This window comes from Pseudoramibacter faecis, from assembly GCF_036289405.1.
In the GTDB taxonomy this organism is placed as follows: Bacteria; Bacillota; Clostridia; order Eubacteriales; family Eubacteriaceae; genus Pseudoramibacter; species Pseudoramibacter faecis.
On record NZ_JAYFFI010000002.1, the window covers coordinates 1 to 210,917 of the forward strand.

A 210,917-nucleotide genomic window follows, 5' to 3' on the forward strand; every position below is an offset into this window, starting at 1 on the left:
ATTTATCCACAGTTCTCTCTGTGTTTGTCCGAATGTTTATCTCATTCTTCGGAATCTTTAGGTTCAGTCTTTCGACTGCTTTTCCAGGTTTTATGGTACTATTCTCTTTTCTATGACCTCGCCGCCTGAAGCGACAGCTTCTACATCTTACCAGGACGTAATGATTCTGTCAAGCTTTTTTTAAAGTTTTTTCAGTTCATCGCCCGGCCGCCGCCCGAAGCGGCAACGACAGCTATTATACGCCCTTTCCTTCATCCCTGTCAATCCCTTTCCTTTATCTTTTTCGATCTTTTTCGCGGCGCAGGGTTTTCCTGCTGTTCGCTCCGGGTGCGTGGTGTTTCCCGGCGGATAAAATGCCGCAGGATATTCGTTTTTCATATTAAAGTTTTCCAGCACACCCCGAATGGGCCTCGGCGCCGCGGCCTGAATTCCGTTGCCGACAACGACCGGTCCCATGGCCATCCGATGCCCTTGCGAAATCATCGACCGATGTGGCAGCTTCGCGGCCTTGCCGCCGATCGTGTCGATGCGCGCCATTAAAAAAGATCCCCGTCACCTGTTTCCAGGGACGGGGATCTCGTCCGGCAGAGACTGCCACTACTTTTATAGGCTATTCAAATAGTCGTTAATGGCCGCGGCGGCATCTTTACCGGCACCCATGGCCAAAATAACGGTCGCCGCGCCGGAAACCGCATCTCCCCCGGCAAAGATGCCCTTGCGGGAGGTCTGGCCGTTTTCATCCGCAACAATGCACTGCCATCGGTTAGTATCGAGTCCCTCCGTCGTCGAGGAAATCAGCGGGTTCGGAGAGGTCCCCAGCGCCATGATGACGGTGTCGACTTCCAGATCGTATTCGCTGCCGGGGATTTCGATCGGGCGGCGCCGGCCGGATTCATCCGGTTCGCCCAGTTCCATTTTAATCACGCGCAGCCCCTTCACCCAGCCGTCGTCATTCACGAGGATTTCTTTCGGATTGGTCAATAGGTGAAACTGAATGCCCTCTTCCTTGGCGTGGTGCACTTCTTCGGCACGGGCCGGCAGCTCCGCTTCACTTCGCCGATAAACGATATAGGTATCCGCGCCCAGGCGCAGGGCCGAACGCGCGGCGTCCATGGCCACGTTGCCGCCGCCGATAACCGCCACTTTCTTCCCACGGTGAATCGGCGTATCATAACCCTTGAAAGCCTTCATCAGGTTATTGCGGGTCAGGTATTCATTCGCCGAGAAAACGCCGTTGGCCGTTTCTCCCGGGATGCCCATGAAGCGCGGCAGACCGGCACCGGATCCGATAAAGACGGCGTCGAATCCTTCTTCATCCATCAATTCATCGATGGTCGTTGCCTTCCCGATCACCACATCGGTTTCGATCTTCACGCCGAGGCGTTTCACATTTTCGACTTCCGCCGCGACTACCGCTTCCTTTGGCAGACGGAATTCCGGAATCCCGTACACCAGCACGCCGCCGGCTTCGTGAAGCGCTTCAAAAATCGTGACGTCGTGCCCCTTCTTGGCCAGTTCGGCAGCGCAGGTCAGGCCGGCCGGACCGGAACCGATAATCGCCACTTTCCTGCCGGAGGCAAATCCCGGTTTTTCGGGTACGATATTGTTTTCGCGCGCCCAGTCGGCCACGAAGCGTTCCAGCTTGCCAATCGCCACGGCATCGCCTTTAATCCCCATCACGCAGGGGCCTTCGCACTGGGATTCCTGCGGGCAGACGCGCCCGCAGACAGCCGGCAGCAGCGAGGATTCCTGAATGATTTCGAAAGCCTTCTGATAATTCTTTTCCGTCACCTCATGAATAAAGCCGGGAATATCGATGGAGACTGGACAGCCCGCCACACAGCGCGGCTTTTTGCAGTTCAGGCAGCGATTGGCTTCTTCCACCGCTTCTGCTTCGTTGTAGCCATAGCACACTTCTTCAAAATTGGTCGCCCGGACTTTCGGATCCTGTTCACGTACCGGGACTCTGTCCATTCGCTTTTTTGCCATTACGCTTCACCTCCGCAAACGCCGCACCCGCCGTGATGGGTATCGCCTTCTGCTGTTGCCAGCATGGCGCGCCCCTCTTCGCTCTTGTATTGGGTTTGGCGCTTCATCGCCAGATCAAAATCAACCTTATGACCGTCGAACTCCGGCCCGTCGACACAGGCGAATTTCACTTCGTCGCCGACGATAAGACGGCAGGCGCCGCACATACCGGTGCCGTCCACCATGATCGGATTCATCGAGACGATGGTCGGCAGGCCCAGCTTTTCAGTCGTCAGGCAGCAAAACTTCATCATGATCATCGGACCGATGGCCACACACACATCCCAGGTTTTGCCTTCGGCCGCGAGATCCTCGATTACTTTGGTCACCATCCCGCTGCGGCCGTAGCTGCCATCGTCCGTAGTGACATAAAGGTTGCCGGCAACCGCGCGCATTTCATCTTCTAAAATCACCAGGTCTTTAGTTTTCGCCCCGATGATGACGTCCACATCGATGCCGTGCTCGTGCATCCACTTCACCTGCGGATAAACCGGTGCCGTTCCCAGACCGCCCCCCACGAAGAGCAGCTTCATCTGTTTGAGTTCATCCAGATCCTTTTCAACCAATTCCGAGGGCTTGCCCAGCGGCCCGACGACATCCTGGAAGGCGTCGCCGGTCTTTAATACCCCCATGGCTTTGGTCCCGTGCCCCACTTCCTGTGTGACGAGGGTCACGGTCCCCGCTTCGCGATCGTAATCGCAAATCGTCATCGGCAGGCGTTCCCCCTTTTCGTCGACGCGAACGATCAAAAACTGCCCTGGCAGACAGTGCTTGGCCACGCGGGGCGCTTCGACGTCCATGCGAAAAATGTTCGCGGCAAGGCGTTTCGCCTCCACAATCTTGTACATACTTCCTCCTCCTTGTGATGCGTTTTCGAACTCACTTCGAATGCTTTATATTAATGACTTGTTTGCCGCGCTGCAAGCCTGTGGCACCGCTGCGCACAAATTCAATAATACCGTAGGGTTCCACCATACCGATAAAGGCCGCCACCTTGCTCGGTACACCGACAATTTGCAAAATCAAGCTGTCTTTGGCCACATCCACCACCTGGGCGCGAAAGAGATTCGAGATGCCCACAATGGTCGAGCGCGTCTGATCGTTGGCTTTAACTTTGATAAAAACCAGCTCCCGCGTGATCGCAGCGCCTTCTTTCAGCTCGATGACCTTGATGACGTTGATGAGTTTGTTAAGCTGCTTTTTGATTTGTTCCAGCGTCTGTTCATCGGCAGTCACCGTCATCGTGATCCGGGAGAGCTGTTCGTCCTCGGTAATGCCGACGGTCAGGCTGTCGATATTGTAGCCGCGGCGGGCAAACAGCCCGGAGATGCGTGCCAATACCCCAAACTTGTTCTCAACCAGTAATGATAAGCAATGTTTTTGTTCCATCATCTTGCGCCACCTTAAAACTTCAAGTAGTCTTCGCTGACCACACATTCCACCAAGGCCGGCCCCGGCTGTTTGAGTGCATCCAAAATGGCCGCTTCCGCTTCTTCCTGAGTCTCGGCGTGATAAGCCGGGATGTCGTAGGCTTGTGCCAACTGCATAAAATTGACATTAAAATCGATGTCGGTTCCCGAATAATGATTTTTGCCGTAATTATCGTGTTGCTGCTGGCGCACCATGCCCAATTTGTGATTGTTGAGCAGAATCAGTTTGACCGGCAGGTGATGCTCCGCAATCACGCCGAGCTCTCCCACCGCCATCTGGAAACTGCCGTCACCACAGACACCGATCACTGTTTTGGGCGCCTTTCGCGTGGCAAAGGCCACCCCCGACGCCGCGGGAATGGCATACCCCATCGTGCCCAGACCGCCGGACGTCATGTAGCATCGATCGTCTCTCACCTGAAAATGCAACGCCGCCCAAACCTGATTGAGCCCGACGTCCGCCACCAGGGTCGTATCCTCCGGCACCTGTTCGGAAAGCCAAGCAAAAAATTTTTTTGGGTTGACGCCGGCCATGCCCGGATAATCGTCGAGGCACACCGGATTGTCCGCTTTGATCCGCCGCACCTTCTCGAGCCATTTCCGGGTGTCCGTTTCAATCCCCTTCTCCAGCAATTCGGCGACGACAGTCTTCGCATCGCCGACGACGGGAATGTTGGTGTCGTTGACGTTCTTCCCAATTTCCGCCGGGTCGATATCGATGTGGATCATTTCTTTTTCGTCAAGCACTGCCGTGGATGTCCCACGGTTGCTCATGCGCGCGCCAATACAAAGTGCGAGATCCGCCGCTTCCACAATCCGGTTGGTGTACGCATAGCCATGGCTGCCCCAGATGCCCGCATAAAGCGCGTGATTCTGCGGAAAGGCGCCGATCCCCATGAAACTCGTGACCACCGGCGCCCCAATGGCTTCCGCCAGTTTTAGCAGCGCCGCTTCTCCATGGCTCGACACCACGCCGCCCCCGGCATAAATCAGCGGGCGATCGCTGGCTTTGATCTTGCGAATCGCGCGGCGAATCTGCCCGGTGTGACCTTCATAGGTCGGCTTGTATCCGCGGATTGCCACCTCATCGCTGTATTTCGGGCGCTTCACGATTTCAAGTTGCACGTCTCTGGGGATATCGATGAGCACTGGCCCCGGCCGGCCGGTCGATGCGATAAAAAAGGCTTCTTTGACAATTTTCGGCAGCGATTCGGGATCCTTGACCAAATAGGAATGTTTGACAAAGGGCAGCGTCGCACCAAAAATATCTGCTTCCTGAAAAGCGTCCGTCCCGATGAGCTCCCGATTAACCTGGCCGGTGATGGCCACAACGGGAATCGAATCCAAATACGCCGAGGCGATTCCGGTAATCAGGTTCGTCGCTCCGGGACCGGATGTCGCCAGGCACACCCCCACCTTACCGGTTTCTCTGGCGTAGCCGCTGGCATAATGGGGGGCCGATTGTTCGTTCCGAACCAAAATGTGTTCGATGCTCGAATCGCGGAGCGCGTCGTAAATCGGCAGCAGTGCCCCGCCGGGATACCCGAAGATGATCTCTACGCCCTCTCTTTCCAAGCATTTAAATAGTAGTTTTGCGGTTAACACACTGTCCTCCTCCTTGTTATCGGCTATCGCAGGCGTCGCCTGCCCCCGGCTGCCTTTCGCGGCGCGGCCGTTTTGCACAGAGCAATGCCCGGCTGACCGATTTTAATTTTACCCCGCTTTTGCAAATGACCGATGGCCCGTTTGAACGCCGCCTTGCTGATGCCGAAATGCTGCTTGATAACCGCCGGCGGTGTCTTGTCGTGATAGGGCAGAAAGCCGTCGGCTTCTTTCAGCCGCCGCAGAATCAGGGCACCGTCAGGGTTGATTTCTTTATAGCTTTTTTTGTTGGGGCTGAGCACCAGGCGATTGTCCCGCTTGCGCACCTCGCTGACCCGGGCCTTCACAATCCGGCCGTTTTTAACATCGGGTGTGAGTTCCTTTCGCGGGATCATACCGTGATAGCGGTAATCCACCGCCAGAAAAGCGCCGATGCCCGGGTTGATCTGATACACATAGCCCCGAACCCAGTCCCCCTCGCGATAGGGCGATTTGGTTTCAAGACGGTTATAGACCTTCATCGTCGCACAAAAGCGTTCGCTTTTATCCAGGTACAAGGCCACCAGATATTCCCGGCCGATCTGCAACTTTGCGGTCTGCTCGTGGTAGGGCAGCAACAGATCCTTCTCCAGCCCCCAGTCGAGGAAGGCACCGATTTTGGTCAGTGCCGCCACCTTGAGCGGGCGCATCTCGCCGAGCAGAATCTTTGGCGTGCGAAGGGTGGCAATGGGCCTGTCGTCCGAATCTTTATAGATAAAAACGTCCAGGGCATCGCCCTTTTGAAGGCCCCGGGGCATTTCCTTCTTCGGCAGCAGGACGATCGGCCGCTTATCCGAGGGATCCTGAGGATCGGCCAGGAAAAGACCGATCTTTGACAGGTGATCCACCTCCAATGTCTGAATGGTTCCAAGCTTGAACATGCTGCCTCCCGTTCTTAAACAAAAACCGCTGCCCGCGGCTTTGCCGTTATTTTAATTCCTTAATTTCCCTGCGGTTGTCTTCAATTTGGTCATTGAGCGCCTTGAGCTGGATCTGCAGCTCGTGAAGGATCTTATCCGCGTAACGCTGCGTGCCCACGCGGATTTCCTTCGCCTGGGTCTGGGCGTTTTCCACGATGATTTCGGCCTGGGTTTGGGCGGCTTTAGTCACCTCGTCGGTATCGACCATTTCTTTCATCTGTTTTTCTGCGCTGTTTTTGATCCGGTCGGCGCTGGCCTGAGCCTCAAAAAGAATTTGCTTCTTTTCCGCCACAATTTTACGCGACTCCGACAATTCCCGGGGCAGTTCTTCTTTGATTTCTCCGATGATTTCCAGCGCTTCGTCCGGGCTGATCATCGCCTTGGACGAAAATGGAACCGCGTTCCCCCGTTCTATCAATTCCTCCAGTTCTTTTAAAAGATCTGTGATTTTCATTTTGTGTTGCCTCCCTGTCTGTCTTTGACGGCGCGAATCACCGGATCCGGCACCAAGCCGGTCAGATCACCGCCGAAGGCCATCAGCTCCCGAATCGCCGTCGAGCTGAGCACGCTGTAACGCGTATCCGCCACCAGATAAAAGGTCTCGATTTCCGGCGCCAGGCGCTTGTTGAAATAATCCATCTGCATTTCGTATTCGAAATCGACGATGGTCCGCAGCCCCTTAACCACCACATCGGCCTCCACCGAACGGGCATAATCTGTCAAAAGGCCCTCGTAATGGTCGACGGTTACATTGGTCAGCGCCTGAGTGCTTTCGGCCAGAAGGACGAGCCGTTCCGATTCGTCAAAGCAATAGTGCTTGCTCACGTTTTTCATCACGCAGACCCGCACTTCATCAAAGATACGAGCTGCTCGGGCGATCACATCCAGATGGCCCAATGTCACCGGATCAAAGCTCCCGGGATAAACCGCGATTGTCATCCGACGCCTCCCATCTGTAATAGTCCACCATGGTGATGCCGTAGCTTTTCTGCTTGCAGTGTTTTAAAGCGCTACAAACTATTGGCATTATAACAGATTTTTCATGTTCTATCATTATAATTCCCGTGGATTTGAGGATTTTTTTGGCGACAATCTGCTCGCATAAACGCGCGGAGACGGCGGCCATCGCGTAGGGCGGATCCATAAAAATCAGATCGGCTGCGACCCCTTTTGCCGCCAGGATATCGATGCCCGACTGGGCGTCTGTCTTCAAACAGTGCGCCCGATTTTCATAACGCGCCTTGCGCAGATTGCTGTGAATCAGGTCGATGCTCGCCGGCGCCGTGTCGAAAATCCAGACCGTTTGCACCCCGCGGCTGAGCGCTTCGATGGCCATGGCCCCGCTGCCGCCAAAGCAGTCGACAAAAACCTCAGCTGCTGCCAGTTCCCATTGAATCGTGTTGAAAATCGCCCCTTTGACCTTGTCCGCCGTCGGACGCACCGTTTTATCCCTCGGCGCGTTTAACTTCAGGCCGCGCCGCTCGCCGCCAATCACCCGCATGATCGTCCTCCATCCTTGCTTGTTCTCTTTATCAATTCATCGATATCTGTTCGATGCCGCGGTCGAAGGCGCGGGTCAGCGCGTCGCAGCATCCCATGTCTTCCGCCTTGGGTGAGGCCAGAAGCCCCTCGGCGATCGCCCTGGTTTCGGCCAAAAGCGCCGCGTCCGCCGCCGGATCCAGCGCCGAAAGCGCCGGCAGACCGTGCTGCCTTGTGCCGAAGGCATCCCCCGGCCCCCGCAGCTTAAAATCAGCCTCGGCAATTTCCTGCCCGTTGTGATGATTCACGATCACCTTCATGCGCGCAATGGTCTTCTCGTTCACCGCGTTGGACACGAGAAAACAATAGGCCTGGGCGCCGCCCCGGCCGACGCGCCCCCGCAGCTGATGCAGTTGGGACAGGCCGAAGCGGTCGGCGCTCATCACCACCATCATCGTGACATTGGGCACGTCAATACCCACCTCGATGATGCTCGTCGCCACCAAACAATCAATTTTACCGGCAGAAAAATCGGCGATTACCGCCGCTTTTTCTGCCGGCTTCATTTTGCCGTGCAGGCAGGCCACCCGATAAAGCCCCTTATAATAGCGGTCCACCTCCCGGCAGACCGTCTGAGTGTCGCGCACCTCGGCCATCTCCTCGGCGTTTTCCACAAAGGGACAAACGATAAATCCCTGATGCCCGGCGGCCATCTCCACCGCCATCATCCCCAGAATTTTGCGCAGGGCTTTCTCGGTATAAAAATAGGTTTTAACCTTCTTGCGCCCCGCCGGCATGGTATCGATCACCGAAATATCGAGATCACCGTAAAGCACCAGCGCCAATGTCCGCGGGATGGGCGTCGCGCTCATCACCAGGGTATGAGGGCGCTCGCCCTTGAGCGCAAGCAGTCCCCGCTGCCGCACGCCGAAACGATGCTGCTCGTCGGTGACGACCATGCCCAGATTGTAATAAACCATATCTTTTTGAAAGAGCGCGTGGGTGCCGATAATCACTTGAGCGTCTCCGTTCGCAATGTGGGTCATGGCGTTTTCCCGCTCCGATGCCTTCATACTCCCGGTAATCAGGGTCACGCTGACGCCATAAGGTGCCAGATACGCTTCGAAATTACGGGCATGCTGCGCCGCGAGGATCTCCGTCGGCGCCATATAGGCGCATTGATAGCCGCCCAGCGCTATCAAATAGGCGCAGGCCACGGCGACAACGGTTTTGCCACTGCCCACATCCCCCTGCACCAGCCGGTTCATGATCCGCCCGCTCTGAAGATCGGCGGCAATCTCCGCAAGCACCCGATGCTGCCCTTCGGTCAGCGCGAAGGGCAGTCCCCGCTCGAAGCGCGACAGGCTCGCGGGATGGGCCAGCACCACCGAGGACCGCCGCGTCTCGCCGCGGCTTCGCAGCAGCCCGAGGTTAAGCTTGAGTGCTTCTTCAAATTTTAACCGCGTCCGGCCCGCCGCAACCTCGGCCATCGTCTGCGGGCGGTGCAGCAGCTTAAAGCATGCTGCGCTGTCCGGCAAATGCCGCTCTTTCCGCAGGGTTTCCGGCAGCGGATCCGCCACGACGAGGTCTTCTGCGAGCACTTTAGCGATCAGCTTGCGGAGGGTCTCCCCGGAAACGCCGCCCGCCGGCGCATAAACCGGCGTCAGCTCAAAAAAAGCCCCCGGCTTGTCCACCGGGGCAAACTGGGGATTGGCCATCCCGCACCTGCCCTTCTTCTCGGTGATGCGCCCGAAAAAATAATAGCGCGCCTCCTCGTGGAAATGCTCCGCGAGCCAGGGTTGATTAAAAAAGGTGATCTGTCCCGTCGCGCCGTCGTCCGTCGTCACCGACAAAGCAAAAAGGGACAGATTCCTGCGAATTCGCCGGACTGTCCCTTTGCGGCTGACGCACGCCTCGATCGTCACCGCCGTTTCCGATGGCGCGGTGAGCATCCCCCGCCGCGACCGATCGACATATTGCTTCGGGAAATGGGCCAGCAGATCTTCAACCGTGAAGATCCCGCCGTCGTTCAGCGCGCGCTCCCGCTTGGGGCCCACGCCGGCCACGTCCCGAATCCTGTCGTCAAGTTTCATTTACTTTCAAATCCTTTGCGCCCCGGGGCATTGGCTTTTTCAAATTTTATTCGACCGAAACGATGTAATAATAGAGCGGCTGCGCCCCTTCGGACACCTCGATGTCGCAGTCCGGATAGGCTTCCTCCAACTGCGCCACCAAGGCTTCTGCCGCCGATTCCGGTTGATCTGCCCCGTAATAAATGGAGATGAGCTCGCTGTCGGGCTCGATCATCTCTGCGAGCAACTCCGCGGTCACCGCGTTCACATCCCGGCCGGTGGTCTGAATGTCGCCGTCGCTGATCCCCATGATATCGCCTTTGGCAATGGTCATCCCGCCGATGCTGGTATCGCGCACCGCGTAAGTCACTTCGCCGGTCTTCACTCCGTCGAGCACGGCCGTCATCGATTCAACATTGGCTTCCCAGTCACCGTCCGGATCGAAATTGAGCATCGCCGTGACGCACTGAGGAATGGTCTTAGTCGGAATCACGTGCACCGCCTTGTCCGAAATGGCCTCAGCCTGATTGGCCGCCATGATGATATTGCCATTGTTCGGAAACAAAAAGATATGGTCCGCGTCAATCCGATTGATCTCCGACATGAAATCCTCGGTGCTGGGGTTCATGGTCTGCCCCCCCGCAATCACCCGGGTCACGCCCAAATCTTTAAAAATGCGAGTCAAGCCCTCGCCGGGAGAAACCGCCACGAAGCCATAGGGCAGGTGTTCGGCCGGCGGATCCGCTTCCGCTTCTTCTTCGTCAGGCACGCCGAGCATTTCGCGCATGTTATCCACCTTCATCCGGGTGAGACTCCCCAGCGACAGCCCCTTTTCAAAGGCCTTGCCCGGATGGTCGGTGTGCACGTGGACTTTGATGACATCCTCATCCTGAATGACGAGCACACAGTCTCCAATGGTTGACAAATAGTCGCGCAAATCGTCCGCATCCGCATCATGGGCGTGCTTGACAATAAACTCGGTGCAGTAGCCGAAGGTCAAATCCTCCGGCTTCATATTGGAATCGTCCACAAAGCGTTCTCGGTCCGCCAGGGTGAGCTTGACTTCCCGGCCGAGATCTTCGCCGGCAAGCCCCTTCACCGCCCCTTCGCAGATGAAAATGAGGCCCTGGCCGCCGGAGTCCACCACGCCGGCTTCCTTGAGCACCGGCAGCATGTCCGGCGTGCGCAGCAAGGTGTCCTTGCCCTGCTCGAGCACATCGGAAAGGAAGGCCAGCACATCTTCATATTCGCTCCGATGAGCTTCGGCAAATTCGCCCATTTCGCGAATCACCGTTAAGATAGTGCCCTCCGTCGGTTTCATCACCGCTTTATAGGCCGTGTCCCGGGCTGCGCAGACCGCCGCCGCCGCCCCGGCCACGTCGAGGACCTGCTTGCCCTTGGTCGCCGCCGCGACCCCGCGCAGAATCTGAGACAAAATCACGCCGGAATTGCCCCGGGCACCGATGAGCGCCCCGCTGGAAACGGTCTTCGCCACCGCGTGCAAATCATTTTTTTCCAGCTTGTCGAGCTCCCAGATGGCGTTAGAAAACGTCATGGCCATATTGGTCCCCGTATCGCCGTCCGGCACCGGGAAGACATTCAATTCATCGACTGCTTCTTTATTGAGTTCAAGATTCTTAGCGCCGGTCTCAAACATGCTGCGTAGCATGGCGCCGTCAATCTGCTTGATTTCCATTCATTCCTCCACATTATGCCCGGACACTGACCACGTTGACGGTGACCCGTTTGACGGTAAGCCCCGTCTGGCGTTCGACGTTGTATTTGACGGCTGAAATAATATTGTCGGCAACCACCGATATCTTGATGGTCTGTTCGACGATCACGTAAAGATCAATCAGCAGTTTACCGTCGCCGTCAAAGCTCACGCCGACGCCCTTGCTCAGGCGTTCCCGCGTCAGAATTTCAATCAGACCGTCCCGGCCGCGCTGATGCGCCATCCCCACCAGGCCGTAGCACTGCATGGCGGTATCGGCCGCAATATCGGCAATCGCTTTTCGGGATAATTCGATATAGCCCAGATCATTTTCTATTCTCATTATCGACTCCTTGTTGCATGCAAACGCGCAGCCGGTGCCATGGGTCTTCCCGCAGCGCGTGATCTTGCGATTTCTGCGGCGTCCGTCGGCTTTTAGCGCGCATTTCTTCTCCTCTCATACTGATTTGTGACAAGTCCCTCAATATGAACGTATTATATGAGCCATTTTACCGCTTATCCCTCCCAAAGTCAAAATAAAGTCAAAAAACTTATTGCATACTTTCAAAGCACTGTGTTATAATGGCTCCTGTTGACACAGACGATTCGAAAACAAGGGAGGTTTAGAGCATGGCTAAAGAATGCTTTGTGTGCAAGAAGAGCGTTGTCTCCGGCAATACTGTCTCGCACTCAAACAAACATAATAAAAGAATGTGGAAGCCCAACCTGCAGAAAATTAAAATCTTGGTCGATGGCACACCGAGACGCGAATATGTCTGCACCCGATGCCTGCGTTCCGGTAAAATCGAACGCGCATAAGGCGCCGCAGCCGTATTACACAAAAAAAGCACGCGAACGCGTGCTTTTTTATTTTTTGTTTTGATGGTTTCTGTGCCGTCACTCGCTCACAATGTCGAGGAGCGCCCGGCCTTTCCCGATAGTAATGCACTGCTCCCGTTCGGCCGCCACATTGCTGAGCGTGCGGCCGGCCGTCTCCGGCGTGAGCATCGCTTCCTTCAGCGGATAATCAAAGCCAGCAAGGCTCACCGGCCCTGCCGAACCGCACCAGGGGATCAGACTCATCGTGGTGCCCGGCGCCAGCGCGAGCGGCCATCGCCCCGGTCCGGTCAGCAAGCGCAGCCGGTTATGGGGATCCACCAGCCAGCCGACAGCCCCCGCCGCTTCGATGCTGATGAGGGTATCAATAGAGCCGATCACATGGTCGAGACGGCTGCCCATCGCCCCAAAAAGAATCACCGACGCCGCACCTCCCGAAAGCGCCACCGATACCGCAAGCTCCGTGTCCGTCTGATTTTTGCGCACCGGGTGGCACTCCACCGGCACACCCTGATCCACAAAGGTTTGGATCACCGCCGGATCCGCCGAATCAAAATCCCCGACGAGCACATCCGGCATAAGCCCCAGCCGGTGCGCCATCTCCGCGCCTTTGTCCGCCGCTATGATTTGATCAGCCGGCTGTGCTTTTAACACCGCGCGATAAAAATCCGGCGCGCCATAGCTGCCGCCGGTAAAAATGACCGTGTTTTTTTCCGCTTTCAATAGCGGTTCCTCCCTTTCAATTCCTCGAGGAGCATCACGTAATGTTCGTAGCGGGACGGGGCGATCTCGCCGGCCGTCAGTTGCGCTCTCACCGCACAGCCCGGCTCCTTCAGATGCAGACAATCGTTAAACTTGCAGATTCCTCGGGCGAATTCCGGGAAATAATCCCGCAGCGTCTCGGGCGCGGCCGCCTCGGCCAGCGAAAGCGAGGAGAACCCGGGCGTATCGAGAATCCATCCGCCGTCCGGCAGTGGCAGCAGCGCCACATGACGGGTGGTGTGTTTGCCGCGGCCCAACTTTGCGCTCAGCCCGCCGGTGGCCATTACTGCACCGCCGCACAGCCGATTGGTCAGTGTCGATTTGCCCACCCCGGAAGGGCCTGCCAGAAAAACGGTCTTTCCCGCCGTGTGTCGGACCAGTTGCGTATCAGCCGGCGCCTCCGGCGAATGGACCACCACGGGATAGGGCGTTTTGTGATAGGTCTCTACGACGGTCCGGTCCGTTTCTTTGGCCAGATCCTCCTTGGTAAAACAGATGATCGGGGCAACGCTCCGCGCTTCACAGGCGATGAGCAGCTTATCCAGAAGCAGGGTGTTGGGGCGGGGATTGCTGAGTGCAAAGACGATCACCGCCAAATCCACATTGGCCACCGGTGGACGCACAAAAGCGTTTTTGCGCTCGGCAATGGCGGTCAGCGCGTATTCGCCATCCTGGGCACCGTCCTTTTCGACGGTGACCCAATCGCCGACCATCGGCGTCTGCCGATTGTGGCGCAAGATGCCCGCCGGCTTCGCGGTGATCTGGCTGCCGTCCGATTTTTCAATGGTATAGAAACCGCCGATCCCCTGGACAATGCGTCCGGAGATCGGCGTTTTTCTTCGTGTTGCATTCATATTCAACTTTAAGGATCAGTCGTCTGCTTCGTCCGAATCGTCTTTCTTTGAAGAGCCTTTGGCCGCGCTGCTGTTGGGATCGACTCCCTTGCTGACCACAAAGTTAATGGTCGTTCCCTTTTCGATCTGGGTGCCTTCGCTGGGTGACTGGCTCATCACCACGCCGGATGCATAGGAATCCGAGTATTGCTGAGTTACCGTCCCAACGGTAAAGCCGTTGGCTTTGATCCGGCTTTCAGCATCATTTTGGGTCAGGCCCACAAGCCCCGGCACCGAAACCGTTTCCTTTCCCTTGGAAACATAGAGCGTGACCTTGCTGTTTTTATCCACCGCAGAGCCGGCCGAAGGCGAGGCGTTGTAAACCACGCCGCTGGAATAGCTGTCGTTGTATTCCCGCTTGATTTCCACCACCTGGAGTTTGGCCTTTTCCAGCGCGGAAACCGCTTCGTTTTCGCTCATCCCGACGACATTGGGCACCTGCACGCTTTCACTTCCCTTACTGATGACCACTTTAACCGTGCGGCCTTCTCTGGACATGGCGTTGGCCTTCGGCGACTGGGAAATAATTTTGCCTCTGTCCACCGTGTCGCTGTATTCGGTGCTTTCCACTTCAAGGGTCAGACCGGCGGCTTCCACGGCCGTTTTCGCCTGACTCTTGGTCATCCCGGACACATCCGGCACCGTCACTTTCTTGCTCGCCGAAAACGCGCGGTAACCCGCCACAATACCGGCAATGGCCAAAGCGGCAACCAACAGTCCGATCAGCATGCGCTTGCGCTTTTTCTTTTTACGCAGATGATCAATACCTGTTTTGTCTGCAGCCTCATCGCCGGCCGTATCCTCCGGTTCAACCTGAAAGAGGCTGTCATCGCTAATCAGGCCGCCGTTATTCGCTCTGCCATTCAGGTCGACCGAGGCATTCAGCATGATTTGATCGAGATCCGCGATAAGCTCTTCACAATCCTGATAGCGATCGTCCGGTCTTTTCTGACAAAGCCGCACCACCACATCGCTGACGCTCTGGGGGATTTCCGGCAAAATGGTTTTTGGCGGGGTGATGTCCTCCTGAATATGCTTAATCGCAATGGAGACGGTATTTTCTTCATCAAAGGGGAGTTCCCCGGTGAGCAGTTCATAATACATAATGCCCAGGGAATACAAATCGGAGCGTTCGTCCACAAAGCCGCCCCGGGCCTGTTCCGGCGAAATGTAGTGCACCGAGCCCATGGTCTGATTCGTCATGGTGATGGTGGAGCTGGTGATGGCCCGCGCAATGCCGAAATCGGTGACCTTCGGCGTCATATCGGCGGTGAGCATGATGTTCTGCGGCTTGATATCCCGGTGAATGATGCCGTGTTCGTGAGCGCATTGCAGAGCTTCCGCCACATCGATGATGAAATTGGTCGCTTCTTCATAATCGAGGCGGCCTTTTTTGATCAGATATTGCTTGAGGGTGATGCCGTCCACGTATTCCATCACGATAAAATACACATCGCCATCCACCCCGACGTCGTATACCGAAACGATATTCGGATCGGAAAGGCCTGCCGCCGATTGAGATTCACGATCGAATTTCTTAATGAATTGCTCGTTTTCCGTGTATTCTTCCCGCAGGATTTTAACAGCTACAAACCGGTTTAATTTTAAATCCCGCGCTTTATAAACGTAGGCCATGCCGCCGCGGCCAATCAACTCAATGATTTCGTAACGGCCATTCAGAATTTTTCCGATCACTTCACTTCCTCCTTCAACGCTGCAGCCGGCTCCATTTCCGGTCTGAAGATAATCACGGTAATATTGTCGTCACCGCCGTTATAATTGGCGAGATTCACCAGCTTGCGCGTCGCTTCTTCCATACCATTCTCCATGACAATTCGCTGAATCTCTTCGTTGGGCACCATGTTGTACAGTCCATCGGAACACAGCAAAATGGCATCGCCGGGATAGAGCCTATATTCGAACAAATCGGTTCGGATGATTTCGTCCGTGCCCAAAGCCCGGGTAATGATGTTTTTCTGGGGATGCTCTTTGGCTTCCTTCGTGGTCAAGCGGCCGCGGTCGATCAATGCCTGCACCAAAGAGTGATCCTTGGTCAACTGTTCGATTTCCGTTGCGTTAATGCGGTAAGCCCGACTATCCCCAATATGGTAAAGGTACATATCGAGTCCTCTGACCACCGCCATGGTCAGAGTTGTGGCCATGCCCAATTGTTCCGGATCCACCACGCCTTCCCGGATAATTTCCTGATTGATGGCGTTCACAAAGTGATTGACCTGTTCGTAATCGCTGTAATCTTCGATTTCCGCAATGCGCTCCTTGATGCGGTCGATGGCCAGCTGGCTGGCAATTTCCCCGGAGCGGTGCCCGCCCAGGCCGTCCGCCACTGCAAAAATATAGTAGGTCTGGCCGTCTTTTTCGATATTGGCCGCCAGATAGGAGTCTTGGTTAATTTTTCGTTTCGCACCTATATTTGTGGAGTACGCACACTTCATCTTTCACCTCTAGGTTTTGTCACCATCGGGACCGCCTGTGCCTGCCGATGGCGCAGCTGGCCGCAGGCCGCATCAATATTCTTCCCAATTCTTCTCCTTATTGTACAGTTAATGCCGCCTGTTTTCAACTTCTTCGCGAAGACCGTTACATTTTGACTGCCGGCAAACGGGCCGTCTGTAATGGGATTGAGACGAATCAGGTTGAGGTGCACATTCTCGCCGGAGAACAGCCTGATCAAAGCTTTGGCATCCTCGTCCCGATCGTTGACACCGGCCATCAGCGCATACTCAAACGTGACCCGCCGGCCGGTTTTGTTAAAATAATTTTTACAAGTCTTAAGTAATTGATCCAGCGGATAGTGCCGGGCCACTGGCATGATTTGCTCGCGGACCGCCTGATCCGGCGAATGCAGTGAAATCGCCAGATTAATTTCAAGCGCTTCATCCGCCAAGCGCTCAATCATCGGCACGATCCCGCAGGTCGAAACGGTGATGCGGCGCATCCCGATGCTGAAGCCCTGGCTTAAGATCTGAATAAAGCGCAACAAATTATCGTAATTGGCCAGAGGTTCGCCGATCCCCATCACCACCACCCGGCTGATGCGGATGCCTTCGGCGGCTTCGACCAGGGCGATTTGGGCCGCCATTTCCCCCGCGGTGAGGTCCCGCACCACGCCGCCTCTGGTCGAGGCGCAGAAGGCACAGCCCATGGCGCATCCCACCTGGCTCGACACACACAAAGAATAGCCGTAGTCATAGGCCATGAGCACCGTCTCCACGCACTCGCCGTCCGCCAGACGGATCAGCATTTTCTTCGTGCCGTCCTCCGGGTCGGCCTGCACCTCAAGCACCTCGCCCCAGTCGATGATCCAGCGGGCTTTTAACGTCTCCCGCAGCTTTTTCGGCAGATTGGTGCACGCGTCAACCGCCATCGCCCGCTTCACATAAAGCCATTCAAAAAGCTGCCTGCTGCGAAACTTAGGCTCACCGAGATCCCGCATCAGCGCCGAGCAGCCGGTCAGCGTGAGCCCGAAGAGATTTGAAGGAGCGTCTCCTTTTTTCTCGTCGGCCAAGGGCAACGCAGGTGCTTCGCCATCCCGCGCCGCCGTATCCGGTGTGCGATTCTGAATTTTCGCTTGCATTTTTTTCATATCGCCCCTATTATATCAGAAAAAAAAACGCGGTCAAACAAAGGGGCTTGTCCCGACCGCAGCCCTTTTGATACAATGGTTTCACCAAGGGGGATATTAACATGTCACAACCGATTCAAACCGCCAAAACCTACGTCTTCGGCCATCAAAAACCGGACACGGATTCGATCTGTGCCTCGTTGGCCTACACCGCCTATAAAAAAGCGGTCGGCGACGAAAACATCGTCGCCTGCCGTCTCGGCCCTGTCAACAAAGAAACCCAGTTTGTCCTCGACACCTTTGACGTCGAGGCGCCGCAACTCATCCAAAGCGTCAAGCCCCAGGTTTCGGACATCAACTTCAACAACAGCGCCATGGTCACCGAAAACGCCTCGGTCTATAAAACCATGGCTTTAATCGTCGACAATCCCGGCCGTTCGCTGCCCGTGGTCGATGCCGATCAAAAACTCATCGGCATCGTCTCGCTGCCCGACATCATGCATGCCTACACCGATTCTTTCACCGAGGATTTTCTCAAACGCGCCGAAACACCCTACCAGAACATCATCGACCTGCTGGAAGCCCGGGTGGTCGGCGATAACGGCGCCACCGTCATCACCGGCGATCTTTATGACAATTCCCAGCTCGCCAAGGATGCCATGCTGCGCCCGGAGGACGTCATCCTGACCACCGCCAACGACGGCGCCCTGCGCCAGGCCTTTACCTTCGGCAGCCGCACCATCATCGTCTCGGACACGCCCGCCGGCACCACCCCGCCGATCCCGCGCAACTATGACGGGCTTGTCATCCTCACCCATAAGCGCCCCTTTCAGGTGATTCGCCTCTTGTCCCAAGGGATTCCCATCAAACGCTACATCAACCGGGATGCGGTCGAGTTCTTCATGCTGTCCGAAACCCTGGAAGATGTTAAAAGCAACATGGTCTCTTCGTCCCACAGCCGCTTTCCCGTCGTGGATGAAAACGGGCGCGTTATCGCCACCATCACCAAAAGTTCGCTGATCGATTTCGGCCGCAAAAGGGTGATCCTCGTCGATCATAACGAACGCACCCAGTCCATCGCCGGCCTTGACGATGCCGAAATCGCCGAGGTCATCGACCACCACCGCATCGCCGAAATCGCTACGGCCGCCCCCCTTTATATGCGCGTTGAGCCGGTGGGCTGTACCTGCACCATCATCACCAAAATGTTCAACGAAAAAGAGCTTGCCATCCCGAAGGCCATCGCCGGGCTATTGCTGTCGGCCATCATCTCCGACACCCTGCTCTTCAACTCGCCGACCTGCACCGATCAGGATCGTGCCGCGGCACAGCAGCTCGGAGCCATCGCCGGCGTCAACGTGAAGGAATACGGCCGCAAAATGCTGATCGCCGGTTCCAACCTCAGCGATATGAGCGTCCAGCAGATCATCGGCGCCGACCGCAAAATCTTCACCATGGGGAACTACAAAGTCGCCGTTTCCCAGATCAACACCGGCGACTACAAGGCCCTGTTTGAACATTTGCAAGCGCTGCTCGATCAGATGCGGGCCAACTGTGAGGCGGAGGGCACAGATCTCGCCATTTTGATGGTCACCGATATTGTGCTCGGCGGCTCGGAGCTGCTGGTAGCCGGCAAGCACCGAGAGCTGGTCCGCCAGGCCTTCGGCATCGAAGACGAGGACATCAGCCAGTTTTTCCCGGGAATGTTCTCCCGCAAAAAACAGGTGGTGCCGCCGCTGATGAACGCCGCGGCCCTTTTGTAATGCGCCATGCCCACTGTGCGCGCCGATGGTGCGCCGCCATCGCGGCTATCGCGCTTTGCCTCGCAACCTCCGGCTGCAGCGCGATCCATCTGGGCAGCCGCCCCATCAACCGCGAGGCCGGCGTGATCTCCCCGGGAAAACGATCTGACTATCGCGACGGCCGTTACACGGCCGCCACCGACACCACTGACACCTATGGCTTCGGCCAGCAGCTCATCCTCACCGTCCGCGACGGCATCATCACCCGGGCAGTCTTTGCCGAACGCAGGCCCGACGGCACTGCCAAGGCCGAATCCGCTCTGCCCTGGCTCAAAAACAAAACCATCCAGAGCACCGCAGCCCTGCGCCAGCAACTGGTCCGCGATCTGATCGCGCATCAGAATCCCCAGGTTGACACCGTGACCGGCGCGACGGAGACCAGCAGCACCTTTCGCCGTCTCGCCCGGGCTGCCCTTCGCAAAAGCTCCGACGCCGACTCTTCGCCGGCCGTCGTTTCGCCCGCCCGCACCTACGCAGCGACGCTTTCTTCGCCAAATGCCGCCGGCATTACCTGCGAACTTCGCATCCGCTACCGGCACGGCCGCATTTCCCGGATACACTTCCAGGAACACATGGACGGCAGGCCCCGCCGTTTCAGCAAGGCGCAAACCAAACAGCTCGACGGCTGGATGCAGTCGACCAAAGCCGGCAATACGCTGAGTCCCGTGGGCGACAGCGCCGCCGACCGCGACCTGCTCGCGGATTACAACACCGCACTGGCCGCCATTCGCCAGCAACGGCGGAACTTTTCCATGTAGCCAAAAGGCCCCCTTTCGAGATGAAAGGGGGCCTTTTGGCTGTCGACAAAGCCCGAAGTCCATTGATATGCACTTCCTTTTACTGGTTTTGCTCAGTAAAGGGTGACCCATATCATTTTGTGGGCAATGCGTTTTTTACGGAGATTATTAGGAATGTAAGGCGCTTCTTGTTTATGTGTCTTTTCTTTTTTGCTCGAACAGATTTCGCATATCTTTAATGCTGTTAACAAATCGCCACGTGTTGACAAATACACGGTACGGGTCCCTGGTGTGATCTTCGTAGCAGACGAAATCCGCCACGACTTTCATGGCGCCGATGATGCACATCGTTGGCAAAAAGTCGCGTTCTTCATCCGTTAATGGCCCAAGCGGACATTTGCGTTCGATCATCACATTATCGTAAATATTGACGAAACGCTGCATCTTTTCAAGCGGCACTGCTCCCCAGGTATCCGTGTTCCAGGATGCGATCGTTTGATAACCCATCCAGGCGATATCATAAATTCGGTAGTCGTAATTACACCAGTCCATGTCAAAGATGGCGCAGACGTTATCTTCGTCATCAAACATCAGGTTGCCTGGATTTAAATCCTTATGGTTGATGCATTTTTTAAACTTTTCGAATGCTTTTTTAGTTCCTTTGAGCAGAAAATCGTCGTTTCGATCAGATAAGGCATTTCCCTTTCAAGATATTCTGTAAAACGACGGAAAATAGGCATCTGCTTTTTTTCCTTGAGCGCTTTCGGAAAATCGACGCGCCAGCGGTCAAACTGATCCTCCAAAGACGGCTCGTGACGGCCGCTTTCGACCGGCGGTTTAAAGCCATATCCCCAAGCGTGAAATTTCGCAGTAATCTCCGCGCAGCCGTTAAATGCGTTTTTGCTGAGATTGTTGAATTCCCAGGAGTAGGGTTCATTGCCCTTAATGACATTGAAGACGGCGTAGTAATGGGTCTGCCCTTCAAACGTTTCGTGCAGCCAAGTGGTTCCGTACTTGGTTTTGATGGGCAGAATGGTTTGAACCTCACCACAGACTTTTTCGGCTAAATAAGATTCAAATGCGTGCTCATACAGAATATCCTGCTTTTCTTCTGACAGGTTGTACTGACGGACGTACCAGTTGGTTAGCACGTCATCCTTGTTGGCCAGGGCGATAAAACTTTTATTGGTGTCGCCCATTTTTACTTTTGAGAGTGTCACGATCGTGCCGATATCGTATTTCGTTTCCAAGAGAATCTTGACGAAGGATTCTAAATCAGTCATAAATTTCACCTTTCTCTCCTTATGACGTTTCATTCTCAACAGAGACCGTGTGATGCTCCCCCACATCAACGGTCTCTTGTTTGATCATTTATTGATTTTTTAAATCTTCTTGTAGGATTTCTATTATCGGTACGAACGTTCCAAAATGCCTTGAATATCCGCCACGGTTAACGGATCCGAATAACGGTCCATGTCCGCGATACCGGTATTATTGACGGTCATATCGGCTATTTTTGCGCAGTCTTCCTTTTGGATGCCGAAATTACTCATGGCAAGATGACGCATACCCGTGACATCAAGCAGGTGAATGAGACCATCGACAAAGCTTCTGCCCGATTTGGCAAAATCGCCGCCCATAAAGCCGCCCATTTCGTCAAAGAGATCGGGGAAATAACCGTAAACGCGCTTATAATATTCTTCAGCCATCATGATTAAACTGGCGCCATGGGCGACGTTCGGGAACAAACCGCCTAAGGTTTGCGCCGTGATATGGTGTGAGGTGCAGTTGATGAGCGATTGGGTGTACCCGGCCAAAATATTTGCCGCGTAAGACATATTGACGCGCGCCTCCAAGTGATTGCCGTCTTCCGACACGACGGGCAGCCATTTCGCCACGGTGCGAATGCCGTCTTCGGAATAAATATCGACCAGGCGGTTTTCATGGTTGTTGGTGATATAGCATTCGCTCAGGTGAAAGAGGGCGTCAAATCCCTGATACAGCGTCAGCGCGTGCGGCAGTGAAAGCATCAGCTCCGGATCGATGAGCGAAATGGCCGGGAAAGCCGCTTCAACCGTGAAGTCGAGCTTTTCATTCGTTTTTTCGTTGGTGATGACAAAATACGGGTCCGTTTCCGTTCCAGTCCCACAAGTCGTCGTAATGGTCATGACCGGCGCTGCTTTTGTAATTTCTTTTCTGCCGCCGCTACCGGAATAGGCATAATCCCAAAGATCGCCGCCGTTTACGAGCATGGCAGCCGCCGCCTTTGCCGTGTCGATACTGGAGCCGCCGCCAAGGCCGATGAAGAAGTCACAGCCTTCTTGCTGGGCAATGGTTTTAGCTTCCATGACGTATTTGCGCATCGGATTAGGCGTGATTTTATCGTAGACGACACTGTCCACGCCGTTTTCCTTTAGCAGCTTAACAACTTTCTGCTGGATGCCGAGCTGCGACATTAAGCCGTCAGCCGTGACAAAAATCATGGCCTTCTTGCCAGGCAGTTTCATATCCGCAAGTTCTTTCAAACGGCCCGCTCCGAATACGACGCGGGTGGGCGTGTAATGATCAACTTTAAACATGATGGTTATCCTTTATCAGGCTTAATCCAAGCTCAGCAACATCTGGACTTCTTCTTCGGGCAGGTCCGCGTAATGACCGCCGTCCACAAATTTTGCAATGGTCAAAATCTTCGCTGCGTTTTCGACGGATTCAAGTTTGTTGCAGGCGGCGAAAACATCTTCGCCGACGGAAAGCACGCCGTGGTTTGACAACAGCATGATGTCGCGGCCTTTGTTCAAAATCGGCTTAACACCCTTGTAAATATCGTCGGACCCCGGACGGCCGTACGGCACGACTTCGACGACCTTGTGATCCCAGATCATTTCTGCATGGCATTTGGATTCAATCGGCTTGCCGCACATGGCATAAGCCGTCATCCATGCCGGATGCGCGTGGACGACGCCGTTAATATTATCGCGCATCTTATAAACGGCCGCGTGCATTTTCAGTTCGGAAGAGGGGGCGAAAATGCCGGAAATCTGATTGCCGTCTTCATCAATGACACAGATTTTCTCCGGCGTGAGCGTCACCTTGCTCTTGCCCGAAGGCGTGATGTAAAGTAGGCCGTCTCTTTTAATGGAAACATTGCCTTCAAAAGCGTTGGCTAATCCCTTGTCGTCCAGCCTTTTTGCAACGGTAATAACGTCGCGAATTGCTTCAAAATCGATACCCATGGTTTCTCCTTTTCCTTTTTCGTTATGCAATGAAATAATTGAATTTTTAGCAGTTTGACAATACAATATTGACGCCCGTGTCCAAGATATTTTCAATGATCACCTTGCCCACATAGTACGGCGGCGTCGCCTGAGCCTTTTGAATGAGTGCCATCGCGTCAAAAACTTTGTTCTTTGGCATCGGCTTGTCAGAGCGCACCGGAATAATCGGGCGGCTGTAGTCTTTCGCCTTGACCGTGCTGGTTAAGGTTCGAACTGGGGAAATGTATTCACTGCGCGCATACGCTTCACCTCGTTTGCAGGAAAAGCCCGTCATTTCGCTGATCTGCTTGCCATCGCCCTTGACCGTAATACGGCAGCTGGAAGGACAGACGACACAAATGATTTCTTTTTCGTTCATGTTTTCGCTCATCTTTATGCCTCCGCGTTTCTCGTGACATTGACGACAATTTCACCGTCTGTTAATGCGTTGAGTTTGTTCGGCGCCACTTGAATGCGTTCGATTTCACCGGGGTTAACGTACTTCTTTTTAGCTTTGTACAGAACCATATCGCCGCAGGTCGCCTGAATGGTGACGTCCTGTGTCGGCGCAAGTACGCGGAAATACATCTTGACCGGCACTTCCACAGAACCCACCTCGATAGACTGCGGCACCATGTAACGAACTAGATTGCCGGGCTTTACGGGAATATATTTGATTTCTTCCGAATGTTTATTCATAGCGTACTTCGCGGCATATTTACCGGCGATTTCACTTTCTGTCGAAACACTATCGACCAAATCGTTGACGTGAACGACGTTACCGCAAGCAAAGATGCCGTCAACCTTTGTCATCATCGTGTTGTCGACAATCGGCCCTTTTGTGACGGAATCAAGTTTAACACCGGCTGATTTGGATACTTCGTTTTCTGGGATCAATCCAACGGAAAGCAATATGGTGTCGCAATCAATATCGAATTCCGTCCCCGGAATCGGCTTTCGGTGTTCGTCGACTTCGGCCACGGTCACCTGTTTAACGCGCTTTTTCCCTTTGATGTCGACGATCGTGTGACTTAAATAAAGCGGAATGTCAAAGTCGTCCAGACATTGCACTCGGTTTCGAGTCAACCCGGCCAGATACGGCATCACTTCCACCACGGCTTTAACTTTTGCGCCTTCAAGCGTCATGCGACGCGCCATGATCATCCCGATATCGCCGGAGCCGACAATAACGATTTCGTTGCCGACAATGTGGTTTTGCACGTTGCAAAACCGCTGCGCTGTGCCGGCGGTGTAAATTCCCGCGGGTCTGCTTCCCGGGATGACAATCTGTGCTCTTGTGCGTTCGCGACATCCCATCGCTAAGACGATGGCACCGGCTTTAATTCGAATGGCTCCGGTTTTATTCGCCGCGTGAATCCGATGTTCCTTGCCGTCGATGCTTAAGACCATGGTGTTCATCATCATCTCCACACCAAGTTCTTCATTCTTTTCGATGAAGCGGTGCGCGTATTCCGGACCGGCCAGTTCTTCTTTGAAATACTTCAGGCCGAACCCCGGATGAATACACTGTTCCAAAATGCCGCCGGGCCGAAAATCGCGTTCGATGATGACAACTTTTTCGGTTCCTTCATTTTTAGCCGCGGCCGCAGCCGCCAGACCCGCAGGACCGGCGCCGATGATCGCCACATCATAATATAATTCGCTCATTTTATGTCTCCTCACGCTTTGTTTACTCTGGCCAGCATTTCGGATCCTGGCTCGTTCTTGCAGATCTCTTCTTCTATGACGCCAAGTTCTCTAGCGAGGATTTCCACAACCCTGGGTCCGCAAAAACCGCCTTGGCAGCGGCCCATACCAGCCCGCAAGCGTCTTTTGATCGCATCGACCGACCGCGCACCGGGTCCTTTGTGGATGGCCTGAATGATTTCCGCTTCGGTCACGGTTTCACAACGACAGATGACATTCCCATAGCGCGGATCTTCCTTAATGGCTGCGTCTCTTCCGGCTTCCGTCATTTCAGCAAACCGCTTGATGGCGGTGCGTTTGGCGTTCCAGCTTTCCTTTTCGACCATTTCAAGGCCTTCGTCGTCCAGAATTTCGGCCACGTATTTTGCGACGCCCGGTGCGGCGCTGACACCCTGATTGATGCCGACGGCTTCAATATAGCCTTTGCATCCGTCGACGGCCCGAATACGCCAATCCGTCTTCGGATAAATCGCCGGGCGCACGCCGCAGAACTGTGTGACAGAATCCATCGGATTGACGGCCGGAATCATCTTTCGGCAGTCGTCAATGATGCTGTCAAGCGTCGCCGCGTCGGTGCTGGTATCTTCCCGATCGTACATGTTCTCGGCGGATGGACCGACTAAGAGGTTGCCGTGCATCGTCGGTGTTAAAAGACGACCGCGACTGACCGGTGTCGGCAGCGGAACGATGATGTGCTCCGGCGTGTAAGGCAGGTTTTTATCCAACACGAAAAACTGTCCGGTTCTCGGGTAATTGTAATAATCACAAAATCCGACGGTATGTGCTAACTTGTCTGCGTAAATGGCGGCCGCGTTAATCGCAAAATGGCAGGCGATCTCGCCTTTGTCGGTCGTAACGGAAACCACCTGATGAGTGTGGTCGTCCGCATTGATCTTGGTCACGGTCGTGCCGAGCATCAGGTGAACGCCATTGTCCATTGCGTTTTCCACGAAGGCGAGCATCAATTCCATCACATCGACGATGGCTTCATTTGGAACGAGAAGCCCCCCGACGATATCCGAATTGATAGATGGTTCCATTTCGTGAACGCGCTTTTTAGAAAGCATCTGCACGTTGTATTCGCCGTTTAAAATGGCTCTTTTCTTGATCTGATGCAGACGCGTCATTTCATCTTCATTATGTGCGACGTAGATCATCCCAATGCGCTTCATTTCCACATCGAGATCTCTACAAATTTGATCGTAGGCTTTGTTGGATGCCGAAGTCAGCCTTGACTCCAGAGACCCCGGTGTGGCATCATGCCCGCTGCAAAGTGTCGCGCTGTTACACTTTGATGCATAACCGCCGACATCTTCATTGCGATCAATGAGGGTCACATCCAACTGATAACGGGAAAGCTCTCGTGCAATAGCCGACCCCGTCGCCCCGGCGCCAATGATTACAACATCTGTTTGTTTCATTCTGCTTATCTCCTGACTACATATTTTGTCACGTGCACCGCGCCTCCGTCGTGCCGCAAATGACAACTTGACCAAAAGAATGTTGCATACCACAGTTGATATATGTGGATTTCTTTGACGATGCTACTTTAGCACGAAAAAAATCCCTTGTCAAGACGTTTACACGCCTCGCAAGGGAGATGATTTCAAAAATCAATCCAAATATTATCAGCTTATTTTTGAAATACAACACAATCCAACATTATGTGTCACTTACGCTTTTGAAGCTCGGATGATGTCGATGCCCAGATCTGTGATGTCCGTATGATCGCCCGCGCTGACGTTCCAATCTGTGATAATCGTATCAACAGCGCCGATATCCGCGATTTTACGAAAAGCAACGGTGCCGAATTTCGTAAAATCATTGAGCATGATAATTTTTCGGCCAGTCTTTAAAACCGTTTTGGTTAGTTCCACTTCAGTCTCGTTGTAATCCGTGATGCCCTGCTTGACCGTGATGCCGGCGGCGCTGAACAAGACAACGTCGACGTTGAACTGGCTGAATGTGTCTTCGGTTGCGGAGCCCATTAACTTCTGGTCTTCCTGCCAGAGCACGCCGCCCACTAAAATGACGCGGTTTTCCTTGTTTTTAGCGATCTGTTGGGCCAGCATGATGGAATTGGTCACAACCGTCAGACGGTTTTTTAATGTTAAAAACTTCCCCATGGGCCAAGTCGTCGTTGAGGAAACAATGGCGACGGACATCCCATCGTCGATATATTTTGCCGCTTCTGAGCAGATAGCTTCTTTCTCCTGGCGATTCTTTTTAATCCGCAAATCGATTTGATATTCATTGGTGGTCGGCGAGTCGTAAACGGCGCCGCCGTGAACAACTCTGAGCAGTCCTTTCTTTTCCATTTCCGAAAAATCCCTGCGGATGGTTTCGTCCGATACTTCGAATAAGGTCTTAAGCTCGCTGACCCGGACATTGTTCTGCTGGCAGATGAGGTCCAGGATGATGTTCTGTCGTTCGCTTTTTAACATATCTTCCCCTTTTTTGTGCACCTTTCATGTGTTAAATGTCCGGAAAGTCCACAAGAGTACCCACCCGGATTTTAGAGAAAAAAATATTTTTTTGTTTAAGGATTCTTTATAAACGTCCATCCCCATTCATATTACTTGAAAGCGCTGCACAGTGTCAAGCTGCCTTTTGCGGCGATTTTGTGCAGCCTAAACCCGCTTTGTGAAAGATTTTTAAAAAGAAAAAGGCAGCCGCAGCTGCCCCAGTAATGATGATGTTAAAAAACTTTGTTTCCGTGACCGGGAATATAGACGAGTTTCTTTTTTCCCGACGCGGTAACCTGATACGTTAATATTTCTTCGTGATTTTCTTCCACAAGGCCGACAGATTTTATCATACCGACGCGGCAGTAGCAGAGAATCATCTTTTCCAAATAGTCTGGATCGGTTAGTTTTGACTTGCCATATTCCTTTGTTAAGACGTCTGACAGTTCATTTGAGCTGATGGGGCGGTCGTTGAGGGCGAAATATTCTAAGACCCTCGCCTTGACGGGTAATTTTGCTGTCATGTTGATTCCCTCCGTTAATCTTCTTCCGTACTTCTAAGAGAGAATAGTTCTGAAGGCTTCGCGACGACCATCACAATCCCGACGACGACCACAATCGCGCCGATGATGCCGGCGATATTGACGTGATATGGCAAGATGCCGGCAGCCTGCATCGCAAAACCGACGGGGATACTCCAAAACGTACTGGTGAACAAAATGGCTTCCGCTTTGGCAGCCCCGCAGTAGTTATACGAACAGTAAGCCATATTATATTGGAGAAACATGGCAATTGCCGTGCAGAGCATGAAGAGCATGCAACGGTTGTTCGACGTGATGAGCGTGACTAATTGCCCAATCCACGCGTCGTGTCCCGTTACAGCGGAAAGGAAGATCGCAATGACCACCTGGAAAATGCCGCTGGCGACCATGCGATACATGGGGCAGGAAAACATAGGGTCTGTAACGTCGACCGCGTGTGTGCCGATAATGCCTTCCAAGGCGAAAGCGATCGGGCAGACGCAGGCAATGGCGATGCCGACCGCGAATTGCGACGAGCCGGACGGGGCACCGATCAAACAGGCGATTAACGCACCGACAATGGAAATAACAATGCCGGTCCATGCACGTCCGCTGATTTTTTCTTTGAGGAAAATGCGACTTAAAAAGCAGGTAATGATCGGCGCCATGGCCACAATACAGGCCGCGTAAGTTGTCCCGCACAGCGAATAAGCCACCACGGTGCATCCAGTTCCGATCGGTCCCGCGATAAGAGCAGACAGCATAATCATCCTGCCGGATTTTACACGCCAGTTCCGACCGATTTCAGCGGCCGGAATGCCGCGAACGATGTTCCAAATCAAACAAAAAACCCCACCGGAAAATTCACAAATGCCGAGTGTGAAAATACTCATGATATAACTCGCGAGCAATGTACTGTGAAACTGGCCGTTAATTTGGTTCGTCGTCGCCACGTTGAAATTTGGAAAAACGATGTTGAGCACCGCGCTGATGAATGCGATGGTTAATCCGAACGCGATCATCCTCATCTGTTTTTTCTGATACAGCGCTTCAACCCGCTCCTTGACAAACATGACTTGCCCCTGTGCGCCATTTCCCGTCGCGGGGGAAGCCATTTTTGTAACTTTGTCCATAAAAATACCCTCCTTCTTGTTGAAAACAACAGAAAATTAATTTGAATTATGTTGAATCAATAAAAATCTCCCCCTTACATTACGATGGCAACCTCCTTGAAACACAAGATATCACAATTTTGAATCCGTGTAAAACGGCTAAAAACCGGTATTTTTAAAGAAAAATTTTTGCGATCTGCATTTTTTGCGCACCCTTTTCAAAATCCAACATAAATCAACAGTTATGTTTTCGGTGACTTATCTGAATAGTCGGTCTATATGCATATTCCAATGCCGATACCATTGTTGTTTAAGCGCACCGATGCAACAAAAAACCGATTAAAGCCTCCTGCAATTTTTTATCCATGAATGAAAACAATATTTATTAAATGTTTTAAAAGTTTGTGGTGAATCTTGAATTTCGCAGCTCTGAAGAACCCATGCAGCCCATCGAAGTTTATACAGATTGTGATCACCACGTATTCAGGGCAAACCAAAAAGACCTGACCTCTTGCGAAACAAGAAATCAGGCCTTAGCAGCTCATTTATTATTTTATCTGATTTTTTGGCCACTCCCAGATGGCCCTTTGGTTTTTACAAAATCGCTTCGGCGATGATCTGATCGATCCGGCGCACATCGGCGCCGCGCTTCAGGCTGATTTTAAAATTACCGAGCTTAGTCCACAGTTCCACTTCCGCCGTGAGGTCAAGGTGACCGGCGTTTTCCGTGGAATACATCTCGATGGCGCGGTAGGGCAGCGAAAAAATTTCCTTTTTCTTGCCGGTGAGGCCCTGCACATTGCGCACGATCAGACGCCGATCGGTAAAAATAGCCGCATCCCGAAGCGTTTTAAACGCGCAGACGGGCTTTTCCCCGGCGATGAGCAGATCATAAACGTCCGACGGCAGATCAATCTCCCGAATGAAGACCCATTCCATGACCATTTCAATCTCCTGTCCCATGATGCTTCTCCTGTTCTTCTCTTTCACGCACCAGCTCAATAGCCTCTTTCCCGCTGAGGTGATCGATAGTGATCACGATGATTTTAGTCGCCGCCAATTCCCGATTGATTTCCGCCGTCCGGCCCGCGTCGTCGCCGGGGTTGTATTTTTTGCCCAGGGCGTGAAGCATGGCTCGCATCGTGTCCGGGTCTTCTTCAACCGCGGCGCGCCCGAAGGCGATCGCCGAGCGAAAATAGGTGGTGTATGCCGCCGGGACCACGGTGTCGTCGTCGATCACGCAAAACGAAACCTTGAGTTCCCGGGCGATGGCGTCGATCTTGTGACCGGTCTTCGCCCCGTGAATCACAATTTTCCCATCGACCATCACATAGTTCACCGGCACGCCGTAGGGATAGCCGTCGTCGCCGGCCACCGAAAGCACCCCCGTCTGGCCGCGCTCCAAAATGGCCCGGCTTTCCGCCTCGGAAAGGGCCTGCCGAATTCTTCGCATGGGTCTGAACATCGCACTGCCTCCTTTTAAAAAATGCGCCGGCCGCCATCGATAACCGATGACGGCCGGCGCTTCCGTTTGGATTGATTTTTTTATTTTAGCACAGGATGGCCGCCCTGTGAATCCCGAATTAATCGCTGATATCAAAATCCCGGGTAAACTGCACCGCGTAATCCGGATAAACCGCTTCGATTCGGCTGCGGATATCGTTCAGAATCGCTTCGGCATCCGGCGCAGCAAAGTCGATCACCACGTCCAAAGACATGCGCTTGGACGCCTCATCCACATAAAAGCCGTGGGTCTGAAGAATATGATCGTGGTCCTCCACGATGGCCATGACGGCATCGCGCATGGCCACCACTTTCGGATTCCGGGTATTCGCCGAGTAAATGCCCACTCCCTCGAGCATCACGCCGTTTTCCGCGTGCACCTTGTGCATGATGCGCCGGGTCGGCTCGTCGATATCGCCGGCCGTCATCGTGTCGGCCGCGTGCACCGAGCCGATGAGAAAATCCGGGCCATAGTTGTGAAGAATCAAATCGTAGGCGCCTTCCACCTCCGGAAAGCTTGTGATCGCAGCCTTAAGCTCTCGGTCCTTTTCCCGCTGTACCCGCTCGCCAAAGATCTCCGACAGGGTTTCCCGCGGCATGTCGACGCCGGACTTGATGATGACAATCGCAACGATCGCCCCGAGCCAAGCCTCCAGTGAGATCCTAAAAATCAAATAAATGCCCGCCGCCGCCAAGGTTGACGCCGAAATCACGGCATCCATCGCCGCGTCGTGCCCGAGGCGATCAGCGAATCTGAACGCACGCGTTTCCCCCGTAGCCTTCACAAAGCGGCCTGGCACCACCTTGACCAGCACGCCGGCGGCGACGATCCCCAGCGCCACGGCGGTATAATCCGGTTTCGCCGGACGGATAATCGCCGCGACGGATTCTTTGAACGCGGTCACCCCAGCGTACGGCACGATAAAAGCGATGATGGTCGCCGTGAGATATTCGATGCGGCCGCAGCCCATCGGATGTCTTTTGTCCGGCTGTTTGCCGGCAAGCTTTGTGCCCACAATGGTGATGGTCGGCGACAGCGCGTCGCTGAGATTGTTCACCGCGTCAAGGGTAATGGCAATGGAGCGGGACAGCATCCCCACCGCCGCCTCGAAACCGGCCAACAGCACGTTGGCCAAAATGCCGATGACGCTGGTGCGCACGATTACCTGGTGGCGGTTGTTTTCGTCTTTGGTATTTTTGCGTGTTTCTTTAGACATCCTGTTGCCTCTTTTAACTATATTGATTTTACGCAATTTAATAATCCGCGCGTTCTTTGATTTTGTCAAATTTCTTTTTGCACTGGTCGCCCGTTTTTGTCTTTTCGGATTTTTCCGGGCATCAAAAAACGGATCCGCAGGGATCCGTTTTTCATATCAAAGTCTTTTGTTTTGGGTTCAGGCTTCCGCATCGTCCGAAACTGCCGGCGCATCATCCGTCAGATCGGCCGGTTTCTCCGCCAAAACCGCCATGAATTCTTCGCCGGTAATGGTTTCTTTTTCGTATAGATGCATCGCCAGGCGATCCAAAATATCGCGGTGATCCGTCAGCAATTGTCTGGCCTTGTCGTGCTGCTCCCGCACCAAGGCGACTACTTTTTCGTCGATGCGCTTTTGGGTATCCGGCGCGCACGCCAGCGAGGTGTCCCCGCCCAGATAGGCGTTTTCCACCGTTTCCAGCGCCACCATGTCGAAGTCGTCGCTCATGCCGTAGCGGGTGACCATGGCGCGGGCCAGACGGGTCGCCTGCTCAATATCGTTGGAGGCGCCGGTGGAAACCGAACCGATGGCCACTTCCTCTGCCGCGCGACCAGCCGTCAGCGTCGCGATTTTGTTGGCCAGTTCCTCCCGGGACATCAGGTATTTATCGTTCTCTTCCACCTGCATGGTATAGCCCAGCGCGCCGGATGTCCGGGGGATGATGGTGATCTTCTGCACCGGGGCCGAATGGCTTTGCAGCGCCGCCACCAGCGCGTGTCCCGTTTCGTGATAGGCCACGATCTTCTTTTCTTCCTCGGAGAGAATGGCGTTCTTCTTTTGATAGCCGGCGATAACGACCTCCACGCTCTCCTCCAGGTCTTCCTGGGTCACAAACTGCCGCTTGTCCCGCACGGCGCGCAGCGCCGCCTCGTTGACGATATTGGCCAGCTCCGCCCCGGAGGCCCCGGCGGCCATCCGGGCGATGGCGTTAAAGTCGATGCCGCCCGCCTTTTTAACCTTGCGGGCATGCACCGCCAAAATGGCCTCCCGTCCCTTGAGGTCCGGCAGATCCACCGGCACCCGCCGGTCGAAACGGCCCGGCCGGGTCAGCGCCGGATCGAGGGATTCCGGCCGATTGGTTGCCGCCAGAACCACCACGCCGTTGTTTTCGTCAAAGCCGTCCATCTCGGTGAGCAACTGATTCAGCGTCTGCTCTCGTTCGTCGTTGCTGGAAAACTTGCCGCCGGCGCGCTTTTGTCCAATGGCGTCAATTTCATCCACAAAGACGATGCAGGGGGCCTTTTCCTTCGCCTGCTTAAAGAGATCGCGCACCTTCGACGCGCCCATCCCCACAAACATCTCCACAAATTCCGAGCCGGAGATCGAGAAGAACGGCACGTTAGCTTCGTCGGCCACCGCTTTGGCCAGCATGGTTTTGCCGGTGCCCGGAGGTCCCACCAAAAGCACGCCCTTGGGCATCGTCGCGCCGATATTGGCGTATTGTTTCGGGTCGTCCAGATAGCTGACGATCTCCGACAGATTTTCCTTGGCCTCTTCTTCGCCGGCCACATCGCTGAAATGGATGCTGTCCGCCGAAGGTTCGTACACCCGGGCGTTGCTCTTGCCCAGATTGAAGGGCATGCTGCCGCCGCCGATACCGCCCATCTGGCTGCTCATGCGCCGGCTGACCCAGCGCCCCAGCAGAATAAAGATGAGAATGGGCAGCACCCAGCCGATGAGGAAGGACACAATAGGATTATTGGTCTGATCCACGTTGCGCTTAAAGCTCGCCCCGGAGTTGTAAAGCCGCTCTGTTAAATTGGGATCGTCCATCCGGGCCGTCTTGTAATATTGGCTCTTCGCCTTGTTGCTGAACACAATGGTGCTGTCCTTCACCTCGACGTCGCCGATTTTTTTATTTTTCGTCATCGTGATAAAGGTATTGTAATTCACTGTCTTGGTCTGCCGCTGATTCAACATCGGTGCCACCAGGGCGTTAAAAACGATAATGAGCACTGCCACGAGCACATAATAAAAAATCATGGGTCGCTTGGGTGTTTCTACTTTTTTCATAATGATTCCCTCTCCGATCAAGTTTAAATAACTCGGCTGCCGACCGCCGCTGAAAAAAATTGCGTTTGATTTTCTTTTGTTTCACTTGACGATGGGGTATTGTAACAATCTTTGTCTTAAAAAAGCTTAAGCCCGTTTTTCTTGCGCCGCCTTTTGAATTGGGCTACAATGATTTTACTGAGCGCTGGCGGATAGTGCGCCGACGGCGGGGCGGCCGCGCGCCCATCGTCCCATAATTTTTACAATAAGGCTGGTGATTCCATGCATATCCACGACATATTAGAGCAGGTTCGCGCCGGCGCCATGAGCGTCGACGCGGCGGAACAATTTTTGCGGCGCGAGCCCTTCGAGGAGATGGACTACGCAAAGATCGACACCCATCGCGAGCTGCGCTCCGGCTTTTCCGAGGTGATCTTCTGCGCGGGCAAGGCCGACGCCCACCTGCGGCAAATTTTCGGCCGGCTTTATGCCGAGAGCGGTCAAGTTTTCGGCACCCGCTGCTCCGAATCCCAGGCGGTCATGCTTCAGGAGGATTTTCCCCAGGCCGCCTACGATCCCCTCTCCCGCATCATTAAAATCGAAGATGCCGGCAAGGCGCCCGGCATCGGCGAGATCGCCGTGTGCACCGCCGGCACCTCCGACATCCCCGCGGCCGAAGAGGCCGCCCAGACCGCCGAATACTTCGGCACCAAGGTCACCCGCATCTTTGATGTCGGGGTCAGCGGCCTGCATCGCCTGCTCGCCCGCCTCGACGTGATTCAGCAGGTGAACTGCATTGTCGCGGTGGCCGGCATGGAAGGAGCCCTCGGTTCGGTGCTCGGCGGCCTGGTGGAAGTGCCGGTGATCGCCGTGCCGACCTCCGTGGGCTACGGCGCCAACTTCGGCGGCCTCTCCGCGCTTTTGACCATGATCAACTCCTGTGCCAACGGCATCGCTGTCGTCAATATCGACAATGGCTACGGTGCCGGTTATCTGGCGACTCAAATTAATCGATTGGCGGTGAAACAACCATGAAACCTCAAAATAAGCAGCTTTATCTCGAATGTTATGCCGGTATCAGCGGCGATATGACCGTCGCGGCCCTGCTCGATCTCGGCGCCGATCAGCAGGTGCTCGAGGCGGCGCTGGCCAGTCTTCCCCTGGAAGGCTACCGCATCGCCGTCAGCCGGGTGAACAAAGGCGGCCTCGACGCCTGTGACTTCGGCGTGATCCTCGATCACGATAACCACGACCACGACACGGCTTATCTTTACGGCGATGCCCACGGCCACGCCGGCCACCATCATCATGCCGGCCATCACCACGAAGATGCACATCACGATCCCGGCCACGCCCGCCATCACCATGCGCACGATGCCCACAGCCATCATGGCCACGGCCATCACGAACACCGCAGCCTGCCGGAAATCACCCGCATCATCCAGGCCGGCGCGCTGACACCCGGCGCCCGCGCGCTGGCCCTGCGCATTTTCGACATCCTCGCCGAGGCGGAGGCCAAAGCCCACAACAAGCCCAAAGACCAGGTGCACTTCCACGAAGTCGGCGCGGTGGATGCCATGGTCGACATCGTGGCGGCGGCGGTCTGCCTGGATAACCTCGGCATCCGGGATGTGATTGTTTCTCCGCTTTTCGAAGGCCGGGGCTCGGTGCGCTGCGCCCACGGCATTTTGCCGGTGCCCGTGCCCGCGGTGATCAATATCGCCGCGGCCCACGGGCTGCCTCTCCACCAAACCGACCGCTTCGGCGAGTGGGTCACCCCCACCGGCGCGGCCATCGCCGTCGCAGCCCGGACCCGGAAGGCGCTGCCGGCGTGTTACACCGTCGTGAAAACCGGCATTGGTGCCGGCAAACGCGACACCGGCGACATCGCCAACGTGCTGCGCGCCATGATCATCCAAAACGAAACGCCGGCCGCCGAAGAAGACACCATTCTCAAGCTCGAGACCAATATCGACGACGCCACCGGCGAATGCCTGGGCCGCGTCCTCGACCTGCTGATGGCGGCCGGCGCCCGGGACGTGCATTATCTCCCCGTTTATATGAAGAAAAACCGCCCAAGCTGCGAAATTGTCGTCATCACGGACGCCGCTCATCGCGAGGCGATAGAACGCATCATTTTCGAGGAAACCACCAGCATCGGGATCCGGCGCTGCGAGATGGCGCGTTCGGTCCTTCCCCGGGAAAACGGGACGGTCGACACGCCCCTGGGCCCGGTTCGCGTCAAGCGCTGCCGCATCGGCGAGCGCCTGCGGGTTTATCCGGAATACGCGGATATCGCGGCGATCTGCGCCGAAAAACAGCTGCCCTTTCCCGACGTTTATGCGCAGATTCTCGCCGCCTGCCAAGACCGCAGCTGATCACCGCGCACAAAAAAATCCGGAGCCGAGCTCCGGATTTTTTATGCTTTGGCGTTTTCCGCTTCTTTTTTCTCCTTCAATCGGTGAACAATGTGCTGCAGCGCCTCCTGGAAAACATCCACCACGTGTTTGTCATCCAGGGAATAAAAAACGTTGCGCCCTTCCTTTCGGAACTTCACCTGACCGTGGGCGCGCAGGATCTGCAGCTGATGCGACACCGAGGATTGACTCATCCCCAGCAGTGTCACCAAATCGTTGACACACATTTCCCGAATCGACAGCGCATAGAGAATCCGGGTGCGGTTCTCCTCTCCGAAGACTTTAAAGAAAGCCGATAACTCCTGGATATACTCATCGGGAATCATTCTATTTTTCACTTCTTCCACAGCGGACATATCGTACTCATTAACCATGCGTTAACCTCATCTTTCCCGGGCTCCGCGCTCCCCGCTGCACATTGACCCGACACCTTTCTCGTTTTCGTTAAAATTTAATTTAAAGCTTAAATGCTTAAGCTAATCTGAATTTTTTCATGTTTTTTTGCTTCATCCATGTTAAAATAAACAAGCAGATGAAGGATCACAAAGGGAGGTTATTCAGATGAAACTCAAAATAACCGTCATCATCATCGCCATTGTCATGGTGATTTCCGGGATTCTTTTGGGCTGGTCTGTCGGCATCAAGGGGCCCGTCGTCCAATCTCCCGACAGCCGGGAACACAGCTTTGAGAATTTAACGGAAAATATCATCAGCCCGCTGGTTACCGACACGCGGAAACCAAGGTCACCGGCTCGTCCATAAAGCCACGCGCGCTCGAGGTGGCTTTATTTTTTTGCCTTTACGGCAATGGCAGCGCCCGCACGGCCATTGCCGGGACCGCTCCCCGCACGCAAACCCAAGCCTCAAACCCCGGGAAACCCGGCACCGGCGCCAACGTCCAGCCCGAAAGCCCGGCGCCGACCACCTGTGCGCCTTCGCCTGTCTGGCGCACTTCAAAACGGTTCATCGGCAAGGCAAAGCCATCGCCCGTCGCCTTCATCACCGCTTCCTTCTGAGCCCAAAGCCGGAAAAAAAGCCGCTCCGCATCCGCCGATGCCGCAAGCCGCATCCCCTCGTTGGGGTGCATCAAACGCCGGGCGATAGCCTGTGCCCGCGGCCTGGCGCTGACCTTCTGCAAATCGATGCCCAGGGGACGCTCCCAAAACGCGCAGACGGCAATCCCCCCCGAATGGGACCCATTAAAATGTCGCCGCGGATCATCCGGCAAAAAAGGCTTGCCGTGTGCCGCCCGGCCAAAACGCACCGGCGAAACCACGTCCTGGTCCCGCAAAACGCGCGCTGCCAGCTCCTCAATCACCGAATGGGCCGTTCCTTTCAGCGAAACTGCCGGCGCCCAATAAATCATCAGCTTATCCATGGCTGTTCTCCCGCTGCACCTTGGCCTTAAACTGCCAGCCGCCCTGAAAATAACGAATCATGTTGACGATGATACACAGGCTCCAGCCGATGGGAATGGACCAGGCGATAGCCTGAAACCCCGCGGCCGGCGCGAGAGCGTAGGCCATCGCGATGCGAAAGACAAAATTGACCACAGTGCCCAGGAGATAAATCCCCATATCCCCGGCGCCGCGCAGCACCCCGGAGGACGCGAACATCCAGGCGAAAAGCCAATACGCCAGCGACACGATGCGGATGTAGCGCATGCCGGCCGCCACCACCCCGGCAGACTCGCGCCCCTGCACGAAAAGGCCGACCAGCGCTTCCCCCCCGATAAAAATCAGTAGGGACAGCACCACGGCGATGCCCAGCGACAACGCCATCGTCACCCGAAAGCCGGCACGTACCCGATCGACGCGGCCGGCACCGATATTCTGCGCCGTAAAAGAAGTAACAGCCATGTTCAGCGAAAGCAGCGGCTGGGTCGCAAACTGATCGATTTTATTGGCCGCCGTGTAGCCGGCGATGGTCACCGTGCCAAAGGTATTGACAAGCCCTTGCACGGCCACCGCCGACAGCGCGACGATGGTGTTCTGAACCGTCGACGGCAGGGCATAGCCAATGAGATCGGCAAGCATCTCCCGGTCGAAGACACAATCCGCCCGGCCAAGCCGCAGCACCGGCACATGCCGACGCATATAAAGGCCGCAGGTGACGGCCGAAACCCCTTGGGAGAGGGTCGTCGCGATAGCAACCCCGGCCACACCCCAATGGAAGCCGAGCACAAAAACCAGATCGCAGGTAATGTTGAGCAGCAACGTGAACACGAGAAAATACACCGGGGTTTTGGCGTCGCCGATGGCCCGGCACATGCTGGCAAACACGTTGTAGGCAAAGAGAAAAACTCCGCCCACACAATAAATCACCAGATACGTCGCCGCGTCGGCGCGAATGCCGGCCGGCACCCGGGTGAGCGCCAAAAGCCAGGGCGCCCCGATGATCCCGAAGAGCGACAGCGCAAGGCCCACCGCCCCGTTAAACACCAGACTGATATACACCGCCTGACGCATGTGCACCGGATCCGCCGCGCCGTAATATTGGGAAACCAGCACCGAACACCCCACCGAAAGCCCGGTGGCCAGACACACCAACAGCATCACGATGGTGGATGACGCCCCGACGGCGGCCAGCGCCCCCGCACCGACGAATTGCCCGACGACGATGGTGTCCACAATATTATAAAATTGCTGAAACAAATTGCCGATGAGCATCGGCAGAGAAAAAGCGAGCAAGATCCGCGTCGGATTGCCCGTCGTCATGTCCTGGGCCATCGCATCCCCCTTCTGCTGTTCGCTATTCCTGCCGGATCGGGCCGCTTCCCGCCGACGCGCAGTCGACGCATCCCCCACACCCGCTGCATCCGCCGCACCCACCGCAACCGCGGGGCAACGCGTCGTAATCAATCCATTCGGCCAGCTCCGCATTGCTCGGATATCGGCCGGCCCCCATCAGCCGGTCGTTCACGAAGAAGGCCGGCAGTGCTGTTTCGCCCAGCTTTGCCACCCGTTCCGGCGCCGAAAACGCGTCGATCCGCTCCACCGCGATACCGGCCACCGACAGCCGCGCGAGGAGCAGATCCATGCGCATATCCTCCGCACCGACCGCTGTCGCCGGCGCTTCCACCACCGTCAGCTTCATCGCGCGTCGTCCGGCCGGTGGTAGACCTGAATGCCGTCAAGCCCCCAGACCTTGTCCGAAAAGCCGCCGGCCTTGGTCTCGCTCTGAATGCGCTGCATGGTGTTCATCCGCGCATCAATCACATCGATGTGATGGAGCAACTCCGCCTCGGCAAACATCGGCCGCACCGGCGAGCCGTATTCCGGCTCATAATGATGCGCGAGCACCATGTGCTTGAGCTGCAGCACAATCTCCGGATCGATCGCGAGCTTTTTCCCATATTCGTCGATGGCCACCACCTCGGTGATGATGTGCCCGAGGAGCTTGCCCTCCGCCGAATAGTCCGACACCGATCCGTTGGCGTCCGAAAGCATCTCAACCGATTTGCCCAGATCGTGCAGCATGATCCCGGCATAAAGCAGTTCCGCGTCGATAAAGGGATACAGCGGGGTAATAGCCTTGCCCAGCCGCAACATCGACCAGGTGTGAAAAAGCAGCCCGCCCTTCAGTGCGTGGTGCATGCGCTTGGCCGCAGGAAAATACATAAGTTCCGGTTTTTTGTCGCGCACCATGGCGCCGACCAGTTTTTTCAGATCGGCATTGCCAAACGCGTCGATCGTCGCGAGCAAGTCTGCATACATCTGCTCGACATCCACCGGGGTCGTTTCCACAAAATCGTTGATGTCCACCGGGTCCCCTTCGTTGGTCAGGCGCATCCGGTTCACGATGATCTGCAGATTGCCATTGTATTCCTGAACCTTGGCTTTCACTTTGACCAATTGCCCCTCGGTGAACTCATCCTCGTCCACCGGCTTCACATCCCACATTTTGGCATTCATCCCGGTGAATTGGCTGTCGCTTAACGTCATGTTAAAATAGCGGCTGCCGTTGGTCGAGGTTTTAACCGTCTGAGATTTAATAAAGAGATAACCGAGCAGATTATCCCCTTTTTTCACTTGATTAAGCTGAATGGCTTGCATGAATTATTGTGTTCCTCCTGATGCTTCATCTGAATCTGCCTGAATTTTAATACAAAACTGCCGCTGTCTCGGCCCGTCAAACTCGGCAAAGTAAATGCCCTGCCAGGTGCCCAGCACCAGCCGGCCGTTTTCAATAATAAGCTGCTCGCTCGCGCCGAAAAGCGACGCCTTTAAATGGGCGGCAGAGTTGCCCTCTGCGTGATGGTAACCGTCTTCCCAGGGCACAATCTTGCCGATTTCCCGGGTCATATCCCGTACGACGTCCGGGTCGGTGTTTTCGTTGAAAGTCACCGCCGCCGTGGTGTGGGCCACAAAAACCGTCGCGATGCCGTTCGTCACGCCGCTTTCGCGGACGGCCTCCGCCACGGCCTCGGTAATGTCGAGCATCTGGGTATGGGCTGTCGTCCGCAGTTGTCTGCGCATGATTGGATGGGTTGTCATCGTTTGTCCCTCCTCAAATTCTTCAATGGCTTCGGTTATTTCAGCAGCGCCCGGCTGACGCTCTCGCCAAATTCGCAGATGCGAATGCCCGCGATATGCTGCACGTATTTGGAAAACTTCGCGTAGCCCTCGTCCTTCCAGCGAAATCTCGGGAAAGCCGCATGCACCAGATTGCCCAGATAGCCCAGCTCGATGCCATTCTTCCCGGCTTCTCGCACCTTGCGGACGATGAACTGTTCGATCTCGCTGCCGGAGCCGTCCGCCGAGGCCAGCCGCACCGTCTGCATCCGGCCCTGATGCCCCACCGTAAAGCGGGAGGATTCCTCCAGAAATTTCGAGAGCAGGCTGTAGCCGTAATTGCGCACGTCAAAATCCGGGTATTTGTTGTTCAGGCGGCTGCCGACCTCGCCGAGACCAGTGGCCTTGCCATTATTCTCGTTCTCGGTGATGATGCCGGCCACGGTGTTCTCGATGGTCTTGCGGGAGGTGCGGGCCGTCTTTTTCTGTTTGTGCCGCGGCGTCTCCGCCTCGCCGTCGCTGTCCTGATCAATATCCTGTTCGTAGGAATCGAGGATATTTTCCAGGCTAATGAATTTCGTGCAGGCGTTGCGGAAGGAATCCGGGGTTTTATCCTCGCCCATGCCGATCACCATCATCCCCGACTCCCGCAGGCGGCTGGCCAGGCGGGTGAAATCCGAATCGCTGGAAACGATGCAAAAGCCGTCCACCATCCCGCCGTAAAGAATATCCATCGCGTCGATGATCAGCGCCGAGTCGGTGGCGTTCTTCCCGCTGACGTTAGCAAATTGCTGAATCGGCGTGATGGATTTGGAGAGCAGCTGCTCCTTCCACTTGCTCGCGCCTGTGCTGGTCCAATCGCCATAAATCCGTTTATAGGTTGCCACGCCGTAACTGGTCATCTCATCCAAAATGCCGTCGATGTAGCGCGCCGAGATATTGTCGCCGTCGATGAGAATCGCAAAGCGTAAATCTTCCATCCTGATGCTCCTTTCTGAGCTTTATGTTTGGTCGAATCGATCGGTTCTCAATGCGCCGGCCCGTCTGCTTCCGGCAGGCGCTCCGGGCATTATGCCGGTCAATTTTTTTCTATTTTATCACAAGGCCCCGGGAAATCCCAACCTTTTGTCTGACCGTTTCCGCCCTCAATGCACCGATTCTTTATTTTTCGCCAATCTTTTTTAAATGATTTTAATTTAGATGCATTTGGCGTATAATAAAAAATAATCAATTTTATATTTGGTATCCATGCATTCAAAATAAGGAGAGAATCATGCAACTTTACGAAACAACCGTTACCAAAATCGTTCGGGAAACCAGCGATTCATACAGCTTTTTCACGCGCATCCCCGAAGACTACACCTGGCAGGCCGGCCAACACGCTCTCTGGAAACTTTCGGGTTATGACGTTGCGGAAGACGACCGGCCTTCCCGCATCTTCACCATCGCTTCGGCGCCGGAAGACGGCTTCTTGATGTTCACCACGCGCATCGCCGATCCCCATTCCAGCTTCAAAGACGTCCTGCTTCACCAGCTGAAGGTGGGCGATCCCATGCTCGTCGCCAACCCCAAGGGCGATTTCACTTTCCACCGCGATCATCCGCAGTCTCTGGTCATCGCCGGAGGCATCGGCATCACGCCGATCCGCTCCCTGCTTGCCCACGCCGCCGTCCAGAACGCCGATCCGGGTCACAAAATCACCGTGTTCTATTCCGACGACCGCGGCGAATTCTGCTACGGCGATTTCTGGAAGAAGACCGAGGCCGCCATGCCCAACCTCGAGCTGCATCTGATTTCCGATCGCGACGAATTCACCGAACGGGTCAATACCTTCGCCAAAACCGTCGGCAACGACGCCGAATACCTCATTGCCGGCTCCCCGGGGATGAACAAGGCGTTCACCGCCACCCTGACGGGTCTCGGCGTCGCCGAAGACCAAATCGTCGTCGACAACTTCATGGGCTATTAAACCCGAACATCTGAACAGAGGCCCGGCCTCTGTTTTTTGATGTGTTTATGATTTTACTTTCGTTTTGCCTTTCACTTGATCTTTCGTGTTACAATAGCCCATAAAATAATTCAAAGGAGATCCTTATGAGTCAACCCAAAAAAATAACCGGCGGGCTTGCCCTGGCCGCCGGCACCGCCATCGGTGCGGGCTACGGCATTGCCAAGGGCGTTCACAAGGCGGTCCGCCAGACCCACGCGCGACCCGTCTTCGGGCTGATCTGCCCCATGGAGGAAGAAACCGCGCCTTTCCGCGAGTCCATGGACATCGCGAAAACCACCCGCTTTTCCGGACTGGTTTTTTATGAAGGCATGCTCTGGGGGCAGCGCGCCGTGCTGGTGCAGTGCGGCGTCGGCAAGGTCAACGCGGCCGTCTGCGCCCAGGCACTGTGCTCTCATTTCCCCATTACCTATCTGATTAACATCGGCGTCGCCGGCACCACCCGCCCCGGGGTGCGTCAGGGGGATCTCGTGCTCTCCACCGACGCCATTCAGCACGACGTGGACGTTACCGTGCGCGGCTTTGCCCCTGGAGAAATCCCGGACATGGCCGATTCCGATTTTCAGGCGGATGCGATGCTCATCGATCTGGCCACCCGGGCTTTTGATCTCGAATCCGAAGCGATGGACGGCGCCAATCTATTCACCGGACGGATTGTCTCCGGCGATCAATTCATCGCCGGCGGAGCGCGCGCCGATACGATTCAGGCGACCTTCGATCCCTGCGCGGTCGAGATGGAAGGCGCCGCCGTGGCCCACGCGGCCACCCTCAACAATGTACCCTTCCTGATCGTCCGCGCCATCTCAGACAATGCCGACGAGGACGCGCCCAGCGTTTCCTATCCGGAATTTCTGCCCTTGGCCATTGTTCACACCGCAACCCTGGTTCGCCGGATGCTCGCCCTTGCCGGGGACGCAGCCGATGCCTGATCCCTTCCGTTAAAAAACGCCGCTCAGCGATAGGCACATCGCTGAACGGCGTTTTTCGTTTGGATTTAAAGCTCGCTTTGATACTCAGCTTTTAATTTTTCGAAGGTTTCCTCGCTGATCACATGCTCCATCTCGCAGGCGTCGTGTTCGGCCTGCTCCGGCGCCACACCGAGCGAGACCAGATGTTTGGTTAAAAAACGATGCCGCTCATACACATTCTGGGCGATGGTCATGCCCGTTTCCGTCAGATGCAGGGAGCCGTCGTCGTCCATCAGCAAAAACCCCTGCTCCCGCAGCGTCTTCACCGCGTGGCTGACCGACGCCTTGGAAAAATGCAGCTGCCGGGCAATATCGATGGAATGCACCGCCTGACCCGGCCCCTTCTTTTCGGCAATCATCAAAACCGCCTCGAGATAATCCTCTTTTGATTTGCCCAACGTCATGCTTTCGCTTCTCCCTTCGTGATTTTGCACCGCGCGATGGCCGATCGTCGTTAACTCTAACTAACACCATTTTACGGGATCCCGCCCCATAAGTCAACCCAATCTAACCATTTATTTTCACCGATGCGCACGCAAAAAAGAAAATGCCCGCAGGCATCTTCTTAGATGATTGGGATCACATGGATTCCGGCGCGTCGACGCCCAGAATCCCCAGCACGTTTTCGAGCACCTGCCGGCAGGCCAAAATGAGCTTGATGCGGGCGCGCATCAGCTCCGCGTCGTCCACCCGCACCCGGCATTCGTTATAGAAGGTGTGAAAGGCCGAGGCAAGCCGCTGGGCGTAGTGCACCATGCGGCTCGGATCCATTTTATGCTCCGCCGCCACGATGGTTTCCGGGAAATCGGAGAGCACCGAAAGGAGCTCCAGCTCCTTGGGGTTGGTCAGCAGCCTCAGTTTGGCCGGCGCCGCCAGATCCGCCTCGCTGCCCAGCTGGCGCAGAATGCTTGCGATCCGCGCGTGGGCGTACTGCACATAAAACACCGGATTGTCGTTGGACTGTTCGACGGCCAGGTCCAGATCGAAATCGAAGTGGCTGTCCGGCGAGCGCAGGTTGAAAAACACTCGCGCCGCATCGATGCCCACCATGTCGAGCAGCTCCGTGAGGCCGATGGCCTTGCCCTGCCGCTTGGACATGCGCACCGGTTCGCCGTCGCGGATCAGGCGCACCAGCTGCATCGTCACGATGTCCAGCCGGCTCGCGTCCACCCCCGCCGCAGCGATCGCCGCCTTGAGCCTTGCGATGTGCCCGTGATGATCCGCCCCCCAAACGTTGACCGCCCGATCGAAGCCCCGGGTCAAAAGTTTGTTCAGATGATAGGCGATGTCCCCCATGAAATAGGTGGGCAGGCCGTTCTGCCGGATGAGCACGTCGTCCTTCTCGCAGCCGTAATCCGTGGTTTTAAACCAGGTGGCGCCTTCTTTTTCATAAGTCGCGCCCTTGTCCTTGAGGAGATTGAGCGCCCGCTCGATTTCCCCGTCGTCGTACATGCTCTGCTCGGAAAACCACACGTCGTAATGCACGCCGTAGCTTTCCATGTCCCTGTGCATCTGCCGGAGATTCTTCTTTAAGGCGTAATCCACAAAAATGGCCTTGCGCGCCTCCGACGTCTGATCGAGCATCGGGCGCACCGCAGCCTCTCCGCCGTTTTCTGCGATGTATTCTTCCATGTGGACGCGGATATCCGCCCCCTGATAGCCGTCTTCCGGAAAGGGAATGTCTTCTCCGAGGAGCTGGCGGAAGCGCGCGTCCAGCGAGTCGCCGAATTTCGCGATCTGATTGCCCGCGTCGTTCACATAAAATTCCCGGGTCACGTCGTAGCCCGTCCAGGCCGCGACCTCGGCCAGCACGTCGCCGATGGCCCCGCCCCGGGCGTTGCCCATATGCATCGGCCCCGTCGGATTGGCCGAGACGAATTCGAGGTTGTAGGTCTTGCCGGCGTTGCCCGTCGTGCGGCCGTAATCCGCGCCCTTCGCTTCAATTTCGCCGATGACTTTGTAGTGCCAGGCCGGATCCAGGGTGAAATTGATGAAGCCCGATCCCGCGACCGAGACCGCCTTCACATAGGTATCCGTCTTGTCAAAATGGGCAACGATGGCCTCGGCAATCGCCCGGGGCGCCATATGGGCCTGGCCCGGCAGCTGCATCGCCACGTTGGTCGAGTAATCGCCGAACTGCGCCTCCCGGGGCACCTCCAGCTGGATTGCCGGCAGATGTGCGATCGAAAAGGCGCCGCTCGTCACCGCGGCGTTTACCGCTTCTTCGACGGCGGCCTTCAAATCGTTTTCCAGTTGCTCTCTGATATACATGTTCTCCTCCGCTTCCGCAAAAAGTCCGGGTTACTTTCTGTCCCGGACTTCAATCGTCATGGTATTGACGCTATTCGTTTTGCCTTCCACGCCGATGACATAATCCAAATGGATCTGCACCGGCTCGTTCGCTTCGTTTCGGTCGACGATGATCGCCCGGGTCTGAATCGACAGCGGCACATCGCCGAAGGGCGTGGTGTACATCGCGACACAGCGCCTGCCCTTTTCAAACTCCATTAGCGCGTTGACGGTGCCCAGGCGAATCACCGAAACCTTATCCGATTCGAGGCGGACCGTCGTCGTGGTGCCCGACATTCCGGAAACCTCCGTCTCTCGGTAGCTCAGGCATTCGGCGTCGCTCTCGCGGTAAAAGGCACCCTCGGTCACAAATTCGGTGCGGTCGGTATCGCCCTGAGCCGTCACCTCGCTGACGATCGACAGCCAGACGCGTTTCCCGCCCGGATGATTTTCCATTGTTTCTGTCATGGCTTTTCCTTTCCGCGAGCTACGCCCGGGTGTAATCGGTCACCCGTTTGCGCGCGGCCGTCGCGATGATCCGCTCGACCAGCTCGGCATAGCTCACGCCCATATGCTGCCACATCATCGGGTACATGCTGATGTCCGTAAAGCCCGGGAGGGTGTTCACTTCATTAATATAAAGAGCCCCACCGCGCCGGTCGACAAAAAAGTCGACCCGGGACAGACCGGAGCCGTCGATCGCCGCAAAGGCCTTCGCCGCAAAGCCGCGGATCTGAGCCGTGGTCGCGTCATCGATCGGCGCCGGAATCACGATCTGCGAATCCTGATCGTCGGCGTATTTCGCTTCGTAGTCGTAGAATTCCTTGCTGGCCACCACTTCCCCAGGCAGCGTCGTCTGGATCGTCCCCTGCTCTTCGAGCACCGCGCATTCGATTTCCCGGGCGTCGACGAAGGTTTCGACCAGAATTTTGCTGTCGTAGATCAAGGCCTTTTTAACCCCGGCGATAAGCTCTGCCCGGTCGTGGGCCTTGGTGATCCCCACCGACGAGCCCATGTTCACCGGCTTGATGAACAGCGGATAGCCCAATTCCTCCGCCGAGGCGATCTGTGCCGCCGGATCCCGCTGCCAGTCCGCGGCGTGAAACGCGCGGTAGGGCACCACGGGAATGCCGGCCTTCTCGAACAAAATTTTCGAGACGACCTTGTCCATCCCCACCGCCGAGGCCAAAACGCCGCAGCCCACATAGGGCTTGCCCATCATCTCGAAGACGCCCTGAATGGTGCCGTCCTCGCCCATAGGGCCGTGCATGATCGGAAAGAACACGTCGATGGCGCGCATCGCCGGATCGGTCAGCAGGGAAAAATCCTCCCGCAGATGCCCGGCATCGGCCTCCCAGGAGCCGTCGGGCAGCTTGGCCCAGTCCCCGGTATAAATCAGCCAGCGGCCGTCCTTGGTGATGCCGATGGTGGTGATGTCGTATTTTTCCCGGTCGATCACCTGCAAAACATTGTACGCCGAGACCCGGGCCACTTCGTGCTCGCCGGACTGTCCGCCGAAAACGACCCCGAGTTTGATTTTATCTGCCATATTGCCTCCTGATCCCCGCTTCCTTTAAAGGCGATCCGCCCGAAGGGTTTCTTCTGTGATGACGATCACCCCGGCGTCCATCAACGCCTGCGCCGCGATGCCGTTTCCCGCCGTCAGGCGGTGGGCAAAGCTGCCGTCGTAAATTTCGCCGCAGCCGCAGGCCGGGCTGCGCGCTTTGAAAATCGCCAGCCGACAGCCGTGAGCCTTGGCCCGGGCCACCGCCCGGGCCGCGCCGCGTTCGTAGGCCGCGGTGACGTCACAATTTTGTTTATTATACACTTTCCGTTTGGCCCCCGCCACCCTTATTTCCGCCGGAACGCGCGGAATCTTAAGCCCGCCGGCCACCTCCGGGCAGACGATCACCGCCCGGCCGGCTGCCATCAGCGCCTGCACCCGCGCATCGGCGTTGCTCCTGCCGTCGTAGCGGCAGGCCGTCCCCGCCAGACACGCGGAAACGAGCACCTGCTCCGCCGGGTCCGCAAGCAGGGCCCGCCAGGATTTAAGATCTTGCCCTTTCATCGGCCGCCTCCTCGTTCGGTTTGCGTTTTGCCTTTTGCTTTTGATGATTCCTATCTTAACCGAAACCCCGCCTGGCGGCAAAATTTTTTTCGCCGCTCGCCCATTAACGATTGCATCGCTGCTCCCGGATGTTTAAACTGACGTTATCACAAACACCGAGGAGGTTTCGCCATGACTTTTTCCGAACAGGTTTATGCCCTGGTTGCCCGCATTCCCGCAGGCCGCGTCGCCACCTACGGCCAGCTTGCCGCGATGCTCGGCCGGCCCCGCGGCGCGCGCACGGTGGGTTTTGCCATGCGCCATTGCCCGGAGGCGCTGCCCTGGCAGCGGGTGGTGCACGCCGACGGCCGGATTGCCGGCGGCCAGGCGGATCTGCGCCGGGCGGTGCTCGCCCGGGAGGACGTGCCCTTTCTGCCCGACGGCCGGGTGGATGTGACCGCCTGCCGCTGGGAGGGATGAGCCGCGGCCCGCAGGGATATCATCCTGCTTTTTTCGCAAAATTTTACCCCCTTTTAGCTTATTTTTACTTTTTTCTTGTCTTCTTCCCCGGAAACTCTTAAAATAATCTTATTCATTATTGAAATCAACCAAAACGAGGGAGGATTAAGAAAATGCACGATTGGCGACGAATGATGCTGGGTTTGGGCATGCTGGTGGTGGCTTTTGGGCTTTTCGCGCTGCCCGTGACCGCCGCCGCCCCGCAGATAACGGCCGTCACGATCTCCGGCACCCCCAACACCCAAGCCCATGGCGCCGCCGTTTTCGACCCGGTGCAGGTCCGGATCACCGCCGACCACTTCACCGACGACAACCTGCTGACTCCGGCCGGCCTCGGCTGGAACCGCGACAGCCGGGTGGTGCCGCTTTCGGGGCGGCAGTCGGCCGCATCAACAGCGAAAGCTTCTGGACGCGCAATAATCCGCAGCAGCCAGTCACGGCTTATGCGCTGACCGCCGGCACCGCCGGGCGCATCACCCATGTGGGCGACACCCGCGCCGGCACCCGGCTCGATTTGCTCTATATCGTCACCGAGACGGACGCGGCCTGGTGGCAGGCACACAGCGATTACGCCGGAGCGTTTCGCGTGCACGGCATCGCCTTCACCGGCGAGCCGTATCTGAAAAACACGACAAACAACGCCATCGTCGTGCTTTATAACGGGGCAAACCGGGTGAGCATTCATTACCGGATCGTCCGGGAGGGCACCAATACAGAAGTCCCGGTGCTGGTTTCGTTTATCGCCACCGATATCGACGTCTCCCAGGGGGTTAAGACCAATCTGCACAACCTGGCCCACCTGATCCCAAAGGGAACCCACCTTCGGGAGGCCGGCGGGGTGATTTACGACCAAAGCAGCGACGCCCAAAATCCCTATGGCAAAGATTTAAACGGGGCGGCCGACCTGCCCGCCGGCGGCTATCTGGGCGTGTGCTTTAACAGCCATTTTGATTACACCTTTTATGCGCCGGCGCCGGCCAATGCCGGCGTTTACCGGACGGCCTCCGGAGTGCGCTACGATCTTTTCGGCTCGGCCCTGCAGGCGAAGGTCGCCGTGGACCGCCAAACCCATCTGACGGTCCGTTCCCAGGACGACAGCGGAAAGGCTTTAAAACCCGAGCAGGAGCTTAAAAGCCTGAACACCTTTGCCGCATCTCCCGCCGCGCCCAAAATCCCAAAATTTCGTTTGACGAAAACGCAAACCCAAACCCCCGCCCCGGACGAAAAACGCCTCACCTATACCTATACGCCGGAAACCACCCTCACTATCCGCGCGGTGGATCAGGCAAGCGGCAAGCTCCTGGCCCCGGCGCGGACCCTCACTTTGCTCAAGGGGCAGCGCTACCGCATTGCCCCGCCGGCCATCCGGGGCTACCGGCCGCCAAAGGGGCAGACGGTGATTGCCGCGGCGGACCAGACCGTCACCTTGGGCTACCGGAAGATAACCCCTTCAAAGCAAACAAACCGACCCCAAACGCGCCGGGCGGCGTCAACAAAGCGATCTGCTCCCAAAAGAACGGCTGCGGCCTCACGGCCCCAGGCGAAGCCGGCGGGGCCCGCCGCGCCAAAGCCGAAGAAGGGCAAAGCCAAGAAAAAGATTGATTGGTTTGAGAAGAATACGGGGATTAAAAAAGACGGCAAGGATCAAAGGGGCAAAAAAATCAACGAGCAAAAGGTTTTCTTTGATGTGCTTAAAGCCATTGAACAGGATGGTAAAAAACATCACAAAAGCGCGGCCGAGATCAAACGAGATCAATTTTATTTTATGGGCGCTGTCAACTATGGCGGCGGCAATTTACCAAGCATTCCCCAGATAATAACCTCAAGGGTAGGCAGTAAAAATTATTCTCGTGCCTCTTTGGCAAATATTGCGGGGAAAAAGAACTCGAAAGATTTTTATAAATTATTACGTAATTCACATAAGATTGACTTTTCACATATGGGGATCGCTGCCGCAGGGGCATTAGACCGCAGTAATCGGGCAAAGTTTCCGCAAAGTTTTATGACCGCACCGTTATCGCCGCTTAGATTTATGAACTTCCCCGGAATAATAATTAATGAAACAGTTTCCCACGGTCTTGTTAACTTTTTCTATCATAAAGTAGGAAATAAACTGATGCCAAAACGAACCTTTCAATACGAGATAAATCATTGGGTGGTTTTAAATGGTTATTATGGCGATTGGGTCACAGAACATGGCCATATTAATAAAGCGGACCTGAACACAGATCTTGATCTTTACAACATTATCCATTCAAAAAAGCCGCTGCGAACCACATTGAAAAAGTATTACAATCGCCCTAACACAAAACAGAAGCCGTTGCTAAAAAAATCGCGAAGCAAAGCCAAAAGAAATCTATCCGAAACGCATAAAGCTATCCGATTGACCACATCACTGGCCATGCTTGCCTTGGCCGGGTGGGGCATTATCCGTTCGGTAAAAAAGAAACTTTCTAACGGAAAGAAAACAATCGGCAAGCTTTTTCATCGCCTTTTCAAAAGAAAAAAATCTAAAAAATCCAAAAGGAAACGTCGCTCCTCAAAACCCAGATTAAAAAAATCAAAGCATTATAAAAAACGGAAATTTAAAAAAGCCCGTATAAAATCCAAGACACACCACAAAACCAACCATCGTTTAAAGAGAGGAAACCACCATGCAAAGAAACAAAAAGCGAAAAAGAAGCCTCGGTAGGATACTGCTCACCGTTTATGTGGTTGTCGCGGCGACAATCTTCTTCTGCGGCTACAACCTCTATCATTATGCTTTTTATTACGCCACCCATATGCCTCACGCCAAGAACGAATACCCTGTGGTTCGGGAAATCTCGCACCTGCTGCCGAGCACGGTCAATCAAAAATATCACAGCAGCATTAACGCGAATGAAGGTACCCGGGATGAATTTGCAGCAGGCTATATACGCGCTTATAATGTTTTTCAAAAGGGAGATTTATGGACCATGGATGTTTCTGGTGCAGAATATTATCCTTTCGCCGATGGCGAAGATTTTGTTGGCATTGACTTCGATAAAAATTACAAGGCCGGAAAAATATACTCCTATTTGGAAACAAGAAATTCAAAATCTGAACACAAATGGCTTTACACCCCTTTAAAAGATTTTTCGCAGCGCCTGAAAAACGAATCCCCCAAGCCCATCATCAATCTGCAGTGGCTTTATAATCTCAGTGTGAAGTTTCGGCCGAATACAGAAACGTACTAGTAATATTGATGTCAAAATGTGTGAATGAAACCAAAAAAATGTAAACCCCTTTTGATCGCCGCAGGCATCGCGCTGCTTGGCCTGCTGTTGGTAAAGGGCCTTATCGCCTGGAACCTGAGTGAATACGCTTATTACTACGCCACCCGCATGCCCCACGCCAAGAACGAATATCCCATTGTCCGGGAATTAGAGTATTGCCCTCTGCCAGACGACATTAACCGGGAATTTCCCAATGCGCACAACCAACATACCCGAAGCAACTTTGGCAGCATTGATGCCAAAAATGTTTTACAAAAGGGGGATCGCCTAGAAATAAGCGGCATGGGCCTCTTTTATTATCCTGTCGAGGCATATGACGCACAATATATCGCTTTCTATTTTAATAAAAATTATAAAATTATTAGATGTGATATTTATGACCTAATATTCTCAAAATCCGATCGTGCCCGCATCCTTCACGTTCTGGATCGGCTGACCCTGCGGCTGAAAAGGGAATCCCCCGAACCGCTCATTAACCTTCAAAAGATCTACAACGAGCGCGTTAAAAATCGGCCGAACCCGGAGGCCTACGTTAGCGTTTAAATAGCGAGTGCTAAACCACAAATGAGATTTTATCAAGATAAAAAAGTGCATCTTTGGATCACCATCATCCTCACTGCTGCGATTTTCATGGCCATTCATATCAACTTTCGCCATTATGGATTCTATTACGCCACCCACATGCCCCACGCCAAAGATGAATATCCCGTGGTGCGAGAAATTGACCGATTGATGCTTCCCGCAAAGATTAACGCCGTCTATCCAAGTTCCGTAAACATTGATAAACCCGACTTCAATTTTAATCCCGGTACAATTTTTGTTGATCATATGTATCAAAAGGGTGATCTGTGGTATCTCACGAAAACGGATGTAAACTATTGTCCGAATGGGGATATTGTTGGGCCGTGCATGGCCTACACGTTCAGTTCCTTCCGGTATCGAATTTCTAAAATTCATTACGAACATTTGTCCCCGCACCGGGGAGATCGGGAAAAATTATTAGCGCCACTCGAGGATTTAACGACTCGCCTGAAGCGCGAATCCCCGCGGCCCAAAATCAACCTGCAATGGCTGTATAATCTTAGTGTGAAATTTCGGCCCAACCCGAAAGCGGACTGACAATCAAAAAACCGGACGGCGATGCCGTCCGGTTTTTTGCTTTATTAAAGGGCTTCTTTGCCGGGCCGCCTATAGTAGTCCTTTTTTCTTCAGGAAGTCAATTGCCACATCATCCACCGTCCGGCCCTTGACATCCACCTGATACGTCATCTCGGACATTTCCTCCGTGGAGATCTTGCCGTCCAACGACGACAACACCTTCTTTAAATTGGGCGCCGTCTTGGCAAATTTCGTCAAGGTATCCTCTCTTATGAGGAAGGCGCCGTTGTATTCCGGGAAGAAGTGCTTGTCGTCTTTTAATATAACCAGCTTCGCCTTTTTGTTCAGACCGTCTGTCGCAAACACCTCTGTCACATCAAACTCTCCTTTTTCGATCGCCGAGTATTTCAGGCTGACATCCACCGATTTTTGATTCTTGAATTTCAGATTGTAGAACTTCACGAAAGGATTGTACTTCATACTGCCCTCTTCCGTGAAAAATTCATGCTCTGCGCCAAAGGTCAACTCGGGAGCCACCTTTTCCAAATCCGAAACCTTTTTCAAGTTGTACTTATCCGCCAACTTGCGCGGCACTGCGATAGCATAGGTGTTGTTAAATCCCAATTTACCCAGCATGGTCAGACCTTCTCTTTTCTTTCCCAATTGATTGGTGTATTGGTATAAGCTTTTCCCTTTAGGGACGTCCGTCGGATCCTTATGCAGGAATGTCGTGAGCAATGTTCCGTCATAGCTGATCATCATATCGCAGCTATGTTTCTTGCCGATCAGTGCCTTGTAGTTGTTAACCTGGGACATCTGATCCTGAATGGTCACATTCAAATCCGTCTTTCCCTCCACAAGATGCTTGATCATGTGATGCATAATCTGAGTCTCGGTGTAATCACCGTCATAAAGCATCAGGTTCCCCGCCGAATTGGAACCGGCCACCTGAAAAGGAACCGTGACCATAAAGGCGACGAAGACGATGAGTATCGATGAAATGACCCGCTTCATGCTGCTGTGGGATTTTCTTATCTGCGCTTCGCTGACACCCATCAGAAGATCCAATACAACCGCAATCAACATCAGTGCCCCGGTAGCGGTCAGGATCATCTTCATATCCTGTATTCGGATGGCTTTATTCATGACGCCGCCGATACCGCCGCCGCCGACAAAGGCTGCAAATACCGCGATGCCGATGGCGTTGACCAAGGCAATCCTTATTCCTGTAAATACCGTGGGAAAGGCGATCGGAAATTCCACCTGCGTCAGCCGCTCCATCGAAGTCATCCCGACACCCTTGGCGGCTTCCTCGACACCCGGGTCTATTCCCGAAAGGCCGAGGCAGGTATTTTGAACGATTGGAAGCAGCGAATAGAGGGTGATCCCAATGACGACCGTCAGTTTTCCGGGACCTGCCAGAATCATGATTAAGCCAAGGAGGGCCAAGGCCGGTATCGTCTGAAGGATATCCACCGCCTTCAGGATAAGCCCTCTGCTCTTTGGCATCATATAGGCGCATACGCCCAAAGGGATGCCGATTAAAATCGATAGGGTGATGGCCGCCAGCACCAAAAACATGTGCTCCATTATCAAGCTGAAAGTCATTTATCTTCTCACCTCCCGAATGCCTCTCGGAGTAAGTTTTTTCTGCAAAACGTCGATGATAAGCCCTAAAACGATAGCGATGACGGCCGCCGGGATGGCACCCAACAGAATCAAGGTATTGTTGTTGGAGGTGGTACCCTGATAAATAAAGTCTCCCAGACCGCCCAAACCAATCATCGCTGCCAAAACCGCCCAACTGACGGTATAGATCACCGCCATTCTGAGTCCTGCAATGATGATCGGCGAAGCCAGCGGCAATTCCACCCGCATCAACGTTTGAAAAGAAGTCATACCACAACCCCTCGCCGCTTCTACGTATTTATCTTCCACGCTGAGAATGCCGGCATACGTGTTTTTCAAAACCGGGAATATGACGTACACCGATAACGCGATGATAACCGTCATGGGCTTCATGCCGGTAATTAAAAACAATATTCCAATAAACGCAAGCCCCGGTATTGTCTGAAATACCGATAAGATCGGCAGGATGACGACAGACCATTTGGGAACTCTTGAAAGCGCGATTCCCAGTATCATGCCGGCCGCGGCGCCTAAGGCAACCGAAACCATCACATACAACATATGCGTCCCGATGGCGCTCAGCAGCATAGAGCCATACGTATCCATCAATGCTTTCATGATTCTTCACCTCCCCATAAATTCTCGACTACCGAGGTGGCCACGCTGGTCTTGGTGATGATGCCGGCGATGCTTCTGTCCGCATTTAACACCACCACATAATTGGCATTTGTCTCTAACAGATATTCAAAGCTTTCTCTGGCATCGCTGCCGATGAGCACCGTTCTTGCCGTCTGCCTGATAAGCGGCTCGATGCTGCTTAATTCCTTGCCCCAGTGCATAATATCCCTGATGCTCACGGTTCCCGCAAATCGATTTTGATCATCCACCACGAGGACCGAATCCACGCTGTTTCTCGCCATCATCTCCGCACAGGCCTTAACCTGATCGTCCTTGTGGGCAAATGCAAGATTGGTGCGCATATAATCCTCTACCTTTGTCGGCGCGATATAGTCATCTGCATGGTCACCCATGAATTCTCTCACCAGATCGTTGGCCGGATGCGCCAGGAATTCGGCAGGACTTGCCATCTGCACGATTTTCCCACGATCCATAAAGATAATGACGTCCGCCAGCTTCAGAGCCTCATTCATGTCGTGCGTGACGAAAATGATCGTCTTATTTAGCTTTTGCTGGAGGTCCTTGACTTCATTTTGGAGACTTTCTCTGGTCATCGGATCCAGTGCGCCGAACGGTTCGTCCATCAATACGATCGGCGGACTTGCCGCCAACGCTCTCAGCACCCCAATTCTCTGCTGCTGGCCGCCCGAAAGCTCCGACGGATATTTATCCGCATACTCATGCATCTTCACCAAATCAAGCATTTCATTGACAATGCGGTCACATTCTGCTTTGCCGTATTTGAGCAGCTTGGGCACAACCGCAATGTTTTGTGCAACCGTCATGTTCGGAAAAAGACCGATTTCCTGAATCACATATCCGATATGTCTTCTCAGCTCCGCCTTATTCTTCGTTGAAATATCTTCGCCATCAATCAAAATCTTGCCGGAATCCGGCTTAATCAATCGATTGATGGTCTTTAGTGTTGTGGTCTTGCCGCAGCCCGACTTGCCGATCAGACAAACAAACTGTTTGTCTTCTATATCAAATGTCAAATCATTTAATATAGTGGTCTTTCCGTACGTCTTCCTCACCTTTTCAAATCGAATCATCAATGACACCTCCTAATGTAAATATGTATCAACACGCGTGTTTATTATGCCCATTATCGTCGGTTTTCGATTTAAATCAAAGCTGCCTGATCAGCTTTACAGAATCTTCCACGGCTTCTGCAGTTCCGATCACCACGATAATGTCTCCTTTTTCGAAAGAAAGATATGGGCCGGGAGAAATGATGGTTTCATCCTTTCTCTTGATGCCTACGATCGTGCATTTGGTATTGCTCCAAAATTTCAACTCACCGATGGTTTTTCCGATTAAATTGGAATCGTCCGGGATCGGGATTTCGTAATTCGGAAAGGGAGATTCGACCGGTGAGAGACTGATTTTTCTTTCTACAAAGTAATCCAGGGTATCCAAAAGTCTGGAATTTAATGCTTTATATTGCCTGGCTATCTCTCTGATGCTGTGATAGGCATTTCGAAGCTCGTTATCTTTCTCAATGTAACTGATGTATTTTAACGCGTTTTCCACAGATTTAACTCTTGTTCTGCTCTGAGGTTTCACCTCAACGACGTCCTTGTCCGCCAGGATGGATACCGCTCTCCTGATAGTTTCCGGAGAAACGCCATATTTTGATGCCATTATCGACATCCCGGGAATGGCTTCTCCTTCCTGTCTCTCCCCCTTGGCTATCTCTCCCGCAATATCCCGAGCGACCCATAAGCATTTTGATTGAGATTGACCTTGCTTCATTTCCTTTATGCCTCCCATTCCTAACGATAAAGACCAATATTATTTTAACACAGCCAACTTATATAAGTCAAACAATGTGGCAGTTGACAGCTTTTGTGGAGACAGCCCCGCAAAATGATCGCTTGGCTTTTTAACCGCAACCCGGTCGAAAACATTTCCTATCGCGATTTATGCACCCTGATGCGGACCCTGTCCGTCTTATGCCAACGCCACGGGCACGTCGTTTCTCGATCATACCATCATCCGCCTTTCCCCGATGAATGATTAAAGCCACCCGAGGATTTGACAGCCCGTCTTGGGCGCGCATCTCCGCGTCCCAAACGCAATAGCCGCGGCCGTTGTACAAGCTTCGATAGGGTTCGCCTCGATATAGTGCATAAAAAAACCCGCCTGCGATCATTAGATCGCAGGCGGGTTTTGATGAACGGACCGCTTAAAGCTTCGGCAGTCTTTCGTTGACCGCAGCCTTCAGTTCTTCAAGCTTGGCATGCGCATCGGCCGCGCTCTGACCTTTCACCGAATAATACACCTTGATTTTCGGCTCGGTGCCGGAGGGACGGATCGCATACCAGGAGTCTTCGTCAAAAACGAATTTCAGCACGTTGGACACCGGCAGATCGATGGCTGTCGTCTGCCCGGTGGCTAAATCTTTGCTGAGCTGACTCTGGTAATCGTTGAATGCCGCCAGTTTCGCATCGGCAAAGGCGTCAAAATAATCGCCGCGGAAAGCATCCATGATCTTCGCGATCTGAGCCTTGCCCGCGATGCCGTCGAGCTCGATGGACTGCACGTATTCTTCAAAATAGCCGTATTTTTCATACAAGGCCTGAAGCGCTTCGTAAAGGGTCATACCCTTATCCTTGTAATATTGAGCCATTTCGATGACCAAGGCGCTGGCCACCACGGCGTCCTTGTCTCTTGCGTAATCGCCGGCCAGATAGCCGTAGCTTTCTTCGTAGCCCATCACGAAAGTGTGCTCGCCAGTGGCCTGCCACTGCGTCATCTTTTCGCCGATGTATTTAAAGCCGGTGAGCACGTTATAAACCGCGGCGCCGTGAGCCCGGGCGATCACCCCGCCCATTTCGCTGGTCACGATGGTTTTCACGATGGCTTTGTTGTCCGGCCAGTCGCGGCTTTCGAGCATATAATCCACCAGAAGCGCACCGGTCTGATTCCCGGTGAACACGGCGTAGTCGCCGTCGGGCTTGCGGCAGCACACGCCCAGACGGTCACTGTCCGGGTCGGTGCCGAAGATGATGTCGGCGCCTTCTTTTTCCGCCATGCCGATGGCGATGTTAAACACGGCCTTTTCTTCCGGATTGGGCTTGGCCACCGTCGGGAAATCGCCGTCGGGCAGTTCCTGCTCTTTGACCACGGACACGTGTTCATAACCCAGATCCGCAAGCACCCGGCGCACCGGAATGTTGCCGGAGCCGTGCAGCGGCGTGTAGATGATTTTTAAATCGCTGCCGGGATTGGCCCGGGCCACCGATTCCACCGCGGCGGCATAAGCATCGTCCACTGCAGACGGCACGGTCACGATGTGGGCGTCGTCGTCCGCCGCGAGCTTTACGCCAAAATAATCGGTGATGGTTTGGATCTGCTGCACCACGGCGGCCGCCGCTTCTTCGGTGATCTGGCCGCCGTCCGGCCCGTAAACCTTGTAGCCGTTATAAATCTTCGTATTGTGCGACGCGGTGATCACGATCCCCGCCGCCGCGCCGAGATGGCGCACGGTGAACGAGAGCACCGGCACCGGGCGCAAATCATCAAAAAGATACGCCTTGATGCCGTTGGCCGCCAGCACCTGCGCCGACACCTGGGCAAACTCCTGGGAGAAATGTCGCGAGTCGTAGGCAATCGCCACGCCCTTGTCCGCATTGGCCGGATCCGCCGCGAGCAGATATTGGGCCAGCCCCTGGGTCGCCCGCGCCACCACGTACACGTTGATGCGGTTGGTCCCCATGCCGATCTTGCCGCGCATCCCCGCGGTGCCGAAAGCCAGCTCGGTGTAAAACCGATCTTCCAGTTCCTTTTCGTCGGTGATGTCCTCCAGTTCTTTGAGCATCCCGTAATCGTATTGGCCGAAGTCGAGCCACTTTTGCAAATTGTCGCGATAATCCATTTTATCCTCCTAATTCGTTTTCCCTTTATGCCAAGCGCCGCCAATCGCGCGGCCACGAATAACCGATTACACTCATTATACCCCAAGCGCCGCCGATGCACAACGCCGCGGGCCATTCAAAAAATTTTCAATGCACTTTTTTCATGCGTTTTCAAAAAATCTGCCGCGCACTCAGGCGACGACCGCCCGATAAAGTCGCGCCACCGCCTCGGCCATGCGCCCGTCGGGAATCGACGAATAATTGATAACAAAGGTGTGGGCGCCGGCTCCGCCGTAGTCCGAGAGCGCCGACAAGCGAATCCCCTCCCGGGCCGCATCAGCGATGAGCGCGCGGTCCGACTTCTCGGTGTCGATGGTCATCAGAAAGTGCAGCCCCGCGTTTTCCTCGGCGATCCGGGCCCGCGCCGCCAGAGGACTTGCGGCAATCACCGCGAGCAGCGTGTCCCGCCGCCGCTTATAGGCCAGGCGCGTGCGGTTAATGTGCTTTTCGTAATACCCCTCGGCGATGAAACGCGCCAGCGTGAATTGCTCAAAGGTCGACACCGTACAGGCATAAAAGCGCAGCTCTTGATAAAACCGCGCCGCCAGCGGAAATGGGAGCACCATATAGGACACGCGGACGGTGGAGGCCAGACTCTTGGTGAAGGTGTTGATATAGATCACCCGCCGGCTTTCGTCGATGGTGTAAAGCGGCGGAATGGGACGCCCGTTCATCCTAAATTCACTGTCGTAATCGTCCTCAATGATGAAGCGATCAGGCGCCTGGGACGCCCAGCCCAGCAGCTCGCAGCGCCGGCTGACGGGCATGGTCCGCCCGGTGGGAAAATGGTGGCTCGGCGTGAGGTGCACCACCGACGCCCCGCTGACCGCAAGCCGATCCGGCATCAATCCCGCATGATCCAGCGGGATCTCGGCCACCGCCAGGCCGTGGGCCCGATAAATCTGGGCCACCTTGCGGTAGCCCGGCGTCTCCACGGCATAAATTTTGTCAAAGCCCAAAAGCTGAATCAGCAGGCCATAAAGATATTCCGTCCCGGCGCCGACGACGATCTGCTCCGGCGAGACGGCCATCCCCCGGAAATCCCGCAGATGATTCGCGATGGCCCGGCGCAGCTGGGCCATGCCGCCCGCCGGCGGGTTTTCCATCAGCGCCGGCTGCTCCCGGCTGAGCACTCTCCGGCTGATCTTTGCCCAAATTGAAAAGGGGAACCGTTCGGGGTCCGTCTGGTTGCTGGCGAAGTCGGCAAACCACTGCGGTCCCGCCAGCGTTTGCGTCAGCGCGGCCCGGACCCGGTCGGTTTCCGGTTCGGGCGACAAAACGGCTGCCGCCTGCCGATTCCGAAACGGCAGCTCCGAAAGCGCCGCCACATAAAAGCCCCGCCGCGGCCGGGAGACGATATAGCCCTCGGAGGCGAGCTGGCCGTAGGCATTTTCCACGGTGATGGTGCTCACGCCCAGATGTTTGGCAAAGGCCCGCTTGCTGGGCAGCGCCTCCCGGGGGGCCAGCCGCCCGCCGACAATATCCTCACGGATGCATTTGTAAAGAAAAACGTAAAGGGGATCGCTCCCCGCGGCGTCTAAATCGTAGGTCAACATCGGTTTCCTTCCAAACTGACCATCATAAATTATTTTAAATTGGCTCTTTGAAGATGGTCAAATCCCATTATAATATAAAAGGCCCGTCAAATACAAACCGAGCATCGACGGACCAGAGACTTTAAAAAATTCAGAAGAGGTACCATTTTGAAACGCGTTTTAACCATCCAAGACATCTCCTGCTTCGGCAAGTGCTCGCTGACCGTCGCCCTGCCGGTGATCTCCGTCATGGGCGTCGAGACGGCCGTCATCCCGACGGCGGTGCTCTCCACCCACACGATGTTCAAAAATTTCACCGTCAAGGATCTGACCGATCAAATCGTGCCCATCACCGAGCATTGGCGCGCCGAGGGCATCGGCTTCGACGCAATCTATACCGGCTATCTGGGCTCCTTCGAGCAAATCGAAATCGTCGAGAAGCTCTTCGACGACTTTGCAGGCGGCGACACCTTGCGCTTCATCGATCCGGTGATGGCCGACAACGGCAAACTCTACCCAGCCTTCGACGAGGCTTATGCCGCTCGCAATGCCGAGCTCTGCCGCCATGCCGACTTCATCGTGCCCAACATCACCGAGGCCTGCTTCATGACGGGCACCGACTACCACGAAACCACCGACGAGGCTTACATCAAAAATCTGCTCGAAAAGCTGGGCTCCCTCGGCCCGAAGACCGCCGTGCTCACCGGCGTCTCCCTTGCACCGGGCAAAACCGGCGTCATGGGACTTGATACCGTCACCGGCACCTTCTATACCTACCAGAACGACAGAATCGACGCGGCCTATCACGGCACCGGCGATCTCTTCTCCAGCACCTGCGTCGGCGCGATGATGAACGGCATCGACTGGCAAACCTCCATGCAAATCGCCGCGGACTACACGGCCAAAACCATTGCCGTGACCGTCGCCAATCCGGCCAACCCGTGGTACGGCGTCGATTTCGAGACCACGATCCCCGAGCTCATCCGGATGCTCGATGCCCGCCGCTAATCGGCCGGCGCATCGCCGCTGCGCTTTGCGTTCAAAAATTTTACGTTTAAAAATAACGAAAAACCGCTTGCCTTAAACAAGCGGTTTTTGATTGCCTGCAATTAGTTTTTCGATTATAATGCTGATATCGACTTCGAAATTTTAAAAGGAGGGTGCCATGCGGTCACAAATGCGAACAGAAGAAAGAAGCAATGTCAAAAATCGCATCGGCTGGTTTCTGATGGTCGTCCTGCTGACCTCAATCCAGATCGGCTGGCTGGTCTATCTTTTCAGCAACCTCACCGCTTATTCGACGCGCATTTCCCTAATCACCCGCATCGTCGCCATGGTGGTCTGCCTGTGCATTTTTGGGGAGCATCGCAACGCTGCCATCAAAATGCCTTGGATCATGCTGATTCTCGTGTTGCCGGTGTTCGGCCTGACGATGTACGCCCTGGCCGGCCGGGTGAACGTAACCCGGCGCATGCGCCTGCGCCACGAGGTGATCAACCAAAAGCTCAACCCGATGCTGGTCCAGGACGCCGCCGTCGCCGACCGCCTGCGAAAGGAAGACCGCGCCCTCGCCAATATCAGTCACTACATCCGTCACTACGGCCCCCATCCGGTGTATGACAACACGGACGTCGTCTTCTATGGCGACGCGGCCGAGGCGCTGGCCGCCCAGAAGGAGGCCCTGCGCCACGCCCGGGATTTTATCTTCATGGAATATTACGCCATCGAGGACGACCAGGCCTTCGCAGAGATCCACGCGATTTTAAAGGCCAAGGCTGCCGAAGGAGTCGAGGTGCGCCTGTTCTACGACGATTTTGGCAGCATCAGTTTCATCAACCGCGACTTTATCAAGCGCATGGAGGCCGACGGCATCCAATGCCGGGATTTCAACCCGGTGCAGCCTTTCCTCAACGTCTTCATGAACAACCGGGACCATCGCAAGTTCACGGTGATCGACGGTCGCGTGGCCTTCACCGGCGGCTACAACCTCGCCAACGAATACTTTAACATTACCCACCCCTTCGGCCACTGGAAGGATACTGGCCTGCGGCTGACGGGCACCGCAGTGCGCAGCTTCACCATTTTCTTTTTTGAAATGTGGAACGCCATCCGCGATACGGATTTAAAGCGCGACACCGATTACGCCCGGTATCTGCCAGGGCTGAGCTACACCGCCGCCGAGCGCGGCTACGTCCAACCCTACGCCGACAGCCCCTTAGACGACGAGCGCGTGGGCGAGGATGTATATCTGAACCTCATCAAAAACGCCAAACACTATTTTTATATCACGACCCCTTACCTGATCATCACCGACGAGATGGTGCACGAGCTGGGGCTGGCCGCCAAACGCGGTGTGGACGTGCGCATCATCACGCCCGGTATCCCGGACAAAAAAGTCGTCTTCCAGATGACGCGCTCATACTACGCGACGCTGGTGCGCTACGGCGTGCGCATTTTTGAATACACGCCGGGATTCATTCACGCCAAGCAATGCGTCTGCGACGATGAGGCCGCCACCGTCGGCACCATCAACCTCGATTACCGCAGCCTCTATCTTCATTTTGAGTGCGGGGTGCTGCTGATGAAGGTCGCCGCCATCGCCGATATCAAAAGCGACTTTGATCGGCTCTTCCCCGTCTGCGAAGAAGTCAGCGCCAAATATCAAAAGACCCGCCTCTCCTTGATCCGCCAGCTCTTCCAGGCAGTGCTGCGGCTCTTCGCGCCGCTGGTTTAGCCATTCACTAAAAAAGCCGAAGCAGAAGCTTCGGTTTTTTTAATGCGTTTTTCGCCGGGAGGCCCGCCGTCGAAGCTCCGCCCGGAGTTTCGACGCCGCATCGATCGGCGTCTCCTCGCCGCGGCGCATCCGACGAAACCCGCCGCCGTTTTTCGCGAGCATCAGCAGCGTGAAGGCCACCGCAATCCCGCCGATCGCCGTCCCGCCGAAGCAAAACGCCGGCGCGACGAAAGCCGCCGGGAGCACCACCGCCCCAACGCACAGATAGTGGCTGACGATCACGGCCAGCGCCGCGAGTCCCAGAGCCAGAACCCCCCAGCCGGGCCGCATGAGCACCACCGCCGCCCCGGTAACCGCCACGCCCTTGCCGCCGCGAAAGCGATGCCAAAAGGGAAAATCGTGGCCGAGCACCGCCCCCAGACCGACCCATGCTGTCGCCGTGAGACCGCCGCCCGGGAAAATCATCGCCGCCGTCAGTCTGGCCGCCGCCACCTTGGCCAGATCTCCGGCGAGGGTCGCAAGCCCAGGCCCCAGGCCCCAAAGGGCCATCACGTTGGCCATGCCCGGATTCCCGGAGCCCGCTTCGAAAATCGACACGCTCCGGCGCCGCGCGACCCATGCCGCTGTGAGCAAACACCCCCAACCATAGCCGATCATCAAACAGATCCCGCGCATGATCCCGCCTCCCTTCGCTTCACAGGATTTTTATTATTATAACATTCGCCGCAAGGTGATGCGGACCGCAGCGCCCGTCGCAGATAATTTACTTGACACTTTTTCGGACGACCGATACACTGAAATCATCCCACAAAACCACGCCAAGAGGTGCTCATGAAACTCAAACCGAATAAAAACCAACTCACCTGGGGGCTGACCGCCTTTCTCGTTTTTCTCGCGACTTTCGCCGTTTATTATCTCGTCTTCCACGCCGGACAATTCACCGACAGCCTGCAGAAGATCGGCCGCACCATGATGCCCATCACCTTCGGCATCATCATCGCCTTCATCATGACGCCGGTGCTCAACTTCGTCGAGGGGCGATGGCTGATGCCTCTATTCGAAAGACGCGGCCGCGATGTCGCCGGGCCCGGCTTCACCAGGGACCGACGCCGCATGCGCAGTCTCTCGGTGCTTATCACCATGTGTTTCCTGTTGCTCTGCCTTTACGCGCTGACGATGATCGTGGTGCCCCAGCTTTTTGCCAGCCTCAACCAATTCTTCATCCAGGTTCCAGCCTATGTTAACAACGTCAACACCTGGATCTCCCGGCTGCCGGGAAACCAGCCAATGTTTCGAAATTGGCTCAACGCCGCCTGGAATACCTCGTCCGCCCAGCTAACCAAGCTTATCAAAACCAGAGTTCTGCCCAATATGGGCACCATCCTCCAAACACTGACCACCCAGTTGGTCGGCGCGGTTCGCGTCTTCTTTAACTTGATCGTCGGACTCATCGTGGCCATTTATCTGCTGGCCTCCAAGGAGACCTTCTGCGCCCAGGGCAAAAAAATCGCCTATGCGCTGTTTCGCCCCAATACCGCCAACGAAGTGGTCAGTGCTTTTCGCTTTATCAACGCAACCTTCAACGGATTTATCAGCGGCAAGATCATCGATTCGGCCATCATCGGCGTGCTCTGCTTCATCGGCACCTCCATCATCGGCACGCCCTATCCGGTGCTCGTCTCGGTAATCGTCGGCGTCACCAATATCATCCCCTTCTTCGGCCCCTATATCGGCGCCATCATCGGCGGGGTTCTCATTCTGTTGATTCAGCCGCTTCAGGCCTTGTATTTTGTGCTCTTTGTGATCATCCTCCAGCAATTCGACGGCAATGTCCTCGGGCCGAAGATCCTCGGCGACTCCACCGGGCTCTCGAGCTTCTGGGTGATTTTCGCCATCATGATCTTCGGCGGCCTCTTCGGCGTACTGGGCTGGGTGATCGGCGTGCCGCTGTTCGCCGTGATTTATGCCTTCGCCCGCCGCGTCATCAACCACTTTCTGAAAAAACGCCGCCTCCCTACCGACACGGCCGACTATTACGATGCCGCCTATCTCGAGGGGGGCGAACTCAAAAGCCGGCGGGATCCGGCCAACACCCGCTTCCGCGCGCAGCCGGACAGCGCCGGATGGCGGCGTCTCTTTAAGCGCAAGCCGACCGCGCCAGATAACGATAAAAACGACGGAACTCCCGAAAATTAGTCATCAAAAAACCGCTGCTGCAGCGGTCTTTTTAACGGCACGGTTTACTGTCTTTGATCCGCGCCGAGCGTCTCGTTCATGCTGCCGGTGCGATAGCCCATCAGGTCCACCGTCACATAACGAAATCCCAGAGACCTAAAGGCGGCGTTAACAGCTTCCCGATTCTCGAAAATCGTCGCCATTTCGCCGGCCGGCAGCTCAATGCGGGCGATATAATCCCGCTCCCCGTGAATGCGCACCCGCATCTGGCGATAGCCCAAATCGATAAGCAGCTGCTCCGCTTTGTCAACCATCGCGAGCTTTTCCTCGGTGATTTTCTCTCCGTAAGCAAAGCGGGACGCCAAGCACGCATAGGACGGCTTATCCCAGGTGGGCAGGCCCAGCTCCCTAGAAATCGCGCGGATATCGTCCTTCGTGAGCCCGGCCTTCCGCAGGGGGCTGACAACGGCGAGCTCCGCCACCGCCTGCATCCCCGGACGGTAGTCGCCCAAATCGTCGAGATTCGATCCCTCGGCCACCGATGCAAAACCGCCCGCCGCTGCGATTTTCAGAATCTCCGAAAAGTTGTTCTTCTTACACCAATAGCAGCGGTCTGGCGGATTGTCCGCAAATCCGGCCAGCGCCAGGGCATCCACCCGGCACACGATCTGGCGAATGCCCTGCGCCTTGCAAAAATCCGCCGCCTCCTGCATCTCCCGCGGGGGCACGATGTCTGCCTGCACCGTCACGCCGGCGGCCGCATCGCCTAAAACATCGTGGGCCACCTTGAGCAGCAGCGTCGAGTCCACGCCGCCGGAAAACGCCACCGCCACCGATCCCAGCGCTCGGATATTCTCCTGAAGCGCCCGGTATTTTTGTTCTAAAATCGCCTGCATGCCAACCCTCTTTTCTTTTCTGATGATTCTGATGATTCTGATGATTCTGATCGTTCAAATGATTTTTAGTCCGTTGGCTTATTATAGCACAGGCCCCGTCCAAAGCGAAAAGCCGACGCCCGTTCCCCTCTCCCTTTTTCGTGACCGGCTGGTTTTTGCTGATTTTTTTAAGAAAGGATTCCCATGACCGCCGCATTTCACAGCACTCGCTCCCTGGCTCCCCTCATGCCTTTTTTGGGCGACGGCGCCCCGACCGACCGCCTCTTCTGGTTCGAGCAGCTGCCCTCCACCAACGATTTTCTCAAGCAGCACGCACTGCGCCTGTCCCACGGCACCATCGCCGTCGCCGATGCCCAGAGCGCCGGCCGAGGCCGACGGGGGCGGGACTTTTTCTCCCCGCCGAACAGCGGCCTTTATCTTTCGGTGCTCTACCGCCCGGCCAAGCGCTCCGCGCTTGCGTCCTTCGTCACGATGGGGGCCTGCGTGGCTGCGGCCCGGGCCGTCGCCGACGCATCGGGCAGCTATCCGGACATCAAGTGGGTGAACGATCTTTACCGCGACGGCCGGAAAATCGCCGGCATTCTCACCGAGGCCGGACTGGGGCACAGCGACCCGACGGCGGATTTTCTCGTGGTGGGCGTCGGCCTCAACCTCTTTCGTCCTGCAGAGGGCTTCCCGGCGACCATCGCGGATCTGGCCGGGGCCGTCAGCGACGATGCCCCGCCGGCGAAGGGCGACAGCCCTCTCAAGCTGCGCCTGCTCGCCGCGCTCATCCGCGAGCTCACCGCCCTCGGGGAAGCCGACGGCCCCGCCGCCTATATCGGCGACTACCGAGCGCACTCCATGCTCATCGGCAAGCGCGTCACGCTTTCCGGCGCGGGGCTTAAACTTTCGGGGACAGTCCTCGGGTTTAACGACCTCGGCCATCTGCTTCTAACCGATGCCGCCGGCCGGAAGCATACCATCGCATCTGGAGAAATTTCACTGATATTGGCATAAAATTGTCATGGCCGCGCGGCCTGCGGCGTTTGTGATAGAATGAAGGCATCGGGCACAGATCGCCCGGTGCTTGATTTTAATTCCAAGTTTCACCCGCAAAGGAGCGCTTATGACTACTGAAAATCCGAATCCGAACACCCCCCGGCACCACGTCAAGGGCCGCCGCATGCTGCGCACCGTCGAGTAAATGGCGGCAACCGGCAAATCCGCCATCGCCGCGATGGAAACGAGCCTGTCCCTGCCCAGCCGGGACGACAGCCCGCTGCTCGGTGCTCAGCTCGGCACCTTCCCGCTGCCGCCGTCCGCTGCGACGTGCAAAACGCCGCCGGTCAATTCGTTTACGAAGTCACGCCGGACAGCGAGGTCTCCGACTCTTTCCTGCAAAAATGCGGCGCCGTCGAAATCAAGATCGGCCAGGCCACTAAACCGGACACGGCGGTCTTTGCCGACCTTCACGACCGAAACGATGTCAAAAAGCTGGTCACCGAGCTGCGGGAACGCACCGACGGGCGCCCTGGGTTCGGCTCCGCTCATCGCCGCGGCTCCGGATTATTACCGCGCTTTGCAGAAACAAAACGTCCCCGCCTGCGGCGTCGGCCGCTTCCTGCGCCTCACCGGCGAAGCGTTCGAGAGCTTTTGCCGCATGATGGGCCGCGCCGACATTCGAGCGCTGAGCACCGCTGATCTGGCGACGGTCAGCCGGGACATTTCGGACTACACCGAGATTCCCCACGTCTGAGCCAACACCACACACAAAAAAGACGCCTTCCGGCGTCTTTTTTTGATGCACGAGCACGCCCGTTTATTCTTTATCGGTGATCGAGGCGAGAAAATCTTTGGTGCGCTGGTATCGGGGATGCTCAAAAATCTGCGCCGGTGAGCCGGATTCGAGAATCACGCCGCCGTCCATGAAGAGCACCTTGTTCGCCGCGGAACGGGCAAAGCCCATTTCGTGGGTCACGACGATCATCGTCATATTCTCCCGGGCCAGATCCGCCATGACCTGCAGCACCTCGCCGGTCAGCTCCGGATCGAGGGCCGACGTCGGCTCGTCAAAGAGGAGGATGTCCGGATTCATCATCAGCGCCCGGGCGATGGCCACCCGCTGCTTCTCCCCGCCGGAAAGCGTCGAAGGCATGGCATCGACGCGCTGACTCAGCCCCACCTTGTCGAGCAGCGCTTCGCAATGTGCTTCCATCTCCGCCTTGGATGCGCCCCGGGCCAGACGTGGCGCGAGAAGCAGATTCTTGCGCACCGACAAATGGGGGAAAAGATTGAAATGCTGGAAGACCATGCCCATTTTGGCGATGATCTGGCGCACGGCGGCCGGCTGAGCCTGCACGCCGCCTTGCATCAAGGGCTGCCCTTCGATGGCAATGGTGCCGCCGTCGGCCTGTTCCAGATCGATGAGGCAGCGCAGCAGGGTCGACTTGCCGGAGCCCGACGAGCCGATAATCGCCACCACGTCGCCCCGGTTCACTTCAAAGCCGATATCCTTGAGCACCTGGTTATCATCGAAGCTTTTGTTCAGGCCGGCGACGCAAATCACCGGCTGCATTTGTTGTTGATCCATGGCGCGCCTCCTAAAAATCTGCTTTCTTTTCCAGCTGTTTGAAAATCAACGTAATCACAAAATTGATGACCAGATAAATCCCGCCGGCGACGATGAACGCGGTGGTGTCCGCGTCGCGCACCACCGCCCCCTTGGCGTAATACATGATTTCCGGCACGGCAATCGCGGTGACGAGCGCCGTATCCTTCACCAGCACGATGGTCTCGTTGGACACCGACGGCAGGCTCACGCGAATCATCTGGGGAATGATGATGTGAAGCATCGTCTGCCCGCGGGTCAGCCCCAGCACCTTGGCCGCCTCGTATTGGCCGTCGTCGATGGCGAGCAGGCCGCCGCGGAAGATCTCCGCAAAATAGGCCGCATAGTTGAGGGCAAAGGCCACACAGGCCGCGGTGAAGCGGTCGAACATCAAAACCTTGCCGATGCCCGGGATGAAGGGCAGCCCGAAATACACAAAAAAGAGTTGCAGCAGCAGCGGCGTCCCCCGCAGAATATACACATAGACCTCGGCGACGGCCTTCACCAGCCTCACCCGGCTGCGCAGCATCATTGTGATGCCAAAGCCCAGCGGCAGCGACACGATCAGGCAAATGGCAAACAAGGAAAGGGTCTTCCCCAGGCCGGCCATGATTGCCGTCAGCAGCGTTAAAACATAATCCATCCATTTCTCCTGTTGAATGCGACGGCCACGCCGTCAAAACAGCAACAGGCCTCTCCGCAGAGAAGCCTGTCCCTTGTTTTTCCGTTTCGTCCCACAGCGCCGTTACTTGGCTGTCCAGTTGTAGATAATATCCTGGCCAAACCACTTTTTAGAAATCTTCGCGGCGGTGCCGTCCTTCTTCATGTCGTCCAGCGCGCGTTGGATCTTGTCGCGCATTTGGGTGTTGCCCTTCTTCACGGCGACACCGTATTGTTCCGGCGACAGGCTTTCGCCGAGCACCTTGAAATCGCTCTTGTGCTTGGCGATATAGTAACGCGCCACCACCGAGTCGACCACCATGGCGTCGATGCGCCCGGCATTGAGGTCTTCAAAGGCCGAAACATTTTCGTCAAACTCGGTGGCCTGACCGCCTTTGATCTTCTTGCCGATGGCATCGTTCATCAGGGCGTCTTCCGCCGAGGAGCCCTTCTGGCAGCCGACGGTTTTGCCGGCGAGATCCGCCTTGGTCTTAATGCCGGAATCCTTCTTCACCACGATGACCTGATCGTTTTCCAGATAGGGCTTGGTGAAGTCCATGGCCTTCTTGCGTTCGTCGGTGATGGACAGGCCGTTCCAGATCGCGTCGATCTTATCGTTCTTCAGTTCCATTTCCTTGGTGTCCCAGTTGATAGCCTGCACTTTGAACTCCTGACCCATGCGCTTGGCCGTCTCCCGGGCCATGTCGATGTCGAAGCCGACGATTTTATTTTTTTTGTTCCGAAAACCCATCGGCGGAAAGGTATCGTCCACCCCGATGACAAAGGTCTTGCTGTCGTTTTTCACTTCGGACTTGCTGCTGCTTTTGCTCCCCGAGCCGCAGCCCGCCAGCACAACCATGGCCATCGCCGCCGCAAAGGTCACCACTAACCATTTCTTTTTCATGTTTCGCTCTCTCCTTTTCTTTCAGAAAGTTTTAAATTTATTCTATCATATGCTTTATTGCATTACAACGGCGAATCTGCCGGGATTTTAAATTCCGAAAAACGAAAAAGAAACAAAAAGACCTGCCGCCGAGCGACAGGCCGATGCTTTGGTTTTGTCAAAGCGGCCGCACTCAGATCACGCGGTCGTAATGATAGGTCGGGTTGGGGCGACCGGGAATCAGCGTGCGGATGCTCGTGTCCACCGGGGTGAAGGCATCGAAGGCTTTGTCGATGGCCTTCAAAACAATTTTTTGCAGCGCGTCCAGACCCACCTCAGCCCGGGCGTTGACCGTCAGGGTCACGGCGTCCGCCTCGGCGGCTTCACGGCTCAAGGTCGCAGTATCCGCCTCGCCGGTAAGGTTTCCGAGATATTGATAACCTTTCGTTTGCAGCAAAAACTTCACGTGGCCGATGGCAGCGCCCGCCTGGGACAAATCATTGCCCAACATCTGGAGGAAATTCGCCGCGGCCGCCTTGTAATCCCCGTCGCTTTCCCCAAAGGTGTAGGTCGCGTTGAGCCAGCCGTAGGCCGCTTCGCCATCGGCATAAATGTCGTAATCGACCTCGGCCAGATTGGCGCCAACGGGCTGCGCCTTCGTCACGGCTTCAAGCCATTGGGCAAGGCCTTCTCCTTCTTTGGCGCTGGCTAACATCACCTTCGACTTCGGCCAGCGTTCGGCCGTTTGGCGAAGCAAGTCGCCCTGCGACGCTTCGCTCAGGGTATCGATTTTATTGATGAGGATGATATCGGACTCGTCGAACTGCTTGCTCATGATATAAGAAGCGGTAGCGTGGGTCCCGTCAAGGATCTTTTGCAGGCGGGCCGGATCGGCCACAACCACCCCGCCGTCGCCGATGGCCTCGGTCACCGCGTCGATGGCGTCGGCAAAGCCGTTAAAATTGCAGCAAAAACAGCTCCCGCTAACCTCCTCCACCGCGTCGCCGCTGCCTTGCAGCACCGTGGTATCCACCAGATCCGTGGCCTGATCGTTGGTGATCAGGCCCACCGCCTTGCCCTGTTTTTTAAGCCGAGCGGCCGTCTGTTTTAAAATCGTGGTCTTGCCGGCCCCTAAAAAGCCGCCAACCAAAATCAATTGCGTGTTTTTCATCTTCTCTCTCCTCGTATTGAATTTAATCTTCCAGTTCCAGCGCGTCAAGCGCGCTGACAAAACGCGCCAAATCGCCGATATAAGCGTGCAGGGTCCGCCGCCAGCTCGCAAGGCACATCCGGCCCTTTGCCGTGAGGTGGTAGCAGCGTTTCGCCGGCAGATGCTCCTGGTCGACATCCGTCGCCGTGACCAGGCTCTGTTCGTGCATTTTTTTCAAAAATCGGTAGACCCCGGTGGAATCCGGCGTCGTTCCGTGGAACATGGCGTTTTCGCCGATGGCCTTCACCATCGCAAAGCCGTGAAGATCCTCTGTGGCCAACAGTGCGAGAATAGCCGGCTGTAAAAAATGATCCAGCGATTTGCCTTCACAACTGCAGGTCTTTGTCTGCGTCATCGCACCTCCCCGCCAATGTGATATGAATGAATCAACGCATCTATCAGATCATGTCTGATAGCTCCATCATACAACGACGGCAACCGGTTATTTTGTGATTTTTTTCGATTATTATAACTTTGTTTTTATCCTTGGCCGCGCCACGAAAAAAGGCGAAGGGTGCCCCCTTCGCCAAACACACGCTTTTACCGTTGGTCGCCGGCCTGCAGATCCGCCACCTCCTGCTCGTACCACCGCGCGGCCTCCTTGACCCGGGAGGCCATCGGCATTTTCGCCCCGGATAAAATCACGAGCTTGCCGATGAGTTCCGGTCGCACCGCCCCGGCGTAGGGGGTGATGACCAGATCCGTGCCCACGGCGTCGACGAGCACGAGCCCCTCGGCCGTCTGCACGAAGCCCTTCACCCGAAAGGTCACCTCGAGGAACATGCGGATGCATTTTTCAAGCGCCTGCCGCTCTATCCCGGGCTTAAAAGTGAGGAGCATCTTGCGCAGCGTGAGGTCGGCGGTTAGCGGCATGGGCGCCGCCGCGTGGTCGACCTGTCCGGCCAGCTGATCCAGAATGGACACATCAATTTGGCCGAAGCGCGTCTCAATCAATGGCAGATCCGGCCGCTGAGCGCGCACCAATTCTTCGGTCGCCTGCAGCTGTTCGGGGGTGGCCTTGTCGATCTTATTGACGATCAGCACATCGCTGGCCGCCAGCTGCTTGGTCGCCGTCCGGGATTTGGCATAAATCTTGGGAAAGCGCACCGCGTCGATCAAACAGATCGCGCCTTTATAAGCGATGGCCGGAAACTGGCGCCCCTCGCCAAAGAGCCCGCGCACCCCCGTCGGATCCGACAGGCCCGAGGCCTCCACCAACACCACCTCCGTATCATCCGCGACAAATTTTTCGATGGCGCTGACGAATTGATCGATGCGACAAGAGCAAAACACTGAACCGCCGGTGATCTCCGAAAGCTCGGCGTCGAGCTCGGCCAAAAGCGCCCCGTCGATGCCGGCCCGGCCAAACTCGTTGATGATCAGCTGCACTTTGCGCCCGGCAAAGAGCCGAATGAAATTTTTGAGCAAGGTACTTTTGCCCGCGCCGAGAAAGCCGGTGATCAGATAAAGTTCTGTCGCCATATTACTTGGCCATGGCGTCAATGGTTTCTTGGATGACCCGCTCCAGCTCTTCGTTGGAGGGAATGATCGAGCGGTATTTCAACTCGCCGTTGATATACATCGACGGCAGATTGGGCACGCCCATCTTCACGCAGCGGGCGACATTTTCCCGGTAGATGTATTTGTATTCGACCATGTCGATTTGGTCTCCGAATTTTTCGACGGCGGTATAGGCTGCGTTCATCATGTAGCCGCAGGCCGCACATTGGGCAGAGTCAAGGGTGAAAACTTCGATTAACGGTTTTTCAAGACGCTCGTAATCCGGAAGCTCAACGCCGGAGGTATCAACGGCTTCGGCTTCGTAGTTTTCCACCATCTTACGCACCGATTCCGTTTCGAGGGCCGCCTGGGCCACCCCGATGGTGTTTTCCACCGGTACGTCAAAGGGCATGTCGCAGCCCGGCGCCAGGATAAAGTTCTTTTTGCTGTCGACGCTGTCGAGGATATCGATGGCGCACTTCATATTGTCCTGCTGATTGCCCAAGAGCATGACTGTGGTCAGCGGGATATTGCCGCCGATGGCGATGTTGTAGTCATCGCAGATGGCCTTGGCCCTCACGAGATCGACGTTTTCGTCCACCGAGATGGAATCCGGATGGGTTTTGCACATTTCCTCGACGTTGCGGGTTGCGTCCCCGCAAACAAAGAACGAAGAGAAAGCGCCCTTTTCGCGGATGTATTCAAAAATTTCTTTATAGGGATCGGCGACAAAGATTTCAAAGTCGTCGGAGGAAATCTGGGAAATCAGCGGGTCGACCAGCGCGATCACATCCATACCTGCCTCGGCATAGTAGTCGATCATCTTCATGCACACGCGAGCACAGAAAGCAAAGAGTTCTTTCACCTCATCTTCAAAATCGAACATATCGGTGAAGACAGCGTTGCCCCGCAAGTGAGATGCCAGGGTGAAGGGCCCGCAGATCAGTCCGTAAAGCGCCGTGGTATCGCCCACCGCTTCTTTCATGCAGCGCATGACCTCAAGCACGTAGGGGATACGGCCGGAGGCCTTGGTCGGGATCGTGCAGTCGCAGGGGATTTGCGGCGGCTCGTCCTCGTCGTCGGTTTCCAGCGGATGCCCCGACACCGAGGGCGGGCAGTCGTCGGCCCAGGTCAAATCGCAGCCCAGACATTCCGCCTCGATCTGCAAATCGAAAATCACCGGCTGGCCGTCGGGGCGATAGAGCTTGTTCACCTCCATCAGCGATTCGAAGGCTTTATCGGCGTCGGTCAACATTTCCGTGGCGGTGTAGCCCTTCAAATGCCCAGCGTGAACCCCGGCAAAGGGCACCCAAGGCGCCCGCTCGACGGTTTCGTGTTTTAAAGTCCGCAATACCAAATCTTTCATCGTTTGTCCTCCTGATCCATTTGATTCATTCAATCATTCATTTTAACCGTTATCACACGGCTCTCATAAAGCGTACAGCATCAATAGGCTTCCCTTTGGTCATTACTTTGGCGATCTGCCACTTTTTTTGTCACCTTTTTCGCGCTATGCGTCATCCTCCGGGAAAAACATGTATTCCATGAACCATTCGCTAAAATGGACGTCCTCGGCCAGCGCCACCTCTTCGGCCATCTCGGCCACGCGCACAAAGCGCGCCTGCAAAGTGTCGTCCCGGGCCAGCATCACCGCTCCGGCCAAAGCGCTGTTGCCCACCGCCGCAATGCGCCCGGCGAAGGCTTCCGACAAGAGGCCGATGCCGATGGCCTTATCCACATCGATCTTCTGGCCGAAGCCCCCGGCCAGATATACCCGTTCGACATCCTCCGCCGCGATGCCGTAGTGGGTCAGCAGCACTTCCATCCCGGCTCGAATCGCCGACTTGGCGAGCTGCACCTCGCGGATATCCTGAGCGGTAAACACGACGCCCGGCGCCAGGGGATAACCCTCGTCGGCATAATCGTCGTCCATCAGGCCGGTCTCGTCGACGATCTCGGCTTTGAGCAGCTCATAAACCGTCTCGAGCACCCCGGTGCCGCAGATACCCACCGGCGCTTCGCCGCCGATGGTCGTCACCTGCGGGGTCTCGCCGTCGATGGTGAGCGCAGCGATCGCCCCGGGAATCCCCGCCGTGCCACACTGGATATTACCGCCCTCGAAGGCTGGCCCCGCCGCGGTGGATGCCGCGAGCATCCGCTGCCGGTTGCCGATGACCATCTCCCCGTTGGTGCCCAGATCGATGAGCAGGGCGATCTCGTCGCTTTGGTCCATGCCGCAGGCCACCACCCCGCTGACGATGTCCGCTCCCACGAAGGTGCTGATTCCCGGCATGATGAGCATCTGCCCACAACAGTGCAGGCTGATGTCCACCGGGGTGTAGGGCGCGACACCGAGACTGCGGCAGTCAAGCCCCTGAAGCAAATGCTCCATCGTCGTGTTGCCCGCGATCACAAAGGGCGCGGCCGCCCCATCGACGCCTAACTGTGCGGCCAGCGCCCCAAGGTCGCCTGCAATCTGCTCCTGCAGCAGTGCAAGCTTGCCCTTTCCCGCCGCTTCGATGCGGGTAATGACATCGGCGCCGAAGCGGCGCTGATGATTGATGCCCGTCACCGTCTTCACCACAAGGCCACTCGCCCCGTCCACCAGCGAGGCCGCGATGGTGGTCGTGCCGATATCCGCTGCGACCACCCAGGGACTTCCCGCGCCCCCAAAGATTTTAGAGCCCGAGCCCGCCGGCGCGTTAAAGTCCGCCGCCGCTTCGATGGCCTCTTCCGCATCGGCGTCCGGCAATTGCACCGCCATGCCTGCCGTGATGGTCAGGCAACAGGCCAGCCGCCAACCCGCGGCCAGCTCCTCGGCGCTAAAAACGATTTGATCCTGCGCTGTCGGCGCGCCGGCGCCTGCCGTCACCAGCACCCGGCATTTGCCGCAGGTGCCGTTGCCCCCGCAGGCCGCCGCCAGATAAATGCCTTGCTCCTGGCAATAAGTCAAAAGGTTTTGGCCGCACGCCGCGGCTTCAAAGGTCAATTGCTGCATGGTCTGCCTCCCAGTGCATCGGCGGCGCCAGAAGGCGCCGCGATGTTATCGTAATTTTTTTCAGTTTGGTAATTTTTTTGAAATTCTTTTTCGGAATGTTATCGTTTTATGCTATAATAAATAACATTATAACGAAAGGAGTTCCTATTTTGACGTCTTATCTCTTCAATTATTTTCCTAAAAAGAATCTGAACGAAATGCTCGAGGCTTTTCACGCCTGCACGAATCTTTTCGTGCAGCTGCTCGACGAAGACGGCAAAATCGTCATGTCCGCCGGGCAGGTCTCCTCCTTCTGCAAGCAGTTCGCCCGCAACATCCCGCCGGAAGAATCCTGCGCCCAGGAGCATTTGATCGGCGCACAGCGCGCCGTGAGCATCGGCGAAGCGTGCTTCTTTTGTTGCCACGCCGGCCTGTATCACATCGTCTTTCCCATCATCAGCCGGGAAAAGATGTTCGGCTCCGTCATCGCAGGGCCCTTTTTGATGGACGAAGCCGACGCGGATTTAATCATCGACATCGCGGGCAAATACAAACTCGACACCAAATCTCTGCTTTTGCTCTCGGACTTTTCCCATCAAATCCAGGTGGTCTCGCCGACCAAAGCCACCTACATCAGCCGCCTCCTCAATTATCTGACCAATTCACTAATCGCCGGCAGCCGCGAGCTTCAGGAGTTTAACCACGGCAAGCTTTTGCAGCAGTCCCGCATCAACGAATCCATCCAGATGTATAAACACAGCGGCGTTAAAACCGGAGAGCCCTACCCCATCGATAAAGAAAACCTGCTCATCGCCAAGGTGATCTCCGGCGATATCGCCGACGCCAGAAGCATCTTTAACGATTTGCTCGGTTATCTCTTTCTCAGCGAGAACCACGATGTCAACCGCATCAAGGTACGGATCATGGAGCTGTGCACGCTGTTGTCCCGGGCGGCCATCAACCGCGGCTCCGACATCGACATGATCCTCGCGATGAACAACAAATTGATTCAGTCGATCATGGAATCCAAGGATATTTACGGCATATGTTACACCTTCCAGGACAACATGGAAATTTTCACCGACAGCTTATTTTATGCCTCGGACAAAAGCAACAAAACCATTAAGAGCGCGACCCGCTACATCGCCGCCCATTTCGCGGAGAACATCACTCTCTCCGATTTGGCAGACCACCTGCACATCAACGCGTCCTACCTTTCGACGCTGTTCAAGCAGGTGACCGGCCACGCCTTCAAGGAGCATCTGAACATCACCCGGGTCGAGGAGGCCAAGCGCCTGCTGGCCGACACGGATTATCCCATCATGGAGATCGCCGTCTCCTGCGGCTTTAACGACCAGAGCTATTTCACCAAGGTCTTCAAGCACCAAACGGGGCTGACCCCTAAGCAGTTCCGATAGGATTTATTCCCGCCTCGATTTGCCCACCGCGGTGCAGATCAACTGACTATAAAACCAGATATTCCTGCCGTATTGCGTCTTCGCTTCCTTGCGCGTGAGCGCCGCGGCCACTTCGATCTTTCCCAGTGCGCCCTGCGCCCGCGCTTTTTCTTTGGCCAGCCGCCGGCCGTTTTCTTCCGCGAAAGCCAGGGCTTCTTCGTAGGTCTCGAAGGGCTTTCGGGCATCCTCGGCGCGCACCTCAAAGATTTCCGATTCCGGAATGGGCTTGATGATGACCTCCGAGCGCGCCACCACCTGCCCGGCGATGGCCCCCACCGCGTTGGCCACCTGGGCGTATTCCGGGATGACGGCCTCGGTATCCAAAAGCTCGGCGACCTTCGGCAAGAACACATGGGTCGGCGCGCCGACGCCGATGAGCTTCGCCCGGGTCGTAAAGAGCGAGCCCAAAAGGCCGGCCCTGCCCCGCTTTTTCATTTCGTAGCTGTCGGCGATGTAGCGGCGCATCTGCTCGCCCGGCACCTCGTGATTGGGCCCGCTCCAGGAGGATTCCAGCAAAATGCGCACCACATTGCAATACATCCGCTTTTCAACCAAATCGTAAACCGTGCGGCACAGGCTCTCGATGCCGTCTTCGTGGGCCGAGCGGGCGATAAAGGCCGCCGCGTGCCGGGAGGCCTCGCCGTCGTAGGCGTCGTAGTCCCCAAGGATGTGCATGGCGTCCGTCGGGGTGAAGCCCGAGCGCATGATCATCCCGCTCTTTTCCAGATGCTCGAGGGAAAGTTTATAGATCTCCTCATTCATCACGGCGCCGATTTCTTCCAGCGAAAGAGGCCGCTTTTGAAGCGCTGCGCAAAGCTTTCGCTCGTCGGCGCTTAACGCCGCATCGCCCTCCGGATCGCCGATCAGGCAGAAAAATTCGTGCAGATAATAGGGATGCACCCGGTTGGACAAATCCAGCCGCTCAAGGTTTTCCTTGATCTGCGGATAAACCTTGGCCAGGGCGCACAGGGGAACCACGCGGTAGTTTTCGAGATAGACCTTGCCGTCGAAATCGTAATGGACGGCCGTGTCTCCGCCGAGGCCGAAGGTGTCGATGTAAAGCCCTTTCACAAAGGTCTTCCACTCGCCGACCTGAATGCCCTCGTCGGTGCGCAGGGCCTGGCCGCCTTCGATGACAGCGATGTCCGTCGTGGTGCCGCCCATATCGACGACGATGGCGTCCTCGGTGCGGGCCAGGGTGTTCGCGCCGATCACGCTGGCCGCCGGCCCGCAGAGCAGGGTTTCCACCGGATGGCGCAGGGCGAAATCCTTCGACATCTGGGAGCCGTCGCTGCGGACGATGGTCAGCGGATGCTCCATGCCCATCTCGCCAAATACCGCCTCGATCGCCGTGAGAAAGGCGTAGATCACCGGAACGAGTCGAGCGTTGAGCAGAGCGCCCGCCCCCCGGCGGATGGCGTTGCGGTCGGGGAAGAGGGTGTTGCCGAGGATCACCGGCACGCCGCTGACCCGATGGATGATCTCGGCCGCCCGGGTTTCGTAGGCGCCGAGGTGATCCGCCGAGAACAGCTGCACGATGCTGACACAATCGCAATGGGCGATAAACGCCGGGACTTCCCGTTCAAACGCCGCCCAGTCCGGCTGCTCTGAATGAGTCACGTTCGCACTGATTTTGCACTCGAGGAGCATCACGTCGGCGAGGTTGTCGAAGCCGTAGTTTTTGTAGGTCTCTTCGAGCACCCGGCGGCTGACCCCGATGAGGATGAGCTTGCCCCGGCCGCCCCGATCCTCCACGCAGGCGTTGGTCGCTAACGTCGTCGAAAGGGCGACCTGGCCGCAGGCGCGCAATTTGTCCGTTGGAAGCGCCCGCAGGGCCTTCTCGATGCCGATTTTTAAATCTTTTTTGGTGGTTTCTGTCTTTGCGGCGGCCAGCACCCGATTCGCGCCCAGGTCGTAGACCACCGCGTCAGTGCAGGTGCCGCCGGTATCGATGCCGATGCCAATCATCTGCTGCTCCTGTTATCTTGCTTTAAATGGCCATCCCCGGCTGCGTGCTCAGGACCCGGGCCCGATTTTGCCGCCGGATCTTCTGGGCGCTCGTGCGAAAGCGCTTGGGGGCCATGCCCGTTTGCGCGCTGAAGGCCCGGGTGAAGGTGGAATTGCTGCTGTAGCCCACCATCAGGGCAATCTCCGTCACGCCATAGCGCGTCTCTCGCAAAAGTTCCTTGGCCTTTTCAATGCGCCGGCAGCGGATATAGGCCCCCGGGGACATCCCTGTCTGATTTTTAAACCAGTTGTTGTAATAGGCGACGCTGTAATTTTCGATGGCCGCCAATTCCTCCACCGTGATGGCTCCGGTATAGCGCTCGTCGACGTAGCGAATCGACGGCGGCTGCTGGTTTTCCACCAGCTTGCTGTATAAATAGGTGTAGAGCAGATCCACCGACTGGCTGGCCGGGTTGTGCTTGAGCTCCATGCGGATGAGCTCCACCAGCATGAGGATCTGGTCTTGCATCGGCGCGACCACCGGATGCGTCAACAGGCTGTCGACTTCCTTTTGCACCAGCGGCCCCGAGATGTTTAACGCGAGCAATTCCCCTTCAAAGGCGCATTGATGCGCCATGCCCCGGGGGATAAAGCACAGCTGCTTTGGCGTGAGCTCAAAGTTTTCGCCGCCGACATCGATGGTCATCGCCTTTTTCAGCGGCACCAAAATCTGCGGATAATCGTGCCGGTGGCTGCCAAAGCATTCATGAAACATGCGAATATCGATCATCTTTCCCATAAGACCCCTTCTTTCTCCATTTCTCCAAACGGTCCGGTTCATCTGCCGTTATTCACGGTTTTCACATTCGGTGAAACCATTATAGCGCTCGCGCTTGAAATCGTTTTTTGTTTTCCTTTTGTTTTTGGTATTTTTTTTATGTTTTTTTCGCGGATACCTGCCCTCCCTTGGGGGGCTTCCGGCGCCTTTTGGCCCAAAAAATATCCCTTTCGGCCTGCTTTCGGCCAAAAACGCCCTGAAATTTTTTAAAAAAATCCAAAAGGATTTCCGGCCAAAAAGAGCATCGCCCGGGCAAAGTTTTATCTGACCGAAGCCGGCAAGAGCGCCGGCCACAAGAAAACCCCCGGCTGGGGCGCCGGGGGCAAGGTTGACCAAAGGGACGGGTGGTTTTCGCCGGTGTTAGCCTTCGGGCGACGCCGCCTGCTTTTCGAGTTCTTCGCGCTCGATGGCGCGAATTTCTTCTTTCCGCGCGGCCTCTTTCTCTTTCATTTCCTCCTGATAGGTAATATCGTATTTCTCGCGGTTGCGCAGGAACTTAACGATGGAGATCAACACAAAGATCTGGATGACACAAGCTGGGAAGCCGAGCACCACCACCACCATGTTGAGCGCGTCGTAGCCGCCGACAAAGAGGAGCACTGCCGTGAGCACGCCCATGAAGATGGCGATGGCCGCGTTTAAGATCTTCGGCTGTTTGGTGAGCGACGGATCCGCTTCCGTGTCCTTTAAGAAGAGCATGGGGAAGGAATAGGCCACCGAGTCCGAGAATGTGATGAAGGTCATGATCGCGACGATCAGGAAGAACCATTTCATCACATTGCCCAGGGGCAGGGTGCCCAGGAAAGCGAAGGTCGAGATCCCAGCGCCGAACTTCTGCATCTGAACCCAGAGGTTGCTGCCGTTTAAAATACCGAACATCGCGTTGCCGCCGAAGGCCGAATACCAGGTGAACACAACGATGCAGGGCACCAGGCAATTGACAACGATGAACTGGCGCAGGGTTCTGCCGTAGGAGATGCTGACGTAAAACAGGCACTGCATCATGGCCGGGACGAAGTTCCAGGCGAAATAGAACATCGAGTTGCTGTTCTGCCAGCCGGTTTGATAGACCGGGTCGCCGAAGGTGACCATCGGCACAAAATCCATCACAAAGCGCCCGACCGAGGTGAAGAGCAGCTCAAAGGTGCGGTTGAAGTTGGTCGCAAACAGAATGAATACCAAAATGATGACGTAGCACACGGCGTTGATGTTGGAGAGTTTCCCCATGAGCTTGTGCGCGCCGGAGGTGGCGAAGATCACCGTCGCCACGGTGTAGAAGATGATGAGCGCCATCAGGAAGTTGGGCGTGTGGCTCATCCCCGCCACGGTACCGATGCCGGAATTGAGCTGGATGACGGCGAGGCCCATGTTCGTCCCGCAGACGATCAGGCAGACGATCATCATGATGTTAACCAGCTGGCCGATGATGCCTTTGGTCTTTTCGCCCAACAGCGGATAGAGCGTCGAGCTGCCGTGCAGGTCTTTCTTGCCGTTGTAATACAAAATGGCGATGGCCAGCCCGAAGAAGACCATTAAGAAATAAGACGGAATGCCATAATGCAGGAAGCAGTATTCCAATGTGGGCACCACGGCTTGGGGCGTGCCGGATTTAAAGCCCTGAACTTCCAAAAACTTCGGCATGTTCATGAAGGTGTTGACCGGGCCGGAAACGCCGTAAAAGCAGATCCCGACGGCGATCGTCCCCGTCAGCGACAGGGTGATCCAGGTCAGCATGCTAAAGCTCGGCTTGGCCTTCTTGCCCCCGAGTTTCACATCCCCCGTCTTGCTGAAGACCAGCCACAGACTGAAGATCGTCACGCCGACGATGAAAATAATATACATCCATTTGAAATGATCCATGATCCAGGCGACGGCCGCGGTGAGCGCCGTTTCCGACCGAGTCGGGAACACAGCCCCGATCAACACAACGAGCAGCAAGCAAACGGAGCCCGGAATCATGACGCGTTTGTCGATTTCTTTCCAGTCAAACTTTGCTTTTCGAGAATCTTTGTCTGACATAATATTTTCTCCTCTATCTATTATCCTTTTTTCGCTCGCGTCCCCACGCCAGCAATCCAATGATTAAAGATAGTGTAATCCTTTTAGGTTATCGCTTTTGGAAATTTTTTTTATAAATAGGGCTTTCTTTTGCAAATGATTAAAGGCCCCATTTTGGCCATAAAAAGTTTAAAAAAGCCGAGGTTTGGCAAAGTTTAAGCCCTTTTTTCCGCTTTAAGACTTCATCCCGCCCGCCTCCGCCCAGCCGCCGGCGCCGATGCTTTAACACCGCCGATATATTTGCCAAATTAAATCCAAATAATTGCCAAAAAACAAAAAAATTACGAAACCTTCATTCCGCTTTTGAAAATCTCGTCTTTTTACGCGCTCTTCCCCGCGACCAAAAAAGTCCTTCCCTTATGAAGGCGCAGCAAAAAAGTGCGAAAGAAGCGCTTCCTTCGCACCTGTCGTGCATTATTTTTTCTCGCCCTTCTCCACCCCGTATTTTTTCATCCGGTGCTGAAGGTTTTGCCTGGTGATGCCGAGGTCTCTTGCCGTTTGGGAGACATTGCCGCCGTTTTTGTCCAACGCCCGCCGCAGGTAACGATGCCCGGTCTCCCGAAGGACGGCTTCAAGCGACGGCGTTTTTGGCTCATCCGACGGCGGCGCCCCGCGGACCTGCTCCAAGATGCGGTCCGGCAGATATTCGGGGGTGATCACCGTCTCCTCCCGGGGCATGATGTTGGCGGCAAACTCGATGGCGTGTTGCAATTCTCGCACATTGCCCGGCCAGTGGTAGGCATCGAAGAGCGCCTCCGCCGTGTCCGACACCTCATCGATATTTTTCTTCAATTTTTTGTTCACCGTTCGGATAAACTGCCGGCACAGCAGATAAATATCCTCCTTGCGTTCGCGCAGCGGCGGAATTTTAATGATGATAACCCCAAGCCGATAATAAAGGTCCTCCCGGAGCACGCCTGCCTTCACCGCCTCTTCCGGCGGTTGGTTGATGTTGGAAATAATGCGCACATCGACGCGGATGGGTACGCTCCCCCCGACGTGATAAAACGTCTTTTCCTGAATGACCCGCAGCAGCTTGGACTGCAGCGTCACGTCCATCGAATTGAGCTCGTCGAGGAGCAGTGTCCCGCCGTCAGCCTGCTCGAACAGACCTTCTCGTTTATCCGCCCCGGTGTAGGCCCCTTTCTCGGTCCCGAAGAGAATCGACTCGAGCAACGTCGTCGGGATCGCCGCGCAGTTGATGGCGATGAATGGGCCGTCGCTGCGATCGCTGGCGTTGTGGATGCTTTGGGCAAAGAGCTCCTTCCCCGTGCCGGTTTCTCCATAGATCATCACCGGATAGTCCGACTGGGCGATCATTTTGCAGCGGTCGACGGCCTTTTTCATCCTCGGGCTGCCGAATTTGATATCGTCGAAATGGTAGCGCGCCGCGAGGGCGTTGCTCCGCTTGCCGCCCCCCTTTCGGCTCCGCGTCAGCAAATCGTGCTGCAGCTGCACAATCTGTCTTTGCATCGCGTCCATCTCGGTGTAGTCTTCCATCATGCTGTACGCCGCAAGCATATGGCCGCCGGCCATCACCGGGTAATTGTTCGAGACGATTTGCAGATTGCGCCCGAGGTGCGTCACAAAGTCCTGACGCAGATTCAGATAGGGCTGTTTGGTCTTAAGCATTTTTGGGATGACGAGCACGCTGTTGTTCTGTGCTTCGTAAAGATCGCCGACATATCGGCCGATATCCGTCCGGCTGGTGTGCACCTCCAGGCGAATGGCCGCGTCGTTGATGAAGAGCAGCCGGCCCTCTCGATCCCAGATGGTGATCGACTCCCGCACGTGATCGAACACATTGCGCAGCAGCAGGCTCTGCACATCCGAAGCCGCATCCCGGAAGGTGAGGATCTTTTGATCACCGGTTAAAAACGGCTCACCGATCGCCGCGCAAGGCCGCACGTAGCAGCCGAAGGCCGGGTTGCCAAACGACAAAGCGTCACTCGCCGCTTCGTCCAGCAAGGTGCCAAGAAATGGGGCGGCTTCTCTCAGCGGGCGGCCGCAGATCGAGCGGTCCGTCTTGAGCAAAGCCATACCCCGCTCATTGATCCCCACAATGGTCTCGTCCGCCGAAATCGCCACCGCCCCTAAATAACTTTCGGAATACAGCGCTAAAATCTCCTGAATGATCATGATTCCTCCCCCACTTTTCACATCTTCGCAAGCCGTTTCCCTCGCCTGCCGATTTTTTCTTCACTTTATCAGAATTGGCCGTGGCCCGCAACAAAAAATGGCATCGGTTTTGGCAATCTGCCAAAAATCAGAGCACTTTGCCGGCGCGTCTGCGGCCCGAGCGCCGCGCGAAATCCGAATGGCGCTTTCCTCACCGTCTGCCCTTCCCGCCATACACCGGCAATGCGCGCTCTAAAAAAATTTTTTGCTCGTTTTTTGCGCGAAATTTCAAATTTTTTTCGGACTTTGGCACACTCCTTGCGTAATAAATGGGTGAAGGCAACAAAAGTTTTGCAATCCATCCATTCTGTTATATAAATAAGGAAAGTGAGGAAATGAATCATGGCAACCGAAAAAGATTATCTGGCCAGAGTCAACCGGCTCAAAATGCGCGTGCTCAACACCACGCCGGAAGTCGATATGGAAGACGCCGTCCTGTTAACGAAGGGCTACCAGGAAAGCGACGGGGAAACCCCCGCCGTTCAGAAGGGCCGGGCCTTCCTGAAGCAATGCCGGGAAAAGGACGTGACCATCTATCCCGAAGAACTCATCGTCGGGACCTCCGGCAGCAAGCAGCGCGGCGGCATTTGCTCGCCGGACAATAGCTGGCTTTGGATCTACGACGAGCTCGACACCATCGACCATCGCCCGAACGATCCCTTCGTCTTCCGCGATGAAGATAAAAAGGCCTTCCTCGACATCGTCGTGCCCTATTGGCGCGGCCGCTCGATGCAGGAAAAATGGCTTAAGCAGATTCCGGAAGAAACCAAAATTTTGAAGGAATGCGGCGTGCTCTACATCGACCGCAAGAACGTCCGCGGCCCCGGCGAGCTCACCGCCAACTACGAACGCATCATCCGTGAGGGGGTGGAAGGCCTGGAAGCGCGCATCGCCGAAGTCGAAAAAACCTTAGACGTCACCGTTCCCGGCGATTTCGAAAAACTGGATTACCTGCGCGCGCTCAAATACACCACCGAGGGGCTTCGCACCTTGGGCGAACGCTACGGCGCCGAAGCCCGCCGCCTGGCCGCGCTTGAGGGCGACCCGAAGCGCAAGGCCGAGCTTACAAAAATCGCCGACATCTGCGCGCGCGTGCCCGCCAAGCCCGCCCGCACCTTCTGGGAAGCGATCCAATCGATGTATCTCTACCAGATCGCCATCTTCATGGAACACCAGTCGGCCAGCTACAACCCGGGCTCCATCGATCAATACCTCTATCCTTATTACAAGGCCGATCTCGAAGCCGGGCGCATCACCGAAGACGAGGCCCAGGAACTGCTCGACTGCCTTTGGGTAAAGTTCTCCAACCAGTGCATCTTCCAGGATCAGGAAACCGCGCGCTTCTCCGCCGGCTATCCGATGTTCCAGAACGTGTGCTGCGGCGGCGTCGATCACAACGGCGAAGACGCGGTCAACGAGCTGTCTTATATGGTGCTGCAGGCCACGATGGACGTGCAGATGTATCAGCCGTCGCTCTCGGTGAAATACAACCTGGCCAAGAATCCGGACAAATTCCTCAAGAAAGTGGTGGAGCTCATCCAGATGGGCACCGGCTTCCCGGCTTTCCACAGCGACCAGGCCGGCCAGATGATGATGATGAACAAGGGCATTCCGTTAAAAGAAGCCTACGACTGGAACCCCTGCGGCTGCGTGGAAAACACCATCCCGGGCAAAACCCGCCACTACACCTCCTATGCGGATTATAACCTCGGCTACGCGGTGGAATTCGCCTTAAACGACGGCAAGAGCCGCAAGTACGGCCGCTATGCCGGCGCCCGTACCGGCGACCCGACACGCTTTGCGGCCTACGACGATTTCCTCGAAGCGGTGAAGGCCCAGCTGCGCCACGAAATCCACGGCCTGGTCGCCGGCGATCAAGTGACCCAGCACCTCCAGCTCGAACAGCTTTGCCCCGTGGCCTCCCTGACCTTTGACGGCTGCATCGAAAAGGCGACGGACTACGCCTGCGGCGGCCCGGTTTACTCCCTCGGGGATGGGGTTGACGCCATCGGCGTGGCCGACCTCATCAACAGCGTCCAGGCCGTCCGCGAATTGGTCTACGACAAGAAGGTCATCACGATGGACGAGCTGGTCAAAGCCATCGCCGCCGATTTCGAAGGCTACGACGATATCCTCGCCCTGTGCCAAAGCGCCAAGAAATACGGCAATGACGACGAAGAGGTCAACCAGCTGGCCACCGACCTCTTTAACTACATCGAAGACTATATCGAAACCTTCCGCAATCGCTACGGCAAGCTCTCCGGCGGGATCCTGCCGGTCTCCGGGAACACGCCTTTCGGCATGGAAGTGGGGGCGCTGCCTTCCGGGCGCCGCGCATGGATGCCGTTAGCCGATGGGGTCAGCCCCAATGTCGGCACCGACACCCAGGGCATGAGCGCGGTCATCAGCTCCGTCGCCAACATCCCCCACGGCCGCAACGACCAGGGCACCCTGCTCAATTTGAAGCTCGACCCGGCCTTTGCCCGGGGCGAAAACGCCACCGGCTCGCTGATGGCCTTCCTCAAGAGCCTTTGCGCCATGGGCATCTACCACGTGCAGTTTAACGTCGTGGACGAAGCTGAGCTTAAAGACGCCCAGATCCATCCGGAAGACCACAAGGATCTTTTGATCCGCGTGGCCGGCTACACCGCCTATTTCGTCGAACTCAGCCGCGAAACCCAAAACGACATCATCTCGCGCACGACCCAAACCGCCATCTAAGCACTTGAACCCAACGGCCCGGGGGACACCCGTCCCCCTTTTCATCAAAGAAGGACGTCATCATGAAAAGCGAAGCGACAACCGGGACGGTCCTGCGAATCGAGCGCATCTCGCCGGACGACGGCATGGGCCTGCGGACGGTCATCTTCTTGAAGGGCTGCCCGCTGCGCTGTGCCTGGTGCTCGACGCCGGAATCCCACAAGCGCGAGCCGGAATGGTATTACATGCAGTCGAAGTGCCGCCGCTGCGGCCACTGCATCGCCGCCTGCCCGAACGGCGCCCTGGCCTTCTCGGCAGACGGCAGCGCCATCGTCCGCGACCAAAGCCGCTGCCACAACTGCTTTCGCTGCGCCGACGCCTGCATCCCCCACGCCATCGATATCTTCGGCAAGACCATGAGCGTCGACGATATCATGCGCGAGGTGCAAAAGGACCGCCTTTTCTATTTTTATTCCGGCGGCGGCGTCACCTTAAGCGGCGGCGACGTGCTGCTCCAGGCCGACTTTGCCGAGGCCATCCTCAAGGCCTGCAAGGAAAGCCTGATCGACACCACGGCCGAGCTTGATCTTTACGGCGACTACGCGAACCTCGCCCGCTTGTTGCCGCTGCTCGACAGTTATTTTGCGGACCTCAAGCACATGGACGACGCGGCCCACCAAAAATGGACGGGTGTCTCCAACAAAACGATTCTCGCCAACGCCAGGCGCGCCGGCGAGGCGTTTCCCGACACGCCGATGCACGCCCGGGTACCCTTCATCCCCGGCGTCAACGACACCGAGGAAAACATCGTCGCCACGGCCGAGTTTTGCCGCGAGATTCCAAACTGTCGCTCGCTGGAGTTTCTGCCTTACCACCGGCTGGGAACCGCCAAATACCGCTATTTGGGGCGGCCCTGCCCCTTCGAGCACATCACGCCGCTAACGGTGGAAGCCACCGAAGAACAGGTGGCCATCCTCAAGGCGCGGGACTGGCCCTTTGAGATCAAAATCGCCGGGAAGGTGATGTTTCCCCCAGCGCATTGATTTTTATTTGCTTTTTGCAAACGAACCAATTTAAGATTATTCTAATAAAACATTTTGTGCCAATGATTATCTAAGGAGAAATGGAGCGTTCTCATGATCAACACAAGTGTAAAAGTTTTGACGATGGTTTTGATGCTCGCCGATTTGCTGTTTTGCATCATCACCGGCCTGCGCAAAAAGGATGTCATTAAAGACGCCGACGACTTTTTCATCGCCGGCAAGAACACCAACACGTTGTTTTTAACCATGACTGCCTTCGCCAGTCTGCTCGGCGCCGGGCTGTTCATCGGCCAGGCGGGCCGCGGCTTCACCTACGGCATCGCAGCCTATTGGCAGCTCTTCGGCGAAGGGATCGCCGCCGGAGTGGTGATGGCGCTGGTCATCGGGCCCTACCTCGCCCATTTCCGCTGCTATTCCATGGCGCATTTCATCGGCGCCCACATCTGCGGCGGGGACACCCTGGTGCGGCGCATCGCCGGCGTGGCCAACTTCCTGCCCAACATGCTCTGGGCCGGCGCCCAGATCATGGGCATCTCCTACGTCGTGCAGCAGCTCTTCGGCTTGGATTACCGAATCGTCGCGCTGATCTGCGGCGCAGTGTTCATTTTCTACACCACCTGCGGCGGGCTGGCCTCCGTTATCGTCACGGACTTCCTTCACGGCATGATCGCTTTGGTCACCTGCTTCCTCGCGATCTTCTTCGGCGTGAAGATGATCCATGTGGACTGGGGCGGCTTCGCGGGCTTTCGCGACGCCATTGTCGCCATCGCGCCCCAGAAGTGGAACATGACCACGATGACGCCGATGCAGATCGTCACCGCGTTTTTAACCGGCTTCCTCGGCACATTGTCCAATCCGATTTACTGGAACCGCGCCTTCACCTCGAAGGACGCCAAAACCTGCCGCAACGCCTACGCCTTTGCGTTTTCCGTCGGGACGATCATTCCGCTATTCACCATCATGCTCGGCCTTTTAGCTTTTCTTTATAACCACCACATCGGCGACCAGGCCTTGGTTTGGATGGTCATGCACAAGATGCCCGGCTTCATGACGGCGACCCTCGGCATGGCCGTGCTCGCCGCGACCTTAAGCTCGGCGGACACCCACTTAAACTGTGCTGCGGCCAATATCGTCGCCGACGTCATCGATCCAGAGGGCAAGTTCACCACCGAGCAGACCGTTAAATACAGCCGCATCGCCACCGTGGTCTGCGGGATCATCTCCGTGCTGGTCTCCATGGGCGCCAGCATGATCTACAGCCTGGCCAACTTCGGCTACGCGGTGTGCGGCGGCGTGCTGGTGCCGCTGTTTGCCGTCGGCTATCTGATGATGGACAAAACCGACGGGAACGTCTTTCGCTCCAAGCTCACCAAATCCGGCGCCATTGGCGGCATGGTCTTCGGCATGATCGTCGCCTGCCTCTTCCAGGGGGTGCCAAGCTTAAGCGCCATCATCGGCGGCGGGGTGGTCCCCGGCGTCGCGGCCACACTCATCGGCATCCTCGTGGGCAACGCCTTCGGCCAGAAGGATTCTCTGGGCAACGCCAAATACTATCAGGCCAAAGTCCAGCAATAAGTTAATACATTCCGCTCGGCGGCTGCTCGCAAGCCCCGGGCGCTGCGGTTCACACGGCCATTCAGATTCACATTCACACAAGAGAGGGAAACCAATGAAAGATCGTTACACTTTTGCCACCAAAGCGGAACTGGATTTCATCCACGAGAAATCGATGGAGATTTTGGAGACCGTCGGGGTGATTTTTGCCCACGACGACGCCATCGCCATCTTTAAAGAGCACGGCTTTCGCACCGAAGGCCAGACCGTCTTTATGACGGCGGCCGATGTCGAGAAGGCGCTTGAAACCGCGCCGGCCACCTTCGAATGGGTCGGCCGGGGAAGCAGCGTCACCGTCGGCGGCGGCAAAACCATCTGCGCCCCGGCCTACGGCCCGATCCTCGTGCTCGAAAACGGCGAATTCCACAAGACCACCCAGCGGGACTTCTTGAACTTTACCAAGCTCCACGCGTCGAGCCCAGTGCTGGATGTGTCCAACCCCAACATGATCGACTTCAACTTCATGGATGCGTCCATCGCCTCCAACTGGGCCCAGGCCACGACACTGCTCCTCGACACGAGGCCGGCCATCGGCATGGTCGACGGCTACAAACACGCCGAAGACAGCATCGCCATGGCGCGCCGCTTCTATGGCGCGGGGGACGACCAAGTGATGGTCAACGGGCTGATCTCGGTCGCTTCTCCGGCCCATTATTCGCCGGCCATGTGTGAAGCGCTCATCACCTACGCCAAGGCCGGCCAGGGCATGTTCATCACCCCGTCGAGCCTCAACGGGATGACGGTGCCTGGAAGCCTCGCCTCCCTGTTGCTGATGAACAACGTGGAAGTGCTCGCCGGCATTGTGCTGGCCCAGGTGATCAACCCCGGCGCCCCGGTGATCTACGGCAATCAAAGCCACGGCTGCGACCTGCGCTACGGCACGCCGAGCATCGGCTCCCCGGAACAATGCCTGATCTTCTCCGCCGCCAAGGCCTTCGGCGACTACTATCACCTGCCGGTGCGCACCGGCGGCTCCTCCTGCGACGCCAAACAGGTGGACATGCAGGCCGGCGTGGAATCCTACGCCACGATGTTTGCCACCTTGCAAAGCGGCGCCGACTTCATGGTGCATTCCTGCGGCAGCCTCGACTCCGACAGCACCATCAGCTACGACAAATACATTTACGACGAAGAAATCCTCCTGTATATCCGGCGCATCCTCCGGGGCATCGAGGTGAACGAAGACACGCTGCTCGTCGACGCCATTAAAGACATCGGCCCCGGCGGCACCTTCCTCGATCTCGAAGACGACCTGATGGACGACAGCACCGAGGCCTACGACGACGACTACATCATCCTCAAGGTGCCCAGCCGCGAAGGCCACGCCACCTGGGACAGCCGCGGGCGCCGGAGCGTAACCGATCGCACCGGCAAAATTGTGGGCGAGCGCCTAGCCGCCTACACCATGCCGGACGTCACGGCCGATCAGCTGGCCGCCTTCGCGGATTTCGTGCCTCAGGACGTGCTCACAAGCACCATCGAGGCCGCCAAACAAATCGATTGGTAAGCCGCTTTCCCTCTTCCGGCTTTTCCAATACATCAGCCGAATCCCCGGATGCGAAGTCTCGCATTCGGGGATTTTTAATGAAGCGAAACTTTGCACAGGGGGCCGGCGTCTTTGCGGATATTGATTTGGTTCGTCTCTTTTTCCGTCATTGCATCATTGCCATCATCACAACCATCTCCGCCGATCTCTTCAAAATGTTAGTTATAGTTGACAATCCTCTTCCCTGCGCTTATAATGATCACGAAGTTAGTTGACAAGGCCGTCAAAGAGGAGCAACTCCGATGGCCCGCAACACTTTTGATGATCCGTACCAAAAAATTTCAAACCTGTAAAGGAGATGATCGACATGCTAACCAAATGGACCAAAAAAGAAATTCTTCGCTTTGTGCTTTGTTTTGCGATTTTTTTCGGTCTGGTGCTCTGCACCCAGCTTCCCGGCTTTGCAAGCCCGCTCTACTGGGTGCTGTTCCCGATCCTCGCGGCCTTTGTCGCCGCCGGGCCGATCACCTGCGTCATGCAGATGAAGCCAGGCTTCGGGGCGGCCGCCGCCATTCCGCTGCTGTGGCTCATTTTATACCGCTGTTTCGGCGAACTTAGCATCCCGATGATGTGGATCTGGATGCTCGCGGTGATCGTGGCCGCCGAGATTGTCTGGGCCTGTGTCGGCCACGAAAAGCGAAGCGGCCTGCGCCTGGCGGTGCCCATCGTCTGCCTGGTACCCCTCGGCAACTTGATGCCCCTTTATTTTTCCAAGGCCGACTTTCTCAATCGGGCCTCGGAGGAAATGTCATCCGCCTACGTTAACGGCCTTGACCACTACGGCACGATCCCGATGTTTGTGCTGGTGCTCGTCCTTTGCCTCGTTTCGGCTTCGGTCGCAGAGCGCATGACAGAAAAAATCTTAAAAATCGACATGTAAGCTTGCACGCACAAAACGCGCGAAAAACCGGGAGATATCTCCCGGTTTTTAATTTGCAAGACAGACTCCTAAAAAAGAAAACCCGAGCGTCAGGCTCGGGTCCGGGGCTAAAACAGCACGCAGCTGGTGAAGGTCACGGTGCTCCGCCCGTAATAATAAGGGGTGTCCGCCAGCTTGCACACCTCCGAAACCAACAGGCCATAGGCCTCCATCGAGGGATAGGCATATTGGGGGAAGCGGCATCCGCCGAAGGGATAGGTGCAGACTTTGCAGCGGTTGGTGCAGTTGCCGCTGCTCATCGGCAGGCAGTCCGCCGCCACCTCGCGCAGCTTGTCGCAATAGGCGTTAAAGCGGTCGATCTGGGCCTCCTGGGCTTCCAGCATCGTCTCTCCGTCAAACTCGTCTTCCATCTCGGCGGTCGTCTGCAGCACGATGCCCCATTCGTACGTCTGGGCCTTGGCGCGGATCTCTTCCAAGGTGTCGATGGCCGGCGGGCAGGTCCAGCGCCTGCCGTAAAGGCCGCATTTGTTCGCCTCGCACATATCCCGAACTTCAGAGAGAAACTTCAACCCTGCGACATCAAAAATCCCGGTGTGATCAAAGCCGCAGCTTTCAGCCAGTTGAATCGCTTCTGCTTGTTTCATCGCGTCCTCGCTCGTCAAATCACAAAAGCCCTCTGCCGCGGGGCGAAGGGCTGTGCTTTAAAGATTGCCTTTAGGCGATCAAGGCCATGGCCGTTTCCGCCGCGGAGGGGGCCGTCTTCAGCATAGGCATCGGCGCCGATGCTTTCGGCAAATTCCTTGGTGACCGGCGCGCCGCCCACCATGATCTTCACCTGGTCGCGGATCCCGGCTTCCTGCGCCGCTTCGATCACTTCCTGCATCACCGGCATCGTCGTGGTGAGCAGGGCCGACAGGCAAATCACATCGCACTTTTCATCGATCGCCGTTTCGATGATCTTTTCGGTGGGCACGTCGACGCCCAAATCGATGACTTCAAAACCCTTGCCTTCCATCATCATCGCGACGAGGTTTTTGCCGATATCGTGCAAGTCGCCCTTGACCGTCCCAATGACCACCTTCCCGGCGGCGCTGCTTTCTCCGCTGGACAGATGCGGTTTTAAAATTTCGGAACCGGCTTTCATCGCCCGGGCCGCCACCAGCACCTGGGGCACAAAGATTTCGTTGGCCTTGAATTTGACCCCGATGACATCCATCCCGGCCAACAGGCCCTTCTGTAACACTTCGCCGGCGTCCATGCCTTCTTCGATGGCCTGTTCACACAGAGCCTTCACCTGTTTGCGTTTACCTTTTTGCAGCTGTTCCGCAATTTCCTGCAATAATGCTTCGCTCATGTTGGGTTCCTCCTTTGTGCTCCGTTCCCTTTTGTTTGATTCATGTGATTGGTTTTTATTTTTGATACACGCCGTAGCGCTTGGCGATGTCCACCATTTGCTGCGCGTGTTCAAATTCTGCATTGGCCGGGTATTCGCAGCCCGTCGCCAGGATGAATCCGCCTCCGGCGGCCATCTCGTCGATATTTTTCTTGCATTCGGCCTCCCAGGCTTCGTCGGTGCCCAACGCGGCCGTCGTCGGTGCGACGCAGCCGATGAGCGTGGTCTGATCGCCGTATTTTTCTTTGCATTCGATAAAGTCTTCGCAGTCGTCCGGCGGATATAAAAAAGAAATGCCGTCGGGATGCATGCGCTTGATTTGGGCGTCGAAATAAATATCGCCGCCGCAATTGTGAATAAAGACCATGCCGCCGGCTTCCCGGGTGGTGTTGGCCAAATCCTCAACCAACTCGCCTTCCAGCTCGTCCCACATTTCCTTGCTCATGATGGAGCCGGATGCAAACAGCGTGTCGAACATGATGCCCTGAACTCCGGTGGCCATGATGGCCTTGGAATAGTCCTTTAAGGTTTCGTTGATTTCCCAGGCCGCCTGATGCACCGCTTCCGGCTCGTCGATGCAATCCATATACATCTCCTGCTGATTGCGCAGCATCGATAGTGTCCCCAGCGGGCCGAACACAAAAGCGATGATCGGAAATTCTCCCTTAGCCGCTTCGACCAGCTTTTTGCACACGTCGATGTGCATCATCATGCGCTTGGAAGTGCGGTAGTCCACCTTTTTAATTTTATCGTAATCGTCTTCCGTCGCGATCACACAACGGCTATAATCCGGGTGCGCCGCTTCGTTTTCGGGGTAGATCAGTTCCTGTCCCCAGGCGTCACACTCCACCGATAAATCGATGAGCGTCACGATGCAATCCAAGTCGTAATCAATCTGGGACTGCAAAAGGGCCTTGGCGCAGATATCCGCATCTTTAGACCAATCGGGGTAGCTCGCCCCCACGAGTTTGCGGGTCACCCCGCTTAATATCGGATAAACCGGCACGCGGTCCGCTTCTTTGTGGTTGAGCGCCGCGACCACTCTCTCCATTGCGTTCATTCATTTCTCCTCTCTCTCCTTGAATGTGCTTTGTGATTGCGGCTTTATTATAGCGCAGCGCCTTGAAAACGATTGGCAACTTCTTTTTGTTTTTGATACGAATTTTGTGATTTTCCCACTTTTTTCGCGGCGGCTTCCGGATTTTGCCCCGCTTCGCCCCCGAAATCGGGCCATTTCACCCAGAATTGAACCCTAATTTTTTATATTTTTCCAATGTTTTTTCTATCGTTCGGGCCCCGTTTTGGCGCTGCTACGCAAAAAGCCCCGGGCCTTCCCGGGGCTTTTTGCTGATATAAGGCTTGCCGCCTAAAGCGTTTCGATGCGATCGAGCTCGGCCGTGTCCACGCCGGAAGCGGCCAAGACGGCCTTCACCTGCGCCAATGTATCGGCGTCCACCGTCGGCTTGTGGCTGTCGTAGTGGTCCAGCAGGCGCTTCATTTCCTTGTCAATCGTTTCCTTAAAATATTCGGGGCCGTGGGCATCCCGCAGGCCGACCTTCGGCATATAAAGGTCTTCGTAATTATCCAGCGTATAGTCGGAGGTCACAAAACTGCCGTCGTGCCCCAGCTCCTTAATTTCTTCGAGGTTGAGGGTTTCTTCGTTAATTTCAAAAGGCGTGAAGGCGAACTTCACCTGGCTCATGATTTCGAAGTCGATGATCATCTTCTCGAAGGAGGTCGCGTTGACGCTGTTCATCACGCCGCCGGCTTCCATCACCAGATTGATGCCGTGGCGATAGGCCGAATAATAGGTAAGCATGGATTCGTAGCCTGCCTGGCAGTTGATCACCGGGGCGTCGGTCTGGCAGCCGCCGCCGCGAGACGGCAGACCGTAGAATTTCCCCATGTTGCGAGAGAATCCTTGCATGATCGTCCCTTCCGGCGCGGCGCAGGCAAAGGTCACGCCGCGCATATCCGCCGCGGTGGACTGCACCCCGAAGACCACCGGCGCGCCGGGGCGAATCATCTGGGCCAGCACGATGCCGGCAAGGCTTTCCGCCGTTCCGCTGGCCAGAGTCCCCGCCATCGAAAGGGAACCTGTCGCCCCGAGCATAGTCGCCGGGCAGAGAATGGCCCCTTGGCCGTATTCCGCCAAAAGCATCAGACAGTCGAGCATGCGCTCGTCGAGGGCCAACGGCGAAACCGTGTTGATCAGGGTGATCATCCGCGGTTTTTCGATCATCCCTTCTTTGCCGCCAAACATGGCGCAGCCCGCGTCGAGGATACTTTGCATCTCTTCCTTCTAACCGGTGGACAGCATGAGCACCTTATCGGAATGGGTCAGTGTGGCGTAAAACATTCGGGCGGCCGCCGTGGCTTCTGAGCCTTCGCTCGGCTGAATCATAATCCCACCGTCAATGTCATAAACGTCGCTGGCCTGCACGAGCTTCGCACATTTCACATAGTCTTCGATGGTGCCGCTGCGGCGGTTGCCCTCCCAGTCGTCGATAAAAGCGCAGCCGTAAACCGGCGCCGGGTTCACGTGCTCGCCGCCGATGATCACGTTGTGCTTGGGGTTTCTGGCGTAAAGAGTGAAGCTTTCCGGCGCTATCTTTACCCAGTGCATCACCTGCTCTTCGGTGAAATAGGCGATGTCGCCTTCGACCTTGATGCCGTTGGCCCGATAAATCTCGATCGCTTTTTCGTTGTGAATTTTAACCCCGACCTCGCGCATGATCTCCATGGCCGCGTCGTGAATCATTTGTTCTCGCTGCATATCCTGCATGGTTTTCCCCTCTTCTTAAAAGATTACGCTAACGCAAAGGGCATGCACCAGCCGATGCATGCCTGATTTTCCGAATGCCTGTTTTTAGCGGCCGCGCACGCCCAGCTTGAGCTCGTCGCGCAGGTAGCGCACGCTCTCTTCGCAAGCCTGAAGTTCTCTTTCCCTCGCTTCTTCGATAGGCTCATCTGTGCTCCTGAAGGCAATTTCATTTTCGAAGATGATTTTGTCCATCGGCGATTTTTCGCGAATTTCGCGCACCATGTGGGCGCAATCGTAAGAGCCCTGGCCGTGGGGCGCGCCGATATCGTGGACGCCCAGCGGATCGACGACGATGATATCGTCGCTGAAGTGACAGCAATAGGCCTTAGGCAGCATCCTTTCCATCGCGTAGGACGGATTTTCCATGACCTGCAGCGGGTTGGCCGTATCCACACAGGTCCCGACACGCCAGTGATCGAGCTTATCGACGATCCAGAGGATTTCATCGGCGAAAGTATCGGTGTGGTTTTCAATGGCGATCTTCAGATCGAAATCTTCGATCATCGGCATCGCCGCCTTGAACAAATCGTATTTAGCCGCGAGCTGCTTCATCACTTCCGGATGCATGCAGGAGCCGTAGAACTTCGGCGGCCGCTTGATGTCCAGGCTGAATTTCACCAGCTCCGCGTCTAGATCGTGGCCAATCTGCAGCGCTTCTTCCACCGTGCAGTTGACGCGAGAGTCGGAGCCCGCTTCAAAGGACGAGTTAAATTCCAAGAACAGGCCGCGGTTTTTCGCCTCCTGAGCGATTTCCTTCAACTTGCCAGGATCCAACTTCACGTCTGGCGTCAGGCAGCCGAGGTCCACCTTGGTGACCTGCAGACCGTCGAGTTCCCACTTTTCGGCGCGGTCCATCACTTCGCAGATATCCATCGTTTGTTCAAAATAATAATCCTTGCCGAATCCCCAGCTTTCGCCGAGCCCGAAAAAGTGCAGGGTGTAGGTATGCATCCCCAATCGCAACGGTCTGTCGTAAATTGCCATAATTTCCCTCCTCAATTCATTTCATCGGCGTCTTTGCGACCGCGCAAAAAATCGCCGCCGCAAAATCCCGATGTGCCGAACTTTTTTATTTATTATAAACCTTTTCAGCCCGCTTGTCTTTGCGTTTTCTTTTTTATACTTTGCCAAACCTTGCCAATTATCTCTTTGCGCATAAAAAATACCGGGGTGAAGAATTTCCCCGGTATCACATCATTTATTGACCGCTTTCCGCCGCTACTGCCTCTGCCAGCGCCGGCTCCGGATCGAGTTCGGGCTCCGGCGAACCAGCCGTCGGCTTCGCCTCCGCCATCGCCGTGGCCTCGGCATTTTCCTCAATATAAGTATAATCGTAATTTTCGCGGTGCAGCAAAAACTTAAAGCACGAAATCACCATCAAACACAAGAGCAGGCTGGCCGGCAGGCCCCAGCACACGATGGAGGTATTCATCGCGTCGTAGCCGCCGACATAAACGAGCACAAAAGTCAGCAGGCCCATGAAGATCCCGGTGCCCGCGATGAGGATTTTCGGTGTTTTGTTTTCCGCCTTGTCCTCGGTGGTTTCCTTGAGGAACATCATCGGGAAGGAGAAGGCGATCGCGTCCGACCAGGTAACAAAGGTCATGACCGCCATGACGATGAACACCCATTTGGTGATGGCGCCAAAGGGCAGGGTGTCCAAAAAGGCGAAGGTCGCAATCCCGGAGCCGTACTGCGCGATGACCTCGGGCAGGTTGCTGCCGTTCATCACGCCGAAGATGGCCGAGCCGCCGACAAAAACATACCAGCACACCAGGAAGGCGCAGGGCACGAGGCAGTTGACCACGATGAATTCCCGCAGGGTGCGCCCGTAGGCCATCGTCGCGTAGAAGAACGCCGCCAGAAGCCCCGGCATCGCATTCCACGAATAATAGAACATCGTGTTGCTGTTCTGCCAGCCCGTCTGCATCACGGCGTCCCCAAAGCCGACCATCGGAATGTAGTTCATGACGAAGCGGCTCACCGCTTCAAAGCCGAGGCAGATCAGCCGGTTGGTCGGTCCGACGAGCAGCGCGAAGAGAATCACAAAGACGTAGAGCAAAGCGTTGGTGTCGCTGAGCTTGCCCATGGCGCCGTGCACCCCGGAGGTCGCAAAGAACACCGTCGCCACCACATAAACCAAAATGATGATCAGCTGGATGTCGAGCTTCGGGTTGCCGAGGATGTTGCCGATTCCCGCGTTGAGCTGGATAACCGACAGCCCCATGTTCGTCCCGACGATGACCAGCGACAAGAACATGATGATATCCACCACGTTGCCGATGATGCCGTCGCACTTGTCGCCGATGAGCGGATACAGGGTTGAGCTCGCCCGGAAGGCCCGCTTGCCGTTGTAGGTCATCAGGGCGATAGCAAAGCCCGCGAAGGTCACGATGAAGTAGGGCGGCAGGCCGTAATGCAAAAAGCTGTACATGATCGACGGCACCACCGCGGCCTGGGTGCCGCCTTGCACCCCTAAAAACTTCGGCGGGTCCAAAAAGAACTGCACCGGCCCCGCTACGCCGAAAAAGCAAATGCCGATGGCAATGCTGCCTGTGAGCGAAATGGTAATCCACGTCCGCTTCTTGATGGTCGACTGCGCGTTTTTGCCGCCGAATTTAATATTCCCGTATTTCGAGCTAATAAGCACCCATAGGCAGATCATGCTCGTCAAGACCGCGCATAACACATAAATCCACTTGGCCGATCCCATTTCCCAGCCCTCAATGACGTTGAGCACATTGAGAAAGCTTTTGGGAAACAAAATTCCTGAAGCTACAAAAATAATCAGAATGATCACCCCCGGGACAAAGATCTTTTTGTTGATCATCTCCCAGACGCCGGTCGTGACCGGCGCGTTTTGTTTCTCATGTTGGTTCATTGCGTCCTCTCTTATCGTCTTTGATTGTGTCTTTCGCCTTCCCTCACACTTTGCTGAGCATCATCTCGTCTCGGTCGACCGGTGCGATGATCGGCACATCGGCCACCTCGATGCGTTCGTAAGCCGTGCCAACGCGTTCGATGCTGCAGCAATAAATCGCGAAGAGCTCTTTATTGTCATCGACGACCATGCCGTGAACGCAGCCGCTTGGCGCGTAGAGCAAGGTCCCCGATTTGACCTTGTGGACCTCCGTCCCGCCGTACATCACGCCGCAGCCTTCAGTGATGTAGAAAATTTCCGCCTGTTCGTGATAATGGGGCGTGTAACGACAGTTCGGACGCGTCCGACAAAGACCCCACCACATTTCCTGGCAGCCCTTCACTTCATCAAAATGCGCCTGAAAGCGTTGGCTGCGCATGCCCTGCGCCGCTTCGACAATCACCCAGGGATCGGTATCCCCGGCCGTTGCCCAACGGCAACCCGTCGCTTCCGCGCCGGGACTCATCAAGTTAGACGGGCAGTTCGGCTGATAGTAATCGCGGGCCGTCTGTTCGTCCACCGGTTCGATCTTGAGGTCCTTTTCGCCGATGTCGTTATCCGTCGCGTAGCAGAATAAGAAGCGCACGCCCCGGTCGCCGGAGTGTTCATAGGCGTGGGGCAGACCCGCCGGAAAATAATTTGACGCGCTCTTTTCCAGCTGGAAGCGCTGACGGCCGAGGCGCGCCCAGACTTCCCCTTCCAAAATATGGGTGCAGCAGGCGAGGTTGGCCTTTTGCACCGGGATGTCCTTGCCCGGGTCGAGCTCCGCGACGCCGATATAAAACTCACTCTTGTCGTAATGGTTTTCGCTCAAGAGTTTTTTGATTCGAAAACCATCGCCGACTTCCTGCCAGGGCACGTCGTCCAGATGCGTCACAAATGCCCGTTTGTCTAATCCTTCCAATTTCCCCATGATAAAACCTCTCTTTCCATGTTTTTGGTATTTTCTCCGATGCTTCGATCAATGCCAATGCACCGGCCGCCAATGGTTTGATATTTTTATATCATCGCAAGGATTGTGCCAAAATTTTCAAAAACTCAAGAAATTTACAAAGTTATAAATTTTCTTTTATTTTTAATGGAGGTTGGAATTTTTCTATTAAAACTTTTGGCTCTTTATTTTTTGAATCCGGCTCTGCCCGCCCGACTCCCAAAATACCGCTCTGATTTCTGGCAGTTTGCGTCAATGCTTGCCAAAATCTATGGCAGTGCACCGCCTCCGGCGGTTTTTGCGTTTTCGGCCCAATCTTCGGGCGCCACCCGCCGCGGCCTGCACGCTTTTCTGGCAGGCCCTAAAATTCTTTGGAAATGATTTTCGATCTTCAAGCGGGCGGGGTATAATAAGGCCGGTCTCTATATAGAAAAAAAGAATGTGAGGTTAAACCATGAATCCACTCAAAGCATCTTCTGATCCCACTATTCTCGAAACCACCCGCACCCGCTTTGCCGGCGACCGCTACGCCACCGAGGTGACGGGCTGCGAGATCGCGGCCGTCGCCCCCGGCTACGCCAAGTGCCGGATGGCCGTCACGCCGGCGCACCGCAATGCGCTGGGCATCGTGATGGGCGGCGCGATCTTCACCCTGGCCGACTTCACCTTTGCCGTCGCCAGCAACACCGGTTTTCCCGACACGGTTTCCGTCGACGCGACCATCCATTATCTCACCGCCGCCCGGGGCAACTCCCTGACGGCCGAGTCCATTGCCGAAAAAAACGGCCGCCGCTCCTGCGTTTACCGCATCGTCATCACCGACGATACCGGCATTCACGTCGCCGACGTCACCGTCACCGGGATGCGCGTCGGCCCGCCGCCCACACAATCGTAGGCAATGCCCGTCAAAAGTCGAATAAGAAATCCATTCACGCTTCAGGACCTTCATGCCCATTCAACCCAGGCAAATTCCAAAAAGGTCCGCCACCGGGCCCGATGCCCCGCGCGCTGTCGCCGTCATCGGCGTCACCGGTATCGGATGCATTTTTCTGAAAAAGACCAATGCCGTTTTCCCATTGTGATATACTCAAAGGCATCCACACGAAATTGCCGGGCTGTTTTTAACCGCCCGAGAAAGGATCCCCATGCATCCGCAACACATGAAACTCATGCGCGCCGCCATTCAATACGATGCCGGCGATCCCAAACGCATCCAGCATTTTATCAAGGTTCACAGCTTCGCCGCCCTCATCGGCACCGCCGAGGACTTATCCAAGGCCGATTTATTCGTCCTCGAAACCGCCGCCATTCTCCACGATATCGGCATTCACCAGGCCGAGGCCAAACATCACACTTCTTCCGGCAAATATCAGGAGATCGAAGGGCCGCCCGTCGCCAAACAGCTCCTGCGAGACTGCGGCGGTTACACCGAAGAGCAAATCAACCGCGTCTGCTTTCTCGTCGGTCATCACCATACCTATACCGCCATCGACGGCCTGGATTATCAAATTCTGATAGAGGCCGACTTTCTGGTCAACCTTTACGAGGATGCGGCTTCGGTAGATGCTGTCGCCTCGGCGCGGCAGCGGATCTTTAAAACCGCAACGGGTCTGGCGCTTTTGGACGCGCTCTTTCCGCCCGCCGTCGGAGCGCCGCAGCGACCTTTAAACCCTTGAAGAATTGGCCGTTTTAAAGTATAATAATCCAATCGAAAACACCGGGGCACATCCCCGCGCAAAGGAGATCCCATGTCTGTCAAAGCCCAAGAACGCGTCTACAACAGCCAGCTGAGTGGCAAACTGGCCATTGCCATCGTCGCCGTCATCATCGCGATGATGACCAGCATTTCCATCTATATGCGCCGCCATCCGTCGAGCGTCCAAATCCTCGGTCTGGTTTCCGTGGCCATTATGCTGACGTCCCTTGTGCTGGTGCTGCGCTACGCCGATACCACCTACACCCTGCTGCTCACCCACGAACGCCTGGAATTTGAGCGCCGCGTCACTCTGCTCTACCACAATATTGTCGCAGAAATTCCCATCGCAAACGTCATCGGCGTTTGGGAAAAGGCCCGTTTTGACCGGCAGGATCAGGTGGACGGCAAGAAAGTGAGCTACACGGTTTCCCCCCGGGAGCTCACGCAGTTCCCTTCCTATGTGCTCCTTTATCGTAAGAAAGGCCAAACCTGCAGCGTTCATTTTCAGTGCTCCAAATCCTTCTACAACGCACTTCATAAATTAGTCCACTGATCAGCGCATTTTATCTGCGGGCCGGAGCTTTTCCGCCGCAGATATTTTTTACCCGCACACGACACACGATAAGACCTTCGGAGGCTAACGATGAAAATGCTTCACACCGGCGACTGGCACATCGGCCGCCACCTCAATCAACATGCGCTCCTTGAGGATCAGCGCCACACCCTCGGGCAGCTTTTGACCCTCATCCGCCGCGAACAGCCCGATGTCCTCATCGTAGCCGGCGATCTTTACGATCGGGCCCTGGCACCCCGGGAAGCCATGACCCTGGTCGATACCATCCTCACCGAGGTGGTGCTCGACCTGGCCATTCCCGCCATTGTCATCGGCGGCAATCACGACGGCCGCGAACGTCTGGATTACGGCTCGGCCATTCTGCGGCAGAAGGGGCTCCACATGATCGGCACCTATCGGCCGATCGTCACCCCGATCCTGCTCACCGGGAAAGGCGATGCCGCCCCGGTTGCCTTCTGGCCCGTGCCCTTTGTCAAGCCAGTGGAATACCGCGATCTCACCGGCAGCGAGAACATCCCGGACTACAACGCCATGTACCGCGAAATCGTCTCTGACATCACCGCGCGCATGAACCCCGACATCCCCAACGTGCTGGTGACCCACGGCCTGATTCTCTCCGGCGTTCCCCAGGATGGGGACATTGACGACTCGGTGCGCCCCATTGAAATCGGCGGCGTTTCCTACGCGGATGCCAGCCTTTTTGACGCCTTTGATTATGTCGCCCTCGGCCATCTGCACCGTCCCCAGAAAGTCGGGAGCGATCGCATTCGCTACGCCGGTTCCCTGCTCAAATATTCTTTCTCCGAGGTCGATCAAAAAAAATCTGTGACGCTGGTCGATCTCGACGTTCGCAATCGACAGGCGCCGCCCGCCATCACCGCCTTTCCCATCGCGGGGCTGCGGGATCTGCGCGTCATCCGCGGCACCTTCGACGAACTCACTAGTCTCTCGGCCTATACCGCTCCGCACCGCGACGACTATCTGCGGGTCATCCTCACCGATAAAGTCCGCGTGCCGAACCCCATGGAGGGTCTGCGTCGAGTGTATCCCAACGTGCTGGAAATGGGCTACGAAAGCAGCCGGAGCCTGGACGGGGGCGGCCGCCAGCAGCGCATCAAAGAGCATCTCGAAAACCCGATGACCCTGCTCGTCGATTTTTATCAGGCCATTCGCGGCGAAACGCTGCCCGAGGCCGAAAGCGCCCTTGCCCGCGAATTATTCGACCAGATTTCGGAGGATGACGATGCGACCGCTTAAACTCACCATGACCTGTTTCGGTCCGTTTCTGTCCGAAACGGTGGACTTCACGGCCCTGGGCGACCGCCTTTTTTTGATCTCGGGGCCCACCGGCAGCGGCAAATCCACCATTTTCGACGGCATTTGCTACGCCCTTTACGGCGAAACCAGCGCCTTGGAGCGCCGGCCCCAAGCCATGAAAAGCGACTTTGCCAATCCCGGTAAAACCTGCAGCGTGACGCTCACCTTTGCCGCCGGCGACAGGACCTACCGCATCCGACGCCAGCCCAAGCAGGAGATGTTCAACCAACCTCAGACGCGGATCATCAGCCGTGCCGCCGAGTGCGAGCTTTGGCAAATCACAACCGCCGATGATGGCGGGACGCAGGAGACCCTGCTCGCCAGCGCGGTAAAAACATGCAGCCAAACCGTCCAGCGGATTCTCGGTCTCACAGCCACCCAGTTCCGGCAGATCGTGATGCTGCCCCAGGGGCAATTCAGCCGGCTGCTCAAATCCGGCGAGAATGAACGCATCGCCCTGCTCAAAACCCTCTTCGCCATGAATTATTACAAAGCATTTGAGCGCCGGGTGGAAGAAGCCCACAACAAGGCCAACGCCCGGATTCAAACCATCGATGACGCCATTGTCCTCGAGATCGGCCATCTGGAAGCCGCGCCCGAAAGCGCCTTCGCAAAGCGTCTCGCTGCCGACCATCCCGAAGGTTTGGATGCGGCGGTCATCGCCGATCTGATGACGGCCGCCGCCTTGAGCAACGAGCGCGATCACTTGGAAAAGAAACGTCTGACGCGGGAGCTCGCCCTCGCTACGGCCGCGCAAACCGCCGTCGCCGGACGCCTGGCCACCGGGGAAGCTTTGCTCCAGCGCTTTGAACGCCGTGAACAGCTTTTGCGGCGCATCAACCAGCTCGAACATCAGCAGGCAAAGATGGATGCCAAGCGCCAAAAGCTTACCGAATGGCGCCGAGCGGCATTGGTGCGCCCTCTGGAGACGGCCAGCCGCCGCGCCCAGGACGCTTTTCAAAAGGCCAGGGACCGCGAAAATCGGTGCATCGCTGCGCTCCAATCCCATCAGTCACAGCGGAATCGCCTTCAAGCCGCCCTGACCACCACCAGCGACCCGCATTTTGATGTCACACTGGAGCGTCTGCGCGAACAGGCCGCTCGGCTAAAGGCCGCCCAACCCGCACTGGCCAGCTGGCAACAGGATCAAGAGCACATCGCTGACCTCCGCGCCCAAATTGAGCACCTGAATCCCAGGGCAGAACAAACGGCACAGCTTCAAACCCGTCAGGAATCCCTGCAAAAGGCCATCGATGCCCTGCAGCAGACCGCCAGTGACGAACAGCGCGCCGCGCTGCAGCTGGCCGATCAGATCCCCACGGCCGCCGGCCGGGTGGATGCCCTTAAAAATCTGCGCCCGCTTTACGCCGATGTGACGGCCAATGACGCCAAAATCGCCGCCATCACCGATGAAAAACGACAATTAGAAAACGCCATCGCCCAAGCGGAGCACGAACACCAGCATCTCCAGCAAAAGCGTTTGGCAGCTGCTGCCGGTGCGCTCGCCCAAACCCTGACGGACGGCACGCCCTGCCCCGTCTGCGGGGCGGCGCACCATCCCCAGCCCGCCGCCGAAAGCGAAGCCGCCTCCCGCATTCGCAAGGACATCGACGCCTGCGACGCCCGTCTGGCCGATTTAAAGGGCCGCCTCGCCGCCGACGATGAGCAGCACCGCTTTCTCGTGGACCACAACGTCGAAGCCCAAGAGCGCCTGCTCGCCCTGTGCATGGAAAACGGCCTGGCCCTCGACACATTAACGCCGGACACCCTCGATGCCGAAGTTCAGCTCGCCGTTAACACCCATCAGGCTCGGCAAGAAGCGCTCGCCCAAAGCCGTGCGGCCATCCACAACACCCATCAGCAGCTCAAACAGAAGCGCGAGGCCTTCGCCCAAGTGCAAAGCGAGCTGGAGCGGGCCGCCGCGGCGCTGGCCCGCAAGAGCGAGCTGCAAAGTGAACTGGCCCAGCGCGCCGGCGCGCTCGCCGTCGTCGAGCAACAATTGCGCGCCCTCTTCCCGCGGCAGGACGATCTGGCCGATCTGCCGGCGGCCTTTGCTCAAAAGCTTAATCAGTGCGAATCCAAAATCCGGCAAATGACAGACCGGCGCGAGGCCCTCAACGCACAGCGGGAGGCCATCGAAAAGCAAATCGCCGCTTCAGAAGCCGCCCTTCACGCTGCCGCCGACCAAACCGCCCAGGCCGAGGCCGCCGCCAGCCGCGAACACAAGACCTTCTTAGCGGCGCTCACAGAGCATCAGCTGACCCGCAAGCGTTACCAGGCTGGGCGCGCGGTCAAGGCCGAGGCTGTGGAGCGCGCTCAAAACGCCATTTCGCAATTCGACGAAGCGGTGACAAGTTGCCGCGCAGAGCTGCGCGCCCTCACCGAAGAACTCGCCGGTCGGCGCCGGCCGGATCTCGAGGATGACCGTCTTCGCAAAACCCGTGCGGATTATTGGGTGGAGCGGGTGCGCCATGCTGCTCAGACGGTGACCACAAGGCTGGATCACAACCGCCGCCAGGAAGAGCGCATCCGCCGGCAGCAACGGGCCCGGAGCGCAGCCCTCGAACGCCAAAAGTGGACGAGCGATCTCTACGAAACGGTGAAGGGCAAGGTCAGCGGCTGCCCCAAGATCAGCTTCGAACGCTATATTCTCTCGGCCTATCTGCAGGATATCCTTATCTCCGCCAACGTTTTTCTCGAAGATATTTCCGACAGCCGCTACCACCTGACCCTCGCCGACGATCCGATGCAAAAACAGAATCGCGGCCTGTCCATCGCGGTGTATGACGACTTCACCGGCAAGGCCCGCACCGCCGATTCCCTTTCCGGCGGGGAAACTTTTATGGCCGCACTGTCGATGGCGCTGGGCCTGTCCGATATGGTGCAAAGCGAGAGCGGCGGCATCCGCCTGGACACCCTCTTCATCGACGAGGGGTTTGCGACGCTGGACGCCGATGCCCTCGACAAGGCCATGGATTGCCTGAGCCGTCTGCAGCGAAACGGCCGCACCGTCGGCATCATCTCTCATGTCCGGGAATTGCTCGAGGTGGTTGACGATAAAATTCTGGTCGAAAAAACCGAGGCCGGCTCCTATATCCGCGTTCTGCCGGCGTGAGGGTTTGCTTGCATCTTTGCGGCGCTTTTGATACCATACCATATGTTTTTATATTGATGATTGCAAAAACACGAAACGGAGCCTTTCATGAACGTAACCAAAGCCATGCGCAAAGCTTCCTTCTCACCGGCGCGCAAACGCATGAGCCTCGCTTTTCTCATTCTCGACCTGCTTTATATCGTTTTGGGATTTTCCTGCTTCTATTACCGCAGACTGCCCGTTGTGTTTAAAAACCTGCTGCCTCATATGTGGCTCGTGCTGATGGCATTGGCCCTGATCGTGGCCTGCATCGCCATCTTCGCCGTCTCCGAATACGACGTAATGCGCGGCTGCCTGGGCGAATCCGTCATCCTCGCCGTAGAGGGCGTGTGGTTTGGCGCTGCAGCCACGGGCTCCACGATGCTCACCCGATCGCCGAACACCGTGGTGCAGCTCTTCTTTATGATCGGGTTCGGCTGCTTTCTCATCTTGAATCTGGCCTTTCACATCGATCTCATCTGGTACCGCCCGATTATGCAGTTCTTAACCGGCGGTCGGTCGAAAACCGCCGAAACCGCAGCCACCCCCAAAACAGCCGCTCCGTCTCCCCGCGTTTATCCCCCGAGCGATATCAAGCATCGTCGCGCCGCGCGCAAAGCCTATTACGCACAAAATCGCACTGGCCAGCAGCCGCCGACCCCAGTAGCTCCCAAAGCCGAGTCGGCCCGGCCCCAACCAGAGATCCAGGTGGTCAGACAGCCGACCGAGGCTGCCGATGCTACCCGCGTCCTACCAAATCTGTCCGCCAATCCAACCGCTCGAAAGACAGCCGCCTCCAAATCGTCCAGGCCGATGGCACCGCCGCGCCGGGCGCGCTCCTCAAAGGTCAGGCCCCACACATCGACCAAACCGGCTAAAGCTACCCGCACCTTTTCTAAAAAACCGGCGGCCGGCAAACGCTCTGCTGCCAATTCCTCGGAGATTGCCGACAATGCCGGCTTGTTCATCCGCTCCAAAGAACGAGTCTACCGCCATGTGGATCGGGAAAAATAAAAAACCTTTTATTATGTAAAAAGTGCAACGGAAAATTCCGCCGCACTTTTTACTATTTCTGTAGCAGAAATAATTTTTAAAATTTACCTTTGCATATCATAATTTATAAAAATAGACCCTGTCTATTGCTATCAGCAAAATTAAGTTCCCACCAAAGAACCATTATCTGGCTATAACCTTCAGAGTATTAGAACGTCGCAGGTTAATACCATAACAACTGGCGATATGAAAACTGACTGTGATTATTATACACATTTTTCTCTCGATATCTTGCCATCACAACCTTCATAAACTCTATCCCATCCACTTAAAACGGAAAACAGAAGAACACAAAACAAAATCATCGGATAAAATGCTCCACTAAATATCTGATATGGATGTTACGTTAGGGAGATAACTATTTTCTTTAATCAGCGGTTGAAGGACCGATGTCGAAATAAAAATAAAGGCACTAATAAACGAAAGAATCGCAGGAAATGTATTTGCAAAACCAGAAAGTATATTCGCACGACGATAGGGGTGAATATTATGCTTAGCTCCCAGTTCATCAGCAATTGGCCCAAAAGTAAGAACTGATGCACTTGTCACTCCTCCAAGAAGTATTGTTGCAATAAATGAGTCAAAAGCAATAAGCAATTCTGCACCTTTTTCAGTTCTGGCAAAAGAACTGCTGCAAATATTTTGAATCGTCCGATCCAAAACACCGCTGCCATCCAACACTCCCATTGCTCCGAAGAGAGCAATGCAAAACAAACACGTCCTTATCATGCCGATAAAACCATCATAAAAGAACCCTGTTGCTTTTCCGCCATCAAATCCGAGAATAGCAAACAATCCGGATGTATGCGATACAAGGCCAATAACAATACCTGTCATTAGCCCAGTTGTCACGGCTTTAAAAATGCTTTGAGTTTTAGATAGATACAAACAGTAAACAAACAACCGGTATCAACATAATAAGACCTTTAGGATCCATATTACTCCGAAGTATTTTATCGGCTCCCATCAATTGCGTTGTTCCGCCACCACCACCAAATATTACAAAAAGAACTAGAGCGATAACACCTGCAATAATCGCATATTTAAGCCGATATTCTACAGTTCCTCCAATGTCCGTATTTTCTTTTTTTTATATCGAAACCTTTGATTTGTTGTTAAAGCAATCGTCACATCAGAAATAGGTGCTAAATTATCACCAAAAATAGCTTCGGAAAGAATGGCTCCTGCTAATACCCCGGGATTTCCACCCATTAAAACACCCGCTGGAAACAAGATGGGAAATACCGTTGAAAGCGTTCCAATAGAAAATCCTGCTGCCGATGTAATCAAACACGACGCAAGAAATGTAAAACCAGTAAAAACGCCACCTGTTATGCCAATATGATACGCAAGCCATACAAACCCGTTTGACACACCACTAACGGCCATCAATTTCGTGAACATCCCGATAACTAAAAGAATGACCACAATACTAATAGATGTTGGACTGCCAATTCCAGCAATAACCGCGTTCCAATATTCTTCATAAATCTTTGAAAAAGCGCTCCAAAAAGAAGACCTGTGATCCCCCAACAGCAAGAACATTCATATCAAAAACTTTAAAAATCACAAAATACGTTACGCAAAGGATCAAAAAGATAATCATCGGAACGAAGGCAAAGAAGGCAGTTCCTCTAAACCGAACTTGATATTCATCCGTTTTGTTCATGACCGCACTCCTTTCTTTCTGGCTAACTTCCGAAATGTATCTGACATGTGCTCAAATGCCGCATAGCAGTCTTTATCTCTTGAAAACACAGCAAAAATAACCCTCAAATATCCATTTCCCTGATCTCCATAAAATCTCCCATCATTACAATTTACAAACGCTCCTTTATACCAGATAATTTACAATCTCAGACGATTCTTCAAGCCTCTTTGCATTAATCCAGAAATAAAATCCCGCTTCTGGCATCCGAACTGAAGTCCCTGAAATTTGGTTAAACAACTTGTATTCATATCGACGCCGCCTATCATATTTTTGAAGATAGCTTTGAATAAAACTATCATCTTCAAATGCTGGAATGACAGCCTTCTGCGCTATTGTGCTTGCTGCACCTTGAACGCTGACGGCTGAACCATACATTTTATCCATAATGACATCGTTTGTATATGTCTAACCAACTCGAAACCATTTAATCCCACACCTTTTGATACTGAACAAACCGTTACGGTCCTTTCCCACATACCTGGGATCTGAGCCATATTTACCATTTGATTCTCATCAAAAAACAAATTGGGTGAACCCTTACGTTCCACAACAATCATCATTCGAGGCACAAACAAAAAAAGTATTGGTGCTTTTATATAAATTTTTATCTTGGAACACCTCTCATCAATTTAATTTCAGACATGATGCCTGAACAAGTGCTGCCATTCACAGATGAACACTTTATAACAGATCCCGACTTCGTTGAAATTGAGCTGAAAAATGCCCACGAACAGATACGAAAAAGCAATTCTATCACTGCTTCTCAAAGGAAAAAAGAGATCATTCGTATCCTGTATTCCAAAAATGTTTTTTCCATCAAAAAATCCGTTGAGCAAATGGCAAATGCATTGAATATCTCTATTAATACCGTCTATTTCCGTTTAAGAAATATTGCAAAAGAAACGAGCTGATTATCTCACGTAATTTCTTTAGTAGAATTAGCGTTGCTAAAATGTTAATGCCTAAATTTTTCATAATATATAAGCTCTACCAAACTTTAAAAATAAAATACAGTATAAAACGCACAAGATCGTATAAATCAAAAGCTATTCAATAAAAGTCAAAAGCAACTTCGGAAAGAAAGAGAGAGATTATTTATTTTTCTTTTTAATATTTCACGCCATGTTAAAAGTTAGAACATATTTTTACTTGATAAGTGGTTAATAAATCAACAACTTACGGTTACAAATTTAATAATATCATCTGCGTACCTAGTCGCATTTCGTCGAAAATCTCAAATGACAGTCAACCAAAAAATACCACCACCAAATCGCTAGACTCAAAACCCAACGATTCGGTAATGGCATTTAAAACTATTTATCTGTATTCTATTATTGATCCTTCAGCAGCCCGATGGCCCGGCTCGTCCCGATGCGTTCGCATCCGGCATCTACAAAGGCTCCCAGATCCTCAACCGTGCTGATCCCGCCGGCCGCCTTCATTTTCACCTTTGGCCCGATGTGCTTTTTAAAGAGACGAATGTCTTCAATCGTCGCGCCGGCCGGACCGAATCCCGTGGACGTTTTAATAAAGTCCGCCCCGGCGTTCGTCACCAATTCGCAAACCTTGATTTTTTCATCCTCTGTCAGATAACAGGTTTCCACGATCACCTTGAGAATCTTCCCCTGGGTTGCTTTCCGCAGTGCGGCAATTTCCTGTTCGACAAAATCATAATCCCCGGCTTTCATTGCCCCGATATTGATCACCATGTCAATTTCTGACGCGCCTTCGCGAATCGCCTCTTTGGCTTCAAAAACCTTCACTGCCGTCGTGTTGTAGCCATTGGGAAAACCGATCACCGTGCAGATATTGAGATCCGGATAGGTTTCGTGCGCTTTCTTCACAAAGGACGGCGGAATACACACCGACGCCGTGTGATATTTGAGCGCGTCCTCGCAAATGGGAATCATGTCTTCCCAGGTCGAAAACGGTTTGAGCAGAGTGTGGTCACATCTGCTGAGAATTGCTTGTTTATCCATGTTTTCCTCGGTTCTATTTCATTTTTATTGATCCGGTCCTTTATTCAGCCATTTCATGCATCATGCTCTTTAAATTGGCATACAGTTCCTGATACTTTTTAAATACTTTTTCATATTGTGCGTGGACATCCATATCCGGTTCGACCGTATAGGCCATTTGCACCATGCCGTCTGTCGCTTCATCAAAGCTTTGATAAATCCCGGTTCCGACAGCGGCCACAATACAACAGCCGAGACCGCCCGCGCTGGGATCCACAGTCACAATAATCGGTTTGCCGGTGGCATCCGCGATGATCTGCATCCAGGTGGCGTCTTTCGTCACGCCTCCGCATCCGACAATCATATCGATTTTTTCGCCTTGCTTGTCAAAATTGTCAATGATGTTTTTCGTCCCAAGAGCAACCGATTCAATCAAGGCACGATAAATATGTGCTTTGGTATGACTGAGCGTTAACCCATAGATCACACCCTTTGCGTTTGGATCTTTATAGGGTGTCCGATTCCCCTGAAAGAAATCAAGCGCCACCAGCCCATCGGATCCCGGCGGAATATCCTTGATCATTTCGTTAACCGCTACATATGGATTGTCCAGTTTGTCAAAGCCCCATTCTTTTAAATACCATTTCACGATGGAGCCGGCCGAAATCTGCCCGCCTTCCAGAATGGCGAGCCCCGGAACGATTGGATTAATATACGGTCCCCAAATGCCGGAAAGTTCTTTTTGCTCTTTCGAAAAGCAAAGCTGCACAAAGCTTGTCCCCATGATCATAGCCAAGCGTCCCGGTCTCGAAACCCCCATGCCGAGCATGCCGATATGGGCATCAATGCCGCCTTCCACCACCAGCATTTCCGGATTCAAGTCATACTTTTCCGCAAAATCACGGTCGATTTTACCGATGGGCTCGCCCACATTTTTAACATCGGTCACTAGAATCTCTTCATAATCTTCCAGACCAATTTGTTCGAAGAAATCCTTTTGCCAGCCGCCGTGCCCATCAACGTAGTTCCACTTACAAGCCGCCTGACAAATGGATGTGGCCCATTTTCCGCCTGTCAGCTTATAATTCATCCAATCCAGCTGTTCAATAATCTTATAAGCTTTCGCATAGACTTCCGGTTGATGTCGTTTAATCCAAAGAACTTTTGGAATCATCCATTCGACGGATTCTTCACCGCCACAGTATTTCAAGCAGGGATGATGCGTCGCATTGCAGATCTCCATTTCTTCCACCGCACGGGTATCCATCCACATAATTGCATTCTGGAGCGGCTCGCCGTTTGCGTCGACAGGAATGACCGTCGACGAAGTGGAACAGACCGAGATCCCAACAATGCTATAGCGCACCCCCATCGAAAGATGATCCGCCACCTGTTTAACCGCTTCATTAAAACATGACCACCAGTCCTGCGGCTTTTGTTCGGCTCTGCCCGGTTTTGGATAAACGGTCTGATACGCCTGTTCGTTCGCAGCTACCACATTCCCGCTGATATCGGTCACCACAACGCGAACACTCTGTGTTCCCGTATCCACACCCATAAAATATTTTGCTTCGTACATAATATCCCCCCTTCTTATTTACACCTGTCCCCAGGGATAAATCATAATCTTATTAAAGAAATAATGCCCCGCGTCGATCTTTTCAAAGATCTCCGGCACTTCTTCTAATGTCAACCGATGGCTGATGATATCCTTCGCCGTCATCCCCCGGGTGTACATCTTGAGCGACTCGGTCCAGTCTTCGCCCGGATAGGGATCGGTGAAGGAATTCCAGGACCCGGCCAGCTCGATCTGCCCGCGCATCAGCGTGTCCACTTCCTGTTCCGAAAGATCGAGACCCTTGTGGGAAATCCCGAGGAACACCACCCGGCTCATCTTGCTCGCCATCATAACGGCCTGCTTCTGGGCCGCCGGCGCCCCGGAAAAGTCCACCACCACATTGGCACCTTCGCCGTCGGTGGCCACTTTGACGGCCGCTACCGGGTCGGCGTTCAACGAATTAACCGCCACATCGGCACCGACCTTCTTGGCAATCTCGAGCTTTTTGTCCCACACGTCGACGGCGATGATTTTTTTCGCGCCCTGCATATGCGCGATCTGCACGGCAAACAGGCCGATGGGCCCGGCACCCACCACGGCCACCGTGTCTCCCGCTCTGAAATGGCCGCGGTTGATCAGCCCGTGCCAGGCGTTAGCGCAAGGGTCAAGGGTCGCCGCATCTTCGTAGGAAACGCCGTCCGGCACCTTGAGCAGGTTCGTCTGCTTGACGCTGACGTATTGCGCATAGGCACCGTCCCGCCGCGAGCCGTAATAATCGTAGTCTTCACACAAAGAATAAATCCCTTTCTGGCACCATTCGCAATGCCCGCAGGGAATCAGCGGCGGCACCACCACGCGATCGCCGGCTGCAAAGCCTTTAACGTCTTCGCCGACCGCTTCGATTTCGCCGGCAAATTCATGCCCGCAGATAATCGGGGATACATGGGCGCCATAGGTTAAAATCCGGGGAATATCCGAGCCGCACACCCCGCAGGCCATCACCTTCACCATGGCCTCATCCGGCCGCATCTCCGGCTTCGGCACCTCTTCCACCCGCAAATCCTTCGGCTCGTACATCCGCACTGCTTTCATTTTGGTCCTCCTTGCATCCATGCGTTAATCATTTACGATCATATAAACCGTTCCGTAACTTATTTTCATTATAGAAGCTCCTGCTTACTTTGTCAATTGTTTTACCGTTAATTTTTTACGTTCGTAAATATTTTCCTAAGCTTTGCAATTTTATGCTATACTCAATTTGGAGGTATTTTTCAAATGAACACCATTCTGACAACCATCCGAACCAAATACAACACCCTGTCCAAAACGCAGAAGGTGATCGCCGATTTTATTCTGCAAAACGCATCGCGCATCCCGCTGCTGTCCATTACCGAGGTGGCCCGGGCCTGCAATACCAGCGAAACCACGGTCATGCGCTTTCTCAAAAAACTGGACTACAATTCCTATCAGGTCTTTAGGGTGAATATCGCCCAGGAGACCACAGACGATCCCAGCACATCCATCAACGACGAGCTCAGCCGCCACGACAATCTCGAAACCATCAAGCACAAAATCATCAGTCACACCTTAACTGCCATTCACGACATCGATGTGTTGCTGCCGGAAAAAATCCTGACTCAGGCAATCGATGCCATCCGCTCTGCCGGCCGGCTGCTCATTTACGGCGTCGGCGCGTCCGGCGCCATCGCTTTGGATGCCTACCATAAATTCGGCGGCATCGGCCTGGACGTGCGCACCTATCCGGATCCCCATCTGATGAACATCACCTGTTCCCACGCCGCGCCGGACGATTTAATGCTGGCCATTTCCCACACCGGCGAAAGCAACGAAGTGCTCCATGCGGTGCGCATCGCGGGAGAGCGCGGCACCACCGTCATCGGCCTCACCAGCTTTGCCAATTCCACCCTGGCCAAGCTTTCCGACCTCTACCTGCTCAGCTCCACCAACGACAAGAAATATCACTCCGAGGCCATGGCCTCCCGCATCGTCCAGCTCACGATTGTCGATATTCTCTATACCGCCACCTTCATGCAGGATCCAGAACATTATTATCAAGCACTGAACGCGTCGCGCATCGCCGTCTCCCACAATAAAACCTGAGCTGCGCCGCGCGCTTTTTTGTCTTGGCATTTTAAATTTTCATGCCCATTTTAAGGCCATGCGTTATACTGAAACCGCACTAAAAAGAAGTGAGGAAACCCCATGAACCCCATGCACTTAGACCTGACCCTCAAGGCGAGCCAGCAGCTTGCCATGACGCCGCAAATGCAGACAGCCATCCAACTGCTTCAGATGAACAGCCTGGAGATCAAAGACTACCTGTCCCAAGCCATGCTCGAAAATCCCATGCTCGCCTTCGGGGATGAGACCGATCCCGCCGAAACGAACGACAACATCGACTGGCAGGATTATTTTGCCCAGATGGATGCCGCGCCGACGGCCCGGGAGGAAGCCTGCCCGCCCGAGGAGCCTTACCGCCCCGAAGCCTCGCGCAAACCGGTCGCCACGCTGGCAGAACATCTGCTGCTGCAGCTCCATACCAAAGGCGATATTGACACGGCCATCGGCGAATACATCATCGGCTGCATCGACGCCGACGGTTATCTTTCAATGGATTCAGACGCCGCCGCCCGAAAGCTTAACGTCTCCCCGGCAGCCGTCGACGACGCCCTCGCCGCGATTCAAACCTTCGACCCCGCCGGCGTCGGCGCTCGTAATATCGGCGAGTGTCTTTCCATCCAGCTCAAGCAGCTGGAGCTGTGGACGCCGGAGGGCCAGATGCTCCTAGACGAACACCTTTTGGATGTGGCCAACAATCAATTTAAAAAAGTGGCCGCCGCCACCGGCATTCCTGCCGACAAAATCACCCGGTTCAAAATGCTGCTGACCGAGCTCAATCCCCGGCCCGGCGCCGCCTTTGATCCCGAAGAACCGGTGGATTACATCATCCCCGACGGCAGCATCCAATGGGTCGACGGGGAACTTTTGATCCACATCAACGAGATCAGTTCCCCGCGTCTGACTTTAAGCCGTTTCTATCGCCGCATGCTGGATCACCCCGATTCCCCAGAGACCAAAGCCTATTTGGAAGATTGTCTGAACAAGGCCCGTTTGATTATCCAATGCATCGACATGCGCCGGGAGACCATCCGCAAAATTCTCACCGGCATCGCCACCTATCAGATCGATTATTTCTTCAGCCGCTGCCGCTGCCTCAAACCCATGACCCAAAGCCAGATCGCCGAGATGGCCGGCGTGCACGCGTCCACGGTCAGCCGGGCCATCCGCGGCAAATACGTGCGCACACCCCGCGGCACCGCAAGCCTCAAATCCTTCTTTAAGCGCGGTTACGAAAGCGATCTCGGCGAACTTTCCGTCGACGGGGTCAAGGCCCAGCTGTCGGCCTGGATCCGGAGCGAGGATCCCGCCCATCCGCTGAGCGATCAGGCCCTGACTGACCGCCTCAACGAGCACGGCTGTGCCATTGCCCGGCGCACCGTCGCCAAATACCGCGAATCGCTGGGCTTGCCGGGCGCCGCCGGACGCAAACAGCCGCTCAAGCATTAAAAAAAGAGCAATGATCGTCGTCATTGCTCTTTTTGATGGCTGCTGCCTTTATAGATCCAAATTTTTCAGATAGGCCATGAAGCGTTCGCCGACCCCGGGCGTCCGCAGGCCGTATTCCACCGTCGCTTCAAGAAAGCCCAGCTTGTCGCCGACGTCATAGCGGCGGCCGGCAAAATCATAGGCCACCATATCCTGGCGGCGGGCCAGCTTTTTCAGACCGTCGGTCAACTGGATCTCGCCGCCGGCGCCCCGGCCGGTGTGCTCGAGAATTTCAAAAATCTCCGGCGTAATGATGTAGCGCCCGAGAATCGCAAGATTGCTCGGCGCTTCGTCAATGGCCGGCTTTTCCACCAGGTCCTTGACCTGATACACATAGTCGGTGATGGCCTCGCCGGAGACAATCCCATATTTGTCCACTTGATCGTCCGGCACCGTCTGCACGCCGATCACCGAGGCCTGATATTTGTCGTAAACGTCGACCATCTGCTTGAGGGCCGGCTTCTCGTCGTTGTACACAATGTCGTCGCCCAGTACCACGGCAAAGGGCTCGTCGCCGACAAATTCCCGAGCGCAGAGCACCGCGTGGCCCAGCCCCTTGGCCTCGCCCTGGCGAATGGTGTAGATATTGGCCATCTCGGTGATGTTCTCCACCATCTTGAGCTCGGCGTTCTTGCCCTTCATCCGCAGGTTAAATTCCAGTTCCGGCACATGGTCGAAGTGATTGATGATGATGTCCTTGTTGCGCCCGGTGATGATGAGGATATCGGTGATGCCTGAGGCCACAATTTCCTCGACGATGTATTGAATCGTCGGTTTGTCCACAATGGGCAGAATTTCCTTGGGAACCGATTTGGTCACCGGCAAAAACCGCGTGCCGAGGCCCGCCGCCGGAATAACCGCTTTTCTGACTCTTTTTGTCATCGCTTGCTCCTTTGTCGTCGATCCGCATTGGATCTTTTTCCGTTATGATTTTTGATTGTATCACGCCGGTTTCAAACTTTGCTTAAGCCTTGGCCGGCGCCGTCTCGAGCAGCGCGCGGTAGCTAAAGCCAAGGCGCTCCGCCTTTTCCCGATCGAAGGCTGAAGCCCCGTCGAGGATCAGGGCGCCGCGCATTCGAGTTTTAAGCGCCGGACCGAGCCCCCGGCTCATGCCCGGCCAACGTCCCAGGGTGATAAGCACATCGGCGCCGCGGGTGGCCTGAGCCGCCGATGTGCAAAATGCGAAGGCATCCCGCACCCGGTGCAGCCGCCACTTGGCCTGATCCGCTCCCCAGGGCAGATAAAGCCGAAAGGGTTTCGGGCGGCCCGCCGCCGGCGGATGGTCTTCAAAATCGGCCGCAAGCGCCTTCAACACTTCGATCCCCGGAGTTTCCCGCAGGTCATCCGTCCCCGGCGAAGGGGCCAAGCCCAGCACCGCCACCACGGCGTCTTCCGGCAGATGCGCCAGCTGCTCCTTAAGCCACTGCGTGCAGCGCTTGGTGTGAGCTGCGCTGCCGGCGGTGACCGCCGCCGTTAATGTCGGCGTCAGGCCATTCTGCTTGAACAATGCAGTTAACGCTGCCGTCTCCGCGGGCAGGCGTTTTCCGCCGACGCCGATGCCGCCGCGGCGCGCCGCAATGCGGCCGCGCCGCCGGGGCTCCGCCACTTCCAAAATAGCCGTCAATGCACGGCTGTCCGCCTGCATCGTCTCTGCCAGAGCACTCATCGCCTGCCCATAGGCCTGGCGCAGAGCCACCAGGCCACTGTCGGCAAAGGCCGCGAGTTCCGCCGTCGCCCAGCTGCAAAACTGTCGCCGCTTGCCAGTGGGATCCAGCGCATCCAGCACCTTGATCAGGCTGGCCGGAAGTTCGGCCGCGGCATCGGCCCGTCCCACCACCAGCGGATCCTGCCGGCGCATGGCTGCCACCATCTGCCCGTCATTAAAAAGCTCCGGCATCGCGACGACGCTCACACTCGGCATGGCGTCATCCCGTTCGGCCAGTGCCGTATCGGCAGCCTGCTGCAGCTTTTCGGCCATTCCCGGAGGCAGCGCCGATTTGATCGCCAGCACCCGATCCCCCGTTGCCTGGCCGGCCACCTGGCGCACGACCGAGATCACAAACCGCGGGGAGGGTAATCCGTCTTCCTCCGCCGGTGTCATGCAGCTAATCCCGATCACCGGGCATTCGCGGATCACCTGCCGGGGCTGCTCGCAAAAGCGCAGCCGGCCGGCTTCAGTCATCGCCTGCACCAGTGCGGCCAGTTCCGGCTCCGCGCCGGGCAGGTGCATTTCTTCCAAAATCCCGGCGGCCACTTCTTCGTCCACATCCGTCGCGAGCACGTTCAGGCCGGCTTCAGCCAGCACGGCAGCCCAGGCCAGGCCGGTCACTGTCAGGCCGATCACGCCCACTTCTGGCGCCGGCGCTTCTTTTCGTTTCCAGTTCATGGTTTCTCCCCATTCTTTATATCATCATGCTCTGATTATAGCACAGGACCGTGGGATGTCGGCAAATAATTGCCTGGCTGCTCCGCCGTGGGCGCACAAAAAAATCCCCCTGCCGCCGCAGAGGGGGAACCTGATGGTCAAAAACTGCTAACAGGTATATTTTTCTTCAATTGCCGTGATTTTATCGAGCCGCTTCTGATGGCGCCCGCCCTCAAAGGCCGTGGTCAGCCAGGTATCCACGATATCCAGCGCCAGTGTCTCGCCGACAATGCGCCCGCCCAGCACCAGCATATTGGAGTTGTTGTGCTGTCTGGACAGCCGGGCCATGGTGCTGTCGGTGCACAGCGTGCCCCGGATCCCCGGCACCTTGTTCACCGAGATGCAAATACCCAGACCGCTGCCGCAGATGGCAATGCCCCGTTCTGCCTCTCCGGCGGCCACCGCTTCCGCCACCGCAAGGCCGTAATCCGGATAGTCCACCGATTGTTCATCCGCACATCCCATGTCGATCACCTCGTGGCCCCTGGCTTTCAAATGAGCGGTGACCGCCGCTTTCAGGCGAAAGCCGCCGTGATCAGAACCAATTGCTAGTTTCATTTTATCATCTCCTTTCTGTTTCAGTGCCCTCATTATATCAAATTCCCCGATGCCCAGTTGGCTTTCGACTCTTCTTTGTCATGATTTCTGTCCCGGCGCGTCGTCATTCAGCGCCTGCAGCGATTTTTCCACATAAATCTTGTGGGCGATGGCCACGACAATATTGCGCAGCAGAATTTTTTCCGGCGCTTCCTCCGCCCCCCGCGGCGACGGCGCAGCACCCGGCGGCGCTTCAATGTCGAAAACTGCATCCAGTTGATTTTTCAGGGAGCGGCACAGAAAAAGATAGGCGGTTTTCGTGTCGTAGGTTTCCTGCTGAATATCGATCAAGCGGCTGATGTTCTCAATGGATAGAATGGTTTTCGCCACCGCGATGAAAATCAAATGGGCAATCTGATTCCGATAATATTGTTTTTTAACGGGCTTTTCCACCAGGCCTTTTTTCACGTAGTTGCTGATCATCGAGCCCGTCACTTCCCCCTGCCCGAGGGGCGCCAAATGGCCGCTGATGTAGCGGGCCACCTGTTTCAAATAAAGCCCGACGTCCGGAATTTCTTCATAGGCTGGCAATTCAAAAGTCTTTATTTCCCGAATAGTCGGGCGATTTTTATCCCAATGCATCGTTATCCTCCTTAATTCTACCGCCATTATAAAAATGATCGGGCTGAAAGTCAATCACGGGTGCTGCCGATGCCCCGCCGCCGGTTCACCGCCCAAATACCCGCCGACACCAATGCCAGCGCAGCGAGACGCATCCAGCCGAAGGCCGGCCGACTTTCTCCGAGCAGCAGCGCCCAAATGTCGTCGGGATCACCGTGGGATAAATCGGCGCGCCGGATCGCGACCGATGGCACTTTTAAAACTATTTTGTTTTTTATTATAACAAAATCGTGCGTTGTTTTTTCATTTTTTCATGTTAGAATACTCATAAAAAAGGAGATTTTTATGAATAAACAACTCGACCGTACGCAGCAAATCGTTTTCGCCGCGTTATTTATCGCGCTCTCATTCGTCGGGGCCAACATTAAAATCATGGGCTCTGTCGCTTTTGACTCCTTGCCGGCTTTCATCGCCACCCTCGTTTTGGGCTGGGGTTGGGGCGCCGTCATCGGCTTCATCGCCCATATCCTTACCGCGGCGACTTCGGGCTTTCCGCTGACGCTGCCGGTGCATCTGATCAACGGCGTGATGATGGCCGTCACGATGATCGCCTTCCACTTCACCATCAGCTTCTGTCTGAAACGCCGCATGAATCCCGTGCTTGCCTATGGGCTCGGCTGCATTGTGGCCGTGATCTTTAACGTGCCCATCGCCCTGCTGGCCGCCTCGCCGATTCTATCCTTTGCCGTGGCCATGGCCTATGTGCCCGCGCTGATTCCGGCGGCCATTCTCAACGTGGCCATCGCCACCGTCGTTTACAGCTTCTTCCCGAAGAAATACCAAAGCCTAAGCTCCTTCGGACACGAAACATGAGCCTGAAGCGTTATCGCGATCTCGCCTTGGCGGCCGTGCCGGGGGGCACCATTGTGGTCGCGGCAGACAGTTGCGCCAGCACCGGCGAAAAGAGCGGGGACGCGCTGCCGTGCCCGCCCTATCACTGCGGGCGGGTTTCCGCTCGGGTCGTGCTCTTCGAGCTCCTGTGCATCGGCGCCCAGGTCTTGGTCATCGCCGACGGCATCTGTGCCGAGATGAACCCCACCGGTCTCGAAATCATTCGCGGCTTTACCGACGAACTTAAGCGCGCGGATCTCCCCGCCGATATCCTCACCGGTTCCACCGAAGAAAATTTCCCCACGGTGATGACCGGCGTCGGCACGGCAGGCATCGGCTATTGCTCGGGCGCGTTTACCCCGCCGGTCTGTCATGCTGGTGACGTGGTTGCCTGTCTCGGCACGCCCATCGTCGGTGCGGCTTTTCTGACCGCCCAGGACAGTGATATCGCCACCTATGAACATCTGCGTACGCTGAGCGCCGATGCCGCCGTGCGGGAACTCGTTCCCGTCGGCTCGAAGGGCATCGCCTATGAAGCCGAGAACGCGGCCGCCCTCCACCAGCTGACCCTGCAATGGGATGCGGATATCCCGATGAACTTGACGCAGTCCGGCGGTCCGGCCTCCTGCGTCGTCGTGATTTTAACCGACGACGCCTTTGAAACTTATCGCCGCATCTTCCCGCTCACGCGGCTGGGCGTGCTCACACAAAAATAATCCGTTCACCAAAAAGCCGCCCGCATAACCGGGTGGCTTTTTGATGGTTTATTTTTTAAGTGCATCGGCTCACCGCCCGGCCATAAAGCTTTTCAGCGCCGGCAAGCAGGCCTCTGCTGTTTCACGGCCGATTTGATAAACCGCCTCCATTTTTTCGGCATCGTGGCACACATGCCCGATGGGCAGCGCCGCTTTCGGGCGGATCACAAAGGCCGCCCCCGCCGCCTCCCGGCGGCGCACATAGGCCAGGATTTGATTATAAGCCCGATGCCGCTCGGCCAGTGCCGCCGCCACCTGGGGACAAGCTTTGAGCCGCCACCGGAGCAAGGGCATCATCCGGTTGGGCTTTTTGACATAATCGGCAGGCTGGGTCAGCACCACCACGTTTTTCTCGTAGCCCATCGTTTCGAAGGTGCGCAACGGCACCGAGTCGCTGATGCCGCCGTCCAGATAGCCCCGCCCGTCAATGGTCACGATGCGGGACACCAGCGGTATCGACGCCGACGCCCGCAGCCATTCCAAGCTTTCTTCCGCGTCATCGCAGCGATGCACCACCGGCTCGCCCGTCGCCACATCGGTGCACACCGCATAAAAGGGCAGCGGGTTGGCATTATAGGCCGCCCGGTCAAACAAATCCAGCCGATCCGGCAGCTCATGATAGCAAAATTCCCCGCCGAAAAGATCTCCCGTTTTCATCAGCGAGCGCCAGCCGCAATACCGCGGATCCCTGCAGAAGCGCTTGTTGTAGCGGATCACCCGCCCGGGCTGCCGGGATTTAAAGTTGCAGCCGAAGGCCGCCCCCGCCGAAACGCCGATTACCCCGTCAAAGTCGATGCCGCGTTCCATCATCACGTCGATGATCCCCGCCGTGAACAGGCCGCGCATCGCGCCGCCTTCCAAAATCAATCCTGTCTTCATCCTTCACCTTATCGTCTTTCTCTTGGTCATCCCGATCCGCGCATCAAAAAGAGCCCCGGTCCGGGGCCTGCACTCAAAGTTTGAGCAATTTTTGAATATTCTGAATCTCTCCCAGCACCAGAATGGTTTCGTCACCCGTCAGCACCAGATCCGGCGAAATGTTCACATCCATCTTGTGGTCGCACTTGATGGCCATGATGTTGATGCCGTAGCGCCGGCGCACGTCCAGCTCGTCAACTGTCTGATTTTTCCAGCTTTCCGGCACCGCCAGTTCAAAGATGGCGTGCTCGTGGTCGAGTTCAAAATAGTCGAAAATATGATCCGACGAGCAGCGGATGGCGATCCAGTCGGCCAGCTGCCGCTCCGGATAAACGATCTGATCCGCGCCGTTGCGCAGCAAAAATTTCGCCTGCACATCTCTCGCCGCCCGGGCAATCACATATTTTGCCCCCGACTCCTTGAGCAGCGACGTGGTTTCCAGCGATCCCTGAAAATCGTCCCCGATGGCGACAATACACACATCAAAATTGCGGATGCCCAGCGATTTTAAAAATTCGTTATCCGTGCTGTCGCCGATCAGCGCACTGGTGACGTAGGGCAGCACTTTCTCGACTCGATTTTCATCCTGATCCACCGCCAGCACTTCCTGATTGAGCTCGTTCAGCTTTGCCGCCACATGCCGGCCGAAGCGGCCCAGGCCAATCAACAAAATAGATTTCATTTGCGACTCCTTTTATTTCGAATGGATTAACCGACCGTAATGGGTTCCTGGGGCCACTGCGAATGGCAATGATTGCCTCTTGACACGGCAAAGATCACCGTGAGCCCGCCGACGCGGCCGAAATACATCAGCAGCACCAAAATGAAATGGGACGCCAGCCCGAGCTGGGGCGTGATACCCAAGGTCAGGCCGACGGTGCCGATGGCCGAAGCGGTCTCGAACAGGCAGGTCAGGAGTGAAATGCCCTCGATTCGGCTAATGATCATGCCCCCGCCGACGCAGAGCATTACGTACATCAAAAAGATCGCAGCCGCGGTTCGGACGACATCCTCGGCCACCCGCCGATCAAAAAAGTGAATGCTGCCCGACTGGCGAAACACCGCCAGCGATTCCGCCGCGAGCACGGCGATGGTTGTGGTTTTCATGCCGCCGGCCGTGGATCCGGGGGACCCGCCGATGAGCATCAGCACGATCAACAGGCCAACGCCCACGTCGCTGAAGGCCAGCAGATTCACGGTGTTAAATCCGGCCGTTCTCGGCGTTACCGCCTGAAAAAACGCCGCCAAAAAATGGCCGCCGGCCGCAGACGGCAGCGCCTGGGCTTCCCCGGAATAAAAATAAAGGGTCGGCAGCACGAGCAGCACCACCGTCACGGTGATCGCCACCTTACTCTGCAGACGATAGGCCTTGAAATGCAGCCGATGTCTGGCCACGTCATCCCAGGCGAGAAACCCAATCCCGCCCACGATGATGAGCCCCGCGATGGTGAGGCTGATCGCCGGATTGTTCACGTATTGCACAATGGAGGAAAACTTGCCGTTGACCCCCATCAAATCGAATCCCGCGTTGCAAAAAGCCGAAATCGAATGGAACACCGCATACCAAATGCCCTTGCCAATCCCAAAGTCGTGAATAAAGGTGGGCATCATGATCGCCGCACCCAAAAGTTCGATCAAAATCGTCGTTCTGATGATGAAATTCGTCAGCCGGACAATACCACCCACCTGCGGTGCCGAGATGGAATCTTGCATAAAGGAACGCTGCATCAGCCCAATCCGCCGGCCGGAAAGCCGCACCACTGTCACCGCCATGGTCACAATGCCCAGCCCGCCGATCTGGATCAACGCGATGATCACAGCCTGCCCAAAGGCTGTCCAATAGGTGCCCGTGTCCTGCACCACCAGCCCCGTCACACACACGGCGGAGGTCGAGGTGAAAAGACTGTCGGCAAAGGTCGCCCCGCCCGGTTTCCGGCTTGCGATGGGCAGCATCAAGAGCAGCGCGCCGATTAAAATCACCGCCGCAAATCCAAGCACGATAATCTGTGACGACGTGATGTGCCGCCGAAGTTGTTGCCTTCTCGTCAGTTCTTCTTTTCTAAATTGCATCCCCACGCCTGATTTCTTCATTTTTTCGGACCTTCGGTCCAATAATAGAGCCATTATATCACGCTGTGCCAAGAGGTCAAGCGCGGCTGCCGATTTTCAACGCGCTTTTAACCAACCCGGCACCCCGCTTCCGGACACACGAAAAAGGCCGCTCTGAAAGCCGGACCTTTGGGACGCCGTCTGTTATTTGCCTAAAATCGCCTTTAAATTATTCTGAATATCCCGGGCGACATCGGGCTTATTCATCGAGTACACGTGAACATGGTTGATGCCGTTGGCAAAAAGATCGACGATCTGCTGGGTCGCGTAGGCGATGCCCGCTTCGTAAATCGACGCCGGATCGTCCCGGAAGTGATCGACCATCGCCAAGAACGGCTGGGGCATAAACGCGCCGGAAAGATCCACCATCCGGGCGATCTGGGCGGCGTTGGTCACCGGCATAATCCCAGCCGCCACCGGCACGTGAATCCCCGCTTCCCGGATCTTATACATAAAATTATAAAACAGCGCGTTGTCAAAGAACATCTGCGTCGTCAGAAAATCGCAGCCCGCATCGACCTTTTCTTTCAAATGACGGATATCGTCCTTCTGACGGGCATTCTCCGGATGGCCTTCGGGATAGCAGGCCGCGCCGATGCAAAAATCCCCAGCCGCGCGAATGTCCGCGATCAGCTGGGTGGCGTAGCGGTACTCCCCGGGCACATAATCCGCCGGCAGATCCCCCCGCAGGGCAAGGATATTCTCGATGCCCGCCGCTTTAAGCTCCGCCAGGCGCGCCTGCACCATCCGCCGATCGCTGGAAACACAGGTCAGATGGGCCAGGGATGTCACACCTAGGCCCGCGATTTTTTTCGCAATGGTCGTCGTGTATTGGCTCGTGCCGCCGCCGGCGCCGTAGGTCACGCTCATATAGGCCGGCGACAGCGCCGCAATTTCCCGCACCGCCTGTCCCACCGATTCCAGCCGGGCGTCCGTCTTTGGCGGGAACACCTCGAAAGAGAGCATCGGCCGATCCGTTCGCAATTGATCCTTTAATTTCATTTTGACCCTCACGTTCTTCACATATTAAAATGATGGGTGAATTATAACACATCGAACTTTCGCGCGTAAAGGCCGGCGCTTTTGATTCTTCGCGCCGTTTATGATACGCTAACGGCAATACCACCTCAAAGGAGACCCTTATGCAGATTCAAACGCTTTCTGAAGTCACCCTCGCGGCCGCCGCTGCCGTCTGGAACAGCGTTGTCGAAGAAGGCATGGCTTTTCCCCAGACCGATATCCTCAACGCAGACACCGCCCGCACATTCTTCGCCGAGCAGTCCTTCACCGGTGTAGCTCTCGACGGCGATGCCGTGGCCGGCCTTTACATCCTCCATCCCAACAACGTCGGCCGCTGCAGCCACATCGCCAACGCGAGCTACGCCGTCGCAAAACACCGCCGCGGCGCGCACATCGGCGAGGCCCTCGTGCGGCACAGCATTGCCCGAGCCCGGGCCCTCGGTTTTCACATTCTGCAATTCAACGCCGTCGTCGCTAGCAATGCCCCGGCGCTCGCCCTCTACCGAAAAATCGGCTTCACCCCGTTGGGCACCATCCCCGGCGGCTTCCGCCTGAATGACGGGTCCTACGCAGACATCATCCCTCATTGGATCGACGTGACCGCCGGGAAGGCATCCTGCACGGACACCGATAAGATCCGCCGCCTGGGAACCCCGGCGCGAAACCTCTGGCTGCTGACCCGCCGGGGCAAACACATCTTAATCGACACGGGTTATCCTGAGGACTGGGACGGCTTTTGCGACGGACTCACGGCGCATAACCTAACGCCTGACGACATCGATTTTCTGTTTCTGACCCACGCCCACGACGATCACGCCGGCTTTGTGAACCGCTTACTGGAAGGGCGCGCGATCCGGGCCGTCGCTGCCCAAAAGGCCCTTCCCGGACTGCGGCGCGGACAAAACGGCCCCGGCGGCGGCGCGCCGGACGCAGCCGCCGTTGCCGCCTGCGTGCAGATGGTCCGCGAAGGGCATGGCGCTCATCGTTTCCCCGCGCTCACTCCCGAAGCCGAGGCGCATTTTCTTTGGGTTGCCCCCGGTCAAGCAGCTGAGGCCGAAAACCTGCTCGGCGGAAAAATCGTCTTTCTTCCCGGCCACACCGACGACAGTATCGGCCTGCTCACACCGGCGGGTGCTCTCTTTTGCGGCGACGCGGCCCAGGACCGCCCCGATACCCCGATGAAAACCACCATCTGGATCGGCGATCTGCCGGCTTACCGAAAAAGCTGGCAGCGGATCATCGATTTGACGCCCGAACAAATTTATCCCGGCCACGGCGAACCTTTCGCGCCGACGCTTTTGCCGCCACAGCTGGCCTCTCTCAAAGATCTTGTCCTGCTGCCCATGCCCCGTGTGCACAAAAAAAAGAACTGAAGCAGTCGCTCCAGTTCTTTTATCACTTATTACCGTTTATGCAAATAATTCGACGATCTTTTCCTTCGGCACCGCACCCACCTGGCGCTGTGCGATTTCGCCGTCTTTAAAGACAAGCAGCGTCGGGATGCTCATAATCTGAAACTGCTGGGCGAGTTCCGATTCTTCGTCAACATTGATCTTCCCAACCTTCACTTCGTCATGTTCTTCGGCGATTTCGTCCACCAATGGGGACACCATTTTGCACGGACCGCACCAACTGGCCCAAAAATCAACCAGTACCGGCTTATCGGACTGCAGTACTTCGCTTTCAAAATTATCTTTTGTCAATGTTACGACACTCATTTTTGTTTCTCCTTTTTAATGCCATTTCGTATTGAACGACGATTTCACGCTAATGATCTTATCATCTTTTTCTGAAAAAAAACTGATGCTCTTCTCTGTTAATCATTTTCTATTTGATACAATTAATTATAGCACGTTTTTTATATTTGTCTACTCTTTTTTTATTTTTTGGTCGCTCTCTTATCCATTCTTAAGCTGTCGCTCTTTTAACGCGAACCGCTCTGCCTTCTTTAGCGCGCGAAACCGCGCCTTATCTTCCGCGCTGACCTTGCGGGATTCGACAAGTTTTTGATAGGTCAAAAGCCGCGTGTCCGCCGCGAGCCGGTTATCCGTCAAATAATGATCAATCCGCTTTGGAAAGGCCGCATAGGCCGTGGCCAGTGCCCAGGCGATGCCCATGCGCACATAATAATGCTCCTGGGGCATCGCATCGAAAGCCGCAAACCACCGGGGCAGATCTGACTCGGTGCAATAATAACGCATGAGCAGCCCAATGCCGAAACGCCTTGTCCAGGGATTGGCCGATGCCAGCCAGGCGGCGAGGGGCGCATCAAACCGCGCGCGGTTCTCCCCCACGGCCTTGAGCTCCCCGGCAAAACCGTCGCAAAGCGACCAGTTGTCGATGTGGGGAACGAAAGCAGCCACCCGGGGCAGCAATACCGCTTCAGGCCAGGGTGTCTGGCCGATGAGCATCGCGCAGAGCATCTGTTCCTCGAAAATCGGCGCGCCCGCGTCCGCCAGCACCGCGTCGAGATAAGCCGGGCCGGCGTCGGCCCTCACCATCTGCTTCGCCATGCGGCGCAGCTTCGGAATGCGCACGCCCAGCAGCCGATCCTGGGAGAAAGGTCGCCCCTCGGGAAAAGCGACGGCATCGTCCGGACAACGCGGCAAGAGTTTTCGGCTAAAGTCGCGATAGGCGGGCTCGGCCATATCGGTTAATTGTTCATAGATCGTTTCTCGGTTTAAGTTCATGAGCTTATCATAAGTGCCGATCTTTAAGTCCGCCTTGAATGCATGCGCCGCGCCGACCGTCATTTTATCGCCCTTCGCGTGAAATCTTGATGACGCCAGCTTAAACTTATGCTAAAATGAGAACATTCTGATTAGAAGGCGTTAAAATTAATGGAACGCGAAAAATTCTCAACCCGTCTGGGATTTATTTTGATTTCCGCCGGCTGCGCCATCGGCCTCGGCAATGTGTGGCGCTTTCCCTACATCACCGGGCGCTACGGCGGCGGTGCTTTCGTGCTGATTTATCTTTTCTTTTTGTTTTTCCTCGGGATGCCGGTGGTTATCGCCGAGTTTGCCGTCGGCCGGGCCAGCCAGAAAAGCGTGGCCCGCTCTTTTGACGTATTAGAGCCCGAAGGCAGCCGCTGGCATCTGTTTAAATGGTTTGCCATGGCCGGCAATTACCTGTTGATGATGTATTACACCACCATTTCCGGCTGGGTGATGCTTTACTTCTTCAAGACGGCTCGGGGCGATTTTGCCGGGCTCTCGAGCCGGGGCGTCGCGGCGGCTTTTGGCGCCGCCACGGCAAGCCCGCTGCTCTCCGTTCTCTTTATGGCTCTGATGATCGTGCTGGGCTTCGGCATTTGTGCCGGCGGCCTGCAAAACGGCGTCGAGAACATCGTGAAGGTCATCATGATCTGCCTGCTCGCGCTGATGATGGTGCTAGCCGTCAACTCGCTGCTGCTGCCCGGGACAAAGGAAGGGCTGAGCTTTTATTTAAAGCCGAACTTCAACAACCTCACCCGTCACGGCCTGTCTCAGGCGATCTTTGCCGCCATGGGGCAGTCGCTGTTCACGCTGGGGGTGGGCATCGGCTCCATGGCGATCTTCGGCTCCTACATCGACAAGCAAAAACGGCTGGCCGGCGAGGCGCTGAACATTGCGGTGCTCGATACCGTTGTGGCGCTTTTGGCCGGGATCATCATCTTCCCCGCCTGCTTTTCCTACGGCATCGCGCCGACCTCCGGGCCGCCTTTGCTCTTCATCACCCTGCCTAACGTGTTTAACCACATGCCCCACAGGAGGCTTTGGGGCGCGCTGTTCTTCTTGTTTATGACCTTCGCCGCCGTCTCCACCGTCGTCGCCGTGTTTCAAAACATCGTGGCCAATTTCCGGGATATGACGGGCTGGCCGCTCAAAAAGACCTGTGCGCTGCACGCGGCGCTGCTGATCCTGCTGTCGCTGCCCTGCGCCCTGGGCTTTAACCTGCTCAGCTTCGTGCATCCCCTCGGCGCCGGCTCAACGATTTTGGACCTGGAGGATTTCATCCAGAGCAACAACGTGGTCTTCCTGGGCAGCATCGTCTACGTCGTCTTTGTCACCTCCCGTTACGGCTGGGGCTACGACGGCTTCCTCGAAGAGGTGAACACCGGCATCGGCCTGCGTTTCCCCAGAGCCGGCCGCATCTACATGACCATCGTGCTGCCGCTTTTGATCTTCAGCATTTTTCTCTGGGGCTATCTCGGCTGAGCATCCAGCGCTTTTAAAAACGTCAGCGCATACCAAGAAAGGATTTTTTATGAACAACAACAACCGCGAGAAATTTTCGTCTCGCCTCGGCTTTATTTTGATTTCTGCCGGCTGTGCCATCGGCCTCGGCAACGTGTGGCGCTTTCCCTTCATCACCGGGCAATACGGGGGCGGCGCCTTCGTGCTGCTTTACCTTTTCTTTCTGATCATCCTGGGCCTGCCCATCATGATCGTGGAATTTGCCGTGGGGCGCGGCAGCCAGAAGAGCACAGCCATGTCCTTCGACGCGCTGGAGCCCAAAGGCACCAAGTGGCATTGGTATAAATGGCTGGCCATGGGCGGCAATTATTTGCTGATGATGTATTACACCACGATTTCCGGCTGGATGATTCTCTACTTTTTCAAAATGCTCAAGGGCGATTTCGCAGGTTTAGGCTCTAAAGGGGTCGCAGCTGTTTTCGCCGCCACCACCGGCAACCCGGCGATCTGTGTGGCCTTCATGATCCTCACCATCGCCGCCGGCTTTGCCATCTGCGGCGGCGGGCTCCAGGGCGGGGTCGAACGCATCGTCAAGGTGATGATGGTCGCTCTGATTTTCTTGATGGTGGTCCTCGCCGTCAACTCGCTTTTCCTGCCCGGAGCCGGTAAGGGACTCGCCTTTTATCTCAAACCCAACTTCGCCCATATGGCCCGGGCCGGCATCGCCAAAACCATTTTTGCCGCCATGGGGCAGTCCTTTTTCACGCTGAGTATCGGCATCGGCTCGATGGCCATCTTCGGCTCCTACATCGGCAAGGACAAACGCCTGCCCGGCGAAGCGGTGACCATCGCGGGGCTCGACACGCTGGTGGCCATCCTTGCCGGGATCATCATCTTCCCGGCCTGCTTCTCCTACAACGTGAAACCCACCGCCGGCCCGTCGCTGATTTTCATCACGCTGCCCAACGTGTTTAACCACATGCCCAACGGCCGGCTCTGGGGCGCGCTGTTCTTCCTTTTCATGTCCTTCGCGGCCATGTCGACGGTGATCGCCGTGCTGCAAAACATCGTCGCTTACGCCACCGATCTCACCGGCTGCTCGGTCAAGAAGGCCTGCGTGATCAACACCGCGGTGATGATTCTGCTCTCGCTGCCCTGCGCCCTGGGCTTCTCGCTTCTTTCGGGCATTCATCCGATGGGCATCGGCACGACGATTCTCGATCTCGAGGATTTCATCCTCAGCAATAACCTGATGCCCCTGGGCTCGCTGGTGTATCTGTTCTTCTGCGTCAGCCGCTGCGGCTGGGGCTACGAGCATTTTATCGGCGAGGTCAACGAGGGCATCGGCCTCAAGTTGCCCCGGTATAAAGCCGTCCGTTTTTATTTAACTTATATCCTGCCGCTGATCGTGCTCGCGGTGTTTATCGGCGGGTATGTGCTGTAAATTCCAGAGAAATAATAAAAAGTCGTTCGGCGCGTTGCCAGCCAATTAAAAAACCAAGCCATTCGTCCTTGAACGAATGGCTTGGTTTTTTAATGCGCAGCCTTATCGGTTATCGTCCAGCGGCGGGCGGTTTCCCCGTCCGCGCCTTTACCACGGCAACGACAGGGAGACTTATCCGTCAAAAGAGACTTATCCGTCAATGGATAAGCCTCTTTGCTTCTGCCCTTATTCGTGCGCGCTCTTATCACGCTACCTGTCGTAAAGGGATTATAATTACTTTTTTACAATCGTTCTCGGGTCGCACGCATTCAGTGCTGCTGTCATGATTCAACCGATTTGATCAACGGATCCGGCAATGGTCCTTCCCGATGCATGCTGAACTTGGTCAGGTCGTATTGGGCCAGGTTTTCGCTGATGGTTCGCCCGTCCGCCGCTTCGATCATCTGATCGCGCACCTTCATCGCCTTACGGCTGGTGTCGTGGGCGCTGGGGCCGTGGGAGCAGCCGCCGGGGCAGGCCATCCCTTCGATGAAGTCTTCTTTGAGGCGGCCCTTAGCCAGCATCATCAGCGCGGTTTTGCATTCCTTGCCGCCGCTGACCCGCTTAATGCTCAGCTCGTCGTCGTGTCCCATCTCATGGATATACTGCACACAGGAATCGGCCACGCCCACATCGGCATAGCGCTTGCCATACGTCGAGGCGCGCTGATAATCTTCTTCCATGGGCTCAAGCTCAATATCCTTGGCGCGCATCAGGGCGTGCAATTCGCTGAAGGTCAGCACATAATCGGCGTTGTCCGGAATGCGCTGATCCACCACCTCCGATTTTTTCGCCACACAGGGCCCGACGAACACCGTGAGCGCGCCGGGATGCCTGGATTTAATCAACCGGGACAGCTCGCCCATCGGCGACAGCGCCGTCGACATACTGTCTTTGAGTTCCGGGAACTGCCGCAAAATCATATTGACAAACCCGGGACAGCAGGACGTCGTGCGCTTTTCCCCTTTTTGATACGCCTCGTACCATTCCGGGGCTTCCGCCGCCGTGGTCAGATCCCCGCCGAGGCCCACCTCCACAAAATCCGTGAAACCAAGATCCTGCATCGCCTTGCGCCAGCTGGCCATGGTGATGCCTTTGCCGAATTGACCTTCCGCCGCCGGGGCAATCATCACATACACCTCGCGGTCGCTTTGGATGGCTTTGATGACATCGACGATCCAGCTTTTGGTGCTGATGGCGCCGAAGGGACAGCTGTGGATGCAATTGCCGCAGCGAATACATTTTTCTTCGTCGATCACCGACAGTCCCATCTCGTCGTAGGTGAGAGCGTCCACCGGGCAGCTGTTTTTGCAGGGGCGCACCAGATGGGCGATGGCGTTATAGGGGCAGGCCGTGGCGCACATGCCGCACTCGCGGCATTTGTTGGCGTCGATGCGGGAGCGCTTTTCCCCGGGATGAATAGCCCCGAAACGGCAGGCGCTGAGGCAGGCTTTGCCCAGGCAGTTCTGACAATTATCCGTCACCACATAGCTGGAAATCGGACAGTCGGCACAGGCCGGCTCAATCACCTGGATGATATTGCCGTCATCCTCAAGGCCCGGGGCCTTGCCCTCCGCCATGCGAATGCGCTGGCGTACAATTTCTCTTTCTTTATAAACACAGCACCGGTAGTGCGGGATCATCCCCGGGATGATCTTTTCCGGCAGTGTGTCCCGGTCGCTTTCTAGTTTCCCTTCAAAAGCGAGCTTGGCAACCTGATACAGCACTTCGTGCTTCAGTGCAATAATACCACCGTCGTTCCCCACGATTTTCTCCTCCTTCTTCTTCGCGCTATTCAGCCTTTAAATGATCCGTGCAGTTACAACCATTTTTCTCTTCTTTGACACTATTTTAACAAATTTTGTCAGAAAAGTATATGCCAAATTTTTAACAGATCTTCCCAATCAATCCGGTGATTTTTACCCCTGAAACCGGGGATCATGACAAAAATTTTTCTTTAATGGTTTACATCTGATTATAAACAAAAAAGCCGAACAATGCAATTGCAAAGTTCGGCTTTTTAAACGAATAAAGCGGATTCGATCTCAAAAATTTATTCGGTGGTCGCCGGTGCGTCCTTGTCGCCGGCGATCATTTCTTCCAGGGTGTGCCACGCCAGCACCGCGCATTTCACGCGGGACGGCATGTGGGCAATATCCTGCAGCGAGGAGGCTTCCTCCAGAGTTTCCATTTCTTCCTCGGAAATATCCTCCTTGATCATCCGCAGAAAGGTATCCGTAAGGGCAAGCGCCTCTTCTTTGGTCTTGCCGATGATCAAGTCGAGCATCATATCGGCGGATGCCTGGGAAATCGCGCAGCCGTCGCCGCGAAACGCCCCACCGGCGATCACATCCCCGTCCATTTTGAGCTGCAGCCAGATATCGTCGCCGCAGCTGGGGTTGACACCCTCGTGCACCATGTCGGCGTCAGGCATGTCGCACTTGTGCATCGGATGGAGGTTGTGATCCGTCAGCACTTCGTTATAAAAGGTTCTATTGTTCATAGCCCATTTCCTTTCTAATCTGCCCGAGGCAGGTCACCAGCCGGTCCACCTCTTCTTCGGTGTTGTAAAACGCGAGGCTGGCGCGGGTTGTCGAGGGAATCCCCAGATGCTGATGCAGCGGCTGGGCGCAATGGTGTCCGGCCCGCACCGCCACTTGATTTTCCGAGAGAATGGCCGTGATATCGTGGGGATGCACCCCTTCGAGCTTGAAGGTGAGGATGCCGTGGTGCTCATCCGCACGCTCGGAGCCGAGCACCGTCAGATAGGGGACCCGTCGCATCTGCTCGAGGGCGTAGGCCGTGAGGGCCGTCTCCCGTTCTTCGATGGCATCCATGCCGACGGCGTTCACAAAATCGATGGCCGCACCGAGACCGACAGCCCCGCCGGCATTGACCGTGCCGGCTTCGAATTTGTGGGGCAGCGGCGCATACACGATGCGCTCCGTGGTGACCATGTCGATCATTTCGCCGCCGGAGAGAAAGGGCGGCATCTTGTTAAGCCAGGCTTTTTTGCCGTAGAGCACGCCGATGCCCATCGGCGAGAACATTTTATGCCCGGAAAAAGCCATGAAGTCGACGTCCAGATCCTGCACATCCACCCGGGAATGGGGCACGCTCTGAGCGCCGTCCGCCACAATGACGATGCCCCGTTCGTGACAGATCCCGGCAAAGCGTTTCACATCGAGCACCCGCCCGAAAACATTGGACATCTGGGTCACGGCGACAATCTTCGTTTTCTCGGTGATTGCCGCCAGAAGATCCGCTTCCGTTACAGCGCCGTCCGCTGCGCAGTTCAGATATTTGACGCTCGCGCCCCTGCGCTCGGCCATCAGCCGCCAGGGCAGCATGTTGCTGTGATGCTCCATGATGCCGACGACGATTTCGTCTCCGGCTTCGATGAGCAGCTCGCCCAGGCTAAAGGCCAAAAGATTGAGACTTTCGGTGGCGTTTCGGGTGAAGATGATCTCCTCCCGCCGCCCGGCGTGAATCCAATCCGCCGTCTTTTGTCTCGCGGCTTCGTAGACGTCGGTCGCCGCCACGGACAAATCGTAAAGGCCGCGGAAGGGATTGGCGTTTTCCCGCTGATAATAACGATTGACGGCGTCGAGCACGGCCTGGGGCTTCTGCGTCGTCGCCGCATTGTCGAGATAGGCCAGACCGCTGCCGGCGATCAGCGGAAACTGGCTGCGGAGGTCTTTTACTTCAGCGGTTGTCAGCGTGCTCATGCTTCGTCGCTCCCTTCCAGGCTTTCAAGGAGCGCCCCACGGGTCTGCGCGTCGGGAATCAGGCGGCACACCGCCGCAATGCGCGACTGGGCCATCATTTCGTAAATATCGGCCCGATTCATCCCCCGGCTTTCGAGATAAAAGAGCAGCTCGTCGTCCAGGCGGCCGATGGTCGCGCCGTGGTTGCCCTCCACATCCTCTTCCGCGCAGAGGATCAGCGGGATGGTCTTGTTTACCACAGTGTCGTCCATCAATAGCACGTCTTCCTTTTCGTTGCCGACACTGCCGCCGCAGCCGCGCTTGAAGTCAATGGTCCCGCGGAAGAGTTTTTCGGCCTCGTCCCGCAGCACCCCGGATGCGTTGATTTCGCTGTCCGTGTTTTTGCCCAAATGGTTGGCCACGTAATTCATATCCAGCAGGCCTCGGTTTTCCACCAGATAGCCGATGTCCGCCTTCAGACTGCTGCCTTCTCCGGCGAGGTCCGCCCGGCAACCAAGATAGTTTTTCCCAGCTCCCATGATCACATGGATCACTTCCAGACGGCCGCCGGCGTCGCAGCGGGCGCCCACATCGTTGAGCACCCGGATGTTATCGCCCGCACGGTGAATCTGCACCAATTGAAGTCGGGCGTTCTCGCCGATTTGGATTTTGGTCTGCAGCGCCAGGGTTCCTTCGGCTGTGTCTGCCGCGTCCGATGCGTAATCCATCACCACCGTCATGGTGCTGCCGGCCGCCAGGGCGAGCGCCACCGCGCCGATCTGCTGCACCCCGCCTCGGGCCCGATAGCCCAGTCGCACCGGCTCTGCCGCCGTGCCCGCCGCCGAAAAGCACAGCGCTTTGACCGGCGCCACCAACGCGGCCATGTCCGGACCCATGCCCGTCGGCATGGTCGTCTTGCCCAAAAGGCTGTCCACCGTCTGCACGGCAGCCGGCGCGTCCACCGTCGGGACAATCACCGTCGATTCCGGTGCCACCGCCACCTGCGCGTCGTTCATCTTCAGCCAGTTCCAGGTTTCTCCCGGCAAATGGTTGACTGCGAGGGTTTTGATTGTTGTGTTTGTCATCGTCGTCACCCAATGGCCCCTTTCATTTCCAAGCGGATCAGGTTGTTCATCTCCACCGCGTATTCCAGCGGGAGTTCCTTCGAAACGTTGTCCGCAAAGCCGGAGACGATCATCGCCCGGGCGTCCTCTTCCGAGATCCCGCGGGACATCAGGTAGAACACCGCGTCGTCGCTGATGCGCCCGATCTTGGCCTCGTGTCCGACATCCGCGTCCTGGGTGCGCACATCCATCGCCGGGATGGTGTCCGATCGGGAGATGTCGTCGAGCATCAGCGAGGCGCAGGACACCGAGGACTTGGCTTCCTTCGCTTTGTTTGTCACCACCACCGAGGAGCGGTAGGTCGAGATGCCGCCGTCCTTGGAGATGGACTTGGCGTTGACCGCCGAAGTGGTCCGCGGCGCGTTGTGCACCACCTTCATCCCGGTGTCGAGGTTCTGATCGTGGCCGGCAAAGGTGATCCCGGTGTATTCCATCCGGGCGTCCGCCCCGTCGAGAATGGTCATCGGGTAAAGGTAAGACACGTGGGAGCCGAAGGACCCGGACACCCATTCCATCACGCCGCCTTCTTCGATCTTGGCGCGCTTGGTGTTCAGGTTATACATATTCTTGGACCAGTTTTCGATGGTGGAATACCGCAGCTTGGCGTTCTTGCCGACAAACAGCTCCACCGCGCCGGCGTGCAGGTTGGCCACGTTGTATTTCGGCGCCGAGCATCCCTCGATAAAGTGAAGGTCCGCCCCTTCGTCGACGATGATCAGCGTGTGCTCGAACTGGCCGGCCCCCGGCGCGTTCAGCCTGAAATAAGACTGCAAGGGAATTTCCACCGAAACGCCCTTGGGCACGTACACAAAGGAACCGCCGGACCACACCGCCCCGTGCAGCGCCGCGAATTTGTGATCGGTCGGAGGGATCAGTTTCATGAAGTGATCCTGAATCATCTGGGCGTAAGGCCCGCGCAGGGCGCTTTCGATATCGGTATAGACCACGCCCTGTTCGGCCACTTCCTTGCGAACGTTGTGATACACCAGCTCCGAGTCGTACTGCGCGCCGACCCCGGCCAGCGACTGGCGCTCCGCCTGGGGAATGCCGAGACGCTCAAAGGTGTTCTTGATGTCCTCCGGCACATCGGACCACTTGGCGCTCATCTGGGTTTTCGGGCGCACATAGGTCACGATATCGTCCATGTTCAGGCCGTCGATCGGCGGCCCCCAGTTATCCGCCATCTGTTTGTGATTGTAGATGTCGAGGGATTTGAGGCGGAATTCCCGCATCCATTCCGGGTCGTTTTTTTCCTTCGAGATCTCTTCGACGATGGCCGGCGTCAGGCCGTTATTAACCTTGTAAAAATCCGTTTCCTCGTCTTTGATATCGTAGATCGACCGGTTGACGTCTTCGACGTAAGTTTTTTCTTTCATGGCAATGCCTGTCTTTCCCGCGCGTTACTGTGCCGCTTTGGCCTGTTCGATAAACTTTTCGTAGCCGTGGGCGTTGATATCGTCCACCAGCGAGCCGTCGCCGTTGGCCACGATGCGCCCGTCCACCAGCACATGGGTATAGTCCACGTGGAGGGACTCGAGAATCCCGGTGCTGTGGGTGATAATGAGCAGCGCACCGTCTTCGTTCTTCTGGTATTCTTCAACCCCTTTGGACACGGTGCGCACCGCATCGATATCGAGGCCGGAGTCCGTTTCGTCCAGAATGGCGAGCTTGGGCTTGAGCATCAAAAGCTGCAGAATTTCCGCCTTTTTCTTTTCCCCGCCGGAAAAGCCGACGTTCAGATCCCGGTCGGCATAGCTCGGATCCATGTTGAGAATTTCAAATTCTTTTTTAAGTTGCTTTCTGAAATCCCAGAGCCGCACCCGTTCGCCGGTCTGCTGCTCCACCGCGTTCCGGATGAAGTTCGACAGGGTGACCCCCGGCACTTCCAGCGGATTCTGGAAGGACAGGAAAAGGCCGGCCCTCGCACGAAAATCCGCATTTTCTTCAAGAATGGCCTTGCCGTCGAAGACCACGTCGCCCTCGGACACTTCATAGCGCGGATTCCCCATCAGTGCATACCCCAGCGTCGACTTGCCGGCGCCGTTCGGTCCCATCAGGACATGGGTTTCTCCTCTATGGATATCTAAATCTATCTGATGCAAGATTTCTTTTTCGCCAACGTCCACCGACAGTTGACGAACTTTGAGTAATTGATCTGACATATATAACCTCCATGATCATCCCAGTGATAAATTCCGAGTGTTTTTGTCGGAATACAGCCATAAGTATATAACTTTCCCCCGGCTAAGTCAACAATTAAAATGCGCGAAAAGCCACTTTTTTAAAGGTTTTTTGATATGTTTTGACTAACTCTCCGACGGTTTTCGGGCATGAAAAAAGCGGTCCGAAGACCGCTTTCATTCACACACGACCCATGAGCCATGATGATTTTGATGCGTTTATCCCACGATCGAACCGGCGGGCATATCGCCGTCCACGGTAAGCACGCGCAGGACGCCGTCCTTTTCCGCCGAGAGAATCATCCCGTTGGAAGGCAGACCCCGCAGTTTCACCGGTTTGAGATTGGTGCAGGCGATGATTTTCCGATCCACCAACTCTTCCGGCCGGTACCACTTGGCGATGCCGGAGATGATCTGGCGTTTTTCGTCGCCAAAATCCAGCTGAAACACCAAAAGCCGGTCGGCGTTGGGATGCTTTTCGCAGGCGAGCACCTGAGCCACCCGCATCTGCACCTTGCCGAAATCGTCGATGGTGATCACACCGGGGGTTGCCGGTTCGGCCTTGGGTTTCGGTTGCTTGGCTTTCTCGGGTTTGGCCGGCTTTGCCTGTTTTTCCTTCGCCAGCTGCTTCACGTCGATGCGCGGGTAAAGGGGCTCGCAGCGCGCCACCTCAATCCCGGCGGGGTAGCCGCCAAAGCTTTGAATGCTCTCCCAGGTAGTGAGATCTGCCGGCACCTTCAGCTGGGCGATCATTTTGGCGCTGGTGTCGGGCATCGCCGCCGCGATGAGCACGCTGATGATACGCAGGGACTCCGTTAAGTTATAAAGCACCGCCGCCAGACGCTCCTTTTGGCTTACGTCTTTGCCCAGCACCCAGGGCTCGGTTTCGTCGATGTATTTGTTGGCGCGGCCGATGAGCTGCCAAATGCTCTCCAGCGCACGGCTGAAATCCAACTTGTCCATCCAGGCCGCGTAGTTTTGCACCGCGGCCTCGGCCGTCTGCTTCAAATCGGCGTCGCGGTCGCCGGCCAGTCTTGTTTCGGGAATCACCCCGCCGAAATACTTCGCCGTCATGGCCACGGTGCGGGAGAGCAGATTGCCCAGATCGTTGGCCAGGTCCGCGTTGATATTGCCGATGAGCAGATCCTCGCTGTAGCTGCCGTCGGCACCGTACTTCATTTCCTTCAGCACGTGGTAACGCAGCGGATCGACGCCGTATTTTTGGACCAATTTTACCGGGTCCACCACGTTGCCGATGGATTTGGACATCTTGCCCCCTTTAAGCAAAATCCAGCCGTGGCCGTAAATGGTCTTCGGCAGGGGCAGATCCAGCGCCATCAGCATGATCGGCCAATAAATGCTGTGAAAACGGATGATGTCCTTGCCCACCAGGTGCAGATCCGCCGGCCAGTAGCGATCCATCAGCTGGGGTTTGTCGTTGAGGTAGCCCAACGCCGTGATGTAGTTCGACAGCGCGTCGATCCAGACGTAGACCACGTGGCCCGGATCGAATTCGACGGGAATCCCCCAGTCGAAGGAGGTGCGAGAGACACAGAGATCCTGCAGTCCCGGCTTGATGAAGTTGTTGATCATTTCCTTCTGGCGGGCTTCCGGCTGGATGAAGCCGGGGTGGCTTTCGATATAATCCAGCAGCCGGTCGGCGTATTTGGACATTCTGAAGAAATAGGCTTCCTCGGAGGCGCGTTCCACCGGACGGCCGCAATCCGGGCACTTGCCGTCCACCACCTGGGTGTCGGTCCAGAATGCTTCGTCCGGGGTGCAGTACCAGCCTTCGTAGCGCCCTTTATAGATATCGCCCTGATCGTAGAGCCGCTTGAAGATCTTCTGGACACTCTTCACGTGATCCGCGTCAGTGGTGCGGATGAACTGGCTGTAATCGATATTCATCAGCTTCCAGAGTTCCTTGATCTTGGCCACGGTGCCGTCCACGTAGGCTTTGGGCGTCACGCCCTTTTCCTCGGCGATTTTTTGAATCTTCTGGCCGTGTTCGTCCGAGCCAGTAAGCATGTAGGCGTCGTAGCCCTGCTGGCGTTTGAACCGCGTCAGGGTATCGGCCGCCACCGTGGTGTAGGTGTGGCCGATGTGCAAATTCCCGCTGGGATAATAAATCGGCGTGGTCATATAAAAAGTTTTCTTTGCTTCTGGCATGGTGCACTCCTTTATTTTTAACCGGCCAATGATCGATGGCCGGCGCTTGTCCGCATCCGTTTGACTCAATAAAAACGGGACAATCTTTCGGTTTTTGATCGTAAACGGATCAGAAAAGATTCTCCCCTCGCGATACGCGCAATCCTCTGATTGGCTGTTTTATTATACCGTAATGCCAAACCCCTGTCAAAATCAAACGCCGATCCGCACGTAAAAAAGACCGGCCGCCCCATGGCGCTGGCCGGTCTTTTGATGCATGCTGTTATTCTTTTTTCGCTGCGATTTTGATCTGCTCGTAAATTTCCCGTTTGCTCACCCCGCGATCCCGGGCCACGGCTTTCATAGCCTGCTTTTCGCTCAGGCCCTGACTTTGGTAATGCGCCATGTGCACCGCAAGGGGCCCGTCATTAAGCGCTGCCGTCTCGCCGGTCGGGCCGTCGCCCCCGCCGACGATGAGCACGAACTCGCCCTTGGGCGGATGCGCCGCAAAGTAATCGCGCATCTGTGCCACTGTCCCCTGCAGGGTCTCTTCATATTGCTTGGTCATTTCCCGGGAAATGCTCATGGGGCGGTTCGGAAAAAGGGCAGCCATCTTCTCGAGGGTCTTTTCCAGCCGATGGGGCGATTCGTAAAGCACCGTCGGCACCGCCGACGCTGCAATAGTCTCAAGCCCCACCCGCAGGTCGCGGTTCTGTTTGCCCAAAAAACCCATAAAGACAAAATGACGGCAATCCATGCCGGAGAGAGCCACCGCCGAAAGGGCCGCCGTCGGGCCGGGCACCACCCGCACCGGCACTCCCGCAGCGTGACAAGCCGCGATCAGAATCTGCCCGGGATCGGAAATCACCGGCATCCCCGCGTCCGACACCTGGGCGATAGTCGCCCCGTCGATCAGCCGGTCCACCAGTTCCTTCGTCGCGGCCTTCTCGTTGTATTGATGGTAGCTCACCATCTTGGTATGAATCTCAAAATGATTGAGCAGCTTGATGGTGTTGCGGGTATCTTCGGCGGCGATCAGATCCACCGATTTCAAAATCCGGACCGCGCGAAAGCTCATGTCCTCCATGTTGCCGATGGGCGTACCGACGATATACAAAACGCCGCGGGTTTGCTCTTCTGGCATGCGCATATCCTTTTAAAACGGCGCCGGGCCGGGATCTGAATAGGCGCTCTCGTCGGCCCAGTCCATGAAGCGCGTAAATTCCGAACGCCAGGTGAGATTGATGCGGCCGGTCGGGCCGTTGCGCTGCTTGGCGACATCGAGCTCCGCCATGTTGGGGTTGCTGTTTTCCTTATCGTAATAATATGCCCGGTAGAGAAAGAGCACGATATCGGCGTCCTGTTCGATGGAGCCGGACTCGCGCAGGTCGGCCAGCACCGGATGGTGATCCGGGCGCCCGTCGGGGGCACGGCTGAGCTGCGACAGGCAAACGATCGGGCAGTCCAGCTCCCGGGCCAGGGCTTTGAGCCCGCGGGAGATCTCGGAGATTTCGTTTTGCCGGTTTTCGACGCCGCGCCGGCCGATCATCAGCTGAAGATAGTCGATGAGCACCAGATCGAGGCCGCTTTCTGCCTTGAGCCGCCGGGTCTTGGAGCGGATATCCGCCAGGGACTGACCGCCGGTGTCGTCGATTTTGATCTTCGTGCCGTAAAGCCGCCCGGCGGCGTCGGCCATCACCCGCCATTCCTCGTCGTCCATGGTGCCGGTGCGCACCTTGGACAAATCGATGAGCCCTTCGGAACAGAGCATGCGCTGCACCAGCTGCGTCCGGGACATTTCAAGACTGAAGATCGCCACCGAGGCCTTCTCTTTCACCGCGGCATGCTGGGCGAGATTGAGCGCAAAAGCCGTCTTTCCCATCGAGGGACGGGCGGCGACATAGATTAAATCCGATTTCTGCAGGCCGGAAGTTTTAAAGTCCAGCTCTTTAAAGCCGGTGGCCAGTCCCGTGGTCTCACCCTGATGGGTGCGCACTTCTTCGATATGCTGGATCGTCTCCCCGACCACCTCGCCGATATTCGCAAAATCCCCTTTGATCTGGCCTTCCCCGACCTGAAAGATTTTGCGCTCGGCCGCCTCCACCACGTCGGCGACGCTTTCGTATTCGCCGTAGCAATCGTCGAGAATGGCCGAGCTCGCCTGCACCAGACGCCGCAGCAGCGCCTGATCCTGGACGATCACGCAATAATTCTCGAAGTTGCTGAGCATCGGCACCTGCTGCACCAGCGCGGCCAGATAGGCCGGACCGCCGATTTTCCCGATTAGATCCACATCGGTCAGGCGCTGGGTCAGGGTCACCAAATCCAGGGGCTGGCCGGCCTCGCGCATAGCGAGGATGTTCTGATAAATCTGCTGATTGCGGGGATCGTAAAAATCCTCGGCGCGCAGATGCTCTTCCGCCACCATGAGCTTTTCGGCGTTCATGATCAGGCCGCCCAGCACCGAAGCTTCGGCCTCGGCGCTGTGCGGCAATTGTCTCGGATTGGTCGGCACGGTCCTTCCCCCTTTCTCGCAATATGGCGCCGCGTTTATTTTTTCCCGGTGACGATCACGATCAGCTTGCCTTCCACGCCGGCCGTCGTTTTGATTTTAACGGCGAATTTTCCGACGTTGCGAATCGGTTCCGCCAGTTCAATCTTACGCTTATCCACGCTGATGCCCAGATCCTTTTCCAGGGCTTCGGCAATGTTCTTGTTGGTCACCGAGCCGAAGAGCGTGCCGTCGTCTGCGGCGCGTTCCTTGATGATGAGTTCCGACGCGTCGATTTGCTGCGCCAGTTCCACCGCTGCCTGATGAGCTTGTGCCCGTTCTCTGGCCAACTGAGCTTTATGCGCCTCAGCCTTCTGGATGTTTTCCTTGGTGCCCGGCACGCCAAGCTTCTGCTTGATCAGGTAATTGCGGCCGTATCCGCTTTTCACATTGACGATATCGCCGGCTTTGCCGACACCTTCCACATCGGCGGTTAATACAATTTTCATTCTGATGCACTCTCTTTCTTATAAAATTCAATGGCGTCGACCAAAAGGCCCCGCGCCTGATGCAAATCTTCTATATCGTGAAGCTGAGCTCCGGCCATCGTCATATGACCGCCGCCGCCCAATTTTTCCAAAATCATCTGCACGTTCACATCCCCCATGGAGCGCCCGCTGATAAAAATCCCACCCTCGGTTTTCAGCACGATAAAGGACGCGCCGATGCCCCGGATGTTGAGCAGCTCGTCCGCCGCCTGCGCCGCGATGAGTTTGGCGTTCTCCGTATGATTTTCGTAAAGGGAGATGGCAATGGTATTATCGTAAAATTCGGCGTTGGTCACCGCCTCGGAACGCGCCGCGTAGGTTTCGATATCGTTTTGCAGCAGGGTCTTCGCAATAACGGTATCGGCCCCTCTGCGCTTGAGAAAGGAGGCTGCCTCAAAGGTGCGCACCCCGGTCTTCACCGTGAACATTTTGGTATCCATGCACATCCCCGCGAGCAGAGCGTTGGCCTCTGTGGTTTTGATGATATCCTTGTTGTCAAAATACTGAAGCAATTCGGTCACGAGCTCGCAGGTCGACGAGGCGTAAGCCTCAAGATAGGAGAAAATCGTATCGCTGATGGATTTGCCCGACGCCCGGTGATGGTCGATCACCACGACGTTCGACACCTGATCCAACAGTTCCGGCATCTCGACATAATTGAAATTCTGGGTGTCCACCACGATGAGCAAAGTCCCTTCCTCCACGAAATCCCGCACTTCCTGGGGAGTCACAAAGGCGTGGGCGTAATGCTCGTCTTTGCTCAGGTAGTCAATGAGCGAACGAATGCTCGTGTTGATCTCCTTGAGCACGTAGCGGCATTCCCGGTTGAGGCTGCGGCAGGCGCCCATCAGACCCACCGCCGAACCGAGACAGTCCATATCCGGCGTCTGATGCCCCATGATCACCACGTTGTGGGCGTCGACAATCTGGTCGCGCAGGGCATGAGCCTTGATGCGCGCCTTGACCTTGGTGCGTTTTTCCTTGGCCTCGGTCTTGCCCCCGTAATAAGCGTTCTTGTCGTCCATGCTGACCACACATTGGTCGCCGCCCCGGGCCAGCGCCACATCGAGCGCCGACCGGGACATGGCGTCCGCATCCTGGATGGATTTGCGCTCATCCGACAGGCCAATGCCGATGCTCAGCGTGACCGGCAGGTTTTCCATACTCACATCCCGAATTTCATCCAGCAGATGAAAATGCTCCCGCTCCATAATCATCAGGGCGTCCCGGTTAAAGACGGCCAAATAATGATTGTTTTCGTATTTCTGAATGATCGCTCCGTTGCGCTGAGCCCATTGCACCAAAATCACATCGATCTTCCCCAGGAGGATCGACCGTTCCTGCACCGTCAGCTGCTCGCTGATATCGTCATAATTGTCGATTTGGATATAAGCGAATACGGTTTGGCTGTGGCGATATTTGGCCTCGAGTTGCTTGAGGTGGGTGATATCGTTAAAATTGAGCAGATACAACGATTGGTTGCCGTGGGTGAAGGCTGAAATCACCAGGGTGTACCAATGCTCCTGGAAAGCCAGCTCCCGAAAACTGCCGTCCAGTTTTTGGCCGTTCTCCGGCTTGATTTTTAACGCCTCAAAGATATGAACCCCTTTTTTGCCGAGATCCCGGCCGAAGGTGCGGATAAACGCGCGATTGGGGATCAGGCACACGCCTTCCCCGTCGACCACCACCGAGGGCGAGGGCATTTCGTACATCCGATCGCGGTTGATCTTTGCCACCTGCCGGGAAACGACTTTATAGCTTTCTTCCTCGCGTTCGGCCTTCAGGTCGTTTTCCCATCCCTGAAGCCCGGCGACAAAAACCGCCAGCACCAGCATGACCAAACCTGCCATGCGATTGTACCGAATGAGCAACAAGCTGATGATAACCGCAATGAGCGCCATCACATTAAAGTGTTTGAGAATTTTCATCATCGTCGCTTGCCCTCTCTTAAAATAATGCGCAGCCGCAGGGGGGTGTACGCGTCGAGCACCCCGAGAATCGACAGGATGCTTAAACTCGACGGCACGACCATCACAATGAGCACGATCACGGCCTTGCGCCCGATGCGTTCCCGGGGCAGACGGCGGTTAAAAAACCAAAAACAAAACGACAAGCCCATCAGCCCGTACACAAATGTCGTGATCCCCATGAGGGTGAGCACATAAAGATTGCTGCCGGCGCCGGCAAGCTGGGCCACGAGCGGCCCCATCAGCACGATAAACAGAAAATTCCGCAGGGATTTCGGCAGCCTCCACTGGCTGAGCGGCAGCACCTTGGGCTGTGCGATTTGAAGCCGCGCCAGCATCAAATCCAGCAATAGGTTAAGGATCCAGCTGATGCCAAAGGGAATGAGCAGCACCATGGTCGGAAAATCCCGCTTCATCTGCACGAGTGCCTGACCAAATATCTTGGCCGTCCGACCGATCTGTGCGGCACTGTAATGCCCCGCCGCTACATAAACCTTAAGCCACTGCGCGGTCGCCGTCTGCATCTGGCGAAAAAAGACCTGCACAAAGGCGTGCCCCGTCACCGCCTGATAGATGATCATCAGCCCAATCAAAAAGGCCAAACAACCAAAATAGCCGAGACCGATTCGTCGGAAGCCGTCCATCCCTTTGCTCAGGCCGTAGCCCAGCGCACAGCCCACCAGTAAAAAATACAGCGCAAAGCTGATGCCGGCCCCGACGCCGACGATCGCCGCCAACAGGGCCATCGCGCCGAGACTGACCGTGATCGCCGCCGCTAGGCGCTGCCGCACCGCCAAAACGGCAATCGGCAGCGCCGATAAAAGATAAAAAAAGATCATCAGGGGAAAGTGCAGCGACAACAGCGATAGAACCACTGCGGCTGCAGCTGTCGCTATTCCCTCCGTGATCGCCTGTGGCTTCAAATGCATGAAATCCTCGATTCTCTGATTAATTCGTTCCAATTGACGGATGCTCGCGACCCTGTTGCGTCATGAAAAGCCGCCGTGCCAAACCAAACGCTGTCATCATATGACTGTTTATTATAACATATCCCACCAAAAATCAAGAATTTAATTTTGATCTCAGTTCTCTGTGATTAAATAAACGCTGCAAAGATCACGTTAGAAACATCAGGAGGTGGCGCTGAATGCTTCGCTATTATCTTCAGGTTTTCGGCCGGGTCCAGGGTGTCGGCTTTCGCTACACCGCCGTCCAGCTGGCCAGGGCCTATGCCCTCACCGGCTGGGCCCGAAATTGCTATGACGGTTCGGTGGAGTTGGAGATCCAGGGAGATCCCGCCAATATCGATTTATTTATCGGCCAGTTAAACGATCATCGGTGGATTCGCATCGACCGCATCATCCGGGAGAAGCGCCCGCTCTCCGCGGATGAAAGGGATTTTTGTGTGCGCTATTAACTCAATACATCGGCAATAAAAAAACAGAAGGAATTTCCTTCTGTTGTTTTTTTGAATTCGGTTATGAATAATGGCTTAATCTGCCTGATAGGGCAGCAGTGCCATGTTGCGAGCCCGGTTAACCGCCTGGGTAATCTTGCGCTGGTGTTTGGCGCAGGCACCGGTAGCCCGTCTCGGTAAAATTTTGCCTCTTTCAGAAATGTATTTCTTTAAGGTGGCGACGTCTTTGTAATCCACGACCATGTCTTCGTGTTCGCAGAATTCGCAGACCTTTCTTCTTCTTCTAAATGGTCTCGGCATGATTTTCTCCTTTAAAACGGAACATCGTCATCGTCTGTCATCAGATGAAATTCATCGTCCATATCGTCATCCGACGGCATGTTGTTTTGCGGCGCCGGCTGACCGCTGCGGTTATTGCTGTAACCGCCGCCGCTGGCGTCGTTGCGGCTGCCGATAAAATCAAACTCTTCCAGAACCACCTCGGTGACGTAGCGCTTGCTGCCGTCCTGGGCCTGGTAATTCCGCGTTTGCAGGCGCCCATTGAGCGCAATCTGGCGCCCCTTGCTCAGATACTGGCTGATGACTTCCGCCTGTTTCCCCCAAGCAACCACATTAAAGAAATCGGCGGTGGGCTGACCGTCTCTTTGGAAACGCCTGTCCACTGCGACTGCAAAAGTCGTCATCGAAGTGCCGCTCGCCGTCGAGCGCAGCTCCGGATCGCGAGCTAATCGGCCAACCAGCATGACTTTGTTCATGGTTTTATCCTTTCTCTTTCCTTATTTTTCCTTTGCAATGATGATATCGCGGATATAGCTATCGTTGATCAGGTACAGATGGTTCAAGTCGTCCAGAACGGAATTTTCCGCCTTAAAGTCGATCACGACATAGTAGCCGTCTGTATACTTGTTATCGATCGTGTAAGCCAGTTTGCGACTGCCCCATTCGTCGACGTTTTCCACCTCACCGGCTTTTTCGATGATGGCTTTCACGCGGGCGATTTCGGCATCGATCGCTTCCTTTTCCAATTCCGGTACTAAAACAAACATGGTTTCGTAGGCCTTCATGGTTTCACCTCCTTATGGTCTTTTGGTACAGGGTTGGACTGCTCTGCGGCAGGGGTGTGCCTGCTTCGCGCCGGACTCTCGCCAGCGTCAGCGCATACCCTCTGTACAAGGATACTTGCAACTTTCTAATTATATCAGATTTTACGCCGTAATCAAGCTCTTTATTCGGCTTTTTCGACGTTTTCTGTAGGATTACAATACATGTGTTACATATCGTAAAAAAGTAAAAGCGAGAGCACTCCTTGTGATATCGTTAATTCATCACAAAAACATATAACAAAGGAGTGTCTCGCATGAACAGTATAACACGGGTCATGAGGTATCGCAGATCTTTAATGGCGTTTGCGATGAAGTACGGTGTTACCAAAACCGCCCTCAAATACAATACGTATCGCCAGTATGTTTACCGCTGGCTCCGGCGCTACGACGGCACGATCGAATCGCTTCGCGATCGTTCCCGGCGACCGCATCATCATCCTAACCAGCATATGGAGCAAGAATTGAAGCTGATCCGGGATATGCGCCGACGCAATCCGAATGCCGCTCTGGTCGTTTTCTGGGTCAAGCTTCGCCAACGCGGATATTCACCGAATTGCATTTTCTGCGCAAGGTTGCACCCGCTTGGATTTAAGAATTGTGGACGCTCGCTGAAGGGCAAGCCGACCCTTTTCCATCTGCGTATTTGCGCAGGCAAAAGGCTGAGTCTGACAGGCAGGCCCTTTCAATTTTAAAAAAATTTTCCGAGTGTTTTAGCCTTGGCTATCGCCTTCGCCATCTCGCTCCTTTCAAGCTCCGGACTGATATCAACGCCCCCCACAAAGATATAATCAAAACGCGCTATCCCAAACATCTCTCCAAGCTGCTTCCAGAATAGTACCGGTACGCACGGCTTCTGCGCGAAGCTGCCGCTGCTGGTCAGATAGGCCAGATGCGAACATCGGCAATCGCCGTGACAGCCTTCCGCATCGTAATGATAGCAAATACCATTTGCAGCAATATGTTCAGCATAAGCCCGCAGCCTGGCCGGAAAGAGCAGATCCCACAAGGGCGCGCCGATCACAATTTTATCGGCATCGGCAAACCTTCGAGCAAAGGCATACATTGGATGATCAAACTTTCTTTGAGCGAAAAGGGCATCTCTGCGGTCAAGCATCGGCCGGTTAAAACAAGGAATTTCCTGTTGACGGATATCTTCTTCAATGATGTCATCCTTCGGATGTCCCTTGCGGTATCTATCCAAAAAGGCCTTGCAAAGTGCCATTGTGCGGGATCGATTTCCCCGCTGGCTTATACAGCAGTTGACAAATAAAAGTTTCATTCCCTATTTTCTCCTCCTCCATTTCTGTTTTGTTTATACGGACTCATGCAAACAGCCATTATAAACGGAACCTTCCGGGCCTATTTGAGTCTAACACAATGCTTGGGCTTTTTCGCTGCTTTCGTCTTTAGCAGATTTGAAATGTTTTTCTTCGGGCTGATTGTAAAATCAAGTTGAACATATAATGCAAAACTACATAAGGCGCCTCTTTGGTAGAATATAAGTGACAAAACTTCAATTACAAAGAGGAAATCCCTATGGACCACTTACATTTTACTACAACTGAAGACAACATCTTTTATTTGAGCATCGCGTTTTGATTCAAACCCGTCCCAAAGACGGATGGAATTCCAATCGAATCACCAAGGAGATCAGCTTCGCATCAAATACTGTTCGAATTCAAACGCGACGCCGCGACTCTCTACTCCGGAAAGGTCCTTCACTATAATGCTCGCGCCGGACAAACGGCTTATGAACACAATCGGCAAGCATGTTATCGGCATTACAAATTACTTAAAAGCGACCTTCATCGCCTTTGTTGAGAAAAAGCTCTTCGAAGATGGGTGATCTCGAGATGCCTGCATTGGCCGCGCACTAGAAGAAGACCTGTTCATTAGAAAGCAGATTGCCAGCACCAAGACTCTTTACAGTTATATTGATCTCTGACTGCTTAGTATCAAGAACATTGATTTGCCTAAAAAGCTTCGGCGCTCGCCGAAAAAGAAAGGAATCTCAACGGTTTTACTACGCCTATATGGCTTTTTATATTATGTTTGTTTCATTTTTAGGCGATTTTGTTCGTGTAAACTTGAACCCACCTGAGTCTTTAATTTAAACCCGTTCGAGGGATAATCAAAAACTGTAGGCTATCATGCCGTAGTGTCATTATTCCCGTCAGAATTGTTGTTTATAAGCGCAACCGCACTAAGTGCCGCCATAGCAAATCTACCAACGATTCCACTGACCTGTCCTACTTTATTGCATCCCTCAAGCACACATCTCCTGCAAAAAGGAAGTTTTTCATCAAGGAGTAATTTTCCACACGATTTACAACGCCGTTCTTTTTCTTCATTACTCATCTTTAGAATCCTCCACATCTATGTAAAAGACATCTTTGTCTTTCTGTGCCAGCATAGTTTCATAGGAATCAATTACACCAAGCATCTGCTTTGGCTTCTCAAGCCAAAAATCAACATTATCCTCATCATGCGGATAAAATCGATCGTTCCTTTTACATCTCTGCCAATATCCTCAATCTGAGAGGATATCCGTTGAAGCGAAGCCTGCATAGACAATGTCAAAATATCCGAAAGAGCGCTTGAGAGATTAACTGCCTTCTTCAAAGTAAAGAATTTCACAAGATGCTCGTTCTCATCCAAGATGGCCGGGCGCAGATTTCTAGCCATCTTTTTGGACTGACCAATATGATAAACTCCTTCTTTCAGCCCATCAATAATATCCTGGCTGAAATGAGAGTAATCCGCAACGAGCATACCCATTTTGGATATATCAAAACCGCCTTTGATTGCTACAGTTATCTCTCCAATGAATCCCTCAATGTTATGGAACACCTCCCAAGCTGTGTCCGAACCCATCTTGACCTCAATTTTGCCAATAAACACCTTCAAGAAATCGGACATGGCCAATAAGTCTGTTCTCTATTTTATCTTCCTCTTCCGTGAAGATGTTCAACAGCTTGGTTTTACCTGCTTCTACAATTTCATTGTTTTCTGCCATACGGTTCTCTCCTCATGTTTAATCTCCATCAAACAGGTCATCATAAAACACCATCTCATCGATACTATTTGAGTCGGAACACATCAACGTCTTTGTTGCCTAATGGATGGTTCAACTGTTAATGTTCAACTTGTTATTGATTTACGATGATAATTTTTTTCAGCATCCGTTCAAATTTCTGCCGCGGCAGCATCACGATGTGGCCGCAGCCGGTGCAGCGGATCTTGATATCGGCGCCCATGCGGATGATTTCCCACGCATTGGTGCCGCAGGGATGCTGCTTTTTCATCATTACGATGTCCCCAAGGGCATATTGTTTTTTTTCCATTATCGATACGTCCTTCCTTTTAATCGGCCGCATTTTGTTCGACGATCATTTTTTTCTTCGGCGCCTTGATCCGGGCCGTCGCCATCGCTGCCATTAAAATCTGGCGCATTTGAGCCTCCGCCGCCGCGCGATGAGCCGCGTCGCTTTTCACATAAACCCGAATGGTGACCGCGTCTTTATCCATCTGGGCCACGCCTCCCACCTGGGGCCTTTCCGGAAAATGCTGGGTGTCGTTGCTTTTATAGACCTCGTCGCAAACGCGGTTGGCCACATCGATCGCTCGGGCAACATCCTCGCCATAGGCAATATCGATATCCACGCCATGGCTGAGCAGTCCTCGGGAATAGTTCACCAAATGATTGATTTCCCCGTTGCGGACCATGAAAAGACTGCCGTCAATCAGGCGCACCTTGGTCATCATGGTGCCGATGCTTTCCACCACGCCGTAGTGATCGTCCTCGATCTCAACGTAATCTCCCACGTAAAACTGCTCCTGAAACACGATAAAGAAACCGCAGATCAGATCCTCGACGATGCGCTTGGCCCCAAAGCCAATGGCCACCGTCCCGACGCCGGCTACGGTCAGCAGCGCCCCGACATTGATAAAATACGAGAGAATCAACAAGATCCCGCAAACCATGATCACCGTGTCAATGGCCGATTTGGTTACTTTGGCCAGGGTTCGGTTGCGCTTGGCATCCTGCAGGGTGGTAACCGCGGTTTTCTTACGGATAACAAAAATGCTCTGGGTGACCTTGTCGGCAATGCGCATGGCGATAAGCATGATCACCAGAGTTACCGCCACCGAAATGAGTTTGTTGATGATCACTGTCGTGTTGATGTCGTTCACAAATTTCCAGAATACCGATGCAAATGTTGCGTTCTCGCTCATATTTCTCCTTTGATTGGTCAGTTTTTGTCAAAATGCTAAAAAATGCAGCCGAAGCTGCATTGGAATACGCTTTGCTGATCGCTTACTGCCCGTCTCCCTGGTCGTTTTTCTTGCGAATCTTTTTCGGATCAATCCAGTCCGAACTTTCGCCGTCCTGGCGCTTGGCCGGCTTTCTCATCCGCCGTTCCTGAAGGGCAGCCGCCCGCTCTTTACGCCTTTCTTCCCTCATGACTTTTTCAACCATTTTGTCCGTAACGGGCGAAAAGGCTTCCGTCTCGATGATCGAGGGCGATTCCACATCGCTGAACGGATCTTTTCGAGCCGGGCGCCCCATGTGTTCGTGATCGGCCGCCCGCCATCTGACTTTTGACACCGAAGCAGGTGCCGCCGCTCTTTGAGCTTCAGCTTCCGCCTGTTCGGCCTGCAGCTTTTCTGCCAGGGCTTTGCGCCGGCGTTCCTTGGCTTCGGTAACTTCCCGCTGTTTTTTACCCAACATAAAGCCGATGGACTGCAGCGCCACCATCAACACCAGCACCACCAGGAAAAAGGCGATTATCGGCATCTTCGCACCCATAACATGATAAATCACCCCATAAGGGAAATACAAAAACAGCGTCGGCGCGATGCCAAAGGTCAGCCCGTTCCACACGCCGGCAAAGGATGCATTGCCGCCAAATTGCATGATCAGCAGCGCAATAACCGTAAACAGCACCATCGGCAGCATGCACAGCAGCAGATACGGCCCGTAATTCCGGTCGTCATCATCGGTGGAATTGGCAAAGGCTTTATAGGTGAAGAACACCCAATAGGCTACCACGATGGCAAAGGCGGCAATGCCAAATCCCAAAGGATAGCGATCATCGCCGCTCGCGGTCTGAATGATGTCTAAAACGCCCTTGAGCACCAGGATAATCAATAAATTAAAAATATTCCCGATGAGTGCCGTCGTTAATGAATTGATTTTTCGCCGAATATGAAATTTTCTCGGATTCATGCAAACCTCCTATTTTAATAAATCCAGAATGCGATTCAGATCCTCCAGGGAATAGTATGCCAGTTCGATCTTGCCCTTTCCTTTTTTCCCTTGGGGAATGATGCGCACGCCTGTCTTAAATTGATCGCGCAGGTGATCCTCCACGTCGACGATATAAGGATCTCGCTCGATTTTTGGACGAGGTTTTTTCGGATTTTTGAGCGCCTGCACCTTTTTTTCGGTTTCACGAACCGAATATTTTTTCTGAACAATCTCTTTGGCCAGGACTGCCATCTGCCCAGGATCCTCCAATCCCAAAAGAGCCCGCGCATGACCCGACGACAATAGATCTTCCAGCACCATTTCCCGGACGGACTCCGGCAGTTTGAGCAGTCGCATGGTGTTGGTGACGGCGGTCCGGCTTTTCCCGATGCGGATGCCGATTTCCCCCTGGGTCAAATGATAAGCCTTGATCAGATGCTCATAGGCCATTGCTTCTTCAATGGGGTTCAGATCTTCCCGCTGCACATTTTCGATCAGTGCGATTTCAATCACATCCCGGGCAGGCAAATCCTTGACGATCACCGGCACCTGCTTGAGCCCGGCCATCCTGGACGCCCGCCACCGTCTTTCCCCGGCGATAATCGAATAACCTTTATCCTCCGGCTTGACAACCAAAGGCTGCAAAATGCCGTGCTCCTGGATGGAGACAGACAGCTCTTCTAAAGCTTGTTTGTCAAATTGCTTTCGCGGCTGCCCCTTGCTCGGCCTGATTTTGTCAATCGCTACCTCAAAGACCAGTTGCTCCGGCGCCAGAGCCTCCGAACCGGCCTGATCGCCAGCGATAATATCGCCGCTGTTATCAAAATGCACATCCTCGGAAATGAGGGCGGCCAGTCCCTTGCCCAGTCCCTTGTGTTTACGCGTTGCCATGTTGCTGCCTCCCGATAAATTCCTTGGCGAATTCCTGATACGCGACAGACCCCTTGGATCTGGGCGCATATTCAAAAATGGTCTCGCCGTAACTCGGCGCCTCGGCCAAACGAATATTTCTCGGAATCTTTGTATGATACACCTTGTTTCTGAAATAATCCGTCACTTCATCAGACACCTGCATAGATAAATTGGTCCGCCCGTCATACATGGTGAGCAAAACCCCCTCGATATCCAGGGCGGGATTCAATCCCTTTTTAACCAGACTGATCGTGCTGATCAGCTGTCCCACCCCCTCCAGCGCATAATATTCGCATTGAATGGGGATGAGCACCGAGTCGGAAGCGGCCAGCGCGTTGATCGTTAACAGCCCCAGCGAGGGCGGACAATCAATAAAGACAAAATCGTAATAATCTTTGATCGGCGTGATCACCTTGCGCAGTTTGGTTTCCCGCTGGGCCATTTTGGTCAGCTCGATTTCCGAACCGGCCAGCTCGATATTTGATGGCAAAATATTTAACCGGTCATATCCTGTGGTTAAAATGATCTCCCGCAGATCCAAGTCGTTAATCAGCGCGTCGTAAATACTCTTTTCAAGTCGATTTTTATCCAAGCCAAAACCGCTCGTCGTGTTGCCTTGGGGATCGATATCGATGGTCAGCACGCGGTAGCCGTCCATACTCAGCGCTGTTGTCAAATTCATGCAGGTAGTCGTCTTGCCGACGCCGCCTTTTTGGTTAAAGATCGCAACGACTCTTGATCTTGACATGGGATTCCTTTCTTTGGTTCGCATTCCGGAATGATTCGCATCTTATTTCGGAATGGTAATGGTGATCACAATGCGATCATCTTTTTCTGTCTCTTTGTATTTGGCCGACCGTTTGTTTTCCTTCACCACTTTAAAAGCCGATTTGATGGTGTTAATATAAATCTGCGCATTGATGAAAGATTTAACGCGTGCTTTTTTGCCCGGGGTGATTTTTTCATCGTAATTATTGGTCATCACCTCTTCGCGGACTTTTTCAACCAGGGCCTCAGTTTTTTTGACATTTAAATCCTGTTTATGGATTTGATCGATCACTTCCCGTTGGATGGCCTCGTCCGGAATTTTAAGCAATGCCCGGGCATGCCTTTCCGAAAGCTGATTGGTTTTCACCGCTTGAATCACCCGATCGTCCAATTTCAGCAGCCGGATTTTATTGGCCACAAAAGACTGAGATTTGCCGATGAGGGTCGCTACCTGCTCTTGGGTCATATCGTAATATTTGATCAACTGCCGATAGCTTTCCGCCTCTTCGAAAAAACTCAGATCCTCCCGCTGCACGTTCTCGATGATGGCGATCACTGCCGAATCCTTGTCGCTAACGGCGACCTCCATCGCTGGAATCTCCTGCATTCCCGCCAATTTGGATGCTCGAAGTCGCCGCTCTCCGGAAACCAGTTCATAAAGCTTGTTATCGACCTTCCGCACCTGAATCGGCTGAATGACCCCAAAGGTCCGAATGGATTCCGCCAGTTCGGTCAGACTTTCATCTTTAAAAGTTTTCCGAGGCTGATTGGGATTAGGAATAATCTGTTCCACCGGAATGAGAATCACGGCGCTTTGCGTTTTTGATTTTTCTTTCAGGTCTTTCTTTTTCTTTCGCATTTAATGACTCCCAGGGTTTCACGTGAAACGGATGCTAACTACAACGGCTTTTTCTTGATCTGTCCGTAATTTCGAGGGTATTGCGTCGGCGTCCGCCCATCTTTTCTACACTGAATTATAACATGAAACGACGCGTTTTTCAGTAGTAAATTCTGAGACACCCGGATCTCTCCGCCACCAAGCGTCTCGACGCCGTCGACCGCCGCGTCGATTTCCTCCCGATATTTTTCTCCCTTCCAGGCGTAAAACATGCCGCCGACCCGAACCAAAGGCAGGCAAAGCTCGCTCAAAATGCCATAGGCCGCCACCGCCCGGGAACACACCGCGTCAAATTGCTCGCGATACGCCGGATTTTTTCCCAGCGCCTCGGCCCGGGCCGCCGTCAATTCAACATTCGCAAGTCCAAGATCCGCCGCGATTTTTTTCACTGCCTTCACTTTTTTTGCCGTCGCGTCGACCAGTACAAATTTTTTCTCCGGATAGGCGATAGCTAACGGAATTCCCGGAAACCCGCCGCCGGTGCCGACGTCGATAACCCGCCGATCTTCTGGCGTCATCGGACAGGCTAACGAATCCAGCAGATGCTTTTCCACAAAGGCGTCATCGTCGGTGATCCGGGTCAAATTGATGTGTTCGTTCACGGCCTTCAGTCTTTCCATAAAGCGATACAGTTTTTCCAGCTGTTCCTCGCTCAGCAAAACGGGCGAGGCCGACACGACACGCTTTTTAAATGTATTGATCTCCACACTATTCCCCTCGATGATTTTCAAGATACACGTGCAACACGGCGATATCCGCCGGCGAAACGCCGGAAATCCGGGATGCCTGTCCCAGGGACATCGGCTGCACGGCGTTCAGCTTTTCGGCAGCCTCCAGCCGCAGCCCTTCAATATGATTATAATCCAAACCCTCGGGAATGCGTTTGCTTTCCAGCTTTTTAAACTGTTCCACCTGTTTGATCTGCTTGTTGATATAGCCTTCATATTTGAGCTGAATCTCCACCTCTTCGCAGACGGCGTCGGGCAAGGCCGGCCTTCGGGGATCGAGCGCCGCCGTGTTGGCATAATTGATCTCCGGCCGCTTCATCAGTTGCCCCAGCGGCATTCCCGATTTTAATGCCGTCGTGCCCAATCGGGACAGCGTCGCGTTGGCCGTTTCCGAAGGAGAGACCATCACGCCGGCCATCCGATTAACCTCATCTGCAATTGCCATTTTTTTCCGTAAAAACCGCTGATACCGCTCTTCGGAGATAAGCCCCACCCAATGTCCGATGGGCGTCAGCCGCAGATCGGCATTATCCTGCCGCAGCAACAGGCGATATTCAGCCCGGGAGGTCATCATCCGGTAGGGCTCGCTGGCATCTTCGTTAATAATATCATCGACGAGTACGCCGATATACGCCTGGGAACGATCCAATATCATCGGCTCCTTTCGATCAAGTAATAGCGCCGCGTTGATCCCGGCCACAATCCCCTGGGCGCCGGCCTCTTCATAGCCAGAGGTGCCGTTGATTTGTCCGGCAAAGAAGAGCCCGCGGATCCTTTTGCTTTCGAGGGTCGCCTTGAGCTCAGTGGGATGAATACAGTCGTACTCAATGGCATAGGCTGACCGCATAAAGGCCACATGCTCCATCCCCGGCACCGTGCGGTAAAGCGCGATCTGCACATCCTCCGGCAAACAGGAAGACATCCCCTGCACATACACCTCCTGGGTGTTGCGGCCCTCCGGCTCCATAAACATCTGGTGATGATCTTTGTCCGCAAAACGCATCACCTTGGTTTCGATGGATGGACAATAGCGGGGCCCCACCCCCACCACATCGCCGGTGACCAGCGGACTGCGGTCGAGATTTGCATTAATGATCCGATGCGTCGCTTCGTTGGTATAGGTCAGATAACAATCGATCTGATCGATTTCAATCGCTTCTGTTTCAAAGGAAAAGGGGGTGATGCTCTCGTCTCCTTTTTGTACGGTCATCTTAGCGTAGTCCAGGGTTTTGGCATCCACCCGAGCCGGGGTTCCCGTTTTAAAACGCTGAAGATGAAAGCCGGCTTCTTCCAACGAGTCCGAAAGAAAACGCGCCGGGAACATCCCGTTGGGGCCGCCTTCGTATTGCACTTCCCCCATAAAAATCTTTCCCCTGAGATATGTCCCGGTACAAACCACACAGGTGTCGCAGGTATAGGTCGCGCCGGTTACCACCTGAACGCCGGCGATTTTTTGATCTTTGATGATCAGCCTGGTCGCTTCCTGCTGACGCAAGGTTAAATGCTCGGTGTTTTCCACCACGGCCTTCATCCGAAACTGATAGGCCTTTTTATCGGCCTGGGCGCGCAGCGAATGCACCGCCGGCCCTTTCCCGGTGTTCAGCATGCGGCACTGAATCATCGTCGCATCGATATTCTTGCCCATTTCACCTCCGAGGGCATCAATTTCACGCACCAGATGTCCCTTCCCAGTGCCGCCGATCGACGGATTGCAGGGCATCATCGCCACTGAATCCAAATTGATCGCCAATAATAATGTTTCCTTTCCCATCCGCGCTGTCGCCAGGGCCGCTTCACAGCCTGCGTGCCCGGCGCCGATCACGATGGTGTCGTAATGACCTGCTGCGTATTCCATATTTTTCCTTCTTAAATTTCCATCGTTTTTACGTCTATTTGCCAAGGCAGAAATTGGCGAAAATTTGATCAATGATATCATCTCCCAGAGACTGACCGGTAATCCGACGTAAATTTTCCAGCGCTTCCTCTAAATCAATGGCCACAATATCCACCGACATCCCGATGGACAAACTATTCAGTGCATTGATTAAATTTTCACGCACCTGACGCAGCAGATTCACATGGCGAAGATTAGAGACAATCACATCGTCCGCCGCTTTTTCCGTTTGATTGCCAGTGACCATAACCACCATCTGCCTGCGCAAGGCGTTAAGGCCGGTCTCTGTCTTGATGGATAAAGCAATTTCGTTGGAATTTAGGTCGGTTAAGGCTTCATCCTTCAAATCCATTTTATTATAAATGTGAATATAGGGTTTGTCCTGAAGCGCTGCTATTAGCGCGTCCTCATCTTCTGAGGTTTCACGTGAAACGTCTGTCATCATCAAAATCAATTCGGCCCGGTCCATCATCTGCTTTGATTTTTCCACGCCCAGTTTTTCCACCACATCATCGGTTTCTCGGATTCCCGCCGTATCGATAATGTGAAATGGAATCCCTTCAATATTAATATAGGCATCCACCACATCCCGGGTGGTTCCTGGAATATCGGTGACCAGGGCTTTGTCTTCCCGAATCAGTTTGTTTAAAAGCGAAGATTTCCCCACATTGGGCTCCCCGAGAATTACCGTATCGACGCCGTCCCGATAAATCTTGCCCATCTGAGCCGAATCGAGCAATGCGTCCACCGAGGCGAGCAAGCCGCCAATCGCCCGCTCTAAAGTGCCGCTGGTCACCGTTTCGATGTCGTATTCCGGATAATCGATAGCAGCGTTAATAAAAGTCATCAGGTGGAGCAGCTCGGCATCCATGGCCTGATACTTCTTTGAGAGGCCGCCGGATAATTGATTGACGGAATAGGCTAAACCGGTGGCGGTCTTGGCCTCGATGATATCCGTCACCGCCTCCGCCTGGGTGAGGTCGATGCGCCCGTTCACAAAGGCCCGCCTAGTGAATTCCCCCGGATCGGCCAGCCTGGCCCCGGCACGAATCACCGCATCGAGCACCGCGTGCAGCGCCACTGGACCGCCATGACAGTTAATTTCCACCACATCCTCGGCTGTATAGGATCGCGGTGCCTTCATGATCGACACCAGCACCTCATCGATTCGCTTACCCTGCGCATCGTAACAATGACCATAATGAATCGTATGTGTTTCAAAGGACGCCAGTTGCTGATCGGATGCGTTTCGATAAACCCGATCCGCAACGGCAATCGCATTTTTTCCGGATATCCGAACAATGCCGACGCCACCAATACCGGTTGGCGTGGCAATGGCCGCAATCACATCGTCTTGCAAAACGTGCATGACTTTCTCCTCTGTTAAATCTCAATCTCACCATTGACCGATGATCGTTATTCAGAAAATCATTATAACAAAAAAACTGGCGAAAGCACTTGTTATCCAACAAACTGCTTTCACCAGTTTATTTATCGCAGATAGCGAAATATCAATCTTTGCGGTCCTGATTTTCTTTTAAATCGATAACCACATGACGATAGGGATCGTGCCCTTCACTGTAGGTATAGACGGTTTCGCTGTCCTGAAGGGTGGCGTGGATAATGCGGCGTTCTCCCGGATTCATCGGTTCAAGGACCATCTTTTTATGATAGCGCACCGCTTTGTCGGCCATTTTATGGGCCAGGTGCTCCAGAGTGCCCTGCCGTTTTTCACGGTAATGCTCGGTATCAATCAACACCCGCACATAGTGATCGGTCGTTTTATTCACCGCCAGGCTGGTCAGATACTGAATGGCATCCAGCGTCTGGCCGCGGCGCCCGATGAGAATCCCCATCTTCGGACCGGCCAGCTCGACATGAAGCACATCATTGTCCCGATCGTAATCGGTGGTAACCGCCACCTCCAACGCCATCGCCGTAATCATATCTTTCAAAAATCGTTTGGCCGCCGTCTGAATAGCTTTCGCTTCGTCATCCAGATAAGCATTGATTTCAGCCATGTCGGCAACCGCCTCATTGACATCAGCTTCAGCCTCAGTCGGCACTTCCGATGATGCTGCAGTCGCCGCGACTGGCGGCCTTGCTTCAACGTTCTTCGGCGTTACCTCGATAACCGCTTCTTTCTTGCCGAAAATCCCAAGAACACCAAATTCCGGTTTCTGAACCACCCTAACATCCACCTGATCTTCCGTCAGACCGAGCGCCGTCAACGCTTTCCGAAGGGCTTCTGAGACTGTTTTACCTTTTGCTTCCATTTTTTTGTCTGCCTCCATCAGGATTTTTTCGTCCGTTCATCGCTTTGCGGAATCTTCGTCACCACTTTGCGTTTCGAAGAAGCTGGCTTGGTCTTGGGGCGACTGGCCTTCTTTTTAGCAGTCTTCCCCAACTGACCGGTCATCTGCTGCTGCCGCATCTGACTTTGCTCCTTGAGCATGCTCTTCTTTTCTTTCTTTTCCTGACGTTTGGCTTCTTCCACCCGGCGCTCCGCTTCCTCAATCGATACTTTTTCAACCGGTTTGCGCATTACCAGGAATTGCTGCACGAAGGTATAGGCATTCTGCACCACCCAGTATAGAGCGACCCCAGCCGGCATTTTAACGGCAAACCAGCCGATCATCAGGGGCATCACATAAAGCATCACTTTTTGTGAACTTTGCGCCGCTTTGTTCCCATCGTTCTGAAAGCGCATCATATACCATTGCGTGATAAAGGTTAACACCACGCAGAGAATCGGCAACACGAAATACGGATCTGATTTCCCTAGATCCGGAATCCAGTAAAAGCCAGCCCGCAGCGCCGACAAATTACCGTTGGTAAAAACATATTTCGCCGGTGAACGCAACGCGCCGAACAATCCCCAGATAATCGGCAGCTGAATGAGCAGCGGCAGACACCCGGCCATCGGGTTCACGTTGTAAAGTTTGTACAGCTTCATGGTTTCCGCATTGAGTTTTTCCGGATTGTTTTTGTATTTTTTCTGAAGATTGTTGAGTTCCGGCTGAACGGCCTGCATTTCCCGCATCGAATTGGTCTGTTTGATATTCAGCGGCAAAATGATGGTTTTAACAATAATGGTAAATAAAATTACCGCAAAACCGTAATCTTTAACCAGGTTGTAAATCTGATAAAGAACAAATCCGAACGCCTGGTATAAAATATTCATCTAAAACCTTTTCTCCTTTGCTTTCCATTCCTTTTTCAGAAAGATCACGGAACTGGATCGTACCCGCCGGGATTAAAAGGATGACATCGGGCAATGCGCTTCATTCCCAGCCACAGCCCTTTTCTCGGACCGTATTTTTGAATGGCTTCGTAACAATAGTTTGAGCAGGTCGGATAAAAACGACACGATCGCGGCAAAAGCGGCGAAATCACCCGCTGATACCCTCGAATTAAGAGCAGCATGCCCCGCGCAATCACCTGACTGATCATAGTCGACTCACTTCCAGTTTCGTTTTATAAAACAAATGTGTCAAAGAATGTTCTATCTCCGCATAGGTCGCCGAGGCACACCGCGCCTTGGCGATGATGATCAAATCGTAACCCGTTTGAAAATCTCCGCTGTGAAGACGATAGGCTTCACGCATCCTTCTGCGGATCCTATTTCGGACAACAGCCCGCTTCGACACTTTCTTGCTAACAATAATACCCAAACGATTGGTATTTTCCCAATTTTTCAAATAATAAAATTGAAAGTGACGATTGCCAAACCGTTGTCCCTTTCGGAATACGTCATTGAAATCTTTTTCACTTTTTAAAGAATTCAAGGCCATCATCCGCTCCAAAATCCATTCAATCCAAATTCTTCCTATAAAAAAGACCGTTCATTCAAACAAACGGTCTTGAGGTTATGCAGATAATTTTGCTCTGCCCTTTTGTCTTCTTCTTTTCAGAACCAGACGACCACTGCGCGTTTTCATTCTTTTTCTGAAACCATGTTCTTTTTTGCGCTGTCTGACCTTAGGCTGAAACGTCTGTTTCATTGTGATTTCCTCCTAATATTAACTTTTCATTCATCGTTTAATAATCAATACCATTCTAAAATACCGTATTACTTAAAAAGTATATTATGTTGAAACGTCGATGTCAAGCCATTTTTTAAAATCCCGTCGCTTCCCCGGATTTCATCGGGCATTCCCTGTGGATACTTGAATGCCCGAATTGAATTTGCTATAATGAATGCACACTTTTAACATTATCCACAGCCTTTTATCAACAACTTTTCTATTTTTGTGGATAAATCTGGGGATAAATGTTGATATTTCCCAGATCATCCTAATTTATCTCCATTCTTCTTCGGGATAAATTTACGAACAAGCTGCGTTTTTAAAATATGAATGTATATTTATCAACATTTATTGGAGGCTTATGTGGACGACTCGTTGAATATTCTATGGCAGCAAGCCCTTGAACTGATCGCCGAACAACTCACCGAAGTAAGTTTTAGAACCTGGTTTCCATCGGTCAAACCCATCCTGTACCGGGATAACTTCGTTTATTTATTGGTTGAAAATTCCTTTAACCAAGCGGTTATGCGGGAGCGCTACGAAACCGTAACCAACACCGCTCTGTCTTTTTTAACAAAAAATGATCATTTAAAGGCCGTATTTATCCTGAGTGAAGACGATATTCCAAAAGAGGCGGCTCCGACAGCGGCACCTCGGGAAACGGCAGAAGAAAAAACAGACACACCAGATGCTAAAGTTAAACCCGCCCACACCGGGACGGGCATCAACTCAAAATATACCTTTGAACGCTTCGTTATCGGGGAAAATAACCGTTTTGCTCACGCCGCTTGTGTCGCCGTATCGGAAGCGCCGTCGGAACGCTACAACCCGCTTTTTATTTACGGGGGCGTCGGCCTCGGTAAAACCCATCTCATGCAGGCCATCGGCAATTATATCCTGACCTATACGCCGGATAAAAAAGTGATCTACGTTTCCTGCGAAACCTTCACCAACGAATTCATCGACGCGATTCAAAACAAAAACAACCTGTCTTTTCGCAATCGCTACCGCAATGTCGACATCCTGCTCATCGACGATATTCAATTCTTATCCGGCAAAGAGGGCACCCAGGAGGAGTTCTTCCACACCTTTAACGCCCTTCACGACGAAAACAAACAGATTGTCATCAGCTCGGACCGGCCGCCGCGGGAAATCCCAAAGCTCGCCGAACGGCTGCGCAGCCGTTTTGAAATGGGGCTTATCACCGACATTTCCACGCCGAATTTCGAGACGCGAATGGCCATTTTGCGCAAAAAGGCCGAGTCCAACGCCGAGGACATCCCCGACGACGTCATGAACTTTATCGCCGACAACATTCATTCCAATATCCGGGAGCTCGAAGGCGCGCTGACCACTGTGGTCGCCTACTCCAAGCTTCACGGCGAAACCATCAATCTCGATTTTGCCAGGGAAGCACTCGCCGATCTGTTCGTCTCCCGGCAGCACGACATTAACGCGGATTATATTAAGGAAGTCACCGCAAAATACTTTAATACCACCATCGAGGATATGAACGGCAAAAAGCGCACCAAGGCCATCACCACTCCGCGTCAGGTGGCCATGTATCTGTGCCGCGAGATGACCAATATGTCCCTGCCCGCCATCGGCGAAGCCTTCGGTGGACGGGATCACTCCACCGTCATCCACGCGTATCAAAAGATCCGTGAAAACATCGATGCCAACACCGATTTTAAAAATTTGGTGCTCCGTATTCAAAGCGATATTCAAGGACAATAAGCCACGCTTGTCCACGGCGTCAATCACCATCCATCCACAGCTTACCCACAAACCCGATCCGGTGCTTTTCGCCGTTTTCCGTGCACTCAGACTTATCCACAGTCTTCACAGAGCTTACGACTATTATGACGAATTATACCTTAACTTATATATAGACCACAGCTAGGCACAACCATCATCCGGCTGTCTGTCAAAACGAAAAACAATATTCAAGAGGTAAACCATGAAATTTGACTGTTCCAAATCCGATCTGATCAGCGCCCTTTCCCTGGTCTCCCGAGGTGTCTCCAACAAAACCACCATGCCCATTCTTGAAGGGATTCTTTTTGAAGTTTACGATCATCGTCTGTTTTTGACCTCGACCAACCTGGAAATCAGCATTCAGACATCTATCCCGGCTCACATCGAACAGGACGGCGAACTGATCCTGCAATCCAACTTTATCTTTGAGTTGGTTCGCAAACTGTCCGGCGAGGATGTCTTTTTTGAACAAATGGCTCAGCACCAGCTCAAAATGACCTGTGAATGCTCCACCTTTACCATTAAGGGGATGCCTTCCGACGAATTTCCGGAATTCCCAAAGGTGATCGACGACTACAGCTTCACCGTGGATGCGTCAGCGCTGAAAGCGATGATTCACGGGACGATTTTTGCCGTCGCCATTAAGGAAAATATCCCGGTGCTTACCGGACTTAAGCTTGAAATTGAACGGGACCAGCTGACCATGATCGCGCTGGACGGCTACCGGCTTGCCCTGCGCCGGGGCGCCCTCAGCACGCCCATCAACGAGGCGGTGTCCATTATCGTGCCGGGCAAGAGCATGACGGAGCTGGACAAATTGCTTTCCGGCGCGAGCGGCGACATCCAAGTGAACCTGTCAAAGGCGCAGATTTTCTTTACGATGGGCGATACCCAGTTCACCTCCCGCCTGCTCGAAGGGGAGTTCATCAATTATAAGCACATCATTCCAAAAGAGAAAAACACCGAAGTGGTCATCGATAAAAAATTACTGCTCGACAGCACTGAACGCGCGGCGCTTTTGGCCCGAGAAGGCAAAAACAACCTGATTAAAATGGCCTTTGGCATCGACGAACTAACGCTCTCTTCCAACGCGGAGATCGGCGATGTGCACGAGGTGATTCCCATCCAGAAGACCGGCGACGATCTCAAAATCGCTTTTAATTCAAAATTTATTATCGATGCGTTGCGGGCTATCGATCAGGAACAAATCACCATTGACATGACCAACCCGGTGGGGCCGGCGGTCATTCAGTCGGAAGACAACCGCTATGTGTATCTGATTCTGCCGGTGCGCGTCTCCGACGACATGTAGGGGGCCGGCCATTTTAACCGAACCTTATCAAAAAGAACCGCAGAGTCCGTTGGCATGCGGTTCTTTTTTTGTTATAATGGATAGGATAAATGGTGAAGGTATCCCTTGTTGGCATTTAATTCACCATTTTTGCACGTTTTAGCCCCAAAGGGTCAAATGAAGACCAACGGCTTCAATCATGGAAAAAAACAGGAGAAAAATGGAAAAAATTCAAATTCATACCGCCTTTATCAAGTTGGATCAGCTGCTGAAATACATCGGCGCGGCCGAATCTGGAGCGATGGCCAAGGCCATGGTTCTGGGCGAAATGGTCCGGGTGGACGGCGAAATCTGCACGATGCGCGGCAAAAAAATCCGTCCGGGACAGCAGGTGGCCGTGGCGGATCTGGGGGTGTGGCGCGTCACCGGCGGCCGGACCTCCGAATGATTATCACCGATTTACAGCTGAAACATTTTCGCAATTACGCCTCGGAGCAATTTGATTTTTCCGATCATATCAACGTGATCACCGGCGCCAACGCCCAGGGAAAGACCAACCTGTTAGAAGCGCTGTTTTTTCTGGCGCGGGGCTATTCCCACCGCGCGACAACCGTGGCGGATCTTGTTCAGTTCGAACAGCCGGCGTTTTTTGCCAGGGCCGGCGTTTGGCAGGACGGGACTCACCACGAGATTTGCGTGCGCTATGAAAATCGGCGCAAGGTGCTGACGATCGACGGCAAAAAAGAGCCCAAGCACGCGGCAGCCGGCAAAATCGTCCACATCATTTTATTTGAGCCGGACGATCTGCGCATCGTGAAAGCCGGACCGGAGAAGCGCCGCCGCTTTATGAACGAGGAGATCAGCGGGCATATGCCGAGCTATTTGCCGGTGCTGGGGCATTACCGAAAGGCGCTGGCCCAGCGCAATGCCCTGCTCAAGGAGATTCGCCATGCGGCCTCCCTTCAAACCCTGCTGGCCGGCTGGGACGCGCAGCTGGTGCACTACGGCGCCAGGCTGATCCGCTACCGCCAGGCTTATCTGAAAAGGCTCAACGCGGTGGCAAAACAGCTGCACAGCGGCCTTTCCGACGGGCGGGAGACCCTGCAGCTGTCCTATCACAATAACGTGATTGATCAGCCGGCCGATCAGGAAGCGATCGCCCGACGTTTTGATGAGCGGCTAAAGGCCTCGGTGGAAGAAGATATCGCCCGGGGATCCACCGCCACCGGTCCCCAGGTGGACGATATGCAGGTGTGCATCGACGGCAGGGACGCGCGGAAATACGCGTCCCAGGGGCAGCAGCGCACGGCGGCCATTGCCCTCAAGCTGTCCCAGATCGAAATTTACCGGCGCGCCACCGGGGATTGGCCCATTGTGCTTTTGGACGACATTCTCTCGGAGCTCGACGCGGCGCGCCAGGAACAAATTCTGGCCATTTTAGGCCGGACTCAGGCCTTTATCACCTGCACCGACAGTCAGTTTGCTGAGCGTTATCCCGATGCCATGAAGCGGGTATTGACCATTCAAGACGGGCATTGGATTTCAGACGGCGTTATCCGCATAAAACAGCAAAATCCAGCGCCAGAGCGCGTTGATTAGATAGAGTCAGACAGAGGAGGCATTATGTCCGAAACAACGAAAACCAATCATGAATACGGCGCCGACCAAATTCAGGTGCTTGAAGGCCTGGAAGCGGTCAAGCGGCGGCCGGGGATGTATATCGGCAGCACAGGCTCCCAGGGGCTGCACCACCTGGTGTACGAAGTGGTCGATAACGCCATCGACGAGGCGCTGGCCGGTTACTGCAACAAGATTATCGTTTCGGTGGACAAAGACAATGCCGTGACCGTTGTGGATGACGGCCGCGGCATTCCCACCGGCATCAATCACAAAGAAGGCAAAACCGGGGTCGAGCTCGCGCTGACTGTTTTGCACGCCGGCGGAAAGTTCGGCGGCGGAGGCTACAAGGTTTCGGGCGGGCTTCACGGCGTCGGGGTGTCTGTGGTGAATGCCTTGTCTGAAACACTGACGGTAGAGGTCAAGCAGAACAAGCAGATCTATCGCCAGACCTTCGAACGCGGGAATAAGACCTCGGAGCTCGAGGTGGTCGGCAAAACCAACCGCACCGGCACCAAAATCACCTTCAAGCCGGATCCGGCCATCTTCGACACGACGATTTACGATTACGACGTGTTAGAGCACCGGCTGCGGGAGCTGGCTTTCCTCAATAAGGGCGTTTCAATCACGCTGAAGGATGAGCGGCCGGGCCAGGAGCAGACAGGCGAATACCATTATGCCGGTGGGATCCGCTCCTATATCGAATATATGAACCGCAATAAAGATCCGCTTTATACGCAGATTACCTATTACGAGAAGGCCATGGATAATTACGCTCTTGAGCTGGCCTTTCAGTATACCCGGGGCTATCAGGAAAATATTTATTCCTATGCGAACAATATCTATACCCCGGAGGGCGGCACCCATCTGAACGGGTTTAAAAGCGCCCTGACCCGAACGATCAACAATTATGCCCGCAAGGCCGGACTGCTCAAGCAGAACGACAAGAACCTCTCCGGAGACGACGTGCGCGAGGGGCTTACGGCGGTGATCTCCATTAAATTGCTGGAGCCCCAGTTTGAAGGGCAGACCAAGACCAAACTGGGCAATCCGGAAGTGAAGGGGATCGTGGAGACCATCGTCAACGAAGAGCTCTCCAATTTCCTCGAAGAAAATCCCAACGTGGCCAAGGCCATCGTGGAAAAGAATATCTCGGCCTCCCACGCGCGGATGGCAGCCAAGCGCGCCCGGGAGATGACCCGGCGCAAAAGCGCCCTCGACGCGACTTCCCTGCCGGGGAAGCTCGCGGACTGCCGGGAAAAAGATCCGGCTCAATCGGAAATCTTCATCGTCGAAGGGGACTCGGCCGGCGGTTCGGCCAAGGTGGGCCGGGATTCCCGGATCCAGGCGATTTTGCCCCTGCGCGGCAAGATTTTAAACGTCGAAAAGGCCCGGCTCGACCGGATGCTCACCTCCGACACGATCAAGGGGATGATTACCGCCTTCGGCACCGGCATCGCCGAGGATTTTGACATTGAAAAGGCGCGCTATCACAAAATTGTCATCATGACCGATGCCGATGTCGACGGCGCCCATATCCGCACCCTGCTCCTCACTTTCTTCTATCGCTATATGCGCGGTCTGATCGATCACGGTTATGTGTATATCGCCCAGCCGCCGCTTTACAAGGTCAGCTGGGGCAAGCATGTGGAATATGCCTATGACGACGCGGATCTGGACCGCCGCCTTGAAGACAAGGACCGCAGCCGCATCACCCTGCAGCGCTATAAAGGGCTGGGGGAAATGGACGCGGAGCAGCTTTGGGAGACCACGATGAACCCGGACACCCGCACGATGCTGCGGGTCGGCATCGAAGACGCGACCTACGCGGACGAAATCTTCACCATGCTCATGGGCGACAAGGTGCAGCCCCGCAAGGAATTTATCGAGCGCAACGCGAAGAAAGTCCAGAATCTGGATATTTAACCGGCTGCAGGATTGGATTCACATAAAGGAATAAAATGGACGAAAACGAAACTATGCTGACGGTGGCTCACAATCTTCGAGACGTTAAAATCGAAGACGAGATGAAAAACTGTTATATCGATTATGCGATGAGCGTTATCATCGGGCGGGCGCTGCCCGATGTGCGCGACGGCCTTAAGCCGGTGCATCGCCGCATTCTTTACGCGATGCATCAGATGGGCATGACGCCGGATAAGCCCTTTAGAAAATCGGCGCGTATCGTCGGGGAAGTGCTGGGGAAATACCATCCCCACGGCGATTCCTCGGTGTATGACGCCATGGTGCGCATGGCCCAGGACTTCTCCACCCGCTATATGACGGTCAATGGGCAGGGGAACTTCGGCTCGGTGGACGGCGACGGCGCGGCCGCCATGCGTTATACCGAGGCGCGGATGAGCAGGATTTCCTTGGAAATGCTCCGGGATATCAACAAGGAAACCGTCGACTTCATGGATAACTTTGACGGCTCAGAGCAGGAACCGGTGGTGCTGCCCTCCCGCTTCCCGCATTTGCTGGTGAACGGCTCCCAGGGGATTGCCGTTGGGATGGCCACCAATATCCCGCCCCACAATCTTGGCGAGGTGATCGACGGGACCATCGCCTACATTGACGACCCGGGCATCAGCGTCGACGATTTGATGACTCATATCAAAGGGCCGGACTTTCCCACCGCGGGGGTGATCCTGGGCAAGAGCGGCATCCGCGAGGCCTACGAAACCGGCCGCGGCCGCATTAAGATTCGCTCTAAGGTCGCCGTGAAGGACATGGCCAAGGGCAAGAAGCAGATTATCATTTCGGAAATTCCCTATATGGTCAATAAGGCGAAGCTCATTCAGAAGATCGCCGAACTGGTCAAAGACAAGCGCGTCGAGGGCATCACCGATATCCGCGACGAAACCGACCTGAAGCACGGCATCCGCATCGTCGTGGAGCTCAAGCGGGACACTAACGCGACCATCGTGCTCAACCAGTTATATAAGCATACCCAGCTTCAGGACATCTACGGCGTGATCATGCTCGCCCTGGTGGACGGCCAGCCGAAGGTGCTCAGTCTCAAGCAGATTCTCCATGATTACGTCGAACACCAGAAGGAAATCATCGTCCGCCGCACGAAATTTGATCTGAAAAAGGCGGAAGCCAGGGCCCATATCCTCGAGGGCTACCGCATCGCGCTGGACAATATAGACGAAGTGATTCAGATCATCCGGGAATCTCGGGATGCGAAAATTGCCAAAACCCATTTGATGGATCGCTTCGCGCTGACGGATATTCAGGCCCAGGCCATCCTCGACATGCGCCTGCAGCGGCTGACCGGTCTCGAACGGGAAAAGATCGAAGCGGAATACGCTGAGCTGATGCAAAAGATCGCCGAATACAAGGCGATTCTGGCCGACGAAAAGTTGGTGCTCGGCATTATCAAAGACGAACTGACCGAGATCAAAGATAAATACGGCGACGATCGCCGAACCTCCTTCGACATCGACGTGGAGGATTTCGATGTGGAAGATCTGATCAAAGAAGAAGAAGTGGTGGTCACGATGACCCACGTGGGTTATGTGAAGCGCATCGCGGCAGACACCTACCGAGCTCAGAACCGCGGTGGCAAGGGCATTTCGGCCCTCTCCACCCGGGAGAACGACTTTATCGAGCACATTTTCACCACATCGACCCACGACGATCTGCTTTTCTTCACCAACAAGGGCAAATATTACCGGCTCAAGGCGTATGAAATTCCCGTGGGCGGACGCACTTCCCGCGGCACGGCCATTGTGAACATTCTGCAACTGGATCCGGGCGAGAGCATTACGACGATGATTCAGGTCAAGGCCTTTGAAGCGGATAAGTATTTTGTGATGGCAACCTGTCACGGGCTGATCAAGAAGACGGCGATGACCGATTATGAATCCTCCCGGAAAAACGGAATTAACGGCATTAATCTGCGGGACGGCGACGAGCTGATCAAGGTGCAGATTTCCGACGATACCGAGGATGTGGTGATGGGCACCCATTTGGGTTACGCCATCCGCTTTAAAGTCAGGGATGTGAATGCCACCGGACGGATGTCCATGGGAGTTCGCGGCATTGGCCTGCGGACGGACGATCATGTCGTCGGCATGGATCTGCTCACTGCGGACAACAATGTGCTCTGTGTGGCTGAAAAGGGTTATGGCAAGCGCACATTCGCCGATCAATACCGGGTGCAAAAGCGCGGCGGCAAGGGTATTCAGACCTATAAATGCACCAATAAAACCGGCAACCTTGTGGGCTTTTCGGTGCTTGAAGACGGCGGCGAAATCATGATGATCAACAACGATGGCATCGTGATCAAGCTCAAGGGCGACGATATTTCCCAGATCGGCCGCAGTACCCAGGGGGTGCGCCTGATGAAACTCAAGGGCGACGAACGCATTGCGACGATCTGCAAGGTTCAAAATGAAGAGCCTCTCGACGATGTGGACATCGAAGATGATCAGCTGTCGATGATGGACGATTGATGTGAGGATTCCCTGGGAAATAAAAATTCCCGGCTTGCTAAAGGAGAAAACCATGGATAAGCTCATTTCGATTTCGATGCTCAGTGCCGATTTTTCGCGTCTGGGCGAACATTTGAAGCAGGTGGAAGCGGCCGGCGTTGACTGGCTGCACGTGGATATTATGGACGGGCATTTTGTGCCTAATATCACCATGGGACCGGACCAGGTGGCCCAGCTGCGTGGCGCCGTGGCCCTCCCCTTTGATGTGCATCTGATGATTACTCATCCCCTTGCTTATATCGAGCGCTTTGCCAAAGCCGGCGCCGATACCATTACCGTGCATGTGGAGTGTGACGATGACACGGATGCTTGCCTCGATTTGATTGAAAAGTGCGGTGTGAAGCCCGCCGTGGTGATTTCGCCGGAAACGCCGGCCGCGGCCGTGGCGCCCTATCTCGATCGGGTGAGCATGGTGCTGGTGATGGGGGTGCACCCCGGATTCGGCGGCCAGTCCTATATCCCGGAAACGACGGACAAGCTGGCAAAGCTGCATGATATGATCGGCGGCCGGCCATTGCGTCTCGAGATCGACGGCGGTGTTAATTTCGACACCCTGCCGGAAATTCTCACCACCGGGGCGGATACCATTGTCTCCGGGTCTTGCCTGTTTAAGGGGGATATCGCGGCCAACGTCGGGCGCTTTAAAACCTTGTTTGAATCAAAAAATAATTAAATGACATTTAAAAAGCACGTTCAAGTCGGAAAGAACGTGCTTTTGGTTTTTATAGATAAACTCTAATATAAATTTTCAACTATCTTTTCAAAGGTCTTTATATGCCGGTATAGCCTGTTGTTTCAGGCATTTTGTATATCTTTTCTTAAATCCGCTTGTGTTTTCGCTTTGAAAGGTAGTCAAGAAGTAGTAAAACCTCTCTTTTCCTTTTTAAACTCCCGTTCCTTTAGTCATAAGATTAGAGCGGCGGTCTTATACAACTTTGTATATTGCATTTCTTTGCATAAGAGACTTTTTCCTTTGTAAAAACTTATATTTTCCATTTTTCTGTTTGATATTGCATATCCCAAAGTTTTTGATACAATCCTATTTGCTTCATCAATTCATTATGTGTTCCTTTTTGACTGATGCTACCGTCTTCAATAACAAGAATTTGATCTACATCCTGTATTGTCGATAATTTATGAGCAATCATAATAACCGTTTTATTCTTCAATAGCGACTGTAATGCCGATTGTATTTTTACTTCGTTTTCTACATCTATATTTGCAGTCGCCTCGTCTAAAAGTACTATCGGAGCATCTTTTATTAAAGCTCTGGCAATTGCAATTCTTTGCTTCTCACCGCCGGAAAGAGTTGAACCGCCTTCTCCCGGTACAGTATCGTATCCCTCAGGGAGTTCCATAATAAAATCGTGACATCCGGCTTTTTTTGCCGCTTCAATGACTTCATCCAAGCATGCCGACGGTTTTCCTATTCTAATATTGTTCAAAATAGAATCCTGAAACAAAAGAATATCTTGAAATACAAAACTCAGATTGTGCAGTAAATGTTCATAAGACAATTTTTGAATTTCCTTGCCGCCTATTTTTATTTTTCCCTGCTGGGCATCCCAAAACCTTCCAAGTAAGTTAATAATAGTTGTCTTTCCGCTGCCGGATAATCCCACCAATGCCGTAGTTGTTTTTTCCGGAACATTAAAGGAAATTTCCCTAAGAACAGGGGTACTATCATAAGCAAAGCTGACATTCTCATAGGAAATATCAAATTGATGCAGCTCTTTTTCTCCGGAAATATCGGACATAACAGGAATGTTATCAATCATATCCATGCGTTCCAAGGATTGATTTGTCATTTTTGCAAATATGCTGAAAATGCCCATCCCTTCTATCCCTTGAAACAAGCCGAAAGATGAAAGAGTTAATAAAAACAATCGCATATAATCAATGTCATTCAGAAGAAAAAGCATTCCTGCCAAGAAAATGATACCGGTGGTTATCGCTCGAAACCAAAATTGAAATAAGGCAATTGGAAAAAGATGTGAAAGCTCATTGCGAATAGATTCATCCCGCATTTTTTCAAATATCTTCATGATTTTTGTCTCATATTTCTTTTCCGTTTGACATGATTTCAAAATATGAATCCCATGGATGAATTCAACTGTTTCCTCTGTCACCGTCCCGATGAGTTTTTGCCGATTTAAATTTAATCTATCCTGTGTTGAAGCAAGACGCCTATATGTATACCGAGCCGGTATTAACAAGAGTACAGAGAAAATAAATACCCTATAGTCCACACAGAACAGAAATATTAAACCGATAACTAAAGAAGGAATTCCCGTTGCAGCTTTTTCAATAACGCCTATTCCTTCTATTTCAAGAAATGCCGCATCCGAAGTAATTGTGGATATAAGATCTCCTTGATTCTTTTTGCTGAAAAAGCCCAATGAAGCTTGTTTAAGGTGCGAACCTAAAGCGATCCGCTTCTCACATATCGCCTCGTACCCGGCTCCTGAACGCAAACGCAGGATAGCATATCTTAAAATAATGCGGCAGATAATTGTTACTGCCATAACGGCGATACAGAATATAAGTGTTTTTTCATCAAGCTGTCTTGTTGCATTTTTATTTAATTCCGGTATGGATGCAACCAAATAGTAAGCCATGACCAGGGGAAGCATAATGAATATTCCATCTAAAAAGTTAAATAGGAATGAAAGGTAGAGCTTTCTGCGCTGTGCTTTCATCAGCTCCAAAAATTTATAAACCGTTTTTAGCATAGAAAGGCTCCTTTCTTTCACTGATTTTCGAGGTTTCCGAAAGATAGGCAGACCACATTTTTTTGTATAAGGCAGAGGTTTTAATCAACTCCTCATGCTTCCCCACAGAATCCAGCTTTCCGGCGTCAAGTACAATAATCTTGTCACAATCTGTAACTGTCGGAAGCCTATGTGCAATAACAACCAATGTTTTGTTTTTACATAAAGCCATCAATGAGTCCTGAATTTTATTCTGATTCTCCATGTCGGTATAGGCAGTCGCCTCATCTAAAATCAAAATGGGAGCATTTTTCAAAATTGCTCTTGCAATGACAATTCTTTGCCGCTGCCCGCCAGACAGTTTTGCTCCCGCATTTCCGACAACGGTATCGTAACCGTGCTCAAGTTTTTCGATAAAATCACTGCATTGTGCATTCGTTGCAGCAATTTTGACTTCCTCGTCTGTTGCTGCCGGGTTTCCTAATCGTATATTTTCCATGATAGACATATTAAACAAAAATGTATCCTGTGTTACATAACTGATTTTTGCCATTAACTCTGAAAGCGAAAGACTTTTATAGTCTACACCGCCAATTGTGATGCATCCATCCGTCACATCCCAAAATCTTGCAAGGAGATTTGCAATCGTAGTCTTTCCGCTGCCTGAAGGACCAACAATAGCCACTTTAGTATTTTCCTCAATCGTAAGAGAAATATCATGTAAAACCGTTTCCTTTCCATAGGCAAAAGAAACATTGCTCAGCTCAATTTTATTATTTGAAATCGTTTCTCCTGAAGCAATTTCTTTTAATTCCGATGCGGAAAGAATTTCGTCAATCAGATGTTTTCCATTTCTTATGTGATAGAAATTGTCCATAAACTCGGTAAATTTAAGCAAAGATGAACCAAGTCCCACGGAAAGCAACACGGAAAAGAGAAAAATCTGTCCCGAAAGATCTCTATGCACATAGAGGTGTCCGCCAACACACAAAACACTTACTGTAATAGAAGACAATAAAACCAATGCCGGCGCTGAAACGATATGCATTTTGTTATACAGTTTTAATGTGGATTTTTTGTAATTACGAATGGCTTCCTCATATTTAGAATAAGCCCTTTTTTCTTGACCGAATATTTTAATTTCCTTATTTCCCCGTATATATTCAATAACTCTATCGTTCATATGTTCCAGTGCCGAATAGTATGTGCTTGCGAACTCGTTCATGATGCCGATATACATTGGTAAATAAAAAATTAAAGTCAGTACGGCGGGTACCATTACAGCCAAAGCCATTCGCCAATCAACAAAAAACAAACTAACGATAATTCCCACAGGAATCAAAACATTTGATGTTGTTTCAGGTATAGCATGAGCTAAAGGAAATTCGAGCCGTTCCGTTCCGTCAATCAACATATGTTGAAAATGTCCTGTCCCATGCAGTTGCATATATCCCAGCGGCATCCGTAGCATCTTATTCGTTATAGCAATTCGTATCTCTCCCAGTATGCGAAAAGCCGTTTTATGAGAAATTGCAGTGGATAAACCGTGGCAGATAAGCTGTAAAACAAAAGCTGCAAGAATAAAAAGTGTGTCTATGATAATATCTTTATAGCTAAATCCCGACACAAGTCCGTTTAATAAACGATAAAGGATATAGTAGGGAGCAAGTCCCCAAAATACGCTCGCAATTGCCAGCAAAACGGAACCGATATATGAGGTTGTATAAGGTTTTAAGAAGTCAACAAATCTTCTTTCACCGTTCTTGTCCATAAAGCCTCCTATATTTATTTTAATCTATATTCTTGAAATGTTTTTTCAAAATGACCTTTCCTATATAGACGCCGATAACTCCGCAGATAATTGCCGACACCATACCCAATGCTGCAAATCCGCCGGTAAAAAATTTTACATAGGCATATATTTCATCTTTACCGAGTCCCATATCGGTCCATTTTTTTACTTCTCTATCAAGAAAGAAAATGAACGGAATGCATCCGCCAAAGAAATAGGCAGCCTGTGTAAATCCATAACCGACACCAACAGCTATGGTTTTGAAATTCGTCTTAAAAACGATGATATCTGCGATAAGACTTACGACAATGACACAAATCAAACAGGTAATACTCCCCATACCGGTCAGAGTAAAAAAGGCAGTTCCTAAGCTTACAAGTAAAGTCATCGCTCCGAAATGTTCAATTTTTTTAACAACGAATAGAACGATGCTTCCCATGATAAGTGCGGTAATACTCGGTGCAAATACATGCATAACAGGAATCATTACAGCGGTTAACATCCCGACCCCATAGATTACCGCAGCATGAACAGCTGCCAGCAAACCGATTAAGACAAAATCACTGACTTTCCATTTATTACTCATTTTTTATTCCTCTTATAAATTTTCTTTAAAAATAAGATTAAGTTGTTCTGTATCTCTCAAAGGAAAATCCTTTAATATCTTTCCATCTTCCAAAAGTACTGCACGATTGCAAACGGATAAAATGAATTCGTAATCATGTGTAATGATAATGGATGCGTTTTTGTTTCCTGTAATAGAATCGATTAAATCACAAACCTTTTGCATACTTTCGTAGTCCAAACCGCTTGTGGGTTCATCAAATACATTAACCCTCTTATTTAACAGATAAGAGGCTGCAATCACCAAACGCTGTTTCTGCCCCATGGATAAAATCGTAGGGTGCTGTTCTTTCATATCAGAAAGATGTAATATATCAAGAACTTTTTGTATCCGGCTTTCTATATCAGCTTGACTTTCGTTTCCAAGGAGCAAATCGTTATACACGCTGTATCCGAAAAGTTGAAAATCCACATTCTGCATGACATAGCTCGTAGTTTTACTTCGATCTTTTGTTGCAAACCTTTTTCCGTCAAAGTTAATAATTCCTCCTTGTTCTTTTTTTAGCCCGCATAAAATTTTGGCGAGTGTTGTTTTCCCGCATCCGTTCTTTCCGAGCAAAGCCACTTTGTCACCCGGAAAAACAGAGAATGAAATTCCCTTCAATATTTCTCTTTCTTTTTTATATCTGAAAGTAATGTCCTTCAGCTCCAAGAGAGGGTTATCAAATATATCCTTCGGAGGGTCTCTGACAACGCTTTGAAAAAGATTTATTCCTCGCAATCCCTTTTCATGAAGCATGTCGTTGCTCAGAGTTTTCAATTCGGATCTCTCATATACGCCGGATATCTTGCCATTTCCCATTACAATCAGTCTGTCGCAAAGATTTTTCATATAAAAAAGGCGATGCTCGATAACAATTATAGTGTAGCCGTTTGCTTTTAATTTCTCGAAGATTTCCGACAGTAAAAGAATAGATTGATAATCCAAATTAGATGAAGGCTCATCCAACAGAAGAATACCGGTCTTGAGCATTAGGATGGAAGCAATTGCAACCTTTTGTTTTTCACCACCGGATAAATCCGACAATTTCTTTTCGATTATGTTATTTAAAGAAAGCAGCGAAACGATATACTTCATTCGCCGCTCGATTTCCTGCTTGGGAATTCCGTAATTTTCACAAGCATAAACGAGATCTGACAGCACATCAGCTGTAAAAAATTGATTTTCCGGATTCTGAAAAACAGAAGATGTAATTTTGGATATGTCACATATACGAAACGGAGCGATGTTTTTACCGTTCAAGTAAATATTTCCTGATTTCTCCCCGTCAAAAAACAGGGGACATAAACCGTTGATACAGCGGAACAGAGTGGATTTTCCCGAACCGCTTCTTCCGGTAATAACTACAAATTCTCCCTTCTTAATGGAAAGGGTTACTTCTTCAATCGTTTGAAATTCATTATCTTTATACCTATAACTCAGCTTTTCCAATCGGATCATTGTGTTTTCTTACCTCAAAAAATTTATTGTTAGACTTAATATAAATGCAACAATGGTGATTGCTGAAAATACGATGTCTTTTTTGCGGATCTTCACATTAAAATATGTACTTCGACAATTCGTATTTTCTATCCCTTTTACAAGTGCCGCACAGGAAAATTCTTCTGCCATATGCATGCTACGAAACAGCATAGGAACTAATAAATACTCAAGCATCCTCAACGGATGGAATATCACTCCTTTCCACGAGGTATCTATTCCTTTAAGTTTCATTGCCTCAACTATGGTAAAAAAATCTTCCCTTAGTGAAGTAAAGTGGCGAAACATTACCGCAATGCTCAGAATAACGCCTTTGGGAAGCCTGCATTTTTCAAGAGCAGTTGTAATTTCGGATAAATTCTTTTGTCCTTTGATTGCTGATCCTAACATCATAAACGGAATGATTCGCTGAATGATAAAAGCGATAATACCGATAATAAAAAATATAGGAGTTCGCAATATAAGAATTTGCATATGAGTAACCGCATAATAATAAAAATAAAGAACTCCAAAAGTTACCGCATAACGAATTAAAGTATAATATTGTCTCCCTGCTATCAGCACGATTACTGCAATAAAAAAGGATAGTAATGTCACTTCCGGTTTTCCTGAAAGCAACATAAATACCATAATCAGCAAATCCAAAAAAAGAATTGTCCTGAAATCAAAAGTTCTATTTTTTCTTGTTTTATTCGTTGTGATTCACTCCCTTGCAATATACACCTTGAATAAGCCTGTTTTTACGTCAGACTTTATGGTATACTAACATATTATAGTTAGCTACATCTAACGTTTTGAAAGCTTTTGGCTTTTAGCTATACTTTTTGGCTTCTATCATAATCAAAATAAGGAGGGGGGAGAATTTTGAATAAAGGATATCGGAGTTTTATCGAACATACAGATAGCAAGCTTTCAAAAGCCAACTCTTTTATGAACCCTTGCTTCAATACATATCAGTTCTCATCGGAATTAGGTAAGGGATATACATCTATATATGAACTGGGATCTTATGCAAGTATTTGCATTGCGGAACATTCATATATTCGCGATTTTGAATATGCTGTGATATCGGACGATTCTATCTCTATCCAACAATACGATTCCATTGATTCGGAGCATAGCTATCCCAAGGGTGATGTTTATTCCGGGATGCAGTATATTGACTATACTCCTGATAATGAAGTGTATAGATATGTTATTAAAAAAGATATTCCCGCAAAGCTTATCGGTATACAGCTTATGCCGGAATATTACGATGTGTACTTAAAAAGAGAATTTGGTATAAACAGCGTCAATCTTAAAGAAGATCTGAAAGTATTCCCGCATGGTATTTCCATTCCTGAAATATCATCTGTTTTTAACCAGATTCGTAATTTTAAAGGTAATGAATACAGTTCAAAGTTATTTTTCAAAAGCAAAATTGATGAATTAGCCGCCATCATTATTCAAAAGGCAGATATATTTCGAGGTTTAAACGCAGGTGTTTCCGTTGCGGATCGAAATGCTATTATAGAAATTATGGCGTATTTGAATCAAAATTTATCAAAGAATTTTTCACTGACGGAATTGTCCGCAGATGCCTATATGAGCATTTCAAAATTCAAGTATGTATTTAAGACAGTTGTCGGTCAATCTCTTTCAGAATACATGACGCAAAAAAGAATGGAACATGCCTGTGAAATGTTATCATATAGTAATTTATATATTGCAGAGATTGCCCATCTCGTTGGATATAAAAATGCCGGAAGTTTTTCTTTTCAATTTAAAAAATATATGGGAGTACTCCCAAATGATTACAGACTGAGCAGAACCAATCTGCATGTAAATTCCGGTTAATATACAATTGATATTGTTAGACCGTAGAAATAAAAAATCAAATACAACTTAAATAGTGTTATGAAAGAAGCGTTGCAGTTATAAAAATTGCAACGCTTTAACATTAGTTAGATTGTGTTTTCAGTATCGTCGTTTCCAAATGTGAGGTCTGCGATTTCTGACGGGTTCTTCAAGCAGTTGAACTCAATTTGCTTTCTGTATTCCGATGGAGGTATCCCGGTTTGTTTCTTAAACGAAGTGGAAAAACCGGCAGTTGTATCAAAGCCTACTTTCTTTGCGAGTTCCTCTATGGATAAATCAGAATCAGCCAATAAATGAGACGCATAGTCGGCTTTTTTTGACAGGATGTATTTGGTGACGGTGCACCCTGTAAATTGCCTGAACAAATTTTTTAGCTTTGTTGTGCTCATATTCGCTACTCTGGAAAGCTCCGCCAGTTTTATGGTGCGTGAAAAATTCTCATCGATGTGCTGAATCACATGAACGATGCTCTCATAATCCGCGCTTTTTTTAGGCACTCTTCCGTTTCCCATTTCAATCACCGCCGACATCAGAGCATAAGCACCTGCTATGTAATATAGTTCCGCGGCCATTCCCTTCAGAGAGCAGGCATATATTTTCTTTAGAACATTCATAATTTCGGATGACCAATTGTGGTCACCGCCCATATTTTTCAAAATCTCGAGCGGACTCGCTTTTTGCACCGTAAAAAGAGTTTCAAGATGCATTTTATAGAACGACGGAGGATATAGAACCTCGGTATAAGCAACCCGACTTCCTTTGCGCATTAAAGTTTTGACAGGTGTACCGTTTTCCTCCAGGTAAGCGACGATTTTGCCCGGAGGAAGATGCTTTGCATATTCGAGGCGAAGCGAGATATAAAGCGAATCGTTCGGCATTGTAAGCCCGGTGTCCTTTAGAAAATAAAAATCACATTTTGTAATTATAAAATGCTCTCCATGAGGAAGGAACCAAAAATATCCCTGTGTCGTATGACCATCCCCCTGAAAGAAAGAGCCGCAGCCGAATGGATTGTTTTCATCATTTTTTACCATCCCCATGTCCTTACACATGGAGCTGATTATATTTGTCATTATGCATCACCATTTTTTCTATCAGACATTATTCTTTTGAGAAAAGACATAGACGAACGCGATCTATTGCCCAAAGGAATGAGGATATATTATACTTTCAATTAGATAAGGCTAACTAATGTGATCCTAGCACAAATATACTGCTATTTCAAGGGAGATAAACGATTTGAAACTTGATGTGCGCTATAAATTCCTTTTGCTGATACTCATCAGTATCGTGGCATTTTCCGCAAAGGATATCATATATGGAAGTATTGTCTTTATCATTGTATGTTTACTTTCTTTTCTTCTCGGACAAAGAAAAAAGACAATAAAATTCACTGCCGCTTATGTTTTGCTGCTTTTATTTATTATTTTTTCGAAGTATATGCCGGCAGTTTTGAGCAGCATGATTCTAATGATCGTTTTATGTATAAGAATGTGCATGCCGGTTATGCTCTATGGACAGACTTTTTTGAAAACAACAGCGGTCAGTGAAATGGTAACAGGCCTTTATGCTATGAAAATTCCCCGTGCATTTATCATTACCTTCGCGGTTGCCATGCGTTTTTTCCCTACTGCAAAAGAAGAAATTTCTCATGTGCGGGATGCGATGTCACTTCGCGGAATAGGATTTTCCCTGCGAAATTTAAGGCTGCGGCCGGCGCTTGTATTTGAAGGCTTCATGGCACCGCTTTTGGTTCGGGCATCTACCATTGCGGAAGAGCTCTCCGCAGCATCGATTACTCGCGGATTGGATAATCCCGCGCCAAGAACATCATTCATAAAGCTTGGCATAACATTCAAAGACACATTTTTGACTTTTATATTTGCAGCTATGCTGGTTTCTGTTCTGCTGATGAGGACAATTGTCGGGAGGTGATGAATTGATCGAATTGGAGCAGGTCAGCTTCCGCTATGCAGAAACAGAAACGAAAGCGCTGCAGAATATTTCTCTTAAAGTCGGCAGAGGTAAATGCGTGGTGCTTTCCGGCAGCTCGGGATGCGGAAAAACAACGGTCACAAGGCTTATAAACGGATTGATTCCGAGCTTTTATCCCGGAGAGCTTTCCGGAACCGTAAAAATAGACGGAGAGGATATTGCCGGGTGCAAGCCGCATGAATTGGCTATGCAAATCGGTTCTGTATTTCAAAATCCGAGAACGCAATTTTTCAACACGGATACCGACAGTGAAATTGTCTTCGGCATGGAAAATTGCGGGATTTCATATAAAGAAATGCACGATCGTTACGAGCGGACGGTAAATAATCTCAATTTGGAGAATTTGTGCGGGAGAGACATTTTTGCACTTTCAGGCGGAGAAAAACAACAAATTGCATTCGGAAGCATCTATGCACTGTCTCCCGAAATATATGTTCTGGACGAGCCCTCCGCAAATCTGGACAGGACTTCAACCTTAAGACTTCGAAATCTTCTTTTGCAGTTGAAGAACAGCGGAAAGACTTTACTGATTTCCGAACACCGGCTTTATTATCTTCGCGATGTTGCGGATCAGGTAGCATTGATTCACGAAGGCAGACTGAGCGGACTTTACGATATGAATCAGCTTGCCGCCACAGATGTGAAGGCTCTTAACAGCATGGGACTTCGCACGCTATGGGATGTTAAAATTTCGGCTTCACCTGCAAGCTGTCCCGTGAGAACTCCTGCATTGGAGATAAGAAATCTCTCGGTTGAACGAGGGAAAAAGACTGTGTTGAAAAATATCAATATTTCGGCAGATTACGGGGATATTGTCGGAGTAATCGGAGAGAACGGCATCGGTAAAACGACACTGGCGCGAACCGTCTGCGGACTGATGAAAGAAAAAACGGGGAGTATTTATTTATCGGGACAACGGAGTAATATTCGTATGAGAAAACAAAATGCTTTTCTTGTCATGCAGGATCCGAATTATCAGCTGTTCAGCGACAGCGTGATCGGAGAAACGGCACTTACCGCTTCCGGTGAAATACCGAATTCAGAAGATGTGCAAAGGATTTTATCATCTTTGGAGCTTACATGTGTCCGGGACAGACATCCGCTCTCCTTATCCGGCGGGCAAAAGCAACGTTTATGTGTGGCTCTTGCGGCTTTATCTCCTGCACGGATACTCTTTTTTGACGAACCGACGAGCGGGCTCGATTTTGAGAATATGAACCGCGTGGCAAGGATGTTAAAGGAGCTTTCCAAGACAAAAACCATTATCGTGATCTCTCACGACAATGAATTTCTGAGTCTTGCCTGTACGAAAATCATATCTTTAGCAAAATAAATTAAAAACAGAAAGTGAGGATTATTTCAAATGAATCAAAACAAAACTGCTTCCGGTACTAAACTGGGCGGCCGTGATTTTATCAATCTTGGCATTTTTACCGTTATATTTATCGTGCTTTTTATGGCGTGCATTATGGTAATGAGCATGACCATTTATACATTACCGTTCGGTGTTGCATTAGGCTCCTTCGTCGCAGCCTCTGTATATATGCTGCTTAGGACAAAAGCGCCTAAAGCCGGTGCAATCATATTGTTCGGAGCTCTGTTCGGGCTGGTTATGTTCGTGATGGGCAGCGGCTGGCCGATACTTGCAGCGGTAATTATCAGTTCAATTATCGCGGAACTGATCGTAAGGAGCGGAAATTATAAGAGTTACACCTGCGAGGTCGCAGGCTATTGTATTTTGATGCTGGGGACTGCAATCGGCTCATATATTCCGTTTCTTGTCATGAAAGATTATTATCTTAAAATTGCTGAGGGGAATAGCATCAACGGGGAATTCATGTCTCGCTTAATTAAATTTATCAGCGGTCCGTACCTCGCCTTGGCCTTAGCTGTTACAGTTGTTACAGCTATACTGGGAACGGTACTTGCTCGTGCTGTTTTCAAAAAACATCTCATTAAAGCAGGATTGCTCAAGGAGACGAAGTGATGAAAAAAAGCGGTATGTCTCATATTTTTGAACTGGCGTCAGATCACAAGGGGCTTCTTGCGGTCAGCGGCGTTCTTGCGGCTCTGGCATCAATCGCCTCCTTTGCTCCTTATGTTGCTGTTTATTACATTATTCGTGATGTCATTTCTGCTTATCCGGAATTCACGAAGCTGAATGTCGAATCGGTCTTGGGATACGGAATGATTGCGGTGATAGGCATTGCATCCGATGTGCTTTTCTTTTTCAGCTCATCGATATGTGCACACCTTGCCGCGTTCGGGACTCAATACAAACTCAAAACGATATTAACGGAACATATTGCAAAAATTCCGCTCGGTTTCCATTTTAGCATTGGAAGCGGACGGTTTCGCAAAGTGTTGAATCAGGATATTGAACAAATGGAAAACTTCATAGCTCACGTATATCCGGATATGGTTGCTGCCTTTGTTGCGCCGGTGGTGCTGCTCGCGGTTCTGTTCATCTTCGATTGGCGCTTCGGTCTTGTTGCTTTTGTCGCAGTTGCAGCGGCGTTCGGCATTCAGATGATCGCTATGGGTTCCGCTAATTCAGAGCTCATGTCAAAGCTGCAAAAGAACACGGCTGATATGACTGAGGCCACAGTTGAATATGTGAGAGGAATGCCGGTTCTTAAGGCTTTCGGGCAAACAGCACATTCTTTTAAGCAATTACGAGGTGCAATTACGGCATATACAAAGTTTATGCTGACATATACAATGAAATGGAAAATTTCGACTGCATCATTTATGACACTGATCAACAATATTTATCTTTTTCTTGTTCCTGTAGGAATTCTGGTCGGAAAAGGAACAAAGGACTACAATGACTTTTTGTTGAATTTCATTTTTTATTTATTGCTTGCACCTGCTATCGCTTCCGTGCTTCATAAATTCCTGTATGTATCATCCTCCAGCATGAGAGTTTCCGGGGGCGTTGAAAGCTTCGATGCAATAATGGTATTGCCGGAGCTGTCTGAAACGGAGCATGGGAAAAAGCCCGATGACGGAACGGTATCCTTTCAGAATGTGTCGTTTTCGTACAGCGGGGACGAAAATCTTGCTTTGTCCGATGTAAGTTTTATTGCACGAGCCGGAGAAGTTACAGCTATCGTCGGAACCTCAGGAGGCGGAAAAAGTACCATAGCCCACTTAATCCCACGGTTCTGGGATGTATCAAGCGGCAGGATATGCATAGGAAATGTGGATATCCGCGAAATGACGGAGCACGATCTGATGCGTCAGGTCAGCTTTGTTTTTCAGGATGTATATCTCTTTAATCAGAGCATTCGCGATAATATCAAAATAGGTTTTCCCGAAGCATCGGATGAAGAGGTTATAGAAGCGGCAAAAGCGGCCTGCTGCGATGAATTTATCGCAAAATTTCCGGGCGGATATGATACGGTGCTCGGAGAAGGCGGGATTCATCTGTCAGGCGGCGAGGCTCAGCGTATATCCATTGCCCGTGCGATAATTCGCAATACTCCCGTTTTGGTTCTGGATGAGGCGACGGCTTTTGCGGATCCGGAAAATGAGAGACTTATACAAACGGCTTTGCGCAGACTCATGGAGGGAAGGACAGTTATCATCATTGCCCACAGGCTTGGAACCATAAAGGATGCCGATAACATTTTGGTGATGGATAAGGGAAAGCTCGCTGAAAGCGGAACGCATCCTTATCTCCTGCAAACAGGCGGGGTATATTCAGATATGTGGATGAGATACACGCAATCCCTTGAATGGGGCATTGGAAAGGAAAAGGTTATTTCATGAGAATGTTTAGAAATTATTTGCTGCTGGATAAAAGTGCGGAAAAAGGACTGCGAAATGCAGCAATCGCCTGCTTTTTTACAAGCCTTTCACTGATGCTTCCTTTCATGATTACAATCGAGCTTTTCATAGAAGTCTTGAAGCCTCTGACAGGAGAAGCTGTTTCGTGGAATAAAATTTGGATATTATTTGGGATCGGTGCGATAGCTTTTATTGTGATTTTCCTGTTTTCAAAGCACGATTATATGAAAACATATGTGTCCTCTTATCATCAATCCGAGACGACCAGACTTCGCGTAGCGGAGCAAATGAGAAAATTACCGATGAGTTTTTTTAACGCAAGAGATTTGAGTGAGTTGTCCTCTAATATTATGACGGATTGCACAAATATCGAAACGGCAACTTCCAATATTGTGCCCCAGCTTCTTGCGAATGTATCATCATCAGCGTTTGTTTTGATATGTCTCGCTTTCTTTGACTGGCGAATGGCACTATCTATATTTGCTATGCTTCCTCTTGCAGCACTCATCTTTTGGGTGAGCCGCAAGCTGCAGAACCGCTTATTTTCAAAGCACATTTCCGCAAAGCTTACAGCAGAAAAACAGTCGCAGGAATATCTCGACGGTATTAAAGTGATACGTTCCTGCAATCTCGGGGGAGAAAAATATAAAAAGCTTGACGATGCTTTTACAGAATTGCGGTCAGCGGCAATTCGCATAGAGCTTGTTTCCGGTTCAATTATGGCATTGTCATCGATGTTACTTAGATCGGGTATCGGTGTTGCGGTTTTTGCAGGCATACACCTGTTGACAGCAGGACGGATTGATTTTATTGTTATGTTGATGTTTTTACTCATTGCAACCAGAATTTACGGTCCTATTCTCACGGTGTTGACGCTATTGCCGGATATCCTGTATTTGCGGGTGTCTGCCAAGCGGCTTCGCGATTTGATGGAAAGCAAAGCGATGACCGGAGAAACAGGCACAGCGATTAAAAATACAGATCTATCCTTTTACAATGTGAGCTTTGCCTATGGAAAGGAAACTGTACTTGACGGAGTGACTTTTACGGCAAAAGCCGGACAGATCACAGCGCTCGTGGGACCTTCGGGCAGCGGCAAAAGCACCGTTTCCAAGTTAGCTGCAAGATTTTGGGATACGGATGGCGGAACGGTGAAGGTCGGAGGCGTAAATGTAAAAGAGCTTGATCCCGAATATTTAATGCGGCATTTTTCCTTCGTATTTCAGGAGGTCATTCTCTTCAACGACACGATAGAGAATAACATTCGCATCGGAAAGCCGGATGCCGACGAGGAAGCAATCAAAGCAGCGGCAAAAGCTGCCTGCTGTGACGAGTTTATTGAAAAATTGCCGGATGGTTATAAAACCATGCTCGGTGAAAACGGGGCGACGCTTTCGGGCGGAGAAAGACAGCGTATTTCAATAGCCAGAGCCTTGCTTAAAGATGCACCTGTTGTAATACTCGATGAAGCGACAGCGTCTCTTGATCCGGAGAATGAGGTATTTGTTCAACAGGCTATTAATCAGCTCGTAGCTCATAAAACCGTCTTAGTTATCGCACACAGGCTGCGGACAGTTCTCCATGCGGACAATATTGTAGTATTGGAACAGGGAAAGGTTGTGGAAGAAGGGAAAAGTGAGGAGCTGATTGCGAACGGCGGACTCTTTTCGAAACTGTACCATACTCAGCAAAATAATTGTGAGTGGAAATTTTGATAATGAATTGAGAGGCGGTCAGAAACTTCTATATGGAAGCAGCTATTTTAAAATCACATTGATTAGGAGAAGATTTTATGGTATATCAAAATCATCGTTTCACTCTTGTGGCCTGTGCGCTGCTCAAAAATCAAACGTAATATGTAACCCTGTAATGTTCCTATGTCTTCTTGAAGACATATCTGTATTATTATGCGTCCCGTCGGAACGAATTCGATGGGACGTTTTTGTTTGGATCAAAAACACTACTCTTTATCATTGGTTTCTTACGTTATTTTATAAGGGCTTTCTGTGCCTGCCAAAACTTTTTTCTAAAAATATTCGTTTTTCTTTGGCAGTTTTCCTCTCTGCGTTGTTGAGGGTTTGCGAAGGGGAATTTCTACCCGCTTTCGCGGCTGCGAAAGGAGGTGAATCCCATGAATGAACCTGAACGGATCGAATGGCAGATACGCTGCGCATTCAACGGCTTCTGCAAGCGGACATTGAAAAACGAAAGCATCAATGCCCATAAGGAACTTCGGAAGCGGCAGGCACACGAAATTAACTCTTCCGACCTGACACCGAAAGAGGAAAACCAGCTTTATACCTGTGAAGATTTCTTTGCAGAAAATAAAGAAGAACAAACTTTTTTTGCAGGCGGAAGAAAATCCTACTGCAAATTGGGTGAAATCTTCCTCGCAACTTTGATGCAATAGCCTATGCGCAGATGTGCGTGAAATGGCTTAAAACAAGGGCTTCCGGCAGATTCGGTCAGTCTGCTGGAAGCCCTGCTTTTGTTTTTTCAAAGGGAAGCATCCGATTGCCTGAACCCGATGCACCCGTCATAAAGGGAAAATAAAAATGTGTGAGGGAAAATAAAAAAGGTTTTCGCATTAGCGTTTTTTACTGCTTAAGTACCTTAATTATAGCATTAGCAATTTCTAAGGCATCAGCTTCAGTGTTATCCGATCCGAAGGTGATTCGTATGGTGCCTTCTGCGTATTCTTCAGGAATGTGAATCGCTTGGATTACATGCGAGACCTGTGTATTTACGGAATCACATGCCGAACCTGTAGATATACAGATTCCCATCAGGTCAAGACGATGAAGAAGCATTTCACCATCTGCCGCATGGAAAGAAAGACTAACGTTTCCAGGCAAGAGGTATTCTGAACCATTGCGAATAAAATCAAGATTGCTTTTGTGTAGTCCGCTGAGGAGTGCAATTTCAAGTGATTGAAGCTTACCTGCGGATTCATTTATCCTATCGGTATTAAGCCTTAGAGCTTCTGCCATTCCAACAATGGCCGCGATATTTTCTGTTCCGGCACGAAGCCCTTTTTCCTGAGAGCCGCCATCTGCATAGGAATGGATATGAACACCTTTACGGATGTATAAAAATCCTATGCCCTTAGGACCATTAAATTTATGTGCTGAAGAAGAGAGTAAATCGATGCCATCCTCATGAACATTGATCGGGACATGACCAACAGCCTGAACAGCATCAGTATGGAAAAGTGCTCCATGCGCATGAGAAATTTCGGCAAGTTCAGCAACTGGCTCAATTGTCCCGATTTCATTGTTTCCATACATTACAGAGACAAACCCTGTTTTATCTGAGATTGTTTTCTCCAGCGTTTCAGGACGAACAACGCCGTATGTATCCACGGGAAGATAGTGTACAGGAATACCAAGTTCCTGAACTGTGTGGCACGAATTCAGTATGGCATGGTGCTCAATTTCAGATGTTATCACTTCATTCTTGCTATAGGGCATAAAAAGGGCGGATTTTACTGCCCAGTTATCGCTTTCTGTACCGCCGGAGGTGAAGTAAATTTCATCAGGTAATGCGCCAATGCAATCTGCTATCGTTTTCCGGGCAGATTGCAGAGCTTTCTTGGCGATTCTTGAAAAGGAATACGGCTGTGAAGCGTTTCCATACTGCTCAAGGAGATAAGGCTTCATGGCGTCAAAAGCCTGCTCACATAATTTAGTTGTGGCGGCATTATCTGCATAAATCATAAAGTCATCTCCTTATTCGAAGAGGATGCAGCCCTCATCCTTAAATTCTTCTATTTTGTCAAGCAGTTCCTCAGTAGTAACCTCAAGTTGTTCTGCCAGGCAGTCTAAGCAATAAAATTTATACGTTTTCTTTCCAAACAACTTTTTTGAAAGACCTATTTCATTTTTACTAAGTGGTGTTTTACCACATACATAACAGCTTAATTCATTCCTATTCATCATAGTCGGTGCATACCCCAAAAGCAGGTATGTCCTTTCCTTTGTATTCATCATCCAATATTCCGAGCTGATATTTTATGATATCTCTCATTTTACGGGCTCTATCTAAGCAATATCTGCGGAACTCATATGATTTTATGTCTCCGGGCTTACGCACATTTGGAAACAGCAATTTAAGGTATGCTGTAGATATACGCTTAACAGCTTCAGTATCCCTTGTATCCGCTCCGTCAGGAACGATAACAAGTTCATCCACTATGGCCCGATAACTCATGTCGTCTCTTAATTCATGCATAATGGAACAGAAATATTCCGAATTAAGACACCAACCCGATGCTTTTAGATCATCATTCATTCTTGGTATATTCCAACCTTTTATAAAGCCATGAAATCTGTCAATGAGGGCTGATTCATGAAACACCTTCGGGAGTTCTTCGAACATGTTACTGAATCCGTCATCATCCATCACTGCTTTGCTTATGTTGCCACAGAGGATCATACCGGCATATGCAGTTCCTTCATGATTTCCAACAGTATATACGCCTGATTCCAGATACCCTTTTAATGCCGCTCTCATTTCGTCAACATCTGTAAAGGATATAGTTTGAACTTCATCAAGAGTAATGAAATCATATCCTGCGACGAGCCCCTCCATGTGTCTGTTCTGGTCATAGAACATCTTTGCTCTGCTCATCGTTCCACCACTGGACAACCATCCGTATCTACTTACTCTGCCGAATAAATAGGATTTTCCGGTACCCTTAGGTGCAAGTTCAATCAGGTTTAAGCGTTTCTCTATAAATGGCAGAAGACGAGTAAGCATTGTTAGCTTCTTCTCTTCATCCCCTCCGTAACCGTCGGCGTTGTAGTCGACCGCTCCCAAAAGAATGTCAATCCATTCTTCTGTTGTAAATTCCTTACGGGCCTCTTTATAAAATTCGAGATCAATCTTATATGGGCAAAATGAGTTAAAAGAAAGCAGTTTGATTTTTCCTTTTTTGCCAGCTGTTGATCTGTCTTTGTTCTTGCTAAAATTAAATGACCATTCGTGCTCATACTCGTCAGGAGACTGATATCCGAGTTCTACCATACCCCATGTTTCATATTCATTTACAAGATCCCTCTTGCAATCGTTCCATACTTCATCGTCAATTAAAGTATCTTTATATGAAAGACCAAAATCTGGAAGAGCAAACGATACAAGCCCGGTTTTTATATCGATATCAATAGATATTTTAGCAAGGAAGCGGACATTCACATGTTCTTTGACTATTCTGTTTTTAATAGAGTTCCAGTCTTCCTTCTTTGGAAGATAAGTATGTACAAATTTAGATACTCTATCTACATCAAAAACCCCATTCTCATCTTCAAATTTACGGAGAATCCAGTCCCGCATAAAGGAAGGGAGGCTGAGGGCAGAAAAAACATTGCTCTGTTTTTTTAGGTCTTTGTAAACGACCATTTCATCAAAGCAGTTTCTCAGTTTTTCTTCAGTCTGCGTCACGTTATTCCCTCCAGTTAAAACAAGTCATCAAAGGCAGCATTCATCGAGGCACTCTTTCCCTTTACAGGAAGAGTTATGTGTTCGGCGAGGTCTTCACCTATATAGATATCCATAGCGTATTTACCAGATTTCGTAATTTCTCTGATCTTAACCTCGTAATGGTTATCATCCAATTTTTTAGTTGGATATCGCATTGAGCCATATCCGACTGAAACACTGGAATGTACTACTTTATTGATAGAAATTATGAATGATATTCCTATCTTATAATCCGCTCTTATATTGTCCATGTTAATGATGGCAATAATGATGGTTTTATCTTTAAGTGAACAAGTAATCACGGGAACAACTACCTCTTCAAGAGATGCACCTCCATGGACTTCCACATTTGCTTTTCTGCTTCCCTTAAAGCGACCATAGTCAGCGAGGACGATATATCCCTTGTCCTTTTCTTCTATTGCGAAAGGCAAATCGCACCCTTCAAAATATTTACAACACCTGCCAGAGTGCTCACCTTGGGTATCAGTGTCATATTTTTCCTCTTTATTTCGAATGACGGCAAGGCGTGAAGCACCGTGATCACTTGCAATGACTATACGATCATATGTTCGCAACCCAAGCGTTGTAGCAACTTCATCCATTACCTTTTCTATTACTCTGAGCTCGTCAGCAAGATGAATAGGGTAAGGAGTTTTTGTATAGTAATATCCACCCTTTTCCTTATGCTTGAGGTCATCCAATTCTTTTTCTTTAGGATGTCTTAATTGCTCGGGCCAGTTATCAAAGAAGGCATGGTTCTCACAAGTGATAGTAGGAAGATCTGCGCGACCAATCTTTATAGAAATATTCAAACCATGCTTTTTTGCAAGATATATGATATAACTCAGGTATTCCACCCCAAGTGCATCAACCCAGAATAATTGAGTATCTTTACTATAAGATTCCTTTACGAGTTCATCCCTCATAGGAAGCCTGTTATAAATTCGGTCTATTGCCAGTTTATCTACCGCCTCAAGGAATTTTTCCCCATCAGCAGTGTTGAGGGTATTTTCAAGCTTTAACTTTTTATATGTTGCGAAGTAATCAGTGAGCGTTGCAGATAGTGTCGCATTTCCTGTCCGGAATGTATATATCTGTAAATATTCATATAGATCAGGATAAATATATTCCAATCCATCTGGAAAGCCATAATTGGAAATCCAAACAATAACCTCTTGCTTCTCAACCTTGGTATTATCGGTTAGCTTGTAAACACTTTCTGATGCATCTAATCTGTTCTGAGAGATGAATGTTGCCATCTCTGAGTCTGTATAATGACTAAGATATTTTTTACGCTGTGCATAAAACCGCATAAAGCGAGAATCAGTGTGCGGAATATTAGTAATAGAGTTCATAATGTTGTTTTTGAAATCTTTGAACCCTTTACTAATTGACAATACATAGCTCAGATAGCTTTCGTTGTTGCTTCCATTTTCAGTGTATAGAAGATATACATAAAAAAGCCATCCTCGATACTCGTCGCCATAAACAATGTCGTGCATTTCAACATCTTGGAATTCAGTGAATCCATATTGCTGAAATAGCTTGTCTTTATCAAAATGGATCTTCCTCAATTCATCGAGAAAGCGTGTCCACAGGGCATCAGTTCCATAAGCCTTCTGAACAACACTTTTTATTCCAACGACTCTGTCGATAGCCTCGTATGCATTGTTTATTCTTTGTATTGGAAACAGTGCATTGGGAAAAGACAAAAAAGTGTTAACTTTGATTTCTCCAGTTTTACCTTTTTCCAGTTCTCTCAAGACACTTTTAATTCCATTATTCTCATAGATTCCGAGAGCAGGATCTGAAAATTTAAAGCTTACATTTGTAGTTAAATCGTCATCAAATGCGAGCATTCCACTTTCAAGAAGCCTTCTGTCATTTTCTATGAGTTCTTTAAGCTGATCGCTTACCCCTCGAAGCAGCAGAAACGCCTGCGCACTACCGAGATTGTAAGTTGAAAGCTCAGAAAGAATGTCTTGTGCATATGCATTGCCTTCCAAGGCAAGGTACTCACCAAGTCCTATTACTACAATGTTATTGTTTGCGAAAGAAACATCTGCTGTTTCAAGCTTTTCCAGAAAGATGTCCATATTTGGCTTTTTATCATCATTTCGGCAGCATTCACTGATGTATATGTGAGAGACAGTCCGTGATTTAAGTTGTTCTATTAATGACTTATATCCGGTGTCTCCTACAGCCATGAAAAATGGCTTGTGGATCGTTGATTCAAAATAATCGTCAAGAATTCTAATATTCATGAAGATCACTCACCTCCATTTAGAATTCCAAGTCCAATTGCGATATCTGACTTAACGAGCGATATAAGGTACTCCCGTAAATCCTCATCCTTCATTGAGTCGATCCGTTTGATGGCAAGATCACTTCCGCCTGCTTCATATTCTGCTTTGGCAAGCCTTTTAATCGTATCGCTAACTGACGGATGGGATGCACTCCATTTATATGGTTCGAGCCCCAGAGATTCCAGAGAATCCCGTACATGATCAAGATCGGTCAATATCTCTCCGTATATGCCCAGCATTCCCCGGAAAGCATTATCAATATCTTGCTTACTTTGAAGCTTAGAAAAGAAAGTCGCATTTTTTATGTACTCAGCAGCACGTTGAAATTCTTCCTCTGTTCCATTTCCACTGTTAATAATGCTAAACGCCTTGTCAGCCCTATCATATTCGTCCTTTGGAACTAACAAAAGAATCGGAGTTCTATTAGCAGAAGACCATTCCATAGGCGTTTTCGTTCCCGTCTTATCTCTCCATAGCTTGAGCAACTGCGTTTTAGTCTGGTTTTTTCTGAATTCATCAGCTGCTTTTTTGACCTTACTGTTGCTTTCAGTTCTTGAGGAAGCAAAAATTCCAGAGAGACTTGGGGCAGAAATTAGCTTAAAGATGTCTTCTTCGTTCAATCCCTCCAAATAGGCAGAATAAATCTTGGAAAAAGCAGAAGGCTCACTGTCAAAATATGATTTTAAAGCATCACTGTTGGATGACAAATCATCAACATATACGCGCATCTGTTCAGGAAGAATATCATCACCATCATAGAGTTTTCTCAAAAACTCTAATGCTGTTTTCAGGCTCGGATACTCTTCTTGAAGAGCCTCGCATGAGCAAGCGGTGAATTCTAACTTCTCTTTCCACTCCTTATCTGCATCTTTTTTTGAATGAGCCGATGACTGAAGCACATTATTTGTAATTTTGACATAAGTATAGTCAACAATTACTTTTCGGATCTGATCTTCTCCTGTGTCTTTGTTCCAAAGAGCAGAATATTCAACAGAAAAGAGGCGACTTATGTCATCAAGCACATTGTCGTCGCTTGCGCCAATCTCATGAGCTAATTTCTTCAGCTTTCCATTTTCAAAACGGTTGCCTATAAAGCTCAACATACCCTTGCGGCAATTATCGACTGTGATCAGTTTTTTCAGGCTCTGAGCAAGACCTTTATTTCGTGTGGATTCTCGACCTATTTCGTTTACGATTTGATGTGCATCCGCACCCTCTTTTTGAACAAATGAAATATACTGTGAAACCACACCGAAAACTCCGTCTGTATCAACCTCCTCCAAACACCATACAGGAAGTTTTAAATTCTTCTGCATTCTTGCCTTGATAAGTGATCCGGCTTTGACAGGAGATGTAAGCAGATTTTCATCGATATCCCAGGCGATGCTTGTAGTCTCGTAGAATGCCCTCTCATTAGGCGTCATTTTTACGATATAGGTTTCTATATTTTTATTTACGCAATTGGCGATGAGTTCTGCCAATTTTTCAGGACTCATTTCTCCAGGAGCACCATTTTGATCCTCATATCTTATTTGAGAAGAGCTGTACTCCTTAAGTAAAAATCCCATGAGAAATACTGTAAGATTACTTGGCGCATAACCATAGTCAGCCTGCAGGAGGTTATAAATATCCATCATAGAAACTGGCTGGCTTTTTTTGAAAAGGGTATCTATATATTCATCAACCGCTCTTTTTATTATGGAAATAGGAAGTGATGAAGTCTCCGGTTCTTCCCAGTAACGGTCGACAGCCCAGACATCTTTCAATGCATATTTTTCTGCGCCCTGCATAGTTCCGGTTGTTTTTTGCGGTGCATTAATGCCACACAACGCAGCGTTCCTTGGACTTATGAGTTTAAACTGCGACTCCGAAGATCCCTGACCAAAATCCGGAATATAGGGAAAGCGCTTCAATACAATGGAAGTAAGCACATCTGCAACCGCCGCGCCTCCTATAACGCTTTCACCGTTCGGATTATTATGGTTGTAGATTATAAATTTGCCATTATATATGCGGTTCTTCCAGTTGGTTGACAGAATTTGCTTTGCTTTTCTGTTGTTATCCTTAGAAGATGTTGGATTGCTGCCCTGGTAATACACAGCAAGTGCTGCATAATCAACATAGGAATCAAGATCATTTACTCCGAGCGGACTGGATGTGGTGTCAATAAAAAGTATGTTTTTATATTCTTCGTTGAATGCAGCCTGCTTAATCTTGTCGCGCAAAGCCGCGCTTTCCGTATCATCCTTGGAAAAGGCAATAACTGCATTGAAATGCCAGTTTTCAATACAATTCTTTAAGGTGTTAATGACTTTTGTAAAATCATTAACAGTGACGGGAGTAATATATCCTGTTGTAATATCCTCTGCGAAACGCAAACGGAGAGGTGGGGTGAGGGAGAGGCATGTTTCCAGACTGCCCTCTTTTACAAGATTTGCGGTTGTAAGGCTGTCTCTTATACGTCTCTTGTTGTCATCAATTCGTGCCTGATCTCCGGCGAGCACTGCAACACCATAGGCGTACTTCCCATTTCCGATTGGATTCTGGACGAGTACACCCTTGTTGCATAGCCCTTTTGCAAGGCCTTTACACCGAGTATCAAGTGCCTCGCCAGAAGTAATTCCTTCAAATGCGTAACTGAGATTCTGATCTGTTGGTTTTAAGACCTCAATGGAACCACTGAGACGTTTATCAATAGCCTGCATGATAAGAACCGTCTTTAAGACACGCTGTTCATCATCGCGGAGATTCTTTTGCTGGGGGAATGTGTCCAGAATCATCCTTATATCGGGTGACAAATTGTCCTTCCCCTTTTCGTAGAAAAAATCCCATAACATATCTATTGTGAGTAAAGGATGGTCATCTTCAGGCCCATAGTGAGAAATGAACCATTGAAATGCTTGGGAATCATCTCTGACTTTGATGAAGTCAAACATGCTTCTCTGGTTTGAGGCGAAAGCCTCTGCGATATTTTTCAACACTAAAGCCGCCATCGGGTGGATGGGCATAATATCCTTGATGACGTTAGGATCATCAATATTTGCTGCCTTCATTACCGCAGCTCTTGAATCGGTAAGTCGTGCGTTCAGCGTATCAGCAATTCTACTCCATTTTGATGCGGCAGCAGGTTTCGCTTTGAATGCCTGCCCAATCAGCTCGAATGCGATATTATTAGGAAGAGTGATCTCCACCTGATTGAAACGCTGCTGTACAATCTTCCAGGACTCATCCTGGTCATTGATAATGCTGGAAGCGCGGTGCGTTACAATCACAAGGTAAAATGGCACTTCCTGACAAAGAGAAACGATCTTCTGAAATTCGTCAAGAGAGTACCTGTTATTTTCAAAAAATTTGCTAAATTCATCCCAGAAGAAGACAATTTTCACATGGTTCTTTTCAATGATATCCTTGATCCAGTTTTTCAGGCTGTCTGCATCAAGGGTCATTGCGCGAATACCTTCTTTTTCAGCAAGATCAAAGATATTCGACATCAATCCCTTTATATCTCCATTAGGCTTGCTCAGTGAGTTCAGAATTTCATCTGAATTTGACTGGGGGAATTTTGCCTGCCATTCAGGCTTGTTAAGAAGATCATCGAGGAACCGTTTATGAGAAGGATCCTTTATCCACGCGATAACATTCTCCTTCAAGGTATTCTCGCCCATATAGGAGATGCGATCATTGCTAACAAGAGCATCGTGCAGGCTTTCCTGTATGGCAAAGAAAAACTTTTCAGGAGTAGTAATTCCCCCTGTGGCATACCGGTAAACCGTTACAATTCCGCGTTCACGATGCCCTTCAAGCTTTGTGAGAAGGTCATACTCTTTCTTTAAAGATGGAAAGGTGTTCCAGTAAGCTTCCAGTTCACTATCCGGGACTTCAAGGATTTTCTTAAGGGCATATGCACATTTTGACTTACCTGTTCCATATGCGCCATGAATCCATATGGAGCGATTTGTGCTTCCGCTAAGCATGTTTTCCGCACTTTTAAGAAGCTTTATGAATTCCTTATGCGGATAGGTATCATCCCAGCGTGCGCCTCCCTCAATGGCGGAGTCATCAATGCAAGGAAAGTACTTCTCATTTACATCAAAATATTGATCATAAGTATTATTACTTGCCATGATTACTCCTCCTCAAAGAGGGAAAGGACATCCTGCGATGTCTTATCCGTCAGTGAAATTTTATCCAAATCGTTTGTAAATGAAGCGTTAATGAAATCAGGGTATCTTGCTGACAGTCCCATTAAAATTGATTTCATATCCTCATATTCTAAACCATAAAGCCTGGACGGACTGATTCCGTTTCTTTCAATGCTGTCGTTAATCAGCCATGCAAGTGTGAATTCTTTATAGTTGTCGCATTGCTCTGCAAAGCGGAATAACGCGTAAAGAACAACTTTATTGTCAGAGATAGAGCACTTTGTGCGTCCGATAGATTCTATTTGACGACCGTTCTCCATGGTATATCCAAAATTAAGAGATGTACCTAACGGAAGCTCGGTAAACCTTTTAAAAGCATTAATAATCGATGTTGCATCAGCCTTACTTACTCCTTCTGCAACTAACATGTCACTAACTCTGTCGCGCGGGTAATCCGTACCGCAGTCCAAGTTCTGGACATACCATCGGAACTGTGGATTATCGACGAAGTTCGCAGCCATAATGCCCCAAGAAACGTCGCTGTCCCAGCCGAGCTCTTTAATCAGATCGTAAAGGGCAGTGCATTTATTATCTTTATCTGTCACACTAGATTCGCGAAGAAAACGCTTGACTTTCGGTTCCTGATTTCTCTTGTTTAATCCATCATTTTCCCAGTATTCATTTCCCTGTTCAAAGAACTGGTGAATCCATTCCGCCTTTGGAGCATGGTTAGCAAAGGAATTTAAACTCTTATCTTTCATTTTTCCTCCTGTCGATGTCCTGAGAGAATGAAATAGCAGACATCCATCATCAATTTCATGGCATTGCCCACAGTGAATACATTTATCAATTTCTAAACCGCCGTCAAAAGAAATGCAGCCATTTCTGCAATTTGTTTCACAAACTCTGCATCCGGTACAGTATGCAGCTTTATGAAATACTTGTTTGAATTTCTTTGTCTCACGCGGAAAGTCCTTGGATATTCTTGATGAGCAAATTATTCGATACCCGTTTTTCGTCTGCTCATAATCAAACTTAAACGGAATATCTCCAAGCGTTTTTATCCATTGTCTCCAGTCTGTGGATGGATTATCGACTGTGATAATAAGCTTTCCATTTTTCACTTCATCCTTATATTTTTGTGGAATAGCAATCGTAAGATCCCTCCCATTTTTTCTCGCATTCCATCCTCCTTGCGAGACATATGTAGATAAAGCATCATCGTTACCTTTATCACGACTATCCATAGACTTTATAAGGTCGATATATTTGGAAACCTCGTTTGGATATGCGTGATATTGTACAAAATCGCCCTTGTTTCCACCCATAGGGCAGAACAAGCATCCTGCGCGGGAATTACCTTTTTTGTATGCTTCATTTATGTATATGCCGTGAGCAAAGATGTACAGCCAGACTTCAGCTGATGTCCACTCCAGAATGGCATTGAAACTATATTGTCCCTTTTGCTTTTTCCCGTAATTTTCATAGGTGTACTCACTTCTCGCTACACTTTCATGCTTGCGCACGCCGACGAAATCCATTCCCACATAATCATTCTTTCCTGTGATTTCACGGAGTTTTAATGTCTGCGGCGTGCTTTTATGTACGCTGCAGCACCAGCGCAATACACGGGCAGGCGGGCCGAATATCTTCCAGGAATCGTGTGGATCAAAATGCGACTTAGATATGTAAAACGGAACGCCTTCTTCATCACACTGCTTTTTTATTACCTCTACAGCCTTATATGTATCAGGGAACTCCATCCCTGTATCTCCGAAGATAACAACAAAACTCTCTTTTGGCAGAGCTCTTTTTACAAGATCAAGTAGAACAGCACTGTCTTTCCCGCCTGAAAAAGCTACATGGAAGATATCAAGCTTGTTTTTCCACTTTTCATAAATAGCTACTATTTTTTTGACGGTGGTATTTTCAATAATATCGAGCATATCCTGGTTTTTCTTAACCATCGTTTGAATATCTATCGGACGCAGTGGAGCTCCACGTTCTTCGGGCAAGATAGTATTCCCGTCTGCATCAGATGGAAGAATGATTTCTGGAGCTTGATATAGATTCCCACCCCTCAGCTTAGCGACCTGCTTCCCACGATACCAGTATTGAGATGATTCTGCCCACATATAGGGAACATCGGACTGTTTGTCATATTTCCAATATTTATCGAAGCCAAACAGGTCTAATTCTGGAGCATACACGGGACGTGGCTCCTTGGAAAGGTTCGTTGGTGTTGAGTTAAGGAGTATGCCGCCTGTTTCTTCATCATATGTGTATGAGTACAAGCTATTCCCTCCTTTCCCGTAACTCTGCCGCTTGTTTTATAAGAGTATCAATTTCACTATATCTTTTTCTTTCTATATATCCAGCATAGGTCAGAAAATCATAGACACCATTAACAGTCAAATCCCATTTGGAACGGGCTACCGCATGTACCATGATATCATGGTAACTTAAGTGGCAATCCTTAGAAACGATAGCGCCGGAATTTGATGAATTGGAAAGTCTTGTTTCATATTTATATTTCTTACTGAATCTACGGCAGTAGCTTTCAAGTAAATACAGATTCCAAGCATAACCACAGAAAGGGAAAGTAACAAATGTAGTTACTTCACGCATCCCAATAAAATCGGACGTTACTATGGCTCCGATTGCACGATCAATCCTGTCAACATCGAAACTAACCAAACTGTCTTTTACAAAAAGATTATTACTAATCCTTATCATAGATGCGTTAGCAGCTTCGACGATTTTAGGTCGTCTTATAGATCCGGCAACTTTTTGTCCAATCTTTTCAAGCTCTGAATACGTACATTTTTCCTTTCCGCAGCAGTAATCCACCACAGCTGCATATGTATCTTTTCGGTCTCCCTTTTTTGTGAGCACCTTATCATTGCGGTCATACTTGTCTTCAATAAGCTTATATAATGTGTTGTTTAATGCGGATTCCGATACTTCAGGATTTCGGTCGCAAATTTCCGCAAGAGGCAGTTCTTCAAAAGTTACGCGTCCATTAGCTGAGATAGCATTATCTATGTATTTTAGGATAACTTTCACGTCATCTTCCGGGAAATGAAGCTGATCCCGTCTCAAGTATGTTTCATGTGAGTTCCAGATGAATTCGGATTGCTGCGCGAGCACATGCTTTATCTTATCAAGCGGTATCAGCGGTAGCTTAATTGCAAGCTCATCAAAAGTCTGGAGTGTGGAGGAACCCCAGACGCGAATTATTTCTCTTTTAATCCACTCAATCTCCGTCGCTCTTTCTTGCGAAAAGGTAAAATAACTACCTTTATAGCGATTATCAGGAGCCAGAACTTCTAACAAAGCTTTTAACATTTCATATGAAGTGACTTTAGCGGCATCGTATAATTCAAAGTCTTTATTGAATAGCAAATCATAGTAGATAATGGTTATACCCTGACTTCTATATTTCTCAAGCTCTGATAAAATACTTGCCTTTGCTTTATCATCAATAAGGTACACTTTCCCATTGAAATTGAAACCTATTTTCCTGATTGCGTTACTTAGCTTTTCATCAGACAGTGCGCACTCTACGCCATTAACCTGAGTGTATAACTCCCGAAATCTGGAAAGTTCTACGATGTCATCTTTGAAACCATATTCAAATCTTGGCTGCATCAAAGTGTTTCTGATGTAGAATCGTTCCTTACTGTCGATAGCCTCCACATCCTCGCTTTCACGATCCTGGGATGCGGCCGATGCTACACCGTTACCTTTGAGAAAAGTTGCATATTTTTTTAATGCGGCAGTAAATCTGTGGTGTTGTCTGTCGTTGTATTCCTGAAAAGATGAATCCTCGATAAGCAGTCGTATATTGCTTTTAATTTCGTCAGATGAATTTACTTTGCTTATGGTGCCTGTACCAATCTGATGAGCCTTGCAAAATGCATCGCAATTGTTTATGGCAGAGGAATAACTTCTGGCAGTTGGCTTTGCCAGACCTTCTTCAATCAGCCAATGATAGAAATTGTTTTCTGATGGTTTGCGCTTTGCTGAAACAGTGTTTGAAGCAGCAGAACCGGAGGACTCACCCCGGCTTACATAATGGATTACTATGGTGTCATACGTTGCATGACACAAATCCATCATCTGTTTTATTTTACTTACAATAACTGAAGCGCTTAAATTTGTTTCAAGAAATAGATCGTCAGATATTTCCTTCGGCGAAACCACTTTGGTTGACAAAGCTGTGCTGGCAATATCCATCCTTCCCGATCCACTAATGTTTTCACCTTCAAGGCTTTCAATAATATCAGGGTATGACGAGAAAAGACATTTTACCGCCCGCACATAAAGCTCTGTCCAGTTATTTACCGGATATACGAAATCTTGGAACATTATGTCGACAGGTTTGGTATAAGCATAGCTTTGCATATGCACAAATGAAACCGTTGATATGAAAGAAGTGCCTTGACCGGATTCTTCCTCTTCCCGTGGCAGAAATGAATTGAGAAAGTCTTTATAGGCAGAAAGGACTTCTATTGCTCTTTTGCGTAATTTTTTGGAGTGTATATTTGAATTCCCGCCTTTCAACTTACGAAGCGCTTTTTCAGACTCATCAGGAGATAAAGCTTTTATCTGTTTTTGAATTACTCCGTTTTTTATGAGAAGAATTTCGATTGATCCGACAGAACTTTTTATGGCGGAATAAGGCATAGAAGTAGAAGATTCAAGCCATGTATAAAAACTTTCTTCTTCAGCTTTATTATTTGATGCTGCCATGTGTTCCGCCTCTTTCAAAACCTTTCTATATGTTTCGTTATCACTTTCAAATAGCGATACAACTTCCTTAAACAAATGTGATGCTGGACTGATTATTGTATGTCCACAATATGCGGATTCCATACATGACATCTGATAAGTTATGCCGCTTATGCTACGAAACGAATCGTCTATTTTCGTATCAGAATTCAGAGCCATCTGTCTTAGCTTCTTCGAACATTCTGCTATGGCCTCTTTCTTCGAAAACCCATCGTTTATAGTATGGAGATAGGATTCAAGGAGAAGGACAGCTTCGTATTTATTGAATGGGACTCTTGCTTTAAGAATTTCACTCATTTATTCTGCCTTCCTTTCCTTGCTCTATAGCCTAAGTTCATTGACCTATAAGGATTAATTTTCTAAGTTCGACAATCCTTTTTGCTTTTCCTTCTCATCAATAGAATTTCCTGCTTCCGGTTCCTTTCCGGTCACAACTTCCTGACACCTGTCTCTGTATTCCTGCGCTAGGGCATCCGGGGAGAGAATCCGCATTCTGCCGACAAACTGGAAGACCCATCCCCAGAAGGTCGGGGATACTTGTATCTTCACCGTGGCGATGCATTTGTTCTTTGACAGCCGGATCATTTTCGTATCCTCGCCGAACTTGTCGTAGACCACGCCGATCAGGGCATTTTCGAATTCCAGCGCGCAGTCGCAGACCGGGCCGCCGTACATCTTGAATACCTGCTTCGTGTATTCTCCGGCGCCAGGTATCCGCAGGATGGCTTCCTTCATCACGTCTTCGTCTTCCACACTGACTTCTTCCATACGGTCGACACGGTAGTTGCAAATGCCCTCATACTTGCCGGAATAGCACATCAGGTAGTAGTTGTCCTCGTTATATATGAGTGCCGTCGGATCAGCAGTATAGCGTTTCTTGTCTTTCCGATACGCTCGGTTTCCACTTTCGTCCAGGTCGAAGTAGTAGAAGGAGACCTTTTTCTTTGCATCAAGCGCATCCTCAATGGCACTTACATTGTAATAAATCTGCTCGTTCGAATGTTTCCTCGTATTGAAGCAGACGAGATTCTTCTTTAATAGTTCCGCCTTATGAACACCGCCGAGACTGGCAAGCTTGTCCACCAGTTCCGCTGTCTTCTTATCGGTCACGAATGCCGCTGCCTGTACGGAGTCCATCAGAATTTTGATTTCCGGCAACGAGAAGGAGCGATCCTCCACATAGTAAGCTTTCTCATGACCGATGTTTACGGTCATGATCTCAAAGCCATATTGGTTGAGCATGTTGACGTCTTTTGTCAGCGTCCGCCTGTCGCAGGGGATGTTGTCCTTGCTGAGGCGCGCACATATCTCGTTTGTGGTGAGCGGGTGCTGCTCGTCCGTTTCCTGTTTCAAAAGCTCATGCAGATACAGGAGTTTCACCTTCTGATAGTTTTCTCTCGGCATCACGTCACCTCCCCAAACCCAGACATAAATATACTTACTTATCATAACATACCAAGTCATAAAAGTCAATAAATAACTGTCTCGTTAATGCGACTTGTTTTGCGATTTCTCCCAGTTGGATAAAATTCCAACTTTACAGTTGAAAATTATAAGCGGTTACGCCGATTTAGGATAAAATTTTGAACAAATAAGACGTTACTCTGAAGGCTTATCGCAAAGCAGAAATCAGTGACTGTAGTCTTGATGTCTATTTTATGAGACTTTAAATCTAACTCGGGAATTTGGAGTTTTGATCCCATTGACTTGATGTCCTAGGATAGCTATAATATTTTCAAACGGTTCAAATGAACCGTTTAGTGCTTTAGCGAAGAAGGGAGGCTGAAACCAAATGAGGACGTTACAGCTGGAAAGGGAAAAGCGAATACAGGATTACATTGAGGACTTCATTGATGATCATGGCTGTTCCCCGTCCAACAGAGAAATCGCCGCAGGTACGAATCTTCCACTCACGACCGTGCAGCGGTATCTCAAGCGGATGCGTGAGCAAGGCATCATCGACTATGACGGCGTGCGCAGCATCACGACAAGGCGGCAAAACCAGACGAAAGAAGCCTCCAACCTTGTCCCTATACTTGGTAACGTATCGTGCGGAGTTCCCAAGTATGCAGAAGGTAACATTGAAGAGTATGTCAGGCTTCCTGTTGCTCTTTTCGGCAGAGGCGACTTCTACCTTCTCCGCGCCAATGGAGACTCCATGATTGAGGCAGGGATTGATGACGGTGATCTGGTGCTTATCCGCCAGCAAAGTTACGCCGATCCCGGACAGATTGTAGTGGCTCTGATGGAAGATGAGGCGACGCTCAAGAGGTTTTATCCGGAGCCCCGGTACCACAGGATAAGACTTCACCCGGAGAACCCGGACTACAATGACATTTATGTGGATGAGTGCATTATCCAGGGCGTGGCCGTCAAGGTTTTGAAGGATCTCATGTAACATGAGGATGTTTACGATGACGATACGGGGGTGTCAGACAGGATGAAGCTTCTCGCAACATGCCCGGAGTGCGGGTACAAGCTCTCTTGCTCGGAAGATGGGACACGATCAGAAATGGCCTGTCCGAAGTGCGGAGCGGTGGTCCACTACGAAGTGCAAGGCAGCAGGATCACCACAGAGGTTGTGCAGCGCTCGGACAAAGTACCAAGGCGTATCAGGGAATACGCCGATAAACTGAAATAGCAGCTCGAAAATAAAGCAGAATAATTGAACACAGAAAACGGCATGCGCGGCTGTACATAGGCTGAACTTGGCAGAGAATCATTAAGAGCGAGACCACGCAGCTAAGGTTTGTCAAGGTATTGAACTCGGCAGTGCGCTTTAAACGCAGCGTACAGAGCACCGTGAAAAATCTGGCAGACAGGTAAACCAGAGGGACATAAGTCCCTGTAACTGGTTCTTATCTGTATGCCGGATTTTTTTGTGCTCAAAATTCAGTTTATTTCCTGACATCTTCACTTTACCGATTAATCACGGGGTTGATTTTTTCGGTAAGGAACAGGAGGACAGATTGTCCCGTCCTGATGGCGGGACGTTAACAAGAAAGCAGCCGCCGCCTCAAGGCTGAAAAAATACATATCAAAAGCCTGACATGCATTAAGGGCTGAGGATACATACAGACCATTTTTCTACTTCCTCGAACGGAAGCGGAAAAGGCTCTGCAGGTACCCTTTCCTTTCTGCGCTCATTTTCAGGCTGTATGGGACCGGTGCCGCAAAAGCTCCGGTCTCTATTTTTTCTCCGCTCTTCATGCGTGTCCGGCGGAAAGGACACGCAATGAAAATCACAGTTTACTACGAGGACAAGAACCATCCGACGATTCTTGAAGTGCCGGACGATGAATGCAGCGTCTGGGTTGAGACAGATTACCAGATGAGACTCGCCAAGGCAGAGGACAAATCCGCAGTCAAGCGCCGTACCGCCCAGGAAATTATGGATGAAGACTACAACAAGCCCACCTTCAACAACAACCAGACAGAAACCAGGCGGCATACCTCGCTCGATGCACTTGACCCGGATGGCCAGCATATCCCGGATGGAACGGATTTCTTAAAGGATCCGGATAAGCGCGAACAGATGGAAGGACTCCACGCTGCCATTCAAAAACTGCAGCCGCAGCAAAGGAAGCTTCTCCATCAGATCTTCGTGGAAAACAAAAAGCAAAAGGATATTGCTGCCGAAGAAGGCGTATCACCGCAGGCCATAACGAGACGTCTGAACAAGATTTACGCGGCTTTGAAAAATATTCTGAAATAAGGGGGTTTATTTTCCTCGTTTTCGTGAGCTACCCGTGAAAGGCATTACAAGAGACAGCCTTTCAGAAAGGAAGGTGCCTATATGAAGCACACGCTCACAATCGGCGTTTCAAAAGAGAACGCCAACCGTGGAGAACTGACCTGCCGGCGCAGAACCGTAAGGGAAAAGATTCTCCGCAAGCTGCTGGGAGACCCGATCCGCCTGACCGTACTGGTTCCGGGTGAGACGGTCGAAGAAGTCGCCATACGGGAAGTCACAGGAGGAAAAGCGGATGAAACTCTACGAGATTAACGAGGAAATCCTCCGCCTGACCGACCAGATCGAGGTGGATGAGGAAACTGGCGAAATCCTCTGCGACATCGATTCCATCGAGCAGCAGATTGACTCTCTCCAGATGGAACGCCACTCGATTCTCACCTATCTGGCAAAGCTCGTCCTGAATCTTCGCTCGGAATCCGCATCGTTAAAAGCTGAGGAACAGCGGCTCAAAGCCAGGCGCGACAGGCTCTTGAAGAAGGAAGAAAAGCTGATGCATATCCTCGACCGCGAATGTGCGGGAGAAAAGACGGATCTCGGCATTGCGACATTCTCCTACAGGAAGACATCGCACGTGGATGTATCCGACGCGGCGAAAGCGTTCCGGTGGCTCAGGCGGAACAAGCATCCGGACTGCTACCGAATTCCTGAACCGGAGATCGCCAAGGCGGAAGTGAAAAAGCTCATCAAGGCAGGAACAAAGGTACCCGGCTGCGCCGTGGTTGACGACTACTCCTGCCAGCTCAAGTAAGGCGGTGATGATCGATGCCAGCATTAATCGACATTACCGGCGACAGGTATGGGAGGCTGACTGTTATTGAACGCCGCGGTTACAAAGCCGGTCGCACTGCATGGCTTTGCAAATGCGAATGTGGGAATTACGCCGTTGTCACTTCGAATTGTCTGCGCCGCGGTCACACGAAAAGCTGTGGATGCTATCACCGTGAAACTGCCGCGGCAAAGGCCAAGTCGGCAGGGATTGTAAGAGGCATACAGATGATGAAACACGGCAAATGCGGCACCCGGCTCTACGGCGTTTGGAAGTCCATGAACGAGCGGTGCAGCAATCCCAATAACTCATCATTCGCTGATTATGGCGGTCGTGGAATAACAGTCTGCAACGAATGGAATGAATTCCAGGCATTCAGTGATTGGGCTGAAAGGAACGGATACGACGAGACAGCGCCATTCGGTGAATGCACCCTGGACAGGATCAACAACAATCTCGGCTATTCGCCTGAAAACTGAAGATGGGTGTCATTGAAGGTTCAGGCAAATAACAGAAGAAAACGCAGAAAACATCAGGAGGTTATCAAATGAATTTGAACATTACAACAGGACCGAAAATCACTCCGGTCAAAATGGGGCTTTACGCTCCGGAAGGATTCGGCAAGAGCATATTCGCATCAAAGACTCCGGGCGCGCTTGTTATGGATACGGAAAACGGCACTCTGAGGATTGACTGCCGCCGCGTCAATGTCAGCAGTTGGGATGAAGCGATGAGCGTGATCACGGCAGTTCTTGAAGATCCTTCTATTTGCCAGACGCTCGTAATCGACACAATGGACAGGCTCGAGACATACGGCTGCGATTATCTGTGCGCCAAGTATCACAAGAATTCGCTTGAGGACTGGTCATACGGAAAAGGATATGTCGCGCTGATGGAACTGTTCCAGAGCTTCTATAAGCAGCTGGACAAGGTCATCGCCGCCGGCGTCAACATCATCCTCGTTGCCCACGCAAGAGTCAGAAAATTCGAGCTGCCCGATCAGGAAGGCGCGTTCGATAAATGGGAACTGAAACTGAATAAGCAGACTTCTCCCCTGATGAAGGAATGGGTGGACGCGCTGCTGTTCGGAAACTTCCAGACCTACGTTGTAACGACCGAAGACAGGAAGAAAAAAGCGCAAGGGAACAAACGCGTTCTCTACTGCAACCATATGCCGACCTTTGATGCGAAGAATCGGTTCGGACTGCCGGACTCTGTGGAGTTCTCTTTTGATTCCGTGAGGAGCCTCTTCGAAAGTAAATCAGATATGTCTGTCGCTGAGAAATCTGCTCCCGTGCAGTCTGAAACACCTCTCGACAAGCTCTATTCTCTCATGAAGGAAGCAAATGTGACAGATGCGGATGTCCAGAAGGTCGTGCATCCAAAGGCCACTACGACATTGACGCTCCGCTCGAAAGCTATCACGAGGAATTCATCACGAAGTGGGTCATCAAGTACTGGCCACAGATTCTGAAGCTGATAGCCGCAGATAAGGCAAAGAACTGAGAATTTGGAGGAAACGAATATGTCTGAATATATGAATAATAACATGGATCAGGGTATGAATTGGAACGACACCATCGAAAGCGATGGACGCGAGTTCATTATCCTGCCCGAGGGTGACTATAACTTCACGGTCACGGGATTCGAGCGTGGCCGCTTTCCCGGCTCGGCAAAAATGCAGGCGTGCAACAAGGCGAGCCTTACCCTGCAGGTCAATACCAGTGGCGGCGTGGCGATCTGCCATACCGACCTCATCCTGAACCGCCTGCTGGAATGGAAGATTTCATCCTTCTTCCGCTGCATCGGGCAGAAGAAGCATGGCGAGCGTCTTGTCATGGACTGGAACAGGGTCATCGGCAGCCGCGGCAGGGCGCATTTCAAGCCGAGGACTTACACCTCGAATGGCGAGGAACGTCAGGCAAACGATGTGGACAAGTTCTACGACTGGGACGATAAGAACTTTCCGGCTGAGGATGACTGGATGACGATTTCAGGAGACGATGACGAGCTCTCTTTTGAGTAAGGGAGGTTCGCTATGTATGAACTAAGGCCATATCAGGCCGAGGCGAAACGGGCGATCCTCTCCGCGTGGGACGAGGGGCAGAAGAAAACGCTCCTCGTCTTACCAACAGGATGCGGCAAGACGGTGGTCTTCGCTTCGGTCGCAGAAAATCAGGTAAACAAGGGACATCGCGTCCTCATCATGGCGCATCGCGGGGAGCTTTTGCAGCAGGCAGCGGACAAGCTGAAAGAGGCGTCAGGACTGGATTCCGTTCTGGAAAAGGCGGATTCCTCCGTACTCGGGAGTTTCCTGCCAGTCACGGTCGGCCCAGTGCAGAGCCTTTCGCAAGAGAAGCGTCTGGCGAGATTCCCGGAGAATTACTACCAGGACATCATCGTAGACGAGGCGCATCACTGCCTGTCGGACAGCTATCAGCACGTACTGAATCATTTCCCAGAGGCGAACATCCTCGGCGTGACGGCGACGCCTGACCGCGGGGATATGAAAAACCTCGGAGAGTTCTTTGACAGCAAAGCCTACGAGTATTCGATGACGGACGCCATCCGGGAAGGCTATCTCTGCCCGATCAGAGCGCAGATGATACCGCTCGAACTGGATATTAACGGTGTCGGACTTTCAAGCGGCGATTTTGCAGCCGGTGAAATCGGGCATGCGCTCGATCCGTATCTCAGGCAGATTGCGGAAGAAATGACGCACTACTGCAAAGGACGGAAAACGGTCGTGTTCCTGCCGCTGATAGCGATCTCGCAGAAGTTTTGCCGGATGCTCAATGACGTGGGACTGAAGACGGCGGAAGTCAATGGCAATTCTGACGACCGAGCGGAAGTCCTCTCGGATTTTGAAAACCTGAATTTATAATCTAAGTGCAACAAATAAATAATGACTCATAGCCTTGGTATAATGGTGTTTGCAAAGACATCCAATATTCAAGGAGAAACTATGAGTCACTACAAACATCTTACACCA

198 protein-coding genes and 2 pseudogenes are annotated in these 210,917 nt (G+C 52.7%); 65 read left to right on the top strand and 135 right to left on the bottom strand.

Annotation, left to right across the window (positions count from 1 at the left end; translation table 11 throughout):
- Window positions 1-180 precede the first annotated feature (180 nt).
- From V3C63_RS02610 to V3C63_RS02665, 12 genes are all read right to left on the bottom strand, one after another.
- Window positions 181-537 carry a hypothetical protein gene (locus tag V3C63_RS02610; protein ID WP_329886271.1) on the bottom strand — a complete coding sequence of 119 codons (357 nt, stop codon included), beginning with the start codon at window positions 535-537 and terminating at the stop codon, window positions 181-183.
- Window positions 538-603: 66 nt separating this feature from the next.
- Window positions 604-1,989, bottom strand: coding sequence for an NADPH-dependent glutamate synthase (gltA, locus tag V3C63_RS02615; protein WP_329886272.1), 1,386 nt, complete (start codon window positions 1,987-1,989; stop codon window positions 604-606).
- A complete protein-coding gene (locus V3C63_RS02620) occupies window positions 1,989-2,876 on the bottom strand; it encodes a sulfide/dihydroorotate dehydrogenase-like FAD/NAD-binding protein (protein WP_329886273.1) in 888 nt (295 codons plus the stop codon). The genes gltA and V3C63_RS02620 overlap by 1 nt, the downstream gene beginning before the upstream one ends.
- A 31-nt stretch (window positions 2,877-2,907) precedes the next feature.
- Window positions 2,908-3,420: an acetolactate synthase small subunit gene (gene ilvN / locus V3C63_RS02625; protein ID WP_329886274.1), complete on the bottom strand. Its 513-nt coding sequence runs from the start codon at window positions 3,418-3,420 to the stop codon at window positions 2,908-2,910.
- Between the two features lie 11 nt (window positions 3,421-3,431).
- Window positions 3,432-5,063: a biosynthetic-type acetolactate synthase large subunit gene (gene ilvB, locus V3C63_RS02630; protein WP_329886275.1), complete on the bottom strand. Its 1,632-nt coding sequence runs from the start codon at window positions 5,061-5,063 to the stop codon at window positions 3,432-3,434.
- Window positions 5,064-5,086: 23 nt separating this feature from the next.
- Complete coding sequence (locus tag V3C63_RS02635; protein ID WP_329886276.1) at window positions 5,087-5,980, bottom strand: CvfB family protein; 894 nt, start codon at window positions 5,978-5,980, stop codon at window positions 5,087-5,089.
- Window positions 5,981-6,026: 46 nt separating this feature from the next.
- Window positions 6,027-6,473: a hypothetical protein gene (locus tag V3C63_RS02640; protein WP_329886277.1), complete on the bottom strand. Its 447-nt coding sequence runs from the start codon at window positions 6,471-6,473 to the stop codon at window positions 6,027-6,029.
- Window positions 6,470-6,958: a pantetheine-phosphate adenylyltransferase gene (gene coaD / locus V3C63_RS02645; RefSeq protein ID WP_329886278.1), complete on the bottom strand. Its 489-nt coding sequence runs from the start codon at window positions 6,956-6,958 to the stop codon at window positions 6,470-6,472. The genes V3C63_RS02640 and coaD overlap by 4 nt, the downstream gene beginning before the upstream one ends.
- Window positions 6,927-7,520 carry a 16S rRNA (guanine(966)-N(2))-methyltransferase RsmD gene (gene rsmD, locus V3C63_RS02650; RefSeq protein WP_329886279.1) on the bottom strand — a complete coding sequence of 198 codons (594 nt, stop codon included), beginning with the start codon at window positions 7,518-7,520 and terminating at the stop codon, window positions 6,927-6,929. Before rsmD ends, coaD begins: the two co-directional genes overlap by 32 nt.
- Before the next feature lie 31 nt (window positions 7,521-7,551).
- Window positions 7,552-9,591: an ATP-dependent DNA helicase RecG gene (gene recG, locus V3C63_RS02655; protein WP_329886280.1), complete on the bottom strand. Its 2,040-nt coding sequence runs from the start codon at window positions 9,589-9,591 to the stop codon at window positions 7,552-7,554.
- A gap of 46 nt (window positions 9,592-9,637) precedes the next feature.
- Window positions 9,638-11,266, bottom strand: coding sequence for a DAK2 domain-containing protein (locus tag V3C63_RS02660; RefSeq protein WP_329886281.1), 1,629 nt, complete (start codon window positions 11,264-11,266; stop codon window positions 9,638-9,640).
- A gap of 13 nt (window positions 11,267-11,279) precedes the next feature.
- On the bottom strand, window positions 11,280-11,627 hold the full coding sequence (locus V3C63_RS02665; RefSeq protein ID WP_329886282.1) for an Asp23/Gls24 family envelope stress response protein: 348 nt from the start codon (window positions 11,625-11,627) through the stop codon (window positions 11,280-11,282).
- Between the two features lie 287 nt (window positions 11,628-11,914).
- On the opposite strand from V3C63_RS02665, the gene rpmB reads away from it, so the two are divergent.
- Window positions 11,915-12,103, top strand: coding sequence for a 50S ribosomal protein L28 (gene rpmB, locus V3C63_RS02670; RefSeq protein ID WP_273267773.1), 189 nt, complete (start codon window positions 11,915-11,917; stop codon window positions 12,101-12,103).
- 78 nt (window positions 12,104-12,181) lie between these two features.
- Here the strand turns inward: rpmB and V3C63_RS02675 are convergent, their stop codons facing one another.
- Genes V3C63_RS02675 through rlmN form a run of 5 tightly spaced genes read right to left on the bottom strand, consistent with a single transcriptional unit; the run spans window position 12,182 to window position 17,371 of the window.
- Complete coding sequence (locus V3C63_RS02675) at window positions 12,182-12,844, bottom strand: thiamine diphosphokinase (protein ID WP_329886283.1); 663 nt, start codon at window positions 12,842-12,844, stop codon at window positions 12,182-12,184.
- Window positions 12,841-13,737 carry a ribosome small subunit-dependent GTPase A gene (rsgA, locus tag V3C63_RS02680; protein ID WP_329886284.1) on the bottom strand — a complete coding sequence of 299 codons (897 nt, stop codon included), beginning with the start codon at window positions 13,735-13,737 and terminating at the stop codon, window positions 12,841-12,843. The genes V3C63_RS02675 and rsgA overlap by 4 nt, the downstream gene beginning before the upstream one ends.
- 15 nt (window positions 13,738-13,752) lie before the next feature.
- Window positions 13,753-15,471, bottom strand: coding sequence for a Stk1 family PASTA domain-containing Ser/Thr kinase (gene pknB, locus V3C63_RS02685; protein WP_329886285.1), 1,719 nt, complete (start codon window positions 15,469-15,471; stop codon window positions 13,753-13,755).
- Window positions 15,468-16,229, bottom strand: a complete 762-nt coding sequence (locus V3C63_RS02690) for a Stp1/IreP family PP2C-type Ser/Thr phosphatase (RefSeq protein WP_329886287.1) — start codon at window positions 16,227-16,229, stop codon at window positions 15,468-15,470. The genes pknB and V3C63_RS02690 overlap by 4 nt, the downstream gene beginning before the upstream one ends.
- Window positions 16,226-17,371 (bottom strand): dual-specificity RNA methyltransferase RlmN, encoded by a 1,146-nt coding sequence (gene rlmN, locus V3C63_RS02695; RefSeq protein WP_329886288.1) that lies wholly within the window; start codon window positions 17,369-17,371, stop codon window positions 16,226-16,228. Before rlmN ends, V3C63_RS02690 begins: the two co-directional genes overlap by 4 nt.
- A 110-nt stretch (window positions 17,372-17,481) precedes the next feature.
- Here rlmN and V3C63_RS02700 point away from each other — a divergent pair, with 110 nt between their 5' ends.
- Window positions 17,482-19,122, top strand: a complete 1,641-nt coding sequence (locus V3C63_RS02700; RefSeq protein WP_329886289.1) for a putative manganese-dependent inorganic diphosphatase — start codon at window positions 17,482-17,484, stop codon at window positions 19,120-19,122.
- Window positions 19,122-19,919, top strand: coding sequence for an FMN-binding protein (locus tag V3C63_RS02705; protein WP_329886290.1), 798 nt, complete (start codon window positions 19,122-19,124; stop codon window positions 19,917-19,919). Before V3C63_RS02700 ends, V3C63_RS02705 begins: the two co-directional genes overlap by 1 nt.
- A 171-nt stretch (window positions 19,920-20,090) precedes the next feature.
- On the opposite strand, the gene V3C63_RS02710 is transcribed toward V3C63_RS02705, so the two are convergent.
- The 14 genes from V3C63_RS02710 to ftsH all read right to left on the bottom strand — a co-directional run bounded on the left by V3C63_RS02710 (window position 20,091) and on the right by ftsH (window position 33,729).
- Entirely contained in the window at window positions 20,091-20,489 is a 399-nt protein-coding gene (locus V3C63_RS02710; RefSeq protein WP_329886291.1) for a protein kinase family protein, read from the bottom strand.
- Window positions 20,490-20,503: 14 nt separating this feature from the next.
- The gene (locus V3C63_RS02715; protein WP_329886459.1) at window positions 20,504-21,181 is read right to left on the bottom strand and encodes a phosphotransferase; all 678 of its coding nucleotides are present in this window, start codon (window positions 21,179-21,181) and stop codon (window positions 20,504-20,506) included.
- 123 nt (window positions 21,182-21,304) lie between these two features.
- Window positions 21,305-22,477, bottom strand: a complete 1,173-nt coding sequence (locus V3C63_RS02720; protein ID WP_329886292.1) for an iron-containing alcohol dehydrogenase — start codon at window positions 22,475-22,477, stop codon at window positions 21,305-21,307.
- Window positions 22,478-22,498: 21 nt separating this feature from the next.
- A complete protein-coding gene (locus tag V3C63_RS02725) occupies window positions 22,499-23,131 on the bottom strand; it encodes a class II aldolase/adducin family protein (protein WP_329886293.1) in 633 nt (210 codons plus the stop codon).
- A 46-nt stretch (window positions 23,132-23,177) separates the two neighbouring features.
- The gene (locus V3C63_RS02730; protein ID WP_329886294.1) at window positions 23,178-23,543 is read right to left on the bottom strand and encodes a DUF1667 domain-containing protein; all 366 of its coding nucleotides are present in this window, start codon (window positions 23,541-23,543) and stop codon (window positions 23,178-23,180) included.
- 2 nt (window positions 23,544-23,545) lie between these two features.
- Window positions 23,546-24,820, bottom strand: coding sequence for an NAD(P)/FAD-dependent oxidoreductase (locus V3C63_RS02735; protein WP_329886295.1), 1,275 nt, complete (start codon window positions 24,818-24,820; stop codon window positions 23,546-23,548).
- 11 nt (window positions 24,821-24,831) lie between these two features.
- Window positions 24,832-26,280 carry an NAD(P)/FAD-dependent oxidoreductase gene (locus V3C63_RS02740; RefSeq protein ID WP_329886296.1) on the bottom strand — a complete coding sequence of 483 codons (1,449 nt, stop codon included), beginning with the start codon at window positions 26,278-26,280 and terminating at the stop codon, window positions 24,832-24,834.
- Window positions 26,281-26,532: 252 nt separating this feature from the next.
- Window positions 26,533-27,303 carry a DeoR/GlpR family DNA-binding transcription regulator gene (locus tag V3C63_RS02745; protein ID WP_329886297.1) on the bottom strand — a complete coding sequence of 257 codons (771 nt, stop codon included), beginning with the start codon at window positions 27,301-27,303 and terminating at the stop codon, window positions 26,533-26,535.
- 254 nt (window positions 27,304-27,557) lie between these two features.
- The gene (locus tag V3C63_RS02750) at window positions 27,558-27,848 is read right to left on the bottom strand and encodes a hypothetical protein (RefSeq protein WP_329886298.1); all 291 of its coding nucleotides are present in this window, start codon (window positions 27,846-27,848) and stop codon (window positions 27,558-27,560) included.
- A 14-nt stretch (window positions 27,849-27,862) separates the two neighbouring features.
- Window positions 27,863-28,978, bottom strand: coding sequence for a DMT family transporter (locus V3C63_RS02755; protein WP_329886299.1), 1,116 nt, complete (start codon window positions 28,976-28,978; stop codon window positions 27,863-27,865).
- 573 nt (window positions 28,979-29,551) lie between these two features.
- Window positions 29,552-29,920, bottom strand: coding sequence for a PH domain-containing protein (locus V3C63_RS02760; protein WP_329886300.1), 369 nt, complete (start codon window positions 29,918-29,920; stop codon window positions 29,552-29,554).
- Window positions 29,904-30,422 (bottom strand): pyridoxamine 5'-phosphate oxidase family protein, encoded by a 519-nt coding sequence (locus tag V3C63_RS02765; RefSeq protein WP_329886301.1) that lies wholly within the window; start codon window positions 30,420-30,422, stop codon window positions 29,904-29,906. The genes V3C63_RS02760 and V3C63_RS02765 overlap by 17 nt, the downstream gene beginning before the upstream one ends.
- Before the next feature lie 118 nt (window positions 30,423-30,540).
- On the bottom strand, window positions 30,541-31,677 hold the full coding sequence (locus V3C63_RS02770) for a cation diffusion facilitator family transporter (RefSeq protein ID WP_329886302.1): 1,137 nt from the start codon (window positions 31,675-31,677) through the stop codon (window positions 30,541-30,543).
- A gap of 177 nt (window positions 31,678-31,854) precedes the next feature.
- Complete coding sequence (gene ftsH, locus V3C63_RS02775; protein ID WP_329886303.1) at window positions 31,855-33,729, bottom strand: ATP-dependent zinc metalloprotease FtsH; 1,875 nt, start codon at window positions 33,727-33,729, stop codon at window positions 31,855-31,857.
- 261 nt (window positions 33,730-33,990) lie between these two features.
- Between ftsH and larB the strand changes: the two genes are divergently transcribed.
- Together larB and larC are read left to right on the top strand one after the other, a co-directional pair.
- Window positions 33,991-34,743, top strand: a complete 753-nt coding sequence (gene larB, locus V3C63_RS02780) for a nickel pincer cofactor biosynthesis protein LarB (RefSeq protein ID WP_329886304.1) — start codon at window positions 33,991-33,993, stop codon at window positions 34,741-34,743.
- Window positions 34,740-36,086 carry a nickel pincer cofactor biosynthesis protein LarC gene (gene larC, locus V3C63_RS02785; RefSeq protein WP_329886305.1) on the top strand — a complete coding sequence of 449 codons (1,347 nt, stop codon included), beginning with the start codon at window positions 34,740-34,742 and terminating at the stop codon, window positions 36,084-36,086. The genes larB and larC overlap by 4 nt, the downstream gene beginning before the upstream one ends.
- Window positions 36,087-36,127: 41 nt before the next feature.
- Here larC and V3C63_RS02790 read toward each other — a convergent pair whose 3' ends face one another.
- On the bottom strand, window positions 36,128-36,499 hold the full coding sequence (locus tag V3C63_RS02790) for an ArsR/SmtB family transcription factor (RefSeq protein WP_329886306.1): 372 nt from the start codon (window positions 36,497-36,499) through the stop codon (window positions 36,128-36,130).
- 187 nt (window positions 36,500-36,686) lie between these two features.
- Between V3C63_RS02790 and V3C63_RS02795 the strand changes: the two genes are divergently transcribed.
- Entirely contained in the window at window positions 36,687-36,887 is a 201-nt protein-coding gene (locus V3C63_RS02795) for a hypothetical protein (RefSeq protein WP_329886307.1), read from the top strand.
- A 37-nt stretch (window positions 36,888-36,924) separates the two neighbouring features.
- Here V3C63_RS02795 and V3C63_RS02800 read toward each other — a convergent pair whose 3' ends face one another.
- Genes V3C63_RS02800 through V3C63_RS02825 form a run of 6 tightly spaced genes read right to left on the bottom strand, consistent with a single transcriptional unit; the run spans window position 36,925 to window position 41,619 of the window.
- Window positions 36,925-37,503, bottom strand: coding sequence for a 4'-phosphopantetheinyl transferase family protein (locus V3C63_RS02800; RefSeq protein ID WP_329886308.1), 579 nt, complete (start codon window positions 37,501-37,503; stop codon window positions 36,925-36,927).
- Entirely contained in the window at window positions 37,496-38,854 is a 1,359-nt protein-coding gene (locus V3C63_RS02805; RefSeq protein ID WP_329886309.1) for an MATE family efflux transporter, read from the bottom strand. Before V3C63_RS02805 ends, V3C63_RS02800 begins: the two co-directional genes overlap by 8 nt.
- 22 nt (window positions 38,855-38,876) lie before the next feature.
- Window positions 38,877-39,221 (bottom strand): arsenic metallochaperone ArsD family protein, encoded by a 345-nt coding sequence (locus tag V3C63_RS02810; RefSeq protein WP_329886310.1) that lies wholly within the window; start codon window positions 39,219-39,221, stop codon window positions 38,877-38,879.
- The gene (locus V3C63_RS02815; protein WP_329886311.1) at window positions 39,218-40,180 is read right to left on the bottom strand and encodes a 3'-5' exoribonuclease YhaM family protein; all 963 of its coding nucleotides are present in this window, start codon (window positions 40,178-40,180) and stop codon (window positions 39,218-39,220) included. Before V3C63_RS02815 ends, V3C63_RS02810 begins: the two co-directional genes overlap by 4 nt.
- Window positions 40,181-40,183: 3 nt before the next feature.
- On the bottom strand, window positions 40,184-40,621 hold the full coding sequence (locus V3C63_RS02820) for a secondary thiamine-phosphate synthase enzyme YjbQ (protein WP_329886312.1): 438 nt from the start codon (window positions 40,619-40,621) through the stop codon (window positions 40,184-40,186).
- A gap of 35 nt (window positions 40,622-40,656) precedes the next feature.
- Window positions 40,657-41,619, bottom strand: a complete 963-nt coding sequence (locus V3C63_RS02825) for an NYN domain-containing protein (RefSeq protein ID WP_329886313.1) — start codon at window positions 41,617-41,619, stop codon at window positions 40,657-40,659.
- Window positions 41,620-41,912: 293 nt separating this feature from the next.
- Here V3C63_RS02825 and V3C63_RS02830 point away from each other — a divergent pair, with 293 nt between their 5' ends.
- Both V3C63_RS02830 and V3C63_RS02835 read left to right on the top strand, forming a co-directional pair.
- Window positions 41,913-42,608: a ferredoxin--NADP reductase gene (locus V3C63_RS02830; protein WP_329886314.1), complete on the top strand. Its 696-nt coding sequence runs from the start codon at window positions 41,913-41,915 to the stop codon at window positions 42,606-42,608.
- Window positions 42,609-42,733: 125 nt separating this feature from the next.
- On the top strand, window positions 42,734-43,576 hold the full coding sequence (locus V3C63_RS02835; RefSeq protein ID WP_329886315.1) for a 5'-methylthioadenosine/adenosylhomocysteine nucleosidase: 843 nt from the start codon (window positions 42,734-42,736) through the stop codon (window positions 43,574-43,576).
- 65 nt (window positions 43,577-43,641) lie between these two features.
- On the opposite strand, the gene V3C63_RS02840 is transcribed toward V3C63_RS02835, so the two are convergent.
- The 5 genes from V3C63_RS02840 to V3C63_RS02860 all read right to left on the bottom strand — a co-directional run bounded on the left by V3C63_RS02840 (window position 43,642) and on the right by V3C63_RS02860 (window position 47,972).
- Complete coding sequence (locus V3C63_RS02840) at window positions 43,642-44,019, bottom strand: metal-dependent transcriptional regulator (RefSeq protein WP_006599189.1); 378 nt, start codon at window positions 44,017-44,019, stop codon at window positions 43,642-43,644.
- Between the two features lie 175 nt (window positions 44,020-44,194).
- Complete coding sequence (gene argS / locus V3C63_RS02845; RefSeq protein ID WP_329886316.1) at window positions 44,195-45,886, bottom strand: arginine--tRNA ligase; 1,692 nt, start codon at window positions 45,884-45,886, stop codon at window positions 44,195-44,197.
- Window positions 45,887-45,916: 30 nt separating this feature from the next.
- A complete protein-coding gene (locus V3C63_RS02850) occupies window positions 45,917-46,372 on the bottom strand; it encodes a YwiB family protein (protein ID WP_329886317.1) in 456 nt (151 codons plus the stop codon).
- 19 nt (window positions 46,373-46,391) lie between these two features.
- On the bottom strand, window positions 46,392-47,453 hold the full coding sequence (locus V3C63_RS02855; RefSeq protein WP_329886318.1) for a D-alanine--D-alanine ligase family protein: 1,062 nt from the start codon (window positions 47,451-47,453) through the stop codon (window positions 46,392-46,394).
- 24 nt (window positions 47,454-47,477) lie between these two features.
- Complete coding sequence (locus V3C63_RS02860; protein WP_329886319.1) at window positions 47,478-47,972, bottom strand: 2-thiouracil desulfurase family protein; 495 nt, start codon at window positions 47,970-47,972, stop codon at window positions 47,478-47,480.
- A gap of 171 nt (window positions 47,973-48,143) precedes the next feature.
- Between V3C63_RS02860 and V3C63_RS02865 the strand changes: the two genes are divergently transcribed.
- The 6 genes from V3C63_RS02865 to V3C63_RS02890 all read left to right on the top strand — a co-directional run bounded on the left by V3C63_RS02865 (window position 48,144) and on the right by V3C63_RS02890 (window position 52,846).
- Window positions 48,144-48,431, top strand: coding sequence for an MGMT family protein (locus tag V3C63_RS02865; protein WP_329886320.1), 288 nt, complete (start codon window positions 48,144-48,146; stop codon window positions 48,429-48,431).
- Between the two features lie 152 nt (window positions 48,432-48,583).
- Window positions 48,584-48,922 (top strand): hypothetical protein, encoded by a 339-nt coding sequence (locus V3C63_RS02870; protein ID WP_329886321.1) that lies wholly within the window; start codon window positions 48,584-48,586, stop codon window positions 48,920-48,922.
- Between the two features lie 29 nt (window positions 48,923-48,951).
- Window positions 48,952-51,162 carry a MucBP domain-containing protein gene (locus V3C63_RS02875; protein WP_329886322.1) on the top strand — a complete coding sequence of 737 codons (2,211 nt, stop codon included), beginning with the start codon at window positions 48,952-48,954 and terminating at the stop codon, window positions 51,160-51,162.
- Window positions 51,125-51,688, top strand: a complete 564-nt coding sequence (locus V3C63_RS02880; RefSeq protein WP_329886323.1) for a hypothetical protein — start codon at window positions 51,125-51,127, stop codon at window positions 51,686-51,688. Before V3C63_RS02875 ends, V3C63_RS02880 begins: the two co-directional genes overlap by 38 nt.
- Window positions 51,689-51,712: 24 nt before the next feature.
- Window positions 51,713-52,270: a hypothetical protein gene (locus V3C63_RS02885; protein ID WP_329886324.1), complete on the top strand. Its 558-nt coding sequence runs from the start codon at window positions 51,713-51,715 to the stop codon at window positions 52,268-52,270.
- A gap of 21 nt (window positions 52,271-52,291) precedes the next feature.
- A complete protein-coding gene (locus V3C63_RS02890; RefSeq protein WP_329886325.1) occupies window positions 52,292-52,846 on the top strand; it encodes a hypothetical protein in 555 nt (184 codons plus the stop codon).
- A 69-nt stretch (window positions 52,847-52,915) separates the two neighbouring features.
- Here the strand turns inward: V3C63_RS02890 and V3C63_RS02895 are convergent, their stop codons facing one another.
- The 6 genes from V3C63_RS02895 to pdxR all read right to left on the bottom strand — a co-directional run bounded on the left by V3C63_RS02895 (window position 52,916) and on the right by pdxR (window position 60,608).
- The gene (locus tag V3C63_RS02895; protein ID WP_329886326.1) at window positions 52,916-54,433 is read right to left on the bottom strand and encodes a glycine betaine ABC transporter substrate-binding protein; all 1,518 of its coding nucleotides are present in this window, start codon (window positions 54,431-54,433) and stop codon (window positions 52,916-52,918) included.
- Complete coding sequence (locus tag V3C63_RS02900) at window positions 54,434-55,072, bottom strand: ABC transporter permease (protein ID WP_329886327.1); 639 nt, start codon at window positions 55,070-55,072, stop codon at window positions 54,434-54,436.
- Window positions 55,069-56,184: an ABC transporter ATP-binding protein gene (locus V3C63_RS02905; RefSeq protein WP_329886328.1), complete on the bottom strand. Its 1,116-nt coding sequence runs from the start codon at window positions 56,182-56,184 to the stop codon at window positions 55,069-55,071. The genes V3C63_RS02900 and V3C63_RS02905 overlap by 4 nt, the downstream gene beginning before the upstream one ends.
- Before the next feature lie 76 nt (window positions 56,185-56,260).
- Window positions 56,261-56,887 (bottom strand): GntR family transcriptional regulator, encoded by a 627-nt coding sequence (locus V3C63_RS02910; protein ID WP_329886329.1) that lies wholly within the window; start codon window positions 56,885-56,887, stop codon window positions 56,261-56,263.
- Between the two features lie 433 nt (window positions 56,888-57,320).
- Window positions 57,321-59,012, bottom strand: a complete 1,692-nt coding sequence (locus tag V3C63_RS02915; protein WP_329886330.1) for a phospho-sugar mutase — start codon at window positions 59,010-59,012, stop codon at window positions 57,321-57,323.
- 171 nt (window positions 59,013-59,183) lie between these two features.
- Window positions 59,184-60,608 (bottom strand): MocR-like pyridoxine biosynthesis transcription factor PdxR, encoded by a 1,425-nt coding sequence (pdxR, locus tag V3C63_RS02920; protein ID WP_329886331.1) that lies wholly within the window; start codon window positions 60,606-60,608, stop codon window positions 59,184-59,186.
- Between the two features lie 147 nt (window positions 60,609-60,755).
- On the opposite strand from pdxR, the gene V3C63_RS02925 reads away from it, so the two are divergent.
- Window positions 60,756-61,595 (top strand): pyridoxamine kinase, encoded by an 840-nt coding sequence (locus V3C63_RS02925; protein ID WP_329886332.1) that lies wholly within the window; start codon window positions 60,756-60,758, stop codon window positions 61,593-61,595.
- Between the two features lie 157 nt (window positions 61,596-61,752).
- Window positions 61,753-63,321: a cardiolipin synthase gene (cls, locus tag V3C63_RS02930; RefSeq protein ID WP_329886333.1), complete on the top strand. Its 1,569-nt coding sequence runs from the start codon at window positions 61,753-61,755 to the stop codon at window positions 63,319-63,321.
- Window positions 63,322-63,360: 39 nt separating this feature from the next.
- Here the strand turns inward: cls and V3C63_RS02935 are convergent, their stop codons facing one another.
- Window positions 63,361-63,996, bottom strand: coding sequence for a glycerol-3-phosphate acyltransferase (locus V3C63_RS02935; protein ID WP_329886334.1), 636 nt, complete (start codon window positions 63,994-63,996; stop codon window positions 63,361-63,363).
- A gap of 156 nt (window positions 63,997-64,152) precedes the next feature.
- Here V3C63_RS02935 and V3C63_RS02940 point away from each other — a divergent pair, with 156 nt between their 5' ends.
- On the top strand, window positions 64,153-65,517 hold the full coding sequence (locus V3C63_RS02940) for an AI-2E family transporter (protein WP_329886335.1): 1,365 nt from the start codon (window positions 64,153-64,155) through the stop codon (window positions 65,515-65,517).
- Window positions 65,518-65,561: 44 nt separating this feature from the next.
- Here the strand turns inward: V3C63_RS02940 and larE are convergent, their stop codons facing one another.
- On the bottom strand, window positions 65,562-66,392 hold the full coding sequence (gene larE, locus V3C63_RS02945; RefSeq protein WP_329886336.1) for an ATP-dependent sacrificial sulfur transferase LarE: 831 nt from the start codon (window positions 66,390-66,392) through the stop codon (window positions 65,562-65,564).
- 183 nt (window positions 66,393-66,575) lie between these two features.
- Here larE and V3C63_RS02950 point away from each other — a divergent pair, with 183 nt between their 5' ends.
- Together V3C63_RS02950 and V3C63_RS02955 are read left to right on the top strand one after the other, a co-directional pair.
- Complete coding sequence (locus V3C63_RS02950) at window positions 66,576-67,391, top strand: biotin--[acetyl-CoA-carboxylase] ligase (protein WP_329886337.1); 816 nt, start codon at window positions 66,576-66,578, stop codon at window positions 67,389-67,391.
- A gap of 187 nt (window positions 67,392-67,578) precedes the next feature.
- Window positions 67,579-68,130: a hypothetical protein gene (locus V3C63_RS02955; RefSeq protein WP_329886338.1), complete on the top strand. Its 552-nt coding sequence runs from the start codon at window positions 67,579-67,581 to the stop codon at window positions 68,128-68,130.
- Between the two features lie 63 nt (window positions 68,131-68,193).
- On the opposite strand, the gene V3C63_RS02960 is transcribed toward V3C63_RS02955, so the two are convergent.
- The 8 genes from V3C63_RS02960 to V3C63_RS02995 form a co-directional block, all read right to left on the bottom strand.
- The gene (locus V3C63_RS02960; RefSeq protein ID WP_329886339.1) at window positions 68,194-68,964 is read right to left on the bottom strand and encodes an amino acid ABC transporter ATP-binding protein; all 771 of its coding nucleotides are present in this window, start codon (window positions 68,962-68,964) and stop codon (window positions 68,194-68,196) included.
- Between the two features lie 10 nt (window positions 68,965-68,974).
- Window positions 68,975-69,625, bottom strand: coding sequence for an amino acid ABC transporter permease (locus tag V3C63_RS02965; protein WP_329886340.1), 651 nt, complete (start codon window positions 69,623-69,625; stop codon window positions 68,975-68,977).
- A gap of 102 nt (window positions 69,626-69,727) precedes the next feature.
- Window positions 69,728-70,546, bottom strand: coding sequence for an amino acid ABC transporter substrate-binding protein (locus V3C63_RS02970; protein ID WP_329886341.1), 819 nt, complete (start codon window positions 70,544-70,546; stop codon window positions 69,728-69,730).
- A gap of 172 nt (window positions 70,547-70,718) precedes the next feature.
- The gene (locus tag V3C63_RS02975; RefSeq protein ID WP_329886342.1) at window positions 70,719-71,696 is read right to left on the bottom strand and encodes a GTP-binding protein; all 978 of its coding nucleotides are present in this window, start codon (window positions 71,694-71,696) and stop codon (window positions 70,719-70,721) included.
- A 22-nt stretch (window positions 71,697-71,718) separates the two neighbouring features.
- A complete protein-coding gene (locus V3C63_RS02980; RefSeq protein ID WP_329886343.1) occupies window positions 71,719-72,090 on the bottom strand; it encodes a PadR family transcriptional regulator in 372 nt (123 codons plus the stop codon).
- A 185-nt stretch (window positions 72,091-72,275) separates the two neighbouring features.
- Window positions 72,276-73,217: a CobW family GTP-binding protein gene (locus V3C63_RS02985; protein WP_329886344.1), complete on the bottom strand. Its 942-nt coding sequence runs from the start codon at window positions 73,215-73,217 to the stop codon at window positions 72,276-72,278.
- Between the two features lies 1 nt (window position 73,218).
- On the bottom strand, window positions 73,219-74,601 hold the full coding sequence (locus V3C63_RS02990) for a uroporphyrinogen decarboxylase family protein (protein ID WP_329886345.1): 1,383 nt from the start codon (window positions 74,599-74,601) through the stop codon (window positions 73,219-73,221).
- Window positions 74,602-74,745: 144 nt separating this feature from the next.
- Entirely contained in the window at window positions 74,746-76,233 is a 1,488-nt protein-coding gene (locus V3C63_RS02995) for an ASKHA domain-containing protein (protein ID WP_329886346.1), read from the bottom strand.
- Between the two features lie 149 nt (window positions 76,234-76,382).
- Here V3C63_RS02995 and V3C63_RS03000 point away from each other — a divergent pair, with 149 nt between their 5' ends.
- Entirely contained in the window at window positions 76,383-77,630 is a 1,248-nt protein-coding gene (locus V3C63_RS03000; RefSeq protein ID WP_329886347.1) for a PocR ligand-binding domain-containing protein, read from the top strand.
- 3 nt (window positions 77,631-77,633) lie between these two features.
- Here V3C63_RS03000 and V3C63_RS03005 read toward each other — a convergent pair whose 3' ends face one another.
- The 5 genes from V3C63_RS03005 to V3C63_RS03025 all read right to left on the bottom strand — a co-directional run bounded on the left by V3C63_RS03005 (window position 77,634) and on the right by V3C63_RS03025 (window position 85,034).
- Window positions 77,634-79,637, bottom strand: a complete 2,004-nt coding sequence (locus V3C63_RS03005; protein ID WP_329886348.1) for a hydantoinase/oxoprolinase family protein — start codon at window positions 79,635-79,637, stop codon at window positions 77,634-77,636.
- A gap of 22 nt (window positions 79,638-79,659) precedes the next feature.
- The gene (locus V3C63_RS03010) at window positions 79,660-80,415 is read right to left on the bottom strand and encodes a helix-turn-helix domain-containing protein (protein WP_329886349.1); all 756 of its coding nucleotides are present in this window, start codon (window positions 80,413-80,415) and stop codon (window positions 79,660-79,662) included.
- 399 nt (window positions 80,416-80,814) lie between these two features.
- On the bottom strand, window positions 80,815-82,473 hold the full coding sequence (locus V3C63_RS03015; protein WP_329886350.1) for a BCCT family transporter: 1,659 nt from the start codon (window positions 82,471-82,473) through the stop codon (window positions 80,815-80,817).
- 453 nt (window positions 82,474-82,926) lie between these two features.
- The gene (locus V3C63_RS03020) at window positions 82,927-84,651 is read right to left on the bottom strand and encodes a sigma-54 interaction domain-containing protein (protein WP_329886351.1); all 1,725 of its coding nucleotides are present in this window, start codon (window positions 84,649-84,651) and stop codon (window positions 82,927-82,929) included.
- Window positions 84,652-84,719: 68 nt separating this feature from the next.
- Window positions 84,720-85,034 carry a hypothetical protein gene (locus V3C63_RS03025; protein WP_329886352.1) on the bottom strand — a complete coding sequence of 105 codons (315 nt, stop codon included), beginning with the start codon at window positions 85,032-85,034 and terminating at the stop codon, window positions 84,720-84,722.
- Here V3C63_RS03025 and V3C63_RS03030 point away from each other — a divergent pair.
- From V3C63_RS03030 to V3C63_RS03050, 5 genes are all read left to right on the top strand, one after another.
- Entirely contained in the window at window positions 85,033-87,411 is a 2,379-nt protein-coding gene (locus V3C63_RS03030) for a glycyl radical protein (RefSeq protein ID WP_329886353.1), read from the top strand. The genes V3C63_RS03025 and V3C63_RS03030 overlap by 2 nt on opposite strands.
- Before the next feature lie 62 nt (window positions 87,412-87,473).
- Entirely contained in the window at window positions 87,474-88,433 is a 960-nt protein-coding gene (locus tag V3C63_RS03035; RefSeq protein WP_329886354.1) for a glycyl-radical enzyme activating protein, read from the top strand.
- A 93-nt stretch (window positions 88,434-88,526) separates the two neighbouring features.
- Window positions 88,527-90,008: a sodium:solute symporter family protein gene (locus V3C63_RS03040; RefSeq protein WP_329886355.1), complete on the top strand. Its 1,482-nt coding sequence runs from the start codon at window positions 88,527-88,529 to the stop codon at window positions 90,006-90,008.
- 94 nt (window positions 90,009-90,102) lie between these two features.
- Window positions 90,103-91,554, top strand: a complete 1,452-nt coding sequence (locus V3C63_RS03045) for a trimethylamine methyltransferase family protein (RefSeq protein ID WP_329886356.1) — start codon at window positions 90,103-90,105, stop codon at window positions 91,552-91,554.
- Between the two features lie 346 nt (window positions 91,555-91,900).
- Window positions 91,901-92,473 carry an MptD family putative ECF transporter S component gene (locus V3C63_RS03050; RefSeq protein WP_329886357.1) on the top strand — a complete coding sequence of 191 codons (573 nt, stop codon included), beginning with the start codon at window positions 91,901-91,903 and terminating at the stop codon, window positions 92,471-92,473.
- Between the two features lie 107 nt (window positions 92,474-92,580).
- Here V3C63_RS03050 and V3C63_RS03055 read toward each other — a convergent pair whose 3' ends face one another.
- From V3C63_RS03055 to V3C63_RS03085, 7 genes and pseudogenes are all read right to left on the bottom strand, one after another.
- Window positions 92,581-93,117, bottom strand: a complete 537-nt coding sequence (locus tag V3C63_RS03055) for a DUF2284 domain-containing protein (RefSeq protein WP_329886358.1) — start codon at window positions 93,115-93,117, stop codon at window positions 92,581-92,583.
- A 14-nt stretch (window positions 93,118-93,131) separates the two neighbouring features.
- Window positions 93,132-93,827 carry a corrinoid protein gene (locus V3C63_RS03060; RefSeq protein ID WP_329886359.1) on the bottom strand — a complete coding sequence of 232 codons (696 nt, stop codon included), beginning with the start codon at window positions 93,825-93,827 and terminating at the stop codon, window positions 93,132-93,134.
- Between the two features lie 55 nt (window positions 93,828-93,882).
- Window positions 93,883-94,926 (bottom strand): uroporphyrinogen decarboxylase family protein, encoded by a 1,044-nt coding sequence (locus tag V3C63_RS03065; RefSeq protein WP_329886360.1) that lies wholly within the window; start codon window positions 94,924-94,926, stop codon window positions 93,883-93,885.
- 306 nt (window positions 94,927-95,232) lie between these two features.
- Window positions 95,233-96,651: pseudogene (locus V3C63_RS03070) on the bottom strand (trimethylamine methyltransferase family protein).
- A gap of 84 nt (window positions 96,652-96,735) precedes the next feature.
- A complete protein-coding gene (locus tag V3C63_RS03075; RefSeq protein ID WP_329886361.1) occupies window positions 96,736-97,674 on the bottom strand; it encodes a sugar phosphate isomerase/epimerase family protein in 939 nt (312 codons plus the stop codon).
- 214 nt (window positions 97,675-97,888) lie between these two features.
- Complete coding sequence (locus V3C63_RS03080; RefSeq protein WP_329886362.1) at window positions 97,889-99,571, bottom strand: BCCT family transporter; 1,683 nt, start codon at window positions 99,569-99,571, stop codon at window positions 97,889-97,891.
- 43 nt (window positions 99,572-99,614) lie between these two features.
- Window positions 99,615-100,523 carry a cupin domain-containing protein gene (locus V3C63_RS03085; protein WP_329886363.1) on the bottom strand — a complete coding sequence of 303 codons (909 nt, stop codon included), beginning with the start codon at window positions 100,521-100,523 and terminating at the stop codon, window positions 99,615-99,617.
- 105 nt (window positions 100,524-100,628) lie between these two features.
- On the opposite strand from V3C63_RS03085, the gene V3C63_RS03090 reads away from it, so the two are divergent.
- The 7 genes from V3C63_RS03090 (at window position 100,629) to V3C63_RS03120 (ending at window position 108,275) form a co-directional block, all read left to right on the top strand.
- Complete coding sequence (locus V3C63_RS03090) at window positions 100,629-100,922, top strand: hypothetical protein (RefSeq protein WP_329886364.1); 294 nt, start codon at window positions 100,629-100,631, stop codon at window positions 100,920-100,922.
- A gap of 73 nt (window positions 100,923-100,995) precedes the next feature.
- Window positions 100,996-101,436 (top strand): PaaI family thioesterase, encoded by a 441-nt coding sequence (locus V3C63_RS03095; protein ID WP_329886365.1) that lies wholly within the window; start codon window positions 100,996-100,998, stop codon window positions 101,434-101,436.
- A 250-nt stretch (window positions 101,437-101,686) separates the two neighbouring features.
- A complete protein-coding gene (locus V3C63_RS03100) occupies window positions 101,687-102,217 on the top strand; it encodes an HD domain-containing protein (RefSeq protein WP_329886366.1) in 531 nt (176 codons plus the stop codon).
- A gap of 72 nt (window positions 102,218-102,289) precedes the next feature.
- Window positions 102,290-102,790: a hypothetical protein gene (locus tag V3C63_RS03105; protein ID WP_329886367.1), complete on the top strand. Its 501-nt coding sequence runs from the start codon at window positions 102,290-102,292 to the stop codon at window positions 102,788-102,790.
- Window positions 102,791-102,880: 90 nt separating this feature from the next.
- Window positions 102,881-104,068, top strand: coding sequence for an exonuclease SbcCD subunit D (locus V3C63_RS03110; protein ID WP_329886368.1), 1,188 nt, complete (start codon window positions 102,881-102,883; stop codon window positions 104,066-104,068).
- Window positions 104,055-107,243, top strand: coding sequence for an SMC family ATPase (locus tag V3C63_RS03115; protein WP_329886369.1), 3,189 nt, complete (start codon window positions 104,055-104,057; stop codon window positions 107,241-107,243). The genes V3C63_RS03110 and V3C63_RS03115 overlap by 14 nt, the downstream gene beginning before the upstream one ends.
- A gap of 87 nt (window positions 107,244-107,330) precedes the next feature.
- Complete coding sequence (locus tag V3C63_RS03120; protein ID WP_329886370.1) at window positions 107,331-108,275, top strand: hypothetical protein; 945 nt, start codon at window positions 107,331-107,333, stop codon at window positions 108,273-108,275.
- Window positions 108,276-108,635: 360 nt separating this feature from the next.
- Here the strand turns inward: V3C63_RS03120 and V3C63_RS03125 are convergent, their stop codons facing one another.
- The 4 genes from V3C63_RS03125 to V3C63_RS03140 all read right to left on the bottom strand — a co-directional run bounded on the left by V3C63_RS03125 (window position 108,636) and on the right by V3C63_RS03140 (window position 110,409).
- Entirely contained in the window at window positions 108,636-109,151 is a 516-nt protein-coding gene (locus tag V3C63_RS03125) for a hypothetical protein (RefSeq protein WP_329886371.1), read from the bottom strand.
- Between the two features lie 219 nt (window positions 109,152-109,370).
- Window positions 109,371-109,859, bottom strand: a complete 489-nt coding sequence (locus V3C63_RS03130) for a Na+/H+ antiporter NhaC family protein (protein ID WP_329886372.1) — start codon at window positions 109,857-109,859, stop codon at window positions 109,371-109,373.
- Entirely contained in the window at window positions 109,798-109,983 is a 186-nt protein-coding gene (locus tag V3C63_RS03135; protein ID WP_329886464.1) for a hypothetical protein, read from the bottom strand. Before V3C63_RS03135 ends, V3C63_RS03130 begins: the two co-directional genes overlap by 62 nt.
- 165 nt (window positions 109,984-110,148) lie before the next feature.
- Window positions 110,149-110,409, bottom strand: coding sequence for a hypothetical protein (locus V3C63_RS03140; protein ID WP_329886373.1), 261 nt, complete (start codon window positions 110,407-110,409; stop codon window positions 110,149-110,151).
- A gap of 260 nt (window positions 110,410-110,669) precedes the next feature.
- Between V3C63_RS03140 and V3C63_RS03145 the strand changes: the two genes are divergently transcribed.
- Window positions 110,670-110,936 (top strand): helix-turn-helix domain-containing protein, encoded by a 267-nt coding sequence (locus tag V3C63_RS03145; protein WP_329886374.1) that lies wholly within the window; start codon window positions 110,670-110,672, stop codon window positions 110,934-110,936.
- Window positions 110,937-111,356: 420 nt separating this feature from the next.
- Here the strand turns inward: V3C63_RS03145 and deoC are convergent, their stop codons facing one another.
- From deoC to V3C63_RS03160, 3 genes are read right to left on the bottom strand one after another with little or no spacing between them, the layout of a single operon-like run.
- Complete coding sequence (deoC, locus tag V3C63_RS03150) at window positions 111,357-112,004, bottom strand: deoxyribose-phosphate aldolase (RefSeq protein WP_329886375.1); 648 nt, start codon at window positions 112,002-112,004, stop codon at window positions 111,357-111,359.
- Window positions 112,005-112,044: 40 nt separating this feature from the next.
- Window positions 112,045-113,562, bottom strand: a complete 1,518-nt coding sequence (locus V3C63_RS03155) for an FGGY-family carbohydrate kinase (RefSeq protein WP_329886376.1) — start codon at window positions 113,560-113,562, stop codon at window positions 112,045-112,047.
- 18 nt (window positions 113,563-113,580) lie between these two features.
- Window positions 113,581-114,633 (bottom strand): galactitol-1-phosphate 5-dehydrogenase, encoded by a 1,053-nt coding sequence (locus V3C63_RS03160; protein WP_329886377.1) that lies wholly within the window; start codon window positions 114,631-114,633, stop codon window positions 113,581-113,583.
- Window positions 114,634-114,816: 183 nt separating this feature from the next.
- Here V3C63_RS03160 and V3C63_RS03165 point away from each other — a divergent pair, with 183 nt between their 5' ends.
- On the top strand, window positions 114,817-115,662 hold the full coding sequence (locus V3C63_RS03165; protein ID WP_329886378.1) for a MurR/RpiR family transcriptional regulator: 846 nt from the start codon (window positions 114,817-114,819) through the stop codon (window positions 115,660-115,662).
- A gap of 102 nt (window positions 115,663-115,764) precedes the next feature.
- The gene (gene rpoN, locus V3C63_RS03170; protein WP_329886379.1) at window positions 115,765-117,129 is read left to right on the top strand and encodes an RNA polymerase factor sigma-54; all 1,365 of its coding nucleotides are present in this window, start codon (window positions 115,765-115,767) and stop codon (window positions 117,127-117,129) included.
- A 48-nt stretch (window positions 117,130-117,177) separates the two neighbouring features.
- On the opposite strand, the gene galU is transcribed toward rpoN, so the two are convergent.
- The 5 genes from galU to V3C63_RS03195 form a co-directional block, all read right to left on the bottom strand.
- Window positions 117,178-118,050 (bottom strand): UTP--glucose-1-phosphate uridylyltransferase GalU, encoded by an 873-nt coding sequence (gene galU / locus V3C63_RS03175; protein WP_329886380.1) that lies wholly within the window; start codon window positions 118,048-118,050, stop codon window positions 117,178-117,180.
- Between the two features lie 82 nt (window positions 118,051-118,132).
- Complete coding sequence (locus V3C63_RS03180; RefSeq protein ID WP_329886381.1) at window positions 118,133-119,554, bottom strand: UDP binding domain-containing protein; 1,422 nt, start codon at window positions 119,552-119,554, stop codon at window positions 118,133-118,135.
- Window positions 119,555-119,701: 147 nt separating this feature from the next.
- Entirely contained in the window at window positions 119,702-120,151 is a 450-nt protein-coding gene (gene rpiB / locus V3C63_RS03185; RefSeq protein ID WP_329886382.1) for a ribose 5-phosphate isomerase B, read from the bottom strand.
- A 78-nt stretch (window positions 120,152-120,229) separates the two neighbouring features.
- Complete coding sequence (locus tag V3C63_RS03190; RefSeq protein ID WP_329886383.1) at window positions 120,230-120,772, bottom strand: DUF1836 domain-containing protein; 543 nt, start codon at window positions 120,770-120,772, stop codon at window positions 120,230-120,232.
- Between the two features lie 50 nt (window positions 120,773-120,822).
- Window positions 120,823-121,005 (bottom strand): hypothetical protein, encoded by a 183-nt coding sequence (locus V3C63_RS03195; RefSeq protein WP_329886384.1) that lies wholly within the window; start codon window positions 121,003-121,005, stop codon window positions 120,823-120,825.
- Window positions 121,006-121,096: 91 nt separating this feature from the next.
- On the opposite strand from V3C63_RS03195, the gene V3C63_RS03200 reads away from it, so the two are divergent.
- Both V3C63_RS03200 and V3C63_RS03205 read left to right on the top strand, forming a co-directional pair.
- Complete coding sequence (locus V3C63_RS03200; RefSeq protein WP_329886385.1) at window positions 121,097-121,624, top strand: ECF transporter S component; 528 nt, start codon at window positions 121,097-121,099, stop codon at window positions 121,622-121,624.
- Complete coding sequence (locus tag V3C63_RS03205; protein WP_329886386.1) at window positions 121,621-122,358, top strand: AIR synthase related protein; 738 nt, start codon at window positions 121,621-121,623, stop codon at window positions 122,356-122,358. The genes V3C63_RS03200 and V3C63_RS03205 overlap by 4 nt, the downstream gene beginning before the upstream one ends.
- Before the next feature lie 69 nt (window positions 122,359-122,427).
- Here V3C63_RS03205 and V3C63_RS03210 read toward each other — a convergent pair whose 3' ends face one another.
- From V3C63_RS03210 to V3C63_RS03225, 4 genes are all read right to left on the bottom strand, one after another.
- A complete protein-coding gene (locus tag V3C63_RS03210) occupies window positions 122,428-123,276 on the bottom strand; it encodes a patatin-like phospholipase family protein (protein ID WP_329886387.1) in 849 nt (282 codons plus the stop codon).
- Between the two features lie 73 nt (window positions 123,277-123,349).
- Complete coding sequence (locus V3C63_RS03215; RefSeq protein ID WP_329886388.1) at window positions 123,350-123,997, bottom strand: potassium channel family protein; 648 nt, start codon at window positions 123,995-123,997, stop codon at window positions 123,350-123,352.
- 26 nt (window positions 123,998-124,023) lie between these two features.
- A complete protein-coding gene (locus tag V3C63_RS03220) occupies window positions 124,024-125,406 on the bottom strand; it encodes a TrkH family potassium uptake protein (protein ID WP_425355326.1) in 1,383 nt (460 codons plus the stop codon).
- Between the two features lie 162 nt (window positions 125,407-125,568).
- Window positions 125,569-126,426, bottom strand: a complete 858-nt coding sequence (locus V3C63_RS03225; RefSeq protein ID WP_329886389.1) for a methylenetetrahydrofolate reductase — start codon at window positions 126,424-126,426, stop codon at window positions 125,569-125,571.
- Window positions 126,427-126,566: 140 nt separating this feature from the next.
- On the opposite strand from V3C63_RS03225, the pseudogene V3C63_RS03230 reads away from it, so the two are divergent.
- Both V3C63_RS03230 and V3C63_RS03235 read left to right on the top strand, forming a co-directional pair.
- Window positions 126,567-127,034, top strand: a pseudogene (locus V3C63_RS03230) (N-acetyltransferase family protein); the annotation flags it as partial.
- On the top strand, window positions 127,035-127,817 hold the full coding sequence (locus V3C63_RS03235) for an MBL fold metallo-hydrolase (protein ID WP_425355330.1): 783 nt from the start codon (window positions 127,035-127,037) through the stop codon (window positions 127,815-127,817).
- A 36-nt stretch (window positions 127,818-127,853) separates the two neighbouring features.
- On the opposite strand, the gene trxA is transcribed toward V3C63_RS03235, so the two are convergent.
- Complete coding sequence (trxA, locus tag V3C63_RS03240) at window positions 127,854-128,162, bottom strand: thioredoxin (RefSeq protein ID WP_329886390.1); 309 nt, start codon at window positions 128,160-128,162, stop codon at window positions 127,854-127,856.
- Between the two features lie 180 nt (window positions 128,163-128,342).
- Window positions 128,343-129,197 carry a DNA alkylation repair protein gene (locus tag V3C63_RS03245; RefSeq protein ID WP_329886391.1) on the bottom strand — a complete coding sequence of 285 codons (855 nt, stop codon included), beginning with the start codon at window positions 129,195-129,197 and terminating at the stop codon, window positions 128,343-128,345.
- Between the two features lie 87 nt (window positions 129,198-129,284).
- On the opposite strand from V3C63_RS03245, the gene V3C63_RS03250 reads away from it, so the two are divergent.
- Window positions 129,285-130,643: a sodium-dependent transporter gene (locus V3C63_RS03250; protein ID WP_329886392.1), complete on the top strand. Its 1,359-nt coding sequence runs from the start codon at window positions 129,285-129,287 to the stop codon at window positions 130,641-130,643.
- A gap of 49 nt (window positions 130,644-130,692) precedes the next feature.
- Complete coding sequence (locus V3C63_RS03255) at window positions 130,693-132,066, top strand: sodium-dependent transporter (RefSeq protein WP_329886393.1); 1,374 nt, start codon at window positions 130,693-130,695, stop codon at window positions 132,064-132,066.
- A 320-nt stretch (window positions 132,067-132,386) separates the two neighbouring features.
- On the opposite strand, the gene V3C63_RS03260 is transcribed toward V3C63_RS03255, so the two are convergent.
- The 12 genes from V3C63_RS03260 to V3C63_RS03315 all read right to left on the bottom strand — a co-directional run bounded on the left by V3C63_RS03260 (window position 132,387) and on the right by V3C63_RS03315 (window position 147,199).
- A complete protein-coding gene (locus V3C63_RS03260; RefSeq protein ID WP_329886394.1) occupies window positions 132,387-133,871 on the bottom strand; it encodes a 4Fe-4S dicluster domain-containing protein in 1,485 nt (494 codons plus the stop codon).
- A 287-nt stretch (window positions 133,872-134,158) separates the two neighbouring features.
- On the bottom strand, window positions 134,159-134,608 hold the full coding sequence (gene sufU, locus V3C63_RS03265; protein WP_329886395.1) for a Fe-S cluster assembly sulfur transfer protein SufU: 450 nt from the start codon (window positions 134,606-134,608) through the stop codon (window positions 134,159-134,161).
- A complete protein-coding gene (locus tag V3C63_RS03270) occupies window positions 134,598-135,833 on the bottom strand; it encodes an aminotransferase class V-fold PLP-dependent enzyme (RefSeq protein ID WP_329886396.1) in 1,236 nt (411 codons plus the stop codon). The genes sufU and V3C63_RS03270 overlap by 11 nt, the downstream gene beginning before the upstream one ends.
- The gene (locus V3C63_RS03275; RefSeq protein WP_329886397.1) at window positions 135,830-136,897 is read right to left on the bottom strand and encodes a SufB/SufD family protein; all 1,068 of its coding nucleotides are present in this window, start codon (window positions 136,895-136,897) and stop codon (window positions 135,830-135,832) included. The genes V3C63_RS03270 and V3C63_RS03275 overlap by 4 nt, the downstream gene beginning before the upstream one ends.
- Window positions 136,898-136,902: 5 nt before the next feature.
- Complete coding sequence (gene sufB, locus V3C63_RS03280; RefSeq protein ID WP_329886398.1) at window positions 136,903-138,312, bottom strand: Fe-S cluster assembly protein SufB; 1,410 nt, start codon at window positions 138,310-138,312, stop codon at window positions 136,903-136,905.
- Window positions 138,313-138,336: 24 nt separating this feature from the next.
- Entirely contained in the window at window positions 138,337-139,098 is a 762-nt protein-coding gene (gene sufC, locus V3C63_RS03285; protein ID WP_329886399.1) for a Fe-S cluster assembly ATPase SufC, read from the bottom strand.
- 237 nt (window positions 139,099-139,335) lie between these two features.
- Entirely contained in the window at window positions 139,336-141,285 is a 1,950-nt protein-coding gene (gene metG / locus V3C63_RS03290) for a methionine--tRNA ligase (protein WP_329886400.1), read from the bottom strand.
- Window positions 141,286-141,547: 262 nt separating this feature from the next.
- On the bottom strand, window positions 141,548-142,408 hold the full coding sequence (gene rsmI, locus V3C63_RS03295; RefSeq protein WP_329886401.1) for a 16S rRNA (cytidine(1402)-2'-O)-methyltransferase: 861 nt from the start codon (window positions 142,406-142,408) through the stop codon (window positions 141,548-141,550).
- Between the two features lie 12 nt (window positions 142,409-142,420).
- Window positions 142,421-143,779 (bottom strand): replicative DNA helicase, encoded by a 1,359-nt coding sequence (gene dnaB / locus V3C63_RS03300; protein WP_329886402.1) that lies wholly within the window; start codon window positions 143,777-143,779, stop codon window positions 142,421-142,423.
- Between the two features lie 35 nt (window positions 143,780-143,814).
- On the bottom strand, window positions 143,815-144,264 hold the full coding sequence (gene rplI / locus V3C63_RS03305; RefSeq protein ID WP_329886403.1) for a 50S ribosomal protein L9: 450 nt from the start codon (window positions 144,262-144,264) through the stop codon (window positions 143,815-143,817).
- Complete coding sequence (locus V3C63_RS03310) at window positions 144,261-146,234, bottom strand: DHH family phosphoesterase (protein ID WP_329886404.1); 1,974 nt, start codon at window positions 146,232-146,234, stop codon at window positions 144,261-144,263. Before V3C63_RS03310 ends, rplI begins: the two co-directional genes overlap by 4 nt.
- Window positions 146,231-147,199 (bottom strand): DUF2232 domain-containing protein, encoded by a 969-nt coding sequence (locus V3C63_RS03315; RefSeq protein WP_329886405.1) that lies wholly within the window; start codon window positions 147,197-147,199, stop codon window positions 146,231-146,233. The genes V3C63_RS03310 and V3C63_RS03315 overlap by 4 nt, the downstream gene beginning before the upstream one ends.
- A 218-nt stretch (window positions 147,200-147,417) precedes the next feature.
- Between V3C63_RS03315 and V3C63_RS03320 the strand changes: the two genes are divergently transcribed.
- The gene (locus tag V3C63_RS03320) at window positions 147,418-147,687 is read left to right on the top strand and encodes an acylphosphatase (RefSeq protein ID WP_329886406.1); all 270 of its coding nucleotides are present in this window, start codon (window positions 147,418-147,420) and stop codon (window positions 147,685-147,687) included.
- Between the two features lie 75 nt (window positions 147,688-147,762).
- Here V3C63_RS03320 and rpsR read toward each other — a convergent pair whose 3' ends face one another.
- The 3 genes from rpsR to rpsF are packed head-to-tail and all read right to left on the bottom strand — an operon-like array spanning window position 147,763 to window position 148,751.
- Entirely contained in the window at window positions 147,763-147,987 is a 225-nt protein-coding gene (rpsR, locus tag V3C63_RS03325) for a 30S ribosomal protein S18 (RefSeq protein WP_273267654.1), read from the bottom strand.
- A gap of 11 nt (window positions 147,988-147,998) precedes the next feature.
- The gene (locus V3C63_RS03330; protein WP_329886407.1) at window positions 147,999-148,442 is read right to left on the bottom strand and encodes a single-stranded DNA-binding protein; all 444 of its coding nucleotides are present in this window, start codon (window positions 148,440-148,442) and stop codon (window positions 147,999-148,001) included.
- Between the two features lie 21 nt (window positions 148,443-148,463).
- Window positions 148,464-148,751: a 30S ribosomal protein S6 gene (rpsF, locus tag V3C63_RS03335; protein WP_273267657.1), complete on the bottom strand. Its 288-nt coding sequence runs from the start codon at window positions 148,749-148,751 to the stop codon at window positions 148,464-148,466.
- Window positions 148,752-149,086: 335 nt separating this feature from the next.
- Here rpsF and V3C63_RS03340 point away from each other — a divergent pair, with 335 nt between their 5' ends.
- Complete coding sequence (locus V3C63_RS03340) at window positions 149,087-149,482, top strand: helix-turn-helix domain-containing protein (RefSeq protein ID WP_425355327.1); 396 nt, start codon at window positions 149,087-149,089, stop codon at window positions 149,480-149,482.
- Here the strand turns inward: V3C63_RS03340 and V3C63_RS03345 are convergent.
- From V3C63_RS03345 to rpmH, 18 genes are all read right to left on the bottom strand, one after another.
- Entirely contained in the window at window positions 149,479-150,069 is a 591-nt protein-coding gene (locus V3C63_RS03345) for an NAD(P)H-dependent oxidoreductase (protein WP_329886409.1), read from the bottom strand. The genes V3C63_RS03340 and V3C63_RS03345 overlap by 4 nt on opposite strands.
- 869 nt (window positions 150,070-150,938) lie before the next feature.
- Window positions 150,939-151,148 carry a hypothetical protein gene (locus V3C63_RS03350; protein WP_329886410.1) on the bottom strand — a complete coding sequence of 70 codons (210 nt, stop codon included), beginning with the start codon at window positions 151,146-151,148 and terminating at the stop codon, window positions 150,939-150,941.
- Between the two features lie 72 nt (window positions 151,149-151,220).
- Window positions 151,221-151,664 carry a hypothetical protein gene (locus V3C63_RS03355; protein ID WP_329886411.1) on the bottom strand — a complete coding sequence of 148 codons (444 nt, stop codon included), beginning with the start codon at window positions 151,662-151,664 and terminating at the stop codon, window positions 151,221-151,223.
- Between the two features lie 7 nt (window positions 151,665-151,671).
- On the bottom strand, window positions 151,672-151,806 hold the full coding sequence (locus V3C63_RS03360; protein WP_329886412.1) for a hypothetical protein: 135 nt from the start codon (window positions 151,804-151,806) through the stop codon (window positions 151,672-151,674).
- Between the two features lie 133 nt (window positions 151,807-151,939).
- Complete coding sequence (locus V3C63_RS03365; protein ID WP_329886413.1) at window positions 151,940-152,134, bottom strand: DUF951 domain-containing protein; 195 nt, start codon at window positions 152,132-152,134, stop codon at window positions 151,940-151,942.
- A gap of 19 nt (window positions 152,135-152,153) precedes the next feature.
- A complete protein-coding gene (locus V3C63_RS03370; protein WP_329886414.1) occupies window positions 152,154-153,026 on the bottom strand; it encodes a mechanosensitive ion channel family protein in 873 nt (290 codons plus the stop codon).
- An 82-nt stretch (window positions 153,027-153,108) separates the two neighbouring features.
- Window positions 153,109-154,020 (bottom strand): hypothetical protein, encoded by a 912-nt coding sequence (locus V3C63_RS03375; RefSeq protein ID WP_329886415.1) that lies wholly within the window; start codon window positions 154,018-154,020, stop codon window positions 153,109-153,111.
- A 9-nt stretch (window positions 154,021-154,029) separates the two neighbouring features.
- Window positions 154,030-154,932, bottom strand: a complete 903-nt coding sequence (locus tag V3C63_RS03380) for a ParB/RepB/Spo0J family partition protein (protein ID WP_329886416.1) — start codon at window positions 154,930-154,932, stop codon at window positions 154,030-154,032.
- Window positions 154,919-155,701, bottom strand: coding sequence for a ParA family protein (locus tag V3C63_RS03385; protein WP_329886417.1), 783 nt, complete (start codon window positions 155,699-155,701; stop codon window positions 154,919-154,921). Before V3C63_RS03385 ends, V3C63_RS03380 begins: the two co-directional genes overlap by 14 nt.
- A gap of 42 nt (window positions 155,702-155,743) precedes the next feature.
- Entirely contained in the window at window positions 155,744-156,580 is an 837-nt protein-coding gene (locus tag V3C63_RS03390) for a ParB/RepB/Spo0J family partition protein (protein ID WP_329886418.1), read from the bottom strand.
- 38 nt (window positions 156,581-156,618) lie between these two features.
- Window positions 156,619-157,326, bottom strand: coding sequence for a 16S rRNA (guanine(527)-N(7))-methyltransferase RsmG (gene rsmG / locus V3C63_RS03395; RefSeq protein ID WP_329886419.1), 708 nt, complete (start codon window positions 157,324-157,326; stop codon window positions 156,619-156,621).
- A gap of 1 nt (window position 157,327) precedes the next feature.
- Window positions 157,328-159,202 (bottom strand): tRNA uridine-5-carboxymethylaminomethyl(34) synthesis enzyme MnmG, encoded by a 1,875-nt coding sequence (gene mnmG, locus V3C63_RS03400; protein WP_329886420.1) that lies wholly within the window; start codon window positions 159,200-159,202, stop codon window positions 157,328-157,330.
- 34 nt (window positions 159,203-159,236) lie between these two features.
- Window positions 159,237-160,610, bottom strand: a complete 1,374-nt coding sequence (mnmE, locus tag V3C63_RS03405; RefSeq protein ID WP_329886421.1) for a tRNA uridine-5-carboxymethylaminomethyl(34) synthesis GTPase MnmE — start codon at window positions 160,608-160,610, stop codon at window positions 159,237-159,239.
- A 142-nt stretch (window positions 160,611-160,752) separates the two neighbouring features.
- Window positions 160,753-161,517, bottom strand: a complete 765-nt coding sequence (gene jag / locus V3C63_RS03410; RefSeq protein ID WP_329886422.1) for an RNA-binding cell elongation regulator Jag/EloR — start codon at window positions 161,515-161,517, stop codon at window positions 160,753-160,755.
- Between the two features lie 17 nt (window positions 161,518-161,534).
- The gene (locus V3C63_RS03415) at window positions 161,535-162,425 is read right to left on the bottom strand and encodes a YidC/Oxa1 family membrane protein insertase (RefSeq protein ID WP_329886423.1); all 891 of its coding nucleotides are present in this window, start codon (window positions 162,423-162,425) and stop codon (window positions 161,535-161,537) included.
- A gap of 44 nt (window positions 162,426-162,469) precedes the next feature.
- On the bottom strand, window positions 162,470-162,694 hold the full coding sequence (gene yidD, locus V3C63_RS03420) for a membrane protein insertion efficiency factor YidD (protein ID WP_329886424.1): 225 nt from the start codon (window positions 162,692-162,694) through the stop codon (window positions 162,470-162,472).
- Entirely contained in the window at window positions 162,691-163,035 is a 345-nt protein-coding gene (gene rnpA, locus V3C63_RS03425; RefSeq protein ID WP_329886425.1) for a ribonuclease P protein component, read from the bottom strand. Before rnpA ends, yidD begins: the two co-directional genes overlap by 4 nt.
- A gap of 75 nt (window positions 163,036-163,110) precedes the next feature.
- On the bottom strand, window positions 163,111-163,245 hold the full coding sequence (gene rpmH, locus V3C63_RS03430) for a 50S ribosomal protein L34 (RefSeq protein WP_006599283.1): 135 nt from the start codon (window positions 163,243-163,245) through the stop codon (window positions 163,111-163,113).
- Between the two features lie 387 nt (window positions 163,246-163,632).
- Here rpmH and dnaA point away from each other — a divergent pair, with 387 nt between their 5' ends.
- The 7 genes from dnaA to rpe all read left to right on the top strand — a co-directional run bounded on the left by dnaA (window position 163,633) and on the right by rpe (window position 173,107).
- The gene (dnaA, locus tag V3C63_RS03435; RefSeq protein ID WP_329886426.1) at window positions 163,633-165,006 is read left to right on the top strand and encodes a chromosomal replication initiator protein DnaA; all 1,374 of its coding nucleotides are present in this window, start codon (window positions 163,633-163,635) and stop codon (window positions 165,004-165,006) included.
- A gap of 223 nt (window positions 165,007-165,229) precedes the next feature.
- Complete coding sequence (dnaN, locus tag V3C63_RS03440; RefSeq protein WP_329886427.1) at window positions 165,230-166,339, top strand: DNA polymerase III subunit beta; 1,110 nt, start codon at window positions 165,230-165,232, stop codon at window positions 166,337-166,339.
- A 199-nt stretch (window positions 166,340-166,538) separates the two neighbouring features.
- Window positions 166,539-166,766: an RNA-binding S4 domain-containing protein gene (locus V3C63_RS03445; protein ID WP_329886428.1), complete on the top strand. Its 228-nt coding sequence runs from the start codon at window positions 166,539-166,541 to the stop codon at window positions 166,764-166,766.
- Window positions 166,763-167,917 (top strand): DNA replication/repair protein RecF, encoded by a 1,155-nt coding sequence (gene recF, locus V3C63_RS03450; RefSeq protein ID WP_329886429.1) that lies wholly within the window; start codon window positions 166,763-166,765, stop codon window positions 167,915-167,917. The genes V3C63_RS03445 and recF overlap by 4 nt, the downstream gene beginning before the upstream one ends.
- Before the next feature lie 24 nt (window positions 167,918-167,941).
- Window positions 167,942-169,861, top strand: coding sequence for a DNA topoisomerase (ATP-hydrolyzing) subunit B (gene gyrB, locus V3C63_RS03455; RefSeq protein WP_329886430.1), 1,920 nt, complete (start codon window positions 167,942-167,944; stop codon window positions 169,859-169,861).
- 35 nt (window positions 169,862-169,896) lie between these two features.
- The gene (gene gyrA, locus V3C63_RS03460) at window positions 169,897-172,395 is read left to right on the top strand and encodes a DNA gyrase subunit A (RefSeq protein ID WP_425355328.1); all 2,499 of its coding nucleotides are present in this window, start codon (window positions 169,897-169,899) and stop codon (window positions 172,393-172,395) included.
- 52 nt (window positions 172,396-172,447) lie between these two features.
- The gene (rpe, locus tag V3C63_RS03465; RefSeq protein ID WP_329886431.1) at window positions 172,448-173,107 is read left to right on the top strand and encodes a ribulose-phosphate 3-epimerase; all 660 of its coding nucleotides are present in this window, start codon (window positions 172,448-172,450) and stop codon (window positions 173,105-173,107) included.
- Window positions 173,108-173,417: 310 nt separating this feature from the next.
- Here the strand turns inward: rpe and V3C63_RS03470 are convergent, their stop codons facing one another.
- Genes V3C63_RS03470 through V3C63_RS03490 form a run of 5 tightly spaced genes read right to left on the bottom strand, consistent with a single transcriptional unit; the run spans window position 173,418 to window position 179,743 of the window.
- Window positions 173,418-175,166 carry an ABC transporter ATP-binding protein gene (locus V3C63_RS03470; protein WP_329886432.1) on the bottom strand — a complete coding sequence of 583 codons (1,749 nt, stop codon included), beginning with the start codon at window positions 175,164-175,166 and terminating at the stop codon, window positions 173,418-173,420.
- The gene (locus V3C63_RS03475; RefSeq protein ID WP_329886433.1) at window positions 175,147-176,916 is read right to left on the bottom strand and encodes an ABC transporter ATP-binding protein; all 1,770 of its coding nucleotides are present in this window, start codon (window positions 176,914-176,916) and stop codon (window positions 175,147-175,149) included. The genes V3C63_RS03470 and V3C63_RS03475 overlap by 20 nt, the downstream gene beginning before the upstream one ends.
- 19 nt (window positions 176,917-176,935) lie before the next feature.
- Complete coding sequence (locus V3C63_RS03480; protein ID WP_329886434.1) at window positions 176,936-177,523, bottom strand: MptD family putative ECF transporter S component; 588 nt, start codon at window positions 177,521-177,523, stop codon at window positions 176,936-176,938.
- 12 nt (window positions 177,524-177,535) lie between these two features.
- Window positions 177,536-179,002, bottom strand: coding sequence for an ABC transporter ATP-binding protein (locus tag V3C63_RS03485; protein WP_329886435.1), 1,467 nt, complete (start codon window positions 179,000-179,002; stop codon window positions 177,536-177,538).
- A gap of 9 nt (window positions 179,003-179,011) precedes the next feature.
- On the bottom strand, window positions 179,012-179,743 hold the full coding sequence (locus V3C63_RS03490) for an energy-coupling factor transporter transmembrane component T (protein WP_329886463.1): 732 nt from the start codon (window positions 179,741-179,743) through the stop codon (window positions 179,012-179,014).
- 162 nt (window positions 179,744-179,905) lie between these two features.
- On the opposite strand from V3C63_RS03490, the gene V3C63_RS03495 reads away from it, so the two are divergent.
- Window positions 179,906-180,877, top strand: coding sequence for a helix-turn-helix domain-containing protein (locus tag V3C63_RS03495; RefSeq protein WP_329886436.1), 972 nt, complete (start codon window positions 179,906-179,908; stop codon window positions 180,875-180,877).
- Between the two features lie 107 nt (window positions 180,878-180,984).
- Here the strand turns inward: V3C63_RS03495 and V3C63_RS03500 are convergent, their stop codons facing one another.
- A complete protein-coding gene (locus V3C63_RS03500) occupies window positions 180,985-181,932 on the bottom strand; it encodes a helix-turn-helix domain-containing protein (protein WP_329886437.1) in 948 nt (315 codons plus the stop codon).
- A 205-nt stretch (window positions 181,933-182,137) separates the two neighbouring features.
- Here V3C63_RS03500 and V3C63_RS03505 point away from each other — a divergent pair, with 205 nt between their 5' ends.
- The 6 genes from V3C63_RS03505 (at window position 182,138) to V3C63_RS03530 (ending at window position 189,095) form a co-directional block, all read left to right on the top strand.
- Window positions 182,138-182,833: an energy-coupling factor transporter transmembrane component T gene (locus tag V3C63_RS03505; protein ID WP_329886438.1), complete on the top strand. Its 696-nt coding sequence runs from the start codon at window positions 182,138-182,140 to the stop codon at window positions 182,831-182,833.
- A gap of 4 nt (window positions 182,834-182,837) precedes the next feature.
- Complete coding sequence (locus V3C63_RS03510; RefSeq protein WP_329886439.1) at window positions 182,838-184,226, top strand: ABC transporter ATP-binding protein; 1,389 nt, start codon at window positions 182,838-182,840, stop codon at window positions 184,224-184,226.
- Window positions 184,227-184,256: 30 nt separating this feature from the next.
- Window positions 184,257-184,880 carry an MptD family putative ECF transporter S component gene (locus V3C63_RS03515; RefSeq protein ID WP_329886440.1) on the top strand — a complete coding sequence of 208 codons (624 nt, stop codon included), beginning with the start codon at window positions 184,257-184,259 and terminating at the stop codon, window positions 184,878-184,880.
- A complete protein-coding gene (locus tag V3C63_RS03520; protein ID WP_329886441.1) occupies window positions 184,880-186,667 on the top strand; it encodes an ABC transporter ATP-binding protein in 1,788 nt (595 codons plus the stop codon). Before V3C63_RS03515 ends, V3C63_RS03520 begins: the two co-directional genes overlap by 1 nt.
- Window positions 186,664-188,400: an ABC transporter ATP-binding protein gene (locus V3C63_RS03525; protein ID WP_329886442.1), complete on the top strand. Its 1,737-nt coding sequence runs from the start codon at window positions 186,664-186,666 to the stop codon at window positions 188,398-188,400. The genes V3C63_RS03520 and V3C63_RS03525 overlap by 4 nt, the downstream gene beginning before the upstream one ends.
- A 416-nt stretch (window positions 188,401-188,816) precedes the next feature.
- Window positions 188,817-189,095, top strand: a complete 279-nt coding sequence (locus tag V3C63_RS03530) for a hypothetical protein (protein ID WP_329886443.1) — start codon at window positions 188,817-188,819, stop codon at window positions 189,093-189,095.
- Window positions 189,096-189,282: 187 nt separating this feature from the next.
- Here V3C63_RS03530 and V3C63_RS03535 read toward each other — a convergent pair whose 3' ends face one another.
- The 7 genes from V3C63_RS03535 to V3C63_RS03565 form a co-directional block, all read right to left on the bottom strand.
- Window positions 189,283-190,401 (bottom strand): cysteine desulfurase family protein, encoded by a 1,119-nt coding sequence (locus V3C63_RS03535; protein WP_329886445.1) that lies wholly within the window; start codon window positions 190,399-190,401, stop codon window positions 189,283-189,285.
- Between the two features lie 211 nt (window positions 190,402-190,612).
- Window positions 190,613-192,124: a BREX system Lon protease-like protein BrxL gene (gene brxL, locus V3C63_RS03540; RefSeq protein WP_329886446.1), complete on the bottom strand. Its 1,512-nt coding sequence runs from the start codon at window positions 192,122-192,124 to the stop codon at window positions 190,613-190,615.
- A 14-nt stretch (window positions 192,125-192,138) separates the two neighbouring features.
- Entirely contained in the window at window positions 192,139-194,427 is a 2,289-nt protein-coding gene (gene pglZ, locus V3C63_RS03545; RefSeq protein ID WP_329886447.1) for a BREX-4 system phosphatase PglZ, read from the bottom strand.
- Window positions 194,428-194,432: 5 nt separating this feature from the next.
- Window positions 194,433-198,593, bottom strand: coding sequence for a hypothetical protein (locus V3C63_RS03550; protein ID WP_329886448.1), 4,161 nt, complete (start codon window positions 198,591-198,593; stop codon window positions 194,433-194,435).
- 2 nt (window positions 198,594-198,595) lie between these two features.
- Window positions 198,596-200,905 (bottom strand): phosphoadenosine phosphosulfate reductase domain-containing protein, encoded by a 2,310-nt coding sequence (locus V3C63_RS03555; RefSeq protein WP_329886449.1) that lies wholly within the window; start codon window positions 200,903-200,905, stop codon window positions 198,596-198,598.
- A gap of 1 nt (window position 200,906) precedes the next feature.
- Window positions 200,907-203,702 carry a hypothetical protein gene (locus V3C63_RS03560; protein WP_329886450.1) on the bottom strand — a complete coding sequence of 932 codons (2,796 nt, stop codon included), beginning with the start codon at window positions 203,700-203,702 and terminating at the stop codon, window positions 200,907-200,909.
- A 54-nt stretch (window positions 203,703-203,756) separates the two neighbouring features.
- Window positions 203,757-204,809, bottom strand: a complete 1,053-nt coding sequence (locus V3C63_RS03565) for a helix-turn-helix transcriptional regulator (RefSeq protein ID WP_329886451.1) — start codon at window positions 204,807-204,809, stop codon at window positions 203,757-203,759.
- Window positions 204,810-205,197: 388 nt separating this feature from the next.
- Here V3C63_RS03565 and lexA point away from each other — a divergent pair, with 388 nt between their 5' ends.
- The 8 genes from lexA (at window position 205,198) to V3C63_RS03605 (ending at window position 210,809) form a co-directional block, all read left to right on the top strand.
- A complete protein-coding gene (gene lexA / locus V3C63_RS03570; protein WP_329886452.1) occupies window positions 205,198-205,803 on the top strand; it encodes a transcriptional repressor LexA in 606 nt (201 codons plus the stop codon).
- Between the two features lie 837 nt (window positions 205,804-206,640).
- Window positions 206,641-207,120 carry an RNA polymerase sigma factor gene (locus V3C63_RS03575; protein WP_329886453.1) on the top strand — a complete coding sequence of 160 codons (480 nt, stop codon included), beginning with the start codon at window positions 206,641-206,643 and terminating at the stop codon, window positions 207,118-207,120.
- Between the two features lie 81 nt (window positions 207,121-207,201).
- Window positions 207,202-207,411: a hypothetical protein gene (locus V3C63_RS03580; protein ID WP_329886454.1), complete on the top strand. Its 210-nt coding sequence runs from the start codon at window positions 207,202-207,204 to the stop codon at window positions 207,409-207,411.
- Entirely contained in the window at window positions 207,392-207,907 is a 516-nt protein-coding gene (locus V3C63_RS03585; RefSeq protein WP_329886455.1) for a siphovirus Gp157 family protein, read from the top strand. The genes V3C63_RS03580 and V3C63_RS03585 overlap by 20 nt, the downstream gene beginning before the upstream one ends.
- Window positions 207,908-208,152: 245 nt before the next feature.
- The gene (locus V3C63_RS03590; protein WP_329886456.1) at window positions 208,153-208,404 is read left to right on the top strand and encodes a hypothetical protein; all 252 of its coding nucleotides are present in this window, start codon (window positions 208,153-208,155) and stop codon (window positions 208,402-208,404) included.
- A gap of 68 nt (window positions 208,405-208,472) precedes the next feature.
- Window positions 208,473-209,399 (top strand): ATP-binding protein, encoded by a 927-nt coding sequence (locus V3C63_RS03595; RefSeq protein WP_329886457.1) that lies wholly within the window; start codon window positions 208,473-208,475, stop codon window positions 209,397-209,399.
- 51 nt (window positions 209,400-209,450) lie between these two features.
- On the top strand, window positions 209,451-209,951 hold the full coding sequence (locus V3C63_RS03600) for a hypothetical protein (RefSeq protein ID WP_329886458.1): 501 nt from the start codon (window positions 209,451-209,453) through the stop codon (window positions 209,949-209,951).
- A 12-nt stretch (window positions 209,952-209,963) separates the two neighbouring features.
- Window positions 209,964-210,809: a DEAD/DEAH box helicase gene (locus tag V3C63_RS03605; protein WP_425355329.1), complete on the top strand. Its 846-nt coding sequence runs from the start codon at window positions 209,964-209,966 to the stop codon at window positions 210,807-210,809.
- Window positions 210,810-210,917 lie beyond the last annotated feature (108 nt).

Bases quoted from the DNA above. Each gene is read 5' to 3' on its own strand.
- V3C63_RS02610 (WP_329886271.1), bottom strand. From the start codon at position 537: ATGGCGCGCATCGACACGATCGGCGGCAAGGCCGCGAAGCTGCCACAT.
- gltA (WP_329886272.1), bottom strand. From the start codon at position 1,989: ATGGCAAAAAAGCGAATGGACAGAGTCCCGGTACGTGAACAGGATCCG.
- V3C63_RS02620 (WP_329886273.1), bottom strand. From the start codon at position 2,876: ATGTACAAGATTGTGGAGGCGAAACGCCTTGCCGCGAACATTTTTCGC.
- ilvN (WP_329886274.1), bottom strand. From the start codon at position 3,420: ATGATGGAACAAAAACATTGCTTATCATTACTGGTTGAGAACAAGTTT.
- V3C63_RS02635 (WP_329886276.1), bottom strand. From the start codon at position 5,980: ATGTTCAAGCTTGGAACCATTCAGACATTGGAGGTGGATCACCTGTCA.
- V3C63_RS02640 (WP_329886277.1), bottom strand. From the start codon at position 6,473: ATGAAAATCACAGATCTTTTAAAAGAACTGGAGGAATTGATAGAACGG.
- coaD (WP_329886278.1), bottom strand. From the start codon at position 6,958: ATGACAATCGCGGTTTATCCCGGGAGCTTTGATCCGGTGACATTGGGC.
- rsmD (WP_329886279.1), bottom strand. From the start codon at position 7,520: ATGCGGGTGATTGGCGGCGAGCGGCGCGGCCTGAAGTTAAACGCGCCG.
- recG (WP_329886280.1), bottom strand. From the start codon at position 9,591: ATGAAACTTGACGACAGGATTCGGGACGTGGCCGGCGTGGGCCCCAAG.
- V3C63_RS02660 (WP_329886281.1), bottom strand. From the start codon at position 11,266: ATGGAAATCAAGCAGATTGACGGCGCCATGCTACGCAGCATGTTTGAG.
- V3C63_RS02665 (WP_329886282.1), bottom strand. From the start codon at position 11,627: ATGAGAATAGAAAATGATCTGGGCTATATCGAATTATCCCGAAAAGCG.
- rpmB (WP_273267773.1), top strand. From the start codon at position 11,915: ATGGCTAAAGAATGCTTTGTGTGCAAGAAGAGCGTTGTCTCCGGCAAT.
- rsgA (WP_329886284.1), bottom strand. From the start codon at position 13,737: ATGAATGCAACACGAAGAAAAACGCCGATCTCCGGACGCATTGTCCAG.
- V3C63_RS02690 (WP_329886287.1), bottom strand. From the start codon at position 16,229: ATGAAGTGTGCGTACTCCACAAATATAGGTGCGAAACGAAAAATTAAC.
- rlmN (WP_329886288.1), bottom strand. From the start codon at position 17,371: ATGCAAGCGAAAATTCAGAATCGCACACCGGATACGGCGGCGCGGGAT.
- V3C63_RS02700 (WP_329886289.1), top strand. From the start codon at position 17,482: ATGTCACAACCGATTCAAACCGCCAAAACCTACGTCTTCGGCCATCAA.
- V3C63_RS02705 (WP_329886290.1), top strand. From the start codon at position 19,122: ATGCGCCATGCCCACTGTGCGCGCCGATGGTGCGCCGCCATCGCGGCT.
- V3C63_RS02710 (WP_329886291.1), bottom strand. From the start codon at position 20,489: ATGTTTGATGACGAAGATAACGTCTGCGCCATCTTTGACATGGACTGG.
- V3C63_RS02715 (WP_329886459.1), bottom strand. From the start codon at position 21,181: ATGACTGATTTAGAATCCTTCGTCAAGATTCTCTTGGAAACGAAATAC.
- V3C63_RS02720 (WP_329886292.1), bottom strand. From the start codon at position 22,477: ATGTTTAAAGTTGATCATTACACGCCCACCCGCGTCGTATTCGGAGCG.
- V3C63_RS02725 (WP_329886293.1), bottom strand. From the start codon at position 23,131: ATGGGTATCGATTTTGAAGCAATTCGCGACGTTATTACCGTTGCAAAA.
- V3C63_RS02730 (WP_329886294.1), bottom strand. From the start codon at position 23,543: ATGAGCGAAAACATGAACGAAAAAGAAATCATTTGTGTCGTCTGTCCT.
- V3C63_RS02735 (WP_329886295.1), bottom strand. From the start codon at position 24,820: ATGAGCGAATTATATTATGATGTGGCGATCATCGGCGCCGGTCCTGCG.
- V3C63_RS02740 (WP_329886296.1), bottom strand. From the start codon at position 26,280: ATGAAACAAACAGATGTTGTAATCATTGGCGCCGGGGCGACGGGGTCG.
- V3C63_RS02745 (WP_329886297.1), bottom strand. From the start codon at position 27,303: ATGTTAAAAAGCGAACGACAGAACATCATCCTGGACCTCATCTGCCAG.
- V3C63_RS02750 (WP_329886298.1), bottom strand. From the start codon at position 27,848: ATGACAGCAAAATTACCCGTCAAGGCGAGGGTCTTAGAATATTTCGCC.
- V3C63_RS02755 (WP_329886299.1), bottom strand. From the start codon at position 28,978: ATGGACAAAGTTACAAAAATGGCTTCCCCCGCGACGGGAAATGGCGCA.
- V3C63_RS02760 (WP_329886300.1), bottom strand. From the start codon at position 29,920: ATGGGACAGGAGATTGAAATGGTCATGGAATGGGTCTTCATTCGGGAG.
- V3C63_RS02765 (WP_329886301.1), bottom strand. From the start codon at position 30,422: ATGTTCAGACCCATGCGAAGAATTCGGCAGGCCCTTTCCGAGGCGGAA.
- V3C63_RS02770 (WP_329886302.1), bottom strand. From the start codon at position 31,677: ATGTCTAAAGAAACACGCAAAAATACCAAAGACGAAAACAACCGCCAC.
- ftsH (WP_329886303.1), bottom strand. From the start codon at position 33,729: ATGAAAAAAGTAGAAACACCCAAGCGACCCATGATTTTTTATTATGTG.
- larB (WP_329886304.1), top strand. From the start codon at position 33,991: ATGCATATCCACGACATATTAGAGCAGGTTCGCGCCGGCGCCATGAGC.
- larC (WP_329886305.1), top strand. From the start codon at position 34,740: ATGAAACCTCAAAATAAGCAGCTTTATCTCGAATGTTATGCCGGTATC.
- V3C63_RS02790 (WP_329886306.1), bottom strand. From the start codon at position 36,499: ATGGTTAATGAGTACGATATGTCCGCTGTGGAAGAAGTGAAAAATAGA.
- V3C63_RS02795 (WP_329886307.1), top strand. From the start codon at position 36,687: ATGAAACTCAAAATAACCGTCATCATCATCGCCATTGTCATGGTGATT.
- V3C63_RS02800 (WP_329886308.1), bottom strand. From the start codon at position 37,503: ATGGATAAGCTGATGATTTATTGGGCGCCGGCAGTTTCGCTGAAAGGA.
- V3C63_RS02805 (WP_329886309.1), bottom strand. From the start codon at position 38,854: ATGGCCCAGGACATGACGACGGGCAATCCGACGCGGATCTTGCTCGCT.
- V3C63_RS02810 (WP_329886310.1), bottom strand. From the start codon at position 39,221: ATGAAGCTGACGGTGGTGGAAGCGCCGGCGACAGCGGTCGGTGCGGAG.
- V3C63_RS02815 (WP_329886311.1), bottom strand. From the start codon at position 40,180: ATGCAAGCCATTCAGCTTAATCAAGTGAAAAAAGGGGATAATCTGCTC.
- V3C63_RS02820 (WP_329886312.1), bottom strand. From the start codon at position 40,621: ATGACAACCCATCCAATCATGCGCAGACAACTGCGGACGACAGCCCAT.
- V3C63_RS02825 (WP_329886313.1), bottom strand. From the start codon at position 41,619: ATGGAAGATTTACGCTTTGCGATTCTCATCGACGGCGACAATATCTCG.
- V3C63_RS02830 (WP_329886314.1), top strand. From the start codon at position 41,913: ATGCAACTTTACGAAACAACCGTTACCAAAATCGTTCGGGAAACCAGC.
- V3C63_RS02835 (WP_329886315.1), top strand. From the start codon at position 42,734: ATGAGTCAACCCAAAAAAATAACCGGCGGGCTTGCCCTGGCCGCCGGC.
- V3C63_RS02840 (WP_006599189.1), bottom strand. From the start codon at position 44,019: ATGACGTTGGGCAAATCAAAAGAGGATTATCTCGAGGCGGTTTTGATG.
- argS (WP_329886316.1), bottom strand. From the start codon at position 45,886: ATGTATATCAGAGAGCAACTGGAAAACGATTTGAAGGCCGCCGTCGAA.
- V3C63_RS02850 (WP_329886317.1), bottom strand. From the start codon at position 46,372: ATGACAGAAACAATGGAAAATCATCCGGGCGGGAAACGCGTCTGGCTG.
- V3C63_RS02855 (WP_329886318.1), bottom strand. From the start codon at position 47,453: ATGGCAGATAAAATCAAACTCGGGGTCGTTTTCGGCGGACAGTCCGGC.
- V3C63_RS02860 (WP_329886319.1), bottom strand. From the start codon at position 47,972: ATGAAAGGGCAAGATCTTAAATCCTGGCGGGCCCTGCTTGCGGACCCG.
- V3C63_RS02865 (WP_329886320.1), top strand. From the start codon at position 48,144: ATGACTTTTTCCGAACAGGTTTATGCCCTGGTTGCCCGCATTCCCGCA.
- V3C63_RS02870 (WP_329886321.1), top strand. From the start codon at position 48,584: ATGCACGATTGGCGACGAATGATGCTGGGTTTGGGCATGCTGGTGGTG.
- V3C63_RS02880 (WP_329886323.1), top strand. From the start codon at position 51,125: ATGCAAAGAAACAAAAAGCGAAAAAGAAGCCTCGGTAGGATACTGCTC.
- V3C63_RS02885 (WP_329886324.1), top strand. From the start codon at position 51,713: ATGAAACCAAAAAAATGTAAACCCCTTTTGATCGCCGCAGGCATCGCG.
- V3C63_RS02890 (WP_329886325.1), top strand. From the start codon at position 52,292: ATGAGATTTTATCAAGATAAAAAAGTGCATCTTTGGATCACCATCATC.
- V3C63_RS02895 (WP_329886326.1), bottom strand. From the start codon at position 54,433: ATGACTTTCAGCTTGATAATGGAGCACATGTTTTTGGTGCTGGCGGCC.
- V3C63_RS02900 (WP_329886327.1), bottom strand. From the start codon at position 55,072: ATGAAAGCATTGATGGATACGTATGGCTCTATGCTGCTGAGCGCCATC.
- V3C63_RS02905 (WP_329886328.1), bottom strand. From the start codon at position 56,184: ATGATTCGATTTGAAAAGGTGAGGAAGACGTACGGAAAGACCACTATA.
- V3C63_RS02910 (WP_329886329.1), bottom strand. From the start codon at position 56,887: ATGAAGCAAGGTCAATCTCAATCAAAATGCTTATGGGTCGCTCGGGAT.
- V3C63_RS02915 (WP_329886330.1), bottom strand. From the start codon at position 59,012: ATGGATTATCGCGACAATTTGCAAAAGTGGCTCGACTTCGGCCAATAC.
- pdxR (WP_329886331.1), bottom strand. From the start codon at position 60,608: ATGTTGACCTACGATTTAGACGCCGCGGGGAGCGATCCCCTTTACGTT.
- cls (WP_329886333.1), top strand. From the start codon at position 61,753: ATGCGGTCACAAATGCGAACAGAAGAAAGAAGCAATGTCAAAAATCGC.
- V3C63_RS02935 (WP_329886334.1), bottom strand. From the start codon at position 63,996: ATGCGCGGGATCTGTTTGATGATCGGCTATGGTTGGGGGTGTTTGCTC.
- V3C63_RS02940 (WP_329886335.1), top strand. From the start codon at position 64,153: ATGAAACTCAAACCGAATAAAAACCAACTCACCTGGGGGCTGACCGCC.
- larE (WP_329886336.1), bottom strand. From the start codon at position 66,392: ATGCAGGCGATTTTAGAACAAAAATACCGGGCGCTTCAGGAGAATATC.
- V3C63_RS02950 (WP_329886337.1), top strand. From the start codon at position 66,576: ATGACCGCCGCATTTCACAGCACTCGCTCCCTGGCTCCCCTCATGCCT.
- V3C63_RS02955 (WP_329886338.1), top strand. From the start codon at position 67,579: ATGGCGGCAACCGGCAAATCCGCCATCGCCGCGATGGAAACGAGCCTG.
- V3C63_RS02960 (WP_329886339.1), bottom strand. From the start codon at position 68,964: ATGGATCAACAACAAATGCAGCCGGTGATTTGCGTCGCCGGCCTGAAC.
- V3C63_RS02965 (WP_329886340.1), bottom strand. From the start codon at position 69,625: ATGGATTATGTTTTAACGCTGCTGACGGCAATCATGGCCGGCCTGGGG.
- V3C63_RS02970 (WP_329886341.1), bottom strand. From the start codon at position 70,546: ATGAAAAAGAAATGGTTAGTGGTGACCTTTGCGGCGGCGATGGCCATG.
- V3C63_RS02975 (WP_329886342.1), bottom strand. From the start codon at position 71,696: ATGAAAAACACGCAATTGATTTTGGTTGGCGGCTTTTTAGGGGCCGGC.
- V3C63_RS02980 (WP_329886343.1), bottom strand. From the start codon at position 72,090: ATGACGCAGACAAAGACCTGCAGTTGTGAAGGCAAATCGCTGGATCAT.
- V3C63_RS02985 (WP_329886344.1), bottom strand. From the start codon at position 73,217: ATGGCGACAGAACTTTATCTGATCACCGGCTTTCTCGGCGCGGGCAAA.
- V3C63_RS02990 (WP_329886345.1), bottom strand. From the start codon at position 74,601: ATGAAAGATTTGGTATTGCGGACTTTAAAACACGAAACCGTCGAGCGG.
- V3C63_RS02995 (WP_329886346.1), bottom strand. From the start codon at position 76,233: ATGCAGCAATTGACCTTTGAAGCCGCGGCGTGCGGCCAAAACCTTTTG.
- V3C63_RS03005 (WP_329886348.1), bottom strand. From the start codon at position 79,637: ATGATTGGCATCGGCATCGATACCGGCGGCACCTGCACTGACGCGGTG.
- V3C63_RS03010 (WP_329886349.1), bottom strand. From the start codon at position 80,415: ATGGGAAAGATGATCGATATTCGCATGTTTCATGAATGCTTTGGCAGC.
- V3C63_RS03015 (WP_329886350.1), bottom strand. From the start codon at position 82,473: ATGTCAGACAAAGATTCTCGAAAAGCAAAGTTTGACTGGAAAGAAATC.
- V3C63_RS03020 (WP_329886351.1), bottom strand. From the start codon at position 84,651: ATGATCATTCAGGAGATTTTAGCGCTGTATTCCGAAAGTTATTTAGGG.
- V3C63_RS03030 (WP_329886353.1), top strand. From the start codon at position 85,033: ATGGCAACCGAAAAAGATTATCTGGCCAGAGTCAACCGGCTCAAAATG.
- V3C63_RS03025 (WP_329886352.1), bottom strand. From the start codon at position 85,034: ATGATTCATTTCCTCACTTTCCTTATTTATATAACAGAATGGATGGAT.
- V3C63_RS03035 (WP_329886354.1), top strand. From the start codon at position 87,474: ATGAAAAGCGAAGCGACAACCGGGACGGTCCTGCGAATCGAGCGCATC.
- V3C63_RS03040 (WP_329886355.1), top strand. From the start codon at position 88,527: ATGATCAACACAAGTGTAAAAGTTTTGACGATGGTTTTGATGCTCGCC.
- V3C63_RS03045 (WP_329886356.1), top strand. From the start codon at position 90,103: ATGAAAGATCGTTACACTTTTGCCACCAAAGCGGAACTGGATTTCATC.
- V3C63_RS03050 (WP_329886357.1), top strand. From the start codon at position 91,901: ATGCTAACCAAATGGACCAAAAAAGAAATTCTTCGCTTTGTGCTTTGT.
- V3C63_RS03055 (WP_329886358.1), bottom strand. From the start codon at position 93,117: ATGAAACAAGCAGAAGCGATTCAACTGGCTGAAAGCTGCGGCTTTGAT.
- V3C63_RS03060 (WP_329886359.1), bottom strand. From the start codon at position 93,827: ATGAGCGAAGCATTATTGCAGGAAATTGCGGAACAGCTGCAAAAAGGT.
- V3C63_RS03065 (WP_329886360.1), bottom strand. From the start codon at position 94,926: ATGAACGCAATGGAGAGAGTGGTCGCGGCGCTCAACCACAAAGAAGCG.
- V3C63_RS03075 (WP_329886361.1), bottom strand. From the start codon at position 97,674: ATGGCAATTTACGACAGACCGTTGCGATTGGGGATGCATACCTACACC.
- V3C63_RS03080 (WP_329886362.1), bottom strand. From the start codon at position 99,571: ATGAACCAACATGAGAAACAAAACGCGCCGGTCACGACCGGCGTCTGG.
- V3C63_RS03085 (WP_329886363.1), bottom strand. From the start codon at position 100,523: ATGGGGAAATTGGAAGGATTAGACAAACGGGCATTTGTGACGCATCTG.
- V3C63_RS03095 (WP_329886365.1), top strand. From the start codon at position 100,996: ATGAATCCACTCAAAGCATCTTCTGATCCCACTATTCTCGAAACCACC.
- V3C63_RS03100 (WP_329886366.1), top strand. From the start codon at position 101,687: ATGCATCCGCAACACATGAAACTCATGCGCGCCGCCATTCAATACGAT.
- V3C63_RS03105 (WP_329886367.1), top strand. From the start codon at position 102,290: ATGTCTGTCAAAGCCCAAGAACGCGTCTACAACAGCCAGCTGAGTGGC.
- V3C63_RS03110 (WP_329886368.1), top strand. From the start codon at position 102,881: ATGAAAATGCTTCACACCGGCGACTGGCACATCGGCCGCCACCTCAAT.
- V3C63_RS03115 (WP_329886369.1), top strand. From the start codon at position 104,055: ATGCGACCGCTTAAACTCACCATGACCTGTTTCGGTCCGTTTCTGTCC.
- V3C63_RS03120 (WP_329886370.1), top strand. From the start codon at position 107,331: ATGAACGTAACCAAAGCCATGCGCAAAGCTTCCTTCTCACCGGCGCGC.
- V3C63_RS03125 (WP_329886371.1), bottom strand. From the start codon at position 109,151: ATGACAGGTATTGTTATTGGCCTTGTATCGCATACATCCGGATTGTTT.
- V3C63_RS03130 (WP_329886372.1), bottom strand. From the start codon at position 109,859: ATGTTCTTGCTGTTGGGGGATCACAGGTCTTCTTTTTGGAGCGCTTTT.
- V3C63_RS03135 (WP_329886464.1), bottom strand. From the start codon at position 109,983: ATGAACAAAACGGATGAATATCAAGTTCGGTTTAGAGGAACTGCCTTC.
- V3C63_RS03140 (WP_329886373.1), bottom strand. From the start codon at position 110,409: ATGGATAAAATGTATGGTTCAGCCGTCAGCGTTCAAGGTGCAGCAAGC.
- V3C63_RS03145 (WP_329886374.1), top strand. From the start codon at position 110,670: ATGCCTGAACAAGTGCTGCCATTCACAGATGAACACTTTATAACAGAT.
- deoC (WP_329886375.1), bottom strand. From the start codon at position 112,004: ATGGATAAACAAGCAATTCTCAGCAGATGTGACCACACTCTGCTCAAA.
- V3C63_RS03155 (WP_329886376.1), bottom strand. From the start codon at position 113,562: ATGTACGAAGCAAAATATTTTATGGGTGTGGATACGGGAACACAGAGT.
- V3C63_RS03160 (WP_329886377.1), bottom strand. From the start codon at position 114,633: ATGAAAGCAGTGCGGATGTACGAGCCGAAGGATTTGCGGGTGGAAGAG.
- V3C63_RS03165 (WP_329886378.1), top strand. From the start codon at position 114,817: ATGAACACCATTCTGACAACCATCCGAACCAAATACAACACCCTGTCC.
- rpoN (WP_329886379.1), top strand. From the start codon at position 115,765: ATGAACCCCATGCACTTAGACCTGACCCTCAAGGCGAGCCAGCAGCTT.
- galU (WP_329886380.1), bottom strand. From the start codon at position 118,050: ATGACAAAAAGAGTCAGAAAAGCGGTTATTCCGGCGGCGGGCCTCGGC.
- V3C63_RS03180 (WP_329886381.1), bottom strand. From the start codon at position 119,554: ATGAACTGGAAACGAAAAGAAGCGCCGGCGCCAGAAGTGGGCGTGATC.
- rpiB (WP_329886382.1), bottom strand. From the start codon at position 120,151: ATGAAACTAGCAATTGGTTCTGATCACGGCGGCTTTCGCCTGAAAGCG.
- V3C63_RS03190 (WP_329886383.1), bottom strand. From the start codon at position 120,772: ATGCATTGGGATAAAAATCGCCCGACTATTCGGGAAATAAAGACTTTT.
- V3C63_RS03200 (WP_329886385.1), top strand. From the start codon at position 121,097: ATGAATAAACAACTCGACCGTACGCAGCAAATCGTTTTCGCCGCGTTA.
- V3C63_RS03205 (WP_329886386.1), top strand. From the start codon at position 121,621: ATGAGCCTGAAGCGTTATCGCGATCTCGCCTTGGCGGCCGTGCCGGGG.
- V3C63_RS03210 (WP_329886387.1), bottom strand. From the start codon at position 123,276: ATGAAGACAGGATTGATTTTGGAAGGCGGCGCGATGCGCGGCCTGTTC.
- V3C63_RS03215 (WP_329886388.1), bottom strand. From the start codon at position 123,997: ATGAAATCTATTTTGTTGATTGGCCTGGGCCGCTTCGGCCGGCATGTG.
- V3C63_RS03220 (WP_425355326.1), bottom strand. From the start codon at position 125,406: ATGAAGAAATCAGGCGTGGGGATGCAATTTAGAAAAGAAGAACTGACG.
- V3C63_RS03225 (WP_329886389.1), bottom strand. From the start codon at position 126,426: ATGAAATTAAAGGATCAATTGCGAACGGATCGGCCGATGCTCTCTTTC.
- trxA (WP_329886390.1), bottom strand. From the start codon at position 128,162: ATGAGTGTCGTAACATTGACAAAAGATAATTTTGAAAGCGAAGTACTG.
- V3C63_RS03245 (WP_329886391.1), bottom strand. From the start codon at position 129,197: ATGACGGTCGGCGCGGCGCATGCATTCAAGGCGGACTTAAAGATCGGC.
- V3C63_RS03250 (WP_329886392.1), top strand. From the start codon at position 129,285: ATGGAACGCGAAAAATTCTCAACCCGTCTGGGATTTATTTTGATTTCC.
- V3C63_RS03255 (WP_329886393.1), top strand. From the start codon at position 130,693: ATGAACAACAACAACCGCGAGAAATTTTCGTCTCGCCTCGGCTTTATT.
- sufU (WP_329886395.1), bottom strand. From the start codon at position 134,608: ATGAACAATAGAACCTTTTATAACGAAGTGCTGACGGATCACAACCTC.
- V3C63_RS03270 (WP_329886396.1), bottom strand. From the start codon at position 135,833: ATGAGCACGCTGACAACCGCTGAAGTAAAAGACCTCCGCAGCCAGTTT.
- V3C63_RS03275 (WP_329886397.1), bottom strand. From the start codon at position 136,897: ATGACAAACACAACAATCAAAACCCTCGCAGTCAACCATTTGCCGGGA.
- sufB (WP_329886398.1), bottom strand. From the start codon at position 138,312: ATGAAAGAAAAAACTTACGTCGAAGACGTCAACCGGTCGATCTACGAT.
- sufC (WP_329886399.1), bottom strand. From the start codon at position 139,098: ATGTCAGATCAATTACTCAAAGTTCGTCAACTGTCGGTGGACGTTGGC.
- metG (WP_329886400.1), bottom strand. From the start codon at position 141,285: ATGCCAGAAGCAAAGAAAACTTTTTATATGACCACGCCGATTTATTAT.
- rsmI (WP_329886401.1), bottom strand. From the start codon at position 142,408: ATGCCAGAAGAGCAAACCCGCGGCGTTTTGTATATCGTCGGTACGCCC.
- rplI (WP_329886403.1), bottom strand. From the start codon at position 144,264: ATGAAAATTGTATTAACCGCCGATGTGGAAGGTGTCGGCAAAGCCGGC.
- V3C63_RS03310 (WP_329886404.1), bottom strand. From the start codon at position 146,234: ATGATGAAAATTCTCAAACACTTTAATGTGATGGCGCTCATTGCGGTT.
- V3C63_RS03315 (WP_329886405.1), bottom strand. From the start codon at position 147,199: ATGCATTTGAAGCCACAGGCGATCACGGAGGGAATAGCGACAGCTGCA.
- V3C63_RS03320 (WP_329886406.1), top strand. From the start codon at position 147,418: ATGCTTCGCTATTATCTTCAGGTTTTCGGCCGGGTCCAGGGTGTCGGC.
- rpsR (WP_273267654.1), bottom strand. From the start codon at position 147,987: ATGCCGAGACCATTTAGAAGAAGAAGAAAGGTCTGCGAATTCTGCGAA.
- V3C63_RS03330 (WP_329886407.1), bottom strand. From the start codon at position 148,442: ATGAACAAAGTCATGCTGGTTGGCCGATTAGCTCGCGATCCGGAGCTG.
- rpsF (WP_273267657.1), bottom strand. From the start codon at position 148,751: ATGAAGGCCTACGAAACCATGTTTGTTTTAGTACCGGAATTGGAAAAG.
- V3C63_RS03340 (WP_425355327.1), top strand. From the start codon at position 149,087: ATGGCGTTTGCGATGAAGTACGGTGTTACCAAAACCGCCCTCAAATAC.
- V3C63_RS03345 (WP_329886409.1), bottom strand. From the start codon at position 150,069: ATGAAACTTTTATTTGTCAACTGCTGTATAAGCCAGCGGGGAAATCGA.
- V3C63_RS03350 (WP_329886410.1), bottom strand. From the start codon at position 151,148: ATGAGTAATGAAGAAAAAGAACGGCGTTGTAAATCGTGTGGAAAATTA.
- V3C63_RS03355 (WP_329886411.1), bottom strand. From the start codon at position 151,664: ATGGGTTCGGACACAGCTTGGGAGGTGTTCCATAACATTGAGGGATTC.
- V3C63_RS03360 (WP_329886412.1), bottom strand. From the start codon at position 151,806: ATGGCAGAAAACAATGAAATTGTAGAAGCAGGTAAAACCAAGCTGTTG.
- V3C63_RS03365 (WP_329886413.1), bottom strand. From the start codon at position 152,134: ATGGAAAAAAAACAATATGCCCTTGGGGACATCGTAATGATGAAAAAG.
- V3C63_RS03370 (WP_329886414.1), bottom strand. From the start codon at position 153,026: ATGAGCGAGAACGCAACATTTGCATCGGTATTCTGGAAATTTGTGAAC.
- V3C63_RS03375 (WP_329886415.1), bottom strand. From the start codon at position 154,020: ATGAATCCGAGAAAATTTCATATTCGGCGAAAAATCAATTCATTAACG.
- V3C63_RS03380 (WP_329886416.1), bottom strand. From the start codon at position 154,932: ATGGCAACGCGTAAACACAAGGGACTGGGCAAGGGACTGGCCGCCCTC.
- V3C63_RS03385 (WP_329886417.1), bottom strand. From the start codon at position 155,701: ATGTCAAGATCAAGAGTCGTTGCGATCTTTAACCAAAAAGGCGGCGTC.
- V3C63_RS03390 (WP_329886418.1), bottom strand. From the start codon at position 156,580: ATGCGAAAGAAAAAGAAAGACCTGAAAGAAAAATCAAAAACGCAAAGC.
- mnmG (WP_329886420.1), bottom strand. From the start codon at position 159,202: ATGGAATACGCAGCAGGTCATTACGACACCATCGTGATCGGCGCCGGG.
- mnmE (WP_329886421.1), bottom strand. From the start codon at position 160,610: ATGCACGTTTTGCAAGACGATGTGATTGCGGCCATTGCCACGCCAACC.
- jag (WP_329886422.1), bottom strand. From the start codon at position 161,517: ATGGAAGCAAAAGGTAAAACAGTCTCAGAAGCCCTTCGGAAAGCGTTG.
- V3C63_RS03415 (WP_329886423.1), bottom strand. From the start codon at position 162,425: ATGAATATTTTATACCAGGCGTTCGGATTTGTTCTTTATCAGATTTAC.
- yidD (WP_329886424.1), bottom strand. From the start codon at position 162,694: ATGATCAGTCAGGTGATTGCGCGGGGCATGCTGCTCTTAATTCGAGGG.
- rnpA (WP_329886425.1), bottom strand. From the start codon at position 163,035: ATGGCCTTGAATTCTTTAAAAAGTGAAAAAGATTTCAATGACGTATTC.
- rpmH (WP_006599283.1), bottom strand. From the start codon at position 163,245: ATGAAACAGACGTTTCAGCCTAAGGTCAGACAGCGCAAAAAAGAACAT.
- dnaN (WP_329886427.1), top strand. From the start codon at position 165,230: ATGAAATTTGACTGTTCCAAATCCGATCTGATCAGCGCCCTTTCCCTG.
- V3C63_RS03445 (WP_329886428.1), top strand. From the start codon at position 166,539: ATGGAAAAAATTCAAATTCATACCGCCTTTATCAAGTTGGATCAGCTG.
- recF (WP_329886429.1), top strand. From the start codon at position 166,763: ATGATTATCACCGATTTACAGCTGAAACATTTTCGCAATTACGCCTCG.
- gyrB (WP_329886430.1), top strand. From the start codon at position 167,942: ATGTCCGAAACAACGAAAACCAATCATGAATACGGCGCCGACCAAATT.
- gyrA (WP_425355328.1), top strand. From the start codon at position 169,897: ATGGACGAAAACGAAACTATGCTGACGGTGGCTCACAATCTTCGAGAC.
- rpe (WP_329886431.1), top strand. From the start codon at position 172,448: ATGGATAAGCTCATTTCGATTTCGATGCTCAGTGCCGATTTTTCGCGT.
- V3C63_RS03470 (WP_329886432.1), bottom strand. From the start codon at position 175,166: ATGCTAAAAACGGTTTATAAATTTTTGGAGCTGATGAAAGCACAGCGC.
- V3C63_RS03475 (WP_329886433.1), bottom strand. From the start codon at position 176,916: ATGGACAAGAACGGTGAAAGAAGATTTGTTGACTTCTTAAAACCTTAT.
- V3C63_RS03480 (WP_329886434.1), bottom strand. From the start codon at position 177,523: ATGAGTAATAAATGGAAAGTCAGTGATTTTGTCTTAATCGGTTTGCTG.
- V3C63_RS03485 (WP_329886435.1), bottom strand. From the start codon at position 179,002: ATGATCCGATTGGAAAAGCTGAGTTATAGGTATAAAGATAATGAATTT.
- V3C63_RS03500 (WP_329886437.1), bottom strand. From the start codon at position 181,932: ATGGTAAAAAATGATGAAAACAATCCATTCGGCTGCGGCTCTTTCTTT.
- V3C63_RS03515 (WP_329886440.1), top strand. From the start codon at position 184,257: ATGAATCAAAACAAAACTGCTTCCGGTACTAAACTGGGCGGCCGTGAT.
- V3C63_RS03520 (WP_329886441.1), top strand. From the start codon at position 184,880: ATGAAAAAAAGCGGTATGTCTCATATTTTTGAACTGGCGTCAGATCAC.
- V3C63_RS03525 (WP_329886442.1), top strand. From the start codon at position 186,664: ATGAGAATGTTTAGAAATTATTTGCTGCTGGATAAAAGTGCGGAAAAA.
- V3C63_RS03530 (WP_329886443.1), top strand. From the start codon at position 188,817: ATGAATGAACCTGAACGGATCGAATGGCAGATACGCTGCGCATTCAAC.
- V3C63_RS03535 (WP_329886445.1), bottom strand. From the start codon at position 190,401: ATGATTTATGCAGATAATGCCGCCACAACTAAATTATGTGAGCAGGCT.
- pglZ (WP_329886447.1), bottom strand. From the start codon at position 194,427: ATGAATATTAGAATTCTTGACGATTATTTTGAATCAACGATCCACAAG.
- V3C63_RS03550 (WP_329886448.1), bottom strand. From the start codon at position 198,593: ATGGCAAGTAATAATACTTATGATCAATATTTTGATGTAAATGAGAAG.
- V3C63_RS03560 (WP_329886450.1), bottom strand. From the start codon at position 203,702: ATGAGTGAAATTCTTAAAGCAAGAGTCCCATTCAATAAATACGAAGCT.
- V3C63_RS03565 (WP_329886451.1), bottom strand. From the start codon at position 204,809: ATGCCGAGAGAAAACTATCAGAAGGTGAAACTCCTGTATCTGCATGAG.
- lexA (WP_329886452.1), top strand. From the start codon at position 205,198: ATGAGGACGTTACAGCTGGAAAGGGAAAAGCGAATACAGGATTACATT.
- V3C63_RS03575 (WP_329886453.1), top strand. From the start codon at position 206,641: ATGAAAATCACAGTTTACTACGAGGACAAGAACCATCCGACGATTCTT.
- V3C63_RS03580 (WP_329886454.1), top strand. From the start codon at position 207,202: ATGAAGCACACGCTCACAATCGGCGTTTCAAAAGAGAACGCCAACCGT.
- V3C63_RS03585 (WP_329886455.1), top strand. From the start codon at position 207,392: ATGAAACTCTACGAGATTAACGAGGAAATCCTCCGCCTGACCGACCAG.
- V3C63_RS03590 (WP_329886456.1), top strand. From the start codon at position 208,153: ATGATGAAACACGGCAAATGCGGCACCCGGCTCTACGGCGTTTGGAAG.
- V3C63_RS03595 (WP_329886457.1), top strand. From the start codon at position 208,473: ATGAATTTGAACATTACAACAGGACCGAAAATCACTCCGGTCAAAATG.
- V3C63_RS03600 (WP_329886458.1), top strand. From the start codon at position 209,451: ATGTCTGAATATATGAATAATAACATGGATCAGGGTATGAATTGGAAC.
- V3C63_RS03605 (WP_425355329.1), top strand. From the start codon at position 209,964: ATGTATGAACTAAGGCCATATCAGGCCGAGGCGAAACGGGCGATCCTC.